Origin of the sequence: Acinetobacter sp. YH12138, from assembly GCF_015218525.1 — a bacterium.
In the GTDB taxonomy this organism is placed as follows: Bacteria; Pseudomonadota; Gammaproteobacteria; order Pseudomonadales; family Moraxellaceae; genus Acinetobacter; species Acinetobacter amyesii.
In genome coordinates, this window is the sequence record NZ_CP048670.1 from 230,687 (window position 1) to 461,372 (window position 230,686).

At 41.7% G+C, this 230,686-nt stretch carries 214 protein-coding genes, 9 tRNA genes and 3 pseudogenes (1 of these 226 only partly in view); 131 read left to right on the top strand and 95 right to left on the bottom strand.

Annotated features, from left to right (window positions below; genetic code table 11):
- Positions 1–46: 46 nt before the first annotated feature.
- Entirely contained in the window at positions 47–1,408 is a 1,362-nt protein-coding gene (locus G0029_RS01105; protein ID WP_180109645.1) for a GGDEF domain-containing protein, read from the top strand.
- Positions 1,409–1,463: 55 nt separating this feature from the next.
- Here the strand turns inward: G0029_RS01105 and G0029_RS01110 are convergent, their stop codons facing one another.
- Positions 1,464–2,051 carry a hypothetical protein gene (locus tag G0029_RS01110; protein WP_180109646.1) on the bottom strand — a complete coding sequence of 196 codons (588 nt, stop codon included), beginning with the start codon at positions 2,049–2,051 and terminating at the stop codon, positions 1,464–1,466.
- A 297-nt stretch (positions 2,052–2,348) separates the two neighbouring features.
- Here G0029_RS01110 and tehB point away from each other — a divergent pair, with 297 nt between their 5' ends.
- From tehB to G0029_RS01125, 3 genes are all read left to right on the top strand, one after another.
- On the top strand, positions 2,349–3,221 hold the full coding sequence (gene tehB, locus G0029_RS01115) for an SAM-dependent methyltransferase TehB (protein WP_180109647.1): 873 nt from the start codon (positions 2,349–2,351) through the stop codon (positions 3,219–3,221).
- Positions 3,222–3,410: 189 nt separating this feature from the next.
- Positions 3,411–3,917: a Panacea domain-containing protein gene (locus G0029_RS01120; RefSeq protein ID WP_180109648.1), complete on the top strand. Its 507-nt coding sequence runs from the start codon at positions 3,411–3,413 to the stop codon at positions 3,915–3,917.
- Positions 3,914–4,801, top strand: coding sequence for a hypothetical protein (locus G0029_RS01125; RefSeq protein WP_180109649.1), 888 nt, complete (start codon positions 3,914–3,916; stop codon positions 4,799–4,801). The genes G0029_RS01120 and G0029_RS01125 overlap by 4 nt, the downstream gene beginning before the upstream one ends.
- 54 nt (positions 4,802–4,855) lie before the next feature.
- Here the strand turns inward: G0029_RS01125 and fadA are convergent, their stop codons facing one another.
- A complete protein-coding gene (fadA, locus tag G0029_RS01130) occupies positions 4,856–6,028 on the bottom strand; it encodes an acetyl-CoA C-acyltransferase FadA (protein ID WP_180109650.1) in 1,173 nt (390 codons plus the stop codon).
- A 12-nt stretch (positions 6,029–6,040) separates the two neighbouring features.
- Positions 6,041–8,194 (bottom strand): fatty acid oxidation complex subunit alpha FadB, encoded by a 2,154-nt coding sequence (fadB, locus tag G0029_RS01135; RefSeq protein ID WP_180109651.1) that lies wholly within the window; start codon positions 8,192–8,194, stop codon positions 6,041–6,043.
- 471 nt (positions 8,195–8,665) lie between these two features.
- Between fadB and lpxO the strand changes: the two genes are divergently transcribed.
- Positions 8,666–9,580, top strand: a complete 915-nt coding sequence (gene lpxO, locus G0029_RS01140; RefSeq protein ID WP_078190472.1) for a lipid A hydroxylase LpxO — start codon at positions 8,666–8,668, stop codon at positions 9,578–9,580.
- A 111-nt stretch (positions 9,581–9,691) separates the two neighbouring features.
- Here lpxO and G0029_RS01145 read toward each other — a convergent pair whose 3' ends face one another.
- A complete protein-coding gene (locus G0029_RS01145) occupies positions 9,692–9,964 on the bottom strand; it encodes a hypothetical protein (RefSeq protein ID WP_180024932.1) in 273 nt (90 codons plus the stop codon).
- Between G0029_RS01145 and G0029_RS01150 the strand changes: the two genes are divergently transcribed.
- Both G0029_RS01150 and G0029_RS01155 read left to right on the top strand, forming a co-directional pair.
- Positions 9,963–11,045, top strand: a complete 1,083-nt coding sequence (locus G0029_RS01150) for a diguanylate cyclase domain-containing protein (protein WP_180109652.1) — start codon at positions 9,963–9,965, stop codon at positions 11,043–11,045. The genes G0029_RS01145 and G0029_RS01150 overlap by 2 nt on opposite strands.
- A gap of 180 nt (positions 11,046–11,225) precedes the next feature.
- A complete protein-coding gene (locus G0029_RS01155) occupies positions 11,226–11,639 on the top strand; it encodes a PH domain-containing protein (RefSeq protein WP_180109653.1) in 414 nt (137 codons plus the stop codon).
- 53 nt (positions 11,640–11,692) lie between these two features.
- Here the strand turns inward: G0029_RS01155 and G0029_RS01160 are convergent, their stop codons facing one another.
- On the bottom strand, positions 11,693–12,739 hold the full coding sequence (locus tag G0029_RS01160) for an AAA family ATPase (RefSeq protein WP_180109654.1): 1,047 nt from the start codon (positions 12,737–12,739) through the stop codon (positions 11,693–11,695).
- Positions 12,740–12,917: 178 nt separating this feature from the next.
- On the opposite strand from G0029_RS01160, the gene uvrC reads away from it, so the two are divergent.
- The 3 genes from uvrC to pgsA all read left to right on the top strand — a co-directional run bounded on the left by uvrC (position 12,918) and on the right by pgsA (position 16,341).
- Positions 12,918–14,717 (top strand): excinuclease ABC subunit UvrC, encoded by a 1,800-nt coding sequence (gene uvrC, locus G0029_RS01165; RefSeq protein ID WP_180109655.1) that lies wholly within the window; start codon positions 12,918–12,920, stop codon positions 14,715–14,717.
- 137 nt (positions 14,718–14,854) lie between these two features.
- A complete protein-coding gene (locus tag G0029_RS01170; RefSeq protein ID WP_180109693.1) occupies positions 14,855–15,649 on the top strand; it encodes a thioesterase family protein in 795 nt (264 codons plus the stop codon).
- Between the two features lie 104 nt (positions 15,650–15,753).
- Entirely contained in the window at positions 15,754–16,341 is a 588-nt protein-coding gene (pgsA, locus tag G0029_RS01175; protein WP_078190467.1) for a CDP-diacylglycerol--glycerol-3-phosphate 3-phosphatidyltransferase, read from the top strand.
- Between the two features lie 741 nt (positions 16,342–17,082).
- On the opposite strand, the gene G0029_RS01180 is transcribed toward pgsA, so the two are convergent.
- Both G0029_RS01180 and argH read right to left on the bottom strand, forming a co-directional pair.
- Entirely contained in the window at positions 17,083–17,355 is a 273-nt protein-coding gene (locus tag G0029_RS01180) for an oxidative damage protection protein (RefSeq protein ID WP_180084384.1), read from the bottom strand.
- 27 nt (positions 17,356–17,382) lie between these two features.
- Entirely contained in the window at positions 17,383–18,813 is a 1,431-nt protein-coding gene (argH, locus tag G0029_RS01185; RefSeq protein ID WP_180109656.1) for an argininosuccinate lyase, read from the bottom strand.
- On the opposite strand from argH, the pseudogene G0029_RS01190 reads away from it, so the two are divergent.
- The 30 genes and pseudogenes from G0029_RS01190 (at position 18,804) to G0029_RS01335 (ending at position 48,213) form a co-directional block, all read left to right on the top strand.
- A pseudogene (locus tag G0029_RS01190) lies at positions 18,804–19,957 on the top strand (sensor histidine kinase). The gene argH and the pseudogene G0029_RS01190 overlap by 10 nt on opposite strands.
- 53 nt (positions 19,958–20,010) lie before the next feature.
- Positions 20,011–20,751, top strand: coding sequence for a LytR/AlgR family response regulator transcription factor (locus G0029_RS01195; RefSeq protein WP_111886003.1), 741 nt, complete (start codon positions 20,011–20,013; stop codon positions 20,749–20,751).
- A gap of 95 nt (positions 20,752–20,846) precedes the next feature.
- Positions 20,847–21,764, top strand: coding sequence for a hydroxymethylbilane synthase (hemC, locus tag G0029_RS01200; RefSeq protein ID WP_078193127.1), 918 nt, complete (start codon positions 20,847–20,849; stop codon positions 21,762–21,764).
- 3 nt (positions 21,765–21,767) lie between these two features.
- On the top strand, positions 21,768–22,547 hold the full coding sequence (locus tag G0029_RS01205) for a uroporphyrinogen-III synthase (protein WP_180109658.1): 780 nt from the start codon (positions 21,768–21,770) through the stop codon (positions 22,545–22,547).
- Entirely contained in the window at positions 22,544–23,386 is an 843-nt protein-coding gene (locus G0029_RS01210) for a hypothetical protein (protein WP_180109659.1), read from the top strand. The genes G0029_RS01205 and G0029_RS01210 overlap by 4 nt, the downstream gene beginning before the upstream one ends.
- Positions 23,387–23,392: 6 nt before the next feature.
- Positions 23,393–24,586: a heme biosynthesis protein HemY gene (locus tag G0029_RS01215; RefSeq protein ID WP_180109660.1), complete on the top strand. Its 1,194-nt coding sequence runs from the start codon at positions 23,393–23,395 to the stop codon at positions 24,584–24,586.
- 9 nt (positions 24,587–24,595) lie between these two features.
- Positions 24,596–25,027 (top strand): acyl-CoA thioesterase, encoded by a 432-nt coding sequence (locus G0029_RS01220; protein ID WP_180036137.1) that lies wholly within the window; start codon positions 24,596–24,598, stop codon positions 25,025–25,027.
- Between the two features lie 142 nt (positions 25,028–25,169).
- Entirely contained in the window at positions 25,170–25,496 is a 327-nt protein-coding gene (locus G0029_RS01225) for an H-NS family nucleoid-associated regulatory protein (protein WP_078190459.1), read from the top strand.
- A gap of 167 nt (positions 25,497–25,663) precedes the next feature.
- Entirely contained in the window at positions 25,664–26,407 is a 744-nt protein-coding gene (gene gspN / locus G0029_RS01230; protein WP_180109661.1) for a type II secretion system protein N, read from the top strand.
- A complete protein-coding gene (locus G0029_RS01235; protein WP_180109662.1) occupies positions 26,407–27,273 on the top strand; it encodes a type II secretion system protein N in 867 nt (288 codons plus the stop codon). The genes gspN and G0029_RS01235 overlap by 1 nt, the downstream gene beginning before the upstream one ends.
- A 42-nt stretch (positions 27,274–27,315) precedes the next feature.
- Positions 27,316–29,547, top strand: a complete 2,232-nt coding sequence (gene gspD / locus G0029_RS01240; RefSeq protein WP_180109663.1) for a type II secretion system secretin GspD — start codon at positions 27,316–27,318, stop codon at positions 29,545–29,547.
- Between the two features lie 77 nt (positions 29,548–29,624).
- On the top strand, positions 29,625–30,374 hold the full coding sequence (locus tag G0029_RS01245) for an FHA domain-containing protein (protein WP_180106154.1): 750 nt from the start codon (positions 29,625–29,627) through the stop codon (positions 30,372–30,374).
- Between the two features lie 77 nt (positions 30,375–30,451).
- The gene (gph, locus tag G0029_RS01250) at positions 30,452–31,120 is read left to right on the top strand and encodes a phosphoglycolate phosphatase (protein ID WP_180106156.1); all 669 of its coding nucleotides are present in this window, start codon (positions 30,452–30,454) and stop codon (positions 31,118–31,120) included.
- Between the two features lie 117 nt (positions 31,121–31,237).
- The gene (gene trpE / locus G0029_RS01255) at positions 31,238–32,731 is read left to right on the top strand and encodes an anthranilate synthase component I (protein WP_180109694.1); all 1,494 of its coding nucleotides are present in this window, start codon (positions 31,238–31,240) and stop codon (positions 32,729–32,731) included.
- A gap of 98 nt (positions 32,732–32,829) precedes the next feature.
- Positions 32,830–32,905: transfer RNA gene (locus G0029_RS01260), tRNA-Thr, on the top strand.
- Between the two features lie 54 nt (positions 32,906–32,959).
- Positions 32,960–33,043 (top strand) — tRNA-Tyr (locus G0029_RS01265).
- 38 nt (positions 33,044–33,081) lie between these two features.
- A tRNA-Gly gene (locus G0029_RS01270) sits at positions 33,082–33,157 on the top strand.
- 23 nt (positions 33,158–33,180) lie between these two features.
- Positions 33,181–33,255, top strand: a tRNA-Thr gene (locus G0029_RS01275).
- Positions 33,256–33,410: 155 nt separating this feature from the next.
- A complete protein-coding gene (gene tuf / locus G0029_RS01280) occupies positions 33,411–34,601 on the top strand; it encodes an elongation factor Tu (protein WP_180084375.1) in 1,191 nt (396 codons plus the stop codon).
- A gap of 55 nt (positions 34,602–34,656) precedes the next feature.
- Positions 34,657–34,732 (top strand) — tRNA-Trp (locus G0029_RS01285).
- A 76-nt stretch (positions 34,733–34,808) separates the two neighbouring features.
- Positions 34,809–35,249, top strand: a complete 441-nt coding sequence (secE, locus tag G0029_RS01290; protein WP_078189832.1) for a preprotein translocase subunit SecE — start codon at positions 34,809–34,811, stop codon at positions 35,247–35,249.
- 7 nt (positions 35,250–35,256) lie between these two features.
- The gene (gene nusG / locus G0029_RS01295; protein WP_078189831.1) at positions 35,257–35,790 is read left to right on the top strand and encodes a transcription termination/antitermination protein NusG; all 534 of its coding nucleotides are present in this window, start codon (positions 35,257–35,259) and stop codon (positions 35,788–35,790) included.
- A gap of 115 nt (positions 35,791–35,905) precedes the next feature.
- A complete protein-coding gene (gene rplK / locus G0029_RS01300; protein ID WP_004868049.1) occupies positions 35,906–36,334 on the top strand; it encodes a 50S ribosomal protein L11 in 429 nt (142 codons plus the stop codon).
- A 3-nt stretch (positions 36,335–36,337) separates the two neighbouring features.
- The gene (rplA, locus tag G0029_RS01305) at positions 36,338–37,033 is read left to right on the top strand and encodes a 50S ribosomal protein L1 (protein ID WP_078189830.1); all 696 of its coding nucleotides are present in this window, start codon (positions 36,338–36,340) and stop codon (positions 37,031–37,033) included.
- A 301-nt stretch (positions 37,034–37,334) separates the two neighbouring features.
- Positions 37,335–37,841: a 50S ribosomal protein L10 gene (gene rplJ, locus G0029_RS01310; RefSeq protein ID WP_111885844.1), complete on the top strand. Its 507-nt coding sequence runs from the start codon at positions 37,335–37,337 to the stop codon at positions 37,839–37,841.
- A 48-nt stretch (positions 37,842–37,889) separates the two neighbouring features.
- Positions 37,890–38,261 carry a 50S ribosomal protein L7/L12 gene (rplL, locus tag G0029_RS01315; RefSeq protein ID WP_078189828.1) on the top strand — a complete coding sequence of 124 codons (372 nt, stop codon included), beginning with the start codon at positions 37,890–37,892 and terminating at the stop codon, positions 38,259–38,261.
- Positions 38,262–38,565: 304 nt separating this feature from the next.
- On the top strand, positions 38,566–42,654 hold the full coding sequence (rpoB, locus tag G0029_RS01320; RefSeq protein ID WP_180106158.1) for a DNA-directed RNA polymerase subunit beta: 4,089 nt from the start codon (positions 38,566–38,568) through the stop codon (positions 42,652–42,654).
- 171 nt (positions 42,655–42,825) lie between these two features.
- Entirely contained in the window at positions 42,826–47,025 is a 4,200-nt protein-coding gene (rpoC, locus tag G0029_RS01325) for a DNA-directed RNA polymerase subunit beta' (protein ID WP_180109664.1), read from the top strand.
- A 159-nt stretch (positions 47,026–47,184) separates the two neighbouring features.
- Complete coding sequence (locus tag G0029_RS01330) at positions 47,185–47,727, top strand: hypothetical protein (RefSeq protein ID WP_180101530.1); 543 nt, start codon at positions 47,185–47,187, stop codon at positions 47,725–47,727.
- A gap of 129 nt (positions 47,728–47,856) precedes the next feature.
- Positions 47,857–48,213 (top strand): DNA transfer protein p32, encoded by a 357-nt coding sequence (locus G0029_RS01335; RefSeq protein ID WP_078192840.1) that lies wholly within the window; start codon positions 47,857–47,859, stop codon positions 48,211–48,213.
- A 50-nt stretch (positions 48,214–48,263) separates the two neighbouring features.
- Here the strand turns inward: G0029_RS01335 and G0029_RS01340 are convergent, their stop codons facing one another.
- Positions 48,264–48,746, bottom strand: coding sequence for a DUF4442 domain-containing protein (locus G0029_RS01340; RefSeq protein WP_180054258.1), 483 nt, complete (start codon positions 48,744–48,746; stop codon positions 48,264–48,266).
- Positions 48,747–48,874: 128 nt separating this feature from the next.
- Between G0029_RS01340 and G0029_RS01345 the strand changes: the two genes are divergently transcribed.
- The 6 genes from G0029_RS01345 (at position 48,875) to G0029_RS01370 (ending at position 55,083) form a co-directional block, all read left to right on the top strand.
- Positions 48,875–49,750, top strand: a complete 876-nt coding sequence (locus G0029_RS01345) for an alpha/beta fold hydrolase (protein ID WP_180106160.1) — start codon at positions 48,875–48,877, stop codon at positions 49,748–49,750.
- A gap of 96 nt (positions 49,751–49,846) precedes the next feature.
- Positions 49,847–51,214 carry a Na+/H+ antiporter family protein gene (locus G0029_RS01350; protein WP_180106162.1) on the top strand — a complete coding sequence of 456 codons (1,368 nt, stop codon included), beginning with the start codon at positions 49,847–49,849 and terminating at the stop codon, positions 51,212–51,214.
- A gap of 306 nt (positions 51,215–51,520) precedes the next feature.
- Positions 51,521–52,111 (top strand): OmpW/AlkL family protein, encoded by a 591-nt coding sequence (locus G0029_RS01355; protein ID WP_078192836.1) that lies wholly within the window; start codon positions 51,521–51,523, stop codon positions 52,109–52,111.
- A 157-nt stretch (positions 52,112–52,268) separates the two neighbouring features.
- Positions 52,269–52,616: a lysozyme inhibitor LprI family protein gene (locus G0029_RS01360; RefSeq protein ID WP_078189819.1), complete on the top strand. Its 348-nt coding sequence runs from the start codon at positions 52,269–52,271 to the stop codon at positions 52,614–52,616.
- A 117-nt stretch (positions 52,617–52,733) separates the two neighbouring features.
- The gene (gene htpG / locus G0029_RS01365) at positions 52,734–54,653 is read left to right on the top strand and encodes a molecular chaperone HtpG (RefSeq protein WP_111885837.1); all 1,920 of its coding nucleotides are present in this window, start codon (positions 52,734–52,736) and stop codon (positions 54,651–54,653) included.
- A 154-nt stretch (positions 54,654–54,807) separates the two neighbouring features.
- Positions 54,808–55,083: a hypothetical protein gene (locus G0029_RS01370; protein ID WP_078192833.1), complete on the top strand. Its 276-nt coding sequence runs from the start codon at positions 54,808–54,810 to the stop codon at positions 55,081–55,083.
- 68 nt (positions 55,084–55,151) lie between these two features.
- Here G0029_RS01370 and G0029_RS01375 read toward each other — a convergent pair whose 3' ends face one another.
- The 5 genes from G0029_RS01375 to G0029_RS01395 all read right to left on the bottom strand — a co-directional run bounded on the left by G0029_RS01375 (position 55,152) and on the right by G0029_RS01395 (position 59,072).
- Entirely contained in the window at positions 55,152–56,312 is a 1,161-nt protein-coding gene (locus G0029_RS01375; RefSeq protein ID WP_180109665.1) for a hypothetical protein, read from the bottom strand.
- A gap of 98 nt (positions 56,313–56,410) precedes the next feature.
- Positions 56,411–57,859, bottom strand: a complete 1,449-nt coding sequence (locus G0029_RS01380; protein ID WP_180109666.1) for a hypothetical protein — start codon at positions 57,857–57,859, stop codon at positions 56,411–56,413.
- Positions 57,860–57,870: 11 nt separating this feature from the next.
- On the bottom strand, positions 57,871–58,050 hold the full coding sequence (locus tag G0029_RS01385; protein WP_078189814.1) for a hypothetical protein: 180 nt from the start codon (positions 58,048–58,050) through the stop codon (positions 57,871–57,873).
- Positions 58,051–58,400: 350 nt separating this feature from the next.
- Positions 58,401–58,589 (bottom strand): hypothetical protein, encoded by a 189-nt coding sequence (locus tag G0029_RS01390; RefSeq protein WP_111885834.1) that lies wholly within the window; start codon positions 58,587–58,589, stop codon positions 58,401–58,403.
- Positions 58,590–58,823: 234 nt separating this feature from the next.
- Positions 58,824–59,072 carry a glycine zipper domain-containing protein gene (locus tag G0029_RS01395; RefSeq protein WP_078192883.1) on the bottom strand — a complete coding sequence of 83 codons (249 nt, stop codon included), beginning with the start codon at positions 59,070–59,072 and terminating at the stop codon, positions 58,824–58,826.
- A 237-nt stretch (positions 59,073–59,309) separates the two neighbouring features.
- On the opposite strand from G0029_RS01395, the gene G0029_RS01400 reads away from it, so the two are divergent.
- The gene (locus tag G0029_RS01400) at positions 59,310–59,510 is read left to right on the top strand and encodes a dodecin family protein (protein ID WP_067761311.1); all 201 of its coding nucleotides are present in this window, start codon (positions 59,310–59,312) and stop codon (positions 59,508–59,510) included.
- A gap of 77 nt (positions 59,511–59,587) precedes the next feature.
- Here G0029_RS01400 and G0029_RS01405 read toward each other — a convergent pair whose 3' ends face one another.
- From G0029_RS01405 to ompR, 5 genes are all read right to left on the bottom strand, one after another.
- On the bottom strand, positions 59,588–60,274 hold the full coding sequence (locus G0029_RS01405) for a DsbA family protein (protein WP_111885832.1): 687 nt from the start codon (positions 60,272–60,274) through the stop codon (positions 59,588–59,590).
- A gap of 149 nt (positions 60,275–60,423) precedes the next feature.
- Positions 60,424–60,843 (bottom strand): GNAT family acetyltransferase, encoded by a 420-nt coding sequence (locus tag G0029_RS01410; RefSeq protein WP_180078044.1) that lies wholly within the window; start codon positions 60,841–60,843, stop codon positions 60,424–60,426.
- A 127-nt stretch (positions 60,844–60,970) separates the two neighbouring features.
- Positions 60,971–62,488, bottom strand: coding sequence for an acetyl-CoA hydrolase/transferase family protein (locus tag G0029_RS01415; protein ID WP_078192882.1), 1,518 nt, complete (start codon positions 62,486–62,488; stop codon positions 60,971–60,973).
- A gap of 206 nt (positions 62,489–62,694) precedes the next feature.
- Positions 62,695–64,155, bottom strand: coding sequence for an ATP-binding protein (locus tag G0029_RS01420; protein WP_180024744.1), 1,461 nt, complete (start codon positions 64,153–64,155; stop codon positions 62,695–62,697).
- 246 nt (positions 64,156–64,401) lie between these two features.
- The gene (gene ompR / locus G0029_RS01425) at positions 64,402–65,166 is read right to left on the bottom strand and encodes a two-component system response regulator OmpR (protein ID WP_078189809.1); all 765 of its coding nucleotides are present in this window, start codon (positions 65,164–65,166) and stop codon (positions 64,402–64,404) included.
- Between the two features lie 335 nt (positions 65,167–65,501).
- Here ompR and G0029_RS01430 point away from each other — a divergent pair, with 335 nt between their 5' ends.
- The gene (locus G0029_RS01430; protein ID WP_180106172.1) at positions 65,502–67,862 is read left to right on the top strand and encodes a Tex family protein; all 2,361 of its coding nucleotides are present in this window, start codon (positions 65,502–65,504) and stop codon (positions 67,860–67,862) included.
- A 249-nt stretch (positions 67,863–68,111) separates the two neighbouring features.
- Positions 68,112–70,292: a SulP family inorganic anion transporter gene (locus G0029_RS01435; protein WP_180109695.1), complete on the top strand. Its 2,181-nt coding sequence runs from the start codon at positions 68,112–68,114 to the stop codon at positions 70,290–70,292.
- A 71-nt stretch (positions 70,293–70,363) separates the two neighbouring features.
- On the opposite strand, the gene G0029_RS01440 is transcribed toward G0029_RS01435, so the two are convergent.
- The 7 genes from G0029_RS01440 to G0029_RS01470 all read right to left on the bottom strand — a co-directional run bounded on the left by G0029_RS01440 (position 70,364) and on the right by G0029_RS01470 (position 76,663).
- The gene (locus G0029_RS01440; protein ID WP_180109667.1) at positions 70,364–70,678 is read right to left on the bottom strand and encodes a hypothetical protein; all 315 of its coding nucleotides are present in this window, start codon (positions 70,676–70,678) and stop codon (positions 70,364–70,366) included.
- 72 nt (positions 70,679–70,750) lie between these two features.
- Positions 70,751–71,830 carry a patatin-like phospholipase family protein gene (locus G0029_RS01445; protein ID WP_180106174.1) on the bottom strand — a complete coding sequence of 360 codons (1,080 nt, stop codon included), beginning with the start codon at positions 71,828–71,830 and terminating at the stop codon, positions 70,751–70,753.
- Between the two features lie 106 nt (positions 71,831–71,936).
- On the bottom strand, positions 71,937–72,344 hold the full coding sequence (locus G0029_RS01450) for a hypothetical protein (RefSeq protein ID WP_180106176.1): 408 nt from the start codon (positions 72,342–72,344) through the stop codon (positions 71,937–71,939).
- A 111-nt stretch (positions 72,345–72,455) separates the two neighbouring features.
- Complete coding sequence (locus G0029_RS01455) at positions 72,456–74,075, bottom strand: ABC1 kinase family protein (protein ID WP_180106178.1); 1,620 nt, start codon at positions 74,073–74,075, stop codon at positions 72,456–72,458.
- Between the two features lie 18 nt (positions 74,076–74,093).
- A complete protein-coding gene (locus G0029_RS01460) occupies positions 74,094–74,762 on the bottom strand; it encodes an SCP2 domain-containing protein (protein ID WP_180106179.1) in 669 nt (222 codons plus the stop codon).
- 16 nt (positions 74,763–74,778) lie between these two features.
- Positions 74,779–75,723 (bottom strand): bifunctional demethylmenaquinone methyltransferase/2-methoxy-6-polyprenyl-1,4-benzoquinol methylase UbiE, encoded by a 945-nt coding sequence (gene ubiE, locus G0029_RS01465; protein ID WP_180106181.1) that lies wholly within the window; start codon positions 75,721–75,723, stop codon positions 74,779–74,781.
- Positions 75,724–75,949: 226 nt separating this feature from the next.
- A complete protein-coding gene (locus G0029_RS01470) occupies positions 75,950–76,663 on the bottom strand; it encodes an FFLEELY motif protein (protein WP_111885630.1) in 714 nt (237 codons plus the stop codon).
- A 205-nt stretch (positions 76,664–76,868) separates the two neighbouring features.
- Between G0029_RS01470 and G0029_RS01475 the strand changes: the two genes are divergently transcribed.
- A complete protein-coding gene (locus G0029_RS01475; RefSeq protein WP_180106183.1) occupies positions 76,869–78,287 on the top strand; it encodes a phosphate--AMP phosphotransferase in 1,419 nt (472 codons plus the stop codon).
- Positions 78,288–78,428: 141 nt separating this feature from the next.
- Here G0029_RS01475 and G0029_RS01480 read toward each other — a convergent pair whose 3' ends face one another.
- Positions 78,429–78,950 (bottom strand): hypothetical protein, encoded by a 522-nt coding sequence (locus G0029_RS01480; RefSeq protein ID WP_180106185.1) that lies wholly within the window; start codon positions 78,948–78,950, stop codon positions 78,429–78,431.
- Positions 78,951–79,129: 179 nt separating this feature from the next.
- Here G0029_RS01480 and G0029_RS01485 point away from each other — a divergent pair, with 179 nt between their 5' ends.
- From G0029_RS01485 to G0029_RS01510, 6 genes are all read left to right on the top strand, one after another.
- Positions 79,130–82,915, top strand: coding sequence for an exodeoxyribonuclease V subunit gamma (locus G0029_RS01485; RefSeq protein ID WP_180109668.1), 3,786 nt, complete (start codon positions 79,130–79,132; stop codon positions 82,913–82,915).
- Positions 82,912–86,682 (top strand): UvrD-helicase domain-containing protein, encoded by a 3,771-nt coding sequence (locus G0029_RS01490; protein WP_227591849.1) that lies wholly within the window; start codon positions 82,912–82,914, stop codon positions 86,680–86,682. Before G0029_RS01485 ends, G0029_RS01490 begins: the two co-directional genes overlap by 4 nt.
- A 194-nt stretch (positions 86,683–86,876) precedes the next feature.
- Complete coding sequence (gene recD, locus G0029_RS01495) at positions 86,877–88,604, top strand: exodeoxyribonuclease V subunit alpha (RefSeq protein WP_257223947.1); 1,728 nt, start codon at positions 86,877–86,879, stop codon at positions 88,602–88,604.
- An 868-nt stretch (positions 88,605–89,472) separates the two neighbouring features.
- Positions 89,473–89,742, top strand: a complete 270-nt coding sequence (rpsO, locus tag G0029_RS01500; protein WP_067761248.1) for a 30S ribosomal protein S15 — start codon at positions 89,473–89,475, stop codon at positions 89,740–89,742.
- Positions 89,743–90,015: 273 nt separating this feature from the next.
- Positions 90,016–92,103, top strand: coding sequence for a polyribonucleotide nucleotidyltransferase (gene pnp, locus G0029_RS01505; RefSeq protein ID WP_111885640.1), 2,088 nt, complete (start codon positions 90,016–90,018; stop codon positions 92,101–92,103).
- A gap of 138 nt (positions 92,104–92,241) precedes the next feature.
- Positions 92,242–93,510 carry a magnesium transporter CorA family protein gene (locus G0029_RS01510; RefSeq protein ID WP_078192817.1) on the top strand — a complete coding sequence of 423 codons (1,269 nt, stop codon included), beginning with the start codon at positions 92,242–92,244 and terminating at the stop codon, positions 93,508–93,510.
- Between the two features lie 50 nt (positions 93,511–93,560).
- Here the strand turns inward: G0029_RS01510 and G0029_RS01515 are convergent, their stop codons facing one another.
- The 10 genes from G0029_RS01515 to G0029_RS01560 form a co-directional block, all read right to left on the bottom strand.
- Positions 93,561–93,995: a DUF2147 domain-containing protein gene (locus G0029_RS01515; protein ID WP_180106189.1), complete on the bottom strand. Its 435-nt coding sequence runs from the start codon at positions 93,993–93,995 to the stop codon at positions 93,561–93,563.
- A gap of 167 nt (positions 93,996–94,162) precedes the next feature.
- Positions 94,163–94,426 carry a YdcH family protein gene (locus G0029_RS01520; RefSeq protein WP_078192816.1) on the bottom strand — a complete coding sequence of 88 codons (264 nt, stop codon included), beginning with the start codon at positions 94,424–94,426 and terminating at the stop codon, positions 94,163–94,165.
- 81 nt (positions 94,427–94,507) lie between these two features.
- Positions 94,508–94,846, bottom strand: coding sequence for a chaperone modulator CbpM (locus G0029_RS01525; RefSeq protein ID WP_111885626.1), 339 nt, complete (start codon positions 94,844–94,846; stop codon positions 94,508–94,510).
- 10 nt (positions 94,847–94,856) lie between these two features.
- Entirely contained in the window at positions 94,857–95,819 is a 963-nt protein-coding gene (locus G0029_RS01530; RefSeq protein WP_180106401.1) for a DnaJ C-terminal domain-containing protein, read from the bottom strand.
- A gap of 141 nt (positions 95,820–95,960) precedes the next feature.
- The gene (locus tag G0029_RS01535; RefSeq protein ID WP_078192815.1) at positions 95,961–96,425 is read right to left on the bottom strand and encodes a DUF2147 domain-containing protein; all 465 of its coding nucleotides are present in this window, start codon (positions 96,423–96,425) and stop codon (positions 95,961–95,963) included.
- A gap of 188 nt (positions 96,426–96,613) precedes the next feature.
- Positions 96,614–97,078, bottom strand: coding sequence for a DUF2147 domain-containing protein (locus G0029_RS01540; RefSeq protein WP_180106191.1), 465 nt, complete (start codon positions 97,076–97,078; stop codon positions 96,614–96,616).
- 284 nt (positions 97,079–97,362) lie between these two features.
- The gene (locus G0029_RS01545) at positions 97,363–97,815 is read right to left on the bottom strand and encodes a DUF2147 domain-containing protein (protein WP_180035003.1); all 453 of its coding nucleotides are present in this window, start codon (positions 97,813–97,815) and stop codon (positions 97,363–97,365) included.
- Between the two features lie 246 nt (positions 97,816–98,061).
- A complete protein-coding gene (hslO, locus tag G0029_RS01550; RefSeq protein WP_111885623.1) occupies positions 98,062–98,937 on the bottom strand; it encodes an Hsp33 family molecular chaperone HslO in 876 nt (291 codons plus the stop codon).
- 50 nt (positions 98,938–98,987) lie between these two features.
- The gene (locus tag G0029_RS01555; protein WP_180106193.1) at positions 98,988–100,829 is read right to left on the bottom strand and encodes a monovalent cation:proton antiporter-2 (CPA2) family protein; all 1,842 of its coding nucleotides are present in this window, start codon (positions 100,827–100,829) and stop codon (positions 98,988–98,990) included.
- A gap of 79 nt (positions 100,830–100,908) precedes the next feature.
- Positions 100,909–103,131 carry a primosomal protein N' gene (locus G0029_RS01560; protein ID WP_180106195.1) on the bottom strand — a complete coding sequence of 741 codons (2,223 nt, stop codon included), beginning with the start codon at positions 103,129–103,131 and terminating at the stop codon, positions 100,909–100,911.
- Positions 103,132–103,281: 150 nt separating this feature from the next.
- Here G0029_RS01560 and gspF point away from each other — a divergent pair, with 150 nt between their 5' ends.
- The 4 genes and pseudogenes from gspF to G0029_RS01580 all read left to right on the top strand — a co-directional run bounded on the left by gspF (position 103,282) and on the right by G0029_RS01580 (position 106,151).
- Positions 103,282–104,487 (top strand): type II secretion system inner membrane protein GspF, encoded by a 1,206-nt coding sequence (gene gspF / locus G0029_RS01565; RefSeq protein ID WP_078189785.1) that lies wholly within the window; start codon positions 103,282–103,284, stop codon positions 104,485–104,487.
- Positions 104,488–104,523: 36 nt separating this feature from the next.
- Positions 104,524–104,961, top strand: coding sequence for a type II secretion system major pseudopilin GspG (gspG, locus tag G0029_RS01570; RefSeq protein WP_180106197.1), 438 nt, complete (start codon positions 104,524–104,526; stop codon positions 104,959–104,961).
- Positions 104,962–105,244: 283 nt separating this feature from the next.
- Positions 105,245–105,580 carry a hypothetical protein gene (locus G0029_RS01575; RefSeq protein WP_180106199.1) on the top strand — a complete coding sequence of 112 codons (336 nt, stop codon included), beginning with the start codon at positions 105,245–105,247 and terminating at the stop codon, positions 105,578–105,580.
- 232 nt (positions 105,581–105,812) lie between these two features.
- Positions 105,813–106,151: pseudogene (locus G0029_RS01580) on the top strand (tRNA-binding protein).
- Between the two features lie 85 nt (positions 106,152–106,236).
- On the opposite strand, the gene lnt reads toward G0029_RS01580, so the two are convergent.
- On the bottom strand, positions 106,237–107,796 hold the full coding sequence (gene lnt, locus G0029_RS01585) for an apolipoprotein N-acyltransferase (protein WP_180106201.1): 1,560 nt from the start codon (positions 107,794–107,796) through the stop codon (positions 106,237–106,239).
- Positions 107,793–108,632 (bottom strand): HlyC/CorC family transporter, encoded by an 840-nt coding sequence (locus G0029_RS01590; protein ID WP_078189781.1) that lies wholly within the window; start codon positions 108,630–108,632, stop codon positions 107,793–107,795. Before G0029_RS01590 ends, lnt begins: the two co-directional genes overlap by 4 nt.
- A gap of 200 nt (positions 108,633–108,832) precedes the next feature.
- On the opposite strand from G0029_RS01590, the gene tusA reads away from it, so the two are divergent.
- The 5 genes from tusA to G0029_RS01615 all read left to right on the top strand — a co-directional run bounded on the left by tusA (position 108,833) and on the right by G0029_RS01615 (position 113,627).
- Positions 108,833–109,090, top strand: coding sequence for a sulfurtransferase TusA (gene tusA, locus G0029_RS01595; RefSeq protein ID WP_180106203.1), 258 nt, complete (start codon positions 108,833–108,835; stop codon positions 109,088–109,090).
- Positions 109,091–109,222: 132 nt separating this feature from the next.
- Positions 109,223–112,081: a type VI secretion system Vgr family protein gene (locus tag G0029_RS01600; RefSeq protein ID WP_180106205.1), complete on the top strand. Its 2,859-nt coding sequence runs from the start codon at positions 109,223–109,225 to the stop codon at positions 112,079–112,081.
- Positions 112,082–112,735, top strand: coding sequence for a type VI secretion system amidase effector protein Tae4 (locus G0029_RS01605; protein ID WP_168377954.1), 654 nt, complete (start codon positions 112,082–112,084; stop codon positions 112,733–112,735).
- Positions 112,732–113,097, top strand: a complete 366-nt coding sequence (locus G0029_RS01610; RefSeq protein ID WP_180109669.1) for a hypothetical protein — start codon at positions 112,732–112,734, stop codon at positions 113,095–113,097. The genes G0029_RS01605 and G0029_RS01610 overlap by 4 nt, the downstream gene beginning before the upstream one ends.
- A 170-nt stretch (positions 113,098–113,267) precedes the next feature.
- Entirely contained in the window at positions 113,268–113,627 is a 360-nt protein-coding gene (locus G0029_RS01615; protein ID WP_194087876.1) for a hypothetical protein, read from the top strand.
- 78 nt (positions 113,628–113,705) lie between these two features.
- On the opposite strand, the gene G0029_RS01620 is transcribed toward G0029_RS01615, so the two are convergent.
- On the bottom strand, positions 113,706–115,418 hold the full coding sequence (locus G0029_RS01620; protein WP_180106211.1) for an electron transfer flavoprotein-ubiquinone oxidoreductase: 1,713 nt from the start codon (positions 115,416–115,418) through the stop codon (positions 113,706–113,708).
- A gap of 194 nt (positions 115,419–115,612) precedes the next feature.
- On the opposite strand from G0029_RS01620, the gene G0029_RS01625 reads away from it, so the two are divergent.
- The 5 genes from G0029_RS01625 to G0029_RS01645 all read left to right on the top strand — a co-directional run bounded on the left by G0029_RS01625 (position 115,613) and on the right by G0029_RS01645 (position 120,049).
- Positions 115,613–116,221, top strand: a complete 609-nt coding sequence (locus G0029_RS01625) for a DUF1285 domain-containing protein (RefSeq protein WP_078192804.1) — start codon at positions 115,613–115,615, stop codon at positions 116,219–116,221.
- A 48-nt stretch (positions 116,222–116,269) separates the two neighbouring features.
- Complete coding sequence (gene murI / locus G0029_RS01630) at positions 116,270–117,154, top strand: glutamate racemase (protein WP_180089039.1); 885 nt, start codon at positions 116,270–116,272, stop codon at positions 117,152–117,154.
- 121 nt (positions 117,155–117,275) lie between these two features.
- Complete coding sequence (locus G0029_RS01635) at positions 117,276–118,304, top strand: DUF4062 domain-containing protein (RefSeq protein ID WP_067764038.1); 1,029 nt, start codon at positions 117,276–117,278, stop codon at positions 118,302–118,304.
- 65 nt (positions 118,305–118,369) lie between these two features.
- On the top strand, positions 118,370–119,392 hold the full coding sequence (gene hemH, locus G0029_RS01640; RefSeq protein ID WP_180109670.1) for a ferrochelatase: 1,023 nt from the start codon (positions 118,370–118,372) through the stop codon (positions 119,390–119,392).
- Between the two features lie 12 nt (positions 119,393–119,404).
- A complete protein-coding gene (locus tag G0029_RS01645) occupies positions 119,405–120,049 on the top strand; it encodes an MBL fold metallo-hydrolase (protein WP_180106216.1) in 645 nt (214 codons plus the stop codon).
- 87 nt (positions 120,050–120,136) lie between these two features.
- Here the strand turns inward: G0029_RS01645 and G0029_RS01650 are convergent, their stop codons facing one another.
- Positions 120,137–120,322, bottom strand: a complete 186-nt coding sequence (locus tag G0029_RS01650; protein ID WP_078189771.1) for a DNA gyrase inhibitor YacG — start codon at positions 120,320–120,322, stop codon at positions 120,137–120,139.
- Between the two features lie 83 nt (positions 120,323–120,405).
- Between G0029_RS01650 and G0029_RS01655 the strand changes: the two genes are divergently transcribed.
- The 3 genes and pseudogenes from G0029_RS01655 to G0029_RS01665 all read left to right on the top strand — a co-directional run bounded on the left by G0029_RS01655 (position 120,406) and on the right by G0029_RS01665 (position 122,752).
- Positions 120,406–121,056, top strand: coding sequence for a DUF938 domain-containing protein (locus tag G0029_RS01655; RefSeq protein ID WP_180106403.1), 651 nt, complete (start codon positions 120,406–120,408; stop codon positions 121,054–121,056).
- A gap of 6 nt (positions 121,057–121,062) precedes the next feature.
- Positions 121,063–122,268, top strand: a complete 1,206-nt coding sequence (locus G0029_RS01660) for a TIGR03862 family flavoprotein (RefSeq protein WP_180106218.1) — start codon at positions 121,063–121,065, stop codon at positions 122,266–122,268.
- A gap of 73 nt (positions 122,269–122,341) precedes the next feature.
- Positions 122,342–122,752 (top strand): annotated as a pseudogene (locus G0029_RS01665) (GFA family protein).
- Between the two features lie 139 nt (positions 122,753–122,891).
- Here the strand turns inward: G0029_RS01665 and G0029_RS01670 are convergent.
- Complete coding sequence (locus G0029_RS01670; protein ID WP_180106405.1) at positions 122,892–123,461, bottom strand: hypothetical protein; 570 nt, start codon at positions 123,459–123,461, stop codon at positions 122,892–122,894.
- 15 nt (positions 123,462–123,476) lie between these two features.
- Positions 123,477–124,253: a class I SAM-dependent methyltransferase gene (locus G0029_RS01675; protein ID WP_180106220.1), complete on the bottom strand. Its 777-nt coding sequence runs from the start codon at positions 124,251–124,253 to the stop codon at positions 123,477–123,479.
- Between the two features lie 116 nt (positions 124,254–124,369).
- Here G0029_RS01675 and G0029_RS01680 point away from each other — a divergent pair, with 116 nt between their 5' ends.
- The 4 genes from G0029_RS01680 to G0029_RS01695 all read left to right on the top strand — a co-directional run bounded on the left by G0029_RS01680 (position 124,370) and on the right by G0029_RS01695 (position 127,488).
- Positions 124,370–125,641, top strand: a complete 1,272-nt coding sequence (locus tag G0029_RS01680; protein ID WP_180106407.1) for an alpha/beta fold hydrolase — start codon at positions 124,370–124,372, stop codon at positions 125,639–125,641.
- 124 nt (positions 125,642–125,765) lie between these two features.
- Positions 125,766–125,957, top strand: coding sequence for a hypothetical protein (locus tag G0029_RS01685; protein ID WP_078189765.1), 192 nt, complete (start codon positions 125,766–125,768; stop codon positions 125,955–125,957).
- A gap of 96 nt (positions 125,958–126,053) precedes the next feature.
- On the top strand, positions 126,054–127,007 hold the full coding sequence (locus G0029_RS01690; protein ID WP_180106222.1) for a 2-hydroxyacid dehydrogenase: 954 nt from the start codon (positions 126,054–126,056) through the stop codon (positions 127,005–127,007).
- Between the two features lie 100 nt (positions 127,008–127,107).
- The gene (locus G0029_RS01695) at positions 127,108–127,488 is read left to right on the top strand and encodes a hypothetical protein (RefSeq protein WP_180106224.1); all 381 of its coding nucleotides are present in this window, start codon (positions 127,108–127,110) and stop codon (positions 127,486–127,488) included.
- An 82-nt stretch (positions 127,489–127,570) separates the two neighbouring features.
- On the opposite strand, the gene G0029_RS01700 is transcribed toward G0029_RS01695, so the two are convergent.
- The 8 genes from G0029_RS01700 to glyQ form a co-directional block, all read right to left on the bottom strand.
- Complete coding sequence (locus G0029_RS01700) at positions 127,571–128,080, bottom strand: hypothetical protein (protein WP_078189762.1); 510 nt, start codon at positions 128,078–128,080, stop codon at positions 127,571–127,573.
- Positions 128,081–128,190: 110 nt separating this feature from the next.
- Positions 128,191–128,679 carry a hypothetical protein gene (locus tag G0029_RS01705; RefSeq protein ID WP_180106409.1) on the bottom strand — a complete coding sequence of 163 codons (489 nt, stop codon included), beginning with the start codon at positions 128,677–128,679 and terminating at the stop codon, positions 128,191–128,193.
- Positions 128,680–128,939: 260 nt separating this feature from the next.
- Entirely contained in the window at positions 128,940–129,587 is a 648-nt protein-coding gene (locus G0029_RS01710; protein ID WP_180106226.1) for a hypothetical protein, read from the bottom strand.
- Between the two features lie 352 nt (positions 129,588–129,939).
- Positions 129,940–130,329, bottom strand: coding sequence for a hypothetical protein (locus G0029_RS01715; protein WP_180106228.1), 390 nt, complete (start codon positions 130,327–130,329; stop codon positions 129,940–129,942).
- A 73-nt stretch (positions 130,330–130,402) separates the two neighbouring features.
- Entirely contained in the window at positions 130,403–132,175 is a 1,773-nt protein-coding gene (locus tag G0029_RS01720) for an AAA family ATPase (protein ID WP_180106229.1), read from the bottom strand.
- 172 nt (positions 132,176–132,347) lie between these two features.
- Entirely contained in the window at positions 132,348–132,821 is a 474-nt protein-coding gene (locus G0029_RS01725; protein ID WP_180106231.1) for a hypothetical protein, read from the bottom strand.
- Positions 132,822–132,928: 107 nt separating this feature from the next.
- On the bottom strand, positions 132,929–134,998 hold the full coding sequence (gene glyS, locus G0029_RS01730) for a glycine--tRNA ligase subunit beta (RefSeq protein ID WP_180106233.1): 2,070 nt from the start codon (positions 134,996–134,998) through the stop codon (positions 132,929–132,931).
- Positions 134,998–135,981 carry a glycine--tRNA ligase subunit alpha gene (glyQ, locus tag G0029_RS01735; RefSeq protein ID WP_078192785.1) on the bottom strand — a complete coding sequence of 328 codons (984 nt, stop codon included), beginning with the start codon at positions 135,979–135,981 and terminating at the stop codon, positions 134,998–135,000. The genes glyS and glyQ overlap by 1 nt, the downstream gene beginning before the upstream one ends.
- A 200-nt stretch (positions 135,982–136,181) precedes the next feature.
- Here glyQ and G0029_RS01740 point away from each other — a divergent pair, with 200 nt between their 5' ends.
- Together G0029_RS01740 and G0029_RS01745 are read left to right on the top strand one after the other, a co-directional pair.
- Positions 136,182–136,694, top strand: coding sequence for a hypothetical protein (locus G0029_RS01740; RefSeq protein ID WP_078192784.1), 513 nt, complete (start codon positions 136,182–136,184; stop codon positions 136,692–136,694).
- A 258-nt stretch (positions 136,695–136,952) separates the two neighbouring features.
- Positions 136,953–138,059 (top strand): HPP family protein, encoded by a 1,107-nt coding sequence (locus G0029_RS01745; RefSeq protein ID WP_180109671.1) that lies wholly within the window; start codon positions 136,953–136,955, stop codon positions 138,057–138,059.
- A 118-nt stretch (positions 138,060–138,177) separates the two neighbouring features.
- Here G0029_RS01745 and G0029_RS01750 read toward each other — a convergent pair whose 3' ends face one another.
- Positions 138,178–138,435 (bottom strand): PspC domain-containing protein, encoded by a 258-nt coding sequence (locus G0029_RS01750; protein ID WP_078189754.1) that lies wholly within the window; start codon positions 138,433–138,435, stop codon positions 138,178–138,180.
- A gap of 300 nt (positions 138,436–138,735) precedes the next feature.
- Here G0029_RS01750 and G0029_RS01755 point away from each other — a divergent pair, with 300 nt between their 5' ends.
- A complete protein-coding gene (locus G0029_RS01755) occupies positions 138,736–139,389 on the top strand; it encodes a hypothetical protein (protein ID WP_227591852.1) in 654 nt (217 codons plus the stop codon).
- Positions 139,390–139,511: 122 nt separating this feature from the next.
- On the opposite strand, the gene G0029_RS01760 is transcribed toward G0029_RS01755, so the two are convergent.
- The 6 genes from G0029_RS01760 to G0029_RS01785 form a co-directional block, all read right to left on the bottom strand.
- Positions 139,512–139,587: transfer RNA gene (locus G0029_RS01760), tRNA-Lys, on the bottom strand.
- A 262-nt stretch (positions 139,588–139,849) separates the two neighbouring features.
- A tRNA-Lys gene (locus G0029_RS01765) sits at positions 139,850–139,925 on the bottom strand.
- Between the two features lie 49 nt (positions 139,926–139,974).
- A tRNA-Lys gene (locus G0029_RS01770) sits at positions 139,975–140,050 on the bottom strand.
- A 21-nt stretch (positions 140,051–140,071) separates the two neighbouring features.
- Positions 140,072–140,147 (bottom strand) — tRNA-Lys (locus G0029_RS01775).
- Positions 140,148–140,287: 140 nt separating this feature from the next.
- On the bottom strand, positions 140,288–142,129 hold the full coding sequence (locus tag G0029_RS01780) for a long-chain-acyl-CoA synthetase (protein WP_180109672.1): 1,842 nt from the start codon (positions 142,127–142,129) through the stop codon (positions 140,288–140,290).
- A gap of 185 nt (positions 142,130–142,314) precedes the next feature.
- Positions 142,315–145,743, bottom strand: a complete 3,429-nt coding sequence (locus G0029_RS01785; protein ID WP_180106237.1) for an Rne/Rng family ribonuclease — start codon at positions 145,741–145,743, stop codon at positions 142,315–142,317.
- 758 nt (positions 145,744–146,501) lie between these two features.
- Between G0029_RS01785 and G0029_RS01790 the strand changes: the two genes are divergently transcribed.
- The 7 genes from G0029_RS01790 to G0029_RS01820 all read left to right on the top strand — a co-directional run bounded on the left by G0029_RS01790 (position 146,502) and on the right by G0029_RS01820 (position 154,712).
- A complete protein-coding gene (locus G0029_RS01790; RefSeq protein WP_111884107.1) occupies positions 146,502–147,473 on the top strand; it encodes an RluA family pseudouridine synthase in 972 nt (323 codons plus the stop codon).
- Positions 147,474–147,624: 151 nt separating this feature from the next.
- Positions 147,625–148,293, top strand: coding sequence for an HAD-IA family hydrolase (locus G0029_RS01795; RefSeq protein WP_180106239.1), 669 nt, complete (start codon positions 147,625–147,627; stop codon positions 148,291–148,293).
- Positions 148,294–148,982: 689 nt separating this feature from the next.
- Complete coding sequence (mhpD, locus tag G0029_RS01800; RefSeq protein WP_078189749.1) at positions 148,983–149,780, top strand: 2-keto-4-pentenoate hydratase; 798 nt, start codon at positions 148,983–148,985, stop codon at positions 149,778–149,780.
- Positions 149,781–149,816: 36 nt separating this feature from the next.
- Positions 149,817–150,713 carry an acetaldehyde dehydrogenase (acetylating) gene (locus G0029_RS01805; RefSeq protein ID WP_078192779.1) on the top strand — a complete coding sequence of 299 codons (897 nt, stop codon included), beginning with the start codon at positions 149,817–149,819 and terminating at the stop codon, positions 150,711–150,713.
- Positions 150,714–150,724: 11 nt separating this feature from the next.
- The gene (dmpG, locus tag G0029_RS01810; protein ID WP_111884105.1) at positions 150,725–151,744 is read left to right on the top strand and encodes a 4-hydroxy-2-oxovalerate aldolase; all 1,020 of its coding nucleotides are present in this window, start codon (positions 150,725–150,727) and stop codon (positions 151,742–151,744) included.
- A gap of 547 nt (positions 151,745–152,291) precedes the next feature.
- Entirely contained in the window at positions 152,292–153,560 is a 1,269-nt protein-coding gene (locus G0029_RS01815) for an OprD family outer membrane porin (RefSeq protein WP_078192777.1), read from the top strand.
- A gap of 294 nt (positions 153,561–153,854) precedes the next feature.
- Positions 153,855–154,712 (top strand): alpha/beta fold hydrolase, encoded by an 858-nt coding sequence (locus G0029_RS01820; protein ID WP_078192776.1) that lies wholly within the window; start codon positions 153,855–153,857, stop codon positions 154,710–154,712.
- A 406-nt stretch (positions 154,713–155,118) separates the two neighbouring features.
- Here G0029_RS01820 and hcaR read toward each other — a convergent pair whose 3' ends face one another.
- A complete protein-coding gene (gene hcaR / locus G0029_RS01825; RefSeq protein WP_078192775.1) occupies positions 155,119–156,024 on the bottom strand; it encodes a DNA-binding transcriptional regulator HcaR in 906 nt (301 codons plus the stop codon).
- A 278-nt stretch (positions 156,025–156,302) separates the two neighbouring features.
- Between hcaR and hcaE the strand changes: the two genes are divergently transcribed.
- The 9 genes from hcaE (at position 156,303) to G0029_RS01870 (ending at position 165,233) form a co-directional block, all read left to right on the top strand.
- Positions 156,303–157,670 carry a 3-phenylpropionate/cinnamic acid dioxygenase subunit alpha gene (gene hcaE / locus G0029_RS01830; RefSeq protein ID WP_078192774.1) on the top strand — a complete coding sequence of 456 codons (1,368 nt, stop codon included), beginning with the start codon at positions 156,303–156,305 and terminating at the stop codon, positions 157,668–157,670.
- On the top strand, positions 157,667–158,185 hold the full coding sequence (gene hcaF, locus G0029_RS01835) for a 3-phenylpropionate/cinnamic acid dioxygenase subunit beta (protein WP_067763936.1): 519 nt from the start codon (positions 157,667–157,669) through the stop codon (positions 158,183–158,185). Before hcaE ends, hcaF begins: the two co-directional genes overlap by 4 nt.
- Positions 158,185–158,511: a 3-phenylpropionate/cinnamic acid dioxygenase ferredoxin subunit gene (gene hcaC, locus G0029_RS01840; RefSeq protein ID WP_067763933.1), complete on the top strand. Its 327-nt coding sequence runs from the start codon at positions 158,185–158,187 to the stop codon at positions 158,509–158,511. Before hcaF ends, hcaC begins: the two co-directional genes overlap by 1 nt.
- A 2-nt stretch (positions 158,512–158,513) precedes the next feature.
- The gene (gene hcaB, locus G0029_RS01845) at positions 158,514–159,332 is read left to right on the top strand and encodes a 3-phenylpropionate-dihydrodiol/cinnamic acid-dihydrodiol dehydrogenase (protein ID WP_078192772.1); all 819 of its coding nucleotides are present in this window, start codon (positions 158,514–158,516) and stop codon (positions 159,330–159,332) included.
- Between the two features lie 65 nt (positions 159,333–159,397).
- Positions 159,398–160,360: a 3-carboxyethylcatechol 2,3-dioxygenase gene (locus G0029_RS01850; protein WP_180106241.1), complete on the top strand. Its 963-nt coding sequence runs from the start codon at positions 159,398–159,400 to the stop codon at positions 160,358–160,360.
- A gap of 11 nt (positions 160,361–160,371) precedes the next feature.
- A complete protein-coding gene (gene hcaD, locus G0029_RS01855) occupies positions 160,372–161,607 on the top strand; it encodes a 3-phenylpropionate/cinnamic acid dioxygenase ferredoxin--NAD(+) reductase subunit (RefSeq protein ID WP_180106244.1) in 1,236 nt (411 codons plus the stop codon).
- 434 nt (positions 161,608–162,041) lie between these two features.
- Positions 162,042–162,944, top strand: a complete 903-nt coding sequence (locus tag G0029_RS01860) for a DMT family transporter (protein ID WP_168377924.1) — start codon at positions 162,042–162,044, stop codon at positions 162,942–162,944.
- A 231-nt stretch (positions 162,945–163,175) separates the two neighbouring features.
- Positions 163,176–164,117 (top strand): cation diffusion facilitator family transporter, encoded by a 942-nt coding sequence (locus G0029_RS01865; RefSeq protein ID WP_078192768.1) that lies wholly within the window; start codon positions 163,176–163,178, stop codon positions 164,115–164,117.
- A gap of 60 nt (positions 164,118–164,177) precedes the next feature.
- Entirely contained in the window at positions 164,178–165,233 is a 1,056-nt protein-coding gene (locus G0029_RS01870) for an MBL fold metallo-hydrolase (RefSeq protein WP_078192767.1), read from the top strand.
- Between the two features lie 82 nt (positions 165,234–165,315).
- On the opposite strand, the gene G0029_RS01875 is transcribed toward G0029_RS01870, so the two are convergent.
- On the bottom strand, positions 165,316–166,836 hold the full coding sequence (locus G0029_RS01875; protein WP_111884100.1) for a catalase: 1,521 nt from the start codon (positions 166,834–166,836) through the stop codon (positions 165,316–165,318).
- A 1,039-nt stretch (positions 166,837–167,875) separates the two neighbouring features.
- Here G0029_RS01875 and G0029_RS18535 point away from each other — a divergent pair.
- Positions 167,876–168,265, top strand: coding sequence for a hypothetical protein (locus tag G0029_RS18535; RefSeq protein ID WP_180106246.1), 390 nt, complete (start codon positions 167,876–167,878; stop codon positions 168,263–168,265).
- A gap of 489 nt (positions 168,266–168,754) precedes the next feature.
- Here the strand turns inward: G0029_RS18535 and G0029_RS01885 are convergent, their stop codons facing one another.
- A complete protein-coding gene (locus G0029_RS01885) occupies positions 168,755–169,363 on the bottom strand; it encodes a TetR/AcrR family transcriptional regulator (RefSeq protein WP_111884098.1) in 609 nt (202 codons plus the stop codon).
- Between the two features lie 91 nt (positions 169,364–169,454).
- Between G0029_RS01885 and G0029_RS01890 the strand changes: the two genes are divergently transcribed.
- Both G0029_RS01890 and G0029_RS01895 read left to right on the top strand, forming a co-directional pair.
- Positions 169,455–171,116 (top strand): acyl-CoA dehydrogenase family protein, encoded by a 1,662-nt coding sequence (locus G0029_RS01890; RefSeq protein ID WP_180106247.1) that lies wholly within the window; start codon positions 169,455–169,457, stop codon positions 171,114–171,116.
- A 193-nt stretch (positions 171,117–171,309) separates the two neighbouring features.
- On the top strand, positions 171,310–171,495 hold the full coding sequence (locus tag G0029_RS01895; RefSeq protein ID WP_078192875.1) for a hypothetical protein: 186 nt from the start codon (positions 171,310–171,312) through the stop codon (positions 171,493–171,495).
- 1 nt (position 171,496) lies between these two features.
- Here the strand turns inward: G0029_RS01895 and ptsP are convergent, their stop codons facing one another.
- Both ptsP and G0029_RS01905 read right to left on the bottom strand, forming a co-directional pair.
- A complete protein-coding gene (gene ptsP, locus G0029_RS01900; RefSeq protein ID WP_180024480.1) occupies positions 171,497–173,791 on the bottom strand; it encodes a phosphoenolpyruvate--protein phosphotransferase in 2,295 nt (764 codons plus the stop codon).
- A gap of 77 nt (positions 173,792–173,868) precedes the next feature.
- Positions 173,869–174,348 (bottom strand): RNA pyrophosphohydrolase, encoded by a 480-nt coding sequence (locus G0029_RS01905; protein ID WP_078192761.1) that lies wholly within the window; start codon positions 174,346–174,348, stop codon positions 173,869–173,871.
- A 181-nt stretch (positions 174,349–174,529) separates the two neighbouring features.
- Between G0029_RS01905 and G0029_RS01910 the strand changes: the two genes are divergently transcribed.
- The 3 genes from G0029_RS01910 to G0029_RS01920 all read left to right on the top strand — a co-directional run bounded on the left by G0029_RS01910 (position 174,530) and on the right by G0029_RS01920 (position 176,091).
- Positions 174,530–175,186 (top strand): HAD family hydrolase, encoded by a 657-nt coding sequence (locus tag G0029_RS01910; protein ID WP_180106249.1) that lies wholly within the window; start codon positions 174,530–174,532, stop codon positions 175,184–175,186.
- Positions 175,187–175,278: 92 nt separating this feature from the next.
- The gene (locus G0029_RS01915) at positions 175,279–175,752 is read left to right on the top strand and encodes a DUF2628 domain-containing protein (protein WP_168377917.1); all 474 of its coding nucleotides are present in this window, start codon (positions 175,279–175,281) and stop codon (positions 175,750–175,752) included.
- Between the two features lie 96 nt (positions 175,753–175,848).
- Positions 175,849–176,091, top strand: a complete 243-nt coding sequence (locus G0029_RS01920) for a DUF2789 family protein (protein WP_078189726.1) — start codon at positions 175,849–175,851, stop codon at positions 176,089–176,091.
- Positions 176,092–176,289: 198 nt separating this feature from the next.
- Here the strand turns inward: G0029_RS01920 and G0029_RS01925 are convergent, their stop codons facing one another.
- Positions 176,290–177,153, bottom strand: a complete 864-nt coding sequence (locus tag G0029_RS01925; protein ID WP_078189725.1) for a LysR family transcriptional regulator — start codon at positions 177,151–177,153, stop codon at positions 176,290–176,292.
- A 467-nt stretch (positions 177,154–177,620) separates the two neighbouring features.
- On the opposite strand from G0029_RS01925, the gene G0029_RS01930 reads away from it, so the two are divergent.
- Entirely contained in the window at positions 177,621–177,830 is a 210-nt protein-coding gene (locus G0029_RS01930) for a hypothetical protein (RefSeq protein ID WP_180024477.1), read from the top strand.
- Positions 177,831–177,959: 129 nt separating this feature from the next.
- On the opposite strand, the gene G0029_RS01935 is transcribed toward G0029_RS01930, so the two are convergent.
- A complete protein-coding gene (locus G0029_RS01935) occupies positions 177,960–178,196 on the bottom strand; it encodes a DUF2061 domain-containing protein (protein ID WP_111884090.1) in 237 nt (78 codons plus the stop codon).
- Here G0029_RS01935 and G0029_RS18180 point away from each other — a divergent pair.
- From G0029_RS18180 to leuB, 5 genes are all read left to right on the top strand, one after another.
- Positions 178,195–178,395, top strand: coding sequence for a hypothetical protein (locus tag G0029_RS18180; RefSeq protein WP_111884089.1), 201 nt, complete (start codon positions 178,195–178,197; stop codon positions 178,393–178,395). The genes G0029_RS01935 and G0029_RS18180 overlap by 2 nt on opposite strands.
- 157 nt (positions 178,396–178,552) lie before the next feature.
- Positions 178,553–180,001, top strand: coding sequence for a 3-isopropylmalate dehydratase large subunit (leuC, locus tag G0029_RS01940; protein ID WP_180106251.1), 1,449 nt, complete (start codon positions 178,553–178,555; stop codon positions 179,999–180,001).
- Positions 180,002–180,025: 24 nt separating this feature from the next.
- Positions 180,026–180,676 carry a 3-isopropylmalate dehydratase small subunit gene (leuD, locus tag G0029_RS01945; protein ID WP_078189721.1) on the top strand — a complete coding sequence of 217 codons (651 nt, stop codon included), beginning with the start codon at positions 180,026–180,028 and terminating at the stop codon, positions 180,674–180,676.
- Positions 180,677–180,785: 109 nt separating this feature from the next.
- Positions 180,786–181,349, top strand: coding sequence for a hypothetical protein (locus tag G0029_RS01950; protein ID WP_078189720.1), 564 nt, complete (start codon positions 180,786–180,788; stop codon positions 181,347–181,349).
- A 41-nt stretch (positions 181,350–181,390) separates the two neighbouring features.
- Positions 181,391–182,470 carry a 3-isopropylmalate dehydrogenase gene (gene leuB, locus G0029_RS01955; RefSeq protein WP_078189719.1) on the top strand — a complete coding sequence of 360 codons (1,080 nt, stop codon included), beginning with the start codon at positions 181,391–181,393 and terminating at the stop codon, positions 182,468–182,470.
- 74 nt (positions 182,471–182,544) lie between these two features.
- On the opposite strand, the gene G0029_RS01960 is transcribed toward leuB, so the two are convergent.
- The 3 genes from G0029_RS01960 to infA form a co-directional block, all read right to left on the bottom strand.
- Positions 182,545–182,991, bottom strand: coding sequence for a hypothetical protein (locus tag G0029_RS01960; protein WP_306669717.1), 447 nt, complete (start codon positions 182,989–182,991; stop codon positions 182,545–182,547).
- 114 nt (positions 182,992–183,105) lie between these two features.
- On the bottom strand, positions 183,106–183,480 hold the full coding sequence (locus tag G0029_RS01965; protein WP_078189718.1) for a hypothetical protein: 375 nt from the start codon (positions 183,478–183,480) through the stop codon (positions 183,106–183,108).
- Positions 183,481–183,628: 148 nt separating this feature from the next.
- Positions 183,629–183,850, bottom strand: coding sequence for a translation initiation factor IF-1 (infA, locus tag G0029_RS01970; protein WP_001284370.1), 222 nt, complete (start codon positions 183,848–183,850; stop codon positions 183,629–183,631).
- Positions 183,851–184,081: 231 nt separating this feature from the next.
- On the opposite strand from infA, the gene G0029_RS01975 reads away from it, so the two are divergent.
- The gene (locus G0029_RS01975) at positions 184,082–185,089 is read left to right on the top strand and encodes an AraC family transcriptional regulator (protein WP_078189717.1); all 1,008 of its coding nucleotides are present in this window, start codon (positions 184,082–184,084) and stop codon (positions 185,087–185,089) included.
- Positions 185,090–185,220: 131 nt separating this feature from the next.
- Here G0029_RS01975 and truA read toward each other — a convergent pair whose 3' ends face one another.
- From truA to asd, 5 genes are all read right to left on the bottom strand, one after another.
- Positions 185,221–186,018, bottom strand: a complete 798-nt coding sequence (gene truA / locus G0029_RS01980) for a tRNA pseudouridine(38-40) synthase TruA (protein WP_078189716.1) — start codon at positions 186,016–186,018, stop codon at positions 185,221–185,223.
- Between the two features lie 16 nt (positions 186,019–186,034).
- Entirely contained in the window at positions 186,035–186,997 is a 963-nt protein-coding gene (locus tag G0029_RS01985; protein WP_180106413.1) for an asparaginase domain-containing protein, read from the bottom strand.
- Between the two features lie 49 nt (positions 186,998–187,046).
- On the bottom strand, positions 187,047–188,342 hold the full coding sequence (locus G0029_RS01990; protein WP_180106253.1) for a fimbrial protein FimV: 1,296 nt from the start codon (positions 188,340–188,342) through the stop codon (positions 187,047–187,049).
- Positions 188,343–188,417: 75 nt separating this feature from the next.
- Positions 188,418–189,851: a hypothetical protein gene (locus G0029_RS01995; RefSeq protein ID WP_180106255.1), complete on the bottom strand. Its 1,434-nt coding sequence runs from the start codon at positions 189,849–189,851 to the stop codon at positions 188,418–188,420.
- A gap of 143 nt (positions 189,852–189,994) precedes the next feature.
- Positions 189,995–191,113 carry an aspartate-semialdehyde dehydrogenase gene (gene asd / locus G0029_RS02000; protein ID WP_111884081.1) on the bottom strand — a complete coding sequence of 373 codons (1,119 nt, stop codon included), beginning with the start codon at positions 191,111–191,113 and terminating at the stop codon, positions 189,995–189,997.
- A 185-nt stretch (positions 191,114–191,298) separates the two neighbouring features.
- On the opposite strand from asd, the gene G0029_RS02005 reads away from it, so the two are divergent.
- A complete protein-coding gene (locus tag G0029_RS02005; RefSeq protein WP_180062918.1) occupies positions 191,299–192,426 on the top strand; it encodes an endonuclease/exonuclease/phosphatase family protein in 1,128 nt (375 codons plus the stop codon).
- Between the two features lie 372 nt (positions 192,427–192,798).
- Positions 192,799–193,104 (top strand): hypothetical protein, encoded by a 306-nt coding sequence (locus G0029_RS02010; RefSeq protein ID WP_227591855.1) that lies wholly within the window; start codon positions 192,799–192,801, stop codon positions 193,102–193,104.
- Between the two features lie 140 nt (positions 193,105–193,244).
- On the opposite strand, the gene G0029_RS02015 is transcribed toward G0029_RS02010, so the two are convergent.
- The 4 genes from G0029_RS02015 to G0029_RS02030 all read right to left on the bottom strand — a co-directional run bounded on the left by G0029_RS02015 (position 193,245) and on the right by G0029_RS02030 (position 198,265).
- Entirely contained in the window at positions 193,245–194,357 is a 1,113-nt protein-coding gene (locus G0029_RS02015) for a glycosyltransferase family 4 protein (protein ID WP_180007156.1), read from the bottom strand.
- A gap of 32 nt (positions 194,358–194,389) precedes the next feature.
- Entirely contained in the window at positions 194,390–195,325 is a 936-nt protein-coding gene (lpxL, locus tag G0029_RS02020) for an LpxL/LpxP family Kdo(2)-lipid IV(A) lauroyl/palmitoleoyl acyltransferase (RefSeq protein ID WP_180109674.1), read from the bottom strand.
- 87 nt (positions 195,326–195,412) lie between these two features.
- The gene (locus G0029_RS02025; RefSeq protein ID WP_180109675.1) at positions 195,413–196,174 is read right to left on the bottom strand and encodes a 3-oxoacyl-ACP reductase; all 762 of its coding nucleotides are present in this window, start codon (positions 196,172–196,174) and stop codon (positions 195,413–195,415) included.
- A 186-nt stretch (positions 196,175–196,360) separates the two neighbouring features.
- Positions 196,361–198,265, bottom strand: a complete 1,905-nt coding sequence (locus G0029_RS02030; RefSeq protein ID WP_078192744.1) for an ATP-binding cassette domain-containing protein — start codon at positions 198,263–198,265, stop codon at positions 196,361–196,363.
- Positions 198,266–198,299: 34 nt separating this feature from the next.
- Here G0029_RS02030 and G0029_RS02035 point away from each other — a divergent pair, with 34 nt between their 5' ends.
- From G0029_RS02035 to G0029_RS02060, 6 genes are all read left to right on the top strand, one after another.
- A complete protein-coding gene (locus G0029_RS02035; RefSeq protein WP_180024468.1) occupies positions 198,300–198,545 on the top strand; it encodes a SlyX family protein in 246 nt (81 codons plus the stop codon).
- A gap of 132 nt (positions 198,546–198,677) precedes the next feature.
- Complete coding sequence (locus G0029_RS02040) at positions 198,678–199,679, top strand: hypothetical protein (RefSeq protein WP_180024467.1); 1,002 nt, start codon at positions 198,678–198,680, stop codon at positions 199,677–199,679.
- 70 nt (positions 199,680–199,749) lie between these two features.
- On the top strand, positions 199,750–200,199 hold the full coding sequence (locus G0029_RS02045; RefSeq protein ID WP_078189705.1) for a hypothetical protein: 450 nt from the start codon (positions 199,750–199,752) through the stop codon (positions 200,197–200,199).
- Positions 200,200–200,237: 38 nt separating this feature from the next.
- Positions 200,238–202,880 carry a type I DNA topoisomerase gene (gene topA / locus G0029_RS02050; RefSeq protein WP_078192741.1) on the top strand — a complete coding sequence of 881 codons (2,643 nt, stop codon included), beginning with the start codon at positions 200,238–200,240 and terminating at the stop codon, positions 202,878–202,880.
- 169 nt (positions 202,881–203,049) lie between these two features.
- Positions 203,050–203,808: a hypothetical protein gene (locus G0029_RS02055; RefSeq protein WP_180106266.1), complete on the top strand. Its 759-nt coding sequence runs from the start codon at positions 203,050–203,052 to the stop codon at positions 203,806–203,808.
- A 126-nt stretch (positions 203,809–203,934) separates the two neighbouring features.
- On the top strand, positions 203,935–204,507 hold the full coding sequence (locus tag G0029_RS02060) for an HdeD family acid-resistance protein (protein ID WP_180106268.1): 573 nt from the start codon (positions 203,935–203,937) through the stop codon (positions 204,505–204,507).
- 78 nt (positions 204,508–204,585) lie between these two features.
- On the opposite strand, the gene G0029_RS02065 is transcribed toward G0029_RS02060, so the two are convergent.
- Positions 204,586–205,035: a carboxymuconolactone decarboxylase family protein gene (locus G0029_RS02065; RefSeq protein WP_180106270.1), complete on the bottom strand. Its 450-nt coding sequence runs from the start codon at positions 205,033–205,035 to the stop codon at positions 204,586–204,588.
- A gap of 83 nt (positions 205,036–205,118) precedes the next feature.
- On the opposite strand from G0029_RS02065, the gene G0029_RS02070 reads away from it, so the two are divergent.
- Positions 205,119–206,249, top strand: coding sequence for a glycerate kinase (locus tag G0029_RS02070; RefSeq protein WP_180106272.1), 1,131 nt, complete (start codon positions 205,119–205,121; stop codon positions 206,247–206,249).
- A 65-nt stretch (positions 206,250–206,314) separates the two neighbouring features.
- Here G0029_RS02070 and G0029_RS02075 read toward each other — a convergent pair whose 3' ends face one another.
- Positions 206,315–206,698: a hypothetical protein gene (locus G0029_RS02075; RefSeq protein WP_180093291.1), complete on the bottom strand. Its 384-nt coding sequence runs from the start codon at positions 206,696–206,698 to the stop codon at positions 206,315–206,317.
- A 97-nt stretch (positions 206,699–206,795) separates the two neighbouring features.
- Here G0029_RS02075 and G0029_RS02080 point away from each other — a divergent pair, with 97 nt between their 5' ends.
- The 5 genes from G0029_RS02080 to G0029_RS02100 all read left to right on the top strand — a co-directional run bounded on the left by G0029_RS02080 (position 206,796) and on the right by G0029_RS02100 (position 210,490).
- Positions 206,796–208,784 (top strand): ATP-dependent helicase, encoded by a 1,989-nt coding sequence (locus G0029_RS02080; protein WP_180106274.1) that lies wholly within the window; start codon positions 206,796–206,798, stop codon positions 208,782–208,784.
- An 86-nt stretch (positions 208,785–208,870) separates the two neighbouring features.
- A complete protein-coding gene (locus G0029_RS02085; RefSeq protein ID WP_078189697.1) occupies positions 208,871–209,122 on the top strand; it encodes an RNA recognition motif domain-containing protein in 252 nt (83 codons plus the stop codon).
- Between the two features lie 42 nt (positions 209,123–209,164).
- Complete coding sequence (locus G0029_RS02090; RefSeq protein WP_180106276.1) at positions 209,165–209,527, top strand: ASCH domain-containing protein; 363 nt, start codon at positions 209,165–209,167, stop codon at positions 209,525–209,527.
- A 75-nt stretch (positions 209,528–209,602) separates the two neighbouring features.
- Complete coding sequence (locus tag G0029_RS02095) at positions 209,603–210,106, top strand: DUF6586 family protein (RefSeq protein WP_078189695.1); 504 nt, start codon at positions 209,603–209,605, stop codon at positions 210,104–210,106.
- A 105-nt stretch (positions 210,107–210,211) separates the two neighbouring features.
- Complete coding sequence (locus tag G0029_RS02100) at positions 210,212–210,490, top strand: hypothetical protein (RefSeq protein ID WP_078192732.1); 279 nt, start codon at positions 210,212–210,214, stop codon at positions 210,488–210,490.
- 73 nt (positions 210,491–210,563) lie between these two features.
- On the opposite strand, the gene G0029_RS02105 is transcribed toward G0029_RS02100, so the two are convergent.
- The 5 genes from G0029_RS02105 to G0029_RS02125 all read right to left on the bottom strand — a co-directional run bounded on the left by G0029_RS02105 (position 210,564) and on the right by G0029_RS02125 (position 214,871).
- On the bottom strand, positions 210,564–210,806 hold the full coding sequence (locus G0029_RS02105; protein ID WP_078192731.1) for a hypothetical protein: 243 nt from the start codon (positions 210,804–210,806) through the stop codon (positions 210,564–210,566).
- A gap of 189 nt (positions 210,807–210,995) precedes the next feature.
- Complete coding sequence (locus tag G0029_RS02110) at positions 210,996–212,714, bottom strand: cation:proton antiporter (RefSeq protein WP_180024451.1); 1,719 nt, start codon at positions 212,712–212,714, stop codon at positions 210,996–210,998.
- A gap of 141 nt (positions 212,715–212,855) precedes the next feature.
- Positions 212,856–213,011 (bottom strand): 50S ribosomal protein L33, encoded by a 156-nt coding sequence (gene rpmG / locus G0029_RS02115; RefSeq protein ID WP_001205031.1) that lies wholly within the window; start codon positions 213,009–213,011, stop codon positions 212,856–212,858.
- 12 nt (positions 213,012–213,023) lie between these two features.
- The gene (gene rpmB / locus G0029_RS02120) at positions 213,024–213,260 is read right to left on the bottom strand and encodes a 50S ribosomal protein L28 (RefSeq protein ID WP_000048256.1); all 237 of its coding nucleotides are present in this window, start codon (positions 213,258–213,260) and stop codon (positions 213,024–213,026) included.
- 162 nt (positions 213,261–213,422) lie between these two features.
- Entirely contained in the window at positions 213,423–214,871 is a 1,449-nt protein-coding gene (locus G0029_RS02125; RefSeq protein WP_180034939.1) for a coniferyl aldehyde dehydrogenase, read from the bottom strand.
- 116 nt (positions 214,872–214,987) lie between these two features.
- Here G0029_RS02125 and G0029_RS02130 point away from each other — a divergent pair, with 116 nt between their 5' ends.
- From G0029_RS02130 to G0029_RS02150, 5 genes are all read left to right on the top strand, one after another.
- Positions 214,988–215,689 (top strand): TetR/AcrR family transcriptional regulator, encoded by a 702-nt coding sequence (locus tag G0029_RS02130; RefSeq protein WP_078192728.1) that lies wholly within the window; start codon positions 214,988–214,990, stop codon positions 215,687–215,689.
- Positions 215,690–215,768: 79 nt separating this feature from the next.
- Positions 215,769–216,635, top strand: coding sequence for a formyltetrahydrofolate deformylase (purU, locus tag G0029_RS02135; protein WP_078192727.1), 867 nt, complete (start codon positions 215,769–215,771; stop codon positions 216,633–216,635).
- A gap of 210 nt (positions 216,636–216,845) precedes the next feature.
- Complete coding sequence (locus tag G0029_RS02140; protein WP_180109676.1) at positions 216,846–217,592, top strand: TonB family protein; 747 nt, start codon at positions 216,846–216,848, stop codon at positions 217,590–217,592.
- A gap of 30 nt (positions 217,593–217,622) precedes the next feature.
- The gene (locus tag G0029_RS02145) at positions 217,623–218,246 is read left to right on the top strand and encodes a MotA/TolQ/ExbB proton channel family protein (RefSeq protein WP_078192725.1); all 624 of its coding nucleotides are present in this window, start codon (positions 217,623–217,625) and stop codon (positions 218,244–218,246) included.
- Entirely contained in the window at positions 218,246–218,650 is a 405-nt protein-coding gene (locus tag G0029_RS02150; RefSeq protein ID WP_078192724.1) for an ExbD/TolR family protein, read from the top strand. Before G0029_RS02145 ends, G0029_RS02150 begins: the two co-directional genes overlap by 1 nt.
- Before the next feature lie 85 nt (positions 218,651–218,735).
- Here the strand turns inward: G0029_RS02150 and msrA are convergent, their stop codons facing one another.
- From msrA to thyA, 5 genes are all read right to left on the bottom strand, one after another.
- Entirely contained in the window at positions 218,736–219,260 is a 525-nt protein-coding gene (gene msrA / locus G0029_RS02155; RefSeq protein ID WP_180109677.1) for a peptide-methionine (S)-S-oxide reductase MsrA, read from the bottom strand.
- Positions 219,261–219,419: 159 nt separating this feature from the next.
- Positions 219,420–219,878, bottom strand: a complete 459-nt coding sequence (locus tag G0029_RS02160) for an META domain-containing protein (protein ID WP_180093297.1) — start codon at positions 219,876–219,878, stop codon at positions 219,420–219,422.
- Between the two features lie 84 nt (positions 219,879–219,962).
- Positions 219,963–221,033: a DUF4105 domain-containing protein gene (locus tag G0029_RS02165; RefSeq protein WP_180109678.1), complete on the bottom strand. Its 1,071-nt coding sequence runs from the start codon at positions 221,031–221,033 to the stop codon at positions 219,963–219,965.
- Positions 221,034–221,060: 27 nt separating this feature from the next.
- Positions 221,061–221,573, bottom strand: coding sequence for a dihydrofolate reductase (locus G0029_RS02170; protein ID WP_180106280.1), 513 nt, complete (start codon positions 221,571–221,573; stop codon positions 221,061–221,063).
- Positions 221,574–221,673: 100 nt separating this feature from the next.
- A complete protein-coding gene (gene thyA / locus G0029_RS02175) occupies positions 221,674–222,516 on the bottom strand; it encodes a thymidylate synthase (protein WP_078189681.1) in 843 nt (280 codons plus the stop codon).
- A 560-nt stretch (positions 222,517–223,076) separates the two neighbouring features.
- Between thyA and G0029_RS02180 the strand changes: the two genes are divergently transcribed.
- Positions 223,077–223,589, top strand: coding sequence for a peptidoglycan amidohydrolase family protein (locus G0029_RS02180; protein WP_180093301.1), 513 nt, complete (start codon positions 223,077–223,079; stop codon positions 223,587–223,589).
- 22 nt (positions 223,590–223,611) lie between these two features.
- Here G0029_RS02180 and G0029_RS02185 read toward each other — a convergent pair whose 3' ends face one another.
- From G0029_RS02185 to lgt, 3 genes are all read right to left on the bottom strand, one after another.
- A complete protein-coding gene (locus G0029_RS02185; protein WP_078192719.1) occupies positions 223,612–223,980 on the bottom strand; it encodes a hypothetical protein in 369 nt (122 codons plus the stop codon).
- Positions 223,981–224,373 (bottom strand): hypothetical protein, encoded by a 393-nt coding sequence (locus tag G0029_RS02190; protein ID WP_180109679.1) that lies wholly within the window; start codon positions 224,371–224,373, stop codon positions 223,981–223,983. It abuts the gene before it with no gap.
- 156 nt (positions 224,374–224,529) lie between these two features.
- Positions 224,530–225,342, bottom strand: coding sequence for a prolipoprotein diacylglyceryl transferase (gene lgt, locus G0029_RS02195; protein WP_078189677.1), 813 nt, complete (start codon positions 225,340–225,342; stop codon positions 224,530–224,532).
- A 93-nt stretch (positions 225,343–225,435) separates the two neighbouring features.
- On the opposite strand from lgt, the gene G0029_RS02200 reads away from it, so the two are divergent.
- Positions 225,436–226,215, top strand: a complete 780-nt coding sequence (locus G0029_RS02200) for an NRDE family protein (RefSeq protein ID WP_218947984.1) — start codon at positions 225,436–225,438, stop codon at positions 226,213–226,215.
- A gap of 42 nt (positions 226,216–226,257) precedes the next feature.
- On the opposite strand, the gene G0029_RS02205 is transcribed toward G0029_RS02200, so the two are convergent.
- The 4 genes from G0029_RS02205 to tatA all read right to left on the bottom strand — a co-directional run bounded on the left by G0029_RS02205 (position 226,258) and on the right by tatA (position 230,172).
- Positions 226,258–228,474: a PhoX family protein gene (locus tag G0029_RS02205; protein ID WP_180109680.1), complete on the bottom strand. Its 2,217-nt coding sequence runs from the start codon at positions 228,472–228,474 to the stop codon at positions 226,258–226,260.
- A gap of 220 nt (positions 228,475–228,694) precedes the next feature.
- Positions 228,695–229,465 (bottom strand): twin-arginine translocase subunit TatC, encoded by a 771-nt coding sequence (gene tatC / locus G0029_RS02210; RefSeq protein WP_180106286.1) that lies wholly within the window; start codon positions 229,463–229,465, stop codon positions 228,695–228,697.
- Positions 229,462–229,938 carry a Sec-independent protein translocase protein TatB gene (tatB, locus tag G0029_RS18490; protein WP_180109681.1) on the bottom strand — a complete coding sequence of 159 codons (477 nt, stop codon included), beginning with the start codon at positions 229,936–229,938 and terminating at the stop codon, positions 229,462–229,464. Before tatB ends, tatC begins: the two co-directional genes overlap by 4 nt.
- 12 nt (positions 229,939–229,950) lie before the next feature.
- A complete protein-coding gene (tatA, locus tag G0029_RS02220; RefSeq protein WP_078189673.1) occupies positions 229,951–230,172 on the bottom strand; it encodes a Sec-independent protein translocase subunit TatA in 222 nt (73 codons plus the stop codon).
- Between the two features lie 141 nt (positions 230,173–230,313).
- On the opposite strand from tatA, the gene G0029_RS02225 reads away from it, so the two are divergent.
- Positions 230,314–230,686, top strand: partial view of a permease gene (locus G0029_RS02225; RefSeq protein ID WP_180109682.1) — the start only. It continues 509 nt past the right edge of the window; only the first 373 of its 882 coding nucleotides appear in the window; it begins with the start codon at positions 230,314–230,316; the stop codon falls past the right edge of the window.

Consider the following 230,686-nt stretch of genomic DNA (forward strand, 5'->3'; position numbering starts at 1 on the left):
GAATGAAAGGTTTATCGCCATCTTTAGAGATGATTTTTTTTAGCGTATGAAAAAATTAATACTGCTATGGCTTGCCATATGTGCGGTTTCATTGGTGTCGATAGGCTATACCTATGAATTATTCATTAGCCCTGTTTGGGTGGTAAATGTATTCGCGGCCTATGGCATGATTTTAATACGGAAGCATTTAAGCCACGACTTACTGATCGTGCTCTATGCTTTTAGTGCGATCTTTGTGGCCTCGCTGATGGTCGATCCCGCCAAAACTTTAGAAGATAAATTTCTCCTGTGTGCGATTTCGGCATTTCAAATTTGGGTATTTATTAAAGCCTATTTGGCACTGAGCCATTTAAAAAAGCGCCGCTTTAAACGAACCTTGATGCTAACTGTTCCGAGTATCGTGGGTGCTTTTGCAGGCAGTCTGTTGTTCGTGGCATGCTTTCAGATGGACAACCAATACTTTGCCTTTGTTGATTATTTTCTAGAGCAATTTGCAACAAGTTTGGCTGTGGTGTGTTTATTATTTGGTGTTCAGCGCTGGATGAATGTACCGTGGATGGATTATGGCTATCTGATCGTGGCATTGGCCGTGCAATATGTGATCTCAAATGATCAGATCTTCTATGCCTGCATGGTCTTGCCTTTATTGATGTGTTATTACGCGATCAAATACGACCTCAAAACTTTTTGCTGGCTGATTGGTTTAATGACGCTGATCTGTGGCTGGTATGGTGCCATGCCATTGGCTGGGGAATATTGGTCAGATGCACAAATACATATGCTCTCGCGGATCAGTTCTTATCGTTTGGCATTGGGTATTTATCTGATCATTTTTCTGTTTATTTGTGAGCTGTATGCACGAAATAAACGCCTGTATTTGGCTTTGCAACGTGTGAGTTTTTGCGATGAGTTGACGGGGCTGAAAAATCGCCATGCCTTTAAAGAACAAATATTTATAGAGGGTGCGGTTGATAAAGGCTGTATCATTTTGCTCGATGTCGATAATTTTAAAAAAATTAATGACCAATATGGGCACCAAATAGGGGACAGTGTTTTGGTGCATTTGGCAAAAATCTTAAAAAATTGTAGTCCACGCGCTAGTTTTATCAGTCGCTGGGGCGGTGAAGAATTTTTAATTTTGCTCGAAGGTGCCGATTTGGAGCAGGGTAAAATGTTGTGTGAAACAATTTTGGAACGCTGCGAACATGTGCCGTTTCGAAAAGATCAATTAAGGCTAGATGTCAGCTTTAGTATGGGCTTGGCCGAGTTTCAACAGTTGAGTTTGCCCAATTACTCCACGACTTTACAGCATGTCGATGCCTGCCTATATCAGGCGAAATCACAGGGGAAAAATCAGTTTGTTTATCAAAAGATTATTCCGTTAGCAGAAAGCAATATTGCAGTCTAAATCGGCATAAAAAAAGATGCCGTGAAGGCATCTTTTTTTAGCATTTAATCAACGATTAAGCTGCTTTTTTGAACCAAGAAAAGAAACCTTTTTTCTCAGCTTTTGCTGCTTCAGCTTTTTTCTCTGCACATTTTTTAGCGCAGTCTTTTTTCGCTTCAGCTTTTACTTCTTCAGTTTTAGTTTCAACAGCTTCTTTTGCATCAGTTGCTTTTTCTACAGCTGCATCTTTTGCTTCAACAGTTTTTGCTACAGTCGCGTCTTTTGCTGCAACAGTGTTCGCAACAACAGCGTCTTTAGCCGCTACAGTTTTTGCTACAGTTGCATCTTTTGCTGCAACTGCAGTTTCTTTAGTTGCTGCTGCTTTTTCTACAACTGCTTTTTTCATGTCAGCAGTTTTTGCTTTAGTAGTTTCTTTCACTGTTAAAGTTTTAGTTTGAGTCGCTTTTTCTGCAATAGCCACTTGAGTTTTAGCAGCATCTTTAGTTGCTTGAGCAGCAGCTACAGTTGCAGTTTTCGCTTGTGCAGCTTGAGCTTTTACAGCTTCAACAGCAGTCGCAGGTTTTTGTTCTACAGCAGTAGTTGCCATAGCAGAAGTTGTAGCAGCAACTAAAGCAACAGCTAAAGTAGTTTTGATCGCGTTCATAGTCATCACTCTATAAAACTTAGTTAAAATAAGGCATTGTAAATTTTATGCCTTATCAACAGCGCTTAGGTTACACGGCACAGAGTGAGGGATTCGATTGTGTGAATATTCCACCAATGTTACAAACGGATAACATGGTGTTACGCAGAAAAACAAACAAAAACAGCGTACATTGCACAGTATTCGAAATTTTCAATTCAAAGCTGATTTAAAATCACTGTTAAAGCCGTTATGGTGAATATACATTTCCGCTATTGGTATGGCATAAAAATAACGTCGCATGAGGGATAACTACAGATGCAGCAGCTTATTTGTTATAAACAGCTCCCTGTGTGGACGCAGCAGTCGATTCCGCAAGGTTTTAAACAACAGCACAATACCAAAGCAGGCACTTGGGCAAAACTCACCGTGCTGCAAGGTGAAGTAAATTTTGCCATGTTAGATGCGTCTGGAAATATCCTTTCCACGCATGTATTTAGTCCAGACCAGCCACCACCGTTTATAGAACCGCAGGCGTGGCACAAGATTGTCTCTGCGAGTGATGATGTGCAATGTCAGTTGAGTTTTTATTGTTTAGCACAGGACTATTTTTATAAGAAGTATCAACTCAGCCCAACACATTCAGAACTTTTGGCAGCAACACCATATTTGCAAGGTGGTCGAGCTTTGGATGTCGGCTGTGGTCAGGGGCGTAATTCGCTGTACTTAAGTCAGTTGTCTGAGCAGCATTTTGAGGTGGATGCATGGGATGTCAATCCACACAGTTTGCATAAGCTGCAAGAGGTGATCACTGCGGAAGGCATGGAAAATATTCATGTACAGCAGCGTGATCTAAACGCTGACCCAAGCATTGCAGGTACATACGACTTTATTTGCTGTACCGTGGTGATGATGTTTTTAGAGGCCAAGACAGTGAAGCCACTGATTCAGCAGATGCAGCAAGCCACAAATATCAATGGCTATAATTTGATTGTCTGTGCGATGGATACGTCTGATTTGCCCGTGCAGCCTGACTTTCCATTTAGCTTTAAAGCCGGGGAGTTAAGTGCTTTGTATGAGGGCTGGAAAGTTGTGAAATACAATGAAAATATCGGAGAGCTGCATCGGGTGGATGCGGAAGGGAAGCGGATTAAACAGCATTTTGCGACCTTGTTGGCGCAGAGGGTTTAATTTTTACTTGTTCTCTAGTGGGTGTATTTCTTTTAAGTAAACTAGCGTGACAAGTTGGGACGCATTGTGTTAGAAATAAGTGTAAATAAGATACTTTTTACTTTATTAAAAGAAATAATTAGAGATAATACGCCAACTGATTTTTATGCTTTTGCAAAAAATTTGGGTTAACAAGGCGGAGGTGTACAAATGAAAGCTTTAGATATTGCAAACTATATTGTTTGTTATGCTGCTGAAAATCATAGTGAACAGCCTTTAACGCATTTGAAATTACAAAAAATTTTATATTATGTAACTACTGAGTTTTTGAAGCAAAATCTTGAAATAGAAACTTTGTATCCAGAGAAAGTCGAAAAGTGGCAATTTGGTCCTGTTGTTTCTGTTGTTTACAATGAATTTAAGACTTATGGTGGTAAACCAATTACTAGTCCTACAAGTGAAATTATTTTTTCTGAGGATGATTTAGATTTTGAAATTAAAGATTTTGATGTTGCTTCTTTTGAAACACAGAATGAATCTTTAGTTGCTGTAGCTAAAAGAGTAATTGAAAAACTAATTATCAAAGATGCTTTTACTTTGGTGGATATGACACATCAAGAAAAAGCATGGATTGATGCAGAGCCTAAAATTAAGAATGGGGAAAGAGGGCTTACATATACTTCTAATGAGTTACGTGAAGCTACTAATATAATATGAGCCTTGATAAGTTAATTGATTACCATCTTAAGCCGTCTGATACTTTAAGTAACAGGCGGTTTATTACTTATAGCGCTGCTTTTTTTATTAGAGAAGTTCCAGCATATATTGTTACTGAATCAGGAGAAACATTTTATGATATCCCTTATGATAGGGTAACTGAGATAGTATTCAATCAAGATTGTGAAATTGAGAAAAGCGAGCTTGATGACTTAAAAGGAGCTATTTCTGAAAGAATTATAAAGTTTCTATCTGAAAAGGGTATTCCTGAGGATTTGAAGCATAAGCTAGAAAATGTTCCTCGCGCCGAAGGCGAGTCTATCGAGGATAGTTGTAATAAACATATCGTAGCTTGTTATAGAAAACTTGTTGGTCATATTGGCTTAGCTGCAATACAAAAAGAATTTATTTTAGAAGCTGCTGGGCGAGCTGATAGAATTGCTAAAGAAGCAGAAAAAACCGCAAAGCAGGCAACTGAGGCGGCTATTCAATCTTTAAAGAATACTGAAAACTCTACAACTCAGTTTGTCACTATTTTAGGTATATTTGCATCAATCATCGTGGCCTTATTTGGTGGAATGAGCTTAGTTAAAGCAGCAGTGGAATTGCTTACGAGTGAAGGAAGTTTGCCTCTATTTGTATTTGTGGTTTCGGTTTTAATGTTGAGTTTTTCAGGGTTAATAGTTCTATTAACAACGTGGATTACATCTCTTAATAAAGAAAAATCTGAAAATAGTTATCTTTGGACTAAGGTGATTTTATTTTGCTTTTTAATCGTTTGTTGCGTTGTATCTGGCCTCATTTCATATGATTTATCAAAAAGACCTAAAGTAGAAAAAGAAACACATAGTGCAGATATTAAACTTGAATTAAAAGCAAATTGATAAAGAAACCCCGCAATAAGCGGGGTTCTTTTTATCTCAGTATTTAATTAAATATTAAACACGTTCGATAATAGTCGCGATACCTTGACCAAGGCCGATACACATCGTCGCAAGACCGATTTGTGTATCTTGCTGTTCCATTACGTTCAACAATGTTGTTGTGATACGCGCACCAGAACAACCCAATGGGTGACCCAATGCAATCGCACCACCGTTCAAGTTCACACGGTCTTGTTGATCATAAATGCCTAAGCCTTTAAGAACAGACAAACCTTGTGCTGCGAATGCTTCGTTCAACTCAAACGTTTGAATATCAGCAATTGACAAGCCAGCACGTTTAAGCGCTTTTTGAGTTGCTGGTACAGGACCATAACCCATGATCGCAGCATCACAGCCTGCAACCGCCATAGAACGAATCACAGCACGTGGCTTAAGACCTAAAGCTTGAGCACGTTCAGCAGACATCAATAACATTGCAGACGCACCATCAGACAATGCTGATGAAGTCGCAGCAGTTACTGTACCGCCTTTCGGATCGAATACTGGACGTAAAGCTTGGAATGCTTCAAGGTTTGCATCAGGACGAATCACTTCATCGATATCGCACAGAATTTTGAAGCCATTCGCATCGTGCCCTTCAACGCCCACGATTTCATTTTTGAAACGACCTTCTTGTGTTGCAGTCCAAGCACGGCGGTGTGATTCAACACCAAACGCATCTTGTTCTTCACGCGAAATACCGTTCATACGACCTAACATTTCAGCAGTTAAGCCCATCATGTTAGACGCTTTTGCATAGTGCTTAGACGCTTCTGGGTTGATGTCGATGCCGTGCATCATGCCAACGTGACCCATGTGCTCTACACCACCAATGATGAAGATATCACCTTGGTTGGTTGCAATTTGCGCAGCCGCCGTGTGGATTGCTTGCATAGAAGAACCACAAAGACGGTTCACTGTTTGACCTGCAACAGTACGTGGTAGGTCTGCTAACAATGCAATGTTACGACCAATGTTCATACCTTGCTCTAGGGTTTGGTTTACACAGCCCCAGATTACGTCTTCAACTTCATTGGTATCAAACTGGTTACGAGCAACAAGCGCGCGTACTAATTCAGCAGATAAGCTGTCAGCACGTACGTTACGGAACATACCATTTTTGGTTTTACCCATTGCTGAACGTACGCCATCAACGATGACAACGTCACGTGGATTTAAAGTAGCCATTCACGTTGCTCCTTAACCGTAGAATTTTTTGTTGTTAGCAGCCATGTCACGCAACATTTGTGGCGCTTCATAAGCCTTACCTAAATACGCATATTTGTCGCAAAGCGCTACGTATTCAGCGACACCTGTTTGGTCGATGTAACGGCATGGACCACCACGGAATGGAGGGAAACCTACACCCATGATCATCGCCATATCTGCTTCAGCAGCAGTCGCTACGATGTTGTCTTCTAGGCAACGAACAGTTTCGTTACAGAACGTCAGCATCATACGGTCAATGATTTCTTGAGCATCAAATTCACGTTTTTCCGCAGTTGCAACAGAAGCCACAAGTTCGTAAGCCACTGGATCAACCACTTTGGCTTTCTTACCTTTACGGTCAAGTTCGTATTTGTAGAAACCAACGTCGTTCTTTTGACCCAAACGTTTTGCTTCGTACATTGTTTGAATTGAACCTTTGAAGTCAGGCTTCATGCGGTCAGGGAAACCTTCTGCCATTACTTCCGCACCGTGTACGCCTGTGTCGATACCCACAACGTCGATGAGGTAAGCAGGACCCATTGGCCAGCCGAATTTTTCCATGACTTTGTCGACTTGTTGGAAATCAGCACCGTCTTTCAATAGAAGGTCAAATGCACCAAAGTAAGGGAACAATACGCGGTTCACCAAGAAGCCTGGGCAGTCGTTAACCACGATTGGTGTTTTACCCATTTTCTGAGCAAGAACCACAGTCGTTGCGATTGCCTCAGCAGATGTTTTCTCACCACGGATCACTTCAACCAATGGCATCATGTGAACTGGGTTAAAGAAGTGCATACCAACAAAGTTTTCAGGACGTTGTAGGTTTTCAGCCAAACGTGTGATTGAAATGGTTGATGTGTTAGACGCAATGATCGTGTTTTCACGAACATTTTTCTCAGTTTCAGCCAGTACGATACCTTTTACTTTCGGGTTCTCTGTTACTGCCTCAATCACGATGTCCACTTCTTTAAACTCGTCATAGCTTAAAGTCGGACGGATGCGCGCAAGAGTTTCACCCATTTTCGCCGCAGTCATTTTTTTGCGATCAACTTGTTTAGTCAACAATTTGTTCGCTTCAGACATACCTAACGCCAATTGTGGGTTACCAATGTCTTTCATGATGATCGGTGTGCCTTTGCTTGCCGCTTGGTAAGCAATACCACCACCCATGATACCCGCGCCTAATACAGCGGCTTGGTTGACAGGGTGCGCACCTTTTTCATATTTCTTCGAAGTTTTCTTCACAATTTGGTCGTTAAGGAATAAACCAATTAACGCACCTGCTTGTGGAGTTACAGCCGCTTTAGCAAAACCTTGCGCTTCGATTTTCAATGCTTCATCACGTGGAAGGCTTGCACCTGCTTGTAATGAGTCTAAAAGAAGTTTTGGCGCTGGGTATTGAGCAGGATTTGCTTTTGCAAGAACTGCACCTTTCGCTGTATTGAATGCCATCATTTGTTCAAGCATGTTCAATTTAACAGGATCTAATTTTTCTTGACGTTTTGCTTTCCAGTCTACACGGCCAGCAATCGCTTGTTTTACAAGGTCAATTGCAGCGTCTTGTAGTTTGTCTGCAGCAACAACTGCATCAACAGCACCGTCTTTGAGCGCAGCAGCTGGCTTTTTCGGTGCAGCCATTGCCATCCATTCAACCGCATTGTCGATACCAATCACGCGGCTTAAACGAACCGTACCACCAAAACCAGGGTAGATACCCAGTTTGATTTCTGGAAGGCCAACTTGTGCAGCATCTGACATCACACGATAGTCACACACTAAGCACATTTCAAAACCGCCGCCCAATGCCATACCATTGATTGCAGCAACTTTAGGAACGTTTAGATCTTCAAACGCATTGAAGATGTCGTGAACAGGCAATGCCCAATCCACAATCGCTTGTTCGCCTTGAGCGAAGTTGTCACCGAATTCAGTGATATCTGCACCCACGATAAATGTAGATTTACCTGAAGTAACGATTAAACCTTTGATGTCACCGTTTGCTTTAACAGCGTCAATTGCAGCTTTAAAATCTTCAATTGTTGCGCGGTTAAATTTGTTGACCGACTCACCTTGTAAGTCAAAGCGGAATTCTGCAATTCCGTCCGAAAGCATTTGGACGGTAATGGCATTGCCAGCGTGGATCATGCCTGATCTCCTTTATTTTGGAGGACTTCTAAGTTGATGTTGTGAAGCGAGTACGCGGTTCCTGCGTACACTTTATGCCTCGCTAATCTTACGATAACTATATCTAAAAAGAACATAACAAGTTGTATCAAGCCGTGACGCTAGGGTCATCAAAATTTCTTTTGGAAATAGCCTTCGGATCTGCCTTTAAACGCTATCGCTCTGATTAAATATGTTGAAGCTTATGTTTCAGTTCACATTTTTTTATAAATGTAAGCTATAGATTGAGATGCGAAAGAAAAAATCAAGAAAAAAGCAAGTGTATTTTTCGGCAGAATGGTCAATTCACTTTTACTATTGTCATCCATCTTTGCTGAGACACAGTGTTCTATGCTGCTTATTGAAGCGTCACTGAGCACTATGCTATACTCGCCGCGTTCTCAAAAGTTAATTTTTTATTAAGCACAATGCTTATTAGCACCAGGTCCTCATATGATTAAGTGGATTATCCTGGCGGTCTTTGTCATTTCTGCGTTTTATATCCAGCAACGCGGTAAAGTCCGTCATTCATTTTATCGTCAGTTTTTTGATCATTCGACATTGCTCGCACCGATCAATTTTCTCATGTACATGTTTTCAAAAGTGCCGAGCCAACCCTATATCGACACGCAGCATTTTAAAGATTTAAAAGTCTTAGATGAAAACTGGGAAATGATTCGTGATGAAGCCAAGGCCTTATATGAAAAAGGGGGCATCAAAGCATCGAGTACTTATGATGACCTTGGATTTAACTCGTTCTTTAAAACAGGTTGGAAACGCTTTTATTTAAAATGGTATGACTCAGCCCATCCTTCGGCTGCTGAACTTTGCCCAAAAACTACGGCCTTGTTAAAAAATCTACCCACGATTAAAGCCGCGATGTTTACTGAGTTGGCGCCTGACAGTCGTTTAGTCCGTCATCGTGATCCCTATGCCGGTTCATTGCGTTATCACTTGGGCTTACTGACGCCCAATGATGACCGTTGTTTTATTGATGTCGATGGTCAGCGGTACTCATGGCGTGACGGCGAGAGTGTGGTGTTTGATGAAACTTATATTCACTATGCTGAAAATAAAACGGATCAGAACCGGATTATTTTCTTTGCAGACGTTGAACGGCCATTAAAGTCAAAGTGGATGGAAGCTTTTAACCATTGGTTTGGTAAAAATGTCATGACTGCTGCGAGTTCACCGAATGAAAGCGGTGATAAAACGGGTGGTTTAAATAAAGTATTTGGCTATGTCTATCAAATTCGTATAAAAGCCAAAGCCTTGAAAAAAACCAATCGCTCACTGTATTACTTTTTAAAGTGGTTCCTAATGTTGGGGCTGTTCTTCCTGATTTTTGTACGCCCATATTTATTTTAAAAGTAGAATAAATATTGAAAAAATGCGCCCTTAGGGGCGTTTTTTTATGCTGACAGTCAGTGAAATATCAGTTATCGTGGAAGCAGAATAAAAATAATTATGCAGAGCAAATCAGCCAAAAGCAGAAATAGTGTTAGCCAAAATAAGCCAGAACCAGAATAAGCCAGAAAAAGTGAGCCAATAGACGAGGAAAATGATGTTGACGTCCAAACTTAAGCCCATGCAAAACCGTTGAGCTGAAAGAAAAGTGTCATCATCAATGATAGCCAAAACCCAAGGGTGAAAACGGTGGAAGCTTTGCATGCAGGCATGAAGACCTACTGCATAGAAACCCTGAGTAAACGCCTGAAGGGATTGATTTGGCGGGAAGGGTATCCGATTCATGAAAGCAACCAACCAAACATTGATGCATCAAATGCATATTTCGATGCAAGATATAGAACGACGTAAACAGTTGCTTGGCTTGACTGATTTAGAGCTGGCGGAACTGGCTTCGATTGGTGGAATTGTGGCGCCAATACTCGACAGTATGGTCGATGAATTTTATGAAAATCAGACCTCAATTCCAGAAATTGCCACTTTGATTGGTGATCTTGATACCTTGAAGCGTTTGCAACGCGCGCAGCATCAATATTTATTGGATTTATTTTCCGGGCGCTATGACAGCGCGTATGTGAATAACCGTTTACGGATTGGTTTGGTTCATAAGCGCATAGGTGTAGAGCCGAAGTTGTATCTCTCTGCGGTGCATACCCTAAAGACCATGTTGTTTCGCTTAATTCAGCGTACCTTTAATGATACGGAACAATATCAGCGGATTATTAACACCTTGGAAAAGCTCTTTATGTTCGACACTACATTGGTGGTGGAAACCTATGTATGGAGTTTGATTAATGAGGTGAAGATCTCCCGTGAAAAAATGGAACAGTATGCGCATGCGCTAGAGTTTCGTGCACAAGAAATGGAAGAACTTTCACAGCGCGATCCATTAACTGGACTCTTAAATGTCCGGCATTTATCGACCTTATTGACCAGTATTTTATATACCGCACAGCGTAATCATGAACCCGTAACAGTAGTGTTTATTGATATCAATGATTTTAAAAAGATCAATGATGAACAAGGTCATCCACGTGGAGATCAGGTACTACAAACGGTTGCTGCGGCCATAAAGTCGGTTGCACGTTTAGATGATCATTGCTTCCGTTATGGCGGAGACGAATTTTGTTTGGTCTTGCCGGGATGTAGTGAAAAGCATGTGGAAGCGAGTTTTATCCCGCGTTTATTAGAAGCGGTGGCTGAAATGGAAGCAGGCTTAAGTTTAAGTATTGGGCTGTGCCAAACAGACCATCAGCAAGGCTATGTAGATGCCATGAGCTTGGTACAACAAGCCGATGCTAAAATGTATCAAGAGAAAAAGAATTATAAACGTTTGCAGGAACAACCTATGTCGAAAGAAGCGTGATCCGAGCGTAAATAACGCCAAAAATAACAATAGATGACTAGCGAAACTTGAGCTAAATGGATCTCCATATTCTTGAAAATAATGTGATAAGTATGCTTATTTCCTGCAAAAATAAAGCTGAAATAGCAGATGCATCCTGCAAAATCTTGTATAGAATAAAAGCAGTTGATGGGGGATAAGATGCAAGTTTTTCGTTCAAAAAAAGATTGGTGGGTGGTGGCGTTTATTGTTTGTATGAGCGGTTTACTCATTCAATTATTACTCACCATGCAAGCCAAAGGCACGATGCAGCAATATCCTCTTCATACCGCGGTGTATATTTTAACGGTGTTATTGCTGTGGTGGCCAATATTCAATACACGTTATCAAATTTCCGCTACAGAATTAAACATCCGTAGCATGTTTCTACATTGGCAGATTCCTTTGCAGGATATCCAACGCATCAGTGCAAGTCAGGATTTGTCTGCGGCACCTGCGCTTTCCATTAAACGTTTAAAAATTGAATATCTTCGAGATGGCAAAACCAAATTTGTCATGGTTTCACCGAAAGATCCGCAAGCTTTTGCTAAAGCGATTGGTGTTCCAATCCAATAAATATAAGAATGCTGAATAAAGGTATGTGAGCATGCCTTTTAAAGACCAGTAAATTATTTAATAATAACCAATTGTCCAAGTTGTGCATCTAGGTGTATTTTAGTTTGTTCGGGATGATTCAAAAAATACACCGCCAAAATAGGTTCAAGTTCAACCCGTATTTTTCGTGCTAAATGTCGTGCGCCATAACGAATATCATGGTTCTTATAAAAATGTGCTTTGGCTGCATCTGTGAGTTTGATACTGCGTTTTTGATGTTGTAGGCGTTGATTAAGTTTTTCCAGTTCAATCTCCACCAAACGAGGTAAAGCATCATCTTGAACGGGTTGATATTGCAGTACACGGTCAATACGGTTAATAAATTCAGGGTCGAATTTACGTTGCATTACTTTTTCAATAATGCTGCTGACCGGCACGCGTTTGAGACAAACCTTCTGTATTTTTTCGGGTAAAAAATTTAACTTATCTAGATATTGCTGTGCCGCTTGTGCACCGACATTGCTGGTCATAAAGATCATACAATTACGAAAGTCGATGGTTTTTGTACCTGAGGTTAGGGTTAATTTTCCGCTATCCAGCACATTCATTAAGCCGCGAAGAACTTCGGTTGACGCTTTTTCCAGTTCATCAAAAAGCACGATTCCCGGTCGGGTATGACTACCTGCAATGGCAACTTCATCAAATAAACTATGGCCTTCTTTCGAGCCGACATAGCCCGGAGGAGCACCAGTAATGGCAGCCGCATAATGTTCCTGTGCGAGCGTGTTCATATCAATACGGCAAAAGGCATCAGACCTGCCATAAATCACTTCACTGATTAAACGCACAGTTTCGGTTTTACCAACACCTGTCGGTCCAAGCATTAAGGTTACGGAGAGCGGTCGTTCTGGACTGGAAAAATCAGCCTTGACCACATGCAGCATTTTTTCAATTTCGTCTAATGCTGCTTCTTGTCCAATGATCCGTTGCTTTAGGCGTTGCATAACGTCATGCGGTTCAAAATGAAAACGCGGCTTACCCATCAAACGGTTTTTTTCAGCAGTGCTATGCGTCGAAGTTGTCGGGTGTGCGACATGGATGGCGGGATTGGCGTTCGTCATGCATCATGTTCCTAAAGCGGGATGTTTTGAGCATAGCAAATTTAGAATTTTGCATTAATAGCTTTTAGCAATCAGATCATTGCTATGAGCAACAATAAATTTGCGGGATTGCTTGAAAATGTAGGTAAAAGCATCACATCATGTCAAAGAGCAATATCGAAGACGGAACAAGGCAAAAGTGAACGAAAACGCACGCGAACATATTGAAAAAATTCTTGCCAATATGACGACTCTACCCGGTGTTTACCGCATGCTGGGTAAAGATGGTGAGTTGCTGTACGTGGGTAAAGCAAAGAATTTAAAAAATCGTGTGTCGAGTTATTTTGTCAAAACTATTGAGCATCCCAAGACGCAGGCTTTGGTTGCCCGTATTTATGATATTGAAAGTTTGGTGGTGCGTTCTGAAACGGAAGCCCTATTGCTCGAACAAAACCTGATTAAGTTGCATCGTCCGCCGTATAACATCATGCTGCGTGATGATAAGTCTTATGTTTATATTTTTATCTCTGCCGATAAACCCTATCCACGAATTGCCGCAGGACGTGGGAAAGGTAAGCATCAAGCTGGTAAGTTTTTTGGGCCTTATCCGAGTGCTTATAACGCGCGTGATACTTTGGTGGTGCTGCAAAAACTGTTTAATGTGCGTCAGTGTGAAAATAGCTATTTTTCGCAGCGCAAACGACCATGCTTGCAATACCAAATTAAACGCTGTTCCGCGCCTTGTGTGGGTTTGATCTCACCCGAAGATTACAAAGAAGATGTCAATAACTCGATTCGGTTTTTACAAGGCGACACTAAAGAGCTTAATCAAGAGCTGATTGGGAAAATGGAAGCTGCGGCAGAAGCTTTGGAGTTTGAAAAGGCGGTGTTTTATCGTGATCGTATGGCACTGCTACGTGATGTACAAACTCAGCAAGCGATTTATAAAGTCAAAGGCGAGGCAGATATTATTGCCATTGCTTATCAAGCCGGTGTGACCTGTGTGCAAATCATGCATGTGCGCAATGGCAAAATGCTCGGCGGAAAGAGTTATTTCCCTGATATGCAGGGTGATGATCTAGGTCAAATGCTCTCAGATTTTATTGCCAATTTTTACTTTCAAGTGGCAGATGAAATCCCTGCAGAACTTATCATCAATGTCGATATTCCAGATCGCAAAGACATGGAAGATGCGTTGTACCAGCACTTTGAAAAGCGGATTCAAATCAAACATAAAGTGCGTGAAACCCGTGCAGAGTGGCAAGAATTGGCACAGATGAATGTGCAGCACGCCATTAAAGGTAAATTGGCCGATCATTTTGAATTGAATGAGCGCTTTCATCAGTTAGAGCAAGTCGTTGGGCGGCCGATTGACAGTATTGAGTGTTTTGATATTTCTCACACTATGGGTGAGGCAACTATCGCGTCTTGTGTGGTCTTTGATGCGGGCGGCGCAAGAAAGCGTGACTATCGACAATTTTCAATCAATGATATTACTGAAGGCGATGATTATGCTGCTATGCGTCAAGCACTGACCCGCCGCTATAAAAAGCATATGTTGCCCGATTTGCTATTAATTGACGGGGGTAAAGGTCAATTACACATGGCGATGGAAGTCATGCAAGAACTCGAGCTCGATGCCTTTATGGTCGGGGTGTCCAAAGGTGAGGGGCGTAAACCAGGTCTGGAAACCTTGCACTTTACCGATGGTGAAAAAATCCAATTGCCCGAAGACCATAAAGCCCTGCATTTGATTCAACAGGTTCGTGATGAAGCCCACCGATTTGCCATAACTAAACACCGAGCGAAAAGAGATAAAAAGCGCGGCTCATCGGTACTTGAGGTGATTCCGGGCTTAGGGCCAAAACGTCGTCGGGATCTTTTGACTCATTTTGGTGGCATTCAAGGGGTGTTGAAGGCTTCTGAAAATGATTTAAAACTAGTGCCGGGGTTAGGCGATGTGATGGCGCGCACCATTTATAAAATTCTGCATGAATAGAGCGAACTAGCCCCAATCGATGACGGGGTCAATTCTGAATTTGCCAAAATGCTCATTGACGCATGAGTCACTGATCATTCACATCATTTAATTTTTATACAATGATATAAAAATCAAAAATATGATCAGGGATGATGATGTCACTCGCACAGTTGTATCAACATATTGAACACAATGAATGGGTTGAGATTCCAGAAGGATGGTTGCAAGGACGTACGATCTATGGCGGCTTAGTGGCTGGCATGATGATGCACAAAGCCGTTGTCACCATTGCCGATCCGCAGCGACGTTTACTCAGTTGTAATGTGACCTTTGTTGGGCCAGTACAATTGGCGCCCGTGCGTTTAAGTGCTGAAATTTTAAGACAGGGCAAATCCGTCACCACTATCGAAGTTCGACTTTGGCAAGATGATGCCGTACAAAGCATTTTATTGGCGAGCTTTGGTGTTCCACGTGAATCAAGCATTGCCGTCAATCAGGAGCGTCAAGCACCCGATTTTCCTGAAGTGAGCAGCTTAAAGATTGCCGGACATCATCCACTTGCACCCCAGTGCTTTCAGCAAATGGATTTGGCCTGGGTAGATGGGCAGTATCCGTGTACTGCAAGCAAAAAGCCTGACTTTAGTGGTTGGATGCGTTTTAACCCAGAACGTCATGATAACCGTAAGATGACTGTTGCTGACCTAATGGTCTCGATGGATATGTGGCCGCCCGGTGTACTGCCTATGTACAAAACCATGGCACCTGCGAGTTCTTTAACGTGGACATTGACCTATGTACATCCCTTGCAATCAAACTTACATAATTGGTTTAAATATAAAGTATTTACCGATTATGCAGCGGATGGATACGCTACAGAATATGCTCATTTATGGGATGAAAATAACCAGTTGATAGCGATTGCGCGACAGACTGTTACGGTGTTTGCCTAGTGACACTGCGGGGCATTTCGTATAAAGTGAGTGCAACTAACGATGGATAAATCCTCAAATTATTTTGCATTTTCATCGTGCATGAGGGGAAAACTGGGGTGTCTATGACAACAGGTCGAATCCTGAATATTCCTAATATTTTAACATTGGCACGAATTGCTTTAATTCCTGTGTTTTTGTTGGTGGCGTACTGGCCACCTGCAATGGGCGTGGGTGAGCATGCTGCAAGCATGTCACGTCATATATTGCTGACTGCTATTTTTGTGATCGCAGCTGTCACTGACTGGTTTGATGGCTACCTTGCAAGAAGTTTAAATCAGACTTCAGCATTTGGACGTTTTCTCGATCCTGTTGCAGATAAACTGATGGTCGCAACTGCGTTGATCGTCTTGGTGCAATGGCAACCGACCATTTCGATGGCCTTTGCAGCGATTGTAATTATTTCACGTGAAATCACGGTGTCTGCCCTACGTGAGTGGATGGCTGAATTAGGCGCGCGTACCAGTGTTGCGGTTTCAACCGTTGGTAAATATAAAACAGCATTTCAGATGATTGCGATTTCAGTATTTTTGCTGAATTGGCAGCCCCTAGAAATGTTGGCGTATGGGTTGCTCTATACAGCCGTGGTTTTAACGTTATGGTCGATGTTTATTTATTTGAAAGCTGCATGGCCGTATTTAAAACAACCTTGATTTAAAAGTAAGTTACTAAAAGCTCCGTGATCGGGGCTTTTTTATTGCCGAGCTTTTAGAAAAAATTGAGGGTTTGTCTAGTTTGAACAGCGCTTCATTTGATTAGAGCTTGAAGTTAAATGTGAGATGTTAGCGCAAATTTTGGATAAAAAAATTCCCAGATTTTGGGGGAAATCTGGGAAGGAAAATCGGGGTTACTTATCGCTATTATGGAAGATGTTTCCATCTTCTTGATTGCTATTATAGGAAAGCAGATTTAGAAATACATGGAGTTTATTGTAGTGTAATGTTGTGTTTTATTGAGAAATGTATCACAAATTTACATTAAGAATTTTTGATACAAATTGGCCGATAACTTTGGTAGGTTTTGTTTGGATTTAAACAATGAAAATCGATATATGTGATGATAAAAATACATTTAACATTATTTAAATAATAGATTCATCTATTTAAGTTTAAATAAAATTGATCAATGGATAAAAGATATTTCAGCAATGATGAAGATCATTTCCCAATGAAAAGCTTACACAGACGTCATCTTTGTTTTGCGAAAATAGCAGTGCTCCGAAGCAAAAAAAGAGTCCTTTTCAGACTTTATTTTGAAATTACGCACTTCGCTTGTCTTGCGTAATTTTTAGAGCAATAAAAAAGAATCCCCAAGATTGGAGATTCTTTTCAATTAAAGCCTACGCACAGCATAGCTGCTTGTCTTGCGGCGTGGCGGAGCAGTGCTCCGCTTTATCACGCCTCAGGCTTTAGGCCTTCGGCTTTTTCTAAAGATTCATCATTGCTGAAGAATTTTTCACGCTGTTCTTCAAGAAACTTTTTTGCATCTGGTTCAAACACATTCAAACGCTTTTCGTTGATTAATGTTGTTTGGTGTTTTAGCCATTCTTGCCAAGCTTGTTTAGATACCGTATCAAACAATTCTTGTCCCTTCGCACCCGGGAATGGTGCAAAGTCTAAACCTTCCATTTCAGCCTGATATTTACGGCAAAAAACTTGTCGAGACATATCAATACTCCATTTAACTTGAAAAAGTTATGCGTAAAGTTTTTCTAAACGTGCGTGTGCGCGTTCAATTGCTGCTTCAACTTGAGCAGGTGCAGTACCACCAATGTGGTTACGTGCATTGACAGATGCTTCAAGTGTTAATGCTTTTTCGAAGACATCGGCCTGAATCAAGTCAGAGAACTGTTGAAGTTGCTCAAGGGTTAATTCTGAAAGATCTTTGCCTTCTTGAACACCGAGAGCAACTGCTTTACCCACAATCTCATGTGCATCACGGAATGCCACGCCATTTTTAACGAGGTAGTCGGCAAGGTCAGTTGCAGTTGAGAAGCCACGCAGCGCTGCTTCACGCATGATGTCAATGTTTGGCACTAGTGCAGGGATCATGTCGGCAAATGCCATGAGTGAGCCACGAACAGTATCGATTGCATCGAATAGTGGTTCTTTATCTTCTTGGTTGTCTTTGTTGTATGCCAATGGTTGACCTTTCATCAGGGTCAATAGGCTCATCAAGTCACCATATACACGGCCAGTTTTACCACGGATCAACTCAGGAACGTCTGGGTTTTTCTTTTGCGGCATGATTGAAGAGCCAGTGCAGAAACGGTCAGGAATGTTCACAAATTTGAACTGAGCCGATGTCCAAAGAATCATTTCTTCTGACATGCGTGATAAATGCATCATGATGAGTGATGCTGCCGCATTGAATTCAATACCAAAATCACGGTCAGATACGGCGTCTAAAGAGTTTTCAGCGACAGCTTCAAAACCTAGTAATTCTGCAGTGAATGCGCGGTCGATCGGGTAAGTTGTTCCTGCAAGTGCAGCAGAGCCTAAAGGTAGGCGATTTACACGTTTACGGCAGTCAATTAAACGTTCTGAGTCACGTACCAGCATTTCAAACCATGCCATTAAATGGTGACCAAAAGTCACTGGCTGTGCAGTTTGTAAATGCGTGAAGCCCGGCATGATGGTATTGGTATTTTTCGCCGCTAAGCCCAAAATACCTTTTTGTAATTTTTGCAATAATTCTAAAATCGCATCGATTTCGTCGCGAACATACAGACGGATATCGGTTGCAACTTGGTCATTACGACTACGACCGGTGTGTAGTTTTTTACCTGTAATACCGATACGTTGAGTCAAGCGTGACTCAATATTCATGTGCACATCTTCTAGGTCAATGCGCCATTCGAAGTTACCCACTTCAATTTCTGCTTTAATGGTGTTTAAGCCATTAATAATATCGTCACGCTCTTGTTCAGTTAGAACGCCAACTTTTGCAAGCATGGTTGCATGTGCAATTGAACCTGCAATATCTTGTTTATAAAAGCGTTGGTCAAACTGTACAGATGCTGTAAATTCAGCAACAAAAGCGTCAGTAGCTTCGGAAAAACGACCGCCCCACATGCCTGAAGTTTGGGCTTGTGACGGATTTGAGGAATTAGAAGATGTGGTCATGTCGGCTCAATAAGATAAAAAGCATAGAACTGAGCAAGAGTATAGCAAATTCGAACCCAGTTGCCGAAGGGCAAGTTGATCAAACTTTTAGACAGGGTTTAGGTCTATGACAATTTCTGTATTTTCAGGAAAAATGGGCCGTTGGCACTATCTGTGGGAGCTGTTTCTTGCGGGCAATATCTTGGCTTTGGTTTTGGTCTTGGCACAAGCTCAATCGTGGCAAGCCTTAAGTGTTTCCAGTGTCATGCAGCATGTGTTGTTTATTAACTGGATATTATTGGCATTTGCAGCATTTTCAGAGCTTTTGCAGAGCAAGACGCGTGGTTTAAGCATGAAAATGCTCATGTTTAGCGGGTTTGTTTTATTGCAAGCTTTGGTGTTATTCACCACCTTAATTTTAAATGTTTTGATCTATTTTGGTGAAAATTTCAGTTTAGCTGGTTTGAGTGCAGATGTTTTAACTGCTGGTGTGGTTTTAAATCTGAGCTATGGGGTGTTGCTTGGGGCATTTTGTTTTCGATATTTATATTTAAGAGAACAGTGGGGTCGACAACATCATAGTGAATTAAACTCACGCATTCAGGCTATGCAAGCTCGGATTCATCCACATTTTTTATTTAATAGCTTAAACAATGTGATTAGCTTGATTGCGATTGACCCAGATAAAGCGGAGCAAATGCTACTGAATTTATCTCGATTGTTCCGTGCAAGTTTTCAAGAATTGAAGTTGGTAAGTCTCAAAGATGAGATCGATCTGTGTCAGCGTTATTTGGCCATTGAACAAATGCGTTTAGGTGATCGGCTTAAGGTGGAGTGGAAACTAGAAGGTATTGAACAATACGCTCAAGTACAAATTCCACTATTAACTTTACAACCTTTATTAGAAAATAGTATTTTTCATGGAGTTGAAAAGATTTTGACAAAGAGTACGATAAATATATTGATTGAAATATTACAAAATCAAATTAATATCGTTATTACAAATCCCTATACACAGGATACAATTAAATTACGTCAGGGGAATGGTATTGCCATCGAAAACGTGAAACAGCGACTTGAGGCATATTATGGTCAGCATGTCACTTTTCAAACCTACGCAGGCGAGGGAATGTATACGACTGTGGTGCAATATCAATATAAATAGAAATCTCAGTTGACCAATAAAAATAAATGACGTTAACGAGATAAGGAGGAGAAATGGACATCCTAATCTGTGATGATGAGCCTCTAGCAGTAGAGCGATTGTCACGTTTAGTCACTCAACTTGGACATCAAGTGGTTGCGAAAGCTTCACATGGTCAACAAGCGATTGACTTGGCTCAAAGCCTCGAGCCTGATGTCATCTTACTAGATATACAAATGCCTGAAATGGATGGGTTGACTTGCGCGAAATTGTTGCGTGAATTAGACCCCATGCCCGCTATTATTTTTTGCACTGCATATGATCATCATGCACTTGATGCATTTAAATCGAATGCAGAGGGATATTTACTAAAACCAGTTATGCAACAGGAATTGCAGCAGGTTTTAGATCATTTAACTAAATTAACCCAAGCTCAATTGAGCACGATAAAACAAAAAGAAAATATGGACGAAATTAAAATCAGCCGCCATCAAATCGCGGCAAAGACCTATCGTGGTGTAGAGTTGGTACCTGTGGAAAATATTTACTATTTTCTTGCAGATCAGAAATATGTCACTGTTCGGCACAAAAATGGCAGCGTACTCATTGATGAAACGCTGAAAGATTTAGAGCATGAATTTGGTGATCGTTTTATACGCATTCATCGCAATGCCTTGGTGTCTGTGAGCTTTTTAGATGGTTTGGAAGTCGTAAGCTCGGGGCAATATCAGGTGCGTTGTCGAGATTTAGACGAGCGCTTGGCGGTCAGCCGTCGACATTTACCGAATTTGCGTGAGCGAATACAAAAATTATAGGGCAAGGGTCAAAGTACATTGCGAATTAAGCTTGCATTTTCAACTGAGCAAGTTAAGTTTAGAATAATAGCCCTATAGACTGTATTTTAAAATTTATGAATATCCTTAAGATCGCAACTCGACAAAGCCCGCTTGCACTTTGGCAGGCGGAACATATTCGTGCACGCTTAGAAGCACTTCATGCAAATTTGAAAGTTGAGTTGGTGACCTTTGTGACTCAAGGTGACAAGATTCTAGATACCCCTTTAGCCAAAATTGGGGGAAAAGGATTATTTGTAAAAGAATTAGAAGCGGCGTTGTTGGATGGTCGTGCAGACTTAGCAGTTCATTCGATGAAAGATGTGCCAATGGCCTTGCCTGAAGGTTTAAGCTTGGCCGTGATTTGTGAGCGTGAAGACCCATTAGATGCTTTCGTTTCAAATACCTATAACAGTTTTGATGAGTTGCCACAGGGTGCGAAGGTGGGGACATCGAGCTTGCGCCGCAAATGCCAAATTTTAAAACAACGTCCAGACCTTGAGATTATTGATCTGCGTGGCAATGTGGGTACGCGTTTATCTAAACTCGATGCGGGTAACTATGATGCGATTATTTTGGCCAGTGCAGGGCTAAAGCGTTTGGGTTTAGCAGAGCGTATTCGTCATACTCTTGAGCCTGTTGTGAGTTTACCTGCAGTTGGACAAGGTGCATTGGGCCTAGAATGTCGTAGCCAAGATCAAACTGTATTGGATTTAATTTTGCCCTTAATGCATACAGAGACCAATGCCTGTGTACGCGCAGAACGTGCATTTAATGCATATCTAGAAGGTGGCTGCCAAGTACCGATTGCAGGTTATGCAACCTTAGAAAATGGTCAGATTCATTTGGAAGGTCGTGTCGGTAGTGTTGACGGTCAAACCTTGTTGAAAGCACAGCAAGTAGGTCTTCCTGAACAAGCTGAACAGCTCGGTGTCAAATTGGCACAAGACTTGTTAGCCCAAGGTGCAGGTGAAATTTTAAAGGCACTGTATTAATACATGCTTTTTATCAATACACGTCCAGCAGATCGTGCAACGCAGCTTAGCTTGACGCTGCGCTCTGCGGGTGTTGCTGTGGCTGAGCTTCCATTACTTGAGCTCAAGCCACGGGCATGGTCAGAAGCATTGGCAGCGTGCTACGCCCAGTTGAGTGCTGCGGATGTATTGGTTGTGGTGAGCCCCTCTGCGGTTACCTTTGGAATGCAAGGTTTGCGTAAGGCAGGCATTTTACTTGATCAGCTTGAACATATTCAATGGGTTGCAGTCGGTGATGCAACCGCAGCAAAGCTAGCTGATTATGGCATTCACAGTGTCGTACCGCAGGTGGAAACCTCGGAGGGAATGCTCACCTTAAGCCATTTAGAACAATTGGAGACTGGGGCTTGCGTTGCATTTTGGCGCGGTGAAGGCGGTCGTCAATTTATGATGCAGCAGTTGCTAGCACGTGGCATTCAGGTTCTCAATTTTGTGCTATACGAACGGCATCTACCGGAAGAGACCACTCAAAAAGTAAAAACACTCATTTCTGAACATCAGTTGTCATCTCCATATTGTATGTTGATCACCAGTGAGGCCAGTTGGCTCAATTGGCTTGACCTGATTCATTCGCATTTATCAGTGCTGAGTCATGCACATTTTTTAGTTTTAGGTGTAAGGTTGTTCGAGCTACTTGAGCAAAGTCGTATAACACTGAACAAAGATTTTAAAATTATTCAACTCGAAGATTTAAACGCGACACACATATTGCAGCATGTGCAAGTCGTGCAGGGAAATACATGAAGAAGTTGTTTGTCGTTGTGGTTATTGTCGCCGTACTTTGGTTGGCTAAACTCAGTTTTGACCTATTTCAAGTCAATGCTCAACAAACCGAACTGATGCAACAGCAAACTTTATTGCAACAGCGCAATGCAGGTTTGAATGATCAGGTCGTGGCTTTGAAACGTCAGTTGAGCGGCACAACGACCGAGATGTCGGCTGCAACGACATCGAATGCTTCGATTGCTGCTGAGGCGAACCATAGTATTGAGCCGATGTTGGTTGTGGGCCAGCAACTTGATTTGGTTGAATTTGCCATGCAGCAACAACAATTTGCTGTCGCCTTGGAAAAATTAAACCAATTAGACCAACAATTAGATCAGTTGAGCTTGGCACCTGCACTGCGCATGAGTTTGCATCAGGTGATTCAAAAAGACCGTGAGACCTTAAAGCAATATGTGACAGAGCGTCAGTTGCAGTCTGATAAAGTGAAAAACACCCTGCAATCGATCGATCAATTGTTAGAAAAAGAAATATTAAAGCCCTATAGTTCTAAAGAGCAGCAAAAAGGTCTTTCTTTTTGGCAAAAATGGATTCAAGTCGAATCAGTCGAACAACCAAGTCCCGTATTAATGCAGCGTAGCTTGGTATTAAAAGAAATGCAGTTACGTTTAATTTTGGCTCAGCAAGTTTTAAATCAAGGACAATATCCTCAATTTCAACAAGAAATCACTGAAATTATGCAAATTATGCAGCAATTGCCAGATGCTTCATTAAAACCGATACGCCAACGTTTAGAACAATTAAAGGACATTCCGGTTATTTCTGTACCGCTATTAAATACTCGGGCACTCATAGGATAATCGACTATGAAACATATTTTATTTGCCTATTTATTTATTAGCTTATTGGTTGTTGCCATTATTAGTTTGCTGAGTTTTGGACATGGTGCAGGCTATGTCTATTTATACTGGCGTGAATGGCAAGTTCAATCCAATATTTGGTTTTTAGCATTATTGCTGGCACTACTGAGTTTGTTCGTGCAAATGCTTTGGTATGCGGTTAAACGCTATTTAAGTCGAGAACAGCGTAAATCTGAAACAGTCTTTAGTTTTAATAAACTACATCCCTATGAGCAATTGGCTGTCATTTGGCTTTTAAATGCTGCGCAAGATCAAAAAAACTTTATTCAGCAAGCTTTTACTGAGTCTGGATTATTAAAAGGGGTGATCGATGCGCGTTTATATTGGATTCAGCAACAATATGAAACAGCATTAAATGCATTAACTCAGACTAATCCAATGGCTTTTGAGCTTGCAGAATTGCAACGGATTGAAATTTATTTATCTCAACAAGAGGGTGAAAAGGCTTTAACGCATCTTGAATTTTTAAATCAACATGAACTATCGCCATGGTTGCAAAAAGTCAGTAGTGCCTATGAGCAGCGCCTAACCACGCTATGGGGCATGTTTGCGTTGCAGTTTCCTTGGTTGTATTTGCGTTCGACACGTTATGGACATTTAGATGAGCTGACAAAACAAGCTTGGTTGGAGCAATTATTATCAGCGTTTGATCAAGCTGATGTCGATGACTTACAGTATTTAAAGCAGCGTTATTTGGATTTACAAGATCAAATCACAGAGCGTAAATATGCGGTCAAAGTGCTTTGGTTAAAAGTCTTGTCTCGTATGCCAGAGATGAGTCAGGAGCATGAGCAATTGGCCATTCATTTGCTGGAACAGCAATTTAACAAAGAAGTGTTCTTTTTGTGGTTCCAGCAAAAAATGCTGAAGCAAAACCCTGACTATGTGGCTGTAGAACAGCAGATTCAACGTTGGGAAGAAAAGTATCCTGCGCTGCCTGTTTTTAGTTTTGCAAAATGGAATATTTACCAAGCGACAGCACGTCAAGCTGAAGCAGATGCATTGTTAGAATTATATCCAAATGATGTATTAATGAGTTATTTACGCATCAAGTCAGCCTTAAATCAGCAGGATGACTTGATCAAACAATTAAATTTAATATTTGAAAATAATGCCAATTTTATGGAAATTCGAATATAAGGACATTATATGCAAGAAGATTTAGCTCAATATTCATTGGTTCATACTCAACACGTCGCTTGGGGGGATATGGATGCTTTTGGTCATGTAAATAACGTGCATTATTATCGTTATATGGAAAGTGCGCGGATTGGTTATTTAGATCAGTTGGATATATTTAATCAGTCTGTGGTTACGGTTGTGGCTTCAAGCCAATGTAAATATTTAAGCCCCGTGGTTTATCCTGATATTTTAAAAGTGGCAACGCGCGTTGAAGAGTTAAGGAATAGTGCATTTCGTATGAGTTATATATTATGGAGTGAACAGCAACAAAAAATCGTTGCAACAGGCGATGCAGTTATTGTATGCGTGGATAAAACTACCCTACAAAAAACTTCAATTCCAGAAAGTATAAAAACTAAAATAAAAGCTTTGGAGATTTCAGTGGGAAATAATATTTAAATACAATTTAACTTTATATATTTTAAGGAGTCGTGTTAAAATATTGTAGTAAAATGAAAGTTATTTATTGAATAAAAATTTTATTATAATATTATGAGCGAGTTTTCATAAGCATTATTAAAATGAAATTTCGGAGTGAAAGATTATGCCTGATATTAGTAATTTATCAGTTGAAGAGTTAAAGAAGCTTCAAGTAGAAGCTGAAGCGCTGATTGCATCTAAAAAAGATCAAGCGATTGAAGATGCGTACAACCGTATTGTTGAAATTGCAGAAAATTTAGATTTAAGCGTTGAACAAATCCTTGAATTTGGTTCAAGCAAACGTAAAAAATCAACTCGTAAAGCGGTTGAACCACGTTACCGTAGCAAAACCAATGCAGATGACACTTGGACTGGTCGTGGTAAACAACCGCGTTGGTTAGTGGCTGAGCTAGAAAAAGGCGCGAAACTAGAAGACTTCTTAATTTAAGAATAATTCATGAAATCGTCATATCCTGAGTTCAGGATAATTAAACCAGGCAAATGCCTGGTTTTTTTATCTCTTTGAATTGGCTATGCAGAAAAAGTATGCATAATGTGTCTATAAAGAAAAATGTTTAAATGATGGAAAAAAATTGATGGATCGGTTGTGGTGGGATGATCAATAAAACTAATAATATTCGGTGGCTCATTTTTGCTGCGATCAGTTTTTTAATTTTCGTTATGCTGCAAGTACCAGCAGCGTGGCTCATTACAAAGTTTTATAAAAATAACCAAATGCTACATAACGTCAGTGGCAATATTTGGCACGGGCAAGCAGATTGGACACGAGGAAACTTGAAAGGCTCGTTAAACTGGAACACGCGCCCGTGGGATTTGATTTTATTGCGCTTGGGTGCAAATGTTGAAATTCATAGTGGTAATACCAAACTGCAAGGTGTGATGGGGTATGGTTTTGGCAAAAGTATCAGTATCAAAAACTTAGAGGGTCAAATTGCCCCTGAAACTTTAAAAAGTTTTGCCGATTGGCAATGGCCAATGAATGCCATTCAATTAAAAGATGTGCAGTTTAAATATAAGCCACAACAGGGATTTAGTCGTTCATCAGGCGAGATACAGTGGGCAGGTGGGGATTTATCATTTAGCTTTGCACAGCGTCAAGAGTCAATGAATGTGCCTGCCATGTTGGCCCAATTAAAAGATGATAATGGCAAATTATCGATTGATGTTCGAGATCAACGTGAACAAAAAATGATGAATTTGTCACTTGAGCCAGACCTCATGTTGGATGTGCAATTAACCCAGCGCTTTTTGATGAATGTTGCTTCCTATGAAGGTAAGGCAGGATTAGATACGTATGTGATTAGTTCGCGTAAACCCCTATTGAGTGGGGTGAACTGATGGCTGACTATTTCGAAAAAATCCGCGAGATCAATTGGAAGCAAACAGATCGACTTGCACCTGTGGTCTTGGCTTTAATAATTTTGTACCTGTGCTGGAAGTTAGCCGCTTTATTTTGGTTATTGATTGCACCGCCACAAGCTATGCAGTTAGACCGAGTTGAATTGGGTTCACAGCAAACGCAAGTTCCTAATATTAGTTCTTTTGCCTTGTTTCAGGAAAATCGCAGTTCAGCAGCTGACGCGCAGTTAAATATGGTGTTACAAGGTGTGGTGGTTGGACAGCCAAGTCGCTACTCGTCGGCAGTGATTAAGGTCAATGAGAGTTCAGATCGCTACTTGGTTGGAGAAACCATTCAAGGTTCATCCTACCAATTGGCTGAAGTGTACTGGGATAAGGTGATTTTAACGCAGGGTAATGGTGCACGGCGTGAATTGGCGTTCCAAGGTATTGAAAACGGATTAGATCAACCGATTGTCCCTACAGCCAATGCAACATCAGGCGGATCTTTGCAGAATAACAGCATGCAAAATACAACTGATCCTGCAAATTTAGGGCAAAGCACAACGCAGTCCGCGATTGGTCAGGCCGTACAACGCATGACTGAAAATCGTGAACAATATATGCAGGAAATGGGGGTAAATCCATCAGGTAATGGTGGATTTGAGGTTTCAAACCGAACACCTGCTGCCTTAAGAAATAAATTGGGTTTGCAGCCGGGTGACCGCATCATGTCTTTAAATGGGCAGGCGGTCGGTGCAGGACAATCTGAGGCGCAATTATTAGAACAAGCCCGCCGTGAAGGGCAGGTGAAACTTGAAGTCAAACGTGGTGATCAAGTGATGACCATACAACAGGATTTTTAGTGATGTTTCATCACTTTATAGGGTTAGGAAACACAGGCGTATATGGCTTTATTTAATAATAACCGTTCAACTTTAGCTGCCTATGCCATGGTGCCCTTGGTTGCTATGGTCAGCACAGCAAGTTATGCACAAACTTGGAAAATCAATTTACGTGATGCAGATCTTACGGCATTCATTAATGAAGTCGCAGATATCACGGGGAAAAATTTTGCAGTTGATCCACGGGTACGAGGAAATGTAACGGTTATTTCCAATAAGCCTTTAAATAAAAATGAAGTCTATGACCTGTTTCTCGGTGTGTTGAATGTGAATGGTGTAGTGGCGATTCCATCGGGCAACACCATTAAACTGGTTCCAGACAGTAATGTAAAAAGCTCGGGCATTCCTTATGATGCGCGCCACCGTGCGTCTGGAGACCAAATTGTCACCCGAGTAATTTGGCTTGATAACACTAATGCCAATGACTTAATTCCAGCGTTGCGCCCATTGATGCCGCAATTTGCACATTTGTCAGCAGTGGCGGGGACCAATGCGCTGATCGTCTCAGACCGTGCAAGTAATATTTACCAGCTCGAAACGATTATTCGTAATTTAGATGGAACGGGTCAAAATGATATCGAAGCCGTGACGCTGCAATCGAGTCAGGCCGAAGAAATGATTGGACTGTTAGAGTCGATGAGTTCGACCGGCGCATCAAAAGACCCGAAAGGGTCACGAATTCGTATCATCGCAGACAATCGAACCAATCGTATTATCATTAAAGGTGATACAGCGACACGTAAGCGTATTCGTAAGATTATTGAGACCTTAGATGTGCCTGCGGCAGATCGATTGGGTGGGTTGAAAGTCTTCCGTTTGAAGTATGCAAGTGCAAAAAATTTGTCGGAAATCTTGCAAGGTTTGGTCACTGGGCAGGCTGTTTCGAGTACGAATTCATCGAATAGCTCAAATAGCAGCACGATGAACAGTTTAATGAATGATAGTAACAGTTCAAATTCACAGTCATTCAGTTCACAAAACAACACCAGTTCTGGCATTAACCTTAACAGCAATAACTCTTCCAATAATACGCAAAACGGTATCTCAAGTTTTAACGCCAATGGCGTGAGTATTATTGCTGATGCAACACAAAATGCACTGATTGTAAAAGCAGATCCGCAGCTCATGCGTGAAATCGAGTCTGCGATTCAACAGCTTGATATTCGTCGTCAGCAAGTGCTGATTGAAGCAGCGATTATTGAAGTCGAAGGCACGGATACCGATCAGCTCGGTGTGCAATGGGCGTTGGGTGATATCAGTAGTGGTATCGGCTTAATTAACTTTGATAACTTTGGTTCGAGTTTAAAAAATATTGCCGCAGGTTATTTAACTGGCGGTGCTGCGGGTGCAGGTAGCGCGGTGAGTGCGGGTACTTCTTTGGTCCTTGGTGATTATCGTGAAGGCAGTGATGGTTCACGCAAACTCTATGGTGCGATGATTCAGGCCCTAAAAGAAAAAACCAAATCCAATTTATTATCTACACCGTCGATTGTGACAATGGACAACGAAGAAGCCTATATTGTGGTGGGTGAAAACGTTCCATTTGTGACAGGTTCGGTCACCACCAATGGTGGCACAGCTAACCCATATACATCGATTGAGCGTAAAGATGTCGGTGTTACCTTAAAAGTTGTACCGCATATTGGCGACGGCGGCTCTGTGCGTTTAGAGGTAGAGCAAGAAGTTTCTGATGTAAAAGACAATAAAGGCCAAGCGTCGGATTTGGTTACGACTAAACGCGCGATCAAAACCTCGATCTTGGCAGAGCATGGTCAAACAATTGTGTTGGGGGGGTTGATCTCTGACAATACATTGCATGGGCGTCAATCTGTTCCAGGGCTAGGGGCTATTCCTGTGCTAGGCAAACTCTTTAGCTCTGAAGGAAAATCCAATAGTAAACGCAATTTGCTGATCTTTATTCATCCGACCATTGTTGGAAATTCTGCTGATGTGAAGAAAATGTCTCAGCAGCGTTACAGTCAGCTCTATAGTCTGCAACTGGCACTGGATAATGATGGTAATTTTGCGAAATTGCCTGAAAATGTTGATGATGTGTATCAGCAGCGCATACCTGTTTCAAAGGGTACAGCACCAGCCCCTGTGTATAAGACGGTACCTACAGCACCGCAAACGACACAGCCAGCGGCAGTGGTCTCCACGCCAGTAGCCATTGAGCCTGCGGTGAAGCGCGAAACCATTACCGTACCGAATGGCAAAGTGGCGGGCATGCCTTAGGTTAGACAGCAGAGTGGTTTAGCTTTGAAACCACAGCATGCTATGATGAAAAAAACGAGCAATAGAGAATTAACTTCATGACTTGGAAAATTCAAGCAATTTCTGGTGATTTAACAGGACAAGAAATTAGTATTGAGCGTGATATGTTGGTGGGTCGTCATCAACAAGCAGATATTGTTTTGCAAGAATCTGATGTATCGCGTAAACATGCTGCCTTTGTACTGAAAGATCAGGCACTCTGGTTGCAAGATCTTAATTCATCCAATGGGACGTTTATTAATGATGTCCGTTTGACTGGTGAATCGCTTTTAAAAGAAGGTGATATTGTACAGTTTGCCAGTGTGAAGTTTAGTTTATTGGCTCCAGCTAAAGCTGTTCAGATCCCAGCGGATATTGAACAAAGCGTTGAAGCGTTGCAAACAGAAGAAATTACACCTGTTCAGCAGCCGTCTGAAGCTGTTGCAGTTTCTGAAACTGTGGCACAAGAGTCTGTAGCAAACACGTCTGAGACTAAGGCACAAGAGCCTGTTGTTAAAACCGCAGCACAACAAATGAATGATCAAGGTATGCCAGAGTTGAAAGAGCGAGATGGCTCGGTTCAATTGACTCGTGATGGTATGCCGACCAATGTAGGTGTGCCTAAACCTGCACCAATTCCTGAGGGAATTGACGTAACTGCTGTTCCGAAAAATGAAGCATGTGATGTACAAATTCCAGCGACATGTGTAGAGCAAGAGCGTGAAGCGCAAAAAAATGCCTCTGTGGGCTTAATCTCAGTCATTGTTTTAATCATTCTTGCAATTATTGCATGGGTCTTGTTTAAATAAACCGAGACATTCCTCAAAAGGCATGCATGGGCATGCCTTTTTTATGGGGAAAATTTACAAAAAAATAGAGGGACATTATGTTTGAAGTTCGTTTAGCAGAACGCCAAATGATTTTATTTGATCTGGATGGAACGCTAGTCGATTCAGCATCTGACTTACATCGTGCGATGAATATGAGTCTAAATGCGTTGCAATTACCGTTGGTCACAGAAGCGCAGGTGCGAAACTGGATTGGGAAAGGAACTTCATTGTTTTGTCATAGCGTACTTGAATACTTGACCGGGAAGGTGGATGCCGCACAGCACCATCTTTTACTGGAAACTTTTCTAAAGATTTACAATGCCGATCCTTGTGTCTTGACGCAGCCCTTTGACGGCATTCTAGCGTTCTTGGATTGGGCAAAAGCAGAGCAGAAAATTCTGATTTGTGTGACCAATAAGCCAGAGCAACCGGCACGCAGTATTGTGCAGGCACTGGGCATGCATGACTACTTTGATGATGTGATAGGTGGAGATCGTTTTGAAGAGCGTAAACCACATCCCAAGCAGTTAGAGTATTGTGCGGAACATTATGCCTTGCCAAAACAGCAAATTTTGATGGTAGGTGACTCTGTCAATGATGTAGAGGCAGCACGTCGTGCGGGTATTGATTGTATTGTGGTCAGCTATGGCTATAATCATGGTGAAAATATTCGAGATTGTCAGCCGCAGCACGTGGTTGATAACTTAAAAGAATTATTGGGTTGAAATAAGTAGGGTTAAGGAAGTGAAAATGAGCAACTGTGTAGGTTTTCGATGGCGTCACTCAATCAGCATGAGAAGAAATTAACTGAAATTGACCACGCGAAAAATAGAGAAACCGAGATGACTACACAAACTCAATTTGAACAACTGAAATCTGCTGGATATAACTTGATTCCGGTATATCGTCAGCGCTTGGCAGATACAGAAACTCCGCTGTCTGTCTTTGCGCGATTAAAACAACATAAACAAGCCTATTTATTTGAATCTGTAGAGGGTGGCGAAAACTGGGCGCGTTACTCCATTATTGGCTTGGGCGAGTCCACCGTATTTTCGTGTAATGAAGGGCAGTTGACCGTTCAACATGCTGATGGCTCGGTTGAAAAACAACAATGTGCTGACCCATTTCAATACATTCGTGACTTCCAAGCACAATATAAAGTGCCTACACAGCAAGATTTGCCAGCGTTGCCGAGCTTTACCGGTGGATTGGTTGGATACTTTGGTTATGATGCTGTACGTTATATCGAACCAAAGCTCAATAACGTTCCAGAAGCTGACCCGGTCGGGATTCCGGATATTTGGATGATGCTATCAAAAACCGTCATCGTCTTTGATAACCTTAAGGATACCTTATTCTTAATTGTGCATGCCGATGTAAATGATGCTGAGGCCTATACCAAGGCGCAGCAACGATTGGATGAGCTAGAAGAACTTTTGGCAACCCCAATTGCACTCAAAGCAAATAAGCATACTGCACCACAGTTTGAATCCATCACCGGACACGATAACTTTATTGACTCTATTGCAAAAGTAAAAGAGTACATTAAAGCAGGTGATGTGATGCAGGTTGTGCCAGGTCATCGTATGGTATCCGATTTTGATGGTGAGCCTTTACAGGTCTATCGTGCACTACGTCACCTCAATCCATCGCCATATTTGTTCTTGGTGCAAGGGCAGACACTAGAAAATGACATTCCTTTTCATATCGTCGGTTCATCACCTGAAATTTTGTCCCGTTTAGAAAATGGTGTGGCAACAGTTCGTCCTTTGGCGGGAACGCGACCACGAGGTAAAACAAAAGAAGAAGATTTAGCGCTAGAAAAAGATTTGCTATCTGATGAAAAAGAAATTGCAGAACATTTGATGTTGATCGATTTGGGGCGAAATGATGTTGGTCGTGTATCAAAAATCGGTAAAGTTCACGTGACTGATCAAATGGTGATCGAACGTTATTCGCATGTCATGCATATTGTGTCAAATGTGCAAGGTGAAGTACGTGATGATGTCGATGCTTTGGATGTTTTTAAGGCAACATTCCCTGCGGGTACGCTTTCAGGCGCACCAAAAATCCGTGCTATGGAAATTATTGACGAAGTTGAACCAGTAAAACGTGGAATTTTTGGTGGTGCTGTTGGTTATTTAGGCTGGCATGGCGAAATGGACATGTCGATTGCGATTCGTACCTGTGTAATTCGTGAAAATAAGGTCTATGTTCAAGCTGGAGCAGGGGTGGTGTACGACTCAAATCCTGAATCAGAGTGGAATGAAACCCAAATAAAAGCTCGCGCAGTGATCAAAGCGGTTGAATTATCATCAAATGGATTGATTTTATGAGTTTTTCACGTTTTTTTTAGAAAAAACACTTGCAAGGATTTCAAGATTTGCTAAACTGCACACCGTTCCGATACGAAACGTACGAAACACTAGGAAACGCCGGCATAGCTCAGTTGGTAGAGCAACTGACTTGTAATCAGTAGGTCCACAGTTCGAATCCGTGTGCCGGCACCATCTTAGAAAGTTTGAGAGTGAGTAGAGAGAACAACACTGAAGTAAGTGTAAAATGGTGAGGTTCCCGAGCGGTCAAAGGGGGCGGACTGTAACTCCGCTACGAAAGTTTCGAAGGTTCGAATCCTTCCCTCACCACCAATTTTAAGACTTCAATAAGTGGTTTGTACCAACATCGTGCGGGAGTAGCTCAGTTGGTAGAGCGGTAGCCTTCCAAGCTACATGTCGCGAGTTCGACCCTCGTCTCCCGCTCCATATCTATTGAAGTGCTTATATTTGCTCTTATAGCTCAGTGGTAGAGCACTCCCTTGGTAAGGGAGAGGTCTCGAGTTCAAATCTCGATAAGAGCTCCAGATTTTACAGTTTAGCAACTTTAAATGTTACGCAAGATTCCAGAAGCAGGCTTTTTAGTCTGCTTTTCAAGTATTGGGTGTTTATTTTTTTTAGGCGATATGTCGGAGCTGGGTTTTACTCAGAATTGTGTTCGACGTAAACGAGGAAGAAAAGCATGGCTAAGGCTAAGTTTGAACGTAATAAGCCGCACGTTAACGTGGGCACAATCGGTCACGTTGACCATGGTAAAACGACTTTAACAGCTGCGATTGCAACTGTGTGTGCAAAAAAATTCGGTGGTGAAGCGAAAGATTACGCTGCAATCGACTCTGCACCAGAAGAAAAAGCACGTGGTATTACAATTAATACTTCACACGTAGAATACGATTCTCCAATCCGTCACTACGCTCATGTAGACTGCCCAGGTCACGCCGATTATGTTAAAAACATGATTACTGGTGCTGCGCAAATGGATGGTGCGATCCTTGTTTGTTCGGCGACTGATGGTCCAATGCCACAAACTCGTGAACACATCCTCCTTTCTCGTCAGGTAGGTGTACCTTATATCGTTGTATTCCTAAACAAATGCGATATCGTAGATGACGAAGAATTAATTGAATTAGTAGAAATGGAAGTTCGTGAACTTCTTTCTACTTATGACTTCCCAGGCGACGACACTCCAGTAATCCGTGGTTCTGCTCTTGCAGCGCTTAATGGTGAAGCTGGTCAATACGGCGAAGATGCTGTGGTTGCTCTTGTTGAAGCTCTTGACTCTTACATCCCAGAACCAGAACGTGCTATCGACCAAGCATTCCTTATGCCAATCGAAGACGTATTCTCAATTTCAGGTCGTGGTACAGTAGTAACTGGCCGTGTTGAAACTGGTATCGTGAAAGTAGGCGAAGAAGTTGAAATCGTTGGTATTAAAGATACAGTTAAAACAACTGTAACTGGCGTAGAAATGTTCCGTAAACTTCTTGACGAAGGTCGTGCGGGCGAGAACTGTGGTGTTCTTCTACGTGGTACTAAACGTGAAGACGTTCAACGTGGTCAAGTACTTGCTAAACCAGGTACAATCAAACCGCATACTAAATTCGACGCAGAAGTATACGTACTTTCTAAAGACGAAGGTGGTCGTCATACTCCATTCCTTAACGGTTACCGTCCACAGTTCTACTTCCGTACAACTGACGTAACTGGTGCGATCGCGCTTAAAGAAGGCGTTGAAATGGTTATGCCTGGTGACAACGTAGAAATGTCAGTAGAATTAATCCACCCAATCGCAATGGACGCTGGCTTACGCTTTGCGATCCGTGAAGGTGGCCGTACAGTTGGTGCGGGTGTTGTTTCTAAAGTAACTGCATAATATAATACAGTTATCTTTGTACAGATCGAGAGTTTCGACTCTCGATTTGCTCTGCAGGTCAGTAGTTCAATTGGTAGAGCGTCGGTCTCCAAAACCGAATGTTGGGGGTTCGAGTCCCTCCTGGCCTGCCAAATTTTTTTAAAAAGAAGCTTGATGCTGGCTCAACTGGTCATATAATAAGTCGCGAATCCTACGACGAGTACAAAAATGTCGAATGATAAATCGCGTGACGCATTAAGCGACGCGCCAATTCCTCAAAGAAATAATCCTGCTGAAGTTGTTAATTCTGGTTCCCCTTTAGACTATGTTCTGTGGGTTATCGCGTTGATTTTACTCGGTAGTTCTATGATGGTGAATCAACATTTGCCAGCATACTGGGCACCAGCGAATGATGTTTGGGTCCGTGTTGGGGTAATTTTGGCTTGTATCATCGTGGCTTTAGGTTTATTATACGCCACCCATCAAGGCAAAGGCTTTGTTCGATTGTTGAAAGATGCTCGAATTGAGTTACGTCGAGTGACTTGGCCAACCAAGCAAGAGACCATGACCACATCTTGGCAGGTACTTGCGGTAGTCTTAGTGGCATCTATTTTATTATGGTGCTTTGACTATGCTTTGAGCTGGTTAATGAAGTTTATTATCGGGTAAGAGAGCTATGAAACGTTGGTACATTATTCATGCCTATTCTGGTTATGAAAAACAAGTGTTACGCTCACTTAATGATCGAATCCAGCGTAGCGCTGTAGCCGATAGCTTTGGTGAAGTCCTTGTCCCTACTGAAGAAGTAGTGGAAATGAAGGATGGTAAGAAACGTAAATCTGAGCGTAAATTCTTTCCCGGCTATGTGTTAGTCGAGATGGAAATGAATGATGAAACTTGGCACATTGTTAAAGAATGTCCAAAAGTATTAGGTTTCATCGGTGGTACTGCAGAAAAGCCTGCACCAATTACGCAAAAAGAAGCTGATGCGATTCTTGCACGTGTACGCAATACTGGCGAAGCACCTCGTCCTAAGACGATGTTTGAACCAGGTGAAGAATTACTCGTAATTGACGGTCCATTCACCGATTTTAAAGGCGTGGTGGAAGAAGTTCTATACGATAAGTCACGTTTAACGTTGACGATTAATGTATTTAATCGACCAACTCAGGTTGAGCTGGAATTTCGCCAAGTCGAAAAATCGGTTTAATTTAACTTGGTTGATAAACGCCCGATTTGTTATGAGTCGGGCATTGTTGTTGTAACGGTATCGTTACTTATATGTATGGGGAGCCTAGCGGCGTTAGTACCCAGAGGTAATTGAAATGGCTAAGAAGATTGACGGCTATATCAAGCTGCAAGTTCCAGCTGGTAAAGCAAATCCATCTCCACCGATTGGTCCTGCACTAGGTCAACGTGGTGTTAACATCATGGCATTCTGTAAAGAATTCAATGCTGCGACACAAAAAGTTGAAGCTGGTCTTCCAATTCCAGTAGTGATCACTGTGTACAACGACAAGTCGTTCACATTCATCATGAAAACTCCTCCTGCTGCGATTCTTCTTAAGAAAGCTGCGGGTATCCAAAAGGGTTCAGCTGTACCTAACAAAACTAAAGTTGGTAAGTTGACTCGCGCTCAATTAGAAGAAATTGCGACTACTAAAGAACCAGATCTTACTGGTGCTGATTTAGACGCACGTGTACGTACCATTGCTGGTTCTGCGCGTTCTATGGGCTTGGAAGTGGAGCTATAAGACATGGCTAAATTAACTAAACGTCAAAAAGCCATTGTTGCTGCTGTTGAAGCTAACAAAGTTTACACTTTGGAAGAAGCAGTTGCAGTTCTTAACGGCCTTCCAGCAGTAAAATTCAAAGAATCTTTGGATGTTGCTGTAAACCTAGGTGTTGATCCTCGTAAATCTGACCAAGTTGTTCGTGGCGCGACTACACTTCCTGCAGGTACTGGTAAAACTGTACGTGTAGCTGTGTTTGCTCAAGGCGCTGCTGCTGAAGCTGCTAAAGCTGAAGGCGCGGACGTTGTTGGTTTTGATGATCTTGCTGAAAGCATCCAAGCGGGTAACCTTGACTTTGACGTAGTAATTGCAGCTCCGGATGCAATGCGCGTTGTTGGTAAGTTAGGTACGATTCTTGGTCCACGTGGCTTAATGCCAAACCCTAAAGTGGGTACTGTAACTCCTGACGTAGCTTCTGCTGTTAAAAACGCGAAAGCTGGTCAAGCACGTTACCGTGTAGACAAAGCGGGTATTATCCACGCTGCGATCGGTCAAGTAGGTTTCACTGCTGAAGCTGTTCGTTCAAACGTTGAAGCTCTTGTAGCTGACCTTAAGAAAGCAAAACCTGCTACTTCTAAAGGTGTTTACATCCAAAAGATCACTCTAAGCTCTACTATGGGTCCTGGTCTTGTTGTTGATGTAGCAAACGTTTCTAAATAAGTTTCGACTTATTACAGAATTTTAAAGCCCTGAGTAATATTTGAAGCACTGCTTTAAATATTACGCAAGAAACGCTTCGTCGTATATTGCGTGATTCAGGCAAACTTTGAATTGATAAATTTAGATTTATCAGCGTCAAAGACCTCAGGCGAGGGGAGTTTTATGCTTTCTTCTTAATAGCCCAGCCTGAGTAGACGCGGTGGTGTGATTTGTTCCTCCTCCGCGTGTTGGTTCAGTGATGAGCTAACGAATTGGGAGTGCATCTGTATAGGTGCATAAATCACCGTTAGGAGGTTTTACAATGGCTCTTCTTATCGAAGGCAAAAAACAGATCGTAGCTGAAGTAACTGAGGTTGCTTCTACTGCGTATGCTGCTGTTGTTGCTGACTATCAAGGTTTAACTGTTGAGCAATTAACTGCTCTACGTGTTGAAGCTCGTAAACTAGGTGTTGCTACTCGTGTAGTTCGTAACACTTTGGCTAAACGTGCTCTTCAAGATACTCAATTCAATATCTTGAGCGACAACCTTGTTGGCCCAACAATCTTAGCTTTCTCAACTTCTGAAGACGACATGGGCGCAGCTGCTCGTTTGTTCGAAGAATTTGCTAAAACTAATAAAGCATTTGAACTTAAAGCTGCTGCATTTGACGGTAAAGTTTATCAAGGTGCTGAAGTTAGCGTTATCGCAAACCTTCCAAACCAAGAGAAAGCGCTTACTATGCTTGCAAACGTTCTTCAAGCTCCTATTTCGAAATTGGGTCGCCTTATTACTGCGCTCAAAGAGAAAAACGAGTCAGAAGCTGCTTAAGCTTAAATCAATTTACACACCATTCAATACCCATTTGGAGTTACTCTCATGGCTTTAACAAACGAAGAAATCTTAAACGCAGTTGCTGAAAAAACTGTTCTTGAACTTGTTGAACTTATTTCTGCTTTCGAAGAAAAATTCAACGTATCTGCTGCTGCTGTAGCAGTTGCTGCTGCTCCTGGCGCTGCTGGTGCTGCTGCTGAAGAACAATCAGAATTCAACGTTGAGTTGACTTCTTTCGGTGCTAACAAAGTTGCTGTAATTAAAGCAGTTCGTGAAGCTACTGGCCTTGGTCTTAAAGAAGCTAAAGATCTTGTTGAAAGCGCTCCTTCAGTTCTTAAAGAAGGCGTTTCTAAAGAAGAAGGCGAAGAACTTAAGAAAAAACTTGAAGAAGCTGGTGCTACAGTTACACTTAAGTAATCTTAAGGGGAGTCGATTTTTTTATAATCGGCTCCAAAAAATGGCTGGTGGCCCTTGGGTCATCAGCCTTTTTGCGTTACAATAATCGGCTCGATTTTTGTTTGCATGATATAAAAATCATACAAATTAAAAATAATTTATAAAACCAAACGCTTACCAATATTTTTCAGTAAAAAAATATTGTTAAGCGTTTTAATACCACTAAAAATTGCAGCATTTGTGAAAGTGGTGGCCATATCGGCCTGCGTAATTCCTTCTAAGTTCGTTCTGCAGGCGGACTTAGTTTACTTTCCGAGGACTCCAGATGGCATACTCATATACCGAAAAGAAACGGATCCGTAAGAATTTTGGTAAATTGCCCAAGGTAATGGATGTTCCGTACTTGCTCGCGATTCAAGTCGACTCGTACCGAACTTTCCTTCAAGACGGCAAAACTCCAAAAAACCGCGAAGATATCGGTCTCCAAGCCGCATTTCGTTCAGTTTTTCCTATTGAAAGTTATTCTGGCAATGCTGCTTTAGAATTTGTTGAGTATAGTCTTGGTAAGCCTGAATTTGATGTGCGCGAATGTATTCTTCGTGGCTCAACTTATGCGGCGCCAATGCGTGTAAAAATTCGTCTGATCATTAAAGATCGCGAAACTAAAACAATCAAAGATGTGCGTGAGCAAGAAGTCTACATGGGTGAAATGCCACTTATGACAGACAACGGTACCTTTGTGATCAATGGTACTGAGCGTGTAATCGTATCTCAATTACACCGTTCACCAGGTGTATTCTTTGACCACGATAAAGGCAAAACTCACTCTAGCGGTAAAGTTCTTTACTCTGCTCGTATCATTCCTTACCGTGGTTCATGGTTAGACTTTGAATTCGATGCAAAAGATCTTGTATATGTTCGTATTGACCGTCGTCGTAAATTACTTGCGACTGTTGTGCTTCGTGCCTTGGGTTATAACAACGAACAAATCCTAGACATGTTCTACGAAAAAGTACCTGTATATCTTGATATGGGTAGCTATCAAATTGACTTGGTTCCAGAACGTCTACGTGGCGAAATGGCACAGTTTGATATCGTGGGTACAGACGGTAAAACAATTGTTGAACAAGGTAAACGTATTAACGCGCGCCATGTTCGTCAAATGGAAGCAGCAGGTCTTGAAAAACTTTCTGTTCCTGATGAATACCTATATGAACGTATTGTTGCTGAAGATGTAACCTTACGTGATGGCGAAGTAATTGCTGCAAATACAGTACTAAGCCATGAAATTATGGTGAAATTGGCTGAAGGCGGCGTTAAACAATTCAACGTACTTTATACCAATGACATCGACCGTGGTCCATTCATTGCGGACTCTTTACGTGCAGATACTACAACTGGTCGTGAAGAAGCACTTGTAGAAATCTACAAAGTGATGCGTCCGGGTGAGCCACCAACAAAAGAAGCTGCTGAAAACTTATTCAACAATTTGTTCTTCTCTTCTGAACGTTATGACTTATCACCAGTAGGTCGTATGAAGTTCAACCGTCGTTTGGGTCGTCCTTACGAAGTGGGTACGGATCAGAAGTCTCGTGAAGTTGAAGGTATTCTTTCGAACGAAGACATCACTGATGTATTGAAAACATTAGTTGAAATCCGTAACGGTAAAGGTGAAGTCGATGATATCGATCACTTGGGTAACCGTCGTGTTCGTTCTGTTGGTGAAATGACAGAAAACCAATTCCGTGTTGGTCTAGTTCGTGTTGAACGTGCTGTTAAAGAACGTTTATCTCAAGCTGAAACTGATAACTTGTCTCCGCAAGATTTAATCAATGCGAAACCAGTTGCTGCTGCAATCAAAGAATTCTTTGGTTCAAGCCAGTTGTCTCAGTTCATGGACCAAAACAACCCGTTGTCTGAAATTACACACAAACGTCGTGTATCAGCATTGGGCCCAGGTGGTTTGACTCGTGAGCGTGCGGGCTTCGAAGTACGTGACGTACATCAAACTCATTATGGTCGTGTATGTCCAATTGAGACTCCTGAGGGTCCAAACATTGGTTTGATCAACTCACTTTCTGTTTATGCGAAAGCGAATGATTTTGGTTTCTTAGAAACGCCTTACCGTAAAGTTGTTGATGGTCGTGTAACGGATGACGTTGAATACCTTTCTGCGATTGAAGAAGTAGGTACTGTGATTGCACAGGCCGATTCTGGTGTAGATAAAGACGGTAATTTAACAGAAGAATTTGTTTCTGTACGTCACCAAGGTGATTTCGTACGTATGCCTCCTGAAAAAGTGACGCATATGGACGTATCTGCACAGCAGGTTGTATCTGTAGCGGCATCACTTATTCCATTCCTTGAACACGATGATGCCAACCGTGCATTGATGGGTTCAAACATGCAACGTCAGGCAGTACCTACGTTGATCGCTGACAAGCCGCTTGTTGGTACAGGTATGGAAGCAAACGTAGCGCACGACTCAGGTGTATGTGTTCTTGCGAAACGTGGTGGCCGTATTGAATTTGTCGACGCGTCTCGTGTTGTTATTCGTGTAAACGAAGACGAAATGATCGCGGGTGAAGCAGGTGTAGATATCTACAACCTGATCAAATATACACGTTCTAACCAAAACACTTGTATTAACCAAAAAGTGCTTGTAAGCCTTGGTGATCAAGTGGGTCGTGGTGACGTATTAGCTGATGGTCCATCTACAGATGGCGGTGAATTGGCATTGGGTCAAAACATGCGCGTAGCATTCATGACTTGGAACGGTTACAACTATGAAGACTCGATCTTATTATCTGAGCGTGTGCTTCAAGAAGATCGTTTAACATCAATCCACATTCAAGAATTGTCATGTGTAGCACGTGATACTAAATTGGGTGCGGAAGAAATTACTGCCGATATCCCGAACGTGGGTGAAGCAGCACTTTCTAAACTTGATGAGTCAGGTATTGTTTACATCGGTGCAGAAGTAACAGCGGGCGATATCCTTGTAGGTAAAGTAACACCTAAGGGTGAAACCCAACTTACTCCGGAAGAAAAACTTCTTCGTGCAATCTTCGGCGAAAAAGCGGCTGACGTTAAAGATTCATCTTTACGTGTATCTTCTGGTGTTAAAGGTACTGTTATTGACGTTCAAGTGTTTACACGTGATGGTCTTGAAAAAGACGAACGTGCTCAAGCAATTGAGAAAGCACAACTTGATGCTTACCGTAAAGATCTGAAAGAAGAATTCAAAATCTTTGAAGAAGCAGCTCGTGAACGTATTGTTCGTTTGTTGAAAGGTCAAGAATCGAATGGTGGCGGTACAACTAAACGCGGTGACAAATTAACTGAAGATTTATTGTCTGGTCTTGAGTTGGTTGATCTTATTGAAATCCAACCAGTTGACGAAGCGATTGCTGAACGTTTAACTCAAATTCAAGTGTTCTTGAAAGAGAAGAGCCTTGAAATTGATGAGAAATTTGCAGAAAAAAAACGCAAATTGTCTACAGGTGATGAGCTGACAACTGGTGTACTAAAAGTTGTTAAAGTTTACCTAGCTGTAAAACGTCGCATCCAACCGGGTGATAAAATGGCGGGTCGTCACGGTAACAAAGGTGTTGTATCAAACATCTTACCTGTAGAAGACATGCCACACGATGCAAACGGTGTTCCAGTTGATGTTGTACTTAACCCACTGGGTGTACCATCACGTATGAACGTGGGTCAGATTCTTGAAACTCACTTAGGTATGGCGGCTAAAGGTCTTGGCGATCAAATCGACAAGATGATGAAAGAGCAACGTACTGTACTTGAGCTTCGTGAATTCTTAGACAAGATTTACAACAAAGTTGGTGGCGAACAAGAAGATCTTGATAGCTTAACTGATGAAGAAATCTTGGTGCTTTCAGGTAACTTGCGTAAAGGTGTTCCTTTAGCAACACCAGTATTTGATGGTGCTGAAGAATCACAAATCAAAGAATTGTTAGAGCTTGGTGGCATTTCACGTACTGGTCAAACAGTATTGTATGATGGTCGTACAGGTGAGCGTTTTGACCGTCCAGTAACTGTAGGTTACATGTACATGTTGAAATTGAACCACTTGGTTGACGACAAGATGCATGCGCGTTCTACTGGTTCTTACTCTCTAGTAACTCAACAGCCGCTTGGTGGTAAAGCACAATTCGGTGGTCAGCGTTTCGGTGAGATGGAAGTATGGGCACTCGAAGCTTACGGTGCAGCATACACACTTCAAGAAATGCTTACTGTGAAGTCGGATGACGTTGAAGGTCGTACCCGTATCTATAAGAACATTGTAGATGGTAACCATTACATGGACCCAGGTATGCCTGAATCGTTCAACGTATTGACCAAAGAGATCCGTTCTTTAGGTATCAACATTGAACTGAAAAATGGTGACTAAGTAACCATTCAATCCCCCCAACCCCCTTTATAAGGGGGGGATTTACTCCTCTTATTTTAAGGGGAGTTTCCCGCTTAAATCAGGCGGGATTGAGGGGGATTACTCAGTTAAAAAACAATATTTGTGACCCAGTTGTGAAGTGAAAATCTCCACAACACACGGAGAAAAAAATTGAAAGACTTGCTCGATATCATGCGCAAAAAGACGGATTCAGACGGTCATGCTCCTGTAGAGTTTGATCGCATCCGTATTGGTCTTGCGTCACCAGAAATGATTAAGTCGTGGTCTCATGGTGAAGTTAAAAAGCCTGAAACCATTAACTACCGTACGTTCAAACCTGAACGTGATGGTTTATTCTGTGCCAAAATCTTTGGTCCAGTAAAAGATTACGAATGCTTGTGTGGTAAATACAAGCGTATGAAATACAAAGGCGTCATTTGTGAAAAATGTGGCGTTGAAGTAACAACTGCAAAAGTACGTCGTGAGCGTATGGGTCATATTGACCTTGCTTCTCCAGTTGCACATATTTGGTTCTTAAAATCACTTCCTAGCCGTATCGGTCTGCTTTTAGACATGACTTTACGTGATATCGAACGTGTATTGTATTTCGAATCATACGTTGTAACTGACCCAGGTATGACTCCACTTGAGAAATACCAACTTCTAAACGATGAAGAATACTTCACTGCTTTAGAAGAACACGGTGATGAATTCACTGCGAAAATGGGTGCAGAAGCAGTTCAAGATTTGTTGAAAGACATCGATCTTGAAGCTGAAATTTCACGTCTTCGTGAAGAAATTCCAAATACAACTTCAGAAACGAAGCTTAAAAAAGCTTCTAAACGTCTGAAATTGATGGAAGCGTTCAAAGAGTCGAACAACAAACCAGAATGGATGGTGATGAATGTACTTCCAGTACTTCCACCTGATCTTCGTCCGTTGGTTCCTCTAGAAGGTGGTCGTTTTGCGACTTCTGACTTAAACGATCTTTACCGTCGTGTAATTAACCGTAACAACCGTTTAAAACGTCTACTAGACCTTGCAGCACCAGACATTATCGTACGTAACGAAAAACGTATGTTACAAGAGTCTGTTGATGCATTGCTTGATAACGGTCGTCGTGGTCGTGCAATTACTGGTTCGAATAAACGTCCTCTTAAATCTTTGGCAGACATGATCAAAGGTAAACAAGGTCGTTTCCGTCAAAACTTATTGGGTAAACGTGTCGATTACTCTGGTCGTTCGGTAATTACCGTAGGTCCGACTTTACGTCTTCACCAATGTGGTCTTCCGAAAAAAATGGCGCTTGAATTATTCAAACCATTCATTTTTGCGAAACTACAAGCATCTGGCCAAGCGACAACCATTAAAGCTGCGAAGAAAATGGTTGAGCGTGAAACTCCAGAAGTTTGGGACGTACTTGCTCACGTAATTCGTCAACATCCAGTGATGTTGAACCGTGCGCCTACACTTCACCGTTTGGGTCTTCAAGCATTTGAACCAACCCTGATTGAAGGTAAAGCGATCCGTCTTCACCCGTTAGTTTGTGCGGCATTTAACGCCGACTTCGACGGTGACCAAATGGCGGTACACGTACCATTAACACTTGAAGCTCAGTTAGAAGCTCGTGCGTTAATGATGTCAACAAACAACATTCTTTCTCCTGCGAACGGTGAGCCAATCATCGTACCTTCTCAGGACGTTGTCTTAGGCTTGTACTACATCACTCGTGATGCGATCAATGCCAAAGGTGAAGGCATGGTGTTTGCGGATACTGACGAAGTAAACCGTGCACTTGCAACAGGTCAAGTTGATTTACACGCTCGCGTAAAAGCACGTGTACACCAAACTGTCATTGACGAAAATGGTAACCGTGAACAACAAACCATTGTTGTAGACACAACTCCAGGTCGTTGTTTACTTTGGGAAGTTGTACCTGAAGGTATGGATTTCCAACAAATCAACGTTGAGATGACTAAAAAGAACATCTCTAAATTGATCAACTCTTGCTACCGTAAATTAGGTCTTAAAGATACTGTTATCTTCGCTGACCAATTGATGTATTTGGGCTTCCGTCAAGCGACTCACTCAGGTGTGTCTGTTGGTATGGAAGACATGTTAATTCCGCCACAAAAACAAGCAATTATCGAAAAAGCTGAAGTTGAAGTTCGTGAAATTGAACAACAATTCGAGCAAGGTTTCGTAACTGCCGGCGAACGTTATAACAAAGTTGTCGATATTTGGGCGCGTACAAACGACCAAGTAGCGAAAGCGATGATGGACAACTTGTCTTTCACAACTGTTAAAAACAAACAGGGTGAAGACGAGAAACAAAAATCATTCAACTCGATTTACATGATGTCTGACTCAGGTGCCCGTGGTTCGGCAGCTCAGATTCGTCAGTTAGCGGGTATGCGTGGTTTGATGGCGAAACCAGATGGTTCGATCATTGAAACACCAATTAAAGCGAACTTCCGTGAAGGTTTGACCGTACTTCAGTACTTCATTTCAACACACGGTGCACGTAAAGGTTTGGCCGATACTGCATTGAAAACTGCGAACTCAGGTTACTTGACTCGTCGTTTGGTTGACGTTGCACAAGACTTGGTAATTACTGAGCCAGATTGTGGTACTTTCGACGGTCTTGTAATGACTCCGTTCATTCAAGGTGGCGATGTCATCGAGAACTTAGGTACTCGAGTATTGGGTCGTGTACTTGCTGAAGATGCGAAGAAACCAGGTTCGGATGATGTGATTCTTCCACGTAATACATTAATCGACGAAAAACTTGCAAACTACTTAGAAGAGCAAGGTGTCGATGAAGTGAAAGTACGTTCAGTTGTAAACTGTGAATCTACTTTCGGTGTATGTGCGAAATGTTACGGTCGTGACCTTGCTCGCGGTCACTTGGTGAATCCAGGTGAATCTGTGGGTGTAATGGCTGCTCAATCAATTGGTGAGCCAGGTACACAGTTAACAATGCGTACGTTCCACGTAGGTGGTGCTGCGAGCCGAACTTCTGCTGCTAACAGCGTACAAGTTCGTAACAAAGGTACAGTACGTTTCCACAATGTGAAAACAGTACAACACGCTAAAGGTCACTTGGTATCAACTTCACGTTCAGGTGAAATCGGTATCGCGGATGACATCGGTCGTGAACGCGAACGTTACAAAATTCCATACGGTGCTTCAATCATCATTAAAGATGGCGAAGCTGTGGAAGCTGGCGGTATCGTAGCGATTTGGGATCCGCATACACATCCATTGGTTACCGAAGTTGCAGGTAAAGTGCGTTTCAGCCAAATCGCTGATGGCGTAACTGTGACATCGAAAACTGATGATGCAACAGGTATGACGACTATTGAGGTACTTCCAGTAACTTCACGTCCAGCATCTGGTAAAGATATGCGTCCAGCTGTTGTATTGGATACAACAGATGGCGGCGAACAGTTCTACTTCCTACCACAAAACACGATTCTGACTGTGCGCGACGGCGAAACAATTGGTGTCGGTGACGTTATTGGTCGTGTACCACAAGAATCTTCACGTACACGTGATATTACCGGTGGTCTACCGCGTGTAGCTGACTTGTTCGAAGCACGTAAACCGAAAGAACATGCGATCCTTGCTGAAATTTCAGGTATCGTAAGCTTCGGTAAAGAGACCAAAGGTAAGAACCGTCTTGTGATTACTCCGGATGATGGCTCTGAGATTTACGAAGAGCTAATTCCGAAATGGCGTACGATTAACGTGTTCGAAGGCGAGCATGTGAACCGTGGTGAAACCATTTCTGATGGTCCGCAAAACCCACACGACATCTTACGTTTGAAAGGCGAAGTTGCACTGACAAACTACATCGTGAACGAAGTTCAGGACGTATACCGTCTGCAAGGTGTAAAAATCAACGACAAGCACATTGAAGTGATCGTACGTCAAATGCTTCGTAAAGTTGAAATCACTGACGGTGGTGATACAAGCTTCATCAAAGGCGAGCAAGTGGAATACATCCGCGTTGTTCAAGAAAACCAAGCTGTGGCAGCTCAGAACAAGTTCCCAGCGAAGTTTGAACGTCAATTGATGGGTATTACCAAAGCGTCGCTTTCTACTGACTCGTTCATTTCTGCTGCATCGTTCCAGGAAACAACTCGTGTGTTAACTGAAGCTGCTGTAACAGGTAAAGAAGATGAATTACGTGGTCTGAAAGAAAACGTAGTTGTAGGTCGTCTGATCCCAGCGGGTACAGGTTTGGCATACCACTTAGAACGTCGTCGTCAAGAGTCTGAAGCTGCAGAGCTTGAGCTTCACAATGACTTCTCTGATGTTGATCAAGCATTAAGCCAAGCATTTAGCGATGAATTTAACGGTCTTTAATTAGCCCTTAAATCATTCAAAAAAGCCACCTTTGGGTGGCTTTTTTTATGCGGATGAATTGAAAATTAAAGCTTTCCTAATGTTGATTTATTTCCTATAGTAAAAATAGAACATAACAAATCTCTTGATTTTTAAACTTAAACATAACGGGGTCTTTTGATGAAATTCGCACAGCAATTATTCGCAGTTTCTGCATTATTCAGCTCATTGACAGCGATTGCTGCACCTATGCCCAATTCGATTGTGGTGGAAGATAAAGCTGTAGTTCCAGTACTAAAAACAGAAGTGATTCGCCGTGTTGCAGGTCAAGAACCTGTACGCCAAGTGACTGCAACAGTGTTAGAAATGACCAATAAAGGTCAGGATGTCGTGGCACGTGAAATTGAACTTTCAGACCATCAAAGTGATTTTTCTGAAAAGAAATTATCGATTCCAGTACTACAACGTGGTGGTGTCATCGTCCCGACTTCTAAAATTGAAACCAAGACTACGGTGAAGCAGGACGGTCAGATTATTCGTCAAAACACCAATATTGATGCAGAAGGTGTAGAGTTTAAGAAAGGGCAAGACCCGATTAAACGCACGCTAAAACTAGATCAGGCAACAGATCCAGAAAGCAAAGCCAAACTCTCTCATGCTGTGCTGACTGAAAATGGTGAAACAACAAAAGATTTGATGATTTTGGATGAAAACCCTGAGTGATTCGTGAGCGATTAGGCATGGTTTTTACAAAATGCAGCATTTATGCTCCAAGCCGTAACAAGCTATGTTTAATTGTTTCATACAATGGTTTTAGAATCATAGGTATTGAAGAAGACAAGGAACATCACAATGAAAAAAGTAATGAGCGTATGCGCAGTCGCGATGATGTCGACCCTAATGCTTGCTGGTTGTGAAAGCATGTCGCCAAATGAACAACGTATTGGTGCTGCAGCTTTAGGTGGTGCTATAGGTGGTGGTGTGGGTAATAATGTCGGTGGTGGTGTAGGTGCAGCCGTTGGTGGTGGTGCTGGTGCAGCTGTCGGTAGTAAAACTCAAAACGGTTCAAACCGAAATGCCACATATAGTGGTGTAGGTGGTGCGATTGGTTCTGCAGTCGGTAAAAGTATCTTTGGTGGTAACACTGGTGCTGCGATTGGTGGTGCAATCGGTGGTGGTGCAGGTGCTGCAATTGAGCAAAATCGCTAATCCAATCCGATAAAATTGAATGAAAAGGCGCTTAAAGATAAGCGCCTTTTTTATTTGCGTGGACGGGGTTGCTTGCGACGAATGTATAGCGTTTTTTGAATTTCAGCGATACGTAAGCCTGCTTCATCAAAAATATTTAAGCTATAGTTCCGTAAAACAGGTGCGTGGTTATCTGCTAAGTTTTTAATATGATTGATTTCATTTGGGTCGAGCTGGATGTCGGCGTATACCGTTCCACGCCCGGGAGATAAAAATTGGATATTTGCCGCTTTGTCCCACACGATATAACGTGAGCCAAGGTGATGCATCAAAATCAACATATAAAATGGGTCAACCATTGAATATAGACTACCGCCAAAATGTACACCGACAATATTTTGATTTTTTCGAGTTAATGGCATTTTGACGCGAATGTGATAATTGGCGAGATCAATTTTATCAATCGAAATGCCAGCACCTTTATAAGGGGCATAATGATTGAGTAAGAATTTAGAGACAATAGGCATTGTCATTATTTTCTGGATTATGCTCATACTGGGTCAATTTTTTTTTATGCTGAACTTTGCATACTAAATGAGTTTCAAAACTGTGGCATTGATCACATTGCCCATGTTCACAAATAAAACGTCAATTCGATGGAATCGATAAAAGGACTAGAAGAATGCAACCACTAAATACGCAATGGGTGAATACCACAGATCAACAACGGCTCTATGTAAAGACATGGGGTGATGAAACCAAGCCCGCTTTGGTTTTGGTTCATGGTTATCCTGATAATCAGGAAGTATGGGAACCGGTTATTGAACATCTTGGTTCTGAATTTTATATTGTGAGCTATGACGTGCGAGGTGCAGGGCAGTCATCTGTGCCCCGTAAAGTACGAGATTACCGTTTAGAACAACTTTCACTTGATTTAGATAGTGTGACGCAAGCGGTATTAGGCGAGCGTAGTTTTCATTTGGCCGCGCATGATTGGGGCTCTATCCAATCTTGGGAATCGGTGACTGAGCCAAAATTTCGCTCACGTATTTTGTCTTATTCAACTATTTCTGGGCCATGTTTGGATCATGCGGCATTTTTGCTCAGAAATAGCTTTAAGCATCAGCAGAAAAAATTACTCGAATTATTAAGTAAGTCATGGTACATCGGGGTATTCCAATTACCATTTTTGGCACCGACGGCGTGGCATTTTTTGAATGCTGAACGTTGGGGAAAAATTGTGAATGATTTAGAACGTACTCAAGAATTGCCTTTGAATCATAATATTCAGCATGATGGTAAACAGGGTATTGCGCTTTACCGTGCTAATTTTATTCCCCGCTTAACTCAGCCTAGACAACGTCATGCCGTCTGTCCTGTACAAGCGATTGTGTTGAAACATGATAATTTTGTCAGTCCAGATTACATTAAAGAATTACCTAATTGGGTTGAAGATTTATCTGTAGTTGAAGTCAATGCCAATCATTGGGCCGTGCTGAGCCAACCCGAAAAAATTGCAAGTTACATCGCTCAATTTGCGCAATCACAGCAGCTTTAAGTAAATCGTTCAACAGTGACAGTTTCATCGATAGGGGGCTAAATAGCGAGCAAATTCTGATAAAATACGGTTTTTTGTCAGACTCCCTTTTTTCTTATGTTTGCTATTCTTGCCGCAATTACAGTCATGTTTGGACTGTCGCTGGCACGCGTGCCTGTTGTATTTGCGCTGATCATTGGTGCAGTAACAGGTGGCTTGTTAGCTGGTCTTGGTATTCATGGCACCATCGAAGCGTTTAATAGTGGCTTAGGCAACGGTGCTCAAATCGCACTTGCTTATGGCGTGTTGGGGGCATTTGCTTTGGCACTTGCGCGTTCAGGTCTGCCAGATTTACTGGCTTATCAACTCATTACTAAACTCAAAGGTAACAGTAATGTGAAAGCCCAGAATTGCGTGAAATACGTAATTTTCGCTACTATCGCTTTAGCCGCCGTATGTTCACAAAACGTGATTCCAGTGCACATTGCGTTTATTCCAGTATTAATTCCACCATTACTCAGTGTATTTAATCATTTAAAACTTGACCGTCGTTTGATTGCTTGTGTTCTGACTTTTGGTCTTGTGGCGACTTATATGCTGGTACCTTTTGGTTTTGGTGCTATTTTCCTTAATGATATTTTAGGTCAAAACATCAATACCTTTGGTAAGCCATACGGTTTCAACATCAGCTATGATCAAATTCCAACTGCTATGGCAATTCCAGTATTTGGGATGTTTGTTGGCTTATTAATTGCTGTTTTTTATAGCTACCGTAAACCACGAGAGTATGCTGACGTTCAGATTAAGGAATCACAGCACACCATCTCATCTGATGTAAAAGCAGATGAAAATGGTAAACCACAAGTCGCTAAATTTACTTTGATCATGGCTGCGGTAGCAGTAGTTGCTACGCTTTCTGTTCAAGTCATATCTGAGTCGATGATTTTGGCGGGTCTCGTTGGTGTTGCGATCTTAAGCTGTGCAGGTATTTTTAAGTGGAAAGAAGCCGATGATGTCATTATCAGTGGTATGCGCATGATGGCACTGGTGGGTTTCATTATGATTTCTGCGCAGGGTTTTGCATCTGTGATTGAGGCTACGAATCAAGTACCAGTACTGGTACAAGCTTCGGTTGAATGGATTGGAAACAGCCAAGGTTTAGCTGCATTTTGGATGCTATTGATAGGGCTATTAATTACCTTAGGTATTGGTTCTTCATTCTCAACAATCCCAATTTTGGCCATTATTTATGTACCACTTTGTATTCAATTTGGTTTTAGCCCAGCGGCAACGATTGCCATTATTGGTACAGCAGCAGCTTTAGGAGATGCAGGTTCTCCGGCATCAGACTCAACTTTAGGCCCAACATCAGGCCTTAATATGGATGGTCAGCATGACCACATGAAAGACAGTGTGGTCCCGACCTTCATTCACTACAATATTCCATTAATGATCTTTGGTTGGATTGCCGCAATGGTACTCTAAAAAATTTTCAAAGATAAATAAAAAGGCGATTATATAATCGCCTTTTTTATTATTTAAACCTGATGAATTTAGTTGGTTTAAAATCATTAATTTGATTAATTCTGATTAAAATGGTTGGTATATTTTAAATAATAAGTTAATTATAATGGTTGATAAATAAAACCAACCTTTGAACTATGATTAAAATAAATATAGTTAATTAATAATAACTTATATAATAGTGTAATAAATTATTAAATAATGTTATTGCATAATTTTAATACTAATGTTTAATATTAATTATTCATTCTAGAAGGTTGCTTTAAAATGTTAAAACAAGCTGCTCTTATTGCATTATTGGGTATGTCTGCTTCAGCGATGGCTGGTCAATGGCAGGTAAAAGTTGGTGGGTCTGTAATCGCGCCAACAGCAGATACTGATATCCTAGACGGTGCTGCGACTGTAAAAGCAGACAATGAATATGCATTTACACCATCGGTGGAATATTTCTTTAACGACAACATTTCAGCAGAATTGCTTTTGGCAACTCCAATCAATCATGATGTGCTGTTAAACGGTGATAAGGCTGTTAAGCTTAAACACTTACCGCCAACGATTACTGCGAAATATAATTTTAAAAATTCAACACGCTTTACACCATATATCGGTGTGGGTGGTACAGCCTTTGTTGCTTGGGATGAAGAATCAGATCTAGGTAAGGTTAAAGTAAAAGAAGATTTTGGTTTTGCTGGTCAAATCGGCTTTAACTACCAGCCAGCTGATGCTAAAAATTGGGGTGTTTTCTTTGATGCGCGTTATGCACAGATCAGCCCAGAAGTTGAAATTAAAGATGTTACAACTTTTGATTTAGATATCGATCCAATGGTGTATACAATTGGTTATAGCTACAAATTCTAAGCTGTAGCTAATTTTAAAACCCTGTCGAATGGCAGGGTTTTTTTATGCAGCATATTCCATTCATCAGTTGATCGAATTGAACAAATAGGCAATAGAAAATTTAGGTAGAACTGTTAGAGTCGAGATAAATCAGCAAGTTGTATGAAGAGAAAAGACGATGAAAAAAATTATTCAGGGTATGCTGGTCTTGGGCAGTGCTTATTTTATTTCGACAAGTTATGCCGCAAGTTTTGATTGTAAAAAGGCGAAAACCATTACCGAACATGCGGTTTGTGATAACCGTAGTATTAATGATGCCGATGTCAAAATGGCAACAACCTATACGATTATTCGTCATTTGGTTCCCATGGGGACACGTGGCGCAATTCAAGATCAACAAATAAAATGGCTACAACTACGCGATCAGTGCCGTGACAATGTCAGTTGTTTAAGTGATGTATATAAAATGCGGCAGCAAAAACTGGATCTCTACATGGACCGCGTTTATAAACAAGGACCTTTTTAAACCTTAAAATTTAGTGCGATAGAATAAAAATTTTCCATTCACACTATTGAAAAATAGTGAAGTCCCTCCATTCATATAGGCAATTGATAATTTTACTCAGTATGAACGGAGAGACTGATGAGCGAACAACAATCTCAAAAACACAGCTTCCAAGCGGAAGTGGCTCAGTTACTGCATTTAGTAACACATTCTTTATATTCAAATCCTGAAATTTTCCTTCGTGAGTTAGTATCAAACGCATCTGATGCCTGTGATAAATTACGTTTTGAAGGGATTAACCATCCTGAATATTATGAAAATGATCCAGATTTACATGTGCGTATTCATTTAAATAAAGAGCAGAAGACAATTACCATTTCGGATAATGGTATTGGTATGACACAACAAGAAGCGATTGATCATTTGGGTACGATTGCTAAGTCTGGCACTAAAGATTTTATGTCGAAGCTTACGGGTGATCAAAAGTCAGATGCACAATTGATTGGTCAATTTGGTGTGGGCTTCTATTCAGGTTTTATTGTTGCTGAAAAAATTACAGTGGAATCACGTCGTGCTGGGGTAAATGCCGCTGAAGGGGTACGTTGGGTTAGTAATGGTACAGGTGAGTTTGATGTAGAGCCAATTGATAAGGCTTCACGTGGAACCGACATCATTTTGCATTTACGCGAGGATGCTTTAGATTATTTAGATCGTTACAAAGTTAAGCAGATTATTAATAAATACTCTGATCATATTAGTTTGCCAATTGAGATGCAGAAAGAAGTTTGGCAACAAGAGGAAGCTGCAGAAGGCGAAGAAGCAAAACCTGGTCAATATGTACTGACGGATGAATGGGAAGCGATTAACTCAGCAAGTGCATTATGGACGCGTAATAAAAATGAGATCAGTGAAGAACAATATACTGAGTTTTATAAAAATCTGAGCCATGATTTTGAAGCCCCGCTTGCGTGGACACACAACCGTGTAGAGGGAAGTACGGAATATACACAGTTACTTTATATTCCATCTCGCGCACCAAGCAATATTTTCACACGTGAAGCTAAAGCAGGAATTAAGCTGTATGTGAAACGTGTATTTATCATGGATGATGCGGATAATTTGATTCCAAATTATTTACGTTTTGTTCAAGGTGTGGTTGATAGCGCAGACTTACCACTTAATGTAAGCCGTGAATTATTACAAGAAAGTCGCGACGTTAAAACGATTCGTGAAGGTAACGCCCGCCGTATTTTAACGGTGCTAGATGGTTTGGCGAAATCTGAAGATGTTGCTGATCAAGAGAAGTTTGCAAAATTCTACGCTGAGTTTGGTTCAGTCTTAAAAGAAGGCTTAGGCGAAGACATGGCGAATCGTGAGCGTATTCTAAAATTATTACGCTTTGCTTCGTCAAATAATGATGAAGTGAAAACATCATTTGCAGACTATAAAGCCAATATGAAAGAAGGCCAAAAGGCAATTTACTATGTGACTGCTGATAGTTTAAATGCTGCGAAAAACTCACCACAACTTGAATTGTTCAAGAAAAAAGGTATCGAAGTGCTGCTCATGACTGAACGAGTGGATGAGTGGGCGATGGAATTTGTTTTTGAGTTTGATGGAACACCATTACAGAATGTATCAAAAGGTGCAGTTGATTTGGGTGATCTACAAGATGCTGAAGAGAAGAAAGCACTTGAGGAAGCTGCTGAGCAGTTTAAACCTGTTGTTGAAAAACTGTCGGATGCGTTAAAAGATAAGACCTCTGAAGTGCGTGTAACAACACGTTTAGTGGACTCTCCTGCGTGTTTGGTGGTGGCTGAGGGTGAGTTATCACCGCAACTGGTCCGTATGCTAAAACAAGCAGGACAAGCGGTTCCCGAGTCAAAACCAGTCTTGGAAATCAATCCATCCCATCCGTTGGTACAAAAATTAGAAGGTTCAGCGCAATTTGATGATTTGGCGAATGTGATCTTCGATCAAGCGTTGATTGCTGAAGGCGGTTTACCCGAAGATCCTGCCCAATACATCAAACGGATTAACAGCTTATTGCTGAAGTAACGGTAGATATGAAATGAACCTCCTTCGGGAGGTTTTTTTATTTGGTTTTTCGATAGAGCACATGAATAAAAACGTCCATGTTTTAATCTTTAAAATAAATTAAAAATAAATAATTAATCTATAATAGCGATCGTTAAGTATTGGGAATCTTAAGATGAAAATTTTAGTGATCGCTGTAATGGGCTCGCTGCTCTCTATGGGCCTCATGCAATCTGCTCAGGCAGACAGCGCTAAGCAAAAAATGGTGCGTAATGACCGTGTGCAGGTTTCAAAGCAGATCGCACAATACGATATCAACCCTTTTGTTGATAGTCGCCGTGTGATGCGAAATGATCGTGTTCAGTATAGTTTTCCTAAAGTGAAAAAAGTCGCTGAAAAACAGCCGAGTATTGTACGTAATGATCGTGTACGTGTGATTAAGAAAAATTGAAGCTGAGTTATTTAAAAAAAGCCCATCCTGTTGAGATGGGCTTTTTATTCGCTGTGAAATAGCGGGTTCTAGAACAAGGCTTCAAGGCGCACTAAAGCGCCCACAAAGTGGCTTTTATCGTCACGATGGTTGTTGAGGTAGTTGAGATCACCTTGGATATAAAACCATTCGCGCAGAAAGGGCTGTCGCCATGATACATAGGGTCCCCAACTGTTTAAACGCAGTTGATCGTTATTGTAAAAACCACCTGTATATAGGCCGTAGTTGAATCGGTTACCTTTAAAAAATTGGTGTTGGCGGTAACTGAAGTTATCCCATTTCAGATCATCATCCTGTGCATCTGCATAGGTCAGGTTGAATTGGTTTGAGATAAAGGGTTGGCCTGGTCGGGCATGGGTTAATTCTAAATTGGTTCTCAGATAATTTTCACTATCGATACCATAACGATAAATTTGTTCGGCTAAAAAACTGTAATCATTGTCGAGTTGCCATTTTTTAGCTGCTTTTAAGCGGACATATAGGTCATCACCAGAACGTAAACCTAGATCAACGTCAGTTTCGAAAGGCAGTCGATCTGAAATTTCTGACCAACGTAACGCGAGCGAACTGTTATCTTCACGGGTTTGCTTATTGTCATAATTTTTATCACTACGCCCCGCAGGATTTTCATTGGTAATCGCGGCATTATTTTCAAGCTCATTATCTAAAGAGTCATCACCAAACACGACGCTTAACTTTTTCTCCAAGGTCGGGAGTTTAATTTTTCCTCGTATACGTGGCTTAATTTCGTAACCGTCATGCTTATCCCAACTGTTATCTAAAATGACCCGTAGGGTTGCATTGGCAGGCTTTTCTGGCTCACTTTTCCCAAACCAGTTATCCATGCGAACGGCCGTTCGATCTGCCCAATTTCGGACTTTCTTCTGTTGTCGATCGGTCCAGCTATTATTTTCCGTTTGTTCTGTTGTCGGAACAATGGGGTGATCTGATTGTTCAGGTAAGAAGGTCGGTGTTGCATCAATCCAACGTGGAATTTGATCTAAAAAATCATAGGTCTTTGGCGTGATATACGGTGAATTTTGGTCAGTTACAGGCACATCCTGCGAATGTTCACCCTCAGTTTCATTGACGACAGCATCAGTTTCATTGGCCCAAGCAACTTGATACATCAAGCTCATTGATGCGGAAAAAAGCAAAGTCCGAATAAAGTACTGTTGTTTTTTATGCATATGTTTTGGCTCTATTTAATTATCATCTGAGTATCCTGCATCTGTAGTTTTGTTATTTTTGTCGGATAAATGCAAGCCAAACTACAAAATAAATGCAATTATTCTTCGGTCATTTGCTTAAGTGCTTGATAAAGCGAAATCACATCAATGGGTTGAGGCAATTGTTGGATCACATTTTGGATGCTTTGCCAATTTAAACCTTGCTGTCGATGAAGGATCAAATAGGGAAGGGCTTGTTCGGTACGCAAGAGTGCCATGCGTTTTTGACCGTGGATTAACCGTATTTTTTGACGTTCTTGTAATAATAACAACGGGGTATGTAGCGTCGGTTCAGGTTCATCAAAATGAATGAATTTTTGCGTATGAATTAATTGTGCCGGGATAAATGGATAATAGTCGGTTTGTGACCAAATCATTTCAGCCTGCTGAGACTGTTGATAGAGCTGATCAGGTGCAGTACAAAGTTGCTCTAGATTGTCCCATGTCATGACTTTAATTGCGGCAAGTTCATGTTGATGTTGTTGGCAAAACAGTTGAGAGAGTCGAATGGCTTCCATCTGCGTTTGCGCACCAAACAACAAGAGATATTTGATGAAGCGGCCCTCGGTATTGATTTGCTCTGCTAAATACAGCGGCTGGTTTTTCCAATCTGTACCATCTGTCGTATGCAATAGAACATCAAGTTGTGTTGTGAGTTCAGGCTGATCTATAAACTGCAATTCATACAAGGCCAATTGTGCATCGATGTTTTGCAGCTTTTGAATGCGAGCAGTGTATTGAGCGATTTGAACCTGTTCAGGAAGTTCAACGCTTGCCATTGTCGAGTTGAGATGTTCCTCTGATGGCGCATGTGTTGGCTGCTCAATTAGAACAAGAGGAGCGGTATCAGGTGAAGAAGGCTCCGGCTTATCCGTATTTGAGTTATCAAGCAACAGATCCACTTCATTGATTTGCTTATCGCGATGATCTAGATCGACAGATCCGTCTTTATTTATCGCTTCAATTGGCAGTAGGATATCCACACTTGCTGCAACACAGCTTGGTGCTGTGCTGACTTCGTCCTTTAGGCGTACGGCATGTAGACGTAGATCGATATCACTGATTAAACATTTATATAGCTGTTGTTGCTCAATTAACCAATCATAGCATTCACTGAAATTGCCCCATTCACTGAGTAACGCCGTGCGCTGTTTGGCTGGAATCATCCAAACTTGCCAACCTAACTCATGGTCATGCAGCAAGGCCCAACCCATCTCTGGATATTGATATAAAGCACTTTCGAGTGCAGCGTCATGGTTAAAATAGCCTCGAAATAACAATGAATATGGCGTTTGTTTGGAAAATTCAGTGGCAGCCATTTGTGGCTTAGTTAATGCACGATAACTTAATATTTGCTTTTGAAAAATTGGTTCATCGCATAAGGCAAAAATTTCATGAATCCGACGTTTAGAAAGCGCAGTTTCATAAAAACTCAAAGCACGATGTTCAAGTTGATGGGTCAGTACATGGATTTCTTTTATTAATTGTACTTTGTCTTGTAAATTCATTTGTCCACTTCCTAAAGGACTTTTTGTGCTTTTTCTAAATATTTAGCCAATACAATATTGGTTGCAAGTTCTACTAATTTATATTCAGCCGAATTCGGGTTTCGATATGTATTGGCCAATTCAATCAGGCGTTCAATATCGATAACCTGCGGTGAAATTTTTCCTTGTATCAGTGCCTGAAGTTCTTGCATAGGACAATGTAAATTTAAAAATAAAGAAGTCGATTAGTTCATTTGATTATAGAGATTTCATTAAAAAAAACATGGAAATAAATGTCAGCTTCTACAAATTAAGCGTTAAATATGACAATTAATGCGCATTTTGTTTAAAAATAATACCAAATCATTAGCTTAAAGATAGGTTTTGCAAAAGATATAGCGGTATGGTTTGATCAATTTTTTGAAGTCATCATCAGCGATCGAGCGCTTTTAGATGTTCATTTTTAATGTTAAGTAAAGAATAAAGCCCAAAGTAAAGGCACATAAAATAAAAAACCGATGGTGGGAGCCATCGGTTTTTTTATGGAAAAATCAGCTAAAAATTAAGCTTTTTTTTCTGTGTTTGTTATAACTTCAGTTGTATCAGCAGCTGGAGCTTGGCTCTCTGCATTGGCAGTTTCAGCAGTTACAGCTTTTTTTACTGGAAAATCTGGTACGTAAACGATTTGTGCAGAAACAGTTGCAGAAAGCGCCATCACAGCAACAGCCATAGCATATTTGATTGCGTTCATTTGTGTATTCCTATCAATCATTAGTAACTCAAAAATTGAGTCAGGGAGAAAATTAATCACTTGAATTTATGTGAAAATAATATCAAAAAATAATCAATTAAAAATGATCGATTCGGCAACACAAGATAAATGGTAGGATTTAATATTTATATAAAACAGTCTATTAGAGTTATTGCTCTAGAGTTTTTAGTGGCTGAGTGACAGCGGCGTATCACTCAGATATAGATGAAAAATCTATGAATGTTTGGCACATTTCTTTTCATAGACTTTGCCTGCGATACCACCAATAATGGCACCACTAATCGTACCAAAAACAGGTAATATACTGCCTGCAACAGCTCCGATCGCAGCACCTTTGACGGTCGGAGAAAAACGTGAGAGAAAGCTATTCTTCCCTGTTTGGGACTCGTTGGTGGTTGTTTGAGGGGGTGTATTGGTAGATAGTTCGGTTTCAGCAGAAGTTGCTTGAGGTTCAATAGTCATGACATTACTCCCGAGCATGATCGTTTGAAGAATGAAGCTTTTAGCCTAATCGGTAGTGGCCTTGGCTTAAACAGAAAGCATGTAATAAATGATGGTCAGTTTGTAATCCACCGAAGTGGAATTCACTCCTGTGTAAGACATGTAATATTTTGCTGTTTTGATGTTTAAAAAATAACCAAAATAAGTGACTTAATCATATGATGAAGATTCAAAATCATAACAATGAGGATAAATACAATGTCTGTTGCTAAAGTCGTTGAAGTAAATGCAAGTAGCACAAAAAGTTTTGAAGATGCGATCCAAACGGGAATTAATAAAGTCACTGAAACCGTAAAGAACGTTCAGGGTGCATGGATTAATGAACAAAAAGTTGTGGTGAAAGACAATAAAATTGCGGAATATCGAGTGAACTTAAAAATCAGCTTCTTGGTTGAATAAGTTTAGTTTTATTGAAGTTAAAAACTGATCAAAAAAAAATCCCCGAAGTTCGGGGATTTTTGTTTGAACACGCTGAATTATTTTTCAGGCGTTTCACAGCTTTCATCATTACACACAGGTGTAGGAGCAAGCTCAGGAAGTTCCGCAGCTTTGTCCATCACTTTTTTAAATACATCTTTCGGTTGAGCGCCTGCTAAAGCAATGCGTTGCTCAAATACAAAGAACGGTACACCCGTAACTTTAAGTTGATCGCGTGCTACTTCTTCATCGTATTTGACGAAATCAGCAAATTCATCTGAGTCTAATAAGTCATCGACTTCAACAGGGTTTAGACCAATACGAGATGCAACGTCTTCTAAGGTTTCACGTTCACCAATGGCCAAGCCTTGCGTCATATAGCTATAGAAGAACGCTTCTTTGGCTTCACTGCCGAGACCTTTGCTTTGTGCAAGATGAATCAAGCGGTGCGCGTTGAAAGTATTGCCTGAATTGGCTTTTTGCCAGTTAAATTCAATACCTTCAGCTTTTGCCATTTCGGCGATATTGCGCTGCATTTCTTCAACTTCTTCAATACTGCGGCCATATTTTTGAGCTAGACGTTCAGTATTAGAAATTTCTAGGCGAGCGGGCGCATCTGCGTCAAGTTGATAGCTATGCCAAAACACTTCAAGCTCTACACCCGATTCTTCGGCAGCAGCTTCAAGGCGTTTTTTCGCAATATAACAAAATGGGCAAACCACGTCTGACCAGATATCTACACGCATGGGAAATCTCTTTTCTATGTTCTGGGAAAATGATGGGGGCAAATCCTAAAATTTAAAGCCAAGCAATGCAATCCATTTTTGTCTCGATGGCGCAATGTCGGTTTTTTTTTGATTTTGTTACAAGGATTGAATGAAGATTTGTCTGGCCACTAATCCTTGATTAAACGTTTACCCAAACATATTACTTCAACCTCTTCATAGCCCAATTGTTCATAAAAATTTTGTACATCAATGTTGTCTTGGCGAATCAGTAATTGAAGTTTTGGACAGCCTAGAGCAATTAAGCGTTTTTCTAATTGCTGAATGAGGGCAGTAGCGACGCCATTACGCTGAAAATGTGGATGTACGGCAAGATAATTGACCCAGCCTCGGTGTCCATCATAGCCACCCATCACAGTTGCAATCAGTTGATCATCTTTGACCGCCAACAAGAATAATTGATCACGTTGAGCCAATTTTCGAAATATATCAATTTCAGGATTATTCCATGGACGGGTCAGATCACACAGTTCCCAAAGTGCAATCACATCGTCTAAATCAGTTTCGAGATAGGGGCGGATAATAAACATAATTTTTGTTTTAGCATATAATTTGACCAATTTAGATTAGTCGAGTTTTGCAGACTTGATAAGTCATATTGAAAAATAAAAGCCATAAAAAAACGCTCCGAAGAGCGTTTTTTTATTTCACTGTCAATTAAGCAGTTTTCACTTCTGGTTGAGCAGCTAACATGTGGCCGTTCTCTTCGAAGTTGATGTGCCAAGACAATGCTTCACGTAGAAGGTGAGGTGTTTGACCACCTTTTGCACATGCACGGTCGAAGTAATCGTTTAATGCTGCACGGTAGCTTGGGTGTGCACAGTTGTCGATTACCGCACGAGCACGTTCACGTGGAGCAAGACCACGTAAGTCAGCAAGACCTTGTTCAGTAACCAAGATGTCAACGTCGTGTTCTGCATGGTCAACGTGAGAAGCAAATGGAACAACAGAAGAAATGTCGCCGCCTTTTGCAATCGATTTAGTCACGAAGATTGCTAAGTGCGCATTACGTGCGAAGTCACCTGAACCACCAATACCGTTCATCATTTTTGTACCGCAAACGTGAGTTGAGTTCACATTACCGTAAATGTCAAACTCAAGTGCAGTGTTGATACCGATAATACCTAAACGACGTACAAGTTCTGGATGGTTAGAAATTTCTTGTGGACGTAATACAAGTTTGTCTTTGTATTGTTCAAGGTTATTAAATACTTTTTCGCCATATTTCGCAGAAAGCGTAATAGAAGAACCTGAAGCAAATTTCATTTTGCCTGCGTCGATCAATTCAAATGTACAGTCTTGAAGTACTTCAGAGTACATGATCAAGTCTTCAAAGTTTGAATCTTTAAGACCAGTCAATACTGCGTTTGCAATTGAACCAATACCTGCTTGTAATGGACCTAGGTTTTTCGGTAAACGACCTTCAGCGACTTCTTTTTCAAAGAAAGCGATAAGGTGGTTTGCAATACCTTGAGTTTCATCATCAGGGGCAGTAACTGTAGATGGAGAGTCATGCAATTCGTTGTTAAATACGATACCTACGATTTTTGAAGGATCGATGTTGATTGCATGTGTACCAATACGTTCATCAACATGAGTCAATGGAATAGCTTGACGTGTTGGACGATATGTTGGGATATAAATATCGTGTAAGCCTTCAAATGCTGGGCTTAAGTTGGTGTTGATTTCAACAATTACTTTTTCAGCAAAAATTGCGAAGCTTGCAGAGTTACCTACAGAAGTTGTAGGGATGATGCCACCATCTTCAGTGATCGCAACAGCTTCAATAATTGCTACATCAGGCTTTTTAAGCTGAAGGTTACGCATTTGTTCAACTGTTTCAGACAAATGCTGATCGATGAACATTACTTCGCCTTTGTTGATCGCTTTACGTAATGTATTGTCTACTTGGAACGGTAAACGACGAGCAAGAACACCTGCTTCAGTCAATTTTTTGTCCAAATCGTTACCCAAGCTCGCGCCAGTAATTAGGGTGATTTTAAGAGGATTAGCATGAGCCTGTTGAACCAACGCTAAAGGTACAGCTTTCGCTTCACCTGCGCGTGTGAAACCACTCATACCTACCGTCATACCATCCTGAATGAATTCAGCAGCTTTTTCTGCGCTGATAACTTTGTCGTGAAGGGCAGCTAAACGGATGCGATCTAAAGACATCATATACTCTCGTGAAATTCTCAAAACTGATACGGATTGTACCGATCAAAAAAGCCATTTTGCATCCCTGTTAGGCTAAGGTCTAATTTTTTGAAAAAATGTGGGTATAAGATTTTATTATGATTTTTAAGCTACTGAATAATAAAGTTAAAAATAACAATGGTTAAGGATTAAACAAAACTGTTCGTTGCTTTTTTGAACGCTTGTTAAAAGCGTTCAGTTAAACTTTGCTTAATTTTTTCCAATGGGCTGTTGTTTAATATTTCATCATTTTCGAGTTTTTGCAGTGGTAAAGAAATGATCGCTTCGAGTCCACCTTCTGCTCGATTGTGAATTGAAAGTTGACCTTCGTGAATATCCACAATACGTTTTACAATGGCTAAACCGAGTCCACTGCCTTGGATGGTACGTGCATCATTACCACGTACAAAAGGTTGCATCAGGTCTTCAATTTGGTCTTCAGGAATCCCTTCGCCATTATCGGCAACGCGAATTTGAATATGGTCACCTTCATATTCGGTAGACAGTTCAATCGGCTCGGCACCATAGCGTTTTGAGTTATTGATTAAGTTGCCTATTAGTCGTTTTAACGACAGGCTACGTGCTTGAATAATCGGTAAGTCTTGAGGTTCAAAGCGAATATCTAAAGGTTTAAATTGAATCACTAATTCCTGCAATAGCGCATTTAAATCAGTATCTTGCGGAACCTCATCAGAGCCATCTCGCATATACGAAATGAACTGATTCAGAATTGCATCCATATCTTCAACATCGTAAATCAGACCTTCTTTTAGGAAGTCATCATCAGGCATCATTTCTGCGCTGAGTCGAATACGGGTCAGCGGAGTACGCAAATCGTGGGAAATACCGGCCAACATGATGCGACGATCACGTTCAGTTTGTTCCAGCGTGTAGACCATGTGGTTAAAGGCTTGGTTTACTTCACGGATTTCTTGTGGCCCATGGTTGGTTTCTAAATAAGGAGCAGTGCCTTGTTTACTATAGTTGTTTGCCGCATCTTGTAAACGTTTTAGTGGACGGTTGAGCTGACGAACCAAGGTTAAGATAATGATGCCAGCAATCAGCGGAATACCCAATAACCAGCCTAAAATCAGCTCTGCGCTATAGTTGGCATAGGTTTTTAAAGGCTCGCGAACCCAGTTGCCATTCATTTCTGGAGTTTGAATCCAGATGCGTGGGTCAGGTTTAAATTGGAAATACACGGTCGCATTATCAATGCGCATTTCTTTGGCCAGTTTCTTTTCAATTTGATTGGTAAAGAACTCTGCAATGACTTTGTCTTTGACGTTGGGGAATTCTTTCGGATCGGTCACATATTCGATCCCGACACGGTTGCGCATCCAGTCGTCGACATCCACTTCGGCATTGTTATGAAAAATCCGTAAATCAGGATTGTTAATGATTTCAAGTTCGACCGCGAGGTAACGAGCATGTTGTTGAATTTCGGGTAAATAGAGTGTCCGCCAAAAGAACCATAAGGACATAAACAGGCTAAAAAACACCACAAATAAGACCAATACGGTGGTCCGCATGGCTGCAGAGCGGGGTTTGATTTTATCGAGAAAGCGTTCCCAAGGTGTCCGTTTTTTTTCGGAGTAGGTAACGTAGTCGGTAAATTCCTGTGGGTCGATGGGTTCGAGTTTCACGCAGAATCCTTTAAGCAAATTTTTTGAAAGGCAGTTTTTATTCTTTGCGATGGAATCTTACTGCTGGAACGTTCTTCGGGGGGAGTTCGTTATGTTACTTTTTAAAAAAGTAACCAAAATTTTTGCCATTCGCTGAACTCGCGCACATTACTTTTATTCATTCAATTTCAAGTGGCTCGGACAGCAGCGAATGGCATTTCCGGACAAGAGGTACGGTGACTCGATTCTCAGGTCTTATTTTATGGCTTATTCAGCACCATCTGGAACAAAGACATAACCTACGCCCCAAACGGTTTGAATATAGCGCGCACGTGCCGGGTTTTCTTCAACCAAACGACGCAGGCGAGAAACTTGAACGTCAATTGAACGCTCCATAGCACCCCATTCACGACCACGAGCAAGATTCATTAACTTGTCGCGTGTCAGTGGTTCACGAGGGTGTTGAACTAATGCTTTGAGTACGGCAAATTCACCCGTGGTTAATGTGACGACTTGACCTTCACGGGTTAATGTACGAGTAGACAGGTCGAGTGACCACGGACCAAAAGACACCACTTCCATTTGTTGGCTTGGTGCGCCCGGAACTTCACGCACTTGGCGACGTAGGACCGCACGAATACGAGCTAATAGCTCATTCGGGTTAAATGGTTTTGGTAAGTAGTCATCTGCACCGGCTTCAAGTCCTGCAATACGGTCTGAATCGCTACCACGAGCGGTCAGCATAATGATCGGGGTATCGATGCTAGATTGGCGCAGACGGCGGCAAATACTCAAGCCATCTTCAACAGGCAACATAAAGTCGAGCACAATCAGGGAAAAGAGTTCCCGCTGCAACAGACGATCCATCTGAGTCGCATCATGTGCGGTTTTGACCACAAAACCTTTATCTTCTAGGAAGCGTTGTAAGAGGGTGCGTAGACGCACATCATCATCGACAACCAGAATGCGTTCGACTCGGTCGGTTTCGGCTTGTACGGCATCTGTTTTTTCAGCAGGTACAACTAAACTCATGACGTGCTCCTTATTCTTTATTGTCATCGTAAACAAAAAGTCGATTTCACTTGAGTATACGATTCATTTATATAAATTTACTATGCTCTAAAGCAACAAATATTGCAGTTAAAATCAAGACATAGATACCAAATGTATACATGTTGTTCGAATCAGTTTGCTTGTCTAAGTCTCGCTAATTTGCTGTTTCATAGTCAGTTTCGTAAAAAAATGTGTATTTGAGATGAATTGGCATTAAAAACCACGAATAAATTTATAAAAACAATTGTGGATTTTATGGTCTTGGTCTTTATAATCATGGCTTTTAGAACTTATCCTTGCAGGGATCTAATACGATGACTGACTTAGTTCAGCAGTTGGCAAAAGAAATTGCCGTACGTCCAAATCAAATTGAAGCTGCCATCAAGCTCATTGATGAAGGTGCCAGTGTTCCATTTATCGCACGTTACCGTAAAGAAGTGACGCAAGGTCTGGACGATACTCAATTACGTCAGCTCGATACACGTCTGACTTACCTGCGTGATTTATTTGAGCGCCGTGAAAAGGTAATCGAATCTCTAAAAGAACAAAACAAGTTATCTGATGACTTACTTGCTCGCGTGAATGCAGCAGAAACTAAAAATGCTTTAGAAGAGATTTACGCGCCGTATCGTCCAAAACGTACCAGTAAATCATTTAAAGCAAAAGAAGCAGGTTTAGGCCCAATCGCTGAAAAAATCTTTAATGAAGAGATCGATCCTACGGAAGCTTTGGAAGGCTTTAGCCATGAAGATTATGCAGATGTTGAAAGTCAACTTGATGCGATTCAACACATTTTAATTGATGAATGGGCGCAAAATATTCCATTGACTACTGAACTCAAAGCAACATTTGCACAAACAGCAATGTTAAAAAGTTTAGTGGCAAGTGATGAGAAAAAAGAAGTTGGTAAAAAATTCCGTGATTACTTTGATTTCTCTGAAAGCTTAAATAAAGTGCCGTCACATCGTTTATTGGCGATGCTACGTGGCCGTCAAGAAAATGTCTTAGGCTTAAAAGTCGATGGTGAAGATGAAGCACCATTGGCACGTATTGAAACTGAATATAATGTTGAAACTGCACAGCCTCAAGCACGCGCAGATTTCTTAAAACAAACAGCAAAACTGTTCTGGTTGGGCAAAGTACGTCCTGCTATTGAGCATTCATTATTGACTGAAAAACGTTTGGCTGCCGAAGCTGAAGCGATGGATGTATTTGCTGAAAACCTACGTCATTTATTACTTTCTGCTCCTGCAGGCGCACGCTGCACCTTGGGTGTAGACCCAGGCATCCGTACGGGTGTGAAATTGGCTGTTGTCAATGCATCAGGTGATGTTCTTGCACATAGCACTATTTACCCGTTTGCCCCGAAAGAAGATAAAGCAGGTTCAGTTGCTGAACTTGCGCGCCTTTGCCGCGAATTCAATGTTGAATTAATTGCGATTGGTAATGGTACTGCAAGCCGTGAAACTGAAGCGGTTGTGGCTGAAATGATGGCTGCGAATACGGATTTGAATTTGATTCGTGTGTCTGTCTCTGAAGCGGGTGCATCTGTTTATTCAGCATCTGAATTGGCATCTCAAGAATTGCCAGAGCTAGATGTATCTATTCGCGGTGCAGTGTCGATTGCTCGTCGTTTACAAGATCCATTGGCGGAGCTTGTGAAAATTGATCCGAAATCGATTGGTGTGGGTCAATACCAACATGACGTGAACCAAACCGGTTTGGCAAAAACACTAGAAGCAGTAGTTGAAGACTGCGTGAACTCAGTTGGTGTAGATGTGAACACAGCATCATCTGCAATCTTGGGTTATATCGCGGGTCTAAACAAAGCGATTGCACAGCAAATTGTGGATTTCCGTAAAGAAAATGGTCGTTTTGATAACCGTCAAAGTTTGAAGAAAGTACCTCGTTTAGGCGAACGTACCTTTGAACAAGCAGCAGGTTTCTTACGTATTCAAGATGGTTCTGAGCCACTTGATGCTTCTGCTGTTCACCCTGAATCTTATGGTTTAGTAGAAAAAATTGTGGCAGCGAAAGCAACCACAGTCAAAGATATTATTGGTAATACTGAAATTATTCGCCAAGTAAACGCCGAAGAATTTGTGAATGACCAATTTGGTCTACCGACAATTCAAGACGTTTTATCTGAACTTGAAAAACCAGGTCGTGATCCACGTCCAGAGTTCCGTACCGCAAAATTCCGTGAAGACATCACTGAAGTGGCGCAGTTGACTGAAGGTTTACAGCTTGAAGGTGTGGTTACGAATGTGACGAACTTCGGCGCATTCGTGGATGTGGGTGTACACCAAGACGGTTTAGTGCATATTTCTGAACTTGCAAATGAATTTGTTGCAGATCCGCACAAAGTCGTAAAACCAGGTCAAATTGTTCAAGTTCGTGTACTAAATGTCGATGTTGAACGTAACCGTGTCAACTTGTCTATGCGTGCAGAAGGTGCTGCTGCAGCGAAACCACAACGTCAACCACGTCGTGACAATGCCCAGCAAGAACAACGTGGTGAGCGTAAGCCACATGCGAAACGACCACAGCATGCTCGTCCGCAAGGCGACCGCCCACAAGGTCATAAAAAACCTCAAGCAGCGAAACCACAAGAAAATAAAATTGGTGGTTTAGGTGCGTTGTTATTACAAGCAGGGATTAAAGGTTCGAAGTAATCTTGAACTGTTAAAAAAACCTCCCATTTGGGAGGTTTTTTTTATTTTCTTTTACGGCCTATCAAAGATAAATGAGCTGAATCTTAAACTTCGCAATAAAGTGTAAAAATCACACAAATCACGTATTAAAACACACTATAGAATCGTTCGATTGCCAGACAATATAAGTCACGCCATAAAGTGGTCACAAACTTTAGGCTTTACATACTTACATCTAATTATTTGATATTTATTATAAACGGTAAAATGATGACATCTAAAATTGAACGACATCGATTTCATATTCACGACTTTTTATCTGGAACTGTGGTATTTCTCGTGGCTTTACCGCTATGTCTAGGCATTGCATTGGCTTCTGGCGCACCGATTCTCTCTGGCATTATTGCCGGCATTGTCGGTGGTATTTTAGTCGGAGCATTGAGTGGCTCACATATCAGTGTTGCAGGGCCAGCAGCAGGTTTAACAGCAGTCATTTTGGTACAGCTTGAACTACTCGGCGGCAACTATGCCGCCTTTTTATTGTGTATTGTTTTTGCCGGTATTTTACAGATTGGATTTGGCATATTTCGGCTCGGTTTCTTTGCCAACTTTATTCCGAACAATGTCATATTGGGTTTGTTGGCAGCTATCGGGCTGATTTTAATTGGGAGTCAAATACCTTATTTGTTTGGCTTGAACCAATTTTCATGGTCAGTGCTGTGGCAGGCACAGCCGCTCGATTTGCAATGGGATATCGGTGCTGTTGTGATCGGGATCGGTAGCCTTGTGCTGATGTTGCTTTGGGAGCAGAGCCCATGCAAAAAGTGGGTTCTGCCTTCAGCCTTGGTTGCTGTAGTCCTCGCTGCACTATGTAATGCCGTGTTGGTGCTTAGTGGCTCGTCTTTTGCAGTTCATCCATCAAATCTCATCCAACTTCCTAACCTTTGGGATCAGCCACAAAATGTGATGATCTTTCCGGATTGGACCGCTTTAAATAATCCTCTGATTTATACGGGCGCTATCACTTTGGCGGTTGTGGCGTCATTAGAAACTCTATTGAATTTAGAAGCAGCAGATAAATTGGATCCGCATAAGCGCTCTTCACCCCCCAACCGAGAGTTATGGGCGCAAGGCATCGGCAATGTCGTTTCGGGTGCTATAGGCGGGATGCCGCTAACTTCAGTAATTGTTCGTAGTTCGGTCAATGCCAGTGCTGGAGCTAAAAGTAAATGTTCTGCGATCTTTCATGGCGTATTACTCTTGTTTGCCGTGCTGTGTTTAGTGCCTTTGATGAACATGATTCCGCTTTCAGCATTAGCCGCAATTTTAATCCTCACTGGGTTTAAACTGACACATCCCAAATTGTTTAAACAGTTGTATTTAAAAGGTTGGAAACAATTTATTCCTTTTATCATTACCTTACTGGCGATTTTATTCACAGACTTATTGCTCGGAATCTTGATTGGTTTAGCCAGTAGTGCGGCCTTTATTTTATATGCCAATTTTAATAGGGGACTGAAGGTGTATAAAGAGCATCATTTACATGGGGTGATTACACGGATTGAATTGCCTTCACAAGTCAGTTTTCTCAACCGTTCGGCATTAATATCTGCATTGGAACATATCCATCGTGGCGAACAAGTGGTGATTGATGCCACACATGTGAGTGATATGGATGCTGATATTTTCCAGCTTATTCAAGAGTACCAACAGGAAAAGGCTGTGCAGCGTAAAGTGCAAGTGCAGTTGATTGGTTTCAAGGCACACTATGCCGATGCGCAGGAGGCGGCATTAGATATAGATATTAGTACTGCAGCTTTACAGCAACGTTTGACTCCGGAGGCCGTGCTCGCTTTGCTTAAAGCCGGCAATGAGCGGTTTGTACAAAATGAGCGTTTGCAACGAGATATCTATCGTCAACTGCGGGTGACCGCAGAAGAAGGACAGCATCCGATTGCGGCAGTGTTAGGTTGTATGGATTCTCGTGCGCCGACTGAAATGATCTTTGATGTTGGAATTGGCGATTTATTTAGTTTACGCATAGCGGGGAATGTCGCAGGGCAAAAAGTATTGGGTTCTTTAGAATTTGCCTGCGAAGCCAAAGGCGCCAAAGTGATCGTAGTGCTTGGTCATACGGACTGTGGTGCGGTTAGCAGTGCTTGTCAGTTGCATTTAGCTGGTCAATCGATTCAGAGCCTGACGAGTATGCCACATATTCAATATGTGCTGGGGCCACTCAATGAGTCTGTATCGCGTGTTGCCGAATTGATGCAACCACAAACGCTGAGTCCGGCATTTTTAGAGCAAGTGACGCAAATGAATGTGCATTACAACATCCGCTATATTTTGCAAAATAGTAAAGTGCTACGGCAGTTAGTGCAAGAAGGCAAAGTGGCGATCGTTGGTGCGGTGTATGATGTAAAAACTGGACGGGTTAATTTCTTCGGATAAATAAAATCGGATGACATAAAAAAAGGATCATCATGAACACATGATGATCCTTTTTATTGAACTAAAATACATTAGCGAATCATCGGTACAATCCAACTGGTAATGATCAGCAAAATACCGAAATGTCCCAATTTACGGGTGACATATACCAATTTTGACGGCTTTTCTTCCAATTGTTTCGCATAGTCTTCGATGCTAATGCCTTGTTTTGCATTACTGGTAAATAAAAACACCGCCAAATCGATACAAATTAAAATGGTACCGACATCTGCTACCACTTCCATTAAATCGTATTGGCCGCTGATCAAGGCAGTTGACACTTGATAAACAAGGAAAAGTGCAAAAGCGATGCAGGCATACTGCAAAACAGTTAAAAATATCCGCATAAATCTATACTAAATAAGCTCAAAATTCTGAAACAGGATTATAGCGTCCCTCGCAAGAGATTACTGTAACGCTTAGAGTGCTTGCATGACTGCTGGGAAGTGTTGCTTCTCAACCATTTCCAAAAACTCATCGCCCATACGCTGACTTTCAGCCACACATTGGTTCCACATTTTAATGCGTTGTTGATTGTCTAAGCCTTTGAGGGTAAAGTCTTTACGGTCAGGCAGTCGGCCAAGCGGCAAGCTTGCAAGGTATTCTTGTGAAGGTGATAGTAACAGGGTGCGCGCTTGATTGTCTGGATTAGCCTGACGTTTAAATAATTTATCAAACCAACCGGGGGTGATGCTATCTGTGAAATGTGGATACAGTACGATGCCTTGACTTCGGAAGGGCAGGTCAATGTGATAGTCGATTAGGCCGCCATCGCGGTAACTGCCTTGTGGTGCATCAGGGATATCACGGATCGCGGCCATAACACCAGGAATAGATGCAGATGCCATAAGCCACGGCATAACACTATTTTGAGTCAATGCATGATAATGCGTGGTAAAGCCATCATCTGCCACAGTAAATTGATGACCTGACACAGGCTGACTAATCACACGCTGCATGAAATAACGACTGTGTTTACGTGCAAGCGCTGTCGTTCCCACGATCCCTGCGACAGAAGCTAACAGCGGCAGGGCTTTATCACTTTGGAAAATATGCTGAGCTTTGACTGAAAGCACAGTGAGGTGATAATCCGGGTGATTAACTAGTGCCGCTTCTTGACCTTGAATCAAATCGATCAGCATGCCACGACACACATCGCTGACTTCTTGACGGCTCATCTTTTTATGAAAGCTCAGATTGGTATACAGCTCAGAGAGGCGTTTCGTGCCTTCGATAGCTCCCCAAGCAGCAATACTGGCAAAGCGCCAACTGCCAATCGATGAACCAATTAAAGTACGCTTTTGTTGCGCACGTGGCAAAAAGTCAGCAAAAATCGCCTGATCTAAACCTTGAATACCAATGCCTTTCGGGCCACCAGCAGCACCGGGCAGGATATCCACTTGAGCAGCGTTTAAACCTTCTTGTTCAATCAGTTGGCGTGCTAAATGGCCAGCACGGATATTGAGCGCAGGCGGTTTTTTTTGCAAAATTTGAGTCATGGCAGTCGCTTAAAGTACAGTCGTAGAATTATTCTAGTGCGTTTTTGCACAGACCCAATGGCTGAAACTTACGACAAATGACTTCTCAGTCATATCAGGGCACCGCTCACGAATGCTGTAATAATTGTTCATTATGCCGATGCAATTGAAACAAACTGAGGCAGACGATTGCCCATGTCGCCATTGGAAAGACCGCCCAAGCAAATAGATTAATGATAAAAACCACGGCCCCAGCTAATAACCAATAATTTAACCCGGCCATCAGTTTTTGCTGTGGCAAACAAAGTAGGAATAAACAGGGAAGTGCATTAAAGAGAATGATCCACCAAAATGCAGCGCTATGCTGCATCCGATACATTGTGGTGTTGGCTGTCGGTTGCCAGTTCAGAAAAGATAAGTGCAAATTCAATTGAACCAACACATCGAGTAGGGTCGAAAAACTATATAGCAAGGCCGTTGCACAAGCTCGGAGTGGATTTCGACCATACAGTACCCCTAAATAACTGTATGACATGGCGTTCAGCCTTATTTTATTTTTTGAATTTTTTGTTTTTATAGCTTTAAGCCCTTTATTGCCAAAAGGCTTAAAGGATTTATGGATACATCAAGATCATTTAAATACAGATTATTTAAACACACGCCAAATGGCAAGTAAGCTTGAAAGTGCAATTAATACGATGGAAACGTACCATGGCGCAATTATCGCAATGGAGAGGAAGATGGCCATAACACTGCCAAAGACCCAACTACGCTTTTGCTGATGTTCCATTTGCAAGCGCATGCTTTGCAGTTCATTGAGTTGTTTAGCATGCCAAGCCGACTGATTTTTTAAACCATTCAGACTGTCGATCATCAGCGTTGGTAAATCTTGCGCACCTAAAAGTAAGTCTGGAATTTTTTGTCCGAGTTCTTTTAAGTTTTTCTGCGGATTCATTTGCGCTTTAATCCAATCGGTGAGGATTGGTTTTGCTAAACTCCAAATATCCAATTCAGGATAGAGATCCGTTCCTAAGCCTTCGACATGGACCAAGGTTTTGAGCAGCAACATCAGTTGTGGCGGAATCTCTAAATGGAAACGACGCGCAATATCCATCACTTGAATCAGAATGCCGGCGAAGTCCAATTCATGCATTGGTTTAGAGACCATTGGGCCAACAGTGCGACGCATTTCACGTGCTAAGGCATCTTGATCTGTACCCGGTGGAATCCAACCCGCTTGATGCACGATTTGAATCAGCTGCATAAAGTCGCTGTTCATAACCGCAAGTAGCATGCGTGCTACGGTCATTTGGTCGTGCTTTGAAAGCTCACCCATAATCGCGCAGTCCAAGGCAATAAAGCGTGGATTGTTAGGATTGATGGTTTCGACGAAGACATTCCCCGGATGCATGTCTGCATGGAAGAAGTTATCGCGGAACACTTGGGTAAAGAAAATGGTGAGCCCTTTTTCGGCTAAATCTTTACGATCCATACCCAAGCGATCAAAGGTCGCAATATCTGAAATAGGCACACCGGTAATACGTTCTTCGACCATGACATCACGGCTGTCCATGTAGACTTCAGGCACGTACATCATGCTTGAACCGGTGAAGTAATGACGCATACGACGGGTGTTATCCGCTTCTAAAGTCAAATCCAACTCATTGAGAATAATTTGACGGTAGTCCTGAATAATTTCAGATAAATGCAGGGCACGAGCGGCTTCTAGACGTTTTTCAAGGAACTGACCAAGCCACTCTAATATTTCAAAATCTTCCAGAATTTGATTGCGAATATTTGGGCGAGTCACTTTTACCACGACTTCGCGACCATCATGCAGGGCAGCAGTATGCACTTGTGCAATAGATGCTGCGGCTAATGGTTGCTCGTCAAAGCGTGCAAATAATGTATTCACATCCGCTTTGAGTGATTCCTGAATGCGCATTTTGGCAACGTCATTCGAAAAAGGTTTTACACGGTCTTGTAGTAGTACCAATTGCTGTAAAACTTCAGGTGGAATCAAGTCACGACGGGTAGACAGTAATTGCCCCATTTTAATGGCCAGCGGGCCCATCTCTTCCATGGCTTCTTTGAGCTTGAGCGGATTTTTACGCTCGCGGCTTGACCATGCCGCAGGGTGCATGCGAATGAGAGAAAGAATATGACGGGCTTTTTCCGGTAATTCTTCCGCAGGAAACAACGTGTCGAGTCTATAGTGCGCAGCGATGCGCCAAAGGTCGAGTAAACGTGAAACGTGCGGAATCATATGTGCAATTACCTAGTCTTAAGTGTTGTCTTGTAATGAGTCAATTTGGCTATGCAGCTGCTGAATTTTTGCTTCTGCACGGTCCAGATTTTGATTCAAAATTCGGGTGTCTTGATTCAGGTCATCCATTTGCCAACGTGGGGCAAACAAGCCAGAATCTTCTTTTAACGCGTCTTCAGCAAAGAACAAATGGCTTTGTAAAGTACGTTTGAGATATTTGGGGGCAAGTTGCAACTTACCAATTTCATGCGCAAGGCTTGGACCTATCCAAGGGCTTAGATGCGAAGCTAAATCTGGCTCAGCTTGCTGCATAATGCGCTGGATATCCTGCAATAAGTGATAATCACCTTGCAATGGGATATTGCCAACATCTTCAGCCAACAGTAGTTTGAGGAGCTCGACGACTGTTTTGACATGCAACGTCGCGGTTGCTTCAGTTATGTTTGACTGTTGATCGAAAGGGCGTTGCTCAAAGATGGATGCAGTTTCAGTATGTCCTGTTGGCGTCGGTTCTAAGCGAACTTTCTGATCGTCAAAAAACACATCCACCGACAACTGTGGTGAGTCGATCACCACACGAAGCATTTTGCCTTGCAATTCATTCAGTTGGATGCGAGTAATAGCATCCAAATCAATGACATGATGAATTAAGCGTTCAACTGCACCAAGTGCGAGAATCGACCACATAGTTCAGCCTGCAGTATTAAAGTTTGAAACCACGGTGTACAGCCACGATACCACCCGTTAAGTTGTGGTAATCACAGTTTTGGAAGCCCGCATTTTCCATCATACCTTTAAGAGTACGTTGGTCTGGGTGCATACGAATCGATTCTGCAAGGTATTTATAACTTTCAGAGTCATTCGCTACGATTTTACCCATGATCGGTAATGCAGTGAATGAGTACAAGTCATACAGTTTTGAGAATGGTTCAAATACCGGTTTAGAGAATTCTAAAATCAGTAAACGACCACCTGGCTTAAGAACGCGGTACATTGCAGCAAGAGCAGCATCTTTGTCAGTCACGTTACGTAGACCAAATGAAATGGTTAATAGGTCAAAACTGTTGTCTGCAAAAGGTTCTAAAGTTTCAGCATTGGCCAAAACGAAATCGACATTGGTACAACCAGCATCAATGAGGCGGTCACGACCGACATTGAGCATCGATTCGTTAATGTCTGAAAGCACCACATGACCTGTCGGACCAACTTCACGACTGAACACTTTAGCAAGGTCACCTGTACCGCCTGCAATATCCAGTACGTGCTGACCGCGACGAACACCTGACATGTTAATGGCAAAACGTTTCCATAGACGGTGAATACCAAATGACATTAAATCATTCATGATGTCGTATTTCGCAGCCACTGAGTGGAAAACTTCCGCGACTTTTTGCGCTTTGTCTTCGCTGCTCACGGTCTGATAACCAAAGTGTGTGGTTGGCCCAACATTACCTGTGTTCGCGCCACGTGGCAGATTATATTTGGGTACTGAACCTGTCACAGGTGTGTCGGTCAGACGTTGTTCTAAAGAGTGTTGCTGACCTTGCGCTGTCCCTTGTGGTAAAGGTTCAGTTAAGAATGGACTCGCTTTGTCTGTATTTTGTGCCGACTCAGGTGTAGGGACAGGCGTTTGATTCTCGTTAGACATTAGAGTCACTCCTAACTTATAAATAGGGTTAATGTTGCTTTGCAAGCATGATGACAGATTCTCTGTTGTTATACAGCAGTCATTTGCATTTGTTGTGAATAATATACAGAAAAAATAAGGGGCTGCTGTAATTGCTTTGCAAAACCCCTATAAAAAATCTGAATTCAGCCTTGAACGCCCTGTTTGTTTTATATCAAATGTGGGCTGAATGGGGATGATAATTTTGTTAGGCCGCAGGCTGAAACGGGTTCGGGTCTCCAGCATGTACACGGTCAATGATTTGACGTTCTACAGTGGTAAATTCACGCACAAATTTTTCTGCTGACTTAAGTGGTTTCATTGCGAGAAAGCCATCTTGCATAAAGTCATACATCACTTCGAAGTTATATTTTATTGCTGCACCTTTGCACATCTTAAAGGCGGTATAGACCATAAATGAGCGCATATATTTATCTAAATTACGACCTAAATCGTCCAATAGTTGCAGCTGTAACATACGGTCCTTGCCCTGATCAAGCTTAAGATAAGTCTGGCGCATCATTTCATCGGTTAGGGTCAGATTGGATGGATAATCTTCTAATAATTGCATGGCCACTTGTTCATCAAGCTGTACGGCTAAAATGGCAAGTTGTACGCCCGAAGTACCAGTCTTTATAGCATTGTCTGGAATCAATTTTTCAGCTTTGTGTGCATAGCGCGTGAGACGAGCAATTTGTGCTGCTAATGCATCAAAATCAGGACCGCCATATAAACGATTAATAAAATATTCAGACATCAGCACATTGTGTTTTTCAGCAAATTGTATGGCATGTGTGCGTTGCATACGCTGTTTTTGCCACTGCTGGACATCTTGTAAACGCTGTAAAATTTCTGGCTTTTTGTGGTAGTTCAACTGGTAATACAGTTCAAGTAAATCATCTAATACTGCAAGTTTGGACATTGAGTGTCTCAATTATTTTTTAGATGTTTGAATCTTAGTGGGTGTTGTAGCTTAGGGCTATGACAAAGTGACGAAATTACAGGTTAATCTGAGTCAGTTTGTTGCAGAAATGGTCATATTTTGCATTTCAGCATGTACATGAAAGCATTGTTGTGTGATGAACGGCATGGTTATACTCAAAACAGAATAAAACCAAGGGTCCGCCATGAGCTTAAAAGAAACAGAATTTCAATTGATGGATGAAGAACAACTCTCGGTTGAGCTAATTGAAGCGCAATATCAACTGAAAAATACCAGCCGTCAGCCCAATGCCAAAAGCGTGTTGATTTTAGTCAGCGGAATAGAGCTTGCGGGTAAGGGGGAGGCCGTCAAACAGCTCCGTGAATGGGTTGATCCACGTTACTTAAGGGTGAAAGCGGATGCCCCGATCATATTTAATCCAAAACAAACCTTTTGGCAGTCTTATGCACGGTTTATTCCTGCCGAAGGGCAAATCATGGTGATGTTTGGAAACTGGTACAGTGACTTACTGAGTACCGCCATGCATGTGTCAAAGCCTTTGGATGAAACCTTATTTGATGAATATGTCGAGAACATGCGGGCTTATGAACGAGACCTAAAAAATAATCATGTCGATGTGATTAAGGTCTGGTTCGATTTATCTTGGAAATCTTTACAAAAACGTTTGGATGAAATGGACCCGAGTGAAGCGCGTTGGCATAAATTGCATGGTTTAGATTGGCGCAATAAAAAACAATATGACAACTTGCAACGTTTACGTCAGCGTTTTAGTCATGACTGGATCATTATCGACTGTGAAGATGAGCAAGTCCGTGATCAACAATTTGCACAGTATATTTTACGCACTTTAAAACATTGTCCAACACATGAAACTAAAGCGGTAGGGCGTTGGAAACAGGCCAAAACACCACAGGCTTTATTGGAGCCAAGTACAGTCATCGCTGATGAAGCCGATTATAAAAAAGAATTAAAAAAATTAAGCCGTAAGGTGGCTGAAGCTTTACGTTTTGATTCACGCAACGTGGTGATCGTGTTTGAAGGGATGGATGCCGCAGGGAAAGGCGGAGCAATTAAACGTATTGTTAAAAAGTTAGACCCACGCGAATATGAAATTCATACCATAGCAGCACCTGAAAAATATGAACTACGCCGTCCTTACTTATGGCGCTTTTGGAATAAAATTGTCCCTGAAGAGAAAATCACGATTTTTGATCGCAGTTGGTATGGTCGTGTTTTGGTTGAGCGGATTGAAGGATTTGCTAACACCGTTGAATGGCAGAGGGCATACGATGAAATTAATCGCTTTGAAAAGGACCTATATGACAGTCAAACGGTTGTCATCAAGTTCTGGTTAGCCATAGATAAGGATGAGCAAGCTGCAAGGTTTAAAGCTCGAGAAGAAACCGCGCATAAGCGTTTTAAAATTACTCCAGATGACTGGCGGAATCGTGACCGTTGGGATGACTATCTCAAAGCTGCTGCAGATATGTTGCAACGCACGAATACAGAATATGCGCCGTGGCATGTGATTGCGACCAATGATAAGCATAGTGCTCGTTTACAAGTGCTAAAAACGATTTTAGCGCAGTTGAAAGCAGATTGACTTTATGAAAAAAGCCACGCAATTCGTGGCTTTTTTCTTCATTTTCAAAACTCGCTCATTTTCAAATTTACTGGATCTTCAGGCCTATGATTTAGAGCGCTTTAATGTTTTAAACCTGTTCATAAACTAAACGTCGCTGCATTAAGCATTGTTTGGTGTTGGGACAGGTTGGTTCGGAAATTTCTGTTGAATACGCTTCGCCAATTGGTAGCTTTCTTCTACATGGGTTTCAGCGACTTTTTTCATCACAATATAACCCAAACTGGCTGCCACCAATTGTCCACCTAATGGAATAAATTTAGTGACTTGTTTGGTAATATATTTTGCTGCAATGTTATTTAGCGATTTTTTCATCGCGGTTCGTGCAACCACTAAACCAGAAAATTCGACACCACGTTTACGCAGTTCAGTCCAATGAATTTGTTTGGTTTTTGGATCAAACACACTAATTTGATCTGGCGCTAAACCAAAACGCGCATTAATTTCTGGAATGAGCTGTGACAAAATTCCGACATCAATCACCACATCCAAAAATGGCACAGGAATAATGGCTGCACCTGCTGAAAAATAAGCACGTTTTTTAACGAGCTCTAAGCATTCAGCGCGAATAATGTCCAGATTTAAGTTAGGGTCGATGGAATCAGGAATGTTATCAATTTTCATAAGCAAATACCCTTGATACTGGATTGGTTTTTTTCTCATAAAGTATCATTAAGATACTTGTTTAAAAGCATTTTTTGCAATCTATTCTCTTGTCAAAGTCGCATAGACAGCCCAAGATGTATAGTAAATAATCATTGTTGTTTTGTAGTAGTTGGTCACTCAGGCTGTAAAGGTAATCCATGGCAATACATGTAATTCAGAGTCAAAGAATCGAAGTTTTGGTGGATTGTCTAATCAAAAAATTGAAATCAAATCAGTCGACTAATGCATTATCTGTCTTGCAAGAACGGCATATCGTGGTACCCGATCAAGCCATTGCAGCATGGTTAGAAAAACAAGTTGCTGAAAAAATCAGTATTAGTGCCAATATTAAGCATCATCGTAAAATTTTAGGGTTGCAGTGGAAAGCCTACGATTGGGCCTTGCCGAACAAACAAGACCGTGAGCGAATTAAAGGTATCAACATGCCGCCATTGATTATGCAGTGGCGTATTTATAATGCTCTAGCCGGTTTTATTGCGGCAGACAAGTTTGATGCTGCTCAGATTCCGACAGACGTACAGCCCTTAGTTCAGCGTATTTTTGACAGCACAGCACAACTCTCAGATCGAAAAAAACGTGAGCAAAAGCGCCAAGAAATGTTGTACTGGGTCGCTGCTCAAGTCACCCGGCTTTTTACCAACTACATGGCCTTTCGTGGCAGTTGTATTCATACCCCGGATGAAGGTGTTGAGCAATGGATTTGTCCACATTGCGATACCGACTGGCTAAAAGCGTGGAGTCATAACCAGCCATTAAATATTATGCAACTCACAGGTCTGAAACCTGAACAAGCTGATGAATATTTACCGACGCAGGCTCGACAACTAGAGCAGTGGCAGCGTTGGTTGTGGCATCAAGTATTCAAAAAAGATTTTAATGACCGTCAGGAAATAGACAATAAATTTTGGTTTGCCTTGGCGCATGCTGAGCAAAATCGGCAGCAGCAGTTTGATTTGAATGCTGAGGATGATGAACGCGATGATGATGAGCGTCATCAAACCTATAACGGTTTACCTGAACAGATTTTCGTCTTTACTACCTTAGAACTACCACCTGCACAACTCAAATTTTTATATCGTTTGGCGGCGTATACCGAAGTACATTTGTTGTATTTCAACCCATCGCGTGAGTATTGGGCAGACATGGTCGATCCTGTTTGGAAAGATCGTTATAACCTAAAATTGCAACAGCGTTATATTGAACGAAATCCTAATGTCAGCACAGCGCAAATTCAGGCCTATCTGAGTATGACCAATGCGGAATTTCGTGAATCACAGCATTCATTATTGACTCGTTTAGGCAAACGTGCGCGGGATAACTTTGCATTATTGGTGAATATGTCTGGTGGCGAAGGCTGGGAAGATATTTTTCCAGATACTGAGCCGACAACGCTGCTCGCTCAAATTCAATATGACATCATGACTCTAGAAGAGCCCGAACAGCATCAATATGCACTCGCGGGTTCAGATGAATCGATTCAATTTCATGTCTGTCATTCTAGCCTGCGTCAGTTAGAGGTTTTACGTGAGCAGTTGGTACATTGGTTGGCCGAAGGCTCGGAACAAGAGCCACGCCATCCGAGTGATATCTTGGTATTGGTGCCAAATTTAAAAGAACTGGAACCGCATATTCGGACGGTCTTTTCGACGACTCGAGGCATGGGTTGCAGTGCTGTGGATTTACCTTATATCCCAGTAAAAATTGCAGGAGTGGTTAGTCAAGATATTCAAAATGCATGGAAAGCCTTTGTTGGACGCATTGAAATTAGCCAAGGTCGTTTTACCGCAGAAGATTTTCACGATTGGTTGAATTTGAATGCGGTGCAAGAACTGTATCAGCTCGACCATGTGCAAATGGAACGTATGATGGAGCTGCTAATTCAAGCCGGTTTCCGTCGTGGTTTAGATGAACAGCACATGTTGGCTTATTTGTCTGAGCAAGACCGAGATTATCGTTATACCTTTAAATTTGCTTTAGACCGTTTGGCGTTAGGGATTGCGATTCCACAGCATGCCGTATTTGAGAATACTTTAAGTTTCGCAGGGGTGCAGAGTAGTGATTTTGAGTTGGTGCAAACCTTAATTCAGATCTATCAAGATATCAGTGCGCGTCGAGATTGGCTTAATCCTAACCTCAGTGCACAGACGGTCAAAGCGTGGTTGCAACAGCTAGATGCAGATTTAAAACCTTTTGTTGAAGCCAGTGGTCGAGCATTTGAAACCATACGCGGTGTGATGCGTGCAATGACACAACGACTGAAAAATGCCCAAAGTGAAAAAGTTGAGTCGCTACCAAATAGCTTTAATTTACCGCTATCTTTATTGCTCAAGGAGATACAACAAGGCATCGATGGTTCTGTCGACCAGATCGAACCAACTGGTTCAGTGACCTTTGCAGACATGGGTAAAATCCGTCAAGTCCCATTTTCACTGGTGGTGTTGTTGAACATGGATAGTGGAAAATTCCCACGTCGTGATCAGAAAGTACCTTTTGATTTAATGGATGTGTTTAAGCCAGTATTGGGTGATCGCTCACGTTTGGAAGATGATAAAGGTGCATTTTTAGATGCCTTGTTATTTGCCCGAAAGTCCTTATGGATTTTCTATAATGGCTTTGATGTCAATGGAGGTGAAAGTCGTGAACCATCATCTGTCATTTATGAGTTTAGCCAATTCCTCGCTCGAATGATTCAACCCCAGCAGTTAGATCAGCCACATGATGCCATGTTGGATTTGGATGGGTTACGAATTCCAGAGCAACTCGAACCGCTCTATCATATTTATCCTTTGCAGCCATTTGACCCGACAGGATTTCAGCAATCGAAAAACGTACGATATAAAGATCAATGGTTTGCTGTGGCGGAACATATTTTAAATCAGTCTGGACAACGCCAACCCTGGATTAACCTTGATTATCCAGTGCATGATGCACAAGAAGTAAGGGTATTAGATGGTCAGGAATGGATTAAAGATGTGGTATTCCCAGCTCGGGCATATTTGAAAACGCTTGGTGTGGCCAGTGTGTATACCGGTGATCAGTTACCACAGAAAGAGCCTTTATTACTTGACCGTTTACAGCAATACCATGTCCGTGAATTATTGCAAAAGCATTATGTGCAGCCTGCATCTCGTGTCAATCAAGCTGAGGATCAGAACTCCACGACTCCATCTGAACCGGACATGGCCTTGTTCCAAGATGTACTGCCTGTGGGACATAGCCAAATAGCGACTTGGAAGCTTAGTTTGCAAGAGCAGGCACAATTGTTAGCACGTTTAGATGGACGTTGTGTAACTGTGACCACTTTACAAAACTTACAGCTTGAACCGCATTTGATACTGAGCATCACCGTGCCTGAAGACCGTCAGAGTATGCATTGGTTAAGCTGTATGGCATCTGGGGCAAAGCCTAAACGTCAGACACAAACTTGGCTCGAATATCTACTGTGGTTGAGCTATTTAGACTTAGGTGATGAGGGGGCTGCATATCGTCGTGAAGTGATTTGTAATGATAAAAGTATAGTTTGTTGTGGTTTAAGCTCTGCACAAGCCAAGCTGCAGCTCAGTGAATGGCTGGCGATGTGGAAACATGCACAAAAACGTCCTGTGGTGCTGCCTGCTGCTTTAATTCGCCAAGAAAAATGCACTTGGGTGAAAAATGAAACAGGCCAACTCATGCCAGATAATTTTGCAAAACTTCAAGAGGAATGGTTGAAAAATCATAGTTTTGGTGGTGTGGAGTTGGAGTCGAATGAAGCCAATAGCCACCATCGTGATTGGAGCTTTATTTTACAGCAACAAGCGGCAGATGAACTTCTGGCATTGTCCTGTCGTTATTATGCAGAACGTTTATATCATGTGATGGATACCGAGGCATATGACGGCCTAAAAAAACTTAATGTCATCAAGCCTGAGGTCAAAAAATGAATATGCCACAGCAAACGATGAATATGTCCACCAACCCGATTGCAGACATGAGCTTTACGGGACTGCATTGGATAGAGGCTTCTGCGGGTACAGGTAAAACCTATACGCTTTCCAGTCTAATGGTGCGGATTTTTCTCGATCGCTATATGCCGAATCAGGTCATTGCCACCACTTTCACCCGTAAAGCCACAGCGGAACTCAAAGCGCGGGTACGACTGCGGATTGAAGAAACCCGTGACTTTATTTATGGCCTGCTCGCGGCACCTCAAGATGAGTTGGCCGAACTTCAGCAGAGTTTGAGTGACCCTTTGTATCAGCAGGTGTTGAAAGATCATGGGCATCATTTAGATTATGCCTACAATCGGCTGAACGTGGTCTTACAACAATATGAAGAACTCTTTGTCGGAACTTTAGACAGCTTTAGTCAAAAGTTATTACGTGAATTTGCCTTTGAAAGTGGTCGTATCGAACAGGTGCAAATCAGTGAAGATGAAGATCTACATATTGAACGTATTATTCATGATTTATTAAGAGATTGGATTCAGCAGCAGCCTGCGCATTTGATTGAATATTTGCTGTTGAATCATCAGTTGAAAGGCCCTGAATACTATCTGGGCGTGGTAAAGGAAAGTCTAAACTTCCCATCGGTGGATTTACGTGTCCCTGAATTACCCGAAAATGCTTTGGCACATTTTGAGGCGATGTGTCATCAGCTTGCACAAATGCTGCCTGCTGCTCGTGTAGAACTTGCAGCGTGTTTTGATGCCGCAAGTCATTATAAGAACCTTGTCGACGCTCGACGTTTTAATAAAGGGGCATTCTTTGTCACCTTTAACACACGCATTCCCGAGTTTTTACAGCACTTTGAAGCTGCGGGTAGCCAAGGGGTTTTGACTCAGTCCGACGTTTTACAACCGACAATGAAAGCCATTCGTTCATTGTTTTATGATCCGAATAAAACTGAATTTAAGCCACGTGTCTTTAAAGACAAAATCGTTGAAGAGCAGCCAGATGTCTCAAAAGAATTTTATCAACATGCTTTTGTTCAACAACTCCGAACGGTGCTCAGCGCTTATGAACATATCAATCAAGCAGAACAATATCTAAATTTTTATTTGGCGCAGGAAGTTAAAAAGCGTTTGCCTCAAGTGTTGTCCCACGCTGGGGAAACCACCTTTTCACAACAAATTCGGACCTTGTCGGAAGCTTTACAGCAAAGTTCAGCATCGGGGAAAGACAGTTTTGCTGCCCATGTTTTGGCGCGTTATCCGCTGATTTTAGTCGATGAATTTCAAGACACCAACCAAGATCAAGATGACATGCTGTCCAGTATTTGGCGGGTCAAGGAGCGCTTACATCAGGGTTGTATGATTATGGTCGGCGACCCGAAACAGGCGATTTATGGGTTCCGTGGCGGTGACATGCTGACCTATCGTAAAGCGCGTCATGATATTCAAATTAAGGGTGGACGTTGTTATACCTTGAACAAAAACCATCGTTCAGTCAAAAATTTGGTTGAAGTGGTGGATGCCTTGTTTCATCGGCAAATGGACTTTGGTGAGCATGTTGAATACACCCCAATTCAAGCAGGGGAGCGCGAGCATCCTCCGTTGATTGATCATGATCAAGTCAATCCACAACCGCTGCGTTGGTTGGCTTTGGATGAAACGCTGAATGAAGCAGAGCAAGTGGCTTGGCAGATTCAGTCCTTGCTCAACCAAGCTCAGCAAGGACATTTATATTTTCAAGACAACAATACCCAGCGAGCACTGACAGCAAACGATATTGCGGTCTTGGGGCAAAACCATTTCGACTTAGAGCAAGTGCAACAATGTTTATTGCAGCTGGGCGTTCCTTGTTATAAAGCCTCTCGGGACAGTGTCTATAAAAGTTCCGTCGCACAAGATGTTGCCGCTTTGCTGACGGCGATTTTAAATCCTTATCAAGAAGCCAAGGTGAAACGTGCGCTGCTGAGCCGTTTATTGGGTTTTGATCTGAAACAACTGGTCGCACTCGAACAGCAGGCAGATGGACTGAGCGAAATTATCGAAAAACTCGAACAGATCCGACAAATTTGGAATGAGCAAGGATTCCGCAGCGCGTGGAATAGCTGCATGACGGTCTTTCAGGTGTGGACGCGTTTGGTGGCTGGGCAAAGTCGAGATAATGAACGCACAGTGGTGAATTTACGCCATATCGCAGAATTATTAAGTCAGCAAAGTGAACATTACACAGGTGCACATAAGCTTTATCAATGGTTTATTCGCCAAATCAATTTAGGCATCAATAATGAAAGCACCCAAGAGCGAAAATTGACTGGGCAATTGGGGGTGCAATTGATGACGATCCATGCATCCAAAGGCTTAGAGTTTGGTTGTGTATTTTTATTGGGAGCAAATGCAGGCTTAAGTGAAAAAGGCAATTTGAATTTTTCCCTTAAAGACAATAAGCAAAAAAGCCTTGGGTTAGAACGTGTGATTGCTGTGAAGTCTTCGGACTTACCCGAAGATGATATTCAACAAAATGAAGCACGTAATGAAGCAGAGCACCATCGTTTGTGGTACGTGGCGTTGACCCGTGCCAGTTATCGTGTCTATGCCGTGCTGCGTCATCATGAAGTAGAAAAGAAACAAGTGGCAGAAGCGCGTTCAGGACTGACTTTTTGGCGTGGAAGCGAACCTGATCTGTTCCAACATGCAGAAAGTGTGGATGCTGATGTTTTGCGTGCAGCACCACCGATTTTGACTCAGACTCAGGTTGAAGCTGTTGTATTAGACGCGGAAGAAATTCCCAACAGCCATTTTTATCCACGGGAAACCACCAGCTTTACCGCGCTCACGCGCACGACACATAAGGCACATATACAACGTGACCAACTGGCAGCGGTCATGACCGAGCCAGAAGCCAGTGCTGCCGATGAAGTGGAACAGCTTGAAATTATTGAAGCAGAAACTGCAGAGAAAATTAGCTGGATTAAACGGCATTTTCCAAAGGGAACCAAGCCCGGAAGTTTCTTGCACAAGTTGATGGAAAAAGTTCGATTTAGCACCCCAGAAGATAAGTTGGCCAAAGCCATCGCATCGCGCTTTCATAGTGATGTTGAGTTTGATTCGCCGCAAATATTGCAAAATTTGATTAAACAGTTTGGGCAAACGGCGAACCCTGAACAAGATGAAGCTGAACTGATTGAAGAAATGCAGGAATGGTACAGTCAAATCATTCATACACCGTTGCATGATGGTTTTAGCCTGCATCAGTTAAACGATGGTGAATACCGTTCAGAAATGGACTTTCATTTAAGTATGGCGGATCGTGCATTGGCAATACATAAAATACGCATGCTATTTGAAAGCCTAAATGAGCCAGATTTACAGATACAAGATTTGAATGATGTGTTTACGGCACGCTATCTGACGGGGTCGATTGACTTGGTATATTTTGATGGTCAGCGTTATCACATTGCCGATTATAAAAGTAATTTCTTAGGTGATCAGACCGCACATTATAATCATGCCTATATTCGAGAAAGTATGAGTCATTCTAGTTACTGGTTGCAGGCGGCTTTATATTTGGTGGCCCTACATCGTTATTTGAAAGCCGTGATGAAAGACTATGACATGAAGCAGCATTTGGGTGGGGCGAGTTATTTGTATCTTCGCGGTATGGATGGACAGTCCGATCGAGGGGTATATCACTGGAAGCCGGCGGATACATTCATTCAAAACCTCGATGCAATATTGAGCGAAAAGGTTGTGGCTAAAACGTGAATAAGCACGAAAAAGATAAAAATATTCACGCTGAAACAATAAGTTGCATTGTGGATAAGTTTGAGGATAACTGTGTGGAAAATGATCAAAAAGCCTTGTCAGCACAGCCTTTGCACGCGGGACAAGAAAATACTGTAGAAACGCAGGTTTTAGTTCCCCAAAATACCCAAGAAAAAGCTGATTTAGATGCGGTTTTGCCGGATTGGATTGACTATTTAATCCAACATTATTTACCCAATCAGGCCAGTCATCCTGCTGCAAATCAGTTAATTCAACAATTGATGCAAGCCGTGGAAAAAGGCGATAGTTGTATTTTGGCCGAAGATGCGCAGATTCAATGTTTGGCTCAGATGGTTCAGCACGAGCAAGCTGAAAAAACACCTGTTGCGCCTTTTATTTTTGATTCACAGCGACTTTATCTTTATCGCTATTGGGCACTAGAAAATGCTTTAGCCAAGCAAGTTGCACGTTTAAAACAGCAAACAGAGCAAAATCTCAATCAAACGCAGATGCTTAATATTGAAAAGGATTTACTGACCGATCCTCATCAGATTCAAGCACTGCACATGGTGTGTCAGCACAATTTTAATATCATTACCGGTGGGCCTGGGACAGGTAAAACCTATACCTTGGCTCGGATTATTGCGGTGTTGAATGAGCAAAATCCAAATTTAAGAATTGCCATGGCAGCGCCGACAGGAAAAGCGGCGCAGCGAATGGAAGAAGCCTTACAAGCAGCGTTTAAAGATCCTGCATTGCAGCATTATTCGATTATTCATAAACAACTGAAACCTATAACTTTGCATCGTCTATTGGGATTAGGGACGCGCGCTATCCCGCGGTTTAATGAACGTCAACGCTTACCCTATGACGTCATTGTGGTCGATGAAGCCTCTATGTTGGACTTAAGTTTGGCGCAGATGCTATTCGCGGCAATCCCTCAGAACAGTAAGCTGATTCTATTGGGGGATGCAGAACAGTTGGCTTCGGTCGATGTTGGCGCTGTTTTGGCTAATCTTCAGGATGTGGATGCCTTACAAGCCAACCGTACCCATTTACAGACCAGCCGCCGTTTTGTACAGGGTGCAGCCATTGGTGAGTTTGCTCGTTTTATTCAACAACAAGAACAACAGCAAACAACCACAGAAGTTCTGGTGAAATTCGAACATCAGGTGGTATCTGCATCCGAACTTCAGCCGATTCAACTGACACCGAATATGAGCGATGTGATTCAGTTGCAATATCTCCCCGAAGCCACGAACAGTGCGGCACATTGGGCAAAATATTATGATCAACTGATGTATGGTTTTCAGCCCTATGTGGCATGGTTAAAACAATGGCCAGAGCAACCCGCTGAATATACAGATTGGTTAGCCCAATTGATTCGCTATTTTGATGATTATCGGATTCTATCGGCCATTCGACATGGAAAATTAGGCTTACACGAACTCAATCAGCAGATTGAACTACGGGTCTTAAATGCCTTGGGTGTGTTGAAACAAGGGGATTGGTATGTCGGTCGTCCAGTCATGATGACCTATAACGATTATCAACTTGGACTATCAAATGGTGATATTGGGATTTGCTTAAAACGACCGATGACGGAAAAGTCGCAGTTTGAGGTTTATTTTCCAAGTTTGGATAAATGGGTTGTGGCAACACGGTTACCTAAAAGTATAGAAACTGCCTACGCATTGACCATACATAAGTCTCAAGGTTCTGAATTTACCCATACGGCGGTAGTTTTGGAAAATCATGCAACCGAAATGATGAGTAAAGAGCTGATTTATACCGCCATCACTCGTGCGAAAAAAGTGGTGAGTTTACTTGTTGCAAAAGATGCATTGGCAAAAGTGCTTATAAAAAGAACAGCACGAGTTAGTGGTTTGTTAGAAAAAATTAACAATCACCTATCTTTGTAAAGCCTGAGCTAAATGTGCCGTATTTTGTAAGAAATAGCTTACATTGATTAAGGAGATTTGCGCATAGAGCTTCTTAGAGCTTTTTGAGAAGATGACTTCACAGAAAAAGAACTCAACACGGATGGTTGAGTAAAATCGCAAAAGTATAAGAATAACGTCAAAAGACAGCGAACTTACAGTGAAGTAAGGAAATAGGAAACTTACAGCCGCTAAGCCTTGTAGTTTTGGGAGAGACTACAAGGCTTTTTTATGTATAGAAAATAAGAAATGCCTATATGCTGTAACAGAAAAGAAATAGAGCTTAACCGATGTACGAAAAAGCTTACATATAGATACGAAAAATACGACTTTTATCTAACAGCCGTTGTGGCAAAATCTACCACATAAGGAAGTGCAAGTTAAAACATGGAATGTTTAACATAAGGACGCGGAAAAGCGCCACATAAAACAATAAATAATAAAACAATAACTAAAAAAGAAGAAACTACAGCGCAAAAAAGCCCGAGCCCAGCTCGGGCTTTTTTTTAATCATTCCAGTTTGAGTTTTGTATTCTAAACATCGAGTGGCAAAATGTATCAAAAAATCAGTTTAAAATTCATTCAATAATATGGAATTCAATGTGTTGAAAATATGCAGTTTTGTGTCGTATAGAGTGTCGAAGCATATAAAAAATTTATAATGGAATCGAGAGGAAAAATAAGGCGTTATTGTCATTAACATAACCTGACGAAGTCGGCTATCTCTTTTTGCAATTAAGACGATTTTCCCTTAATATAATGCACTTGCTGTAGTGATGCACGGCAGTCAGCTGATTTATTGGTTGATTCGTATCAAAAGTTAACTTTATAAGCATCTCGGAGAAATCGAATGGCTTTAACAAACGCAGATCGCGCAGAGATCATTGCAAAATTCGCTCGCGCTGAAAACGACACTGGTTCACCAGAAGTTCAAGTAGCTCTTTTAACTGCTCAAATCAATGATTTACAAGGTCACTTCAAAGAGCACAAACACGACCACCATAGCCGTCGCGGTCTTATTCGTATGGTTAACCAACGTCGTAAGCTTCTTGACTACCTTAAAGGTAAAGACGCTACTCGTTACAGCGCATTGATTGCTGCTTTAGGCTTACGTCGTTAATTCGATTTAAACTTTTATTTTCGGACTATTGCATGCTAAGTGCCGTATTACTGAAAACTAAAGTCTATCCAACCTTGGTTGGATAATGGGGAAGGGGCGATGATTCGCTCCTTCTTTGTGTCTTAAATTAGTATTTTAAATTAATGTTTTTAATCTCTAGTGAGGTCGGCTTCTAAGCTTTGTCATTTATGTTACAGCGTTTGGGGCGTTGAATGAATGCCAAACCTTAGGGGTCTCCACTAGAATAAAATCAGGAAAAAATAAAACATGTCGATGTTTAATATTATTCGTAAAGAATTCCAATATGGTCAGCATCAAGTTGTCCTAGAAACAGGTCGTATTGCGCGTCAAGCGAATACTGTGATCATCACTATGGGTGGTGTACAAGTTCTTGTTGCTGTTGTTGCTCAGCCAACAGCGAAAGCAGGTCAAGACTTCTTCCCATTGACTGTTAACTACCAAGAAAAACAATATGCTGCAGGTCGTATTCCGGGTGGTTATGGTAAACGTGAAGGCCGTGCATCTGAAGCTGAAACGCTTATTTCACGCTTAATTGACCGTCCAATTCGTCCATTGTTCCCAGAAGGTTACTACAACGAAATCCAAGTGACTGCGACTGTTATTTCTTCTGATAAGACAATGGAAGCTGACATTGCTGCAATGTTAGGTACTTCAGCTGCACTTGCAATTGCGGGTACACCTTTCCGTGGTCCAATCGGTGGTGCTCGCGTTGGTTTAATCAACGGTGAATACATCCTAAACCCGAACCACGAACAGCTAAAAGAATCTGACCTTGACCTTGTGGTTGCAGGTACAGAATCTGCGGTATTGATGGTTGAATCAGAAGCGAAAGAGCTTTCTGAAGACCAAATGCTTGGCGCTGTATTGTTCGGTCATGACGAAATGCAAATCGCGATCCAAGCGATTAAAGAATTTGCTGCAGCTGCTGGTGCAACAGAGTCTACTTGGACTGCACCTGCGAAAAACGAAGAGCTTCGTGCGAAATTAAAAGAAGCGTTTGAAGCGAAAATCTCTGAAGCATACACAATCGCTGTTAAACACGATCGTTATGCAGCACTTGATGCGCTTCAAGCTGAAGCTGTTGCTCAATTCGTTCCAGAAGAAGACGTTGATGGTATCGCTGACGACTTAGCTGAATTATTCGAAGACCTTAAATACCGTACAGTACGTGACAATATTTTGTCAGGTAAGCCACGTATTGATGGCCGTGATACCAAAACAGTTCGTGCGCTTGACGTACAAGTTGGTGTATTAGACCGTGCTCACGGTTCTGCATTATTTACACGTGGTGAAACTCAGGCGTTGGTAACAACAACTTTGGGTAATACACGTGATGCGTTAATGGTGGATACATTAGCAGGTACGAAAACTGACAACTTCATGTTGCACTACAACTTCCCTGCATACTCTGTAGGTGAAACTGGTCGTGAATCTGGTCCTAAACGTCGTGAAATCGGTCATGGTCGTCTAGCGCGTCGTGGTGTACAAGCTGTTCTTCCTGCAGCTGACCGCTTCCCGTACGTGATTCGTATCGTATCTGATATTACTGAATCAAACGGTTCATCTTCAATGGCGTCTGTATGTGGTGCTTCTTTATCACTTATGGATGCTGGTGTGCCAATTAAAGCGCCAGTTGCTGGTATTGCGATGGGTCTTGTGAAAGAAGGCGAACGTTTCGCAGTGCTTTCTGACATCTTGGGTGATGAAGACCACCTTGGTGATATGGACTTTAAAGTAGCCGGTTCTGCAAACGGTATTACTGCACTTCAAATGGATATCAAAATCGAAGGTATCACTGAAGAAATCATGGAAGTTGCATTAAACCAAGCGTATGCAGGTCGTATGCACATCTTAAATGCAATGAACCAAGTGATTTCACGTGCTCGTCCTGAAATTTCAATGCATGCACCTACATTCCAAGTGATCAACATCAACCCTGATAAGATCCGTGACGTGATTGGTAAAGGCGGTGCAACAATCCGTCAAATCACTGAAGAAACCAAAGCGGCAATTGATATCGAAGACAACGGTACAGTTCGCGTATTTGGTGAAACCAAAGCGGCTGCTTCTGCTGCTGTTGCGAAAATCCAAGCGCTTACTGCTGAAATCGAACCAGGTACAATCTACACTGGTAAAGTAATCCGTATCGTTGAATTTGGTGCGTTTGTAAACATCCTTCCAGGTACTGATGGCTTACTTCACATCTCTCAAATTTCAAACGAACGCATTGCGAACGTTTCAGACGTATTGTCTGAAGGTCAAGAGATCAAAGTACAAGTTGCTGATGTCGACAACCGTGGTCGTATCAAATTAACTATGAAAGACATCGAACAAGCTTAATAGTTTGCTGATTCACAGAGTTTCGGCTCTGTGAATGGATTCACAAAAGCCTTGAGTGTAGTCAGAGTATGAACTTTGACTTGCTCAAGGCTTTTTTTATGGCATCATGCAAAAAGTAAACACAATAATAAATGAGATATGCAAACCTATTATTTTTTTCAGCATCCAACAGCCGCGCATATCTATGTGCAAGACCAAGTGCAATGTGAGCATCATCCTGAACTTGAACCTGAGTTTATTTGGATTGATTGTACCCGTGAAGATGTCGTCAACCGCCCAGAGCAGTGGCAGAGTGATATTTTTCAGGCATCAGATCTACGGGTCAATGAATACCATCTGCGGGATATTTTAAATTTAGAGCATCCGTGTGCCTTTGACACACTCGATGATTATGATTTATTAATTTTTAGAAAAATGGTCACACCCGATGACCAAATTGTTGCAGGTGCAGAAGCTCTTGAAAAGCATGAGCGGGTCTTTGGTTTGGCGACCACCCCGATCAGTTTTTTGATCACGCCCCAAGTGCTGATCACGGTGCGCGAAAAGGGCAACAAAGCCATTGAAAGTTATATCCAACGGATTGAAACTTTAATTTCTCGTCCGATTGATGAACAAAATAAACCACGAAAATTAGCCATTACACCCTTAGATTTGGCATTGCGCTTACTGAATAATATGGTAGATGGTTACTTGGATTTACGTGTTCCTTTGACCCGCCGTGTCGAGTTTTGGCAGCGAGAATTGCTGCAAGGCCATCGGCGTTTTACCAAGTGGCATCAGCTGCTGCAGGAAAATATGGCCTTTCAGCAAGTGGAAAACTTGTGTGAAGAGCAAATTGAAGCTTTGCAAGAACTGCGTGATGAAGTTGTAGATAATTACCCGCATTTGAAAGGTAAAAAGCGCAGTGAAAAGCAGGATATCATGCTGGTTCGCGTAGATGATTTAAGCAGTCATATCGAACGCATTCAAAAACACACTACACGATTACGCAGTGCCGTGCAGGCCGCCATTGATCTGCATTTTTCAGCCGTTGCTAACCAAACCAATGAAAATATGCGTATTTTAGCGATTATTACGGCAATTTTCGCACCATTAACCTTATTAACCGGTATATACGGTATGAACTTTGAGTTTATTCCGGGACTCAAATCGCCAACCGGTTTTTGGATCATGCTCGGCATCATGCTGATGACCACGATTTTACTACTGTATTATTTTTATCGACGGCATTTGGTCGGGCGCGGTGAAAAAAGCGTGATTGATATGTTGGCACAGCAGCACGGCGATCAACACATGAATCTGTTTTGGTTTATGGATTATGAACCAATCAAACAGACGGTGAAGGGCACAGTCAAAGGTACGGTTAAAACCATGAAAGAAATTGAGAAGCTGACGAAACTCAAATAGTTCGCGTCAGTTTCTCTGATGGGTGGGTTTAGTTGCTAATCATTACGAATTCATGTGGTGCTACGTCCGAGTGCGGACACGCCAATATAGCCGCGCATGGTTAAACGTTTGCCATTTGTACTCAGCTTGCCTTTGCCTTTATAGACATTGCCCGAGAGGGGATCCAGTACGGTTCCATTGCTATATTCATTTGGACGTTGTGGGTCTGATTTAAATCCTTGGATAATTTCGAGGCCCACCAAGGGAGCATTTTCGAGTTTGCCTTTGCATTTTAAGCATACTTCAACCAAGGGTTTGTACGGCAATGGGCATATTGCAGTGAGTGTTCCACTATACGTCCCGTCGGCATTTTTAACGACGGTGACATCGCCGCGTGAATATCCTGTTTGGTCATCAATTGTTTTCCAAACACCGGTCATATCACTGGCATGCAACAGACCGCTGAAACTGAGTAATGCTCCAAATAGCACATGATGTATTTGCATGATGAATCCTTTGTCATGATTTTATTGTTTTTAAATTTTTTTTTAAATCTGCAGTACAACGCGATTTGACCGATCCTTATGGTCTTAGTAATTCAATTGCGTAGCCTCGTGGGTTGTACTGCGAACGACATGCATCATGAAAAATCCCCTATACATGAATCGATATCTCAAGAGATATCATCATTTTCGTTACTTTTCAGCAAGCGATAAATTTCATCTTTTAGCTTTAATTTCTTACGCTTAATGGTCTCAATATCCGTGTTATGGTGATTGACAGGATTTAATTCCAATTGAATAATTTCACGATCTAACTCATCATGTTCTTCAAAGATCCGTGCAAAATATGGATTTTCATCACGTAACTGAGAGACCAAATCACGGTACTCAGGAAACATGTTTTTGACTTTTTTATTGCAATCTCGTGTTTTCATGGTTGTCGATCACTTCCTCTACAAGACAAACTCTACAAGAAAAGAAAAACGCCCTGCGAGGCAGAGCGTTCATGATTACATTTAATGTGAATGAAACTGTTGGTGTTTGACTTGGCGACGTAGTTGTTGAACTTCGTCAATTAAATCAAGCATCATAGCGACCGCAGTAAAACTGGCATCGAAATCTCGTTGAAGCCGATACGCACGCCGTGCGCGAGATATATCATCGCCAAAAAATTGATGAATCCTGTCTTCTGAACGGCTAGGCAGAATATCGTATTCGAGTAGTTGCAGAACCCATTCTGGACTTTGCCCACAGGCAGAGGCAAAGTGTTGTAGATCAAAACTACTTTTTTCGTCTACGATTTCAGTCTGTTTACATCCGTCACAGACAATTTCACGATAATGAATTGTTGTCATGGTGCTCTCCTTAAGACTGTCGTGGATTAAATGACGGAAAAGCTTGAGCAAAAGCCGCATATGCTTGTTGCTCTTGTTCGGTTTGTGCAGCTGGTATCTGTATATTTAAAATCAGGTAAAGGTGTCCGGGTGTTTTATTTGGTATCCCTTTGTCCTTTAATCGTAGCTGCTGACCAGTACGTGCATTTTTAGGAATTTGTAGTTCTAATGTTTTGCCATCAGGACTGGTAAATGCAATTTTTTGACCCAATGCGGCTTCCCATGGACTGATATTCAGTTGTTGGAAAATATCAACGCCTTCTACGCGGGTTTGCTCAGTTTGTTTATACAAAATTTCAATGTATAAATCGCCGGCGGCCCCACCGTTATAACCGGATTGCCCTTGGCCGGAGAGTCGAATTTGTTGACCTGATTTAATCCCTGCAGGAATTTTGACTTGCAGGGTTTTACGTTGGACTTCAGGCTCACCATGGGCGTTGAGGCTTGGAATCTGTAAGGTGATATTCTGCGTTGCACCATGAAAGGCAATATCTAAATCCACTTCTAAACTGGCGTGTTGGTCTTCACCACGGAAGCTCTTGGTTTGGCGGTTTGCACGTTGATACTGATAGTCACCGCCACCAAAGCCTTGCCCAAAACGACCAAACAAGTCTTCAAATCCACTAAAGTCCGCATGCTGACCATCAGTCGTCGATTGGCGATAAAACTGAGATTGGTCAAAACCACCTTGGTTACCAGCATTAAACCCAGCAAATCCTTGAGGATGATCGAGTTCAAAATCGTATTGTTTTTTCTTTTCGGCATCACTTAAAGTGTCGTATGCAACATTAATTGCTTGCATACGCGCTTCAGCATCAGCCTCTTTACTGACGTCAGGGTGATATTTACGCGCCAATTTTCGATAGGCTTTTTTAATTTGATCTGCCGAAGCATCTCGGGAGATCCCTAAAGTTTGATAGTGATTGTCTGGCATACTCTCTGTATAAATATTGATCATGTTTAAATCAATATAGAAGGGTTCATCAAACTGTCATAGGGGCAAACTGCAGCTTATTGTTTCAAAACATGACAATAAAAAAGCCTCACGAGGAGGCTTTTAAAAACACATTTAAAATTAATATTTTATCCAAGTGACACTACGACCAATCACAGATACACCAACATACCCACGTATAGTTAAATGTTTTCCTGAAGCACTAAGTCTTGCTTTGCCTTTATAGATTTTTCCACCAATCGGGTCCAGAACTTTACCGTTTTGGAATTCACGTGGATTTTTTGGATCTTGTTTAAAGTCCCAAATAAATGGCAAGCCGATAAAAGGTTTATTTTTCAATTCACCTGGGCAATTCGAGCAGACGCCCATTTTTTCAGTACCTGGGACATTACGAGTGGTGACAATGATGCCTTCATAGCTTCCATCGGCTTTTTTGCGAATTTCAACGTCTGCACGCGAATATCCTGTACGGTCATCGACGGTTTTCCACTTCCCCACTAGCGGATCGGTTTCCGCAGCGATTGACAATCCTGACAAAGTGCTAAGTAGTATTCCGGCAAATAATTGTTGATATATTTTTTTCATTTCATCCCCTGAAAATTCAGAATTGTGTTTTTAGAGTAAGTTGCCTAATTTATATATAAAGTCCTACAAAATCAATGTGATAGTTTGTGATGTATTTGGCATATTTTTTTAAAACGCTGCTTTAATATGGAGTTTTTACTCTAATTTTTAAGTTAAAAAAGGCCTTTAATGATTTAAAGGCCTCGTGCTTAGTTTTTGACCCAAGTGACATTGCGTCCAATTGCAGAGCCTTCAGTACGACCATTGATGATCAAATGCTTGCCATTATTCATTAAACGAGCGCGTGCATTGTAGTGCTTGCCTGATTTGGGATCGAGCATCACTCCACCCACAAATTCATTGGGCTTTTCTGGATCAGCGCTTAGGCCGCTTAAAGTGGTTAACCCGACCATGGGTTTATTTTTCTGAGCACCTGTGCATTGCGTGCATGTCGAAACATTTGCCGTTCCCGGTACGCTTCGGCTTTGGATAATAGTGGCCGAATACAGGTCATGCTTATCTTTACGAATCACCACATCGGCAAGGGAATAACCTGTTCGATCATCAATGGTTTTCCATGTCCCCACTAAGGGGTCAATCGCTGCAAAAGCAGAGGATAAACTGCAGATGGAGAACATGCTGAACAGGATAGAAGGGAGGAATTTAAGAGCCATATAATTACCCACATTACACAAAAAGCGGATGCCTAAAACTTAAAGGCATAAAAATATTATGGGTTTAATGTAGCCTGAAATAATATGAATATTCTAGTGATTTTTTAAGAATTGGTATTTATATTTTGAGCAAAAACATGAACGTGTTTGCGCTAAATGAGGTTTATGCTGAACGTCTACGCACAAGTAAAATAGTCGGAATTCATCTCAAAGTAGATTGTTATCGGCATGATGAACTCGTTTGGAGTTGAGTTCATCATGCTAATGAAAGCCGAAATGCTGCTTTAGTTGACACGGATCCAAGATACCGTCCGGCCGAGGAGCGTGGTTCCAACATAACCTCGAAGTGTCAGCACATTGCCGCGCGCATTCAATTGGCCTTTACCTTGATAGGTATTGCCTGAAAGTGGGTCGATCACCTTGCCATCGGTATAGGCATTCTCTTTTGCATTATGTTTAAAGCCAGAGAAGATCGGTAAACCAATTAAAGGTGCATTTTTGAGTTTACCTTCGCATTTTTCACAAATGGTGGTGACAGGGCGGTTGGGGATGGCATGTACTTTGGTGATTTTACCGCTATAGCTACCGTCTTTTAATTTGGTGATTTGGACTTCTGCACGGGCATAGCCTGTTTTGTCATCTATGGTTTTCCATGTCCCGACGAGGTCTGCTGCATGTGCTGTTATTGGGCCAAAGCAGAACATGGCTAAAAGAATAGCGAGTATTTTGAGTTTCATATTTTATCCAGTTTTTTTTACATTATTTTTCTATTCAAAATAAAGCTCTGTTGATTTTTTTGACTTTATTTCTGGCGCGATTCTACTCGAAAAAAAATTGATCGCAAATACAGCTGATCATCTTGAGGTTATAAAGTTCGCAACCATTCGACTAAGCGCAAGAAAGTAACTGTTCTAAATTTAATGGGAATAATAAAAAAGCACCCCGAAGGATGCTTAGATTTAGGCTTTTAATCATGCAATGATTTAGCTAAGGTGTTGACCAAAAAGGGATAAAGCTTCTTCTGCAGTAAAGGTATATTTTGTATTACAGAATTGGCAGTCCATTTCAATTGGGTTTTGAAACTCTAAGGTTTCACGAACTGCAGCAACACCAATTTGTTCAAGTGCTGTTGCACAGCGTTCTTTTGAACACGTGCAGCCAAATTTTAAGGCTTCAGTTTCAGGAAGACGAACTTCTTCTTCGTTATATAAACGATATAAGATTTCATTTGCGGATAAAGACGTTAACTCTTCTGCTTTTAATGTCTCAGTCAGCATGGTTAAACGTGGCCATAGGTCTTCATCGACACGGCGTTGTTCTTCTTCGTTGTTACGTGGTAATAATTGAATCAGTAAACCACCTGAACGGCTGTTGCTGCTTGCTAAGACGATACGTGTTGGGATCTGTGCAGATAGATCATAATATTGCATCAAGCAACCCGCTAATGTCGGTTTGTCTAAAGGTACAATCCCTTGATAACGCTCACCAAATTCAGGCTCGATATTAATGAAAAGTACTGGGTTTACCAAGGCTTTCAGTACTGTGCTGCTGTCTTCAGCAGCTTGAAAGTGCGGGTCTTCTTCATAATCGGCAAGTGCGCGAACTTCACCGAGATGATTACATTCCGCCATTGCCCATTTAAATGTGCCTGCTGCCTGAATTTGTAAGCTAATACGACCTTTAATTTTTAAGGTACTGGCCAACAAGGCAGTCGCGCTGAGCATTTCACCCAAGAGAATTTGTACAGCAGGTGCATAGTCACGCTGTGCAAGAATCGTTTGTAGGGCTTCTTCAAGATGAACCACTTCTCCACGAACAGGGCTATCTTCAATAAAAAAGCGTTGGCGTAAATCTGACATAAAATTCTCCATAACCCTGCTTTAATGGTGACGATATTGTAAAACACAAGTCATTCATTATCATCTCTTGTGACATCAATACGATGACGCTGTAAGCTGCGTTGTAAATCAACACCTGTAGGTTTTTCACGGGCTTGCGCATCGCTTTCAAACAAATGTTCCAGTTCAGCTAAAGCGTTACGATGCGTTTCATAAATCTTTTGTTCATCGGTATAGATTTGCTGCTGTTGAGTCAGCAGTTTTTCATCATAATCACGGAACAATTCGATACTTTTATAGGCATCTTCATCGCTGATACCTAAGTCGCACAGCATGTGATAGGCCATCCCTAAAGAGGATAAATAGGTTTCACGCCAAATATGCTCAATCCCCAAATCACGCAGCAAATGCACCTGATGACGGTGACGCGCGCGGACCAATAATTTTAACTGAGGGTAATTCAGACGAATATGACGCGCCACGTTCATCGAGTCTTCAATATCATCTATGGCAAGGACAAACACTTTGGCATGTTCAATGCCCGCAGCGCGTAAAATATCTGGTTGTGTGGCATCGCCATAATACAGATGACCACCATAATTACGTACGAAATCGACTTTGTCTAAGTTGCTATCAATGGCGGTAAAAGACAAATGCTGTAAATGCGCCACACGAGCAATGATTTGTCCAAAACGTCCAAAGCCCGCAATAATCACAGGATTATGTTCATCCGGAATGTCGTCATACTCTGGGATGGTTTTTGGATTAAAACGTGGCAAAATTTGTGATTGTATTAACCAATACAACATAGGGGTCAACACCATCGACAAGGTGACGATGAGGGTTAATGGCTCCAAAATGGCTTGTTGTACGACATTTTCACTTTTCGCCACACTAAAGACCACAAAGGCAAATTCACCGCCTTGAGCCAAACAGGTCGCCAGTAAAATACTGTTGCGCCATGAATTTTTGAGATAACGTGCAATTGCGGTAACTGACGCCATTTTGATGAGCATCAGTGCCAACGCACCACCGATAATGAACCATGGCATTTCAACAAACAAAGACAGTTCCGTGGTCATGCCCACGGTCATAAAGAACAGACCAAGTAAAAGCCCTTTAAACGGAGCAATACTCGCTTCGAGTTCATGGCGGAATTCCGAGTCTGCCAATAGCACGCCAGTCAAAAATGCTCCGAGTGTGGTACTGATGCCAAGTACATCCATCAACACCACGACACCCAGCACTATAAATAAACCGACAGCGGTGATCAGTTCATGCGCACCACTTTTCGCGACGAAGCGGAAAAAAGGCCGCATTAAGTATCGACTAAATAAAAATAAGCCTGAAAAAGTCGCAATGATGGCAGCGAAATAGGCGATTCCGTGATGTGATGATTCTGTCCCTGCGAGCAGGGGAATGACTGCAATCAGGGGAATTGCGGCCATATCTTGAAACAGCAAAATCGAAAAGGATTGCTGCCCATAGGTGGTGTTCAATTGCTGCTTCTCACTCAGCATCTGCAAGACAAAGGCAGTAGAAGAAAGAGCGAGAGCGAAACCGATAACGATACTGGCTGCAATGCCTTGTTGTAAGGCAAAAAAACTGCCTAGCGCTAAAACAAGACCGGTCAGACCGACTTGTAAACTCCCCATGCCGAAAATAGAACTACGCATACTCCATAGACGCTGTGGACGGAGTTCGAGGCCGATCAGGAACATCAGTAAGATCACGCCAAACTCAGCGAGATCTTGGATCGCTTGGGGATCACTGGCAATGTTAAAGACATCGGGGCCGAGCAAAATACCAGTGAACAGATATCCCAATACCGTTGCAATACCAAAGCGCTTGAGCAAAGGGACAAGCAATAAGGATGCGCCAAGGAAAATTGTGATCTGTAACAGTAGTGACATTTACTCGTCCTAGAGTTGTGTTTTTGGTCGAAAGTTGCAATTCAGTATGACTGATATTTTCAGACTGAATTGTACGCGTTTAACTGAGTTCCTGTGGGTCTATATCGAGGCTCAATTTCATATTTGATGGCTTGTTATGCAAGATGTTTTGCCACCAATAACGCAGATAATAATGTAAGCGCGCACGATCTGTAGACAGTAAAACCATGTGGGATTGATAACGTCCGGCTTTGCGCTCCATCGGGGCAGGAATCGGCCCCCAAATGTCAATAATTCCAGCAGAGTCCTGACGCAGCAATTGGGCATGTTGCTGTAAAAATTCAGTATTGAGTTCTTGGTTTTTTGACTCACAGCGTACCAATGCGGCATAGCGAAACGGTGGCATTTGTGCCATTTCCCGTTCTTTCATGGTTTCTTTGGCAAATTTTCGGTAGTTCTCATTGACCAAAATATTCAAAAGCGGATGGTCGGGTCTTAATGTTTGTAGGAATACATCGCCTTTACGTTCGCCACGGCCGGCACGCCCTGTGACTTGCACAATGAGTTGAGCGGTACGTTCGATGGCACGGAAGTCCACACTCAGCAGACCTGAATCGATATCTAAAATCGCCACCAAGGTGACGTAAGGAAAATGATGACCTTTGGCCAGCATTTGCGTACCAAGCAAAATAGCAGGCTCACTTTTTTGAATTTTGTCATAAATCTTTTGCCAACTACCAACGCGGCTGGTTGAGTCACGATCCACTCGAATGATGTCATGTTCAGGAAACAACTCATTTAAACTTTCTTCAACTTTGGCTGTGCCCATCCCAATAGATTTGAGCTCCTGATGATTACACTGTGGACAGTGATCTGGCATACGGTGAATGGTGCCGCAGTGATGACAATGTAAATGTTGATAAGGTGTACGATGAACCGTGAAATTGGCATCACAGTGTGGACATTTGGCCTGCCATGCACAACTTTCACAAATCAGTACAGGTGCATAACCGCGGCGGTTTAAAAACACCAATACTTGCTCTTTTTTTTCAAGGCGCTTACGGATTTCACCAATTAATAATTGGCTAATTCCATGCTGTTTCTGTGCCACTTTCAGATCAAGGATGTGCATTTTCGGCATGACCGCGGTGCCTGCGCGTTGGTTTAGTTCCAAAATTGTCATCTTGCCTTGTTTGGCAAGGGCATAGCATTCAATGCTAGGCGTGGCAGAACCTAAAATTACGGGGCATTCTTCCAGATGCCCACGATAAAGTGCGACATCCCGAGCGTGATAGCGAAAGCCTTCTTGTTGTTTAAAGGACAGATCATGCTCTTCATCAATCACAATTAAACCTAGATTAGGCAGTGGCGTATAAATCGCAGAACGTGTGCCTAAAATAATTGACGCCTTACCTGTTTGCGCAGCTTGCCAAGCTTGCATACGTTTTGAATCGTTTAACCCCGAATGTAATAGGGCAATATTGCAATGAAAACGTGATTGGAAGCGGCTAATGGTCTGTGGGGTGAGTCCAATCTCAGGAACTAAAACCAAGACCTGTTTGCCTTGCTTGAGAACCTCTTGCATGATCTGTAAATAGACTTCAGTTTTACCACTGCCAGTTAAGCCATCGAGCAGGAAGGCCTGATATTTTTTACGTGCTTTTAATACGGTATCGATCGCTTTTTTTTGGTCAGGGTTTGCCGTAAGAGGCATTTGCGCCATGCTCATCGGCATCGGGCTAAAGTCTTGTTCTGCTAACACACATTCGCAGATGCCTTTTTTCTCTAAGGCTTTGAGTGTTGCTGTTTCCACACCTGACAAATTTAAAAGATTTTCACCTGTGCCTGTAGGATGTAATTTTAGTATTTTATACGCTTCTTGTTGACGCTCTGAACGTTTAATTTTGGCTTCAGCATTATGGTCAATCAGATTCCATGTCCGTGCCAATAAATTATAGGGCTTTCCTTGGCGTAACAGCGTCGGAAGGGCACTTTGCATGACTTCACCAATCGGAAATTGGTAATACTGTGCAGACCATGTCAATAAATTTAAAACTTTCTCATCTAAAATGGCGCGATCATCAAGTAGTTCAGTAATGGCCTTGAGTTTAAAGCTTGAATCGAGTGGTGCATCGGGTGCAATTTTTTCCACGATGATGCCGGTCAAATTTTGCCGACCAAAAGATACAGCAACGCGTGCACCTACTTCAGCTTGTTGGTATTGCTCTTGGCTTAAGCTGTAATCGAAGCAGTCGTATAAATATACCGGAACGGCGACTCGAACGCGGTAAATAGGTGTTGCAATGCTCGCTGAATTTGCCATAAAACGTGGATAAGTTCCTGATTAAATTTCGTCGTGATCGTAAAGGAGTTGTGTTAGAGTGAGCTCATATTTTATATCTAAGAATATGAATGATTTTGATGGTCAGACGCAACTGCGCTGATAGAAATTTTGGAAAATTAGAGCATTACAATGCCTGCATATCAGTTTACTGCCATAGACGCTTCAGGGAAGCAGCAGAAGGGTGTACTTGAGGGTGATTCTGCGCGTCAAATTCGTCAACAGCTCAGAGATCAGTCACTCATTCCAGTTGCTGTCGATCCGATTGAGCAAAAAGACAAACACGCGCAGCAGCGCTGGTTTCAAAAAGGGCTGAATGCCTATGACTTGGCTTTATTAACTCGCCAACTTTCAGTTTTGGTTGCCGCTGCAATTCCATTAGAAGAAGCGATTCGTGCTGTGGGAAAACAAAACGAAAAAGCCCATGTGCAAAACCTGTTGATGTCGGTGCGTTCTAAAGTTTTGGAAGGGCATTCTTTAGCCAACGCACTACAACAAGCGGGACGCTTTCCTGAACTGTATATTGCCACGATTGCAGCAGGTGAGCGTTCAGGTCATCTCGATCTCATTCTCGACCAACTTGCTGATTACACCGAAAACCGCTTCGCCATGCAAAAAAAAGTGCAGGGTGCGATGATTTATCCCATCATCCTGATGTTAATGTCTTTCGGTATTGTGATGGGACTCATGACCTATGTGGTCCCAGATATTGTCAAAACCTTTGACCAAAGCAAAGATGCCTTGCCGTGGATAACGGTCGCTTTAATGAAAGCCAGTGATTTTATTCGAATGGCCTGGCCATTTTTATTGGTCGGTAGCGTAGTTTCGATTTTTCTCTTGGTTCGATTCCTCAGAACAGCGGCGGGACATTATGCCTTTGACCGATTGACCTTGAAATTACCGTTATTTTCCAAACTGTCTAAAGGCATTAATGCCGCTCGTTTTGCCAGTACCTTGTCGATTTTAACCAAGTCTGGCGTGCCTTTGGTCGATGCTTTAAAAATTGGCGCAGCGGTCAGTAATAATTGGGTGATTCGAGATTCGGTCAACCTTGCGGCAGAGAAAGTAACAGAAGGTGGTAATTTAGCAACACAGCTTGAGCGAAGTGGTTATTTCCCACCGATGATGGTACAAATGATCAAAAGTGGTGAAAGTTCAGGCGAATTAGATCGGATGCTCGAACGTGCGTCGACGATGCAAGACCGAGAAGTGACGACCTTAATTTCAACTTTATTGGCGTTGCTTGAACCGCTGATGTTGGTATTTATGGCGAGTATTGTACTGGTGATTGTGATTGCTGTGATGCTGCCAATCGTGAATATGAATAATATGATTTAAAACATTCGAACAATGATGTGAACAGAGATTTGTAACATGAAAGTGAAGACAAAAAATATGAAGCAACAAGGTTTTACTTTAATTGAAGTGATGGTGGTCATTGTCATTTTAGGTGTTTTGGCAGCGCTGATTGTACCGAACGTGATGGGCCGTGGTGAAAAAGCCAAAGTCGATACTACGGCGATTACCTTAAAAACTGTGGCAGGTGCACTAAAGCAATACAAAATTGATAATGGTAAATATCCATCGATGCAAGATGGTGGTTTAAATGCCTTAATCACTAAGCCAGAATCTGCAAAAAATTGGTTACCAGATGGATACTTAAATGGGCAATATCCAAAAGACAGTTGGGACAATGATATTCAATATGTGATTCCCGGTTCTGAAGGCCGTCCTTATGATCTTTATTCATTTGGTGCGGATGGTCAGTCTGGCGGTGAAGAAAATGATGCCGATATTTACTATAAACACTAACTGAGAATAATTATAAATTCAGTTTTAATGGAATTAATCACTTCACTTAATAGGATGTTTCAATATTGAGTGAAGTGATAATAAATCTTAACTATAAAATTAATATTAACTTATTGAATTTAATTTAAATTTAATAATATAAAATATGTGATATTTATAATAAGAATTATTCCCAATTTTATTGATTACAATAATCGCAAAATATGAATAAATATAGGCTTTTCATTTAAATAAAACCGAGCATAATATCTTTTATGGTACTTTTTTAGCCATGGAGGATAGTATGAAAGCATTATTATTAACGGATGAAATTAACCAATTTCATTGGTCTATGCTGAAATCTGTTCTTTTGATTTTAAGTATTCTGCCGATCAGTCAAGGCATTGTGTATTTATGGCAAAGTACTGAGGGCAGTAGCCAAATTATGGTGGGCTTCTTTGCCATGAGCTTAATGAGTTCATTACTAGCTTTAAGTTTTTGCTCTGCATTAAAAGCGACTGTGGCAAATTTAAAACAAGAACATGCATCTGCCATCGAACAAATGGTTGTTCGTCTTTATCGATATATTCCAATGGTATCTTTAGCTGCCATGCTTTCCTATTTAGTTACGCAGTTATAACCTCAAAATTAAACTTTCCAAACTGGAGCTTGCTCCAGTTTTTTATGTCTCATGCTAATGAACAGTTAGCCTACATCGAAGCGTACATTAATGTGATACGTGTTCTAATATGACCTTGCTTTGTCCGTTTTGGCGCATCGAATGTCTGCTTCACATATCGTCAGCCTGAATGAAATTTTTATAATGCATAAATAGTCAGATGAAGTACAACAAAGAATAGAAAGAGGGAAAAATGCAACAGATTGATTTGCAAGATTTTTTGAAAGTTGAATTACGTGTGGGGAAAATTGTGCAGGCTGAAGTCTTTGAGCAAGCACGTAAACCCGCGTACATTCTCCATGTGGATTTTGGAGAGGAACTGGGCATTAAAAAATCCAGTGCGCAAATTACACAGCTATATCAGCCGGAAAATCTATTGGGAAAATTGGTCGTTGCCGTCGTGAATTTTCCAAAAAAATAAATTGGTCCGATCCAGTCAGAATGCCTAGTCACAGGCTTTCATAATGCAGAGGGGCATGTTGCTCTTTGTGTGCCTGATGCAGAGATTCCCCTCGGCACCAAGTTACTTTAAAAAAGCAGGGTGAACTGGCACCCTGAAAGTTTATCAATAAAAAAACCGAGCCAAAGCTCGGTTTTTTTGATCTTTTGTAGCGGAATCAACGGCGTGATTTAAAAGAAATATCAACTTTACGCGGGCGATAGATCCAACCGAGAACCAATAACAAGAATGAAAAAATCAACACAGGCCAATCACTTAAGCGAGTGTAAAGCGTTTCGCCTTGCATGGCAGGTAAATCACCACGCAGTACCGCATCGTTATCCATCGGTGCCTGCTTCACAATGTGACCATTATGATCAATAAAGGCGGTAATGCCGGTATTGGTTGCACGGATAAACCAACGGCCATTTTCTTTGGCACGCATTTGAACCATTTGTAGGTGCTGATGCGGGCTCGCTGTTCCAGTAAACCATGCGTCATTGGAAATGGTCACTAGGTAGTCACTTTGACTGGCATTACGGCGAGTTAAGTTGGGATAAGCCACTTCATAGCAAATCGCAGCACCTAAATCATGACCTTTAACATTCAAAGGCTTTTGGTTATTTTCACCACGTGAAAAGCCACTCATCGACGGGTCATTTTGTAGGGCAGGCAGTACCCAACTTAACATCCCTGAAAGCGGAATGTATTCACCAAAGGGGACTAGACGTTGCTTCTTGTATAGACCAGAAGATTCATCACCAGTTGCCATGATGGTGTTGTAATACATAGGGTGTTGGTTTTGCTGTGATTCTGCCAAATCCCAATAGGGAATACCTGTCACCCAAGCCGTCCCTGTTTTATTGGCTTGGACTTTCATCGCATCCAGAAACGGCTCAATATCGGTTTGGAACATTGGAATGGAGGATTCTGGCCAAACAATGACATCACGCCCCCATTCGGTCCGACTTAATGACGCATATTTCATTAAGGTTTGAGCTTGGTATTCTGTTAACCATTTTAAATCTTGTGGAATATTGCCTTGAATTAAGGAAACACTCAGCGGTTTTTCATTTTTAGGCTGAACAAATTGCAGTTGCGCTGCACCCCATGCACCGAGCAAAACAAGGGCAGAGGGAACAATCCAAAAGATGCGTTTACGCAGGATTTCAACCAAGGCGCAGGCCAATACAATGACCGCAAAAGATACTCCAAAGATCCCGAATAATGGCGCATAGCCATCGAGGAATCGTTCAGTAAATGCATAACCTGCAAACAGCCATGGAAAACCGGTAAAGACCCAAGTTTTACTCCACTCGAAAAACACCCACAGTGGCGCAAAGGTCAGTGGGGTTTCTGGAAAGAAGCGGCGGTAGAGCCAACTCTGAACTGCGGTAAACAGCCCCATCACAATCGCCATAATGGCAATCATCAAAACACTCAGTGCTGAATTGGTATCACCATAGACATGGATCGAGGTATACAGCCAAAAAGCCCCGACAAACCATAAGCCAAAGCCATAAGCTAGACCAATGAAAAACGATTGTTTAGGGGTACGTTGACTTAAGCAGGCATATAGCAGGGCAGGAGATAAAATCGCCAACCACCAATAATGATAAGGTGCCAGCGACAAGCTGAATATGGCACCTGAAAATAATGCAATCAGCAAAGGATAGATGAAAGGTAGCTGTTTTTTTTGTTGTGAGTGGTTTAGCAGCTTATCAAAGTAGGTTCTCATTTACGGACAGCTCGGATCAGATGAATGGTACGTGCATCTGCCTCCAAAATGGTAAATTCCCAGTTTTCAAGTTCAATCACTTGACCTTGTAAATCACTGACCAAGCCCATTTCTTGTAGCAGTAAGCCGCCCACAGTTTCTACTTCATCATCTGAAAAATCAGCATCTAAAAGATTGTTAAAGTGTTCAATTGGTGTAAGTGCTTGAACCAACCATGTATTTGCACTTAGTGGGTCTTCATCTGGAATGATAAATTGAGCTTCTTCATCAACTTTGTCGTGTTCATCTTCGATTTCACCCACAATTTCTTCAAGAATGTCCTCTAAAGTGACTAAGCCTGAAGTTGTGCCATATTCATCAATCACTACAGCGATATGGGTTTGGGTATTTTTCAACATACGTAAAACTTGGTCAGAACGCGCGCTCTCGGGTACAAATAAGGGTTGACGCATTAATGCACGAATATCGACTTTGGTGGTCGGTTCTGTCAAAAATGGCAACAAATCTTTGGCCAACAAAATACCGACAACATTGTCTGGCTGGTCTGAGGAAAAGACTGGGAAACGTGAGTGTGCAGATTCAACAAGTACATGCAAAATATCTAATAGCTCATCATCTTCTTGCAAGCTGATCATCGCAGTACGGGGGGTCATGACCTCGCGGATTTTAGTTGCAGGTAAGTCGAGTACCCCTTCGAGCATGGCAACTGTATCGGGTTCTAAGAAGCGACGTGAATCTTGTACCAATTTCAACAGTTCGTCACGGGTTTCTGGTGCAGTGCCCAGCCATTTACGTAAGCCGCGCATGCCCCACGACGGGCCGGATTCCTCTTGCATGATCTTTCCTAAAGACTCTTAATATCTAATAAATGATGATTTTATCATACCCTAGAAAATACAGTTGTCTATTGTTAATGTTGATCTAGATGATGAGCGATCAAGTCATTTTAAGACGCTATCGTTTGCATTTTTCAAGCTAACATTCGGTCGTCAGGATTATGCTAAAATAGCCTTAGATTTTAATACTGAGTTTTCTAATGTCTGAGCCTTCTGTGCCCCCATCAATTCAACTAAACACCCGTGGCTTACGTTGCCCTGAGCCTGTGATGATGTTGCATCAAGCCATTCGTAAATCAAAATCGGGCGATATTGTTGAGGTTTTTGCAACAGATAATTCGACCTCTTGGGATATTCCGAAATTTTGTATGCATTTAGGTCATGAGCTTTTGCTTCAAGAAGAACGTCTGGATGAAAATGGAAATAAAGAATTCCATTATTTGGTTAAGAAAGGTTAATTTAAGAAATTGTAAAAAATAATAATTATTAAGATGTTACATTTTTATTAATAAAATAGGCTGGTCAAGTCTGATGGCTAGCCTATATCATTCGCAGCATAATTATACAAAGTTAAAAAACAGACTTTTAAAATGTTAAATTCGATTGCTCTTATACTTGAAAAATTAGGCTTATCCGCCCAAAAACGTGCCATTCATGTGCAATTTTCCAACCCTGCGTTGAATGATGAGCTTTTTATTCAACGTATTGATGGGGAGCATGTCTTAAACCAAGGCCTGCAAGCGACTTTGATTTGCCTATCTACTAATGCACTTATTCCATTAAAACAATTTATTGGCTCACAGGTCGCGGTTGATCAAGTGACTGATCAGGGCGAACTCTTCCGTACCACGGGTATTATTACAGAAGCCACCCAAGGCCAGAGTGACGGTTCACTCACGCTGTATAAACTCACTTTAGAAGATGCAACATCGCTGTGGCATAAGCGCCGCAACAGTCGTGTGTTTATGAACAAATCGGTGCGCGATGTCAGTGAAACTCTCTTTAAAGAATGGCAAAGCAAAAGTCCGCTCTTTGCTGCCAGTCTAACGCTAGATCTAAGCGGTTTAAGCCAAAACTATGATGTACGACCTTTCATCATGCAGTCGAATGAAAGCGATTATGACTTTTTAACGCGACTTTGGCGCAGTGAGGGTATCAACTGGCTCATCGATGAAGCACAGTTGAAAGTGCCGCATTCCTCAGCCCAAATTGAAAAACAAAAACTCCGCCTAATTGATGACAATAGCCAATATCAAGCACTCAGCCGTTGTAGTATCCGCTTTCATCGTTCTAGTGCCACAGAAAAACAAGACAGCATCACCAGCTTGATCGGTGAGCGTAGCATTCAGCCGACTGCGGTCCATGTACAGCGCTGGCAAGCCGATGGACTCAGCCAAGAAGAAGGCGCAGGTTCAGTTCAAAGTAAACATCAGCATAGCCAAAGCCAAGACAATGCCAGCTTAAGTTTGGAACAAGCATGGCATATCAGCCCTGCATGGATGCAAGATTTAAAAGGTGAAGATCAAGCCACTGCTTCATCCAACAGCCAAATTGAAAAACTGAATCAAAACCTAACGCGCTACCACGAGCTGCAATCTAAAAAATTCAATGCACAATCGACCGTGCGTGATACCCAAGTGGGTTATTGGTTTGAACTGAATGAACATCCAGAAATAGATCAACACAGCGGTGCAGACAAACAATTTTTAATCACAGAAAAGAAATTCTATAACCAAAATAACTTACCCAAAGACCTCACCGAACAAGTCAATCAACTGATTGAACAAAGTCAGTGGAACATTAAACCGATCCATGAACAGGCAGAGCGTCAGGCCAATCAGCTCACATTGCAACGCCGCAATATTTCGACTGTTCCTGAATATAACCCACTCGAACACCGTCCAAGCACCCATCCGCAACGTGCTAAAGTCGTTGGACCAAGCGGTGAAGAAATACATGTCGATGAATGGGGACGAATCAAAGTCCGCTTCTTATTTACCCGTGGAGATGACCACAGCCATGATGGCGGTGCAGGCAGCAATGACAATGACACGGACTCTGCATGGGTAGATGTACTGACTCCATGGGCAGGTGAAGGCTATGGCGCACGATTCTTACCGCGCATTAATGAAATCGTGGTGATCGATTTCTTTGACGGCAATATCGACCGACCATTTGTGGTGGGGCGTATACATGAAGCACAGCGCAGTCCAACCCAATTTGATAGTAACGGCAAACTGCCAGACACCAAAAAACTGGCTGGAATAAAAAGTAAGGAAGTACTAGGGGAAGGCTTTGGACAACTGCGCTTTGATGACACCACAGGACAAATCTCAACACAATTACAAAGTACCCATGGTGCCACTCAGCTCAACCTCGGTAACCTTAGTCATCCCAAAGAAACCGCAGAAAGTGCAGGGCGAGGTGAAGGCTTTGAACTGAGAACAGACCAATGGGGCGCAGTACGTGCAGGACAGGGGCTACTTGTCAGCACACACCCACAACAACAAGCAGCGGCAATGCACCTCGACGCACAAGCGGCGAAAGAACAAATCGAAGCCAACTTAAACAGCAGTAAAGCTTTAAGTGAAGTGGCGAAAAATCAACAAACTGACCCACTTGAAGTCTTAGATAATTTAAAAAACTTTCTTGGACAAATTGAAAAAGGCAGTAAAGAAAAGGCGGATGCCTTTAAACAAGCCTTAATGATTTTATCTGCACCAAACTCAATTGCTGTAAGTAGTCAGGAAGATATTCATCTTTCAGCAGATGGGCAGATCAGCCAAAGTGCGGGCGAGAGCATCAATATCAGCAGTCAAAAATCCGTAATTGCCCATGCACAAAGCAAGATCAGTCTATTTGCAGCACAAGAAGGATTACGTGCGTATGCGGGCAAAGGCAAAGTTGAAATCCAAGCTCAAGGAGATGGGATAGATCTGATTGCACGAAAAGGTATTCAAATTATTTCCACGGAAGATAAAGTTGAAATCAAAGCGAGCAAAAAAATCGTGCTGACAGCTGGTGGTAGCCAGATTGAGATTAGTAGTGCCGGTGTATTTCCAACAACTGCAGGGAAGTTTGAGGTGAAGGCGGGGCAGCATCAATTTTTAGCTGGGCAAAGTTCACACAATAATTTATTCACTTTGCCAAATTTAACAAATTTTACTTTAAAGAAAAAAGTTAAAAAAATTTATTGGAGTTATGGTGAAAACGAAAACCGTATTGGAGAATCTTCAAGATTTTATACTGATGTCAATTTACATATAGAAACTGAAAATTATGCAGATGGTGAAACTATTACTGTAAAAGTTAAAAATCCAGTGTATGAAAAAATTAGTAATCAAAATGAATTTTTAGAATTTCAAGCAACTATCAAAAATGGTACAGCAAAAATTAAAAATATTTTAAAAAATGAAAAATCATTAATTTTGAATGAAGAGTTACTTTAAATGGCTATCGAAGCAGAAGTAGACGGTGTTATATCAGAACCCTTAAAAGTTAATAGACCAAGATGGTCAGATATGTCTGTCAACTATCCAAACAATACTATTCAGAAAGAAACCTTGTATCCGCAAATCTCGAAAGCTTTGGGTAGAGAAATAAATAATGATGCCTATGCAAATACTTGTGCATTAAGAATGAGTGCTGGCTTAATACGATCAGGAGTACAACTACCGAGAGCACCATCTAAAGGAGGTACAATTATTGGTGACGATGGAAAGAATTATTGGATACGTGTCAGAGATTTAAAAGCTTATTTATATACACTTTTTAAAAATCCAGATCTATCAGTAGTTTTACCAAAGCTTTCATCTATTAACCCATATGTGCCAGAAGAGTTAGATCACCGTTTAGATTTTGTAAGAAATAATATAATCGAAAAAATTAAAAATAAGAATGGAATTATTGTTTTTGAAGTAACTGGATGGCGTGATGCAACTGGTCATTTTACGTTATGGGAGGGAGGAGAAGATGGTAGGGGATTGCTCTACTCATCAATTGATCAAAATAATCCAGAATCAGCTGTATATTATTTTTGGATGGTTGCAACTGAAGTTAATAATGGCATAACACAAAAAGTGGATTTTTGGGAATTAAAATGAGATATATTATTTTATTTTTTTTGATTTTTAATGTAATTGAGGTTCAGGCTAAAACCTTATCTGATATTGAATCATTAAAAGCTTATACTTTGATGAAATGTTTGCAATATAATCAATCTGATTTAGTTTCAGGTAAAGATTTTTCTTATTATAGTTTTGAGTTTGTGAAAAATGAAAGATTGGAATTTGAGGAAATTCATCTAATAGATAATTATGTTTATGAGCGTGTAAAGAATTATCATAAAAATGAAATTTTTGTGAAAAATGATGTTTCTCCCAAAAAAGGTAATGATTTATTTTACCAATGCTATTTGTTTAGTCAGTCTAAAGATTTAAATAAAATAATAAAAAAAATATATTAATTAGTTTTTTAATATATTTTTTATGCGAAGGGAGAGATTTTTTTTCGTAACAAAGCCAATCTATATAAATAGAATTTTGTTTGGCTTGTTTGTGTTATAAAAAATCAGATATTTTTTCTTGAATGTAATTAGAATTTGATTTTTTTAACATTTAAACTTATTTTTTAATTATGAAAAATTATCTTTTAATTTTTGTTTTTCTTAATCTTTTTGGCTGTATGTCGAAGATAAAAATAAATCCTGATTATTTGAAACCCGCTTTTTTAAATAAATACTATGTAGATTCAATTAAAATTGAAGATATTAATATTTTAGATATAGATTTTTTTATAAACCTTCCAAGTAATTCTGGTCTTGTTATCACGATAGAGGGAGAGCCTCCATTTGATAGAAATGTAATAAAGATACAAGGAACCCCAAAGGTTGAAGGTAATTATCAAATTGAAATTAAAGGTGAGTTTAGAGGAGGAGTTATGGATGGTGTGACTGATTTTAATAAAAAGTATGATTTAGTGATTAACTCTAAATAGTTTTTAATACGATAAAAATAAACCCGCACTAAGCGGGTTTATTTTTATCTCAAAAGAGATTACAAGTTCGGGTACTAATTACATGTTAGGGTAATTAGGACCACCCCCACCCTCAGGTGTTACCCAAGTAATGTTTTGAGAAGGATCTTTGATGTCACACGTCTTACAGTGCACACAGTTTGCCGCGTTAATTTGGAAACGCTTAGAACCGTCATTCTCTTCCATAATTTCATAAACACCGGCAGGGCAGTAGCGCTGAGCAGGCTCATCCCATTTTGGTAAGTTCACATTTACAGGAATAGAAGCATCTGTCAATTTCAAGTGAGCAGGTTGGTTCTCTTCATGTACCGTATTTGATACGAATACTGAAGACAAACGGTCAAATGTAATTTTACCATCTGGTTTTGGATAATTCGGTTTGAAGTTCGCAGCATCGACAGTTTTTAAAGCGCTGAAGTCGGGCTGTAAGTCATGCAGCGTGAACGGCACTTTAAAGATGTTTTGATCAACAAAGTTGAACGCACCACCCATCCATTGACCAAACTTATGCATAGCAGGGCCGAAGTTACGAGAGTTATATAACTCTTCTTTCAACCAACTGTTGTTAAACTTGTCAGTATACGCAGTTAACTCTTTAGTGAAGAAGTCTTCACCTTCAGTCACACGTGCAATGGCAAGGTCACCACCTTTTTCCACACCCGCAGCAATCGCTTCAAATACAGCTTCACCGCACAGCATGCCTGATTTCATTGCTGTATGAGAGCCTTTGATTTTTGCAAAGTTTAGGAAACCTGCGTCATCACCAATTAAGCTACCACCTGGGAAAGTGAATTTAGGTAGTGAGTTGAAGCCACCTTTTACAACTGCACGTGCGCCATAAGAAATACGTTTACCACCCTCAAGATATTGCTTGATCAGTGGATGTGTTTTCCAGCGCTGCATTTCCATAAATGGATACATGTGTGGATTGGTGTATGACAAGTCAACGATCATACCTAATGTCACTTGGTTGTTTTCAGCGTGGTATAACCACCAACCGCCTGAAGAACCTGTTTCACTTAAAGGCCAACCTGCACCGTGCATCACCAAACCTGGTTTGTGCTTAGCAGGATCGATTTCCCAAAGTTCTTTAATACCAATACCGTAATGTTGCGGATCAGCATCTTTATCTAAGTTGAACTGAGCAATCAGACGTTTACCTAAGTGACCACGACAGCCTTCAGCAAATAATGTGTATTTGGCATGAAGTTCATAGCCAGGAGTAAAGTTATGCGTTGGTTCGCCATCTTTACCAATGCCCATGTCACCAGTCTGAATACCTTTCACAGTACCATCTTCATGGTAAAGGATTTCAGATGCTGCAAAGCCTGGGAAAATAGACACTTCTAATTCTTCAGCTTTAGCACCCAACCAACGAACAACGTTACCTAACGAAATAACATAGTTGCCATCGTTATGCATGGTTTTAGGCACCATCCAATGCGGTGCTTCTTGTGATTTTTCATCAGACAATAAGAAATAGGTTTTGTCTTCAGTGACAGGCACATTTAAAGGCGCACCTTGTTCTTTCCAGTCTGGGAACAATTCATTCATTGCGCGAGGTTCAAGCACAGCACCGGATAGAATATGCGCACCCACTTCGGAGCCCTTTTCCACGACACAAACGGACAGATCGTTTAGGTTATTTTCAATTGCAAGTTGACGAATTTTAATCGCAGCAGATAGGCCGGCAGGACCTGCACCGACGATAACTACGTCAAACTCCATCGATTCACGTTCGATGTGTTCCATGTAGGACTCCTCATATTTCGGAAGGTGGCATCCATTCAATTCATTTAAATGGTGCTGCCATGAGTGTTCTTAATGCCCAGACACAATTTTTCTATCGTGTCTTTGATATTGTGGGCTAGTATAGTTTTAAACCGAGTTCTAGCCAATTGGCTGAATCATATTATTTTTCCGTCACTAAGGTATTTATTAGGCGGATGAAGCAGCAATTGAACGAAAACCCGACGAAAAAATTTATTAATAGGGATGATAGAAATTTAATGAACATTGCACAATACTTAAAAGATGGACAGTCCGGTCACAAAAGGTCAATCCCTCCATTAGATCAATGGCATCCAAAGCATTGTGGTGCAATGGATTTGAAGGTTTTAGCCAATGGAGAATGGTGGCACGATGGTCAATTGATCAAGCGGCAAGCACTCATTGATCTGTTCTCAACCGTGCTTTGGAAAGAAGATGGGAAATTCTATTTAAAAACCCCTGTGGAACAAATTGAAATACAGGTGGAAGATGAGCCTTTATTTGTTAATCAAGTCGATACGCTTGAGCTAGAAAACAAGCGCTATATCCAGTTTACGACCACAACACAAGACGTGATTGTTGTGGATGATGAACATCCTATTTTTATGCGTGAATATCAAGGTGAATTGCGCCCCTATGTACATGTGCGTTTTGGAATTAATGCACTGATCCAGCGTGCCGCATTCTTTCATTTGGTTGAGATGGGTGAACTGCTTGAAAATGAAAAAGGTGAATCCATTTTAGTGTTACAAAGTGGTGATTTGCGCTTGCAATTAGGCACCTGAGGTTTAAGCTTTCCACCTTGTCATTCTGAACAATATATAAGTGACCCTATGACCGCCATTCACCCCATTTACCCACTGGATGTACCCATGCCGAAAGCTGGCGCAGATGCACCGATCGGTTTATTTGATTCGGGGATTGGTGGCTTATCTGTGGCTTTAGAAATTGCGCGCTACTTGCCAAATGAACGCATTGTGTATTATGCCGATACTGCACATGTACCCTATGGGCCACGTGATGATCAAAATATACGTGAGTTGACTGCACATGCCATAGAGTGGTTATACCGCCAAGGCTGTAAAGTCGCGGTAGTGGCATGTAACACGGCATCGGCATTTAGTTTGGATTATTTGCGTGAACACTACGGTGAGAACTTTCCGATTATTGGATTAGTTCCTGCCTTAAAACCTGCTGTATTACAGACCAAAAGTAAAACAGTGGCTGTTCTTGCAACGCCTGCGACTTTTCGTGGAAAGTTGATTAAAGATGTGATGCATCGTTTTGCTGAACCTGCAGGGGTGCAAGTTTTGTCAGTGACCAGTCTGGAATTGGTGCCCTTTGTTGAAGCAGGTGCACAAATGACTGAGCCTTGCCTGCAGACATTAACCGAGATATTACAGCCAGTTGTAGATGCCGGTGCAGATTATTTAGTGCTTGGATGTACGCATTACCCCTTCCTAAAATCGGCAATTCAGTATATTTTTGGTCAGAAGCTGACATTAATTGACTCAGGTTTTGCAGTTGCACGACAAACAGCCCGAATTTTGATTAAAAATGAGTTATTATTTGATCAGAAAAGAGAAAATTGTTTACGTATAGAATGCTATGTCAGTGGCAATAATGCGGAAAATTTAAAACCGGTTGTGGCGCGCCTGATTCAAGATGATATTTCTTGGAACATTGCCAACATCGGACTTATAAGTTCAGAAGACTAAATCAGTCATTTTGGACAACGTTAAATGAAAAAATTAGTTTTTTATTGGGGTAGTCATGTCGCATTTTCCAGCTAAGATCAATTCGATGCTGAGTGCGTTATGCAGCGGGAGAGGATCACTAATGCTCGATAAGCGTTATCAAGTATTCATTTCCACATCTGGTAGCGAAATGCAGCCAGAACGGATCATTTTGGCTCAGACGCTTGTAGGAATGGGGTTTTTCTCATGGGGGCTAGAACAACGCACACCATTGAGCACTGCTTTTGCACGTCGTCAAATTGACGATTGTGACTATGTGATGATTTTATTGGGCAGTCAATACGGTGAGCAGTCTGTGTCTGGTGTGGGCTATATGCACCTTGAATACATCTATGCGGTGACCAAGCAAAAACCTGTCATTGTGTTTATGCATGATGATCCAGATTCACGTGATGATGCCTTACATGATGCTAAACCTGAACTCCGTGAAAAATTTAAAGAATTTAGAAAACTATTACAAAATGAAGTTGATCAAGTTTTTACCTATCGTAGTTTGCGTGATTTAGAAATGGCAGTTCGATTGAACATGCCACAAATGCTAGAACGCTATCCTGTTACAGGTTGGGTGCGACCACAGAATACTCAAGCTTTACATGATGAAATTGATCGTTTAAAAGCCCAGTTAGTTCAACTCGAAACAGAGTCTGGAAAACGCGAAGTTGATCCGTTCTTATCTTTACCAAAAGTGTCGATGCATGAACTATTTTCATTTGAATACCGCATGCACGCTTATCAAGATGGTAATTTCAAAGAATTAAAAGTACAGAAGAAAATGACGTGGGCGCAGCTCTTGTCGATTTTAGGCGCAACCTTTGTTAATCCAACCCCTGAAGAATTCTTCTCTAAACGAATGAATGAGTTTTTGAATGAAACAGGTTTGGATGATGCACGTATTGAGATGCCACGTGCACATGCGGTTGCGCGGGCACAAGTGAATATTCGTGCTTTACACAGTATTAAAAGCCAGATGCGGCAGAATGACTGGATTGTGCCCAATGGCCGAGATGACCGTCAGCGGATGTTGTGGCAAGTGACCAGTAAAGGTCAAAAATTACTAGAAAGTAATTTGCTTGATAATGATCGAGTTTTTCAATTTAAATCTGCATATTAATCTATTTTATTAAATGGATAAAAAGCTGCTACATTAGCGTCATTCAAATTGATGGAAAAAGCGTAATGTTGCCTGTCGAGAAAGCTAAAGTCACCATTATTCTGGCGAATCTAGGTACGCCTGATGCGCCAACTGTGCCCGCAGTGCGTCGTTTTCTGCAACAGTTTTTGTCGGATCAGCGTGTCATTGAAATTCCAAAACCGATTTGGCAATTGATTTTGCGTTTGTTCATTTTGCCATTTCGACCAAAGCGTGTGGCGCATGCCTATGAAATGGTTTGGGGCAATGATTCGCCTATGCGTGAAATATTGTTGGCGCAAGTTGACGCTGTAAAAGCACATTTAACTCAAGCGTATCCAGAATTTGAACTGAAGGTGGTTCCTGCCATGACCTATGGCAATCCAGGCATTCAAGCAGCTTTAGATCAATTGGCACAGCAGCCACAAGACCACATCGTCCTGTTTCCACTATTCCCACAATATTCAGCAACATCGACTGCACCGCTATATGATGCGATCGCACAATGGATTCCGCAGCAACGTAATTTACCGGGTCTGAGCATTATTCGTGACTATTACCAGCATCCTGTGTTTATACAGGCCTTGGCGCAAAGTGTGCGTGATTATCAAGCTAAACATGGTGTACCAGATAAATTATTGATGTCATTCCACGGTATTCCACAGCCTTATGCCGATAAAGGTGATCCCTATGCAGATCGTTGCCGTGTGACTGGGCATTTGGTTGCAAAAGCCTTGGGTTTAAATGAAGATCAATATGAAATCAGTTTCCAATCGCGTTTTGGTAAGCAAGAGTGGGTGAAGCCTTATACCGATGCCACCTTAGAAGCATGGGGGCAACAAGGTGTCCAATCGGTTCAAGTGATGAGCCCAGCATTTTCAGCGGATTGTTTGGAAACGCTAGAAGAGTTGGCGCTGCAAAATGCTGAAACTTTCCAAGCTGCAGGCGGTGGTGAATATGGCTATATTCCCGCTTTAAACGCGCGGGATGATCATGTCGCATTGCTCAATTTATTACTTCAAGCTAATCTTGATGCCTTAAAGCAAACATTAGCCCATTCATCGCCTTGAGGTTTTCACCCTATGTTGCAAGTTAAAATCGTACCCGTCACGGCATTTCAACAAAACTGTTCCATTGTTTGGGACTCTGAGTCGAAAGAAGCGGTCTTGATTGATGCAGGGGGAGAGCCGGAAAAATTAAAAGCCGAAGTTGAAGCGCTCGGTTTAACGGTCAAAGCCTTGTGGTTAACGCATGGCCATTTAGACCATGCGGGTGCGGTTGGGGCATTAACCCAAGCATGGAATGTTCCGGTGATTGGCCCGCATAAAGAAGATGCATTTTGGCTCGACATGATTCAAGACGTATCAGCCAAATATGGCTTTCCGATTCCTGAAAATGTCAATGTGACTCAGTGGTTAGAAGGTGGCGAAACACTGCGACTGGGTGAAGAAGAGTTTGAAGTACGTTTTGCACCGGGGCATACACCAGGCCACGTTATGTTCTATAACGCTAAATATGGTGTGTTATGGACGGGTGATGTTTTATTTAAAGGTTCTATCGGCCGTACTGACTTTCCGCGTGGCAATCATCAGCAGCTATTAGACTCGATTCAACGCGAATGCTTTAGTTTACCTGACGATACTCAGTTTATTTCTGGGCATGGGCCAATGAGTACCATTGGTTATGAAAAGCAGCACAATCCTTTTGTTGCGGGTAAAGCCGGTTAAGCAATATGCTTTAACTGGATTCGTTAAAATAAAAAAAGGTCTACTAAGTTAGACCTTTTTTTATATTTAAATCTGAGCTAAACGTATTTAGAACTGATCTTCTTCACGGCCACCATCAGCCTGAGGTGCATCTTGTGTCGGCAGACGATATTCATCATTGGCCCATGCACCGAGATCAATCAATTTACAACGATCTGAGCAAAACGGGCGATATTCATTATTTTCCCAAGTCGTCAATGCGCCGCAGCGTGGACAATTCATGGTGGTGGGCATGCTTAACTCCAGCAAAAACGGATGATTCAATTAGGCAAATACAGTCGCAGTTGTTAGACTTATGCCGTTCTGTTTAGTTTGATCTGTTTATGCCTATTCGTCAATTTCAAGCGCAGCGTATGCGAGCTCCCCGTGATTTTCAGCCGATTGATTCCACACCGATTTGTGTGGAAATTGGGGCTGGTAAAGGTAAACACGCATTATTATTTTCAGCCAATCACCCTGAATTTCAATTGATTGCTGTTGAGCGTACACGTGAAAAATTTGTTGCGATGCAAAAACAGCATAAAATTGAAGGGCAGCAAAATCTTAGCCCTGTTCATGCAGATGCGATTCCTTGGGTAGTACATGCCTTACATCCTGCGCAAGTACAGCAATTCTTTATTTTGTATCCAAACCCTGAACCGCATAATCCTGCACAGCGTTGGTTAAATATGCCGTTTTTTGAATTTCTATTGTCGCGTTTGCAGCCGGGTGGTCAGATTACCTTGGCGAGTAATATTCCTGAATATATTGAGGAAGCGCAGCAGCAGTTAATCGATGTTTGGAAGCTACCTTTTGTCAAAGAACACATTGCAGAGACTTCAGCACGTACACACTTTGAGATTAAATATCTAGAACGTGGTGAACTCTGTCAGCAGCTAATCATTACCAAGCCTGTAGATTACACCACACGTTTTGATGATTTTCAGCCACTACAAGGCAAGCAACCCACCGAAGCATCTGCGGAATAATTGGGCATGACTCAGCGTATTGCAATCATTGGGGCAGGTCCTGCGGGATTGATGGCGGCGGAAGTGCTTAGCCAATTTGACTATGACATTCATGTTTATGAGCAAAAACCATCGGCAGCCCGTAAATTTTTAATGGCTGGCAAGACGGGGCTGAATATTTCGCATGCAGAACCCATTGAACAATTTGTGCAGCGCTATGATCAAGTGGAATGGCTGAGTCCATGGGTTAAGCAGTGGGATGCAGCATGGATTCAACAATGGATGATGGGACTGGGTATTGAAACCTATATTGGTTCATCGGGTCGGGTATTTCCTATTGAAATGAAAGCTGCGCCTTTGCTGCGTTCATGGTTAAAACGTCTCAGTCTCGACGGGGTGCAGTTTCATTATCGACATCAAGTTTTGGACTTACAGTCCAATCAGCTGACGATTCAAAACCTTGTTGATGGATCAAATCAAGCGCTTGGCTTTGATGCGATTATTATGGCATGTGGGGCTGTGTCTTGGTCACGTTTAGGCAGTGATGGCGCATGGCAAAAATGGCTGCAGCCTGAGAGTATTGAAGCTTTTCAGGCCAGTAATGCCGGTGTGGAACGCGTTTGGTCGAAGTTCATGCAGCCCGTGTTTGGACAGCCTTTAAAGCGGGTCAATGCATGGGTCGAGCAAGCCGAGCCGACCCAAGGTGATATCATCATTTCACACTATGGACTGGAAAGTGGATTGATCTACAAACAAGGTCGAGCACTGCGTCAACAGGTGAACTCTGCTCAGCCCATGCAGCTGACTTTGGACTTATTGCCAGATCAAAGTGTTGAGCAATTGGCTAAGAAATTACAGCCTTCGAAAAAGCAATCTTTAACCAATGTTTGGCGTAAAGCCGGTTTAGATGTGGCGAAAGCTGCACTGGTCCGTGAACTGGTGGATAAATCTTTGTGGCATGAACCTGCCTTACTTGCTGCGAAAATTAAACACTTAGATATTCAACTTGATGGATTTCGCCCGATAGATGAGGCGATTAGCTGCGCGGGCGGTGTGAAGCGTTCAGTCCTAAATGATGGCTTACAATTGAAGAGCAATCCTTTTGTATTTGTCTGCGGAGAAATGTTGGATTGGGATGCGCCTACAGGAGGCTATTTGCTAACAGCATGCCTTGCAACCGGTCGAGCAGCGGGTGAAGGGGTTCAAAACTATCTGGTTTCTTTGCAGAGCTAAGCGCTTCAAATTGTCACAATCTTGCTGAGGAGTTGTGATATTTTGAGATGAAATTCTTCTAAGAAAGACCACTATGCGCGTACAAAAACAATATACCGGAAGCTGCTTGTGTGGAGCGGTTTGTTATGAGATCAATGGTCCGATCGGTGAGATCGTGCAATGTCATTGTTCTCGGTGCAGAAAAGCTAATGGCACGGCATTTGCGACCAATGCCCCGATTGCTAAAGCAGATTTCAAAATTGTGTCGGGTAAACAGGTATTGAAAAAGTTTTAATCTTCACCAACCACACAGCGTTGTTTTTGTAGTGAGTGTGGTTCGCCGATCATCAGTATAAAGGCTGAAACGCCGGATTATTACCGTCTACGAATAGGCACTTTAGACACGCCTCTGACGCAGAAACCGACCTGTCATATCTTTGTCGCATCCAAAGCAGAATGGGATGATATTGCAGGTGATTTACCACAATATGCTGAACGACCATAGCTTAAATCAAGATTGAGCAATCACTTCAAGGGCATGGATGTGCCCTTGAAGTTGAGTTTATGTTGTGTCTTTTAGCTCGTGTTACCTTCTCATTCATCCATGTTGAATTTGGGTGCATAGATTGCAACAGGGTGGATGATTAGGGTTGTCGAGTTTTTTGTAGTTCAGGATATTGTTCTTGCCAATGTCCCAATTGTTCTTGAGCATGAATAAACTGACCGAGACCTTTGACACTATCACCAGGATTTTTCAATTCACCATCGGCTGTTTGATTTTTCTCACGATAAATTTGTGATTGATTGTCCCAGTACTGGTACATCAAGCCTTGAATGTAACGGCCTTGTTCAGTTTTCATTTCGAGTTCTTTGAGCATATTCAGTGCTGACTGGATGTTGTCACGCTTACGCTGTGTAGCAAATTCATCAGTGAGTTTGCCTTCCTCACGCAGTTTCATCAGCTCATCTTCCATCTCATCGCTAATTTGACTAAAGCTCTCGTCATATTGCGTCAGTAGCGTTAAGTCGTGTAGATCATCTGGGGTCTTGGCAAAGTTTTTAATAGGATCACTATTTAGCTCTTTCATGATTTGATCGTCGGAACTGATTTCACTATTTTGTTCCACCGTTTTAGATGATTTTTCACATGCAGTGAGTCCTAGCACCGTACCCATGAAGAAGACGACACTGAATTTTTTAAAAGAGATTGGCATGAGCATAATCGTGTCCTAATGTGTTTTTCTAAAGATATAGACATGCGTGATATACGGAAAATCAATGAAATCCTGTGCAGTCTTTTGGGTTGATTCAGCCACGATATTTTCAAATTGTTGTTTCAGTTTTTGTTGTTCATCCGTGCTTAACGCTGCAATAAAACTGGTGGACAATAATCGTTTGGAAACCACGTGTTCCACTGTACCATGATGCAATTGTTGAAAGGTGGTTTCGGCAATTAATTTAAATGTTTGCTGCTGCTCAAACACTTTTTGCCATTGCCCACTATGATAACGTGGTGTGTCACCTTCGAGTTCACTCAAGACATCAGCGAGTTGTTTGACCCAATTGACTTGGATATCACGCTGGTTCCAAATCAAAACAAGATCCCCATTGGGAACTAAGATACGACTGATTTCATTGAGGGTTTCAGGGGTGGCAAACCAATGAAAAGATTGAGCACAAAATACCGCTGCCACAGAATGATCATGCAATGGAATCTGATCACTTTGGGCGGCTAAAGTTGTAATATGCGGATGTTTTTTCTGCAATTGTTGCAGCATTTCATGCACAGGTTCGATCGCGGTGATATTTTCACTGAGTGGGCGAATATACTCGAGAAATTTGCCTGTACCTGAGCCTAAGTCCACCAGATGGGCTTGAGGGGCTAAAGCTAAATGTTGTTGTAGCCACGCACTGATTTCAATCGGGTAGTCAGGGCGGGCTTGTTGATAGAGTTCAGCTGCAGAGCTAAAGCCTTGTTGTGCGGCAGGATGTATTGAATGTGTCATATTCTGCACTTTTTAATCTGTATGGCCTCTATAAAATAGCATATTCGGAACAAGATAAACTTTGAATGCAACAAGGAAGGAAAAGCGTGACGCAACAAGGACTGGAGCAAAGCACAATGGAAAAGCACATCATTTTTGAAGATGATCAAATTCGTGTCATTTTTCAGCCTGGCAATTCTCGTGAGCTTATTTTCTCCTTCGGTGATTTGATTACCCGTGCCAAGGGTTTGAACATCAATGCCGAGAAGTCTTTGCAAAAATATGATTTTAATGTGATCGGTATGATGCCGAAACAAAAATCGTGGTTTCCAGCATCGTCAATGCAACCGATGTATCAAGCCATCAAGCCGATCCTCGAACAATTTGAGCTGCGAATTGCCTATGGTGGTTCCATGGGCGGCTATGCGGCCATTAAGTATGCCAATTTATTTGGATTCCAGCGTGTGGTCAGTATGGTGCCGCAGTACTCCATAGACCCAGAAGATATTGTCGATACACGCTATGGCATGTTCTTTCAACCTAATCTGCATGCCAATATGCGAGTACTTGCTGAAGACGTATCGACTACACGTGAATATATCGTGGTGTATGATCCTTATTGTCCAGAAGATCGCGCGCACTTTGAAAAATTACAGGCTTTAATTCCGCATGTGCATGTGTTGCATCTGCCGTTTACAGGGCATGATGCCATTGCGGTATTGGCGAGTTCTGAACTGTTAAATGATTTCTTGAGACATCCTTTTGATGCGCCGTATTTTTATCAAAAAATGCGTCGGGTTAAGAAAAACAGCAAATTTTATTATCGAAAAGTCATCGAAAATTTACTGACACGCCATCGTGATGCTTTGGGTGAAATTTTAAAAAGCAATTCGTTTCAGCTTGACCCTCAATTTTTTGATGCCAAACAAAAGCAGACCTTATTGCGAGTATTGTTTAATAACAAACAAGTCAGTGAGCAAGATCTGCAAAAGTTGGGGATCACAACTTTTGTGCCACAGGATAATCGTAACCTGTTACTCGACCAGTTTGAACATGGTTTAGTGTTTAATGTGATTAGCCAAAAAATTGAAAGCTATGCAGCTGGTGTAATTGCGCTGAATCACAAGTTTTTGATTCCTTTGCAGCCGAAGGGCACAGGCCTGGTATACGTACAAGTCCAAGATGAGCGTTACATGGTGGTGATGAATGACCGTCAGGTAATGAAATTGGTCTTAGCTCAAGATGAGCTTGCGACTGGTATGCATCCGATTTTAATGCAGAAATATGTGGGCTATTACACGCTGAACTATAAGGAACTGCGTTTGAGTAGTGATGAATTTGGTCAAGTCTTCTTTGTGGAAAATGCCGATGCATCTTGTCAGTTCGTGGTGCAACCCGAACAAATTTAAGCTCGACATTGGGTTGAAAATCCAAAGCTTGCTAATTTGTAGGAAGAGATTATGATGAGAGAAAGGCAGTATAAAAAACAATCATACTGCCCAAAACATCATAAGGAATATGAGGGGTATCAGTATGCATTCAACACAGATGCTTGCTGTATTATTCATCTTAGTGCTGACCATGGGTTCAGCCTATGCACAGGGGGTTAGTTCAAGCATACTGATTTTTAGCAGCAGTATGTTGTTGCTTACGATACTGACCATTTATGTCATACTCAAAATTCGAAATTCACTGCAACATCATCTCGATAAACCCGCGAAATAGCGGGTTTTTTATATGCTGTTCGATTGTACTTTGGTGCATCACAGGTTTTAATCATCCACAATCGAATTTTTATAATCGGCCAGAAGGGAAGCAGCCATGAAAGCGGTATTTCTAGATTATCAGTCTCTAGATAAACAGGACTTAGATTTTAGCGGACTAGAAGCACAGTTTGATGACTTGACGCTCTATCCCGTAACAACGGCTGCAGAGGTTGCTCAGCGCATACAAGAGGCTGATGTGATTATCAGCAATAAAGTACACATCAATGCTGAGCACATGCAGCTCAATCCGCAATTAAAACTGATCTTAATTTCTGCCACTGGCACCAATAACGTTGACCTTGTACACGCACAGCAACAAGGCATCGTGGTGTGTAATTGCCAAGCTTATGGCACCGCTGCGGTCGCACAGCATACCTTGATGTTAATGTTGAACTTGGCGACATCATTTCGACAGTATGATCGGGCGGTCCAACAGGGAGATTGGCAAAAAGCAGATCAGTTCTGCTTACTAGATTTTCCAATTATTGAGTTGGCTGGTAAGACTTTGGGGATTGTCGGCTATGGCGAATTGGGTCAAGCCGTGGCACATTTGGCTAAAGCGTTTGGCATGAAAATTATGATTGGCGCGCTACCGAATCGACCTATGGTGGCTGAGCGAGTGGCCTTTTCTGAGATGTTAGCGCAGGTCGATTTTCTGAGTTTGCATTGTCCTTTAACTGATGAAACTCGTGATTTACTCAATCATGAAAGCTTGGCTCAAATGAAAGCATCGGCCTTTGTGATCAATTGCGCACGAGGTGGTGTTGTCAATGAAACTGCATTAGCCGAGGCATTGAAATCAGGAAAGATTGCAGGTGCGGCAACCGATGTCTTGACGGTTGAGCCACCTAAGCAGGGTAATGTGTTGCTTGACCCAAGTATTCCAAATTTAATTATTACTCCACATAGTGCATGGGGCAGCGTCGATGCAAGACAACGTATCGTGCAGCAAATGGTTGAAAATGTAGAGGCCTTTAAAGCGGGGATGGTCATTCGGCAGGTGAATTAAAACGAGTTTAAGGAACCTTATTTTTGAACAAAGCTCTATATAAATAGGGATGTCTATGCAGGTCGATCTTGCCAATAAAAAAAGTTTAAGATTATTTTGCATGCTGATTCTCTTTACCACATGCATTACTTGGGCATGGTACAGTTATGTACTAAATATCAGTGAAAATTATTTATTCCAGAACCCCGATTTTGAAGTTCATAAATTTATGCCGACCTTACAAGTTGTGCTGGTTTCGGTATTTTTTATTGCGCATTTCGTCTTAGCACTTATTGATTTTTTAAATCGCTATTGGTACTGGGGGCTATGGCTTGTTGTGGCGCCTATTATTGTGGTACAGGTCTATTTTTCCGTCTTTGGAGAGGTTGCGCATATTGATCGTTTATCAGTCTGGGTTGACTATCCATTTTGCCTGTTGATGCTTATTCAAATCTGTACAGCATTGTTTGTACGTAGGCGATATCTCAAACCTGCTTCTTAATGCTTAATTTAATAGCTAAATTTGAGTTGATGAAATTCACCTATTCGCTAGGTAGATCTTAGAGAATATATAAAGGAAGCTTCTAGCATTTTTTCAAAAATTTAGCATTGAAATGATTTTTGATCCGCTCAAATTCAAGTTCAGTCTTGATACTGTTTGGCATCATGATTCGTAAATAACTTTTTTCAAGTTTAAAAGGCTCTTTGGTATTGGGTACAGGATTAAAGCCACCATTTGGGTAGATCAAATTTGTCTCATAGGCACGTAAAATCTGATCATTGTGAAAATAATAACTTGTTAGGGATTGATTAGATTCTCCAAAAAGATAAAGATTAATTTTGCATTGACCGTCAAGTTGATACAACGTCGCTTCATTGCCTTCAGTCGATTTGTATTCTTCGTCATCTAGCATCTCTAAGGTTTGTAATAATTTACCTTCGGCATCATGGTTATATTGGTATGAATCGTACAATTGGGGAAAAATAGTCTGCAACTGTGGATAACTTTTCAACAATTGTGGAAAACGTTGTAAGCCAATCACAGAGCCAACGCAGAGCAGAATGCCAAGCAAGATACCAAATAAAATTCGCATTTTTTCTCATTAATTCATTGTTTTTATAGGCATAGGCCAAAGACCAAAAGCATTCAATTTTGGTTTTAAAAAAGCCCAACCAAAGTTGAGCTTTTAAATGTACTGTTAAATTATAAATCAGTCACAGGATAGGTTGTAGACGTCGAACTCGAAGGATAGCTACTTTGAGGATATTGATTGTTATTTTGCCCCGCATTGTTGCTTGGAGTCGTATTGATCGTATTGCCTGAAGACGGTTCACTCAATGACTGTTGGCTAATGGGCGCAGGTTGGCTGGTTTTGCCTGTGATATTTTCACGGGTTTGCTTCAATTTTTCATTCACGTTTTGAGTGGCTTGCTGTGCGCCCTGATCAACCTGTTGTACTGTATTTTGTGTAGCAGTTTTCGTATTGTCCCAAGCTTGGTCAACCGAAGGCTTAATTTTAGAAATTCCACGTTCAGTCATTTCGCCAATATTTTTAGCAGCACCGACCACGCCTTCTTGGGCTTTATAGGCCCACACATGCAATAAATTTGGATTATCACCATAAGGGCTCACAGGCTTTTTCGCTTGTTGCTCAGTACTTTGCGCTGCTGTGTTATCTTGTGCCCAAAGCATGGGTGTCGTGAATATTAAGCTTAGGCATAACGTTGCTTTTAATGAAATCTTCACAGCTTCACCTCTGAATTTTATAGATTTTCTATCTGATGAATGGTTTTAACGCATTATAGGAAAAATTGCAGCGAAAAAAACTTGCCGTAGCAAAATCAATACAGCAAATGACAGCTTTGTACACGTTTGTATTTTGCATAAGGTAAAAAAGGCCCACCGAAGGGTGAGCCTACTCTCTGGAGGAGAGGGTATGAAAGCCAGTTTACTTATTTGTGAGCACCTAAGCTGGCTTCATGTGAGCTATGGACTTCAGCTTGTGCGACAGGCGTTTGCAACTGTACATTGCTACTGCCACTCACATTGGCTTCTTGACCTTTTTGGAAATTCGCTTTGGTTTGTTGCCATTTTTCACTGGCAAATTGGCGACCTTCCTGAGCTTTTTCACCTAAATAGCTCTTGGTTTGATCAACTTTATTGTCGACATTGCTTTTACGTTCATCGAGTTTTGCTTTGTCTTTTGCAGCTTTTTCATCGAGCTGTGCTTTACGATCATCAAGCTTGGCTTTGTTTTGCTCAGCTTTGGCATCGATCTTGGCTTTCGCTGCATCCGACTTTCCATCTTTAGACTGTTTTAGCTCAGCCCATTTATTTTTTGCATCTTGCTTTTTGTCGGTACTGAATTCTTTGGTGTCTTGCCATTTTTCTTGGGTGAATGTTTTGGTCTTATCGACGCCTTTCTCAATTTTGTCACCCGCTGTATGCGCAGCCTGATTAATGTCTTGTTTTAGATTTTGCAGTACAGACGGTTGCTGTGTTTCAACTTTCGCATTGGCTTCTACTGCGGTGTTCGCAAATAGTGGAGTGGTTGCGAATAATGCTGCGGTGATCAGTGTTGTTTTAAATAAAGGTTTCATCTTTGCAATTGTCCTCTTTTATTGAACGCTGCTGTTGCACTCAGCATTTGCGCTTTTGGAGCAGAGGACATCTTAAGAGTAAAAAAAAGCAAAAAGTGGTTTTGTGCGATAAGTCACACAATGCGATAACAGCTCAGATACGCGGAAGTTTGAAATGTGGAAACTTGGTTAAGTTAATGCATTATTGTAATTTTATGAAAATACAGTGGCTTATATGTGTTTTGCGCGTTGCTGTGGTGTGGTGCTAGTTACGATTTTCGTGATTAAAAATTATGGGTTTGAACGAATTATTGTTCAAGATTCAAGGAAAAATGAAACCATACCTCCATTTTGGAGATATGGTTTTTATTATTTATTCACATTGTGTAAGTGCATCTTTTGCAAAATGACCACGTAATGCAAGGAAGTTCTTTTGTACATCCGCTGCATTTAAATCAAAATTGTGTGCTGAACTTGTACCATCTTTGGCAAAGGTTGCTGTACCACCTGAAATGAGGGTTAAGCCTTTAAATGACCATTGTTCAACCGATTTTGCTTCTTCTAAATTGCCTGTAAATTCAATCACGCATTTATCTACAAATTTAGTCAGTTTTGCCTTGTTATCCGTAGTATCTGGGTAGACATCAATGTTTTGAACTTCTTGTAATACACCAGTTTCAAGTTGTGGAATCGTTGGTGCAGATGTACATGCAGAAAGTGCGATACCCGCAAGACCAGTCAAAATGAATGCTTTCAATTTCATAAGTTTCTTTCTTGTTGAGTGTTGTTGGATTGAGTATAGGGAATTGGTGAAGTATTGGCTATTCCTTAAAAGGTTAATTTATCCATTCAATAACATCTTGGAGGTGGTCGAAATCGTGTACTAGGTTTTCAATCGAACTCGTATCACTTAACAAAGCAGAGTTGAACTGTCTCCATTCGGTTTCACTTTTTGAATTAAATCCATAAACTGATTCAATATCCCCACTTTTCCAAATATAGATGTTTTTTTCTTTTAAAGAATCATGGATGCTTTTGATAATTGTATTAGCCTCAGGCATAGTAGCTAATATATTAAATTTTTTAGCTTTTATTTGTTGTAGAGAAGAACAGGTTATTGTGTGCTGTATATCAATATTTAAATCACAATGATCTTTATTTTTTTCAGTAAGTTTTCTAAAATTTTCAAAAAATTCACTATTACTATCATCAATTAAGTCCCAGAAAGCACAATTACCAATAAAATCTAAATCAGCAATAATACGTACAGGTATGCCTAAAGCTTCAATAACTTTTTGCATAGGAATTAGGCTTCCTTTACCTTCTACTGCAATTAAGGCAATTTTTCTTAAATGGAATGGTCTATTCTTAAGTTTTGAATAAATATTTGGTAAAACGCGCAATTCGGTTTTTCCTTCTACCAATAGAACCTCGTCACTAAAGAAAATTTGCGAAGCATTATTTAATTTAAAAGCATCATTAAGTTGCGCAAATCGATCTTGATATATCTTTTCAATAATGTTTGAAATAGGTTGTCTAGCCTTTGTACCTAATTCCGTATTTTTGTATATTTGAATTGCGTTGATAGCATAATTTGCACAAAGTAAACTTGCCGAGTGGGTTGAAAAAACTATTTGGTAACCGGCTTCACTTAAAGTAATTAGGGCATCCCGGACTAATTCAATCGTTGTAGGGTGTAAATAAAGTTCGGGTTCATCAATACAGATAATTGTGTTTGATCTTCTTAAATTTGGGTTGTTTTGTTGAATGTCGGCCAAATATCGAATCAATGCCATTTGTATTGAACGCTGAGTTCCATGTCCAAAGTTTGCAAAATCTCTTTCGGTTGTTTTATCTTCAAAAATTTTAATAGTCCCACTTTTGAAAATATCTTCAATAGTTGGGGTTGGAAAATGCAATTTGATTGAAATATCAGGAAAAAAATTGTTCAAAATACTATTTATACCTTGATCTACATTTGAGAGTGCTCCGATACGCTCTGCCCCATCATGTGATAGTAAATTAGAAACTTGCGCTAAACTTGATGTGAATTGTTCTTGATAATGTTCTTGAATTTCTAGGGATATGAGATCGAGAAGCTTCGATATGGCAGTTCCACTTTTATTTTTTGTTGAATCTTCCTGTGCATCACTCATCGCTTCAACGTGTATGAACTTAGGAAAGATTTTTATAATTGATTGTTCTATACCTGATTGGATAGATTTCCATGTATTACCATCAAACAGTGTAACTACTATTTTTTGCCTACCATTTTCTATAAATGTTTTTCGTTGAATTCTTAACTCTTTATTTATTATAAAAGGTCTAAGCTTCGTAGCATGATCATCATCTAATAGTATTAATAAATCATCTTCAATATTTGCCAAAGTTGCTATTACTATAATTGGTTCATTCTGATTATTTGCATTAATATAATAATTAAATGTTTTAGCGCTAAGACCTTCTAGTAAAAATTTTATGCCAAGAATTATATTGGATTTTCCTGCGTTATTATAACCAATCAATGCTGTAAAATTTTTTAGAAAAATATTTGTCTCTTTACATGATCTAAAATTTTTTATTTCTAACTCTTTGATGATTACACTCATGTTATTTCCCCCCGAAATTTAAAAATTTTTTATAGGGTTAAAATAAGAAAACCCGCTATTAAAATAGCGTGTTTTTGGTTAAATTTCAATCAGTTGAGGCTTTGGCGTTATATCACCTAAATTTCAGCGGCTATCATAAAAACACATGTCCTTGAACCACTCAATATTTCCATCAAATCTTCGGCAAAAAGAACAACAACAAAAGGCCACCCAATACTCCACCGATAATGAGCCAATCTTTCTTACGCATATCAGCAACACGAATTATTGAAAAATACAGACTGCTAAAAAATAGAAAAACAAAGACAAATAGCACGAGGGGATTATTGAATATAAATTTAGTACTGCCAAATAAAACGAAAATGGTTGTGCTCGACAACCAATACACCAAACTTAAAACAAATTTTGAAAGCGTTAAGTAACGCACAGTGCGGTCTAATCTTGGCAAACTGACCGTAACGATGACGATTCCAATAAATCCACCCAAAACAGAAATAATCAAAAAGAATAAAGCCCCCATATCTGGCTTGGTTGGAATGTATGGATAAACCTTCCAAAGGTAAAAGCTGCATGCCATCAGTACTGCATGTAAAATAAAAAGATAGAGATCTGGGCGGTAAGGATGATTGACTGTAATACTTTTCATATATTCTTCTTATTAAAAAATCCCGCTATTTCTAACAGGATTCTACCTAGATTTCAAATGGCATAAAAAAACCCGCTCTAAAGCGGGTTTTTAATGAATACTTAAACTTAGTGTTGTAACACCGAAATATCAGCCACTTTCGTGAACAAGTCACGAAGCTGTGCAAGCATACGTAAACGGTTTGCTTTCAGGTCAGCATCATCCGCCATCACCATTACACCGTCAAAGAACGCATCCACTGGCGCACGAAGTGCAGCAAGTGCAGACAATGCAGCAGTGTAGTCTTTAGCAGCAAATAACGGCTCAACTACAGGTGTGATTTTCGCAAGTTCAGCGAACAATGCTTTTTCAGCATCTTCAACCAAGTTCGCTTCAACCACAGCGCCTTCAGGTGCAGCTTCTTTTGCAAGAATGTTTGCAACACGTTTGTTTGCAGCGGCAAGTGCAGCAGCTTCAGGTAAGTCACGGAAATGATTTACCGCATTTACACGTTTATCAAAATCAAGTGGCGATTTTGGAGAAAGAGCTTGAACAGCTTGAATCACATCTACAGCCACGCCTTGGTCTTCGTATTTCGCACGGTATCGACCTTCAAGGAATGCAACAGCATCCGCTAAAGTTTTATCGTGGTCTTTCAATACATCGCCATAAGCAGCAAGTGCAAGTTTGATTAGATCTTCAATCGAAACATCTAAATCATTTTCAGTCACAAGACGCAAAATACCAATGGCAGAACGACGTAGTGCAAATGGGTCTTTAGAACCTGTTGGCGCCTGACCAATACCAAAAATACCTGTCAATGTATCTAGACGGTCAGCAAGGGCAAGCGTTGTACCTGTCTTGGTTTTTGGTAAAACGTCACCTGCAAATTTAGGTAAGTATTGTTCACCTAAAGCTTGTGCCACTTCATCATTTTCTCCTTCAATACGTGCGTAGTAAGTACCCGCAATACCTTGAAGCTCTGGGAATTCACCCACAAGTTCAGAGGTTAAGTCGCATTTTGCAAGGAGTGCAGCTTTTTCAGCATCTGCTGGGTTTGCCCCAGTGATTGCAGAAAGTGCAACAGCCAAAGTCGCGATACGTTCAGACTTGTTCCATAGTGTGCCAAGTTCTGCTTGGAAGACCATGTTCGCAAGTTTCTCTTTACGAGAAGCAAGCGGTTGTTTTTGGTCTTGTAAGAAGAAGAATTCAGCATCCGACAAACGTGGACGCACAACTTTTTCGTTACCTTCAATAATTTGTGTCGGGTCTTTCGACTCAATGTTTGACACGGTAATGAAGTAAGGTTGAAGTTTATTGTCGGCATTTACTAAGCAGAAGTACTTTTGGTTGTCCTGCATCGTGGTGATGAGTGCTTCTTGAGGAACAGCAAGGAAGCGTTCTTCAAAGCTTGCACGAAGCGCAACTGGCCATTCAACCAATGCTGTTACTTCGTCACGTAAGTCCGCAGGGACAATCGCAATGGCATTCACTTCATCCGCCAAAGCTTTGACTTGTTGGTCGATGATGGCTTGGCGCTCTTCAAAGTTTGCAATCACTTTTGCAGTACGAAGGACATCAAGATAAGCATCGGCATTTGCAAGTGTAATTGCTTCAGGAGCATGGAAACGGTGACCATAAGTCACGTTGCCTGCTTGGTGATCTTGAATGGTTGCATCAATTACATCACTGTCTTTCAACAACACAACCCATTTTACAGGACGTACAAACTCAGTACGGCTTGCCGCAGAACGCATGCGTTTTGCGATAGGGAGGTTATCTAAAGCGTGTTGTAAAATTTGAGGAAGTAAAACATCAAGGCTTTGACCTTTCACATCTTTTAAGTAGCACACTTTTTCAACTTTACCTGCTTGGAAAGTTGAAACTTGATCAACCGTAATGCCTTGACCACGCATAAAGCCTTCAAGTGCTTTAGTTGGTTTGCCTTCGGCATCAAATGCTGCTTGTTTTGCAGGGCCGTCGAAACGTTTTTGAGTGTCGGCTTGTGCACCGTCTACATTGACAATTTTCAATGCAAGGCGACGTGGTGCTGCATATGCTTCGATTGAATCGAATGCTAGACCTGCGTCTTTTAAGCCTTTTAACGTTTCTGCATGTAGCGCATCACGTAATTTTTTTAAACTTTTTGGTGGAAGTTCTTCGCAGCCTAATTCGAACAATACTGTATGTTTAGACATTATTTGCTCTCCTTAGATTCTACTTTTGCTTCCGCTTCAACTTGTGCTTTTAACTGAGCTAATACTTCATCACGTAAAGCAGGTTCTGCCATCGGGAAGCCCAGCTTCGCACGCGCAGCGACATAACTTTGGGCAATCGCACGAGCCAATGTACGTACACGTAAAATATAACGTTGACGTTCAGTTACTGAAATTGCGCCACGTGCATCAAGTAAGTTAAAGCTATGCGATGCTTTAATTACTTGTTCATAGGCAGGCAGTGGAAGTTCAGCTTCCATTAAACGAGTCGCTTCAGCTTCATAGAAGTCGAATAATTCAAACATTTTTTCAACGTTGGCATATTCAAAGTTATAGGTTGATTGTTCAACTTCGTTTTGGTGGAACACGTCGCCATAAGTCACTGTACCAAACTGACCTTTCGTCCAAACCAAATCGTAAACAGAGTCTACACCTTGGAGGTACATTGCTAGACGTTCTAGACCGTAAGTGATTTCACCTGTCACAGGGTAGCACTCAACACCGCCGACTTGTTGGAAGTAAGTGAACTGAGTCACTTCCATACCGTTTAACCAAACTTCCCAACCTAAGCCCCAAGCACCCAGTGTTGGAGATTCCCAGTTGTCTTCCACGAAACGAATGTCGTGAACAAGGGTATCAATACCAATGGCTTTTAATGAATCTAAGTACAACTGTTGGATGTTGTCTGGGTTTGGCTTCAACACGACTTGGAACTGGTAGTAGTGTTGTAGACGATTCGGGTTCTCACCATAACGGCCATCTTTAGGACGACGAGAAGGCTGAACATAAGCCGCGTTCCAAGTTTCAGGGCCTAAAGCACGTAGGAAAGTTGCAGTGTGGAAAGTACCTGCACCCATTTCCATATCGTAAGGTTGTAACACTACACAACCTTGTTCAGCCCAGTAGTTTTGTAAGGCAAGAATTAAGCCTTGGAAGGTATCAATATGCGATATGGCGCGACTCATGGTCATCCACTTAAAATTAGATAAAAATTGTGCTCAATTATAAGGATTTTGGGGGTGTGTGGCAAAGGGTTAATCATTCTTGAATCAAGCTTTGATGTTTTAATGATGCGCAGAATTTTATATTTTCCTATTGTACAGAATAAAAACGAAGTTACTTGTGGCATAAAGTGGATGAATAAATTGAATGATGAGCGATAACAATGTTTAAGAAGTCTTTTATTGTGATAAGTATGGTGCTATCTGCCTGTAGTACGACGCCTGTAGCTTTGTATTCAGATTCATCACTTCACGCTTCAAAAATTGCGACTATTACAAATTCTTGCAACGCGGAATGTAAGAATTTGATTAAACAGCAGTTAGTGGTCAGCTCAAAGTATCAAATGAGCGAAGGTCTTTTGCTTGAGGTCAATGGTCAGCAGGGGACGCGAAAAGTCACACGAGGAATGGCTTTTGACTCACCTATTCACGGACGGTTTACCACCGCTGTAGAACAGGGAAAAACTGAGCTCGTCATTGATCATAATTCACAGCTAGTTATCGCTCGTCCAGCTCGATTCACTGTTGATTTATTGGGTGGGCATAATTATGTGATTGGACGTATTCGAGTTGAACGAATCCCTTCGGCTTATTATGAATGGTTTCCTATTGTGTATGATGAAACAGCTCAGAAAATTATTTATGGCAGTGAAGATTTAATTGATCAAGATGAATAAGCTGACCGCCTAAATGTTCCTTTGTTTTAGTGAGTACAGATGTGAGCGCTGATAGATTTTTTATTTTAATTATTAGTAATATATAATGAGAATTTTAGGCTCATTTCTTGGGATAAAACTACGCAAGTAAGCGGCGTATACATTATTCAAAAGAATCAAAAGTAAAATTTATAAGATAAAGATGTAAGTTGAATACATCTTATTGCTTGCATGGCTTTATAATTGCCACATCTCGCAAAACAACAAACAAGGCATCTCGTGTTTCACGCAAAATCAGCTTGGCTCAATACGCTTAAACCCAACTTTAAAGTTCTGCCTTTAAAAGACCGCATCCTGTGTGGGGTAGGTGCTTTTCTGGGCCTGAGTATTTCTTCGCTGATCAGTTGGCTGGCGCTAGGTGACTTAAATGCGTGGTATATCGCCCCGATGGGCGCATCGTCCGTACTGCTCTTTGCTGTACCTGCCAGCCCATTGGCACAGCCGTGGAATATGGTAGTCGGTAATAGTCTTGCGGCCTTGATTGGCGTGACGTGTGCGATGTTTATTCCTAATTTAACCGAAGCATTTAGTATCGCGGTTGCATTAGCGATTATCTTAATGATGACCACAGACTCATTGCATCCACCAAGTGGAGCCGTGGCGATTACAGCGGTATTGGGCGGAGAGGCAGTCCATGATTTAGGCTATGCCTTTCTTTTTTATCCAGTCCTTTTAAATTCGGTCCTCTTGATGGTGGTTGCTATCATTTATAACCGATTACTAGGCAAGCAGTATCCACAAAAAGCACAAGTCAATACTCAGACGACAGATCCAACACCGACACAAAAAGTGTCGATTCAGCCAGCGGATATTCAGCAAGTCTTAGAACAGCAAAGTCAGTTGCTTGATATTAGTGAATATGACTTACAAAAAATTATTTTAGAAGCACAGCAATTAGCCAGTCGTCGTGGCCTAAGCCAGTTTCATTGTCGTGACATCATGAGTCAGCAAGTGATTACCCTGCGTGCAGAAGATGATATTCAGTCAGCATTGGAAAAGTTTAAACAAGTCAATTTGATGAGTTTGCCTGTGGTGAGTGATTTGGATCGCTTGGTGGGAAATTTGGCTTTATATGATGTAGTGGAATGGTTTAAACGTGCCGCAGACCCCAAAGCCAGTTGGGAAAATCACGTTTATCAAATTATGAATCCCAAAGTGGTGACCGTGCAGCCGGATCAACCCATTCAAGATTTAGTGCCCTATTTTGTGGAAAGATCTTTTAATTATATTCCAGTCGTTGAGCAAAAACGGTTGGTGGGAATGATTAGCCGTGCCGATATGATTGCCGCCTTATATCAACAGCTAAATCAGCAAACAAAATCTTAAGCCTTAAACTTTGATTTAAATTCATCAGACTTAAATATGGCTTTGCCAATATATAGGCAAAAAAAAGCTACGGAATCTTGGGGGAGAAACCGTAGCGACCAAACTGGGTCAAAGGATTTTAACGTCTGTCATCATTCACAGTACGAATAGGGTCTGAATAGCCATTGGTACGGAAAAAGTTATCTTGTGCTTTAGGCATGACTAACCATAAAACCAAGTACACCAAAATACCGGGAAAGGCTGCGCTTAAGCATGATACAAAGATAAAAATAATACGCAGTAAATTTGCATTCCAACCAAAACGTTCAGCAATACCCCCCATCACACCAGCAATCATGTTAGAGCGGTTTGAGCGATATAAACCAACATTGGCCATTCAGGTCTCCTTCAAAAAAGAATAAATTTGAATATTTCCAAATTCATATTATAGAAATGGTGACAAGCTTTGCGATTTAAAGGGTGCAGAAAAAAAATTAAGTAAAGTTATGTAATTTGAAGAATTGGTTTGATTAGTTTGCCTTTAAAATAGCTTGATTATTAATTAAATATCAACGATAACAATGAGATATGATTAACATATATCGCAAATATATGTATACAGCGTTGATTTTTTGATTACAATATTAAGTCAGCAAGAACTGAAAAAACCAATGAATGATTGGTCTTGGCACATTATATGAAAACATCGGCTTCACCTTTTTTGATGAAATTTGCATATCTTTCAGTGTTTGCAGGAGTGTTCAGCCTCTCTTTTATTGGTTGTAGTCCAACGCCTCAACCCGCAGCGGAAAAGGGTGAAAGTTCAGCATCAACTGTCGCATCGGAAGTTCAAGCGAAGCAAGATCATGGAAAAAAATTAACCCAAGTGGCAGGGCAGGCGACATTGCCGAATGACGATGACATAAAGTCAGCTCCTGTTCCTGAGCATGCCAAAATTTTTATTGGACGTTTTCATGCCAAAGTAAAATGCGATGACAGTTTTATTCCATGCCCAGAAGGCGATGCGGAGTTCATTCTTAACTTATTGCCAGATGGCACGGTACACCGCAGTATTATTCAAATTGGTAAAGTGTTTGCTGAAAAAACCAATACGCCAGGCATTAATGTGAAATACCGAAAGGATACGTGGAGTGTCAATGAAGCACATACCGAGCTGGTGGTTCATCGAAAAGAAGGCGTGAATTTTTATTATCACGTGATTAATGAAAATAAAATCACCATGGATTTAGACAAAATTCGTCAAGGTGAAGTCGACCGAAATCAGGAATTATTTTCTAAAGGCTATCCTCAGCCGCAACATGCCTATACCTTGGTGAAAGACCCAAATTAAATACTGCGAATGAAGTAAATAAAATTATAAATTGCGTTTGAGTGTCGGCGTGAAATTCGTAGTTCTTGGCTAATCGAATGGAATTAGCTAAAAAAAATTGAATTATTAATACGATATAGAATTGGTGGGTTGTGTGGGGTTCGAACCCACGACCAATAGATTAAGAGTCTACTGCTCTACCAACTGAGCTAACAACCCTGAGAAAATTTTAAAAGAGCATTTTAAAATTTTTGCAAGATAAACGAAGCGCGTAGTTTTGAATACTAGGGAATATTTGTTATCTAAAATTTTTCAGGTCAAATACTTCATCTAGCAAGACAAGAATGATACTTCGCAACATCGCTATAGCAAAATTTCGAGAATGGCGAATCAAAACCAATAATGGTGATGGTTTGTCTTGGTCGGAACCTGCAGGTTTCTTTTTCTTCAACTGCCGGAAGAAAGAAGCCCTAAGAAAGAATGGTGGGTCGTCCGCGACTCGAACGCGGGACCAATAGATTAAAAGTCTACTGCTCTACCAACTGAGCTAACGACCCTTAGGGGGTATGCACAAGATTGTAATCTAAAACTGGCATTTTAGAAAGATGGTGGGTCGTCCGCGACTCGAACGCGGGACCAATAGATTAAAAGTCTACTGCTCTACCAACTGAGCTAACGACCCATCTTGTGGTATCGAAGGAAATGGTGGGTCGTCCGCGACTCGAACGCGGGACCAATAGATTAAAAGTCTACTGCTCTACCAACTGAGCTAACGACCCATTTCGCTTGATGGTGCGTATTGTAGCAAGATCTGCTTCAAGCGCAAGTAAAAATTCATAAACTTGCTTGTGTTTGATTATAAATACAACAAAGTAGCTCATTTTAGCGGATATCTGTCGCTAAAATGAGCGCTATTTGCTTAAAAACGGTATTTATATGCCTGAATATTGGCATAAATTTCAGGAGTTAAATCACAGTAAGCAGTTGCATTTGGCAGCAATACCAATAAACGTTCATCAGTTTGCTTAGGATCAAAAGCTTGTTCTTTCAGCTTGTTTTTTTGGTATTTAAATGTGCCTGTGGTTTCGACTTTTTTCTGTACACGTAAAAATACTGGCACGGCATAAGCTGGTAAGCATTTTTTAAATTGTAGAACCATTTCACTACAATCTTGTTCGTTGAGTTCGGCACCGTCGGTGAGCGTGATGGCAGCCATACCTGTACGGCCATTTGTATCTGGAATTTCTACGCCATAAACCACAGCTTCAGCAATTTTATCGTACTCACTCACCATGTTTTCAACTTCAGTGGTTGAGACGTTTTCACCTTTCCAGCGGAAAGTATCGCCTAGACGGTCGACAAATTGTGCATGTCGGAAGCCAATGTCTCGAACCAAGTCACCAGTGTTGAAGTATGAATCACCATGCTTGAATACATCTTTCATAATGACGGATTTGTTTTTTTCCGTGTCGGTATAGCCATCAAAAGGTGAGCGACGGGTAATTTTACCGATGAGTAAGCCAACTTCGCCTTTTTTAACTTTAATACAGCGACCTTTAGCATCATGTACAGCTTCATTTTTTTCTTTATCAAACTGAATAATCGCATAAGGCGTTGGTGAAAAACCAACAGTGTTGTCAAAGTTAAACACATTACTAAAGCCGACGTTGCCTTCACTTGACGCATAGAGTTCAAGGACTTCTTCGACCCCAAAGCGTTCTTTAAACTTATCCCAAATGTTTGGTCGCATGCCGTTACCAATCATTTTTTTCACACGATGGCCTTTTTCAAGGTCTGAATGTGGGGCATCCATCAAATAACGGCAAAGTTCACCCACATAGCCAATGGCTGATGCATCAAATTTTTGTACATCTTTCCAAAATGAAGAGGTCGAGAACTTGCGACGCAGGGCAAGGGTGGCGCTACCAGCAATCACCCCACACCAACAAACTACAGTGCCTGTAGCGTGATAGAGCGGCAAAGTTACGTACATCACATCATCTTTATTCAGATTAAGGACGTGACCATATGTTCCATAAGCCAAAGTCCAACGGCTGTTGGTGAAAATCACCGCTTTAGGTAAGCCTGTTGTCCCAGAGGTGTAGATATAAAATAGGCCGTCTTTGCCTTTTACACTTGCAGTGGTGGGTGTGTTGAATTTTGGAAATTCATCAATCGCTTCTGCAAGGTTTAAGAAGCCTTTCGGTGCTTGACCGGCATCTACACGAGTGGCTTGATCTGCGAACCAATGTAAACGATCTGCAGCTACACTGAGATCACCACGAATCTCTTCTACGGCTTGGCGGCATTCTTCGCCCACAATTACCGCAATTGGGTTCACTAAGTTGATGCTGTGTGTCAGGACTTTGCCGACTTGTGATGTGTTGACCAAAGCACTGGTGACGCCAATTTTGGCTAAAGCCACGATGGTTGCCACGAGTTCAGATCGGTTTTCGATCATCACTGCAATCACATCACCTTTTTTTGCACCGAGTGCAAGGTAATAGTGACCAATTTGATTGGCCCATTCATTTAATTCGTTATAGGTATATTTTTGCTCTTCAAAATAAAGTGCATAACCCTTGGGATTACGCTTTACGGCTTTTTCAAATGCAATTCCCAAGCCTGCGGAAGTATTTGGGGTACGTAAATAGGCTTGCTTTAGACCACTCAACAGGTTGGGTACTTTGCTAATGAACGCGGGAATTTTTGCTGCAACATCAGCAATCCCAATAAGGTCGTGTTGTGTAGTTTGGCTCATGTGAATCCTATTTATTTTTCGTAATCCGATACGGTCTATTTCTTTGCAATGAAATTTGCAGCAAATTCTACAATTGTCTTTTAATCGTTTCGATCTAGTGCAATCAACCTAATTTGACAAAAGTATCAAAAAAAAACCAGTCACCGAAATGACTGGATTTTTTTATTCACCTGCAAAATAGCAAATTACTGCTCAGTTGCGGTGTTTGCTTTTTTCGGTGGACGACCGCGAGGACGACGAGGGCGTGCAGGTTTTTCACCTTCAGCGGCCGAGTTTTCGTCTACAGGAACCTCAACTTTCTTTTCCGCTTCAACGGCTTGAGCTTTTTCTTCTACTGGTTTAGTAGGAGCTTCAGACACTTCTTCCTTCTTTTCAGGCTGCGCACTCACATCCAGTTCAGCTTGAACGAGTGTCAGTACTTCAGCTTGAACGGGTTCAGGTGCTTCAGTTTGACCTGCAACGTCGGATACATTGACTTCAACTGTAGCAGCTTTAGCTTCTGCAACTACAGGCGCCTCAATAGTAGTGTCTGCGACAGGCGTAGCTTCCACCTCAGCATGTGCTTTTGCTTGGTCTTGTTTCGCTTGTTCAGCGGCAAGTTTAGCAAGGCGACGACGCTCACGTGGGTCATTAGCAACACGTTTATCTGACACAGGCTTTGGTGGTGTCAAATCCAACATTGGCGCTGGTTCAGCTTCAGGTGCAGCTTTTGCAACTTGAACATCACGAGTGACAGGCTTTTTCTCTACAGCTGTTTCAGCTGCAGGTGCAGTCAAAGTTGCGGCATATTCTTCCGTGAATTTTTGCAATGCACGGTTGAATGTTGGAATTAAGCCAAATTGCTCAATCAGTACTGAGCAGTCTTCGCCGTATACATGCTTAATCAAGCTGCTTATAGTGTATTGACCTAGTGTCGGCACTTGAGATGGCGAAATTTTCGGAGCCTGTGCTTGTTGAGCACGAGCTTCACGCTGTTCGCGGCGGCGCTGACGAGGGTCATTGCTTGCACGAGACGGTTTTTGCTGCGCATGCTGTGGTTTATGCGCTGCTTCTTTTGTTTCAGTCGCAGGTTTTTCCACTTTTTCTGCTTCAACGACAGCGGCTTTTTGGACTACTGGGGTTTCTACAGGTTTTTCAACTGCTGGGGCAGTATTTAGCGCTACGATTTCGCTTTGAGCTTGATCAACATTTACTACAAGTGCTGTTGGCATCACGTCTTGACGTGGTGCATTAACAACTTCAACTTTAGGTTGACGTTGATTGCGGTTTTCAGGTTGTTGCTCAGTTGCAACTTCCTGAGCAATCGCTTGCTCGTTCAATACGCTTTGATCGCGGTGGCGATTTGGGCGATTTGGACGTTGTTGGTTGTTGCGGTCACGACGTGGAACAGACTGCGGTTGTTCATTGTTTTGAACATCGTGCTGTACTTGTTCATTGTTATGTTGACGGCGTGAGTTACGACGGTTTTCACGTTGGTCTTGACGGTTGTCTTGGCGCGGTTCTAGACGTTCAGAACGTTGCTCTTGGCGTTCGTTTTGACGTGCTTCGTTATTGCGCTGCTCTTGACGATCTTGACGTGAAGGTTGTAACACTTCTTCATGAACTTGATGCGGTTGAGCTTCTTGTTCACGTGGTTCTTTATGCTTAGTACGCTTTTTGTTGTGACGTTTTTCTTCACGGTCAGCTTTTTCTGAATGGCTGTCACGTTCTTGTTTGTGCACAACAGAAGAAGGCGCAAGGTAAGCATTATTGTCTACGACAACAACAGGCGCTGCCGATGCAGGGGTAATTTGACCAAACTGGCCACGGCTTGCAGCACCGCTATTTACCATTTGTTCAATTGCAGCAGCGGCATTGTTTGCAGTACGCGACTGGTCAACGGTTGCAGCTTGTTTTTGAACAAATAAGTTTTCTAACCATGCACATGGACTAGATGATGCTGCAGGAGCGGCAACTTGTGCAGGTGCTTGTTGAGCAGCAACGGGTTGTTGCTTATTCTTTTTGTGGCCTTTTTCTTGTTGTTGTACAGGTGCTTGTTGCTGAGCAGCAGCGGCCTGTTCTTCACCTAAATGCCATTCAGATGCTTCGTACCCCAATTCTTTTTCGCTAGAACGTGTCGCTTCAGTGCGTTCATAGCTTGTAGGTGCAAAACCTTCAGGGTTATACGAAATTTCGTAATGTGGTGTTTCTAGGTGAGGGTGTGGAAGTACAGTCACACGAACATTTGAAGTTTGTTCAAGATATACAAGGCTGTGACGCTTTTCATTCAATAAGAATGCAGCAATTTCAACAGGCACTTCAACTTGAACTTCACCATGACGTTCGCGTAGCGCAATTTCTTCCACTTTACGCATAATTGAAAGTGATAAAGAACGTAGGTCACGTACCATACCTGTGCCATGACAGCGTGGGCACACATAACCAGTGGCTTCTTCAAGCGATGGACGTAAGCGTTGACGGCTCATTTCCATCAAACCAAAGCGTGACAATTGACCGAATTGGATACGCGCACGGTCACTTTGTGTTGCTTCACGAAGTTTAGCTTCAACCATACGTTGGTTACGGTCTTTGGTCATGTCGATGAAGTCGATCACAACCAAACCACCGATATCACGTAAACGTAATTGGCGAGCGATTTCTTCAGCAGCTTCAAGGTTGGTATTGAGCGCTGTATCTTCTACATCGCTACCACGTGTTGATTTTGCAGAGTTAATATCAATTGAAACCAATGCTTCAGTTTGGTCAATCACAATTGAACCGCCAGAAGGAAGTTTTACTTCACGTTCATAGGCCGTTTGGATTTGACTTTCGATACCAAAATGAGCAAATAACGGTTCATTTAACGTATAGGTTTTTAACTTGTCGATTTGACGTGGCATCACCGCTTTAACAAAGTTATACGCTTCGTTATACGCTTGCTCAGAGTCAATCAGAATTTCAGCAACATCATCACGTAAATAGTCACGAATCGCACGTGTAACCACACCGGCTTCTTGGTGAACCAACATTGGTGATGGACCTGAACTTGATGTGCTTTGGATTTGTGCCCAAAGGTCAAGCAAGTGTTGAAGGTCAAGTTGCAGTTCTTCTTGAGAACGACCAATACCAGCTGTACGTACAATCACGCTCATGCCACGAGGGACATTTAAAGACGCCAACATTTCTTTCAATTCTTCACGAACTGAACCTGAAATTTGACGGCTAATACCGCCACCTTTCGGGTTGTTTGGCATCAAGACCAAATAACGACCAGCAAGTGAGATAAATGTAGAAAGGGCAGCACCTTTATTACCACGTTCTTCTTTTTCCACTTGAACTAAAAGCTCAGTGCCTTCAGTGATCAATTCGCGGATGTTTGAAGTTTGGCGAGGATCTGCTTTGTAATAAGAATTAGCAATTTCGCGCATCGACAAGAAACCTTGACGACCTGCACCGTATTCAACAAATACAGCTTCTAAAGACGGCTCTACGCGAGTCACATGACCTTTATAGATATTCGATTTTTTTTGTTCACGGGTACGATTCTCTAAGTCAAAATCGTAAAGACGCTGACCAGTGACAAGTGCAACGCGAATTTCTTCGGCATGTGTTGCATTAATCAACATACGTTTCATGGGTGTAACACCTAATAGTGATACACAGAAGAACATCGCCTGACTCGTAGCGAGCATCAGATAGCATGGATCAAGTTGCACAGATCGAAAAACATCATCTGTGCATGTGTACCGACCTTCTTTGGGCGGGCAACGGTTTTTGATTCACGTATTGATGATGGCAATACGGCTTCAATCTTTTAAACGATTAAAGTCACCTGAACGCGTTTCACTGGCGGACAAACGGTGCATTGGATGTGAGTAACTTTCACTGTCACATTGCTCGAAGAGCATCCATTCATATCTGATAGAGCGTCTTGATACGGAATTATCATCGTACCTTTACAAACTGTGCAGATCCAATGCATCAAACGTTGTGGCCTGAACACGATTTCCAGGGAGCGACTGGTCTGATGTGTATCAGTTTACGTTTAAAAACCAACCTTGGTTGGCACATATTTTTTTGGGGCAAACTGTTTTATGTACCTACGGCACAATTAAACGCAACAGTTTGCAGTTTTGCCGATATAATAAGCCTTCGGCGTTGGCATAATTCTTTTGGGACCTTTCCGAGCTAAATGAGTAATTGCTTGAAAGTTCAATGACAGTAAATACTGAAATGAATCAACTTTTACTCAGTTACGGTGGTTTCCGTGCGCTGACTATATCAAACCTTGCATCATCTGCCTATGGGCTAAGCTTATGTTTCTTGCGAAAAGTATAGCTTAAATGATCAGTTTTTAATCAATTTTAGTATTTTTTTAGGTCACAGTAACTGTATGAATTCTACGCAAGAATGGCAAAGCGTCACCTGGTTTGAAGTGGACGAGCATCAGGCGGGTCAACGTATTGATAATTTCCTGTTTAGTCGTCTGAAAGGTGTGCCTAAAAGTCGCATTTATCGTCTGATTCGTGAAAGCCAAGTCCGCGTCAATAAAAAACGCGTCAAAGCGGAAACCAAACTCAATATTGGTGACCAAGTTCGAGTTGCTCCAATTCGTTATGAGCAAAAAGATGAGTCTGCGGTTCCCGTATCGGACAAAGTGGCACAAAGTTTACTGAGCCGTGTGGTGTACGAAGATGAAGGCTTAATGGTGGTAAACAAACCTTCTGGTATTGCTGTTCACGGCGGTAGTGGTGTGGCGTATGGCTTGATCGAAGGCTTACGTGCCGCAACAGGGAAGAAATACCTTGAGCTGATTCACCGCATTGACCGTGATACCTCGGGCTTGGTGATGATTTCCAAGAAACGTAGTGTGCTGAAAACCTTGCAAGACATGCTGCGCGAACACAAAATCCAAAAAACTTATGCTGCTGTGGTGAAAGGCGTGGTGAGTTTGGATAAGCAGCTCATTGATCAGCCTTTGCATCGTTACGAACTGGCAAATGGCGAGCGTCGTGTTCGTGTATCACCTAAAGAAGGTAAAGAGTCGAAGACGCTGTGGAACGTGAAAGAGCGTTTTATGCATGCCACATTGGTGTATGCGTCTCCACTTTCGGGCCGTACCCATCAGATCCGTGTACATGGTTTAAGTATTGGTCATCCATTGGTGGGCGATGAAAAATACGGTCATGAAACTGAATACCGTGGTCCAAAGCCACGTCGTTTATGTCTGCATGCTATGCGTTTAGAAATTCCGGGTTACCAAACCATTGAAGCGCCATTGCCAGAAGATATGCAAAGCCTTGTGGCGCAGCTACGCGCGCAAAAAGCTGACAAAGTGGTGAAGTCTTCGGAAGATGACGAGTAAGTTTTAAATATTAGACTTTTCCCCCTGAGCAGGACTGCTTCGCAAGTTTTCTTTCTCCCTCTCCTTTAAGGGGAGGGCCGGGGTGAGGTAAATAAATTGATGCACTCCAGAATCTGAATTACCAAACACTGAATCAAATCTAGGAAAACGTATGAACTCAGCTGTAAAACTAGTCATTTTCGATTGGGATGGCACTTTATTTGATTCTGTGGGTCAAATTGTAGCGAGTTTAAAATTTGCAGCAGATCAATATTCACAGCCGCTGACCGATGCTGATGCGAAAAGTATTATTGGTTTAGGTCTGCCGGAAGTCGCACAGCGGTTATTTCCGACGGTTCCTGAATTGCACAGCGACATTTTGCAAAGTTATGCCGATCACTATGTGGCCCATTCCAAAGGGGATATGTGGTTTGATGGTGTCGCGGATATGTTGCAGGAATTACGCGATGCCGGTCTACAATTGGCTGTTGCAACAGGAAAAAGTCGTAAAGGTCTAGACCGTGTCTTGGCTCAAACGCAAAGTCATGAGTTGTTTCGTGCGACACGTGCAGCCAGTGAAACCAAATCTAAGCCAGATCCGTTGATGTTGGCAGAAATTTTGGCGGAAACAGGGCTGCGTCCTGATCAAGCCATTATGGTCGGTGACACATCTTATGATTTAGAAATGGCCCTCAATATTCAGATGCCACGTGTAGGCGTGAGCTATGGAGTGCATACTGTAGAAACACTCCAGTATTTTCAACCCTTACATATTGCACATAGCGTAGGTGATTTGACTGAATTTCTACTAGAACACGTGAAATTACGTCTAGCTGTATAGTTTTAGATACAAACGAGTAAAAATGGTGAAATTTGTTTTCACCTTTTTTGTTACCAAATGAATAGTAATGCAAGCTCTACTTGTTGAAATGAGTAAATTTAATTATTTAAAAAAGTAATAACACTAGATTTTTCTACAATAACAAGCAGTCTTCTAGCAAATTTACCTTAAAAAGTTGAGCGCAACTATTTGGCCTTTTACCACAAGCTGGAATAGATTTTTTGTTTGAATTTTTGGTTTTATCTTATTGTTGTTTATTGATTTATTTTTAAATTTTCAATTTATTAAACTAAATCAGATGAAATTGAACACCTATGCGTAAAAGTTGGCCTGACGCTAAAATAATCTTTTAATCTTATCTTTTAGTCGTATAAGCCAAGTTTTTTAGTAGAGATTCAGATTTAAGGGCGAAAAAAATAGTGAATTTTATTTAATTATTTTGACTTAAGTTTTTGAATATTAATAATAAATAATGATTAATTTATAGCTAATAGCTATAGTCATAAATAAAATAAGTATTGGTATTCACTTTCTAAAATCTCGATGCTAAATGCATCTAAACATAACGTGTAGTATGTCAAGTGAAATGCTTTAAGCGAATCCTGACATGACTTTCATCACTTTGATTTTGATGGTGATCGGGATGAAACACGTTGTGCATCCAATTTTTGCAGTTTAAGGAAACATTGATGTCGAATTCTGCTGTTGTTGAATCAGTTGCGCAAGCATTACGCGATGCGGAAGTAAATCAGGCTGCGATTGCACCGATCCGTCCACAACTTGGTGGTGAAAGTGCTGATGTAGATATTGCTTATGCCGTTCAAGAAGTGAATACCAAACGTGCGGTGGCAGAAGGTCGTCGCCTTGTAGGTCGTAAAATTGGCTTAACTTCAAAAGTTGTACAAGCGCAGTTAGGCGTTGATCAACCTGACTTCGGTATGTTGTTTGCTGACATGGCGTATGGCGATGGTGAAGAAATCCCTGCTGGTTTATTGATTCAGCCAAAAGTTGAAGCAGAAATTGCTTTGGTGATTAACCAAGATTTGACCAAAGAAAAACACACCTATGCAGACATTATTAGTGCAACAGAATATGCACTGCCTGCCATTGAAGTGGTCGATAGTCGTATCGAAAACTGGAAAATCTCGTTGATTGATACTGTGGCAGATAACGCATCTTCAGCAGGTTTTGTACTGGGTTCTAAGCCTGTAAAACTTGCAGATCTTGACCTTGTAAATTGCAAAATGGTCATGACGCGTGGTGAAGAAGTGGTTTCACAAGGTGTGGGTAAAGCGTGTCTTTCTAACCCATTAAATGCAGCAGTGTGGTTGGCTGACGAAATGGTTCGTCGTGGTCGTCCATTGCTTGCAGGTGACATCGTATTGACCGGTGCCTTAGGCCCAATGGTTGTGGCAAATCCTGGTGATGAATTCAAAGTTGAAATTGAAGGCTTTGGTTCTGTGACTGCAGCATTTGCAGCGAAATAAGCTTGGGTTTTACGGAATTTTTAAGAGTACACATTCATGAAAAAGATTAAATGTGCATTGATCGGTCCAGGGAACATTGGTACTGACTTGCTTTACAAACTTCAACGCAGCGAATTTTTAGAACCAGTATGGATGGTTGGTATTGACCCGACGTCTGAAGGTTTGGCTCGCGCTGCTAAAATGGGTTTAAAAACCACTGCTGAAGGCGTAGATGGTTTACTTGCACACGTAATTGAAGACGACATTAAAATCGCATTTGATGCAACTTCTGCCTATGTTCATGCTGAAAACAGCCGTAAATTGAATGAACTTGGCGTGTTAATGATTGACTTAACACCTGCTGCAATCGGTCCATTCTGCGTACCACCAGTAAACTTAGAAGCGTTATTGGATGCCGGTGAAGTTCCGAACGTCAATATGGTGACATGTGGTGGTCAGGCAACGATTCCTATGGTTGCTGCGATTTCACGAGTTCAGCCTGTTGAATACGGCGAAATCATTGCAACAGTTTCAACAAAATCTGTGGGTCCAGGTACACGTAAAAACATTGATGAATTTACTCGTACGACTGCTGGCGCTATTGAAAAAGTGGGCGGTGCGAAACAAGGTAAAGCGATCATCATCATTAACCCTGCTGAGCCGCCACTGATGATGCGTGATACTGTTCACTGTCTTGTTGAAGGTGAACCAGATCAAGCAGCAATCACTGAATCTGTACATGCGATGATTCTTGAAGTTCAAAAATATGTACCAGGTTACAAACTTGTAAATGGTCCTGTATTTGACGGTAACCGTGTTTCAATCTTCTTAGAAGTTGAAGGTTTAGGTGATTATCTTCCTAAATATGCAGGTAACCTCGACATTATGACTGCGGCAGCTGCACGTACTGCAGAAATGTTTGCAGAACGCGTATTAAACACTGCTGAAGCTTAAGGAATACCAAAATGTCTAAGATTATTATTAATGATATGACTTTACGTGATGGTATGCATCCTATGCGCCATCAAACTACACCTGAACAAATGGTTGCCATTGCAACTGCTTTGGATGATGCAGGTGTACCTTTAATCGAAGTTACGCATGGTGACGGCTTAGGCGGTAACTCTGTGAACTATGGTTTTGCAGCAGCAACCGATGAAGAATACCTAAAAGCGGTGATTCCAAACCTGAAACAGGCGAAAGTATCTGCACTTTTACTTCCTGGTATTGGTACGGTTGACCATTTGAAAATGGCACATGATGTTGGTGTAGCAACCATTCGTGTTGCAACGCACTCAACTGAAGCTGACGTTTCTGAACAGCACATTACTGCTGCACGTAAACTTGGCATGGACACTGTGGGCTTCTTGATGATGGCGCACATGGCAACTCCTGAAAAACTTTTGGAAGAAGCCAGCAAAATGGTGTCATACGGTGCAAACTGTATTTATGTGACTGACTCTGCTGGTTATATGTTGCCTCAAGATGTGACTGACCGCGTGGGTATTTTACGTGCCAACCTGGCTTCAGAGATCGAAATCGGTTTCCACGGTCACCATAACTTAGGTATGGGTGTTGCGAACTCTGTTTCAGCGGTTCAAGCTGGTGCAACGCGTGTCGATTTAGCTTCTGCAGGTTTAGGTGCAGGTGCAGGTAATACTCCACTTGAATTGTTTGTTGCGGTTGCCAACCGTATGCAAATGGAGACAGGTGTGGACTTGTTTAAAGTTCAAGATGTTGCGGAAGATTTAATCATTCCAATGATGACACATCAGATCCGTGCTGACCGTGATGCAGCAACTTTAGGTTATGCCGGTGTTTACTCATCATTCTTGTTATTCGCGAAACGTGCTGAAGCGAAATATGGCGTTTCTGCGCGTGAAATTCTTCTTGAGCTTGGTCGTCGTGGTACTGTTGGTGGTCAAGAAGATATGATCGAAGATTTGGCATTGACCATGTCTAAAGCAAAAGAAGCCAATGCTTAATTTGCTTTAAATCAAAAAGCGCCCGAAATGGGCGCTTTTTTTATGTCTGAAGTGGCTGTGTTGGTTTGAGATGGGCTTGAGATTACGTTGAGATTGATTTGAGGCATGAAAAGTGGATTGAAATAAGAAATGTCTTACGAACCAATGGCTGATTTCGAGCAGCCATAGTAGTAAAATTTAACTTTAAGTTGTTGATGATTATATAAATTAAATATCATGTCATAGCTAAATTTTATAACTCAAATAAGGATAAATCTCAGTAAAAAACTTTGTTTAAACTTAAAAGCAATTAATACAGCGCATGTAATTGCGAAAAATAAAAAACTTTAAATTTTATGTTAATAAAACATGGGGTTAATTTAATCAGTTGTTCTAAATGATAAAAAAGAGTTATTGTTTTAATCTCTAAGGAAAATAACCAGAAATAACTTCCAAAGTTCAAGTCGTACAAAAGCCTGATAAACCTTAATACTGTAGTCGGATTTTTTTCCAAGGTATTGTTGAGCATGATGATGTCATAGCTTAATTTGATCACTGGGAATAAGCCATGCGTCGTCAAAATTTATGGATAGCAATTCTTGCTGCGACAGCAACATTAGGAACATCTGCAACTTATGCGGACTTTGTTGACGACAGCCAAGTACAATTGAAATTTAAAAACTTCTACTTAGACCGTCAAATTAAAGAAAATCCGGCGGGTAATTGGGGTTCATGGTCACAGGGTGTGACTTTGGATGCCAAGTCAGGGTATCAAGATATTGGTGCAGGTATTCAAGTGGGTGCTGACCTTTTGGTTCAACACGCATTTAAACTCAATGCTCGCGATAAAAACCCAGACTGGATCTTACCGCACGATGGTAAAGAATCAAAAGATAACTTTGGTAAAGTGGGCGTGACCCTTAAAGCCAAAGTATCTGAAACTGAGTTGAAAGTGGGTGAGTTATTACCAGTGTCTCCAGTGTTGGTTTTCGATCCATCACGTCAGTTAATGACGACTTATAGCGGTGCATGGTTAGAATCGAAAGAGATTAAAGATACTAAGTTAACTTTGGCATACATTGACGGGATCAATAACCGTTATGACAACCAATTCCGTGATTTATCAATGTTCGCTCCAGGTAAAAGATTACCAGATGGCACCATAGGTCATTATGATCTTGGGCCAACTTCTGATGGTATGTATATTGCGGGTATTGACCATCAATTTACACCTGAAATTGGTGGTAGCTATTGGTATGCCGATGTTCAAGACATTTACACACAGCAATATGTCGGCGCGAACTATAAAACTAAGTTAGGTGACAAAGCCAAACTGGATAGCCATATCCGTTACTTCGATAACTCGGATTCGGGTGACAAACTGTATGGCGAAATTGATAACCAAGCGTTATCGGTTGGTGCGAAAGTGAATTACGGTTCGCATACCTTTGGTTTGGGTTATCAACAAATGTTTGGTGATAATGCATTCCCAACACTGGGTGGATGGGTGCCGCAGCCGTACTTAGTCAACTGGGGTATAGCAACATTTACTGCAAAAAATGAAAAATCATGGGGCTTTACTTATGGCTATGATTTCTCAGAAATGGGTGTGAAAGGCTTAAATACAACTGCTGTGTATTTCACAGGTTCCGATGCAGAAATTGCTGGTCTTAAAGATCAGAAGTCAGATGAATTGAACTTAATTGTGAACTACACCGTGCCTGAAGGTAAGTTGAAGGGCTTAGGCTTCCAGGCAATGTATATCGATGCCGATTTCGATTACAAATCTGACTTGCAAGAGTACCGTGTCGCGACAACTTATACCTATAAGTTCTAATTTCTCAGGATAAAAAAGAGGGAAGTCGATTCATCGCTTCCCTTTTTATTCGCTGGGTTATTCAAAAAAGAAATACCTCAAAGATTTTATGGATATATTTTTTGAGTTATGTATTTAAAAACAATAACTTAAATTATAGTCTATTTATTGTTTATGATCGTAAATATGTATCAGTTAGCAGTGGCTGAACAGGTAATATGAGACTGTAAAAACCATAAAATCCAAAAGAGTCCCCCTTGTGTTTAAATCCGCTATGGATTGAAACATAAGCTCTACGCAATACGAGGAGCATGTATGAGCACTGTTCAGATTCCTGACTATACAACTGATTCATTCTTTGGTTTAGAAGATAAATGGATTGAAACTGCTGAAGGCGAATTAACGCATTACCACGAAGTGGGTGAAGGTACACCAATTCTATTTTTACACGGTTCAGGTACAGGTGTATCTGCTGCTGCAAACTGGTGGTTAAACCTTCCACAAATTGGTGAACAAGCACGTTGTATCGCTATCGATACGATTGGTTATGGTCAAACTGTTGTTGCACCGAATACTGCTTATGGTATCCGTGCTTGGGTTGATCACGCTGTACGTACGTTAGATGCCCTAGGTATTGAAAAAACTTGGTTAGTGGGTAACTCACTCGGTGGCTGGTTAGCATTCCAAATGGCTTTGGACTATCCAGAACGTGTATTGGGTATCGTTTCTATGGGTACAGGCGGTGCTAAACAAACTGCAGCACTTAAAGCACATGCAAACCCTGTATTAACCGAAGAAGGCATCAAGAAAACCTTGTCTATGTTTGTTGTAAACAAAGACTTGATTACTGATGAATTAGTAAAAGTACGTTTCGCTTCTGCTGCAAATGACTATGCATCAAATCGTTTGATGGATGTTGTTGGCGCACGCGACCGTGACCGTTTCGAATTCCCACTCGACTTTGAAAAAATGAAAGACATTACTGTGCCAGTATTGTTGATTCACGGTGTACAAGACGTGGTGATTCCAGTATCTCGTACGTGGGATATTTTGAATACCGTTCCTCATGCTGATGCGCATATTTTCAGCCAATGTGGCCACTGGTCTCAAGTTGAAAAAGCAGAAGAATTCAACACCGTGATTAAAGATTATTTAAAAGCGCGTGGTGTGTAATTTCTTGTCACTGACATGAAATTCAAAAAAAAGGATGGTTTTGCCATCCTTTTTTTTATATAAATCTTTTGACAGAAATACTTTAATGAGTATTATTCTCATTAACAGGTCGACAGTGTACGGTCTAAATCAGTAAAAAGGCATAAAATAAGCTCATCTAAATGGTTGGGGAAGGGGAATTATTTATTAGACTTAAGTTGTAAATCGGCTATTCTTAGCAATTTTTATCAATATCTAAACTAAAATTTATAAGTTATTTTCCATCAAGTCGATATGCATGATAGATAAAATGCGTCGATTAAAACATTTAAACGATTAAAAAAGCGACTTTTTAGCCATAAAAAAAGCACCATTATTTATTTCAAAAATAATGGTGCTATATCTATAAATTATGACTTGGCGAAAATTAACGCTGTTCGCGATTGATATCGAGATAAAAAACTTTGGTTAGCAGTTCAAGGAATTTATCTACAGCCACAGAACTCGCCGTTTTTCGGTAACTTACGTACAGGTCTAGATACGGTAATTCGACATCTAAAGGACGAATGACAGTATTGTTCATGGTCAATGGCGCGATGTATCCCGGTAGGATCGTGCAGCCTAAACCCATGCCGATGGAGTTAATGTTAAACAGGATATTGTCGGCTTTTTGCACGATATTAAATTGAACGCCATGGTTAGAAGCAAAGTCTAAAATGGCTTCATGCAATGTGCCTGATTGTTCGCGTGCAGGAATGATAAAATCAATACCATTCAATGCCTTAACTGGAATACGTTCGTACTTCGCTAAAGGGTGATCTTTGGGTAAAATAAAGATCAATGGTTCACGTAGTACAAACTGACTTTCAATTTCGTCGCTATGAAAGTTATTGCGAGTAAAAGTGATATCTAGTTCACCTTTTTGCAGCAATTTCATCTGATCGCGATTATTTAAACTAAGTAATTCAATTTTGAGTTCTGGGTTTTGAACACGCAGATTTGGCAAGACGTATGGGAAGATTTTCATCTCTGCGACAGGCACAAAACCAATCCGTAGCATCTGTTGTTTGGCTTGTGAAACCTGACGTGCCATCGCTACGGCCTTGTCTGCTTGAGCTAGTGTCAAACGTGCTTGTTCTAGAAATACGGCACCTTCTTCTGTGAGCTCAACTTTGCGTTTAGTCCGGTGCAACAATTTTACGCCGACATCTTCTTCAAGATCTTTAATTTGTTGGCTTAAAGAAGGTTGAGCAGTATAAAGTTTTAACGCAGCTTTACTGAAATTGAGTTCTTCAGCAACAGTAATGAAGTAGCGTAAGTGTCGTAATTCCATATAATCAACCCGTGGAGTAATCCAAAAAATGTCTTACTTAGAAGTTCGTTCAGTATAATCTATAAACAACTATTGCGTGAGGATTATTTTGCCATTCACGAAATAAATGGTGTTCTCGGTAATTTAAAAAAAATACTATAAAAAAAATCTACCGTAATAATCCATAAAATCTCTTAATTAAAACAAAATAAATATTTCCCGAATATCGCTCTAAAATCCATCATCGTTGAAAAGTTGAGTCTATTACTTTGTGCCTTATGGTCACAGGAGAGCTTTTCATGAGTGGAAAAATTGATGTGCGCGAAATCGATGCTTTAGTCGATGCACAAAATGGACGTATCACGCCATCTATCTATACCGATCCAGACATTTACGAACTTGAATTAGAACGTGTGTTCGGTCGTACATGGTTATTCCTATGCCATGAGAGCCAAATTCCTAAAGCCGGCGATTTCTTCAATACCTATATGGGTGAAGATCCAATCATCGTGGCACGTCAAAAAGATGGCTCAATCAAAGCATTCTTAAACCAATGTCGTCACCGCTCTATGCGTGTGAGCTTCGCGGACTGTGGTAATACACGTGCGTTCACTTGCCCATACCACGGCTGGTCATACGGTATTGACGGTTCTCTAAAAGATATCCCGCTTGAAGATCGTGCTTACCCACATGGTGCATGTAAAGAGCAATGGGGTCTGGTAGAAGTTAACCGCGTTAAATCATACAAAGGCTTAGTATTCGGCTGCTGGGATGAAACAACTCCAGATCTAGAAGAATACATGGGCGATATCGCTTGGTACCTGGACGGCGTTGTAGACCGTCGTGAAGGTGGTACTGTGATCGTTGGTGGTGTACACAAATGGGAAATCGACTGTAACTGGAAATTTGCAGCTGAACAGTTCGCTTCTGACCAATACCACGCGTTGTTCTCTCATGCATCTGCGATTCAGGTGCTTGGTGCTAAACCAGATGATGAATCTTCTAAGAAATTAGGTGCTGCACAAACTGCCCGTCCAGTTTGGGAAACTGCCAAAGACGCGATCCAATACGGTTCACGTGGTCACGGTTCAGGCTTCTTCTTCACTGAGAAACCAGACGCAAACGTATGGGTGGATGGTGAAGTAGCAAACTACTTCCGTGAAACGTATGAAGAAGTGAAAGAACGCCTAGGTGAAACTCGTGCACTGCGTCTTGCTGGTCACAACACCATGTTCCCAACACTATCTTGGTTGAACGGTACTGCAACGCTTCGTGTATGGCACCCACGTGGTCCAAACAAGACTGAAGTATGGGCATTCTGTATCTGTGATGCGGACGCGCCAGAAGATGTACAAGCAGCATTTGAACGTTCTGCAACACGTGCCTTCGGTCCTGCTGGTTTCCTAGAGCAAGATGACTCTGAAAACTGGATCGAAATCCAAAAAGTATTACGTGGTTATAAAGCCCGTCAAAACAAACTCATTATGGAAATGGGTAAAGGCAACGAGAAAGTACGTGAAGATGGTATCCCGGGTATCACTAACTATATTTTCTCTGAGACTGCAGCACGTGGTATGTACCGCCGTTGGGCAGATTTATTGATTCATGAAAAATGGGAAGACGTTGAAGCTGCGGCTGACGAATATGAGAAGGAGCTTATGAAATGAGTCAAATTAGTTTAGAACTCCATCACCAAATTAGTCAGTTTCTTTATCGTGAAGCAAAATTGCTTGACGATTGGAAGTTCCGCGATTGGTTAGCTGTATTAGCGGAAGATATTTCTTATACGTTACGTACAACACCAAACGCGCAAACACGTGACCGTCGTCGTTCGATTGAGCCGCCAACAACTTGGGTATTTAACGATACTAAAGATTTGTTGGAACGCCGTGTAGCTCGTTTAGAGACAGGTATGGCTTGGGCTGAAGAACCTCCTTCACGTACAACACACATGGTTTCAAATGTGATTGTTGAAGCGACTGAAGTTGAAGGCGAATACGACGTTTACGTAACGTACTTGTTGTACCGTACCCAGAAAGAGAAAGATGTAACAATCTACTGTGGTAAGCGTCACGACAAGATCCGCAAAGTCGACACTGAGCAAGGTTTCGAAATCTTCAACCGTAAGATTACCCTTGATCAGGTGACTTACAACTCACATAACCTGAGCGTGTTCTTCTAATGAATAAGATTTTTGTTTGCCAAGTTGACGAATTAGACGAAGGCGAAGCATTGAAAGTAGATTGCGGCGTTAACGGTATCGATGCGCTTGCAGTATTCAACAACAATGGCGAATTTTTCGCGATGAACGACCGTTGTTCACATGGTAATGCTTCAATGTCTGAAGGTTACCTTGAAGATGATGGCACTGTTGAATGTCCACTTCATTCGGCTCGATTCTGTTTGAAAACTGGTCAAGCATTATGCTTACCAGCAACAGATCCTATCAAGACATTCCCTGTGATTGTTGAAGATGGTGCTTTATACGTAGAGATGGCAGGAGAGTAATCATGGGTTGGCTACAAGGCGAAGTTGCACTTATTACCGGTGGTGGTTCAGGCTTAGGCTGGGCATTGGTTGAACGTTTCTTAGAAGAAGGTGCACAAGTTGCTGTTCTTCAACGTTCTCAATCGAAAGTTGATGCATTGAAAGAACATTTTGGTGACCGCGTGCTTGCGATCGCAGGAGATGTAGCCAGCTATGAGGATAATGTTCGTGCAGTTCAAGCAACTGTAGAACATTATGGCAAACTTGACTGTTTCGTCGGAAACGCAGGTATCTGGGATCATTACGCAGATATCGTCAATACATCGGGTGAACAGCTGGAAAAAGCTTTTGATGAGATTATGGGTATTAACACCAAATCTCTCATCTTAGGTGCCAAAGCTGCACTTGATGCATTGATAGCTTCGGAAGGTTCTATCATATTTACTTTGTCTAACTCAGCACTGTATTCGGCAGGCGGAGGCCCTGTATACACAGCGTCTAAGCATGCTGGCGTTGGGATCATGAAAGAATTAGCCTACGAGCTTGCGCCTAAAGTACGAGTGAACGCTGTTGCTCCGTCGGGTATGAATGTCAACATCAAAGGCGCTGCTTCTTTAGGCCAAGAAAACCTCGGTCTACTCGATGCACGCGATCCTGAGAAGATTGCACGCGGCATGCCGCTCAATTTCTTACCCGAACCTGAAGATATGACTGGTTCATACGTGTTATTGGCTTCTCGTCAAAACAACCGCCCATTAACTGGTGTTTTAATTAATGCTGAATGTGGTCTGGGTATCCGTGGTTTACGTCAACCACGTGCTGGCTTCTTTGACGAGATTTAATTCGCCAAATACGTAAAGGACTTACTCGGCAGCCGTCTTGGCTGCCTTCCGTTTAGGAGTCACCCATGGCCGTTAAACTTATTTGTGCATCGCACAGTCCCCTAATGGAATTCGCTTCTCCGCAAGAGAAATACAAAGAGGAAAAAGTTCGCGAAACTTTTGCCAAACTTGCGAAAGAAGTTGAAGACTATAATCCAACATTGATCATTACTTTTGGTCCAGACCATTTCAATGGTTTCTTCTATGACCTCATGCCATCTTTCTGCGTCGGTATTCGTGCCAAAGCAGCAGGTGATTGGGATTATGGTAAAGACAATGACCATATCAATGTGCCTGAAGAAACAGCAATCAGTCTGGTTCGTCGCGTATTGGATGAAGGTGTCGATGTTGCATACTCTTATCGTATGCAGGCAGACCACGGTGTGACTCAACCATTACATTTCCTTTGTGGTGGCAAGCTTGATCGTTATCCAACGATTCCAATTTTTATCAATGGTGCAGCTGCACCGATGCCAACAACCAAGCGTACAGTCGCTTTGGGTCGTGCAGTCGGTAAGTTCATTAAATCATTGAACTTAGAAAATGAACGTGTACTTGTTTTGGGTACAGGTGGTTTGTCTCATGATCCACCAACGCCGCAAATGGGTTCAGTTCCACCAGAAGTGGAAGAGTTTCTGATTGCAGGTCGTAACCCAACTGAAGAGGCACGTAATACACGTCAAGGCAAAATCATTGCTGTCGGTCAAAAACTCGCAGCGGGTGATACTTCTGTCGCAGTGCCTTTAAACCCAGAATGGGATCGTGCATTGCTTGATACTTTCGCCAAAGCTGACTTTGCTGCCATTGAAGCGATGACTGAAGCTGAAATTCGTGTTGAAGGCGGTCGTGGTGGTCAAGAAGTTCGTTCTTGGATGGCTGCTTTTGCTGCACTACATGAAGTGGGCGAATACGACATGACAACACATTGCTACGAAGACATTAGTGAGTGGATTGCGGGCTTCGGCATCGTATCTGCAGAATTGAAATAAGGAACAAACCCATGAGCCAAAATGGTATCGAAACCATCGTTATTGTTGGAGCTGGTCAAGCTGGTGCTAGCGCCATTTTAGAACTCCGTGCGAACAAGTATGAAGGCAAAATCATTTTGGTGGGTGATGAAACACATCTTCCTTATGAACGTCCGCCTTTGTCTAAAGACGTAATTCTAAAACCTGAAGAGACCAAAATCGAAATTCTGTCAGAAGAAAAATTGGCAGAACTCGGTGTTGAACATATTCGTGGCAATGGAGTGGTGAAAATCCATAGCGATGCGAAAACAGTTGAACTGAAAAATGGTGAAATTGTAGCATTTGACAAGTTGCTTATAGCAACTGGTGGTGCAGCACGCCGTTTACCGAATTTCGATGCTTTGGGTAAACACGTTTATACCTTACGTAACCTTGAAGATTCACAAGCATTGGTGCCTGTATTACAAGCGGGTCGCCGTATTGTTTTGATCGGCGGTGGTGTAATTGGTTTAGAACTTGCATCTTCAGCACGTTCTAAAGACTGTATCGTGACCGTGATTGAAATGGGTCCAATGGTGATGGGGCGTTCATCTCCACGCGTATTGAGCGAATTCTTATTGGCACAGCAACGTCTTGCAGGTGTAGATGTTCGTCTTTCGACTTCTATTGCTGACTGTAAGCTGGATGGCGAAGAAGTGGTGATCACGCTTGAAGGCGGTGAAGAACTTCGTGCAGATGCAGTGATCTATGGTATTGGCATTGTGCCAAATGCTCAACTTGCGGTTGATGCAGGTTTAGACGTTGATTTTGCCATTAAAGTGAATGATAACTGCCAAACTTCGCATCCAGATATTTATGCAGCGGGTGACGTTGCGACTCAGCTTCGTGACTGTGGTAACCACCGTCGTGTCGAAACTTGGGAAAATGCGAACTTGCAAGCAGGTATCTTTGCTCGTCATGTAATGGGTGTTGAACATCCAACCCCAAATCCAGCGTGGTTCTGGACAGATCAATTGAATATCAACTATCAATTTGTGGGTGATATGGCTGCAAGCGAATGGATTGCACGTGGCGAAGTAAATCCTGAATTAGCTGCAGAATCATCATTTGTTTTGTTTGGTGTTACTGACGGTGTAATCGTGGGTGGTATCACTGTGAATGCTGCGAAAGAGATGCGTCATTTGAAAAAATTGATTAGCAAGAATGCGGCGTTTGAAGCGGATAAATATTTAGATTTAAGCCAAGATTTACGTAAACTTGTAAAGTAAGCTGAATGTCTAAGAGGAGCAGACTTGCGGTAACGTAGGTCTGTTTTTTTATGTCTTTAGTTTTAGCGTCGCACTTATAAAGCTATTTTGTAGTCCATGTATATAGTTTTAGCTTATGTAGATCTATTCAACGGTTTTAATCCTCCCCAGCCCTCCTTTTTCAAAGGAGGGAGTAGTCTTTGTGAAGAATGGATTTCGTTTGGATGATTCCCCCACTTTTTTTAAAGAGGGGTTAGGGGAGATTATTGATCGTTTGAAGAGAAGTCCTTATACCCCAAACGATCGGGTGGCATTCATACCGCCTCCAATTTAGTTGATAAAGGGGAGAACAATAATTGGTCTTAAACTTTTTAGTTAATGGTCTTACGAGTAGTTCCAGATCTGAATAGTGGGTTTCAGGTTAAGTCGTTAGAACAATCAAATTTGAGAATGAAATGAAATCTTCACTGCCGCTGACGGCAAGTATATATGCTCTTTTGGTACTGATTTGGGCGACGACGCCGCTCGCGATTGTGTGGAGTGTGCAGGAAATACATCCGATGTGGGTGTTGATTATCCGTTACTTCGGCGCATCTATTATTGCGCTGTTTCTGTTGAAATTGATGCGTGATCCTTTGCCGTTTGATGAAACCTCATTAAAAAGTTATGTGGCAGGGAGTTTGAATTTGATTGGCGCACAGTTGTTTATTTATCTGGCAGCCAATTATCTCACCTCTGGTTTAATGGCACTGATTTTTGGTTTTTCACCGCTGATTGCTGGCTTGATTGGCCATGTGATTTTAAAAACACATAAATTGGTCGCTTTGCAGTGGTTGGGTATGGCGGTTGCAGTGGGTGGTCTAACTTTTGTCTTTGCAGATTCTGCTGATAGCAAAGTCAATCCAATTGGCGTTGTACTGATGCTAATCAGTATGGTGTCATATATCAGTTCGATTTTTTGGGTGAAACAGATTAACGCACCGTTAAAGCCGATGTCACAGGCAACCGGTTCCCTGATTGTTTCTGCTTTAGGATCGATGCTCATTATTCCATTTATTTGGCAGCATTTTCCAACCGAATTGCCAAGCGGCCGTGCAATGATTGGATTTGTCTTTACCATGATCATGTCATCCATTGTGGCAATGCTGTGTTACTTCTGGCTGATAAGACGTTTGGCCGCATCAACGGTGTCACTCAGTAATGTGATGACACCTGTCATAGCATTGGTTTTGGGAGCTACGTTGAACAGTGAACATATTAGCTCCAATGCCTTTGTTGGAATCGTGGTCGTGATGTTTGGTATTGTGATGTACTTTTGGAAAGAGTGGCGCGAGCAATATTTTAATAAAGTACGTTGAACCGTGTACATCTACAGAATTATAAGGAAGCTGCGGCTTCCTTTTTTTTTCTATACCTTTGCGCTAAAGAGCGTGTTTCACATGGAACATGATGGCATTGTCGAAACAATCGACAGTTGGTGTAAAAACAACAAAATAACAAACAACAGCTACAGTCAGTTTGAGTACTATGGAATGAGCTATAAAATCAAATAGATCTGTTTGATAAAAATAAATTTAGGACAATTTTAAATGTCTGAATCTAACAAAATCGTGGTATATGCAGCGCTCTTCGGCAATTTAGCGATTGCACTGGTGAAGTTTGTCGCTGCCTATATCACGAATAGTTCGGCCATGTTGAGTGAAGCTATTCACTCTGTGGTTGATACTTTAAATGAAATCTTACTGCTCTACGGTATGAAAAAATCGCAGCAGCCGGCAAATGCACGCCATCCGTTTGGCTATGGGAGAGAGCTGTATTTTTGGGCTTTTATTGTGGCGTTGATGGTCTTTGCTTTGGGTGCGATCGTGTCGATTTATCAAGGGATTAGTCATATTTATCACCCCGAAGAAATGCAAAATCCGATGATTAACTATATCGTATTAGGTATTGCGATTTTGTGTGAAGGGACCTCTTGGTTTGTGGCATTGAAAGCATTTCGTAAAATCAAAGGGAAACAGGGCTATTTTGAAGCATTTCGACGCAGTAAAGATCCGACGACATTTACCGTGTTATTTGAAGATTCAGCAGCGCTGATTGGTCTGTTTATTGCCCTGATCGGTATCTATTTATCACACGCGCTGAATATGCCAATGCTTGATGGTCTGGCATCAATTCTAATTGGGGTTGTACTCGCTATTTCAGCAATTTTACTTGCACGTGAGACTAAAGGATTGCTCATGGGAGAAACTGCTGACCCACAATTGAGGCATAATGTCTTGATGGTTGCAGAGCAAGATCCAGCAGTGCATTCTGCCAATGGGGTGTTAACAGAGCAGATGGGTGCACATCAAGTTTTGGCATCTTTGAGTCTTGAATTTAAAGATAATTTAACGTCAGATGATATAGAAGCTTGTGTCAACAGAATTGAAGCACAAATTAAACAGCTTCATCCTGAAATTGTGGCACTCTTTGTCAAGCCTCAATCTCGGAAGGTTTGGCTTGAGCGCATGAAAGGTCGTCTTGATCAATAGGTCTGCGAGGTTAAATACTTTGCAAGGTTTGTCAGCATAGTGAATGAATTTTAAATACACATGAATCAAAAAACTCAATCAGCACAGTTTCAAATCAGTACTAAAAGCTGTATGAAACATACGTGGACGAAGCCTGTATTTGATTATCTGGCAACTGACCATTTTAATGGGGAAAAATTCTTTAATACCCTTCGAAATCCAGATGCGTTTACGCGTAAAGATATGCTGAAATGGATCATGACGCGTAAAAGCGATACATGGAAAGTAGATCGTGAGCAAGAATACCAACAGTTTTTTGCTTCTTCGCGTAGCATTCCGCACAATCGGCCATTGGCTAAAATGGATGATTGGTTGGTTTGGTTTGTCGGACATGCGACGGTTTTGATTCAAATTGGGCCATATAATTTTTTGACCGATCCTGTATGGGCGGAGTATGCTGGCCCACGTCAAGGGACTGGACCACGACGTGCTTGTCCTGCAGGAATTGCCTTAGAAGAATTACCTACAATTCATGGGGTTTTACTAAGCCATAATCATTATGATCATATGGATTTAGCAACCTTGAATTGGTTACATGAACAATTTGCTATGCCGATTTATACTGGTTTAGGCAATGCTTATTATTTACCCACACATTTCAATGTCATTGAACTTGATTGGTGGCAATCGGAAATGTTTGAAGATTTGCGTATCGTTTATACGCCTGCACAGCATGGTTCAGGTCGTGGTTGGCGAGATCAAAATCATGCCTTATGGGGAGGTTTTTCCATCGTGCATAGTACAGGACATTTCTTCTTTGCTGGAGATACGGGCTATGCTGCACATTTCAAACAAATCCATACACGCTTAGGTGCACCCCGAGTAGCGTTATTACCGATTGGAGCTTATGAGCCACGTCGTTTAATGAAATATTTGCACATGAATCCCGAAGAAGCTTTTCAGGCGCATAAAGATTTACAGTCAAAATGTTCATTGGCAATGCATTATCGGACTTTTCAGTTGACTGATGAAGCTAGAGACCAACCTGAACATGACTTACATCATGCAATGCGAAAAACATCAAAGTTAATGAATCCATTTTTAACCATGCATGAAGGCAAAAAATTGATTGTTTAAGGATTAATTAGAAGTTAATTGGAATATTTAATGCCAAGAAAAAACCACCTTAAAAGGTGGTTTTTTTATTCAAAGATAAAACTTAAAGCAAGCCAGGATTACCTTGAGCTGGATCAGTTGCACGAGCAGCTTGCGCATCCGCTACAGTTAAGCCTAATGCTTTTGCAACACCTTCACCATAAGCTGGATCACATGCGTAACAGTTACGGATATGACGGTATTTGATGAAGTCGAGTGCATCGCCCATTGCGCCAGCAGTGTTATTAAACAATGCTTGTTTTTGTTCATCATTCATTAAGTTGAATAATGCACGTGGTTGACTGAAATAGTCGCTGTCATCTTCACGATAATCCCACAAGTCAGCATCACCAGTAATTTTCAATGGTGGTTCTTTGTATTGTGGTTGCTCTTGCCATTGGCTGAAGCTGTTTGGTTCATAATGCGGTGTTGCACCATAGTTACCATCCATACGGCCTTGACCATCACGACGGTTGGAATGAACAGGGCAACGTGGTGCATTTACAGGAATTTGGTAATGGTTTACACCCACGCGATAACGTGCAGCATCAGCATAGTTGAATAAACGCGCTTGCAGCATACGGTCAGGTGAGAAGCTAATGCCCGGCACCAAGTTACTTGGTGCAAAAGCGGCTTGTTCAACATCTTGGAAATAGTTTTCAGGGTTACGGTTGAGTTCGAATTCACCCACTTCAATCAACGGATAGTCGCCTTTAGGCCATACTTTGGTTAAATCAAATGGGTGATAAGGTACTTTTTCTGCATCAAGTTCAGGCATGATTTGAACGTACATTTTCCATTTTGGAAAATCGCCGCGTTCAATTGCATTGAACAGATCGGTTTGTGAGCTTTCACGGTCTTTGGCAATAATCGCTTCAGCTTCAGCATCGGTTAAGTTTTTAATGCCTTGTTGAGTGCGCATGTGGAATTTAACCCAGAAGCGTTCATTATTGGCATTAATAAAACTGAAAGTATGACTGCCAAAACCATGCATATGACGGTAACCATCTGGAATACCGCGGTCAGACATCACAATCGTAACTTGGTGTAGAGCTTCAGGTAGTAAAGTCCAAAAATCCCAGTTATTAGTTGCACTACGCTTATTGGTTTTAGGATCGCGTTTTACTGCTTTGTTTAAGTCAGGGAATTTACGTGCATCACGTAGGAAGAAGACAGGTGTGTTATTACCAACTAAATCCCAATTACCTTCTTCAGTATAGAATTTAAGGGCAAAACCACGAATATCGCGTTCTGCATCTGCAGCACCACGCTCACCCGCTACGGTAGAGAAACGAGCAAAAAGTTCAGTTTTTTTACCAACTTCTGAGAAAATTTTAGCGCGGGTATATTGGGTAATATCGTTAGTCACGGTAAACGTACCGAAAGCACCAGAACCTTTGGCATGCATACGACGCTCTGGAATTACTTCACGAACGAAATTACCGAGTTTTTCATTAAGCCACAGGTCTTGGGCAAGCAAAGGACCACGTGCACCTGCCGTCATACTGTTCTGGTTGTCTACAACAGGAGCACCAGCATCAGTTGTTAGGTGGGTGACAGGACATTTTTTAACGTCGTCGCTCATTGAGTATCTCCATTATTATAATCATGTATTAAAGTTGGGAGTTATAACCTTATCAATTGATAACACGCTCAACAGCACATGACATTAACCGTTTTGTTAATTCATTTTAAAGTGACAATGTGACAACAGTTTTTCTCTCATTCTAAAATTTTTCAAGCAGCAATCAATCGAAGAGAAGTCATAAAACTGTAGCCGTTAAAAGCTTAAAAATCTTTATATACTTATTGACTCTAAAGCTTTCTGTGGCTTTTGACAAATGGAAAAATAGTTTTGAATAAATGGTTAATTCGATGAATCAAGTTATTGAATTTATATTATTTATTTATATATTTTGTTTTAATATTTTATCCATGAATTAAACTCAAATATATCGCTATGATAGGTAGAACAGGACGAACTAATTAATTCCATATTTTTATTATGGATTTTGGCCTTAATATAGGTTTTTTTAGCTGATTCTAGTTAATGAAAGACATTTTGAGCTATTAATATTGCAGAGATTTTCAACATTAAAGACATTATTTAATACTTAAAATAAGCTAAAAATACAGCTGAAGAAATATTGGCAAGTGGTCTAAGTTGTTTTAGAAAATTGTAAATAAATTCTTTATGGGGTGATGGTTGGCACACCTATCTTTATTGTTGTCAGGTCAGGTGTTGTCACTCCAGCTTGAATAGATTCCTACATCATATCAACATACTAGGCAACCTTACGTGATCGCATATCGTAGTTGAGGGGGTTAATGACGAACCCATTTTGACCTCGGGATATATTTTACGCCCAAAAGGATAAGCACTTAAACAAGACTGGACCGTATTGGCATGAGCACATGGCACGACTGTGTGGCTGATACAAGTGCTCCTTCAAGTGATTATACAATGGGCCTGTATATAGTTTGCAACTAGTCATAGATGATGCAATCGACAGTTGTTTGAGGCATGGCTATGTAGTGGTTGCAACAGATTATAAGGACTGGGTAAGCCAAAACTGCACCCTCATATGAATGTAGTCAGTTAAGTTTATAATTTGGTGCATTCTGTGCGTGCATTGCATTCTTGGAAGCCGAGGCAATTTAGTAAAGACTGGATGGTGATGGGGCATAGTCAAGGTGGTGCAGCTGTGATTGCGGTTGCAGCTCAGGGACAAAAAGATGCGCTTGAATTGAATCTTAAAGCTGCAATACCCTTGGCACCGGGTGGTTATCAATATGAATGTATTGCTGAATACGTAGAAACCAATCCAAATCCAGATACCAATGTAGCGGCATTTTTCCCAATCGTGTTGTTGGGAGCAGCCGCAGCAGATCCATCGATCAATGTAAATCAACTGGTTAGTCCAGATATGCGGTCTTTATTAAATCAGGCCCGTAAACGCTGTTTGTCAGAACTACAAACTGAGTTAAAACAAGCACCTCAGCCAATCTTTTAAAAAATTCAGACTTAAGGCCATCCTTAAGCTATTTAAAACGGCAGTCGATTGAATATAAGACCCTAACCGTAACACTGATGTTTGTTTAAGGCGCCGCAGACCATTTACTCGATCACCTTGGTACTCAAAGTTATTACCAGAAATTGTGCAAATAAAAATTGCCAGTAGTCTATCAGGCGATCCCAAATGGCTATCATCGGGGTGCATTAGGCCATAGTCCAAAATATACGGCTGAATTTTTAAAGAGCTTACAACTGGCCAGCATTGCAAAGGTGTATAAATGAGATAAGTAAGCTGGCAATAAAAGCTTAACTTCTAAAGCACTTTTATTGAAGGATGAACCAAGTGATGAATGATTTTCTTCTACCGTAAAAATGAATTTCCTAAATATCTAAAATAACTGGTTTAAGAGCCGGTTTTTTTGTAAATAACATGACTTTATTTTATTCACCGATGCATTTGAAACGTCATTAGACTTGTCCTCGAAGTCTAATCGCGCAACATATGAATTATATCTCGCTTTAATTCATCCCATTCAGTAAAGTTGGGTACGATCAACAAGCTTTGCGACACAAAGCCATAACACACTCTTTGTATATTTAAAGCCATTGGCTTGAGCTTTTCCTCGTTATTTATAAAAGGCTTAAGCATGTGTTGCCACATTTGCACCATCATGACATAACTTTTACGGTAACTTTCAATATCTGAAATCCGCCGTTCCAATAAAAACACCTGTGACCATAAAAACTGCTGCGCTTGAATTTGCTCAATTTGAAAGTGGATGATTTGCTGTAAATACTCTTGAAAATCCAAATCTGTGGATAACTTCATCAGCGATTGTGCATAAGTTTTCATCTGTTCGGCATTGTGTTTCACATGCAAATGAATGGTTAGCGCAATCAAATCTTCCTTCTTGGAAAAATATTCATAAAATGTCCCTAAGCCAACGCCTGCAAGGTCGGTAATTTCACGAATGGTAATTTTGTCGGCAGGGCGCTCATGCAAAAGCCGAACAAAACTTTCCTGTAAGGCTTCTTGGGTGAGCTTTGCACGTGATTGACGAGGCTTACGCCGTATCTGAATGGCTGAATTCTTCATATTGTTAAGCGCTGAAAACCGAACGTCTATGCTTTAAATTTTCTCTATACTGAAATGAAAAGCAAACAAGAACAAGTGGAAAATATAGACGATGAATACATTAGAACAGCCATGGATGACGCATCAAATCAGCAACCAATTTGATGAACTAGAAAACTACAATCTATTTTCAAGCGATACGGTTTTACATGAAATCTTAAAACGCTGCAGCAGCCATGATCAGCCGACTTTATGCGAAATGGGCAAAGTGGCAGGTTCGAGTGAATACTTTCAGCATGGGGCTTTAGCCAACAAACATACCCCAATTTTACATGCCTTCGATGCGCGAGGCCGCCGTACTGACTTTATCGAGTTTCATCCTTCATGGCATAAATGGATGGGACTCAACCGCCAGTTTGATACCCATGCACATCCATTTAATCAGCCAAATTCCAAGGCAAAATGGGTGGAATGGGCAGCACGTTTTTATTTAGCAGGTCAGGTCGAGTGCGGCAATTTATGTCCAAATTCAATGACACTCGGCAGTATTCCACTCATTCAGCGTGAACCTGAACTGTGGGCCAAAATTGGAGAGAAACTACTATCGACTGAATATGATGAACGCGATGTACCGATTGCGCAGAAAAAGTCGATTTGGCTCGGTATGGGCATGACTGAAAAGCAGGGCGGTTCAGATGTACGTGCTAATGAAACTATAGCTGTGCCTATGGCAGAAACAGGACGAGGCAAAGCTTATTTGCTGACAGGGCATAAATGGTTTTTCTCTGCACCAATGTGTGATGCGCATTTGGTGGTGGCAAAAACCGAACAAGATGGCTTGGCTTGTTTCTTTGTGCCGCGTTGGCTGGAAGATGGCACGAAGAATAATATTCAGGTGCAACGCCTAAAAGAAAAAGTCGGTAACCGCAGTAATTCAAGCTCGGAAGTCGAATTCAAAAATGCGTGGGGCATTATGATTGGTGAGGCAGGGCGTGGCATTCCAACCATTATTGAAATGGCGAACTATACTCGTCTGACCTGTTCGGTCGGTTCGAGCGCCATGCTGCGTCAAGCTTTGGTGCAATGCATTGCTTATACCCGTCAGCGTCAGGCTTTTGGTAAACATTTGATTGAACAACCCTTAATGCGTGCAGTTTTGGCAGATTTGGCTTTAGAGAGTGAAGCAGCGACGCAGCTCAGTTTCCATTTGGCGCAGTGCTATGAATCGGATGATACTTTGTCTGTGGCATGGAAACGCATCATGACCCCAGCAGCCAAGTTTTGGATTTGTAAGCGTGCGGTGGAACTGACAGGTGAGATGATGGAAGTCTTTGGTGGTAATGGCTATGTCGATAACGGCATCATGGCGCGCATCTTTAAAGAAGCACCTGTGAATACCATTTGGGAAGGTTCAGGCAATGTCATGTGCCTAGATGTGCTGCGCGCGATTGGGCGTGATCCTGAATCTATTGAGGTGCTGTTTAAAGATTTGGCCAGTACAGCAAGTACAGATGAAAGCTTGCAAACAGAATTGCAGGACTTGTTCAGGTTGTTCCATCAATCGCCTGAAGATTTACAATTTATGGGGCGCAGTTTGGTCAGTCGTTTAACGGTACTTGCACAAGCGGTGTTATTGAAACGCTATGCGCCTGATTATGTAGCAAATGGTTTTATTCAAAGCCGTTATAGCGCTAAACACGGGCAAGTGGTGGGGATGTTGGATGCCAAAATGGTCGATGTAGAGCGTTTGTTGGAACGGGCTTTCGCAAGTTAAATACAATGTATTTCCCTCTCTTAATGGGAGAGGGTTTTGGAGATGGGAATAATGTGGGAAAACAATTTTTTATGGACATGGGACTAACTACGCTGTATCAAAAAGCCATAGGAAAGTGCTTGAAAAAATCTAAAAATAGACCAATATATGCACTACAGCACGAAGGTGCTGTATAGGCAAAAGGTGAATGCAAATGGCAAAGAAAAAAGTCCTGCCTGAAGTTGAAGTTCGCAACTTCGTGGCAAAACACATGAATGATTTTAACAAAAGCCAAACTTTTGTAGATCGAAAGAAAAATGCGAAACGTGGCTATGACAAGCACAAAAAAGGGAGATACTCAAATGACTATCTCCCTTTTTATTGGTCTGTATTTTTATAATTTAACTGACTATTCGTGTCGCTGATTTCACCATATCACCTAGACCATGAGTCTTAAAGTAATACTCCATTAAGCTTTTCACCATCAGTGGATTATTCATGCTTAAGGCACGATCTAAGAGCTCTTTTGCATCTGGCATCGGCACATGGCAGATGGCTTTACGAACTTTCAGGATATTACTCGAACTCATCGATAGGGTATTAAAGCCCATTGCCATCAATAAAATAGCGGTGAGTGGATCACCAGCCATTTCCCCGCAAATACTAATCGGCTTGTCGTATTTATGACATTCTTGCACCAAACGAGTCAGCGCACGAAGTACGGCTGGGTGTGAGTGTGAATAGACATTGGCAACACGTGGGTTATTACGATCCACTGCGAGTAAGTATTGTGTTAAATCGTTTGATCCCACTGAGAAGAAGTCAACCAATTCAGCAAATTCATCGATCTGTAACAGCACACTCGGTACTTCGACCATGATGCCGATTTTGGGTTTGGTAATTTTCACCTGTTCTTCTTCTTGCACCGCTTGCCAGTCACGATCGAGCAAATACAACGCTTCTTCGACTTCGCTGACACTGGTCACCATCGGCAGCAAAATATGCAAGTTGTTGAGGCCAATACTGGCTTTGAGCATGGCGCGAATTTGGGCTGAAAAAATCTCAGGATGATCGAGGGTAAAGCGAATCCCACGCCAACCCAGAGCTGAGTTTTCTTCTTCAATCGAGAAATAAGGCAGGTCTTTATCTGCACCAATATCGAGGGTACGCATCACTACGGGTTTATTGGCAAAATGACTGAGCTGTTGACGATAAATCGCGCGCTGTTCTTCTTCACCTGGGAAGCGATCACGCAGCATAAATGGGATTTCAGAACGGTATAGACCGACACCTTTGGCGCCACGTTGTACACCGCGAACTACATCGATCATCAAGCCGGTATTTACAAACAATCGAACTGCGACGCCATCAGGGGTGATGGCATCTTTGGTTTCGTATTGCTTCAGATCTTTAGCAATTTGCTCTTCTTCTTTTTGAATCTCTTTATAACGTGTGCGTAAACGACGAGGTGGATTGATGAATACACGACCTTGATGTGCATCGACAATCATTTCGACATCATCAAGGGTGTTAATCGGAAGTTCAGTCACACCAACCACAGTTGGAATGCCGAGAGCACGCGCCACAATCACCATGTGTGAGTTCATGGCACCTTCAGTGGTCACAATCGCTGCGATTTTATCGACTGGGAGTTCAACCAAAGCAGCTGTAGAAATTTCTTCACCAATTAAAATACTTTCATCGGTGATTTCACGGTGACTAGCATCTGCTTCTTGCAAAAAGGCCAAGATACGACGCCCTAGATCTTTTAAGTCTGAAACACGCTCACGGAGATAGTCATCCTCCATCTGTGCAAAGAGCGCAATGTGTTTATCAATGACAATGCGAACAGCACCTTGTGCCCAGTTACCGTCGCGGATTTCACTTTTGATTTCCGCGGGGAGGGCATTGGCATCGAGCATCCGTAAGAACACGCTAAATAATGCCCGTTCTTCAGCCATGAGGGCATCTTGCATTTTTTCATCAAGCGACTGAATTTCTTGGCGAACTGCGTCTATGGCATTGTCGAGTAATTCGAGCTCCTCACTAATGTCATCAGCTTCACGATCAGGCACTGAAGCCAAGTCAGCAGGTGGATATAAGATGACTGCACGACCTAGAGCAATGCCGCCTGAACCTGAAATGCCTTGGAAGGTTTTATAGGCTGGGAGGTTGTTCGGTTTACGAAAGACTTCGATATTCCCGACGGCATGTGCATGGGCAATCACCCCTGAAAGCTGAGCGCATAGGGTCACGAGGAAGGATTCGGCAGCTTCGCTAAAGTCTTGAGGTTCTTTGTTTTGAACCACCAAGACACCCATAACTTTACGGCGATACATTACCGGAACACCGAGGAAGGAATTGTAAATTTCTTCCCCGGTTTCTGGCAGATACATAAAGCGTTCGTGTTTGGGAGCATTGTCTAAGTTGACGATTTCTTCACGTTGTCCAACTAAGCCGACCAAACCTTCACTGGTATGCAAAGAGACATGCCCAACGGCTTCAGGGTTTAAACCCTTAGAAGCCATCAGTAAATAACGATGGTTTCGTTCATCAAGCAAGTAGATTGAGCAGACATCCACATGCATGGCTTCTGCCACTTGATTGACCATTATGTCTAAAGATTCATGCAAACTGGCTGACGCATTAATCTCTTGGACTATGCGTCTTAATGTATCCAGCTGCATGTTCGACATCGTGTCTGCTCCAAAATTTATTCTGCTTTATTTATAACAACACTCATCCTAAAAATCTGCATCCATTCTGCAAATTTTTACGGCTTTTGTGGAAGCTGACTGCACAGTTCCACCATGGCTTTACGATATACATCGCGTTTAAAATTGACCACTTGTCCTAGTGGGTACCAATAGCTGACCCATTGCCATTGATCAAACTCAGGTGGATCTGACAAATCAAGCTGAATATGCTGTGCTGAAGCTGTCAGTTTCAATAAAAACCACTTTTGCTTTTGACCAATACAAACGGGGGCTGAATCGGTACGTATATACCGATGTGGCAAACGATAGCGCAACCACCCTTGGGTTTGTGCTATCACCTGGACGTGTTCGGGCAGTAAGCCAACTTCTTCTCTCAGCTCACGGTAAAGTGCCTGTTCGGGGGTTTCTCCATGTTGGATACCTCCTTGTGGAAATTGCCAGGCATTGTGACCAATGCGCTTTGCCCATAAAACTTGTCCAATGTCGTTTGCCAAAATGATCCCGACGTTGGGTCGGAAACCTTCTGAATCGATCATTTGGCTACCTAAATATTGTGTAATTTATGACTTTGCTCACGGGGACGTTTATTTCTGTGTCCATCTCGAAAAAGCAAAGTGTAAAAATGTTAAAATTGTTATGATCTTAACGAATTTCTATCGACTAGCGGAGATAGATTTACAATTTTTTTCTTAAATTTCAGCTTTTACGAGTATTTTCATGAAATTGGCACTGTTTGACCTTGATCACACCTTATTAAATACCGACTCAGACCATTCTTGGGGGGAGTTTTTGGTCAATGAAGGCTTGGTTGATCCAATTCGTCATCGTGCCATGAATGACAAATTTTATGATGATTATAAAAAAGGCCAGCTTGACCCGATTGCCTATAACGAATTTGTATTTGAGTTTTTAACCCAACATGACAATGCCTACTTAACTGAGTTACATCAGTTGTTTATGAAAAAAGTTATTCGTGCGCAAATGCGTCCAGAGGGCTTTGCTGCCATTCAGCGCCATCAAGATGCAGGGCATCAATTGGTCGGGATCACCGCAACGTCTGATTTTATTACCGCACCGATTTTTCGTGAATTCGGCATTACTGAAATCATTGCGACCAATGCCGAAGTTGTGAATGGTAAATATACAGGTAAAGTAATTAATACTCCGTGCTATCAAAAGGGCAAATTAGTCCGTTTGAATCAATGGTTAGAAGGTCGTGATGTGACAGAGTCCTGGGCCTATTCAGATTCAATCAATGATCGATTCTTATTGGAATATGCGGATCATGCAATTGCAGTCAATCCAGATGATCGTTTAGAGGTCCTAGCAAAAGAACAAGGTTGGGACATTCAAGACTGGTCAATTCAAGCCTAAAGATGAACAGGAAAAAAAGCATCTTGAGATGCTTTTTTATTTGATGTTCTTTTGATTAACCCTCGACTCACTTATTTGAACTATCGCTCCGTATGCAGACAGAAGCTTCTTTTAAACATTTAATTCAAATCTTTATTGGGCCACGTGCTCAATCTTATTTAAAGTTCATAGAACAACAAGGTGGGCAGAACAGTGGCCTGAGTTGGGCGGGGTTAATTTTTGGGCCCTATTGGTTACTCTATCGGAAGATGTATCGCTATTTCTTCTTATTCTTTGCGGTTGGTTTTTTGATTAGTATGTTGGCACTCATCATCGGAGTGCCTGATCAAGTCTTGATGGGGCTAGCATTGATTCCTAACCTCATACTCGCTGGCATCGGAAAGCGGCTTTATAGCGATTTTGCGGTGCAAAAGACCAAAGCCTATATGCAGCAGCCGAAATATAGTGAGCAGGTGTTTGCTGAAGAAGGCGGAGTGAACTGGGGGCTGCCTTTGTTGTTGGTATTTATTCAATCGGTCGTGATGATTATGCTCAGTTTGCCTTTTATTCAATTTTCACCGCTGTAGAATTCTGTAATTGAGTGCGTGTCCGTTCCGTGTTATATCCTTAAAACAGAATAATTTTGTATCCATAAACAATAAGTTTTAACACGGAGAATGACAATGAGTGTACGTCCACGCATGACTCATCTATTTGAACAACTGGGTTTAGATTCGAGTGAAGACGCGATTGCTTTATTTATCGTGACGCATCAACTCAGTGCCCAAACTAAAATTACCGAAGCAGATTATTGGACAGATGCTCAGCGCCAGTTCTTGGCCGAAAAAATTAAGTCAGATGGTGAGTGGGCGATTATTGTCGATCAATTGAATGAATCATTACATGAAGATTCATTGACGAAATAAAACCGACAGGTCTTCCTTGGTTTTTTTAATGGGATCGGCTGAAATAGGTGATCCCATTTTTGATGCAAAAGAAATTTAAGCGACCCTTCAACATATAGAAAATTATTCGCTTTTTCTAAATGCTTAAACAGATGAATATAAAAAGCCACCATAGCGGTGGCTTGATTAATAATTGAATTTTGTAGGCAAAAAAATGAATTAGATGTGTTTCATCAATTCAACCAGCTTTTGTGCAGCAAGTGACTGAGTACGGCCTGGGTGCCATACCATGCCCAATTGACGATTCATGTTTGAAGGTAAATTCAGTTGTTTTAAATCTTGGTTCAATAAGGTTTTAGGAAGGACTGACCAACCGAGACCAATGGAAACCAACATACGAATCGACTCGAGTGAATTATTGCTCATGGTGACTTTTGGTTTCAGGCCATACTTTTCAAACTCAGCCAAGGTAATTTGACTGGTATAGGTTTGCGCCGCAGGCAAAAGACTTGGGTATTGGATCAAATCTTCTAAGGTTAAATGTTCAACTTGCGCCAAAGGATGGAAAGGTGCAACCACGAATACCAGTGGATCATTCCATGTCGTAATGTATTTTAAACGGCTGTCACCTTGTGGCGGTAAGGTTAAAAATGCCAATTCTAAGTCGCCAGCCAAAACTTGCTCATGGGCCTGTTCAGAATCAACAAAGTGTACATCTAAGGTTACTTCCGGAAACTGTTGTACATATTGACGCAAATGCGCTGGTAAATGGTGTAAGCCGATATGATGACTGGTACCAATTTTCAGTTTACCTTGAACCTGACCTTGCTCATGGCTGAGCGTATGGTGAATATCGCCCAACTCATTCAGCCAGCTTTTTACTTTTGGCAAGAGAGAGTTTGCTGCATGCGTCGCTTGAACACCACGACCCGCGGATTCAAAAAGTTTGACACCGAAGTATTCTTCTAAACTGTGAATACGCTTGGTTACAGCAGGTTGCGTGATGAAGAGCTGATCTGCTGCCAAAGAGATCGAACCAGTTTCCATAACTTTTACAAAGGCTTCAAAGGCTGCGAGATTCATCTTCATTCCTATAAAGAATTTTTATGCTTAGTCTCATTGTTATAATATTTTAAGAATAAATCAAAGGGAAAGTTGTATCTTTTGATTTAAAACTAGGCGTTCAAGCCATACTACGCGTTAAATCTGAGGGGATTTTTCGAGTTCTATAGCGTTATTCGAGTGCTTGATTGTTGCATGATTCGAGATTGAGCTGTGACGTTTTCAGCTCAAATGCGCTGTTACAAAGTTGTTTTTTAAACCGAAACCACAGTTATGCATAATATAAAAAATATAGGGCTGAAAAGTATTTTTAACCGTTGGAATTAAAGAGGAGCGATGACGTTTCTTTTTAATTCAGTATTGAACTAAAAAAAAATGAACTCAAGTTTTGATGGCTTGGGGAACATACTTTTCAGTGAATAATTATAGCAACAGGTACAGTCAGGGCTGCATCGATTAGCGATGTTGTACCTCACAGGGAGAAGGCGATGGATATTAAACACATTAAAAATTTATTGGATATCTTTGAAGGGACAGTCGAAAAGCGCTGTGCAATATATGAAATCGCAGATGACGAAGACGACGAAAACCGTGCAGCAGCGGAGTGTAATGCGGCAAAAAACAAACTGATTCTTGCGATAGAACAATTGGTTGAGGCGCATGATCAACTGGCTTTACAGCAAAAAACCAAGCTTTGATGAGCTGTCTACAATTGAATCTATAGGATGAAAAGAATAGAAAGTTAAAGTGAATGGAATATAAGAACGTTTTAAGGTCATTAAAAAAACCACCGTGATGGTGGTTTTTTTACAAGGAGCAGGGTTCGATTAAGCGGGGATATTTTCCTCTACAGCTTTATCTTTCTTTTCCCAGACTTTTTCGTGGAAGAAAAAGGCAACCGCTTGAACAGTTGGTTCAAGTAAACTTAATGTAATAGCCATTGCAATACTGCCTGTCACGTAATAACCAACCAACATCGCAACCGTGATATGCATGATGTAATAGCTCAAGGTTTTTTTGAACATGCGCTGATTATTTTCGACGAACTTGTTAATGTGTGCCATGAAAATGCTCCTTGTTAAATTGATAAATCTTGGCAATGAGTTAATAATAATGATTCTTATTTGCAATGTAAAAGAGAAAATTCAATTTATGATCATTGAATTTTTAAATTACTGTTTAAAAATGGCAGAAAGTGAACAAAAAGTCGGAGAAAACTCTAAAGTTTCATCTACTGAAAGTATTGAAGTGAGCGTGTTTTAAACGCATTAATGGTCTTTAAAATGCAGCGGAAATCAGCAGTTAAATATCATTCCTATAAGTTTTTAAACTAATAAAAATGATAAATTAGATTTATGTGAATACGTGGTTATAATCGATTTAACGAAAGAATTTACCCAGTCCAGTGGAGCAAATCGACATGGCAGGCGAAACCCAAAAAACGGAAACCCAAACAAAAAAAACCTTGTATGACAAATTGTGGGATGACCATCTAGTAAAACAACGAGATGATGGCTCTTCATTATTGTATATCGACCGTCATTTATTGCATGAAGTGACTTCTCCACAAGCTTTTGAAGGTCTACAACTTGCAGGTCGTAAACCATGGCGTTTAAGCGCTAACGTTGCAACGCCAGACCATAACGTACCTACTTCTACTAAGGAGCGTGCTGAAGGTATTGCGGGTATTGAAGATGATACCTCACGTATCCAAGTGCAAACTTTAGATGACAACTGTAAAACTTTTAATGTTGCCCAGTTTGACATCAATGATGTGCGTCAAGGTATTGCGCATGTGGTTGGGCCAGAACAAGGTTTAACCTTGCCAGGTATGACCGTGGTGTGTGGTGACTCACATACTGCAACGCATGGTGCTTTTGGTTGCTTGGCTCATGGTATCGGCACATCTGAAGTTGAACACGTGTTGGCGACTCAATGCTTAGTTCAAAAGAAAATGAAGAACATGTTGGTGCGTGTTGACGGTCACTTGGGTCAAGGCGTAACTCCTAAAGACGTGGTTTTAGCAATTATCGGTAAAATCGGTACGGCAGGTGGTACAGGTCACGCAATTGAGTTTGGTGGTCAAGTGTTCCGTGATATGTCGATCGAAGGTCGTATGACGGTGTGTAACATGGCGATCGAAGGTGGCGCGCGCGTGGGTATGGTGGCTGTTGATGACAAAACCATTGCCTATGTAAAAGACCGTCCATATGCACCGAAGGGCGAACAGTGGGATGCTGCAGTAGAATATTGGAAGACTTTAGTGTCTGATGAAGGCGCGCATTTTGATACTGTTGTGGTGTTGCAAGGTGAAGAGATTGAGCCACAAGTGTCTTGGGGGACTTCTCCTGAAATGGTGATTCCTGTATCTCAAGCAGTGCCAACTTTAGAACAAGCCAAAGATGACGTACAGCGTAATGACTGGACACGTGCATACAACTACATGGGCTTAGAAGCGGGTCAGGCATTGGCTGATATTCAATTAGACCGTGTATTTATTGGTTCATGTACCAACTCACGCATCGAAGATATTCGTGCAGCGGCTGAAGTGGCCAAAGGTAAAAAAGTGGCGGCATCGATTAAGCAAGCCATGGTGGTACCGGGTTCAGGTTTAGTCAAAGCACAAGCAGAAGCAGAAGGCTTAGATAAAATCTTAATCGAAGCGGGCTTTGAATGGCGTGAGCCGGGTTGCTCAATGTGTTTGGCAATGAATGCTGACAAGTTGCAACCGGGTGAGCACTGTGCATCGACGTCAAACCGTAACTTCGAAGGTCGTCAAGGTAATGGTGGTCGTACGCATTTGGTGAGTCCAGCAATGGCAGCAGCTGCGGCAATCGCTGGTCACTTCGTTGACGTTCGTACCTTCTAATCAGGGCTAATAGGAGCAAATCGCATGAAAAAATATACCGTTGAACAAGGTATCGTTGCACCATTAGACCGTGCCAATGTTGATACAGATTTAATTATTCCAAAACAGTTTTTGAAATCTATTAAGCGTACAGGCTTTGGTGCCAACTTATTTGATGAGTTGCGCTATTTGGATGAAGGCTATTTAGGTCAAGACATTTCAAAACGTCCAATTAACCCAGATTTCGAATTGAATAAACCGCGTTATCAAGGTGCGTCGATTTTGATCTCTCGTGCAAACTTTGGTTGTGGTTCGAGCCGTGAGCATGCGCCTTGGGCATTAGAAGAATATGGTTTCCGTACCGTCATTGCACCAAGCTATGCGGACATTTTCTTTAATAACAGTTTCAAAAATGGCATGTTGCCAGTGATCTTGTCTGAAGAGATCGTCGATCAGTTATTTAAAGAATGTGCTGCATCTGAAGGCTATCAATTAACCATTGATTTGGCTGCGCAAGAAGTACGTACACCGAGTGGTGAAGCATTTACATTTGAAGTTGATCCATTCCGTAAACACTGCTTATTGAATGGCTTGGATGATATCGGTTTAACCTTACAAGCTGCCGATGATATTCGCGCTTATGAAGAAAAAACCAAAGCATCTCGCCCTTGGGTATTTGCAGAAATTAAAGCTTAAGTCAGTGTCACTGTAGAACTTCTTAGTAGTCAGTCGGCTTAAGTCTTGCTAATATCAGGCGAAACAAAATTTATACGTTAGCCAGAATTTATCAGGTTGGGTTCGAAAAATGAAAAAGTTCTTCGGTCAGCTGGTTGTAACGGGAGCGCTGTTCGCAACGCTCTCTGCCTGTCAAAGCTTTGACACGGCACGCATTAAAAATGTGAAAGAAACTGAAAGTACAAAAAATAATGCTCTGATTTACTGTGCAGGTACAGCGCATTGTGAATTTGAGCGTTTTGATCAAATACAGGTGGTTGATCCAAATAATCAACATGTACAACGTGCTGCGATTAAAGCAGGCATTGTACGGTTGAATGGTCGTTCATTGTCTGAGCCTAATCCTTTGTATTTGTCTGTACCTTCAGGTCAGCATGAAGTCGTGATTCGCTATTATCCAATTTCTCAGGAAAAAGCAGAGCGCTTGCATGTCATTCACAACTTTAGGTCCAAACACGAGTACACCTTTAAAATGTACCGTGAGCGTTCAAAAAACAGAGGCAGTTTACTGGATAAATCTGCGCCTGATCCGCTCTGTGTAGACTTAAAGCAAGGTGCAAAAACAATTCGACGTTTCTGCCGACCCTACAATGTCCTCACAGGACTTGGTGAGTTTGTAGAAAAGAAACTTTAAATCTGACTGGTAATCAAGCCAGCGTATAAATGGAAAGACTCATGTCAAAACATATTTTGATTTTACCAGGTGATGGTATTGGTCCTGAAATCGTGAAAGCGGCTGAACAAGTGCTGACACGTGTAAACGAGAAATTCAACTTAGGTTTGACTTGGGAACAAGGTCTTTTAGGTGGTGCAGCGATCGATGCGCACGGGTCACCTTATCCAGATGTAACAGCAGCACAAGCGAAGACTGCTGATGCGATTTTATTGGGTGCAGTGGGTGGTCCTAAGTGGGATACCATTGAGCGTTCAATTCGTCCAGAACGTGGCCTATTAAAAATTCGTTCAGAATTAAATTTATTTGCCAATTTACGTCCAGCAATTCTTTATCCGCAGCTTGCAGATGCGTCGAGCTTAAAACCTGAAATCGTAGCAGGTTTGGATATCTTGATCGTACGTGAGTTAACTGGCGGTATCTATTTCGGCCAACCACGTGGTATTCGTGAACTCGAAAACGGTGAAAAACAAGGTTTCAATACTGACGTATATGCAGAATCTGAAATCAAGCGTATTGCCAAAGTTGCTTTTGAAATGGCGAACTTACGTGGTGGTAAAGTGTGTTCAGTGGATAAAGCCAACGTGCTAGAAGTGACTGAGCTTTGGAAACAAACCGTAACTGCGTTAAAAGAAGAGCAGTATCCTGAAATTAACTTGTCTCATATGTATGTTGACAATGCTGCCATGCAATTGGTCCGTGCGCCAAAACAGTTTGATGTGATCGTGACTGGTAACTTGTTCGGCGATATCTTGTCTGATGAAGCGGCGATGTTAACCGGTTCTATCGGCATGCTGCCATCGGCTTCTTTAGATGAAAATGGTAAAGGTATGTATGAACCTTGCCACGGTTCAGCACCAGACATCGCAGGTCAAAACATTGCGAACCCATTAGCAACAATTCTGTCTGTTGCTATGATGCTACGTTATACCTTCCGTGAAGAAGCGGCGGCAAAAGCAATTGAAGATGCTGTAGGTAATGTCTTAGATCAAGGCTTACGTACAGGTGACATCATGTCAGAAGGCAGTACTCAAGTCGGTACTGTTGAAATGGGTCAAGCTGTAGTTTCTGCATTGAACTAATGGCGAATCAAAAAACGCAGCGTTTATGCTGCGTTTTTTTGTGCCTAGAAATTATCAATCTTAGAATTGATGCGCTAACAGGTGCGACCAGTTAATCGGACATCAGTTGCAATATTATGCTTTAAGCGAAATTGAATAAGGCAGTTTAACTCAACCTCATAGCGTGTATTTCCACTGGGAATCGGCACAGCAGCGCCGCTGCCCATGCCCATTGCGGGATTTTCAGCCATCGGTAAAGGAATACTGATCGGGCGTGCGACACGATAACGGAGGTAGTCAGAACTGACCTCTACGGGAGAGGTTCTTTGATAGCCGAGTTTGCTGAGATTAAGTTCTGCTTGAATCGTTTGGCTCGATTGACCAATAAATGAGGCTAAATAGCGTTCACGTTCAACGGAGGATATCGTTGATGTCGTGCTACAGCCAGCCAAGCATACAATGCTTAGAACGCATCCCATGCTCAATATTGGGCGAATAAAACGCTGATCTTTGTAAACCTGATGTTCTAAAATAAATTTCATGGGTCAGTTCCTCACGAAATAAATTCAGTTTAGTCAGATCGGTCTGTATAACACTGTAGTCATTTGATACACGGTCATCCGAGCAAGATTAGCCTCTAGTATTCTCATGCAGGATCAACAAGCTCTGCCAACATAGTCAATGGATTCAACTATTTGATTGCGTAATTTGAACTCGATTTTACATTCCATATCGACAGTGACACCACCTTTAGACGGCGTTGGGATAGGGGCGCCCATGGCTATACTGGTGCCGATATTTGGTGTACCAATCGGGATTGGCATCGAGCGTAAAATGGTATAGCTAAGTTTTTCGTTGCTTTGTACGGGTGCTCCCATCACTTTATAGCCCAATTGACTCAAGTTGAGCTCTTTACGAACTTGATCAGCTGGCTGTCCAATATAGTGTTGTAGGGATTGATTGAGTTGCTTTTGGCCTGTCGTGGCGCAAGCCACACAAAAGATAGCACCGACTAATCCTAGATGTTTCATATGATTTTATGTCCTTATATTTTGAATTTTATAATCGAATTTTTATGTTTTTAGACTGTAAAGCAAATTTGCAGTCAATTTTTATCATTGTATTGAAATAAATACAAAAAAAGCCACTGATAAAGTGGCTTTTTCGCTTCGCTAAAACTTAGCGCGCACGGTAAGTGATACGACCCTTAGTCAAATCATAAGGTGTCATTTCTACTTTAACACTGTCGCCAGTCAAAATACGGATATAGTGTTTACGCATTTTGCCAGAGATGTGAGCAATCACTTCATGACCGTTTTCTAAACGTACACGGAACATAGTATTAGGAAGCGTCTCGGTGACAACGCCTTCGAACTCGATGAGTTCCTCTTTATTGGCCATAGCCTACCTGAATGAATAAATTAGCAAGGCGCAAATTATAGTCAATTTTTTTTCAGAATACAAGCCGTAAAAGGCTTTGAACTGATCGACTGTCAGTAAAATAAGCGAACAATTCAGTTAAATATTTTCAACAAAAAATGTGCAGTAACAGTTGTCAGTTTGGTCAATCGCAGTTAATCTAAAATCAATCTTTTTAGGTATAAATGAAGTACATACAAGGAAGGTTCTGGAGTGGGTCAGCTAACTGATGCATCTGTTGTGTTGCGTTTAGGGTATCAAGCGATTCGTCGTGCCGGATTGCCAACAGAAGAAATTTTAACAAAAGCGGGTGTGGCATTAAATCAGGTTGAAACCAATGACCGTACCCCATTGAATGCGCAATTTGCGTTCTGGGTGGCTGCAGAAGAAGTCAGTAAGGATCCTGATATTGGTTTGCATCTGGGAGAGCATTTGCCTTTATATCGAGGGCAGGTGATTGAACACTTATTTATTTCATCTGAGAATTTTGGTGAAGGTTTAAAGCGGGCTTTGGCGTATCAACGCCTAATTAGCGATGCCTTTCATGCGCAATTGGTGATTGAAGATGACCGCTGCTATTTGACCAATGGTCATCAGCCTTGGGCAGAAAATATCGTGAATCGTCATTTTTCTGAATGCGCGATGTCCGGTGTTTTGCGTTTCTTTAAGTTTATTACTGAAGGGCGTTTTCAGCCGATTTATATCGACTTTAACTTTAGTCAGGGCGCGCCAGATGATGAGTATTTCCGTGTTTATGAATGCCCTGTGAGCTTAGGGCAGAAAGAAACCCGATTGTATTTTGATCCGGCTATTTTAGAGTATCAATTGTGGCAGGCAGAACCTGAGTTATTACAATTGCATGAGCAGTTGGCGATTGAAAAACTTCAGGAGTTGGCGCGTTATGATTTGGTCGGTGAAGTTCGCCGTGCTATTGGTTCAACGCTAGAAAGTGGTGAAACCACGCTTGAAACGGTCGCTGCGCAGCTCAACATTACCCCGCGTCGTTTACGGACTCAGTTGTCAGAAGCCAATACCAGTTTTCAGCAAATTTTGTCAGACTATCGCTGTCGTTTGGCTAAAAAATTATTGGCCAATACCAATGAAAGTGTGGAGCGCATTGTGTACTTAACGGGTTTTTCTGAACCAAGTACGTTCTATCGTGCATTTAAACGCTGGACCAATGAAACGCCTGTGGAATATCGTAAACGAAAGCAGCGTTAACGTTGAACATTTAAAAGTATTCCCTAAACAGAATCCCCCCTTTTTCAAAGGGGGACTTTCATTTTAAAGCTTAGCAATAATGGAGAAAATGACACTCCTCCCACTGTGAAAGTGAGGTTGGGAGGGATTGTTTATTCAGGCATATTTAGCCAATGTGGTCCTAACGGAACTTGAGGAAGTTCAAACTGAGCTGGATAGTCTGCATGGATAAAATATAGTCCATCGGGTGGTGCGGTGACACCTGCTGCTTTACGATCTTCAGCAGCAAAAATATCGTCAATATGGTCAACGTCATACATACCTTGCCCAATTTCCAACAAACAGCCCATGATGTTACGCACCATATGATGTAAAAAACCATCGGCCTGAATATCTAGGACCAAGTAGCATCCGTGTTGGATCAGACGGCAATGGCTGACATGACGAACAGGCTGATTGGACTGACAGGCTGCGGCACGGAAGCTTTCGAAATTATGAGTGCCTTCAAATTTGGCCGCGGCACGTTGCATTTTTAGCACATCTAGCTTGGCATAAACATGAGTCACTTGCTTGTGCAGTAAAGCTGGACGTTGTGGATTGTTATAGACCACATAGCGATAACGGCGCGCTTGCGCCTTAAAGCGGGCATGGAAGTCCTGATCCATTTCCTTAATCCATTGGATGGAAATATCACGGGGTAATTGGCTATTACTGCCCATTAACCATCCACGAATGGGACGAATCGCCTGAGTATCGAAATGTGCCACCATATTGGTTGCATGGACGCCCGCATCTGTTCTGCCAGCGCCGTGCAACATGATTGGCTCATTGGCCACTTTACTGAGGACGGTTTCAATGGTTTCTTGCACGCTTGGTACGCCCGGTTGCTGAGTTTGCCAGCCCTTGTATTGCATGCCACAAAACTCAATCCCAATCGCAAAACGTTGCATAGTTACCTCAAATGACTTAATCGTTCCAATGCGCAGTCCAGTCTGCGGCACTGCCGTATTGTAAATACATTTTCAAACATTTGGCATAAAGATCTGCATGACCCAAACAATAGCTTAGTAATATTCCACTGTCTTTGACCCAGTCACTCACAGCATAGCGTTGATCTATACCGCCATGAACAACCTGTGTACTTAAAATAATTTTGCAATTTTTTTGTTGTATAGCCTTCAATACATTGAGTAATTCAGCATCAACGGCAATGTTGCCTGTACCAAAACCTTGCAAAATTAAAACATCTGGCGTGTGTGTAAGCAGGATGGCTAAATTTTGACTGTGTAGATCAGTTGCTATCGGTTGCCACATCCAATTCAGGCAATTGAAATGAGCTGCTTTGTCTAAATCATTGGCTTGAACAATATACGGCGATGTCAGCATTGAAAGTGGCTGTGTGGCTGGCAGCCCATCAAAGGCTTTCAGATCGGTTGTATGTACTTTTAGTGCGGATTGAGCATGCATTAATTGATGATGAAAGGCCAAATAAACCCCAACACTCGATTGGTGTACCGATTCCAATGCAAAATTTAAATTGTAGATGGCATCGGTAAATTCACGGGTGTTGTCACCAGCCACATTAAACAGCGGATATTGGCTGCCTGTTAGCACGATATGAGCAGACTGTGCCATAAAGTGTGCAAGTACTGCGCCGGCATAGCTAAGCGTGTCTGTGCCATGAATAATTACGAAATGCTGAAATTGTTGTAATTGTAAACTTTGAATTTGTTGGATCAGTGCCAGCCAGTCGGGTGCAGTACAAGCACTACTGTCACGAATGACAGGTGCAACAAAACATTCAATGTTTAGGTGTAGTGGCAGCACATGCTGTAATTTAGGTAAAAACGCATTCGCTGGCATGGGGCTTAAAGGTTCACCGATACAACCGAAGGTACCACCCATATAAATAAGAGCAATTTTTTTCATCATAAAAAAAGCAGCCTTGAAAGACTGCTTTAGTTTAAATCGCTTTTGCTTAAGATGCGATTTGATTCAGTAACTGATCTACTTGTTGACGCTGAGCTGAAGAAAACTCAGCCTCTTTTTCAGTTAAAATTTCACGTGCAGCGTCATAAGCACCTAGTTTGATGTATTGCGCTGCCAATTCAAGATTCAATTCAATTTCATTGACTTCAACCAGTTCAGGGAAAGATTTAACCAATGGATCGTTTTGGTCTGTAGCAGATGGGGTTGACGGTGTGCCTAAACCGCTAATGTCAAAACTCACACCACTTGAAGCAAGTGCGGGAGGTTTTTCTTCAGGTGTAGACTCTAAGTTAAACTCTGTTGCAGGAGCAACAACCGCTTCTTCTGTTTTTGCTGTTTCAAAAGCACCTAAGTCAAAGTTTAAGGTTGGAGCTTCAACTTTGTTTTCTTCTACAGCTGGTTTTTCTGTTGTAAATGAAAAATCTAAAGGCTCGATTTTTTCTTCTACAGTTTCTGTTTTGGTTTCAGCCGCAGCTTCAGTGCTTGGGGCAAAGTCCATTACAAAATCAATCGGTTTGATTTCTTCAACGGCAGGAGATGGCTGAGCAATCTCTTCGGTTTTCGGTGTTGCTTCAAGTGCGGGTTCTGGTGAAATTGAAAGCGTGTCAAATTCAAGCGGCTGTATTTTTTCAGCAGGAGCACTTTCAACTGGGGTAGAAATGTCTGCTTTTGCAGGCGTTTCAGTGGTGAAATTAAACTCTAGAGGCTTTTGTTCTTCAGAGATTGGTTTAGTTGGCGCTGAATTCATGAGCGCATCAAAATCTGAGGTATTGTTTGTAATTTTAGGAGTTGATGATGTAGAAGAATGATGAATCGCAATATCTTCATCAACATGTGAATTGTCAAACTCTACTTTTTTTGCTTCAGCTTGTTCTAAAATTTCATCGAGTTCAAGTGAACGAATATGGCTCAGCAATTGGCTGATGGCAAATTCGTCTTTTTGTAAAATGTGAATATCTAATAGATATAGGTATAACTCATGTTGTGAGTTGTCACGTTTTAACGATTGATTGATTTGCGCTTCAGCAGAAAAGAAATTACGTTCTGCAATTAATTTTTCAATTTTGCCACGAGCTTCTGTCGTTAATGGTGTCATTGATTTTTTTTCAATGACACTGTTTTCAACCACTTGAGTTTTCTTCGGAGTCGCTTTAGCTGAAACACCCGTTTTCTTGGTTTTAGTGGATGTTGGTTTGGCTTTATCTGATTCTTGATCTTTTTGGCGTTTGTTTAAAAAAACCAATACGATCACTAAGATCACTAATGGAATCACATAAATCAGCATGTTTTAACCCCTTGGAGATAGAGCGATATAAAGTTGCACTCATCTCTATAAAATCTTGATTGGTAACGTTTTAGTTTATTGGCTTCTTTTATCTGCTTGTTGAGCTTTCAACTGTTGTTGCAGTTGAGCAAGACGAGCATTTAATAATTGAATTCTGTGATCCTTTTGATTTAGCGCCAATTCTAATTGAGTTACGTTTCTCTGTAATTTAACGGTTTTTTCACGAGATGTCATAACTTTTAATGACAACTCTTTCGAAGTTTTATTCTTTTCTGCTGCACTGTTGGCAGAAGATTGTGTCGAATCGTGCGCTTTCTCTGCCACCAGACTCATTTCAGCTTGATTCAGGCGGTATTTGGTTTTGCCTGACTGCTTCGAAGGCACTTTGGCAAGTTCTGCAGCAGAGACTTTTACAGGCTGTTTTGCTTGCTGCATACCATGCAGATTTAAGGCCGCACCACGGCGCAGACGGTTTACATCGCCCTGAATGAATGCATGTTCGTTGCTGTTTTTAATCTGTTGCATGACTTCAGAGACAGGGCGGTTTTGTTCTGTCGCAATACGTGAGGCAATCCCCCAAAGGCTTTCATTTGAGCGAACCACATATTTTGCCGCAGGTGTTGCTGTTGATGCAGCTGCAGTACTTGTTGGTTTTGGTGTAGATGCTGTTGGAGCTGTCGTTGTTGGATTTTCACGTTTTTGTGCTGCCTGCTCCGCAGCAAATTTTTGTGCCAATGGGTCTTTAGATCTTGCAGTTGATGCTGTTGCAGTTTGTGTGGCTTGCATTTCTGAACTGACAGAGCCGGTCGAATTGGTTTTTGTAACTTGCGAAATTGATGTTTCAGCACCTGATGAAGTACTTCCGCTATGTTGCTCCGCAGGCGTAACACTATAATTTTGTGCATGCGTGACAGATTCAATCGCAACAGGCATTGACGTTGCTAATTGTGCTAACTGTGGAGGTGCTTTGGTACTGAGTAATAAGGGTTGTTCTGCAGCTACGGGTGCTTTTGCGGTATACAGTGTGCTAACAGGTAAATTTAAGGCAATATCTTTTTCATTTACAATAACGACAGGTGCTAAAGCACGCTCATTGGCACGTGTTTGATTCGCATTCGACGGCGCTGGATTGCGTTTTAATGGTGTGCGAATTTGTTGCAGGCGTGAAGCATTACCTTCTTTAATATTAACAATAAAATTAAGCTCAGCATCGGTCACTGGACGCGAAGAGGTAATGGTAATTACCCCATTGCCCGCACCATCACGACGCGTAAAGAAGTTTAAATGCCCCGGTGGTTGATGCCCTGTACCCATACTCAACAAATCTTCTGCCGTGGCTAAACTTGCACTGAGCGGCACAGATGTATTTGAGTGGCGAAAATGAATCTCAGCGTACAGCAATTCCCCGGGTGCTGACTGGACTTGTACAGGATCAATGCTGATCGCTTGAATGTTTTGAGATGCAATAACGGCTAAAATGGCGATCTTTAATTTGTTATATACGGTCATCTTAATCTTTAGCTCGAATATATGTCGCATGGCGAAAATTATAGATTAGCGAGTTGTCAAAGAATTGTAAAATATTTACACGACAGTTACATAAAAAAGCCGATCAATTGTGATCGGCTTCCTGTTCATAGACTTAAAAATGCTTAAGCAGTTTTATAATCAATGAGAATTCTTAGCATACGGCGTAAAGGTTCAGCAGCACCCCAAAGCAATTGGTCACCCACAGTGAATGCGCCTAGGTATTCTTTACCCATGTTGAGCTTACGGAGACGACCAACTGGAACAGACAAGGTGCCAGTTACAGCAACAGGAGTCAGATCAGTCATTGAAGCTTCACGCGTATTTGGAACCACTTTAGACCAATCGTTGGCACTTGCGATGATATCTTCGATTTCATCCAATGGAACATCTTTACGAAGTTTTAAAGTCAATGCTTGAGAGTGACAACGCATTGCACCAATACGTACACAGTGTCCATCGATTGGAACGATTTGCTGGTTGCCTAAGATCTTGTTGGTTTCAACTTGACCTTTCCATTCTTCTTTCGACTGACCGCTTTCAAGTTGTTTGTCGATATAAGGAATGAGCGAACCTGCTAAAGGCACACCGAAGTTTGCAGATGGGAAACCTTCGCCACGTTGTAACTGTGCAATTTTAGAATCGATATCTAAAATTGGTGAACGTGGGTCATCTAGCAAATCTTTGGTATTGTTGTACAAGTAGCCCATACCTGAAATCAGTTCACGCATGTTTTGCGCGCCTGCACCAGAAGCCGCTTGATATGTCATTGAGGTTGCCCATTCCACTAAATTATTTTGGAATAGACCGCCTAAACCCATTAACATTAATGAAACCGTACAGTTACCGCCCACGAAGGTTTTTGTACCTTTCACTAAGCCGTCTTTGATTACGTTCATGTTTACTGGGTCAAGTACGATGATCGCTTCATCATCCATACGTAAAGTCGATGCAGCATCGATCCAGTAACCATTCCAGTTTTCAGCTTTAAGCTTAGGGAAAACTTCAGTCGTATAATCGCCACCTTGGCAGGTGATAATGACATCCATTTGCTTCAGACTATCAATGTCCGTTGCATCCATAAGTGCTGGGGCAGTCTTACCACCAAACGCAGGGGCTTCACCACCTGCATTACTGGTAGAAAAGTAAAACGGTTCGAAATGAGCGAAATCGTTTTCTTCAACCATACGTTGCATAAGGACGGAACCAACCATCCCGCGCCAACCGACCAGACCTACTTTCATGTCACTTTGCCTCGGTGCGTTAAAAAAATAAAAAGGGGGTTCGAGTGTACCAAAAGGGCGCATAACTGCAAGCGCTACATAATGAAAACACCAATAATATTGTGCAATATATCTTGTTTATGTTACATGCAAAACTGATATAAATTTATGAATCAATAAAAAATAAAGAATATAAGGGAGGCGTAATGATTTGGATTGAAATACTGGCAGGCTTCGTCATTTGGTTGACATTTTGGTCACTCATACCACGAGATGAATGGTGGTTTCGTGGTGCAGATTTTCCGCGTCTGCAAATCTTGGCTTTGGGCATATTTGCCTTCATAGGCTTAATTTTATGGAATGCTGAATGGGACTTGGCGCGTGAAATCATTTTAATTGGGTTGATTGCTGCCTTGGCATATCAATTAAAAATGGTTTTGCCTTATACCTTTATTTGGAAAAAACAAGTCAAAAAAGTTCGTTCAGACCAGTTAGATAAACAGAAACAAATTTCAATCATTGTCTCAAATGTACTTACGCCGAATACTCAATATCACTTATTATTGGCACAAATACAAAAGCATCAACCTGACTTAGTACTCACGCTAGAAACAGATCAAACTTGGCAAAATGAATTGGCAGTGATTGAAGCTGATTATCCTTATCGCGTACCCGTACCTTTGGATAATTTGTATGGGATGCATTTGTATAGCAAGTTAGAACTTAGTGAAACTGAAGTCAAATTTATTCTCAGTGATGAAATTCCTTCGATCCATACCCGAGTCACCTTAGCATCAGGAAATCAGGTTCAACTGTATTGTTTACATCCCAAACCGCCAAGTCCAACAGAAGCCAAAGATTCAACTTTACGCGATGCAGAATTGCTGATTGTGGGCGATCAGATTAAAGATTTAGATGAAAGTTGCATCGTTATGGGGGACCTGAATGATGTGGCATGGTCACGTACTACACGACTCTTTCAACGAATCAGTGGGCTTTTAGACCCACGTGTTGGACGGCATTTCGTAAATACCTTTCATGCCAATTATCCACTGCTGCGTTGGTCGCTCGACCATATTTTTCATAGTACAGATTTTGCATTGGTACACATGGAACGCTTGCCCAATATCGGTTCAGACCATTTTCCAGTCTATGTGGTGCTGCAAACAGGCAGGGTATTTGAGCAAATCCAAGAAGAATTAGAGCAAACAGATGAAGATGAACAAGAAGCGCAAGAGGCAATTCAGGAGGGTATAGAAAAAGCTGAGAAAGAGGAGAAGATTGTGACCGATGAAATCGCCCATGATTATAAGGATGGTACGAAGGCACCTTGATTTTGTTTGATTTAAGAGAAAAGTGTAAGAAATAGCTTACACAGCTTTCGGCTTCTGACGAATGGTCAGGTCAAGTGTATTGACTTATTCTTTGTTCATCGGCACATGGAACTGGGAACGGAACATCCCACTAAGGAAGACGAAGCCGATGGAAGCATCACGGAACGGATGCAGGAAAGGAAAGCCAATAAAAAATAAAAAGAATACTTGTGAAAGCACAACCTCATAGACCCGAGTTTTGCAGGATGCAGAACTCGGGTTTTGCTTTTGTGATATAGAATTTTTTGCTTTTCTTTTGATCAATTTCTTTATACAGTGTGCCAAGAAAAAAAACGATGAATTTCTAATAAAAATATAGGTATGAGACGTTCTATGCTGTCCGAATGGCACCAAAAAATATTGCAGATTACACACTTATCCACCGATGCACTTTCCATTTACCTTGGCTTAATCCTGTTCTTTTTTGTGGCCTTTTGCCATCACCGCCAATTGAAATCACATTATGCGATTTGGACGGTTGTGGTCGTTGCAGTGGGGTTGGAATTGTTTAATGCACGGCATGATATTTTAGATAGAGGCTATTGGCGTATAGGGCAAAGTTTGCAACATATTTTGAATGTCTTGTTACTTCCAATGATCCTTTGGTTGATGGCCCGATACCGTGTATGGAAGGATTAAATCGCCAGTTAAAAAATCCTAATAGAAAAAAAGATATTGTGAAATTCACAATATCCTTTCTAGATGCTGATCTAGGTGCTTAATTAAAAAAATTTTCCGAGCGCTATCCTGCACAGCAAATATCTATGGTGTGTAGTCAATTAAGCTGAATGCTGAGAGGCTACTTGCGTATACAACTCCAAAGTCTGGTCACACATCTCTTTTAAACTAAACATGCTGATAGGCTGCACGTGTTGTGGTTGGTCTAAATGCAACTTTAAGGTTTCGAGTAATTGGGTTTCATCATCGACAGTGACTAAACCTTGCGGATAGACATTCGATAAAATTTCAGCTACGCCACCACGGTTCCAACCGATCACAGGTGTACCTACAGACAGTGCTTCGAGTACAGTCCGTCCAAAGGTTTCCGCTTGGCTCGACAAAGATAAAACCAAATCGCTAAAAGCTAACCATTCACGGATATCTGAACGATGACCGACAAAAGTAATCCGATCACTCAGCCCTTTAGCCGCAATACTGTCTTGCATTTCTTGTAAATAAGCCGCTTTTTTCGGATCTGCACCACCGACCACTACCGCATGTACGTCGGGATACTGTGTTTGTAGCTGTTCCATTAAATGGATCAGGGTTTCATGACCTTTCAAACGGGTGATACGGCCTGGTAAGCAAATCAGACGCTTATTTTCTAGTTCAGGGAAATCTTTTAGGGTTTGATTGAGCCACTGTGCTGAGGGTTGATAGCCATGTGGAAAAGCCGCAGGGTCAATGCCACGATAAATACGCACAATGTCCTTAGTAGGACAGTTTTTGTAGTTGTCCGTGATGTATTTGACAACACTATCCGAGACCGCAATAACTTTTTCAGCCTGCGTCATGATTTGACTATAGCGATTAATCGAATAAAAACCATGTACAGTTGAAATCAGGTGAGGTCGCTTGTTTGCAGGAATCCCTTTGAGGGCAAAATGCGTGAGCCACGCAGGGACACGTGAGCGCACATGCACGATGTCTGGTTGATGTTGCTCAATCAGTTTACGTAGAGGACGAATTTGCCATAAGCTTGATAAGGCTTTTTTATGGATTGCGAGCGTGAGGTGAGTTGAACCTTCAGCTTCCAATTGAGTTACCATGCGACCACCATTTGAAACCACTAAGGACTCATGACCGGCGGTCACTAAAGCACGAGCTATTTCTAAGGTTCCTCGCTCGACACCACCACTGTTCAATTCAGGTAAAAGCTGCATTACTTTCATAGCATTTCTCTTTTTTATGTGCTGAGTTGAACTCAATAGATTTTGTCATAGCCTTGTGGGCGGGTTTTAAAGCGGCGATGGAACCACATGTATTGTGTCGGTGCGATTCGTAGCTGATTTTCAATAATTTTATTGGTTCGAATAGCATCCGAAACTTCATCTTCACTCGGAAAATTATCCAAAGCAGGTTCAATCAGCACATGATATTGAGGGTTGCTGATGTCGCCATCGCGATAAAAATACAACGGGATCGCCACGGCTTTAGCAATTTTTAATAAGCGACGATGTGCAGTAACAGTGGCTGCGGGAGTACCAAAAAACGGTGCCATGACCCCTTGTTTTAAACCAAAGTCCTGATCAGGACTGTACCAAATGGCATGGCCATTTTTCAGATTGCGAATCAAGCCACGCATATCGTCATGGTCGATTTGGTTGGCATAGATGGTGGCACGGCAACGCACAATCAACATATCCAACAGCGGATTATTTTGCGGACGATAAACCACATCCGGCTCAAAGAACTGTGCGCATAAATAGCCACCTGCATCGAGCAGGGTAGAATGTGTGCCGAGGAGTAAAATACCTTTGCCTTCAGCTTGTGCATTTTGAATATGTTCTAAGCCTTCAATTTGCACCCGATTTTTGAACCACTGCGGGCTGTACCATGCATTTAAGGTTTCAAAAATACCAATCATTTGGTCGATAAAAACCTGTCTTGCATTAGCTTCAATCTGTTCTGCCGTCCATTCAGGAAAGCAAACTTCCAAGTTGCGAATCGTGGTTTTACGACGTGATTTGAGATTGTTAAATGCGACAGAACCGAGGAATTGCCCAAGGCGATACTGAATTGCCCATGGAAGAATCGCCAAAATCATAAGAAATACAATCCCTATCCATATTCCCCAATACTGAGGAAGTAAGAAAGACCATTGGAATTTTCCGGGTTGATATGTTGGCTTTTGACTCATAGGGCTAAATCAAAGATTAAAAAATAGGGTTCAGTTTAGCATGAAGCTGAATTGAAAGAGAAAGTTCAACCTCATGCAGCATCAGACTTAACCCTTGACTAAACCGCCATCGACAATCAAATTCTGCCCTGTGACCGCACGTGAGTAAGGGGACAAGAACATCATGATGGCCGCAGCAAATTCTTCAGGCGTGGTCACTGTGCGTAAAGGTGTCGATGCCGCGATTAAATCAAACACGGCATCGGGTGTCGCTTTACTGGCATCGGTGCTTTGTAATAAGCCACCTGAAAGCATATTCACATTAATGCCAAACTCACCCAGCTCATGCGCCGCTGTGCGAGTGAAGGCCAAAAGTGCCGCTTTTGCTGCAGTGTAGTCGTGGTAAGGCACGACAGGGTTTTGTACTAGGTTGGTACCAATATTCACAATGCGACCAAAACCCTGTGCTTTCATCTTGGGAAGCGCCGCTTGAGTGGTGTTGAGTGCAGCGACGACTGCTCCATCAAACTGTTGCTGTAAGTGCTGTGCAGTCAGTTCTTCAATTTTAGGACGGGCATCGCCATTAAATTGAAAATGGATGAGGGCATTATTTACGACAGAGGTGATCGCGGTACCAAAATGTACTTCCGCCGCCGCAAAAAGCTGTTCTACTTGAGCTTTATCGGTGACATCTGCTTGATAGGCAAACACTTGCTGAGGAAATGCGGTCGCCAACTGTTCTGCTGCAGTTTGACTGGATAGATAGTTCACGACCACGCGTGCGCCTTCAGCAATTAACGTTTGGCTAATTGCCAAACCGAGGCCACGTGCGCCCCCTGTAACCAAGACAATTTGATCTGAAATTTGCATGCTCGTGACTCAATCTTATGTTGAACGTCACCATAGCAAGCTTTTCACATTAGCGGAATCGTCTTTACAAACGCTGTATGCTCCAATTTAAAACAGCGTCATTTAGGTTAGCCATCCAGTCGAGTCATATGACATAAAAAAAGCCGTATCGAAATACGGCTTTTTCTGTATGGAATCTTTGTGGACTTAGCCTTTAGCAAGTGTTTCTAGCTCATCTAGACGTTCCATTTTTTCCAGCATTTCGTCATCAATTTCAGCTAGACGCTGTGATGCTTTGGTCGCAGCATCGGCGTCAGTCATAAACCAAGAACCGTCAGCTAATTTTTCAGACAATTCAGCTTGCTCTTGTTCCAATGCTTCAATTTCAGTCGGCAGTTGTTCTAGGGCACGTTGGTCTTTATAGCTGAGCTTGACTTTTTTAGGCACGGCAGCGGCAGCCGCGGCTTCGGCTTTAGCCATGGCTTTTTTCACATCGCTTTTTTGATCCACGACAGTTTGGTCAGGACGCTGTTCCAAATAGTCTTGGTAACCTCCGATGTATTCATCGATTTGACCTTTACCATCAAAGACCCAAGTTGATGTCACCACGTTGTCCATAAAGGCACGGTCATGCGAAATCAGTAACAGTGTGCCTTTGTAAGCGCTGAGCATTTCTTCCAACAGTTCAAGAGTTACCATATCCAAGTCGTTGGTCGGTTCGTCCATCACGATAAGGTTCGATGGTTTCAGTAGCAGTTTAGCCAACAGAATACGGTTACGCTCACCCCCAGAAAGTGCTTTGACTGGTGTACGTGCGCGTTCTGGAGAGAATAAGAAGTCTTGTAAATAACTGTAGATGTGACGACGGCTACCATTGACATCGACATGGTCTGAGCCTTCAGAGACGTTATCTTTCACTGATTTTTCAAGATCAAGTGCATTTCGAAGCTGATCAAAGTAAGCAACTTCAAGCTGTGTACCTGTTTTTACTGTACCAGTATGTTCTTGCTCACCCAAAATAGCTTTGATAAGAGTGGTTTTACCCACACCGTTGTCACCGACTAAGCCGATACGGTCACCACGTAATACCAGTGCCGAGAAATCTTTGATGATTGGCGCGCTGTTGCCAAATTGCACAGCTAAGTTTTCAATTTCAAAGACCACTTTACCTGAGCGCTGCGCATCTTGCGTTGCCATGCTCACTTTGCCTTGTTGTGAACGACGTGCTTTAGACTCTTCACGCAACGCTTTTAAGGCACGAACACGACCTTCGTTACGGGTACGACGCGCTTTAATGCCCTGACGAATCCACACTTCTTCTTCAGCGAGTTTTTTATCGAATAGCGCATTTTGCTTTTCTTCCGCTTCCATTTGCTGAGCTTTGAGTTCGAGGTAACGTGAATAGTTGCCTTCATAGCTACGCAAAATGCCGCGGTCAAGTTCCACAATACGGGTTGCGATACTATCGACAAATGAACGGTCATGCGAAATAAACAACAGGGTTAAGTTGTTTTGATCAAGCAGGAATTTTTCGAGCCATTCAATACTTTCAACGTCCAAATGGTTAGTTGGTTCGTCGAGTAGCAATACATCGGGCTGCGTTAAGAGAGCACGTGCCAATAGAACACGACGCTTACGACCACCAGACAAATCTGCAAGGTCAGCTTCTGGGTCTAGGCCCATTTTACTGAGGATGGCATTCACTTTAGTTTCAAGTGACCAGCCATCCATTTGATCCATCTGATGTTGTAGGTTACCCATGCGCTCACAGGCGTCCATATCACCGAGTACGCAGGCTTCGCTGGCTTCATGATAAGCACGCAGTACAGTAGCAGCTTCACCTGCACCATCGGCTACAATATCAGCGACTTTGCCCGAATCCATGGGTACATCTTGAGCAAGCATTGAAATCGTAATGCCATTTTGCAATGAAACTTCACCGCCATCTGGCAATAAAGTTCCCTCAATCAGTTTAAGTAAAGTAGACTTACCTTCACCATTACGACCGATTAGACACACTCGCTCGCCACGTTCTAAACTGAAGTTCGCGCCGTCGAGTAGGGAAGGTCCGCCAAATGCAAGCTGGACGTCCCTTAAAGTAATATAGGCCATAATGTTTCCTGAAATCTTATATGAGGAGTGTAAATTGACTACACAACAAAATCTTGATGAACAGGCGTCATTTTCCGCACCCATTGAAGATTTGCAAGTCCGAATTGCATTTTTAGATGATTTAGTTGACCAACTGAATGATCAAGTTGCGCGTCAAAACGCCGAAATTGCTGATTTAAAGAAACAAATGCAGATTTTGTATCGTCGTATTGAATCGGCAGATTTATCTGAAGGTATTGCGGCATTTGACCCAATGACTAACCGCCCACCGCATTATTAATGTCACTATTGAATGACAGGCAGATGACGAATCAGCGCCAAAGCTGTGGATTGGTGTAAATTTATTTGACCTTTTGCAGCGTGACAGGTCTAATGCACCGCATCTGCTGATCGAAACCCATTATTTCATCTCATGAGTCAAAAAGTTGTCCTGCTAGATTTGGAAAATAACCCGCCCACAGCAAATCTATTGCGCAATATCATTGAACATTACAGTACTTTGTATGTGTTTAGCTGCAGCGGAAAATTTGAATATGCACTTGAAGATTTGACTGAAATTGCAGGGTGGATTGCGAGTGGTCAATTGGTGGTTTTGGATATTCCAGAAACGCCGCAAAAAGAATTTGAATATGCGGTGATTGTGGGGCAACTGATGGCCTTGATGGATCCAGATGCGCATATTGAAGTGATTTCAGCAATGCCTGATATTGAATTACTGATGGAACAATTGGATGGCTCTGGACTCAGCGCACATCTTATCCAAATTCAGTCAGAACAAGAAGTTTCACATAAAGTGAAATATAAAATTCCTGACCTGGAAACCATTCGGAATAAACCTGATTTATTACTGATTAAACACTATTGTGATGGTCTGGAAAAACTCAGTGGCAAACCCAACAGTTTGGATAAACTGAAAAACTCATTGATGAATATTTTGCAAGTCTCTAGCGAAAAAGCTCAGCATTTGGTCGGTATGTTGATCAATCTAAAAATCGTCAAACGCTTTGATGAGCAGATTTCGATTCGAAAAAAAGTACTCAAACAATGGGTGCAGCTAGATTTAAATACGACTGCTGAAACAGCATTGCCGATAAAAACAGACCTGAATGCATTTACTGCTTCACTCGAAGAACAAACCTCAAATACTGATGATACGGCGTCGATGATTCAGGCTGCACAGCAAGGCTTATTTAAAAATTTCAATAAGATTGATCCTGTGCAAATGGAAGTGATCCGAAAATTGCATGAATTAAAGTCAGATAAACCAAAAGATATCTACGCCTTACGTGATTTATTGGAGCAAATGTTCCCACAATCTGACGTTCGATTACTACTTAAAGAGTTGATCGAAAAAGGATATATCTATTGGAATGGTCACGAAGTGCTATATAGCCACGAGATGTTCCTGAATTAATTTTATCGAGTGAACTTGCGTTTTATATTGCGCTTATGCAACTCTAATAAAGGAATATAAAGGTTGTGCTATGGAAAATACTGGAATCTGGGTTACCGTTTTTATTGTGGTCTTTGTACTTGGGTCGATTTTTGGACTTCGAGTAAATCCTAGAGAAAAAGCCTTGGGCATTATGCGCGAGAAGGCGCGTAAGATGGGGCTGCACCCACGTTTAGTGGCTGCACCTGCTTGGACCAAGATTCCAATGGCATCTGAAAAGCGTGCCAGTATGGTGGCGTATTACAGTGTGCTGATTCCAGATGCGCGTTTGCCTTTAATGCGTGCTTTAGTGGTCGATGACAAACTTGAACTGGTACATGGTGATGACAAGTTCAAGGATTTAGCCATTACATTAAAGGGCATTTATGCTATTGATATGCAGGCAAACTGTGTAGGACTCTATTGGAACGAAGAATCTGACTTAAGAGCCACACAGCTTGATGATATGAAAGCATTTTTACATTCATTGGCTGAACTTTAAATTTTAAAAAACCTATTAAACAGGAATGATGGTTAACTATGGCGAACGCTCCTCGGTCCACATCTAAAAGTACCACAGCAAAATCTGCCGATGCTGGGAAAAAGCGTGCGTTAGTGATTGTGGAATCGCCTGCAAAAGCGAAAACAATCAATAAATATTTGGGCTCTGATTACATCGTGAAATCATCGGTGGGTCATGTCCGTGATTTACCTACAGGCGGCTCGAGTAAAACAGCAGAGAAAAAGCCAGTAACTCGTGCAAAATTAACTGAAGCTGAAAAAGCCAAAAAAGCACAAAAAGCTTTGGTTAATCGTATGGGTGTAGACCCTGAAAATGACTGGAAGGCACAGTACGAAGTCCTACCGGGTAAAGAACATGTTGTTGCGGAACTGAAAAAGCTTGCATCGCAAGTTGACGAGGTCTATCTCGCAACGGATATGGATAGGGAAGGAGAAGCAATTGCTTGGCATTTAAAAGAAGTCATTGGCGGTGACGACTCACGTTATCAACGTGTGGTGTTCAACGAAATTACCAAAAATGCTATTCAAGAAGCGTTTAAACATCCTTCTCGCCTCGATACAGATAAAGTCAATGCTCAACAAGCCCGTCGTTTCCTCGACCGTATTGTGGGCTTTATGATCTCGCCACTCTTATGGGAAAAAATCGCCCGTGGTTTATCGGCAGGTCGTGTACAATCTGTGGCTGTTAAACTTGTGGTTGAGCGTGAACGTGAAATTCGTGCCTTCGTTCCAGAAGAATTTTGGCAAGTTTTTGCAGATACCAAGTCGAAGAAAGACGATATCCGTTTAGAAGCGGTGAAGCAAAATGGCAAGACTTTAAAACTGCACAACAAAGCTGAAACGGATGCTTTACTGAACCTGATTAAAGATGCAGATTACACAGTTTCAGCACGTGAAGACAAACCAACCAAGGTCAATCCAAGTGCGCCATACATCACGTCTACACTGCAACAAGCAGCAAGTACACGTTTAGGTTTTTCTGTGAAGAAAACCATGATGTTGGCACAGCGCTTATATGAAGCCGGCTTTATTACTTATATGCGTACAGACTCAACATTCTTGAGTGATGACGCTGTAAATATGGTTCGTGGTCATATTGAAACTGAGTTTGGTCAAAAATATTTACCGGCTAAACCAAATCGCTACGGCAATAAAGCTGGTGCGCAAGAAGCCCATGAAGCGATTCGTCCATCAAATGTCGCGCTAAAAGGCGATAGTTTGGTGGGTGTAGAGCGTGATGCACAGCGTCTTTATGACCTGATCTGGCGTCAGTTCGTTGCATGTCAAATGACCCCTGCAGAATATTTATCATCAACGATTTTAGTTAATGCCAATGGCGTCGAACTCAAAGCCAAAGGCCGTACATTGGTCTTTGATGGTTTCACTAAAGTGCGTGGCCAAAACAAATCGGATGATGATGTACTGTTACCTGCTGTAAAAGTCGGTGAAGTACTGAAACTTGAAAAATTAGATCCATCGCAGCACTTTACTAAACCACCTGCGCGCTTCACTGAAGCATCATTGGTCAAAGAGCTTGAGAAAAAAGGGATTGGTCGTCCATCGACGTATGCTGCGATTATCTCAACCATTCAAGACCGTGGTTATGTGAAGCTTGATAACCGTCGTTTGTTCGCCGAGAAAATGGGTGAAATCGTGACAGACCGTCTCGATGAAAACTTTAATAACTTGATGAACTATGCATTCACGGCAGATCTTGAAGGTCAGCTGGATAAAGTCGCTGATGGTGATCGTAACTGGAAAGAGTTACTCAATAGCTTCTACGGTGATTTTAAAACACGCTTAACCACAGCTCAGGGTGAAAATGGCATGCGCCGTAATTTACCTGTAGAAGTGGATGCTGTGCACTGTAAAGAATGTGACCGTCCGATGCAAATTCGTACAGGGACTACCGGCGTGTTCTTGGGTTGTTCAGGTTATAACTTACCGCCAAAAGAGCGTTGTAAGGGAACTTTAAACCTGACACCTGTAGAATCATTGGCTGCATTGTCTGACGATGACTCGGCAGAAACAGCAGATTTAATGTCGAAAAAACGTTGTCCAATCTGTGAAACAGCCATGGACAGCTATGTGATTGATGGCGGTCGTAAGTTACATATCTGTGGTAATAACCCAGACTGTGCTGGTTTTGAGCTTGAAGAAGGTGAGTTCAAAATCAAAGGTTATGATGGTCCAACCATTCCGTGCGACAAATGTGATGGCGAAATGCAATTGAAGACAGGCCGTTTCGGTCCTTACTTTGCATGTAATAGCTGTGACAATACACGTAAAGTGTTGAAGAGCGGTCAGCCTGCACCTCCACGTGTAGATCCGATTAAAATGGAGCACTTACGTTCAACCAAACATGATGACTTCTTTGTTCTTCGTGATGGCGCAGCAGGTTTATTCTTAGCTGCAAGTAAGTTCCCGAAAGTACGTGAAACTCGTGCACCGAAAGTGGCTGAACTACGTTCTGTCGCAGATCAGTTGGATGCAAAATATCAGTTCATCTTACAAGCACCGGATGTCGATCCTGAAGGAAACCCAACATTGGTGAAATTCAGCCGTAAAAACCAAGCGCAATATATTGGTTCTGAAAATGCTGAAGGCAAGCAAACCAAATGGTCTTTGGTGTACCAAGATGGTAAGTGGGTTGAGGCTTAAGCTTTAAAATCAATAAAATGCTGACTTCGGTCGGCATTTTTTATGTCTTTTGATCAAGGATTTTTTAAAGTAAGTAATCGATTGAGCTTTTAAATTGAGCAAGACATTCTAAGGATGTTCTGTTTTAATTCTGAAAATAAACGCTAAAAATTAATTGAGATCTTGGGGAATGTGGAAAAAAATTCGGGTACTGTGTTTATTGCTGATTTTATTGGTTGTCGCAGTCAATGCCTATAAAGACAAAAACCAAGACTGGAGTAAACCGATCTTTGTATTGTTACATCCAATTAATGCAGATGGTCGAGAGAGCACACAAGCGTATATACAGCAGCTCTCTGTCAATGATTTAAACGATGTTCAACAATATTTACAAATGACGGCACAGAAATACCGAGGACAACCGACTTATGTGTATTTTAAGTTAGGTCGCGAGCTGAAAGTTTTACCTCCCAAAGTACCCAATGATGCTGGCATGTTGGACATTATCTTATGGAGTTTGAAATTCCGCTACTATGCTTGGCAGCAGCATGAAAATGTAGATGGTGTTTCGAGTGTCACGCTATTTTTAAATTATTACGATCCGACCCAAACCAAAGAACTTAAACATTCCACAGCTTTGGAAAATGGTCGAATTGGATCGGTGAAATTATTTGCATCGAATAAACAGACAGCGCAGAATAAAATCGTTTTAGCCCATGAGTTATTACACGCTTTTGGTGCAACGGATAAGTATGATTTGGCCACAGGTCAGCCTATCTTCCCTGTCGGCTATGCAGAACCTGAGCGGCAGCCTTTGTTTCCACAAAGTAAAGCTGAACTAATGGCTGGGCACATTCCAACTTCACAGACGCAAAGTAAAATGCCTGAAGATTTAGCTGATACTGTGGTGAGTGACGTCACAGCAATTGAAGTGGGATGGAAAAAATAATGTGGATAAAACCTATCTTATCCACAGTCTAAGTCAGCAGTGTGGATAAGATTTGGACTTTTCTTTCATTTTTCTTCATCATGAAGTTGCATAATCCATTAAATAACGAATAACTTGAGAAAAAACATGAGAACAGTAGGCAACGATTTAATTCGCAGTCAGCTCCATGAAAACCGTAAGTGGTATCTCGGTTTAGGTGCTTTATTGGTGGTCTTCGGATTGGTCCTTTTGGCAGCTTTGCCATTCGCGACAATCACTGTCATTTATATTTTTGGTGTGCTGATGATGTTAGGTGGTGTAATCCATTTCATCGCGGCATTTAAAATTTTTGAAGGCGGCTACCGCTGGTTCTGGGCACTATTTGGTGTGTTGTATATGGTCGCAGGCTATTATGCATTTACAACGCCTGTCAAAACGGCCATTGTCCTAACCAATTTATTGGCGATTATTTTGATCATTGCAGGGGTCATTCGTATCTTTAATGCTGTGCTATTTCGAGCATTTCAAGGTTGGGGATGGACACTATTTTCAGGTCTATTGACCTTGATTACGGGTGTGATCATTTTGATGTCACCTGATGCACCATTTTGGGTATTAGGATTATTCTTGGCGGTTGATATTTTATTCCAAGGGGTCAACTACCTTACTTTGGCTTCTTATATTCGACGTGAAGTGCCGAAAAGCTCGGCAGAGCAGTAAGCTGCTTGCGGATCTGATAAATAAAAAAAGAGTGCTGAGGCACTCTTTTTTTTATTCACTTTTAATGTGTACAACCCGTTAAGGTTTCACGCTATAGCGGCTACTAATGGCAATTCGGTTCCATGTGTTGATCACAATAGCCAGCCATTCCACGGCACTGATTTGCTCATCTGTTAAAAAGGGCAAAGCATCTTCATAAACTGCATCGGGAACTTGGCCTTCAGCAATTAACGTGATCGCTTCGATCAAGCTCAAAGCTGCACGTTCTTTTTCATCATAGTACGCAGTTTCACGCCATGCATTGAGTAGGCTAATACGTTCAATGCTTTCACCAGTTTTAAGTGCATCTTGTGCATGCATGCGAATACAGAACGCACATTCGTTGATTTGGGATGCACGTAGTTTGAGTAAATGGGCTAAACCTTCATTAAGACCAGCCTCATTTATTTTTTGCATTGCCAGTGCATCAAGTTCTGCGACTTTTTTATATAGCTCAGGTGCAGACTGACCTAGGTTGATTCGTGACATTTCGAACCTTTCTGATGTTTTTAGATATACCTGCTATTTTAAAACCGTTATGGTTGAGGACAAGTTTTATTTTGAGCATTTAGATGACCACTTTTGTTCTTGCGCCCGATTCATTTAAAGAAAGTATGAGTGCTCAACAAGCCTGTGACGCGATGCAGCGTGCAATTTTAAAGCTCATACCTGACGCAAATGTCATCGCTGTGCCAATGGCAGATGGCGGTGAGGGAACTGTAGATGCGTTACTCAGTGCTTGCGACGGTCAAAAAGTGGCGATAGCGCTTACAGGTCCTTTGCCCAATCAAGGTGTGACGACATATTTCGGTTTGATCGACGGTGGAAAAACTGCGGTGATTGAAATGGCAAAAGCCAATGGTATTCATCTTGTCGATATTGCTCAGCGAAATCCTTTACTGACGTCAACTTATGGTACGGGCGAAATGATCCAGGCTGCTCTAGACTTCGGAGTAAGTAAAATTATTATTGGCTTGGGCGGGAGTGTGACCAATGATGGCGGTGCAGGTATGGCGCAGGCCTTGGGGGCACAATTTTTAGATGAAAATGGCTTGGAAATAGCAGTTTGTGGTGGTTGTCTGGATCAAATTAACAGTCTTGATTTGACGCAGCTCGACTCACGTTTAACACACACAGAGATCATCATTGCTAGCGACATCATGAATCCATTATGTGGTGAAAATGGCGCATCCCATATTTTTGGCCCGCAAAAAGGCGCAACGCAGGAGATGGTGCGTCAGTTAGATCAGAACCTCAGTCATTATGCCAATGTCGTTGAAGCGACACTGGGTTGTACTTTACGTGATGTCGCAGGTGCAGGTGCTGCAGGTGGGTTAGGTTTTGGGTTGATGGCTTTTGCGGGTGCATCGATGCAATCAGGTGTGGAATTGGTCATTGAACAATGTCAGTTGAATGAAAAAATAGCACAGGCAGATTATGTGCTGACAGGTGAAGGGAAAATTGATCATCAAACTAAGTTCGGTAAAACGCCATTTGGTGTGGCGCAAGTTGCAAAAAAGTTTAATAAACCTGTGATCGCCTTTACTGGTCTAGTGGGTGAGGGGATAGCAGAACTCTATGATTTAGGTTTCACACAGATTGTTGGGATTAATCCACCAGATTGTAAGTTGGAAGATGCATTAAAAAATGCGGAACTAAATTTGGAACATTGCTGTAGAAATGTGATGAGATGTTTGAAATAAAAATCAAGGTAAAATTTATACATGCATCTAGTGAGTTTTAAGATAATCATAGTTAGAAAATATGATTAATTTTGTTGAAAATCTTTGCAATATTTTTCCATTGGTTTTTGATTTTTTGGAATTATATTTTCAATGTTTTTTATATTTTCTATTGCATTTTCTTTTGCCCGTTTCGCTTTTAATAATTCAGAATTCTCTGAAGCAATTTCATATTGTGCTTTACTCATTTTATAAGTTGCACATAAATTATCGGATATAAGCTTATGATTGCCAGAAATTAGAGCTACAGCTAGATCATCATGGAGTTGAATTCCTTTCTGATTATTTTTACTTATCAAGTGATCAAATTCAGTTTGAGTCAATTTTTTTGCGTAAGATGGATGATTTGTAAATATTAAAAGTAATAAAACTGGCTGAAGGAAATGGCTAATTAGCTTAAAATTTTTCATAAACTTATCTTTTTCTAGTTGTAATTTTGATCCTACATTAACATGTATTTTTTTTCAATCTGCTAAACTATACCTATCCATAAAATGATGAGTACACATGAGTTTAGCCAACCTGATTGATGAATTAAATCCTCAACAAAAACAAGCCGCAACAACAGAAGCACAGCATAGCTTGGTTTTGGCAGGAGCAGGTTGTGGTAAAACCAAAACCATCGTGGCGCGTGCAGCTTATTTAATTGATCAAGGCGTGCCTGCCAATCAAATTCAAATTTTGACTTTTACTCGCCGTGCAGCGAGTGAAATTGTCGCTCGTGTGGAGCTGGCTCTGGGGGAGCAAGCCAAAGGGTTACGTGCATCAACCTTTCATACCTTTTGTATGTACCTCTTGCGCCGTATTCCAAAAGCCTTTGGTCTAGAACAGTTTTCGATTATTGATCGTGATGATCAACTCATGATGTTCCGCCTGATTCGTGGTCGTGATGATAAGAAAAACCCGAACCACTTGCCCAAGCCGAAAGAACTCTGTGATCTGTATTCCTTTGCGCGGAATACGCGTCAAAAACTTAGCATTGCCATGGAAAAGCAAATGCCTGAGTACTTTGCGTTGAAAGATCAAATCGCGGATATCATGAAAGAATACGAAGCTCGTAAACGTGCGCGTAGTTTTTTAGATTATGACGATATCTTGGCGATTGTGGCGAAAGCCTTGGCGGAATCAGATGGACTGGTCGATTATGTCGCTTCGATTTGTCGCCACATGTTGGTTGATGAAATGCAGGATACCAATCCGCTGCAATGGGCGTTACTTGAGCCACTAAAGGAACGTGTCAGTTTGTTCTGTGTCGGCGATGATGCACAGTCAATCTATGGCTTCCGAGGTGCAGACTTTGAAAATATTCATCATTTCAAAGAGCGGGTACCCGACGCACAGATTTTTAAACTTGAAAAAAATTATCGTTCAACCCAAGAAATTTTAGACCTGTCGAATTGGTTGTTGGATGAAAGCGAAATTAAATATGACAAACGCTTAGATGCCTATCGTGGTGAAGGGATTAAGCCGAAAATGCATATTTTCCCGAATGAGTTTGATGAAGCCAAATGGATTGCCATCGACATCAAAGAGCGTCATTACCTCGAAGGCAGCAAATGGTCGGATCATATGGTGCTTGTGCGTTCAAGCTTTGCTGCTCGTCATATTGAAGCAGCCTGTATTGCCGCAAACGTGCCGTATCGCTTTATCGGCGGAATGAAATTACTTGAAACAGCCCATGTAAAAGACTTGCTCAGTGTGCTGCGTGTAGTGGCTAATCCCTTAGATGATATCGCGTGGATGCGCTTTTTAACCTTGTGGAATGGTGTGGGTGATGTCGGTGCGAGTAAGTTATCGCAGCAGATTTTACTTGAGCCAGAAATGCAAGCCATTGCAACCAAGTTGGAAAAGTTTGGCAAAGTACCTAACCAAGCGATTCTGATGATGAAGCAAATGTCGGTGTTGAAAGATCAGGTCAAAGAATGCGTAAGCTTGGCTGTTCAAGCGATTTCTGAGCAGCTAGAAGAAAACTATAAAAAAGATTGGAACCGCCGTCAGGGTGATTTTGATTTGGTGAAACAACTGGCATCCAAACATACGCAGTTGAGTGAATTCTTAGAAGAATATGTCCTTGATCCAGTTTCCATTTCTGAAATTGAACGCCAATCTGACAGTGATGTCGTGACGTTAATTACCATTCATTCGGCAAAAGGAACGGAGCAAAAAGTCTGTTATGTGGCGAATGTGACACCAGGGCAATACCCGCATGCACGTGCTCAGGGTAATTTCGATGAGGTGGAAGAAGAGCGTCGCGTGTTATATGTGGCGCTGACACGTGCGCAAAATGAATTGATTTTGACTAAGCAAAACTTGAACCACTGGGCACGTGAAACTGTGGATGAGCAAGGGCGTAAAGTAGAAAGTTATTTTATGAATGATTTAACTCGAAATTTATGTAGTTTGGAAACACACTATAAAACCCGTCAGCAAACCGTAAAAAGTGCGTTAATCGAAAGAAAATCGATTAATTTAGATTTTGGTATCGATCTCGATTAAAATAGATTTTTGACGTGATTTACACGCAAGTTAAAAAGCAAAATAGACAAATGCTTTTTGATGATGCTGTCTATTTGGAAGATTGAATGAAAATTTTAGTACGTAACTTAGAGCGTTCAGTTACTGAAGCAGAATTGGTTGAACTGTTTAAACCATTTGGCGCAGTAGAGTCTGCTGTTGTTGTTATGGATGCAAGCACAGGTAAATCGAAAGGGTTTGGTTTTGTCGAAATGCCAAATGGTCGTGAAGCTGTAAAAGCGATTAAAGGCCTGAATACTTTGAAAGTCAAAGGTGCGGGTATTCGCGTAAAAGCGGCTGAAGATAAGCCTAAAGCATAAATTTAAAAAGGAGCGTTACGCTCCTTTTTTTATCGGTGATCTATGAAAAAATGCTACTCGGCCTTGTCGATTGTTGCGCCATCTGGTTCGAACATTGCGTGTGGGCTTAAAACGCTTGAAGTCCGCTCATGGCAGCCCGAACATTTGCCTTTAAAAGATTTAGTGATCGTGGAAAATCAACGCTACTTACATGAAAGCGGAGATGAAGATATTGCACGTGCAGTGGCGATGGTCGATGTATATGACGTTCATGCATGGACTGAAACAGAGGTAGAGCAAGCGCAGGCGACATATTGGGCAGCAGGGTACTGGGCTTGGCGTCTGGAAAATATCAGGATGATTGATTGGGATATGCCTGTTCCTGCCAAGCATGACATTTATTTAATTGAAATCGATCATCCATAATATTTATTGTGAATTTCCTAAAAATCCGTTTAAGCTTATTCATGTAGAAAAACGCCAAAATTTAGGGAATTGTTCATGTCTCGTGTTGCTCGCTTTCATGCTGATCGTACCAATCAAAAGTTATATTTTACCCGTCTTGCATGTCAGCAAGCTGAGCAGACCGATCATGTTCAACAAGCTCAGGCTTATCGCGAAGCAGCGGTTTTTCATTTGCATGGTGCAGTACTTGCGTTTTTACAAGAGTTGGTGCGTTACTATCGTTTAAATGATCCTGCGCCCACGTTAAAGTCGATTGAAACGCTGATGGCTGAAAAAGGTCAGGTATCACCTGAAGTGACTGTTATGCAGCAATTGGCAAAGCAGGGCTTTATTGCAGAGCTGAAACGCGCACATCGTATGTGTCAATATGCACCTGAACCGTCTGCACCAGAGCCAGAAGATGAAACGTCTTCAAATTTAATTATTAAAGTTACCCAAACACCGCAAGCATGGTTGCCAGATACCGCTATTTTGCGTGAATGGCATCGTGATCTAACTCAATTAATTGATGGATTTCGTAACGAGATGGTGGAGTTCTAATTGGACTATTGCTACTTGAAATAAATTTATTTAACCCGATATAAGATTATCTAAGTAATACAAAGTGCAGATGCCTTTATCACCATGTTGCGCATGGAGGGATATATGTCTATAGAACAGTTGAAAGAACTCTTTGGGAACCAGGAAGCAATTTTAGAGCTGGTTCAATTGGAAGGTGGTGAGTTGGCATTGCGTAATGCAGGCTCAGAAAAAGAGCCTTTGGTGACTATCCAATTCAATGAAGAATTACGCAATATTTTGGGCGATCAAATGAGTGTGATCGCTCAGCAAATGATTCAGGCTGCATTGTTTGGTTTGTTAGAAAAACAAGTGGATGAATGGCATGCCGAAGTGGTCGATGAAAAGCCTAAATATATGAGCTAATCATATAGGCACTGATTTTTAGATCATGATGAAAACGCACCTTTCGGTGCGTTTTTTATACCCAAAATGGCACTTAGACTGTGCCCAGTTCAGTAGGTGAGATCAGTATCGAACCTAAAAATACAATAAAGACCCCGATGAGCTGTAAGAAAAAAGGATTTTTGGCATCTTGCCAATACAGAATCAGAAAGACGATGGAAATGGGATAAAACAATAGACAGCCCAGTCCCCATAAAATACTGGTTTTAAATGCAGCGATGAGAAAGCCCAGACCGCCAATCAAAATAATGGCAAGGCCTAAATAGAGGATGTACATGTTTTTCTCGTTTCTTGTTTGAAGTTTTTAAAAATGATGCTTCGTTTGATGCTTATTTTATCAATATGTTTTTTAAATTCAATTATTTGTGATTTTAATATTACTGAATTATATCAGTTTAAAAAAAGGCGATGCTTTAATGCATCGCCTTTTGGGTATTGCCCATAAGAACTTAATTAGGAACTTAGTTTAGTGTGTCGGAGTTTGGTGATGGGCAATTTGGATTTGATTTAAAATATGATTGCTCATATTTTTCGCCATTTCCTCTTTGGCATAATAAACCTCACCGATATTGTCACGACGAATGACTTCAGCTTCTTCTTTACTTTCCGCACAAACCAATACTTGGATAGACGGATTCAGCATTTTGGCAATATCGACAATTTTATGAATATCTAAAATATCCATAGGTGAAATGACCAAAAGGCGTGCGTGTTGAATATGGGCTTGAATTAAAACCCCAGGTTCTGTTGCTACACCGGATACCGCAGCGATGCCTTTTTCCCGCAAGTTTTCCACGATTTCACGGTTTTCTTCAGCAATAACCACTTTAATGTTTTCATTCATTAATTCGCGGGTAATACGACGACCGACTTCACCATGACCAATCAGCACCACCTGATCACGCAGATAATCCTGTGAGACCTCATCCGGCAACATGGCCAATGGGTCACTACTACGTTCCAGTAAACGGGCCAAATTCGAGCGCTCACGGATGAGTCGCTGCATAGGCTCGATTGCAGAAAATATAAATGAATTTAGCGTAATCGAGATTAAAGCGCCTGCCAGTATCAGATTTTGACCTTCCATTGAAAGGAGATTTAGAGATACACCTAAGGTCGCCAAAATAAATGAGAACTCACCAATCTGCGCCAAACTCGCCCCAACGGTTAATGCGGTATTGATGGGGTAACGGAAGAACAACACCAACGCCATTGCAGCGATGGTCTTACCAATCATGATAATGCCGACCACAGCTAAGACGTGAAGCGGTTGTTCAATCAAGATCCGTGGATCAAACAGCATGCCGACGGAGACGAAAAACAAAATCGAAAAAATTTCACGAAGCGGAAGGGTTTCTTCTTCTGCACGGTGACTAAAGTCAGACTCTTTGACCACCATACCGGCAAAAAATGCGCCCAGTGCCATGGATACACCAAATACCTTGTAGGCACCAAAAGCAATAGACACAGCTGCTGCAACCACGGTAAGCGTGAATAATTCACGTGAGCCTAAGCGTGCAACCACTTGCATAATCATTGGCACTAAGCGTTTACCAATGATTAGCATAAAGGCAATAAAACCTGCCACTTTGAGTAAGGTAATACCAAGGGTGAGCCAGATATTTTCATCTGCACTACTTTCTGTGAGTGGCTGTCCACCAAGCAATACTGCTGTGGCAGGGAGTAAGACCAGAACCAAGACCATGACCAGATCTTCAACTAAGAGCCAGCCTACAGCAATTTTACCATTCACGGAGTTAAGTAAGCCTCGGTCACCGAGAGCCTTGAGGAGAACCACCGTACTTGCACACGACAAACTTAAGCCAAACACTAAGGCTGAGCCCATGCTCCAGCCCCAAAGCATGGAAATTCCCATACCGAGTAAGGTCGCCACTGCAATTTGTAAAATGGCACCCGGGAGGGCAATACGACGGACTTGCATCAAATCATTGAGTGAAAAGTGCATACCCACGCCAAACATCAGGAACATGACACCGAGTTCGGCTAATTGGTTAGCGAGATGGATATCGCCAACTACTCCAGGCGTATTTGGGCTAATAATAATACCGGCAATCAGATAGCCGATGAGGGGAGGGAGTCGCAGGCGCGCAGCTATATAGCCAAAAATTAAGGCAAAACCAAAGCCAACAGCAAGTAATATTATGAGTTCTACATCATGAGGCACTAAAAACTCCTTAAGCCTAAGTTAAGGGTAAAAAAGACAAGCACAAAAAGTGCCAAAAGCATTTTGAAAGTTTAGCAATTCGAATAAAAAAAATGCAAAAAAAAACGACCTAAGCAGGTCGTTTTTTTCAAAAAACTAAAATTATTTGATTTTAGCTTCTTTGAAAATTACGTGTTGACGGATTTTTGGATCAAATTTTTTGATTTCCATTTTTTCCGGCATAGTACGTTTGTTCTTAGTGGTAGTGTAGAAATAACCTGTACCAGCAGAAGAAACTAGGCGAATTTTATCACGCATGTTCGTAGCTCCTTAGATCTTTTGACCTTGAGCACGTAGGTCAGCAACAACCTTTTCGATGCCCAATTTGTCGATAATACGCATACCTTTAGTAGTTAGACGAAGACGTACGAAACGTTTTTCGCTTTCTAACCAAAAACGGTGGTGATGCAGGTTCGGCTCGAACCGGCGTTTAGTTTTGTTGTTGGCGTGTGAGACGTTGTTACCAACGACTGGACGCTTGCCGGTAACTTGGCAAACCTTAGACATGGTGTAACTCCATTGATTTAGCCAACAGCAAATCTGTATGGCCAGTCAAAAAAAACATTGAATTCATTCAAGGGGCGTTTTATATCAAAAATGCGCTTAAAAGACAAGCGATTTTGCATAAAACGAACGATCACCTAGTGTGATCGTTCATGCCTTGATCGTTTATCGAAGAAGTGTCTTCGAAATCAGTTTGTGGATCGGCTTATTGAACGGTGGAAGAATGAATTTCAAACTATAGAGTTTTGGATTCGACATCACCGAGCGTTCATGCGACAAACTGAAGAAACCTTCTGGACCATGATATTTACCCATACCCGAAGCCCCCACACCGCCAAACGGCAGGTCATCTTGAGCAACATGGGTTAATACCGTGTTTTGTCCGAAATGTCCTGAATGGGTACGTGTTGCGACATAGTCGGCACGTGCCTGATCAAAGTCGAAATAGTATAAAGCAAGTGGACGAGGACGGCTATTAATAAAAGCAATAACCTCGTCAATTTGATCATATTCCATGATCGGAAGGATCGGACCGAATATTTCATGCTGCATAATTTGCATGTCTGGAGTGACACCTGTTAACACAGTCGGTGCAATTTTACGTACAGCGTCCACATCTTCATTTTGTGGGTTAAAACTGATGATTTGTGCGCCTTGATCACGTGCATCTTCTAAATAACCTTGTAGGCGCTTGTACTGCTTGTCATTAATAATCGAGGTGTAGTCCTGATTATGAGCAATACTTGGGTACATGGCTTCAACGCACACTTTATAGTGATCTAAAAATTCAGCCGTTTTACCACGAGGCAAGAACACATAGTCAGGTGCAACACAAGTTTGACCTGCATTCCAAAGTTTACCAACCGCAAGACGCTGTGCGACATCTGCAAGGTCAATAGACGGATGAACCAATACAGGTGACTTTCCGCCTAATTCTAAAATCACCGGAACTAAGTTTTCAGACGCAGCAGCCATGACAGTTTTACCGACATTGGTCGAGCCAGTAAAAATCATTTTATCGAAGGCAAGGTGACTAAACGCATCTGAAATTGGGCCACCACCGTTGACGACTGCGACCAATTCTTGAGGAAATGCTTCTGCGAGGGCTTTTTCTAATACATCACCGAATGCCGCAGAGGCACTCGAAATTTTGATCATGGCATGGTTGCCCGCAGCCAAAGCACAAATCAGTGGGCCTATAGAAAGAAGCAGTGGGTAGTTCCATGGCGTAATAATGCCGACGACACCAAGTGGTTGATATTGCACCCATGCTTTGGCAGGTTGGTGAATAATTCCGACATGGCGTTTGGATGGTTTCATCCAGTCTGTCAAATGCTTGCTATAATATTTGATGTGCTCAAGACAGGTAAGTAACTCACCAATCTTGGTTTCACCAATAGAACGGTTACCATAGTCTTGATTAATTGCATCAGCAAATTGATCTTGATACTTAACTAAGATACGCTTAAGCCGAGCCAAACGGTCTATACGTTCCTTCGCTGTAGGCAATGGGTAACGTAAATACGCTTGTTTCTGCTGTTCCAACATATTGTTGAGATGCTGGTGATCAAAAGAATGTGGTGTCATTGAAGTTGTTTTTGTTTGACTATTCATGTCGCACGACCATATCCAAATTAGCGATTAATTAATTTTTAGAGCAAATACTCTAAATAGTCAAGTTACTTTATGTGTTAGTGTTCTAATGCTTTGAAATAAATGGTTGTTTTAGGATGTCTCACACCAAAACCTTAAAAACGAAAGAACGTATTTTGCAGCTGAGTTTGCAGTTGTTTAATGAGCGTGGCGAGCGTTCAGTGACAACCAATCATATTGCTGCTGAACTGGGAATGAGCCCAGGTAACTTGTATTACCATTTCCGAAATAAAAGTGAAATTATTAAGGAATTAATGGAGCAATATCAGCATGAAACGCTAGAAATGTTAGCGCTTCCTGATGATCGTCAGCTTGATGCCAATGATAAAATTCGCTATTTCCAAGTGTTAAGTAGCCAATTATGGGCTTATCGCTTTTTACATCGTGATGTTTATCACTTGGTCGAAAATAATGAAGATTTCCGCAAAATGTATCCGCGTTTTGCCGGTCAAGTTATGCAACAAGGGCAGAAAATTTATCGTGCCTTTGTTGACGCAGGCTTAATGCAGATGACCGATTCTGAAATTGAGGCCTTAACCATTAACTTGTGGATCGTGCTGACCAACTGGACCAACTTCCTTTATATGTCGGGCCATATTACTGACTCCAACACTTTGGAAGAAAAGTGGGTGTGGCAAGCACTGCGACAAATGGTGTTCTTAGAAGGCGCATATCTACGTGGTGAAAGCCGTGAAACCTATGAGCGACTGCTCGAAACTTTAGGGCCGTCGGACTTATTTGCAAGTCTTTCAAACGTAAAGCATCAGGTTACTGAATAAGACTATTTAGTCTGGCTTTAAAAAGCGTTAGAATACTCGGCTCTTTTTTCAATTTAACTGATTAGTGATATAAACCAACATGAATATGTCGACCGCTAACACAGCACGCTTACTCATTACCTGTGAAGATAAACCAGGGATTGTGCAAGCTGTATCGAGCTTTTTGTATCATCAGGGAGCAAATATTACCGCACTTGATCAATACGCGACTGAAGCTCAAGGGGGGCGATACTTCATGCGTGTTGAGTTTGAATTGGACAATTTACAAAGCCGTAAAGAAAGTCTAACTCAAACATTTGCGAGCAATGTTGCTGAGCGTTACAACATGCACTGGCGTTTAGCTTTAGTCAGTGATGTGAAGAAAGTCGGTATCTTGGTGTCAAAAGTTGACCATGCTTTGCTTGAGCTGTTGTGGCGTCATGCACGTGGTGGTTTGCCATGTGAAATCACCAAAGTCGTGTCTAACCACGATGCTTTACGTGAATCTGTAGAAAATTTCGGTATTCCGTTTGAAGTTGTTCCTGTGAATAAAGAAAACAAACGTGAAGCTTATGAGCAAATTGATCAGTTGATGCAAGGCAATGATTTATTGGTTCTTGCTCGTTATATGCAAATTTTAGACGAAGAATTTGTTCAAAAATGGGAAATGAAAGTGATCAACATTCACCATTCATTCCTCCCAGCCTTTGTTGGTGCGAACCCATATAAACAAGCGCATGAAAAAGGTGTGAAGTTGATTGGTGCGACAGCGCACTATGTGACTGCTGATCTTGACCAAGGGCCGATTATTGAGCAAGACGTAGAGCGTGTAAGCCACGACTTTACTGTTGAACAATTGCGTGAGTTAGGTCAGGACGTAGAACGTAATGTGCTCGCACGTGCAGTCAAATGGCATCTTGAAGATCGTATTATTGTCGATGGTAATAAAACTGTTGTATTTCAATAAAACGAGATGAATTTTTGAATAAAAGGGCATACTTTAGGTATGCCTTTTTTATATTATGATTAAAAAAAGTCATTAAAACTGACGAATTAATAGTTGCAAATGAAAACACTTCTCATTTATTATTGCCGTACTTTAATTGTGCTAACCGATGAGCATGATTGTATTTTTGACAAAATAAATGCAATCGCTTCTTCAAGGTAACTGAGTTTAATGAGTCAATCTCCCGCTCCAATAATGCAATCACCTAACCTGATGAAAAAGAAAATCATTACTGCGCTTCTCGCTGTTGTGGTAGGGCATATGGGGGTATTGTGGGCGGTCAGCAATATGAAAGCACCAGAACTTAAACCGATCGAAAAAGATCCGATTAAAGTTCGCTTTGTGAAGATTGTTGAAGAGAAAAAACCAGAACCTCCGAAGCCAAAACCAGAACCGAAGAAAGAGCCACCAAAGCCAAAAGAAGTTAAAATTGTAGATAAGCCTTTACCACCTCCACCGAAGAAAGTGGAAAAAGTGGAACAGGTGAAAAAGAAAGATGCGCCGAAACCAACTGTTGAAGCGGTCAAAAACGTACCACCAACACCTGTTGTTTCAACTGTGGTTTCTGAAACGAAAGTCGTTCGTGTTGAACCAACACCTCCGGCACCTGTTGCACCACCACCTGCGCCACCGACACCTAAAACTGTGAGCATTGGTAATGGTGTCAGTTGGATTAAGAAACCTAATGTTCAATTTGAAGATGGTGAATTAAAAGCGTCGTGTACAGTTGAAGTTGCGATTGCAGCAAGTGCTGAAGGTAAAGTCGAATCAGCAACGATTAAAAACTCGACTTGTGGCGCTGCTGTAAACCGTAAAGTGACTGCTGCAGTGAAGCGTGCACGTTTATCCAAATATATTGATAATGGTGTGGCAACTCCGACGCGAGTTGATCAACCATTCAACTTTAAACTTAATTAAGATTCCGGCTAACCCATTAGGAGTTCGAATATGAACTTTTCAGTTTATTGGCAACATGCAGATGCAGTCAGCAAAACACTGTATTTCGTGTTACTTGCAATGTCGATTGCGACTTGGACGATCTTCGTTCTTCGTATTATGGGCACACGTCAGCTCAAACAAGTGGCGTATAACCACCTTGCAGATGCACTAAGCAAACTGAAAGCGAAATTTGCTCCTTTGGCTTTTGAACAACGTAAGGCTGTGGCTGAACAAGCATTACTACGTCAAATTTCGGTAGAAAAAGCTAATGCTGAAAAAGGCGTATCTGTATTGGGTACGATTGCTTCAATTGCACCGTTCGTAGGTTTGTTCGGTACAGTATGGGGTATTTTCCATGCCCTTGTAGCAGTGGGTAAAAGCGGTCAAGCGGGTCTTGCACAAGTAGCAACACCAGTCGGTGAAGCCTTGATCATGACGGGTCTTGGTTTGGCTGTGGCGATTCCTGCGGTTTTGGCTTATAACATCTGTGTTCGTTTTAACCGTACACTGTCGAATGAATTGCAAGATCAAGCGCATGGTTTATTGATTGATACTATGTTGCAACAAGAATCTGCAGCGAAGAAAGAAGACGTGAAAACTGCACAGCAAAGTTTAGCTGGAGGTCAAGCTTAATGGCTTTTCAATTGGGTGAAGACAACGATGCTGGCATGAATGAGATGAACCTCATTCCGCTCATCGATATTATGTTGGTATTGATGATCATCTTCTTGGTGACTGCGACTGTTGCCAACCCATCAATTCCATTAACCTTGCCACAAACGACTGCAGAAGTGATTGATCTGCCAACTGAAAGCGTAACCATCAGCATTAACTCAGCGGGTGATATCGCTTGGAATGGTGATATTGTGACGCTTGAAGATTTAGAAAGTCGTCTAAATACAGCTGGTCAGCAAGAACGTAAGCCTGCATTGGTATTAAAAGCCGATAAAGAATCACGTTATGACACAGTTGCACAAGTGATGTCGCGTGCGAGTGGAGCCGGACTCAGCGATATCGCCTTTGCCAGTGATAACTAAGCACTGAGCTAAGATAGAAAAAAGCGACAGAAATGTCGCTTTTTTTTTATGTCTCTATTTTGAAAATAGACGCTGTTTAATTAGATCACTCAGATTTGAGTAGGTCTTGAAATTTGCTACGTAATTTCATAAGTTTAGGTGGTATTGAGAAATTACAATAGCCTTGGTTTGGGTTACGTGCAAAGAAGTTCTGATGATATTCTTCGGCAGGGTAGAAGGTCGGCATTGGACTCAGTTCAGTCACGATATTGATGCCTTCAGCTTTTAACTCGTCAATGCGTTGTTCAGCGATTTGCTTTTGTGATTCGTCTTGATAGAAAATCACTGAGCGATACTGTGTACCGACATCATTGCCTTGACGGTTCAGCGTAGTGGGATCGTGAGTTGCGAAAAATACATCCAGCAATTGGCTAAAACTGATTTGGCTGTCATCAAAATTGATCTGAATGACTTCTGCATGTTGGGTATTCCCCTCACAAATTTGCTCATAGCTCGGATGCTGAGTAACTCCCCCTGCATAACCACTGACGACTGTTTGCACGCCCTTTAGTTGTAGAAAAACTGCTTCTACACACCAAAAGCACCCACCACCAAATACCGCTTGTTGCATAGTGAAATCCTATTTTGTTCCCTGATGTTTAATATGGGGTTATAGCTAAAAACTGCAATGTACGTCTGTATACTAATCACTAGTTTATGTGCATTAAATGTCTCTGGCATGACTGAACAGTGAATAAAAAAGTCTGCCGAAGCAGACGTTTTTAACGATTTAACGCGGTTGAACAGCGCTTTCATATTGAATTAATAAATTGCCGTGACGGTCTAGCAATTTCAAGGTCTTTCCAAAAACTTGATAATGCGTTACCTTTTCGAGTGCTGCATGGTACTGTCGCTCTAGCCCATTGTTATTGAGACAAGCCATTTGTGTTGCAGCAATCGGGCCAAACGTTATGGTGTCTTTGCCAGCATTATAGCCACCCATTATACGATTACAGCCGTCTGCACCTGAGACACGTTTTGAAGCCGCATCGAATTGAATACTTGGAATATTCTGCGCATTGGGTGCTGTTTTGATTGGAGTGTTGCCAATCTGAGTGGCAATCCAAGTACGATTCTGTAATAGGTTTAAATTTTCAGTTATGGTGTTGTCTTGTGCAGGCATGCTTTCACAGCCTGTCACCACTAAAGTTGAAACCAAAGTTGCAGCAACAAATATTTGTTTTAGCATCGGAATTTCCCCGTGGAAGCATTTCAACTATCTAAGCAAATATCGCACAGATAAGCTAGCCATATTTGTATCATTATTTAAGAATTACAATTGATTGGCGCTTGGATTTGAATGTGAATACGGCAAACCTTGTCGAATTAATTTGGAATATTGTTCACTGCTCAGTTGCTTGATTTGAGAGACACGAGGGTTAACATGGGCTTTTTGATACCATGTTTTCATATCCCAATTTTGGTCTATGGCATGGAGGTCATACAAATAATTCGGCAAATAACCCGATGCAAATAAGCGGTAATCGGTTGGAAGTTGATGTTTGGAAACGGCTTGAATCATGTCAAATACCAGTGTTGTACAATTACTGGTGAGCGTGTTGTACCATTTAGGTTGAGTCCGCAGTTCATCGGCTTTATGGAGATATTCTACAAACAGCGCCTGCATTTCAGATTTTGGCATGTTTACGGGGAAGAAATAGACCTGTTCACCACGTGTATTGCTACGAGTATAGATGATATCTTTTTCATCTGATGCAATGAGGCTCAGTTCATATTTACGGAAAAAACCACCAATTGCAGAGAATTCTTCATTTTTTTCTTTGCGAATTTCAATCGAAAACGTCAGCGGTGGTCGGTCAGCAAAATCAAAACTGACCAAGGTATGGGCGATTTGCGGCCCCATCCAATACGAGGTAATGATGTTGACGCCATTGATTTGACTCAGGTCATATTGGCGGGTTTCCCAGTGCGGGGTATAGCTGCCATCGGCATGCCAGTCGAAATTACGCACATTGTGCAAGGTGACCAGATTGCCTTGCTTTTCATAATCTAGAATTTCTGCCACTTCAGGATTCCATTCACGATCTTGGCGTGCTTCCATGCCAAAATACCAAAATAGACCACAGATAAAGCCCACAATATAAATCAAGACATCTTTACGACGGCTAAAAAAGTGTTGGGTAATATAGATGCCTAAAATGCTAAGAGCAAAAGCGATCCAGATCCCAATGATAATGCGGCTGCTTAACCAGCCTGCCGGTTGCTGTATCCACAGGGCGGCACAGAGCCAAATCGAAGAACAGAGGACAAACACACTAAATAGAGCATGAAGAATACTTCGCCCTATTTTTTTGAACATTACTTGTTGGTCACTCTGTTGCATATTTTTCTTTTAGCTTAAGATTTTTCTTTATTTTCGGTAAGTTGCGAACTCAAAAGCAATCCCAGTTTTGTCGTCGATATGTTGTTCTGACGCCACTTTTTGAAAGTCCGCAGGAATTTCAGGATAATGCGCATCACCTTGAACATCGAGTTCAACATGCGTGAGTTCTAAACGGTCTGCGATGCCGATGGTTTGCTTAAAAATTTCACCACCACCAATAATAAACAAACTTGTTGTTTTTTCTGAACTCGCGACATCAGCAACAGCTTGCGTTAACGCCTCATCGATACTATATGCGACTTTGGTACCTTCAAATGACCAATTGCTATCTCGTGTAATCACCCAATTGACACGCTTCGGTAGGGTACGTCCCATAGACTCTAGGGTTTTGCGTCCCATGACCACCACACCGCCTTGGGTGATGGCTTTAAAGTGTTGTAAATCTGCAGAAATATGCCACGGCAAATCATTCCCTTTACCAATGCAGCGCTGCTGATCCATAGCGACAACATGCACAATTTCTAAATTTTGAAATGCCATAGTTTGAACTCAAATAGCCGAATTATTTGCCGTCTATTAGAATGCAAAATCCCGCTTGAGGTAAAGCGGGATTTTGCTTTTCAGTTGGGATTTCTAAAAATTAAACCGCAACAGGGGCTTTAATTGCAGGATGTGATTCATAACCTACGATTTCAATATCTTCAAATTTAAAATCGAAAAGATCGGTAATTTCAGGATTGAGTTTTAATTGGCACAGACCCATTGGTTCACGTGTCAGTTGCAACTGCGCTTGTTCGAAATGGTTGGCATACAAATGTGTATCCCCACCGGTCCAAACGAAGTCGCCCACACCAAGACCACAAACTTGTGCAATCATGTGTGTTAACAGGGCATAGCTGGCAATGTTAAACGGCACACCTAGGAAAACGTCAGCACTACGTTGATATAATTGGCAAGATAATTTTCCGTTTTGAACAAAAAATTGAAACAAGGTATGGCATGGTGGCAATGCAACATTACCTGCCTCATTTGGGTTCCAACCAGACACGATTAGACGACGAGAGTTAGGATTGGTTTTGATTTCATTGACCAACCATTTGATTTGGTCGAAACCATCTTGTTCATATAGGCCATCGGCTTTTTTGGTTGCACCGAAATTACGCCATTGATGACCGTAAACAGGACCTAATTCGCCGGCAGGACGACCAAAGCGTGCAGTTTGTTCTGCGGTAGACCATTCATCCCAAATCGAGACTTTATTGTCTTGCAAATATTGAACATTGGTATCGCCTTTAAGGAACCACAACAGTTCAATCACGATAGAGCGGAAATGAACTTTCTTGGTGGTGAGTAAAGGGAAACCTTGAGAAAGATCGAAGCGCATTTGATGACCAAATACAGAACGTGTTCCCGTACCCGTACGGTCGCCCTTGTCGCCGCCGTTGTCGAGAATGTGTTGTAAAAGGTCTAAATACTGGCGCATGTCTCTCTCATAATTTGCTAAATTTCTTGTGGCACATATTAGCTTGTTTTGCGTGTGGAAGGAACTGTGATGGGCGCTTGAATATAGTCAGGTTTAAAAAATCCAAAACATACGGTGTTTATTGGGTGATGACCAAATTTTGCAGGCAACAAGAGCTGAGTTGCCTGAGCTGAAGACGTCTATTAATAACAATTACATCAAGTGTTAACGAGACAATATGTCTGTTAAATCAAGCATGAGCTTAGAAGACTTAAGCTCTATTGTTTACATATTAAGCGATGTTACATTCGCAGCGTTGAAAAAAATACAGATAAGTTTGATTAAAAAATACACGTGATTTTTCTCATTATGAAGAGGTGATTTTAGGCTATTATTTCTGAATAAGAGTTTGATATCAAAAATAAATATATTTGAATTAAAAATAGACGGTCGTATTTAAATGTGAAGATTTGTTTAAGAAATCTTACATTTTTTACATGAAAAAACATGATTTACGCGGTACTATCACCCTCGTTAAAATTTTTGTATGCCTAAATATAGGCGGGAGTGTGGGTTAAAGAATGGCTTATGATCACAATGTAAACTTGAGTGAAGTGCATGCTCCAGTTCAGGCAAATATCATAATTCGTTCTCAGGCGAGTAAAAATACGGGCAAGTCCAATACCACTCAAAAAGCAGCGACTAAAAATGTGGTATCCCGAAATGGTCAGCGTATCGATATCGATCGTTTGACTGGATTTTTACAAGGCATTACCCGCAAAAGCAGTACTCAGAAATGTGCCCGCAGTGTTCGTTTAGCACTTGAGTCCGCAGGGGCACGTTTTAACGGTCACCCCGTTGCCGCAGCAGATTGGGGCAGCACATTACAAAAAATTGGTTATCAAAAAATTAATTTAGCGTTTGATCGACCTAAGAAAGGCGATATCTATATTATCGACCGCAATCAAAGTAGCCGTTATGGTCATATCGCAGCATATTCAGGTAAGGATTGGGTGTCTGATTATCGTCAAGCGGGTTATGCGGTCTATCGAACTCCAAATGTGAAATATAGCTATTATCGCTTAGCGGATTAACAGCCCGTGGCTGAATAAAAGGTTAGTCTTCAAACCTTTTTGCACGCTGACTGTAGATCGAGACGATAAATAATCCAATTGCAGCAAAGCCCACACATTGCAGCGCTAAAATCCAGCGTTGCTCATTGGGTAGAAAATAAATTAAGCACACTAAACATAAAATTGGCAAACCAGCCAAACCGCATTTTAATGACTGAGACAGTGTTTTTAGTTTGTCTTGTCTGAGCTTATAAAGCAGATCAATCATCAAACCAATGGCTAAACTTATGCCCGCAAAGCGGGGATCTAGTTGTTTTTGTTCAGCGCATAGAAAAATAAGCACGCAGGTACTAATACAAATGATGAGCTTGATTTGTCGGTTACAGCGCTCAGAGTACCAAAACGTCAGCATTTAAATTTTACCTTGGGGTGAAGTTTTCTCGTTTTTATTCAGTAGAGAAATCGGGGAGAGTAGGCAGATCGCCAAAGCCATAAAGCCAATGCCTTGAGCACCCGGAATCAAAATTTCACCCTTATTTATGTTGATAAAAACCAATGCTAACAGCAGTGCAATCGGAATCCACGTCAATAAACGATAGAGTAAACCAGTTGGGTTTTTTGCTGCAAAATGAATCTTGCAATAACGACAAATCAGGAAAATGACGCCTGTACCCATGAACATTAGAATGGCTTGAAGTGTTAGGGGTTCCATCCAATACAGAACACCGGTTAGTACGACCATCGCAATAAAAAACAAGATTTTTTTAAGTACAGAAACGCTGGGGTTAAACCAAAATTCAAGCATGGATCGATAGTTTAAAAATAAGCTGAATAAACTTTAGCACAGATCAGTTGTCTAATTCAGTCACTTCATGTCCAGTAAATGCGTATGAAGGAGTAAATTTCAGCGCATAAAAAAGCGAGGCTTAAACCTCGCTTGCTTAAAGACATTTAGAAAATATTAGTGATTCTTTTGTGGACCCCAGTCATAGATTTTTTTCTGGTAGGCATACCACATCATCCATAGGCCAATCAGAATCATCGGAACCGTCAGGAACTGACCTTTACTCATCCATCCAATGAACAGTTGACCATTGTCCGGCTCACGGAAGAATTCAACGGTGAAGCGTGCGATACCATATCCGATAAGGAACAAGGCTGAAACGGCATAACGTGGACGAGGTTTTGAACTAAACCACCACAGCACGATAAACAGAATTAAACCTTCACAGAGGGCTTGATAAAGCTGCGACGGATGGCGCACCAACTGGAGTGGATCGGTCGGGAAGATCATGCCGAAAGCAAAATTTGGGTCAGTCACTGCACGACCATATAGCTCGCCACCAATAAAGTTCCCAATACGACCAAACATTAAGCCTGTTGGAACGCAGGGTGCAATAAAGTCGAGGGTCTGGAACCAAGTCATTTTATATTTCTTGCACCACAGTAACATGGCAATCATGACCCCAAGGAAACCGCCATGGAAGCTCATGCCGCCTGTCCAAACTTGGAATAGCCACAATGGGTTGGCAAGGAACTGATCGAAACCATAAAAGAAGACATAGCCAAAGCGTCCACCAATCACGACACCCAATGCACCGTAGAAAATCAGGTCTGAGACCATTTCTGCGTTCCAGCCGTCACGTTGTTTTGCACGGTAGGTTGCCAAGCCCCATGCAAATAAAAAGGCCAATAAATACATCAGACCATACCAGTGAACTTGTAGTGGCCCCAGTGATATCGCCACAGGGTCGATATTTGGATATGTCAGCATTGCTGTTCCTTGTCATTATGTTTTGCACAGATTTTAGCTGAATGTGCTGAAAAATGTTGTACATTCAATGTGTAAAGATATTGAGAGTTGAATATGTGCATTGTGGCTTTTGCTTGGCAGGTCTTGGATGACATGCCACTCTGCCTGATTTCGAATCGTGATGAGTTTTATCATCGACCGACGGCAGGCCTAAAGCAATGGGTAGATAGTCCGATTATTGCAGGGCAGGACTTACAGTCTGGTGGAACATGGATGGGGATAACCGCTCAAGGGCGTTGGGCGATTGTGACCAATTTTCGTGATGGTCGTGATCAGACTGCATATCCCACTTCACGTGGCGCTTTGATTCAGCAATTTTTAGAATCTGAGCAAACGCCCATTCGGTTTGCGCAAGCACTGGAACAAATCCAATGTAATTATGCCGGCTTTAATTTATTCGTTGGCGATGCCACTCAAGCCGTTTATATGAGTAATCGCGGTGAAGCGCCACAAGTCTTAGCCAAAGGGGTGTATGTCACATCCAATGGTTTAATGACTGAACATTGGGAAAAGACCCGACATTTACGCAAACGTTTCACGCAAGAATTTTTGCCGATGCTACAAAGCCAGCAACCACAGGCGGATATAGACGCTGCTGCGTGGGATATTTTGGAAGATGAACGTAAAATCATTCCAGCATTGTTACCCAATACTGGGATTCAGGCGGAAATGGAACATTTGCTGTCTTCAACCTTTATTCAAAGTCCGGTGTATGGCACCCGCTGTTCAAATTTATTGTGTATGCGGGATTCACAGTGGCATTGGCAGGAAAAACAGCAGCAGGGTGAGCAACAAGGACAGATCACCCAGATAGAAGTGCATTTAAAGCCATAAAAAAAAAGCCGACGATTCGTCGGCTTATTTTTTAGAGGTGTCTTATGCGGTTTTTTGCGTTGGCTGAGCTTGTTCTACCGCTTCGCCAGCAATCACACCACCATCTTTACGGGTGATGACTACGGTCGCTGAGCGAGGACGTGAAGTCGCTGCTGCATTGGTTTGTGATGCAGGCCAGTGGCTGGTCGGTTCAGAATAGGATGCTGAATCTTCACCGGGATGTTGCACATTGATAAAAATCGCTTTGTAGTCAGGTGTCATCGTCACACCTGTGATTTCACATTCTTTAGGTCCAGTCAGGAAGCGACGTAAGTTTTCATCATTCAGTTTTGCACCCACAATGGTTTCTTGACCCGATGATGTCGTGGCTTTTGTACCATCACCGACTTGACCCGGAAGCGCAGCAAGCATCATACAGTTGGTGGTATCAGTATAAGCACCGTCATCGGTTTGAATCCATAACACACCACGTGGGTCGAACCACATCCCATCAGGTGATGACAAGTCATTGTTATCATTTAGACCAGATAAGTTAATGTTGCTCGCCATTTTTGCTTCAGCACCAAACAGGTAAATATCCCAAGTAAAGCTGAGAGCTGTGGTTGTATCACCATCTTCACGGAAACGGATAATATGACCGTTGACGTTGCCTTTACCACCTTCAGGGTCGATGTAGTTACGTGGGTTGGCAGCATCTAGTGCATGCGTCGTACCACGGTTCGAGTTATTGGTGAGGGTCACATAGACTTCACCATTGTCTGGATGTACAGCGACCCATTCAGGACGGTCCATTTTGGTAGCACCGACAGCATCTGCGGCAAGACGTGCGAAGGTCAGAACATCTGCTTGTGAGCTAAACGGATACACGCTGTTGCTTTGGTTTAAACCATTGACGTTATAGCTCAATTCAATCCATTGACCTTTGCCATCATTGTTAAATTTGGCAACGTATAACTTACCGTTGTTCATGTATTTGTCGCCCGCGGCATAGCCACCGTTGACATCTTTTTTATTCCATTTTTGGTCGGATACAAATTTATAGATGTATTCACCGCGTGAATCATCGCCCATGTAAAACGCGAGGTTGTCATCTTCACGTAAGCGACTTGCACGACAGTCTTCATGTGCAAAGCGACCCAGTGCAGTACGTTTTACTGGGTTTTCACGGCGGTCAAATGGATCGATTTCGACAATCCAACCAAAGGTGTTTGGACCATTACGATAATCTTCCGCTGCCTGAGTACCGGTAACATTCGCTGACCAACGGTCATATAAATCTTGTGACTCATTACTTCCAATCGCCGTTTCCCAACCATAGCGTGAGTTTGCACCCGCTTTTAGGCCATAACGGTTGAGTGCCACAATTTCAGCCGGACTACGTTTGGCATCATCTGCTTTCGCACGAGCGAAGTAACCAATGAAGTTTTCTTCTGTCGTCAGGTAAGTTCCCCACGGGGTATAGCCATTACCGCAGTTGTTGTGTGTACCACGGGTTTGCTGGCCATTGGTTGAAAATTTCGTGCAAACTAAGCTTGAGCCTGCAACTGGGCCTTTAAAGTCCATTACGGTCGATGCGGTAATACGACGGTTAAATGGAGAGTTTTGTACCAGTTTAACGGCTTGAGTCTTGCTGTCTTTCTCAATTTGAATCACAGAAACACCGTGTGCATTGACTTCACGGATGACTTCATCTTCAGGGCGACGACCTTCCACTTTGGTTGGGCCTTGTGGGTGTAAGAAGGTCGGGTTGATGTATTCATGATTCATTACCAACAAACCTTGGTCAGACTGCTTGGCATCATAACGTCCAGAGGTGGTATTTAAACCAAAGAAGCTCATACCGTCATGGCAGTCACCAGAGCGGAATTGGAAGCTTGGGCCAGAAGGAACATTGTTATCATCCCACGCTGGATATGCAGGGTTAATCGAGTCACCCATCGCATATAGCACATGCGCTTGATAGCCTTCAGGAACAGTCACGATATCGTCTAAATTTTTTTTCACCGGTGTGAAATTGAACTTGGTCGGTTTTTGATTAGGATCAGTGACAGGTGGTTTAGTATTACTATTTGAATCTGAGTCATTGTCATCATTACACCCCGTTAATGAAGATGCCAATGCAAGTGCGACTGCACCACTCGCAGTCTTGGTAATCAAGCTACGACGGCTGATGCGTTGTTCTAAAATGTCACGAAAATGAAGGTTATCCGAAGTGTTGTTATCAAGTTCTTGATCTTCGTTATATGGCATGTTTGTCATGAATTTAAATCCTGGCAAAGGTGTGCTGGGTAAAAGTTGATCACATAAAGCTATCGATAAAATATGACAATGCTTTGAAGCTAATGTTGCAAACTGATGAAATAGGCGTTTAGATTTCGCTGCATGTAAATTGCAAAACATTAAATGGGCGCATAAAAAAAGAGGCTATCTCAGCCTCTTAGGTGTAAAACTCACCAAAATTGTCTAAACATCAGTCTATTTAAGTTGTAGTTGCACGTCGTTTTTCAATCAGCTTGCCAAAGAACAAACCCAGCTCAAACAGCATCCACATGGGAATGGCCAGCATGATCATCGAAAGCGCATCGGGTGGCGTGGCAAACATGGCGACAAAAAAACAGCCGACGATAATAAAACGACGCTTCTCCACCAAGGTTTGAGTAGACACCACCCCGATCAAAATCAAAATTAACGTGATGATAGGAATTTCAAAGGTCAGTCCAAACACCAAAAATAGCTTTAAGCAGAAACTTAAATAACTATTGATGTCAGTCATAGGGGCGACTGTTTCAGGGGAAACACTCATAAAAAAATGTAGGATGGACGGCAGGGCAACCCAATAGGCAAAGGCAATACCGGCATAGAAGAGGACGATACTGCCGAATAATAAGGGCATCGCCAAATGCCGCTCTTTTTCATACAGTGCAGGTTTGATGAAGGCCCAAAGTTGATAAATCACGAAGGGCATCGCGAGCATAAGCGCGACAAAGAAATTTAGCTTAAACGGCGCCATAAAGGTGGCGGTCACATCCGTTGCGATCATGGATGAGTTCATCGGCAACTGCGCACGCAGAGGCTCTGACATCAATTGATAGCTTTGATTGGCAAAGGGTAGTAAACAAAAGAACAGAATCAAAATAAGTCCTGTAATTTTGATCAAATGCCGACGCAAAATCACCAAATGTTTGGTGATCGGCATTTCTTCCAAATCAGGCACAGTGTTCTGTGAATTATTTAGTGAAAGATCTGTCATACGGCCACCTGATATTCTGCTAATGCATCGGTCGAACTTAATGCAGCAGATTGATCTGTTTTAATTTCGTGCTTTATTTTCATTTGGGGTGTAACCACGGCAAATATCGTGCTCTGACCACGTTCGATGTACTGATAACGTGGGGATAAATTTTTATTGTCAGGTAGGACTGCTTCTTGTTGTTTTTGCGCAGTCTGTTCTATGGGGTGTTGCGTTTGTTGCAATTCATTCATCTGAGCCTGCATACGCGCTTCGAGCTGTTGAATACGTTGCATTTCTTTTTGCATTTCTTCACGAAGTTCGGACATGCGAAGTTCACGATCAATGTCTGTTTGCACGTTACTGATCAGTCGTTTAACTTTCCCGTACCATTTACCTGCAAAGCGGATACCTTCAGGCAGTTTTTCCGGGCCGAGTACGATCAGCGCAATAATGCTGAACACCAGTAATTCGCTAATACCAATATTAAGCATTATGACAACTCCTTAGCTTTGAACTGAGGAATTGGTTTTATTTTGAGCTTCATGCTCTAGCGTGCGAGGCTCATTAAGCTGTGTATTTGCTGCGTCTTCATCACGCATCGATTTTTTGAAATCTTTGACCGCGCCGCCGACATCTTTGCCCAAGTTTTTTAGTTTTGATGTACCAAAGAGTAAAATCACCACAATTGCAAAAATCAGTACATGCCAAATCGATAGTCCAGCCATCTTGTTATCCTCTTGTTGGTCTGCACAACATTTCAGCAGTTGTAGATGACAGTGAAGTGACCAAGATGTTGCAGTTTAAAGACAGCCGCGAAGCTTATCTTCAGTGTTACTATGCATGGATTGAGCAGTGAGGGTGGTGTAGTGGCGTTTCTTCTTCCGATATTGGGTTTTTTAAGTGGTCTCGGATTGGCATCATTATCAGGAACATCATCGCTCAAATCGATTTTCTCTAGCTTACTTGCACGCTGTTTTATTCCAGCCGTAATCATCTACAACATGGTGTTCTATCAAGCAGGCAGTTTAGCGCTCATGCTCTTTAGCTTTAGTGTTGCCGTGCTGATGTTTTATTTATTTCGCTGGCTGTTAAAAGATAGTTTACGTGCCTTGTGTGTCAGTTATTTGAACTTGGCTTGGCTGGGTTTTCCTTTTGCATTAGCATTGTTCGGCCCTGAAATTAGTACAGCGATGGTGGCTTTGTATGTCGGTGGTTCTATCTTTGGCAATATGTGGGCCG

Excerpts from the sequence above, each read along its gene's own strand:
- G0029_RS01950 (WP_078189720.1), top strand. The coding sequence starts at position 180,786 with ATGAAAAAGTTCTTCGGTCAGCTGGTTGTAACGGGAGCGCTGTTCGCA.
- G0029_RS02005 (WP_180062918.1), top strand. The coding sequence starts at position 191,299 with ATGATTTGGATTGAAATACTGGCAGGCTTCGTCATTTGGTTGACATTT.
- G0029_RS01145 (WP_180024932.1), bottom strand. The coding sequence starts at position 9,964 with ATGAATCGGATACCCTTCCCGCCAAATCAATCCCTTCAGGCGTTTACT.
- G0029_RS01180 (WP_180084384.1), bottom strand. The coding sequence starts at position 17,355 with ATGTCTCGACAAGTTTTTTGCCGTAAATATCAGGCTGAAATGGAAGGT.
- leuD (WP_078189721.1), top strand. The coding sequence starts at position 180,026 with ATGAAAAAATATACCGTTGAACAAGGTATCGTTGCACCATTAGACCGT.
- G0029_RS01915 (WP_168377917.1), top strand. The coding sequence starts at position 175,279 with ATGCAGACAGAAGCTTCTTTTAAACATTTAATTCAAATCTTTATTGGG.
- G0029_RS01865 (WP_078192768.1), top strand. The coding sequence starts at position 163,176 with ATGTCTGAATCTAACAAAATCGTGGTATATGCAGCGCTCTTCGGCAAT.
- trpE (WP_180109694.1), top strand. The coding sequence starts at position 31,238 with ATGACTACACAAACTCAATTTGAACAACTGAAATCTGCTGGATATAAC.
- G0029_RS01805 (WP_078192779.1), top strand. The coding sequence starts at position 149,817 with ATGAAAAAGATTAAATGTGCATTGATCGGTCCAGGGAACATTGGTACT.
- rpmB (WP_000048256.1), bottom strand. The coding sequence starts at position 213,260 with ATGTCTAAGGTTTGCCAAGTTACCGGCAAGCGTCCAGTCGTTGGTAAC.
- gspF (WP_078189785.1), top strand. The coding sequence starts at position 103,282 with ATGCCTGCATATCAGTTTACTGCCATAGACGCTTCAGGGAAGCAGCAG.
- G0029_RS01780 (WP_180109672.1), bottom strand. The coding sequence starts at position 142,129 with ATGAGCCAAACTACACAACACGACCTTATTGGGATTGCTGATGTTGCA.
- G0029_RS01510 (WP_078192817.1), top strand. The coding sequence starts at position 92,242 with ATGCAAACCTATTATTTTTTTCAGCATCCAACAGCCGCGCATATCTAT.
- G0029_RS01695 (WP_180106224.1), top strand. The coding sequence starts at position 127,108 with ATGCTGATTCTCTTTACCACATGCATTACTTGGGCATGGTACAGTTAT.
- G0029_RS01430 (WP_180106172.1), top strand. The coding sequence starts at position 65,502 with ATGACTGACTTAGTTCAGCAGTTGGCAAAAGAAATTGCCGTACGTCCA.
- nusG (WP_078189831.1), top strand. The coding sequence starts at position 35,257 with ATGAAACGTTGGTACATTATTCATGCCTATTCTGGTTATGAAAAACAA.
- hcaE (WP_078192774.1), top strand. The coding sequence starts at position 156,303 with ATGAGTGGAAAAATTGATGTGCGCGAAATCGATGCTTTAGTCGATGCA.
- rplA (WP_078189830.1), top strand. The coding sequence starts at position 36,338 with ATGGCTAAATTAACTAAACGTCAAAAAGCCATTGTTGCTGCTGTTGAA.
- G0029_RS01150 (WP_180109652.1), top strand. The coding sequence starts at position 9,963 with ATGAAAGCAACCAACCAAACATTGATGCATCAAATGCATATTTCGATG.
- G0029_RS01120 (WP_180109648.1), top strand. The coding sequence starts at position 3,411 with ATGAAAGCTTTAGATATTGCAAACTATATTGTTTGTTATGCTGCTGAA.
- G0029_RS02040 (WP_180024467.1), top strand. The coding sequence starts at position 198,678 with ATGAGTCAAAAAGTTGTCCTGCTAGATTTGGAAAATAACCCGCCCACA.
- lgt (WP_078189677.1), bottom strand. The coding sequence starts at position 225,342 with ATGCTGACATATCCAAATATCGACCCTGTGGCGATATCACTGGGGCCA.
- G0029_RS01645 (WP_180106216.1), top strand. The coding sequence starts at position 119,405 with ATGTTGCAAGTTAAAATCGTACCCGTCACGGCATTTCAACAAAACTGT.
- G0029_RS01480 (WP_180106185.1), bottom strand. The coding sequence starts at position 78,950 with ATGAAAATTGATAACATTCCTGATTCCATCGACCCTAACTTAAATCTG.
- G0029_RS02205 (WP_180109680.1), bottom strand. The coding sequence starts at position 228,474 with ATGACAAACATGCCATATAACGAAGATCAAGAACTTGATAACAACACT.
- G0029_RS01905 (WP_078192761.1), bottom strand. The coding sequence starts at position 174,348 with ATGATCGATTCAGAAGGTTTCCGACCCAACGTCGGGATCATTTTGGCA.
- G0029_RS01170 (WP_180109693.1), top strand. The coding sequence starts at position 14,855 with ATGTCACTCGCACAGTTGTATCAACATATTGAACACAATGAATGGGTT.
- tatC (WP_180106286.1), bottom strand. The coding sequence starts at position 229,465 with ATGACAGATCTTTCACTAAATAATTCACAGAACACTGTGCCTGATTTG.
- dmpG (WP_111884105.1), top strand. The coding sequence starts at position 150,725 with ATGTCTAAGATTATTATTAATGATATGACTTTACGTGATGGTATGCAT.
- glyS (WP_180106233.1), bottom strand. The coding sequence starts at position 134,998 with ATGTCTAAACATACAGTATTGTTCGAATTAGGCTGCGAAGAACTTCCA.
- G0029_RS01245 (WP_180106154.1), top strand. The coding sequence starts at position 29,625 with ATGACTTGGAAAATTCAAGCAATTTCTGGTGATTTAACAGGACAAGAA.
- hemH (WP_180109670.1), top strand. The coding sequence starts at position 118,370 with ATGTTGCCTGTCGAGAAAGCTAAAGTCACCATTATTCTGGCGAATCTA.
- G0029_RS01600 (WP_180106205.1), top strand. The coding sequence starts at position 109,223 with ATGTTAAATTCGATTGCTCTTATACTTGAAAAATTAGGCTTATCCGCC.
- G0029_RS01445 (WP_180106174.1), bottom strand. The coding sequence starts at position 71,830 with ATGACTCAAATTTTGCAAAAAAAACCGCCTGCGCTCAATATCCGTGCT.
- G0029_RS01400 (WP_067761311.1), top strand. The coding sequence starts at position 59,310 with ATGTCTGTTGCTAAAGTCGTTGAAGTAAATGCAAGTAGCACAAAAAGT.
- G0029_RS01560 (WP_180106195.1), bottom strand. The coding sequence starts at position 103,131 with ATGGCAAATTCAGCGAGCATTGCAACACCTATTTACCGCGTTCGAGTC.
- G0029_RS01740 (WP_078192784.1), top strand. The coding sequence starts at position 136,182 with ATGTTTAAGAAGTCTTTTATTGTGATAAGTATGGTGCTATCTGCCTGT.
- G0029_RS01690 (WP_180106222.1), top strand. The coding sequence starts at position 126,054 with ATGAAAGCGGTATTTCTAGATTATCAGTCTCTAGATAAACAGGACTTA.
- G0029_RS01220 (WP_180036137.1), top strand. The coding sequence starts at position 24,596 with ATGCAAGAAGATTTAGCTCAATATTCATTGGTTCATACTCAACACGTC.
- G0029_RS01105 (WP_180109645.1), top strand. The coding sequence starts at position 47 with ATGAAAAAATTAATACTGCTATGGCTTGCCATATGTGCGGTTTCATTG.
- G0029_RS01895 (WP_078192875.1), top strand. The coding sequence starts at position 171,310 with ATGGCAAAGAAAAAAGTCCTGCCTGAAGTTGAAGTTCGCAACTTCGTG.
- G0029_RS02060 (WP_180106268.1), top strand. The coding sequence starts at position 203,935 with ATGAGAACAGTAGGCAACGATTTAATTCGCAGTCAGCTCCATGAAAAC.
- G0029_RS01725 (WP_180106231.1), bottom strand. The coding sequence starts at position 132,821 with ATGAAAAGTATTACAGTCAATCATCCTTACCGCCCAGATCTCTATCTT.
- G0029_RS01345 (WP_180106160.1), top strand. The coding sequence starts at position 48,875 with ATGCAACCACTAAATACGCAATGGGTGAATACCACAGATCAACAACGG.
- G0029_RS01520 (WP_078192816.1), bottom strand. The coding sequence starts at position 94,426 with ATGAAAACACGAGATTGCAATAAAAAAGTCAAAAACATGTTTCCTGAG.
- G0029_RS01195 (WP_111886003.1), top strand. The coding sequence starts at position 20,011 with ATGGACATCCTAATCTGTGATGATGAGCCTCTAGCAGTAGAGCGATTG.
- G0029_RS01470 (WP_111885630.1), bottom strand. The coding sequence starts at position 76,663 with ATGTCCAAACTTGCAGTATTAGATGATTTACTTGAACTGTATTACCAG.
- rplK (WP_004868049.1), top strand. The coding sequence starts at position 35,906 with ATGGCTAAGAAGATTGACGGCTATATCAAGCTGCAAGTTCCAGCTGGT.
- G0029_RS01410 (WP_180078044.1), bottom strand. The coding sequence starts at position 60,843 with ATGTTTATTATCCGCCCCTATCTCGAAACTGATTTAGACGATGTGATT.
- G0029_RS02070 (WP_180106272.1), top strand. The coding sequence starts at position 205,119 with ATGACCACTTTTGTTCTTGCGCCCGATTCATTTAAAGAAAGTATGAGT.
- G0029_RS01610 (WP_180109669.1), top strand. The coding sequence starts at position 112,732 with ATGAGATATATTATTTTATTTTTTTTGATTTTTAATGTAATTGAGGTT.
- hemC (WP_078193127.1), top strand. The coding sequence starts at position 20,847 with ATGAATATCCTTAAGATCGCAACTCGACAAAGCCCGCTTGCACTTTGG.
- lpxL (WP_180109674.1), bottom strand. The coding sequence starts at position 195,325 with ATGAGTCAAAAGCCAACATATCAACCCGGAAAATTCCAATGGTCTTTC.
- G0029_RS01235 (WP_180109662.1), top strand. The coding sequence starts at position 26,407 with ATGGCTGACTATTTCGAAAAAATCCGCGAGATCAATTGGAAGCAAACA.
- G0029_RS01395 (WP_078192883.1), bottom strand. The coding sequence starts at position 59,072 with ATGACTATTGAACCTCAAGCAACTTCTGCTGAAACCGAACTATCTACC.
- G0029_RS02015 (WP_180007156.1), bottom strand. The coding sequence starts at position 194,357 with ATGAAAGTAATGCAGCTTTTACCTGAATTGAACAGTGGTGGTGTCGAG.
- G0029_RS01335 (WP_078192840.1), top strand. The coding sequence starts at position 47,857 with ATGAAAAAAGTAATGAGCGTATGCGCAGTCGCGATGATGTCGACCCTA.
- G0029_RS02190 (WP_180109679.1), bottom strand. The coding sequence starts at position 224,373 with ATGCTTGAATTTTGGTTTAACCCCAGCGTTTCTGTACTTAAAAAAATC.
- G0029_RS02075 (WP_180093291.1), bottom strand. The coding sequence starts at position 206,698 with ATGAAAAATTTTAAGCTAATTAGCCATTTCCTTCAGCCAGTTTTATTA.
- G0029_RS01215 (WP_180109660.1), top strand. The coding sequence starts at position 23,393 with ATGAAACATATTTTATTTGCCTATTTATTTATTAGCTTATTGGTTGTT.
- G0029_RS01605 (WP_168377954.1), top strand. The coding sequence starts at position 112,082 with ATGGCTATCGAAGCAGAAGTAGACGGTGTTATATCAGAACCCTTAAAA.
- G0029_RS01590 (WP_078189781.1), bottom strand. The coding sequence starts at position 108,632 with ATGCAAGAGGAATCCGGCCCGTCGTGGGGCATGCGCGGCTTACGTAAA.
- G0029_RS02200 (WP_218947984.1), top strand. The coding sequence starts at position 225,436 with ATGTGCATTGTGGCTTTTGCTTGGCAGGTCTTGGATGACATGCCACTC.
- G0029_RS02160 (WP_180093297.1), bottom strand. The coding sequence starts at position 219,878 with ATGCTAAAACAAATATTTGTTGCTGCAACTTTGGTTTCAACTTTAGTG.
- G0029_RS01160 (WP_180109654.1), bottom strand. The coding sequence starts at position 12,739 with ATGACGAACGCCAATCCCGCCATCCATGTCGCACACCCGACAACTTCG.
- lnt (WP_180106201.1), bottom strand. The coding sequence starts at position 107,796 with ATGAGAACCTACTTTGATAAGCTGCTAAACCACTCACAACAAAAAAAA.
- G0029_RS01555 (WP_180106193.1), bottom strand. The coding sequence starts at position 100,829 with ATGTCACTACTGTTACAGATCACAATTTTCCTTGGCGCATCCTTATTG.
- G0029_RS01995 (WP_180106255.1), bottom strand. The coding sequence starts at position 189,851 with ATGACCGTATATAACAAATTAAAGATCGCCATTTTAGCCGTTATTGCA.
- G0029_RS01790 (WP_111884107.1), top strand. The coding sequence starts at position 146,502 with ATGAATTCTACGCAAGAATGGCAAAGCGTCACCTGGTTTGAAGTGGAC.
- G0029_RS02105 (WP_078192731.1), bottom strand. The coding sequence starts at position 210,806 with ATGTACATCCTCTATTTAGGCCTTGCCATTATTTTGATTGGCGGTCTG.
- G0029_RS01965 (WP_078189718.1), bottom strand. The coding sequence starts at position 183,480 with ATGAAACATCTAGGATTAGTCGGTGCTATCTTTTGTGTGGCTTGCGCC.
- G0029_RS01460 (WP_180106179.1), bottom strand. The coding sequence starts at position 74,762 with ATGTGGTCGATTCTCGCACTTGGTGCAGTTGAACGCTTAATTCATCAT.
- tatB (WP_180109681.1), bottom strand. The coding sequence starts at position 229,938 with ATGCTTAATATTGGTATTAGCGAATTACTGGTGTTCAGCATTATTGCG.
- G0029_RS01920 (WP_078189726.1), top strand. The coding sequence starts at position 175,849 with ATGAGTGTACGTCCACGCATGACTCATCTATTTGAACAACTGGGTTTA.
- G0029_RS01910 (WP_180106249.1), top strand. The coding sequence starts at position 174,530 with ATGAAATTGGCACTGTTTGACCTTGATCACACCTTATTAAATACCGAC.
- G0029_RS01370 (WP_078192833.1), top strand. The coding sequence starts at position 54,808 with ATGAAAATTTTAGTGATCGCTGTAATGGGCTCGCTGCTCTCTATGGGC.
- hcaB (WP_078192772.1), top strand. The coding sequence starts at position 158,514 with ATGGGTTGGCTACAAGGCGAAGTTGCACTTATTACCGGTGGTGGTTCA.
- G0029_RS01620 (WP_180106211.1), bottom strand. The coding sequence starts at position 115,418 with ATGGAACACATCGAACGTGAATCGATGGAGTTTGACGTAGTTATCGTC.
- gspN (WP_180109661.1), top strand. The coding sequence starts at position 25,664 with ATGATCAATAAAACTAATAATATTCGGTGGCTCATTTTTGCTGCGATC.
- G0029_RS01455 (WP_180106178.1), bottom strand. The coding sequence starts at position 74,075 with ATGATTCCGCACGTTTCACGTTTACTCGACCTTTGGCGCATCGCTGCG.
- G0029_RS01435 (WP_180109695.1), top strand. The coding sequence starts at position 68,112 with ATGACATCTAAAATTGAACGACATCGATTTCATATTCACGACTTTTTA.
- tatA (WP_078189673.1), bottom strand. The coding sequence starts at position 230,172 with ATGGCTGGACTATCGATTTGGCATGTACTGATTTTTGCAATTGTGGTG.
- G0029_RS02185 (WP_078192719.1), bottom strand. The coding sequence starts at position 223,980 with ATGCTGACGTTTTGGTACTCTGAGCGCTGTAACCGACAAATCAAGCTC.
- G0029_RS01660 (WP_180106218.1), top strand. The coding sequence starts at position 121,063 with ATGACTCAGCGTATTGCAATCATTGGGGCAGGTCCTGCGGGATTGATG.
- G0029_RS01795 (WP_180106239.1), top strand. The coding sequence starts at position 147,625 with ATGAACTCAGCTGTAAAACTAGTCATTTTCGATTGGGATGGCACTTTA.
- hcaR (WP_078192775.1), bottom strand. The coding sequence starts at position 156,024 with ATGGAATTACGACACTTACGCTACTTCATTACTGTTGCTGAAGAACTC.
- rpsO (WP_067761248.1), top strand. The coding sequence starts at position 89,473 with ATGGCTTTAACAAACGCAGATCGCGCAGAGATCATTGCAAAATTCGCT.
- G0029_RS02010 (WP_227591855.1), top strand. The coding sequence starts at position 192,799 with ATGCTGTCCGAATGGCACCAAAAAATATTGCAGATTACACACTTATCC.
- G0029_RS01375 (WP_180109665.1), bottom strand. The coding sequence starts at position 56,312 with ATGCATAAAAAACAACAGTACTTTATTCGGACTTTGCTTTTTTCCGCA.
- fadB (WP_180109651.1), bottom strand. The coding sequence starts at position 8,194 with ATGATCCACGCTGGCAATGCCATTACCGTCCAAATGCTTTCGGACGGA.
- gph (WP_180106156.1), top strand. The coding sequence starts at position 30,452 with ATGTTTGAAGTTCGTTTAGCAGAACGCCAAATGATTTTATTTGATCTG.
- G0029_RS01545 (WP_180035003.1), bottom strand. The coding sequence starts at position 97,815 with ATGAAACTCAAAATACTCGCTATTCTTTTAGCCATGTTCTGCTTTGGC.
- G0029_RS01860 (WP_168377924.1), top strand. The coding sequence starts at position 162,042 with ATGAAATCTTCACTGCCGCTGACGGCAAGTATATATGCTCTTTTGGTA.
- G0029_RS01680 (WP_180106407.1), top strand. The coding sequence starts at position 124,370 with ATGGAAAAGCACATCATTTTTGAAGATGATCAAATTCGTGTCATTTTT.
- G0029_RS02025 (WP_180109675.1), bottom strand. The coding sequence starts at position 196,174 with ATGCAAATTTCAGATCAAATTGTCTTGGTTACAGGGGGCGCACGTGGC.
- tuf (WP_180084375.1), top strand. The coding sequence starts at position 33,411 with ATGGCTAAGGCTAAGTTTGAACGTAATAAGCCGCACGTTAACGTGGGC.
- G0029_RS02145 (WP_078192725.1), top strand. The coding sequence starts at position 217,623 with ATGAACTTTTCAGTTTATTGGCAACATGCAGATGCAGTCAGCAAAACA.
- G0029_RS01720 (WP_180106229.1), bottom strand. The coding sequence starts at position 132,175 with ATGAGTGTAATCATCAAAGAGTTAGAAATAAAAAATTTTAGATCATGT.
- gspG (WP_180106197.1), top strand. The coding sequence starts at position 104,524 with ATGAAAGTGAAGACAAAAAATATGAAGCAACAAGGTTTTACTTTAATT.
- rplL (WP_078189828.1), top strand. The coding sequence starts at position 37,890 with ATGGCTTTAACAAACGAAGAAATCTTAAACGCAGTTGCTGAAAAAACT.
- G0029_RS01635 (WP_067764038.1), top strand. The coding sequence starts at position 117,276 with ATGCTCGATAAGCGTTATCAAGTATTCATTTCCACATCTGGTAGCGAA.
- G0029_RS02165 (WP_180109678.1), bottom strand. The coding sequence starts at position 221,033 with ATGCAACAGAGTGACCAACAAGTAATGTTCAAAAAAATAGGGCGAAGT.
- G0029_RS01490 (WP_227591849.1), top strand. The coding sequence starts at position 82,912 with ATGAATATGCCACAGCAAACGATGAATATGTCCACCAACCCGATTGCA.
- G0029_RS02080 (WP_180106274.1), top strand. The coding sequence starts at position 206,796 with ATGAGTTTAGCCAACCTGATTGATGAATTAAATCCTCAACAAAAACAA.
- G0029_RS18180 (WP_111884089.1), top strand. The coding sequence starts at position 178,195 with ATGAAAATGCTCCTTGTTAAATTGATAAATCTTGGCAATGAGTTAATA.
- hslO (WP_111885623.1), bottom strand. The coding sequence starts at position 98,937 with ATGTCAGATTTACGCCAACGCTTTTTTATTGAAGATAGCCCTGTTCGT.
- G0029_RS01750 (WP_078189754.1), bottom strand. The coding sequence starts at position 138,435 with ATGGCCAATGTTGGTTTATATCGCTCAAACCGCTCTAACATGATTGCT.
- htpG (WP_111885837.1), top strand. The coding sequence starts at position 52,734 with ATGAGCGAACAACAATCTCAAAAACACAGCTTCCAAGCGGAAGTGGCT.
- pgsA (WP_078190467.1), top strand. The coding sequence starts at position 15,754 with ATGACAACAGGTCGAATCCTGAATATTCCTAATATTTTAACATTGGCA.
- G0029_RS01330 (WP_180101530.1), top strand. The coding sequence starts at position 47,185 with ATGAAATTCGCACAGCAATTATTCGCAGTTTCTGCATTATTCAGCTCA.
- glyQ (WP_078192785.1), bottom strand. The coding sequence starts at position 135,981 with ATGAGTCGCGCCATATCGCATATTGATACCTTCCAAGGCTTAATTCTT.
- pnp (WP_111885640.1), top strand. The coding sequence starts at position 90,016 with ATGTTTAATATTATTCGTAAAGAATTCCAATATGGTCAGCATCAAGTT.
- rpoB (WP_180106158.1), top strand. The coding sequence starts at position 38,566 with ATGGCATACTCATATACCGAAAAGAAACGGATCCGTAAGAATTTTGGT.
- lpxO (WP_078190472.1), top strand. The coding sequence starts at position 8,666 with ATGATTAAGTGGATTATCCTGGCGGTCTTTGTCATTTCTGCGTTTTAT.
- tehB (WP_180109647.1), top strand. The coding sequence starts at position 2,349 with ATGCAGCAGCTTATTTGTTATAAACAGCTCCCTGTGTGGACGCAGCAG.
- G0029_RS02055 (WP_180106266.1), top strand. The coding sequence starts at position 203,050 with ATGTGGAAAAAAATTCGGGTACTGTGTTTATTGCTGATTTTATTGGTT.
- hcaD (WP_180106244.1), top strand. The coding sequence starts at position 160,372 with ATGAGCCAAAATGGTATCGAAACCATCGTTATTGTTGGAGCTGGTCAA.
- G0029_RS01205 (WP_180109658.1), top strand. The coding sequence starts at position 21,768 with ATGCTTTTTATCAATACACGTCCAGCAGATCGTGCAACGCAGCTTAGC.
- G0029_RS01885 (WP_111884098.1), bottom strand. The coding sequence starts at position 169,363 with ATGAAGAATTCAGCCATTCAGATACGGCGTAAGCCTCGTCAATCACGT.
- G0029_RS01380 (WP_180109666.1), bottom strand. The coding sequence starts at position 57,859 with ATGAATTTACAAGACAAAGTACAATTAATAAAAGAAATCCATGTACTG.
- G0029_RS01440 (WP_180109667.1), bottom strand. The coding sequence starts at position 70,678 with ATGCGGATATTTTTAACTGTTTTGCAGTATGCCTGCATCGCTTTTGCA.
- G0029_RS01155 (WP_180109653.1), top strand. The coding sequence starts at position 11,226 with ATGCAAGTTTTTCGTTCAAAAAAAGATTGGTGGGTGGTGGCGTTTATT.
- G0029_RS01785 (WP_180106237.1), bottom strand. The coding sequence starts at position 145,743 with ATGAAACGTATGTTGATTAATGCAACACATGCCGAAGAAATTCGCGTT.
- G0029_RS02140 (WP_180109676.1), top strand. The coding sequence starts at position 216,846 with ATGAGTCAATCTCCCGCTCCAATAATGCAATCACCTAACCTGATGAAA.
- G0029_RS01540 (WP_180106191.1), bottom strand. The coding sequence starts at position 97,078 with ATGGCTCTTAAATTCCTCCCTTCTATCCTGTTCAGCATGTTCTCCATC.
- G0029_RS01125 (WP_180109649.1), top strand. The coding sequence starts at position 3,914 with ATGAGCCTTGATAAGTTAATTGATTACCATCTTAAGCCGTCTGATACT.
- G0029_RS02130 (WP_078192728.1), top strand. The coding sequence starts at position 214,988 with ATGTCTCACACCAAAACCTTAAAAACGAAAGAACGTATTTTGCAGCTG.
- G0029_RS01700 (WP_078189762.1), bottom strand. The coding sequence starts at position 128,080 with ATGCGAATTTTATTTGGTATCTTGCTTGGCATTCTGCTCTGCGTTGGC.
- truA (WP_078189716.1), bottom strand. The coding sequence starts at position 186,018 with ATGCAACGTTTTGCGATTGGGATTGAGTTTTGTGGCATGCAATACAAG.
- G0029_RS02180 (WP_180093301.1), top strand. The coding sequence starts at position 223,077 with ATGGCTTATGATCACAATGTAAACTTGAGTGAAGTGCATGCTCCAGTT.
- G0029_RS01890 (WP_180106247.1), top strand. The coding sequence starts at position 169,455 with ATGAATACATTAGAACAGCCATGGATGACGCATCAAATCAGCAACCAA.
- G0029_RS01705 (WP_180106409.1), bottom strand. The coding sequence starts at position 128,679 with ATGCTTTGGGCACAAGATAACACAGCAGCGCAAAGTACTGAGCAACAA.
- asd (WP_111884081.1), bottom strand. The coding sequence starts at position 191,113 with ATGAAAGTAGGTCTGGTCGGTTGGCGCGGGATGGTTGGTTCCGTCCTT.
- G0029_RS01850 (WP_180106241.1), top strand. The coding sequence starts at position 159,398 with ATGGCCGTTAAACTTATTTGTGCATCGCACAGTCCCCTAATGGAATTC.
- G0029_RS01385 (WP_078189814.1), bottom strand. The coding sequence starts at position 58,050 with ATGCAAGAACTTCAGGCACTGATACAAGGAAAAATTTCACCGCAGGTT.
- leuB (WP_078189719.1), top strand. The coding sequence starts at position 181,391 with ATGTCAAAACATATTTTGATTTTACCAGGTGATGGTATTGGTCCTGAA.
- hcaC (WP_067763933.1), top strand. The coding sequence starts at position 158,185 with ATGAATAAGATTTTTGTTTGCCAAGTTGACGAATTAGACGAAGGCGAA.
- G0029_RS01925 (WP_078189725.1), bottom strand. The coding sequence starts at position 177,153 with ATGAATCTCGCAGCCTTTGAAGCCTTTGTAAAAGTTATGGAAACTGGT.
- G0029_RS01710 (WP_180106226.1), bottom strand. The coding sequence starts at position 129,587 with ATGAAACCTTTATTTAAAACAACACTGATCACCGCAGCATTATTCGCA.
- G0029_RS01715 (WP_180106228.1), bottom strand. The coding sequence starts at position 130,329 with ATGAAATTGAAAGCATTCATTTTGACTGGTCTTGCGGGTATCGCACTT.
- G0029_RS01360 (WP_078189819.1), top strand. The coding sequence starts at position 52,269 with ATGAAAAAAATTATTCAGGGTATGCTGGTCTTGGGCAGTGCTTATTTT.
- purU (WP_078192727.1), top strand. The coding sequence starts at position 215,769 with ATGAATATGTCGACCGCTAACACAGCACGCTTACTCATTACCTGTGAA.
- leuC (WP_180106251.1), top strand. The coding sequence starts at position 178,553 with ATGGCAGGCGAAACCCAAAAAACGGAAACCCAAACAAAAAAAACCTTG.
- G0029_RS01210 (WP_180109659.1), top strand. The coding sequence starts at position 22,544 with ATGAAGAAGTTGTTTGTCGTTGTGGTTATTGTCGCCGTACTTTGGTTG.
- G0029_RS01650 (WP_078189771.1), bottom strand. The coding sequence starts at position 120,322 with ATGCCCACCACCATGAATTGTCCACGCTGCGGCGCATTGACGACTTGG.
- hcaF (WP_067763936.1), top strand. The coding sequence starts at position 157,667 with ATGAGTCAAATTAGTTTAGAACTCCATCACCAAATTAGTCAGTTTCTT.
- G0029_RS02150 (WP_078192724.1), top strand. The coding sequence starts at position 218,246 with ATGGCTTTTCAATTGGGTGAAGACAACGATGCTGGCATGAATGAGATG.
- msrA (WP_180109677.1), bottom strand. The coding sequence starts at position 219,260 with ATGCAACAAGCGGTATTTGGTGGTGGGTGCTTTTGGTGTGTAGAAGCA.
- G0029_RS01875 (WP_111884100.1), bottom strand. The coding sequence starts at position 166,836 with ATGAGCGACGACGTTAAAAAATGTCCTGTCACCCACCTAACAACTGAT.
- G0029_RS01670 (WP_180106405.1), bottom strand. The coding sequence starts at position 123,461 with ATGCCAATCTCTTTTAAAAAATTCAGTGTCGTCTTCTTCATGGGTACG.
- gspD (WP_180109663.1), top strand. The coding sequence starts at position 27,316 with ATGGCTTTATTTAATAATAACCGTTCAACTTTAGCTGCCTATGCCATG.
- G0029_RS02030 (WP_078192744.1), bottom strand. The coding sequence starts at position 198,265 with ATGGCCTATATTACTTTAAGGGACGTCCAGCTTGCATTTGGCGGACCT.
- G0029_RS01930 (WP_180024477.1), top strand. The coding sequence starts at position 177,621 with ATGGATATTAAACACATTAAAAATTTATTGGATATCTTTGAAGGGACA.
- ptsP (WP_180024480.1), bottom strand. The coding sequence starts at position 173,791 with ATGTCGAACATGCAGCTGGATACATTAAGACGCATAGTCCAAGAGATT.
- tusA (WP_180106203.1), top strand. The coding sequence starts at position 108,833 with ATGTCTGAGCCTTCTGTGCCCCCATCAATTCAACTAAACACCCGTGGC.
- G0029_RS01870 (WP_078192767.1), top strand. The coding sequence starts at position 164,178 with ATGAATCAAAAAACTCAATCAGCACAGTTTCAAATCAGTACTAAAAGC.
- G0029_RS01575 (WP_180106199.1), top strand. The coding sequence starts at position 105,245 with ATGAAAGCATTATTATTAACGGATGAAATTAACCAATTTCATTGGTCT.
- thyA (WP_078189681.1), bottom strand. The coding sequence starts at position 222,516 with ATGCGCCAGTATTTAGACCTTTTACAACACATTCTCGACAACGGCGGC.
- G0029_RS02125 (WP_180034939.1), bottom strand. The coding sequence starts at position 214,871 with ATGAATAGTCAAACAAAAACAACTTCAATGACACCACATTCTTTTGAT.
- G0029_RS01485 (WP_180109668.1), top strand. The coding sequence starts at position 79,130 with ATGGCAATACATGTAATTCAGAGTCAAAGAATCGAAGTTTTGGTGGAT.
- G0029_RS01815 (WP_078192777.1), top strand. The coding sequence starts at position 152,292 with ATGCGTCGTCAAAATTTATGGATAGCAATTCTTGCTGCGACAGCAACA.
- G0029_RS01985 (WP_180106413.1), bottom strand. The coding sequence starts at position 186,997 with ATGAAAAAAATTGCTCTTATTTATATGGGTGGTACCTTCGGTTGTATC.
- G0029_RS01935 (WP_111884090.1), bottom strand. The coding sequence starts at position 178,196 with ATGGCACACATTAACAAGTTCGTCGAAAATAATCAGCGCATGTTCAAA.
- argH (WP_180109656.1), bottom strand. The coding sequence starts at position 18,813 with ATGACCACATCTTCTAATTCCTCAAATCCGTCACAAGCCCAAACTTCA.
- G0029_RS01405 (WP_111885832.1), bottom strand. The coding sequence starts at position 60,274 with ATGCGTGTAGATATCTGGTCAGACGTGGTTTGCCCATTTTGTTATATT.
- rplJ (WP_111885844.1), top strand. The coding sequence starts at position 37,335 with ATGGCTCTTCTTATCGAAGGCAAAAAACAGATCGTAGCTGAAGTAACT.
- G0029_RS01990 (WP_180106253.1), bottom strand. The coding sequence starts at position 188,342 with ATGCTGATTTATGTGATTCCATTAGTGATCTTAGTGATCGTATTGGTT.
- G0029_RS01960 (WP_306669717.1), bottom strand. The coding sequence starts at position 182,991 with ATGAAATTTATTTTAGAACATCAGGTTTACAAAGATCAGCGTTTTATT.
- ubiE (WP_180106181.1), bottom strand. The coding sequence starts at position 75,723 with ATGTCTAACGAGAATCAAACGCCTGTCCCTACACCTGAGTCGGCACAA.
- G0029_RS01675 (WP_180106220.1), bottom strand. The coding sequence starts at position 124,253 with ATGACACATTCAATACATCCTGCCGCACAACAAGGCTTTAGCTCTGCA.
- G0029_RS01535 (WP_078192815.1), bottom strand. The coding sequence starts at position 96,425 with ATGAAAAAAATATATCAACAATTATTTGCCGGAATACTACTTAGCACT.
- G0029_RS01820 (WP_078192776.1), top strand. The coding sequence starts at position 153,855 with ATGAGCACTGTTCAGATTCCTGACTATACAACTGATTCATTCTTTGGT.
- G0029_RS01415 (WP_078192882.1), bottom strand. The coding sequence starts at position 62,488 with ATGTCTTTAGATCGCATCCGTTTAGCTGCCCTTCACGACAAAGTTATC.
- G0029_RS01355 (WP_078192836.1), top strand. The coding sequence starts at position 51,521 with ATGTTAAAACAAGCTGCTCTTATTGCATTATTGGGTATGTCTGCTTCA.
- G0029_RS01340 (WP_180054258.1), bottom strand. The coding sequence starts at position 48,746 with ATGAGCATAATCCAGAAAATAATGACAATGCCTATTGTCTCTAAATTC.
- G0029_RS02095 (WP_078189695.1), top strand. The coding sequence starts at position 209,603 with ATGTCTCGTGTTGCTCGCTTTCATGCTGATCGTACCAATCAAAAGTTA.
- ompR (WP_078189809.1), bottom strand. The coding sequence starts at position 65,166 with ATGAGTTTAGTTGTACCTGCTGAAAAAACAGATGCCGTACAAGCCGAA.
- G0029_RS02100 (WP_078192732.1), top strand. The coding sequence starts at position 210,212 with ATGTCTATAGAACAGTTGAAAGAACTCTTTGGGAACCAGGAAGCAATT.
- mhpD (WP_078189749.1), top strand. The coding sequence starts at position 148,983 with ATGTCGAATTCTGCTGTTGTTGAATCAGTTGCGCAAGCATTACGCGAT.
- G0029_RS01685 (WP_078189765.1), top strand. The coding sequence starts at position 125,766 with ATGCATTCAACACAGATGCTTGCTGTATTATTCATCTTAGTGCTGACC.
- G0029_RS02090 (WP_180106276.1), top strand. The coding sequence starts at position 209,165 with ATGAAAAAATGCTACTCGGCCTTGTCGATTGTTGCGCCATCTGGTTCG.
- G0029_RS01390 (WP_111885834.1), bottom strand. The coding sequence starts at position 58,589 with ATGAACGCAATCAAATATGCTATGGCTGTTGCTGTGATGGCGCTTTCT.
- infA (WP_001284370.1), bottom strand. The coding sequence starts at position 183,850 with ATGGCCAATAAAGAGGAACTCATCGAGTTCGAAGGCGTTGTCACCGAG.
- rpmG (WP_001205031.1), bottom strand. The coding sequence starts at position 213,011 with ATGCGTGATAAAATTCGCCTAGTTTCTTCTGCTGGTACAGGTTATTTC.
- G0029_RS02045 (WP_078189705.1), top strand. The coding sequence starts at position 199,750 with ATGGAAAATACTGGAATCTGGGTTACCGTTTTTATTGTGGTCTTTGTA.
- G0029_RS01755 (WP_227591852.1), top strand. The coding sequence starts at position 138,736 with ATGAAAACATCGGCTTCACCTTTTTTGATGAAATTTGCATATCTTTCA.
- topA (WP_078192741.1), top strand. The coding sequence starts at position 200,238 with ATGGCGAACGCTCCTCGGTCCACATCTAAAAGTACCACAGCAAAATCT.
- G0029_RS02085 (WP_078189697.1), top strand. The coding sequence starts at position 208,871 with ATGAAAATTTTAGTACGTAACTTAGAGCGTTCAGTTACTGAAGCAGAA.
- G0029_RS01615 (WP_194087876.1), top strand. The coding sequence starts at position 113,268 with ATGAAAAATTATCTTTTAATTTTTGTTTTTCTTAATCTTTTTGGCTGT.
- G0029_RS02170 (WP_180106280.1), bottom strand. The coding sequence starts at position 221,573 with ATGGCATTTCAAAATTTAGAAATTGTGCATGTTGTCGCTATGGATCAG.
- G0029_RS01110 (WP_180109646.1), bottom strand. The coding sequence starts at position 2,051 with ATGAACGCGATCAAAACTACTTTAGCTGTTGCTTTAGTTGCTGCTACA.
- G0029_RS01450 (WP_180106176.1), bottom strand. The coding sequence starts at position 72,344 with ATGTCATACAGTTATTTAGGGGTACTGTATGGTCGAAATCCACTCCGA.
- G0029_RS01515 (WP_180106189.1), bottom strand. The coding sequence starts at position 93,995 with ATGCAAATACATCATGTGCTATTTGGAGCATTACTCAGTTTCAGCGGT.
- fadA (WP_180109650.1), bottom strand. The coding sequence starts at position 6,028 with ATGGCTACTTTAAATCCACGTGACGTTGTCATCGTTGATGGCGTACGT.
- G0029_RS02065 (WP_180106270.1), bottom strand. The coding sequence starts at position 205,035 with ATGTCACGAATCAACCTAGGTCAGTCTGCACCTGAGCTATATAAAAAA.
- G0029_RS01475 (WP_180106183.1), top strand. The coding sequence starts at position 76,869 with ATGAGCTTAAAAGAAACAGAATTTCAATTGATGGATGAAGAACAACTC.
- G0029_RS01350 (WP_180106162.1), top strand. The coding sequence starts at position 49,847 with ATGTTTGCTATTCTTGCCGCAATTACAGTCATGTTTGGACTGTCGCTG.
- secE (WP_078189832.1), top strand. The coding sequence starts at position 34,809 with ATGTCGAATGATAAATCGCGTGACGCATTAAGCGACGCGCCAATTCCT.
- G0029_RS01530 (WP_180106401.1), bottom strand. The coding sequence starts at position 95,819 with ATGCCAGACAATCACTATCAAACTTTAGGGATCTCCCGAGATGCTTCG.
- G0029_RS01625 (WP_078192804.1), top strand. The coding sequence starts at position 115,613 with ATGAAGCAGCAATTGAACGAAAACCCGACGAAAAAATTTATTAATAGG.
- murI (WP_180089039.1), top strand. The coding sequence starts at position 116,270 with ATGACCGCCATTCACCCCATTTACCCACTGGATGTACCCATGCCGAAA.
- G0029_RS01525 (WP_111885626.1), bottom strand. The coding sequence starts at position 94,846 with ATGACAACAATTCATTATCGTGAAATTGTCTGTGACGGATGTAAACAG.